Raw genomic sequence first — 230,686 nt, forward strand, 5'->3', positions numbered from 1 at the left:
CCTGCTGGCGCGGCGCATGGGTAAAAAACGCATCATCGCCGAGACCGGCGCCGGCATGCACGGCGTGGCCACTGCCACTGTTGCCGCGCGTTTCGGCCTCGATTGCGTGATCTACATGGGCACCACCGACATCGAGCGCCAGCAGGCGAACGTGTTCCGCATGAAATTGCTGGGCGCCGAAGTGATTCCGGTGGTTGCCGGTACCGGCACCCTGAAAGACGCGATGAACGAAGCCCTGCGTGACTGGGTGACCAATGTCGACAGCACCTTCTACCTGATCGGCACCGTGGCCGGCCCGCACCCTTATCCGGCGATGGTCCGTGATTTCCAGGCCGTTATCGGCAAGGAAACCCGCACCCAACTGCAAGCCCAGGAAGGTCGCCTGCCGGACAGTCTGGTGGCATGCATCGGCGGTGGTTCCAACGCCATGGGCCTGTTCCACCCGTTCCTCGATGACAAGAGCGTCGAGATCATCGGTGTTGAAGCGGCCGGTTACGGCATCGAAACCGGCAAACATGCCGCCAGCCTGAACGGCGGTGTGCCGGGTGTACTGCACGGCAACCGGACTTTCCTGTTGCAGGACGACGATGGCCAGATCATCGACGCGCACTCGATTTCCGCCGGCCTCGACTATCCGGGCATCGGCCCTGAACACGCCTGGTTGCATGACATCGGCCGCGTCCAGTACACCTCGGTGACCGACGACGAAGCCCTCGATGCGTTCCACAAATGCTGCCGCCTGGAGGGGATCATCCCTGCGCTGGAAAGCGCCCATGCCCTGGCCGAAGTATTCAAACGCGCACCGACCCTGCCCAAAGATCACCTGATGGTGGTCAATCTGTCCGGCCGTGGTGACAAAGACATGCAAACCGTGATGCACCACATGGAACACTCTCAACAAGAGCAATCCAAGCAGGAGAAACACTGATGAGCCGCCTGCAAACACGTTTTGCCGAACTCAAGGAACAGAATCGTGCTGCCCTGGTGACCTTCGTCACCGCTGGCGACCCGAGCTATGACACCTCGCTGGCGATCCTCAAGGGCTTGCCAGGTGCTGGCGCCGATGTGATCGAACTGGGCATGCCGTTCACCGACCCTATGGCTGACGGCCCGGCGATCCAGCTGGCCAACATCCGCGCACTGGGCGCCAAGCAGAACCTGACGAAAACCCTGCAAATGGTGCGTGAGTTCCGCGAAGGCAACACCGACACACCGTTGGTGTTGATGGGTTACTTCAATCCGATTCACATGTACGGCGTACCGCGTTTCATCAGGGATGCCAAAGAGGCGGGCGTTGACGGCCTGATCGTGGTCGACATGCCGCCAGAGCATAACGGCGAGCTGTGTGATCCGGCTCAGGCAGCGGGCCTGGACTTCATTCGCCTGACCACGCCAACCACTGACGACGTGCGTCTGCCAACCGTGCTTAACGGCAGTTCCGGTTTTGTGTATTACGTTTCGGTGGCCGGTGTGACCGGTGCCGGTGCCGCCACTTTGGAACATGTAGAAGAAGCGGTTACACGTTTGCGTCGTCATACCGACCTGCCGATCAGCATTGGTTTCGGTATTCGTACACCGGAGCAAGCGGCTTCTATCGCGCGCCTGGCAGATGGCGTGGTAGTGGGCTCGGCGCTGATTGACCACATCGCCAATGCGTCGACGCCGGACCAGGCCATCGATGGCGTATTGAGTCTGTGTGCTGCCTTGGCCGACGGCGTGCGCAACGCACGGGTCAGCTGAAGGTAAAGTTCCTGATACAGAGGAATTAACCGCCTCGGCGCCTAGACTAAGTAGCAAGACCGAGGGATTCAGAACCAGGTTCTGAATCCCTTTTTGCTGTTTGTGCCGTGAGGAACCCCCAATGAAAATGCCGAAACGTCTGATAGCCAGCCTGGGCGTGCTGATGCTCAGTGCGACCCCGTTGCTGCACGCCAGCGCCGATCAGCGCGACGATCACGACCACGGCGGCCCACAGGGCCAATACGATAACCACGGTGGTGATCATCGTGGCCCGCAGGACAACCATCGAGGTGGTCCTCCACAGGACTTCGGTCCAGTGCGTCAGAGCATTCGCGACAATCACAGCTATTTTGTACGCGGTGCGCCACCGCCTCCTGGCATTCATCTGGAACGTGGCCGGCCTTTGCCTCACGGCTATTACGGCGAACGCCTGGACAACCGCGCGCTCTCGCGTCTGCCACAGTACCCGGGCTACGAGTGGCGTCGTACCGGTGGTGACATTGTGCTGATTGCGGTGGGCACCGGGATCGTTTATGAGATTCTGGATAATGTGCTGAATTGATCAGTGTGTAGGCACAGCGGCTATGCGTTGTGCCTGAAAGCAAAGATCGCAGCCTTCAGCAGCTTCTACACGGGATTTTTATTCACCCTGTAGGCGTTGCCGAAGGCTGCGATTTTTTGTTTTATCAAGGTAGCTCCAGTCCACCTGCCGCCTTGTGCAGCGCCCGCAGATGCTCGCCTACTTGCCTCAGATTCGCTTCGTTGGCAGCAATCTCCGCCGCACGGGCCGGTTCGAGCAGTGTTCTCACTTCCTTGTCCAACTCGCCGGTCAGCGACTGCAATTGCTTCTGGCGCTGGCTGCTTTGCGATTCCAGGCGCTTCCATTCGTTGGGTTGCGGCAGGCCGTAGCCGTCGCTGCCGAGCAATTCTGCGGGGCGACTGAGGAAGCCGCTGTTGGCGAGAATCTGCTGCAAGGTCGCGTTGGCCTTGTCCATGCCGCCGTTCTTCAGCTCCCTGGCGCCCAGGTAACGTTGCTTCACTTCATCCTGGGCCAGCTGCAATTGTCGGCGAAAGCTCGCCTGCTCCAGTAACAGCATGGCAGCACTGGTGCGCAGGTCTGCCTTGTCGATCCACTGCCGGCGCTCTTCGGCTTTCAACGACAGCCATTCCTCGACAGTCTGTTGCTTGATCGGCAAGCGCTTTTTCAACACATCGAACATCGCTTGGTAGCGGTCGCGGAACGAGTCGAAGCGATAGCCCAGGCGCAGCGCCTCACGGGGATCATCGAGTACGCTGGTGTCCGCCAGCCCACGGGCCTTGAGCACTTCCAGCAAACCGTTGGGCATGATGCTGTCCAGGCCGGTCAGTTGCGGGTTGTTGCTACCGCTGCGCAGCAGCTTGAGGCTTTCCACCGCGCAGTTGTTGGACAGGAAGAAGTAGTTGCCGTCGTAGCTCCAGTGCATCTCCGCCGCGTGTTCCACCACTTCGTTGATTTCGGTGCGCGACAGGTTCAACGGCACCGAAGCGAGGCTGCGCAGTTCGGTCTTGGTGTATTCGTCGATCACTTGAGCCAACGGCAGCACAAACAGGCGTGACGGATATTTGCCCACCAGCCCGTCCCAGCTCGACAGTTGCACGTCACCGACGAAGGCGCGATAGGACAGCACCAGGTGTTGATCCAGATCCAGCCGGCAGTCCGGCCCGCGTGGTCGACCGGGTGCGCAGATGACCAGGCGCAGCATGCTGTGGCCCCAGCGGCTGACCCAATTCTGATTGGCCTCGGCCAGCAGATAATCCACCGCGTAAACCCGCTCCGGATCTACCTGGCCCAGAGGCGTCTTGGCGAAATCGTTGCCGGCATTGAGGAACGCGAAAGATTGGGCGCAAGTGTCTTTGGCGGCGGGCGCCCAGCCGAAGTGTTCCTTGTAGTAGCGATACAGCGCCGGGCGTCGGCACGCATAGGCCGGGTCGAGGAGGAAGTACTCCATGTTGACCGCGACAAACTCCTTGGGATTGGTCGTTTCATAGATATCCGGGCTACGGACGATCTGGCGGTTGTGCTGTTCGCGCTCGCCACGACGGCCGACGTATTGCTGCCAACCGGCAAGGTCGAGCAAGCGAGGATCGTCGCTCAGGGTAAAGCGCCGCTCGGTCTGGCCGCGGCATTGATCGGGAATGCCGACCAGCCCGGTGCTGCTGTTGCGTTGGCTGCAGCGCTGGATCAATCGGCGCTCGGCGGCTGGCCAGAGGCGCGCGCGGTCGTAAATATGGGTGATTTCATGCAGGACAGTGGCCAGCATTTCCTGGCGTACGGTGCCATGGGGTCGACCGGTTTGTTGTGTGGCGGCGCTGCCATCGGTAAGGCTGTCGAGCAGTTTGCGGTTCAGATCGAGTTCGGAAACCAGTGACGCTTCTCCATAGGCGTTACCGGGCATTTCTTCGGTCCAGCCGACGTCGATGGTCCGGTCAAGTTGCTGGATGAAACGTGGCGGCAATTTGCCCATGGCTTCATCCAGCAACGCCTGGCTGGCCTGCTGTTGTGCGGGGCTCAGACCGTCGGTCTTGAGTCGTAGTTGCAGGTCGGCCTGCGCGGTGTTGCCAAACAGCAACACCGCCCCGGTCAGTAGCCAGGCGCTGAGAGATTTCACAATGCGAGGATAGCTTCGGCGAGGACCTGGTCACTGGCGTCGCGAGCTTCCGGCACGCGAGTGCGCAAAGTATTCAAGGCGGCTTCCAGGTGGGCACCGCGAATATCGCCATCGCTGGCAACAAAACTGGCGGCGTCATCGTGGGCTTCACGGACAATTTTGGAGTCGCGGATGGAGGTGGTGGTATCGGACGTGAAATCGATGGTGCGCTGGGAGGCGCGAACGATGATGTTACTGGTGGCTACCAGGGTGTGCGCCTGGGCCACGTCGGCCAAAAATAACAGGCCAAGGGTGGCAGCGATCAGCGGGTTACGCATGGAACGACTCCGGAGGAACAAGGGATAACTATTGGACGAGGATTGCCTGTGCCAGTTCAAGGTCGCTGGCATGAAGTTTTGGCTGGGTCCGGCGCAGATAGTGCAGGGCCGATTCCAACTGGGCTCCTCGTAGTTGACCGTCACTGGCGATGAAAGCGGCAGCGTCATCGTGAGCTGCGAGCAGGAGTTTATGGTCGAAGGGCGCGGAGGTCACCTTGCTTGTGGCGTAACCACTGACAACGGTGCCTTGTGTCGACAGGTTGAAGGCGTCGAAGGCCTGGGCCGAACCGGTCCAGCAAGCCATCGCCAATAGAGGTGTAAACAGCAGTTTTGAAAGAAAACCCATGAGACTCGAATAGCCGAAAGCGAGGCTCAAGGCTAGCGCAATGCCCGGACCAGAGCCAGCGCCGAAACATCGGGACACGGTAAGCGTGTCCCGCATGGGGGCTGGCGTTTAGATAGCCAGGATGGCCTGAGCCAGTTGTGCGTCGGTCGCGTTGAGCTGTGGCGCCTGGCGGTGGATTTCGTCGAACGCGCTTTCCAGTTTCACACCACGGATGTCGCCGTTGGTTGCGACGAAGCTGGCGGCGTCATCACGGGCGGCCCGCACGATTTTGTTGTCGCGCAGCGAAGACGAGAGATTGGACGTTGCATCGGAGCTGGATTTGAGCGCACCGACAACGGCGTCGGTGGTGACAATGAAACTGCTCGCGTGGGCATTGGCAGCAACGGCGAGCAGGGCAGCGGCGCTGAGCAGGCGAAGACGGGACATGGTGGAGCTCCTGTGGATAAATCGAATTGAGAGGTGGTGCAGTGTCTGGTGAATCAGACGCTGAAGGTGTCGCGTGCGCCACGTTCTGGCTCGATATTAGGCCTGCTCAAATGGATTCGAACAGCCTCTCTAAATGAAACAATGTGTGTAGGAGCTATTGCAGGCTGCGATTTTTAGCGTCGTTGATCTCGGTGAAGATCAAAAGATCGCTGCCTTTGGCAGCGCTCACTGGACTGTACTTGCTATTATTTGTTTATCTAAAACTGTACTGGTTTGACTTTTTCAGCCCTGAAACGACAAAGCCCGTCGTGGTTTCCCACGACGGGCTTTGTGTTTTCAATTCGGGTTGCTGGCGGTGGACTACAAGTCAGAGCCAGCGACGCTGAGTTAGCGCCAGAACGGCTTGCTCAGCTCTTCGTAGCGTTGTGCTTCGCTAATCCCGGCATCAGCCAGCAGACGCGAATCCAGACGAGCCAGTTGATGGCGGCTGGAGATGCGGCGCTGCCACAACATCAGGTTGGCGATAACGCGAAGAGGCAGGGAAGCCTGGGTTTTTGCAGCATTTTCTTCGAAGAACAGTTCGGAACTGAGTGTACGTTCCATGGTTGACATCCTTCCGCTTGTGGCGGGATTAGGTAGTGGTTTAACTGGTACCCATGATCCTCTCGTTTGGCCAGTCTCTCTAGATACAGTTCATCTGTATTGTGAGGGACCAGTTAACTGTTTATAGGGGGTGTACGGGTCGAAAATGAGGCAACTGTACCTGTCGGCACCACAGTGGTGCATTTTCGCTTGTTTGACGGGAGAGAAGTGATATTTGCTGTAGGAAAAGACCCATACAGCAGTACAGTTTTTGCCGACTATTGGTTTTGAAATGGCGAGCTGACGAAACTGTGTTTGCGTCAGCTGCTATCTGTACCAATTACACCGCCAGCATCTTCCCGGTTTCTTCCAGGTTGATGTGCCAGCTCAGTGCTTCACGCAGGATATGCGGTGTGTGGCCACCGATGGCGCAGGCGGCGGTGAAGTAGTCATCCAACGCTTGGCGGTAGTCCGGGTGCACGCAGTTGTCGATGATCACCCGAGCCCGCTCACGCGGCGCAAGGCCACGCAAGTCGGCCAGGCCGATCTCGGTAACGAGGATGTCGACGTCGTGTTCGGTATGGTCGACGTGGCTGACCATCGGCACCACGCTGGAAATCGCGCCGCCCTTGGCGATCGACTTGGTGACGAAAATCGCCAGGTGCGCGTTGCGCGCGAAATCCCCCGAACCGCCAATGCCGTTCATCATCCGCGTGCCGCAGACGTGGGTGGAGTTGACGTTGCCGTACAGGTCGAACTCCAGCGCGGTGTTGATGCCGATGATGCCCAGGCGCCGCACGACTTCAGGGTGGTTGGAGATTTCCTGCGGGCGCAGTACCAGTTTGTCCTTGTAGCGCTCCAGATTGCCGAACACGTCTGCGCCGCGCCGCGCCGACAAAGTGATCGAGCTGCCGGAAGCAAAGCTCAGCTTGCCAGCGTCGATCAGGTCGAAGGTCGAGTCCTGCAGGACTTCGGAGTACATCGTCAGGTCTTCGAACGGCGAGTCGATCAGGCCGCACATCACCGAGTTGGCAATGGTGCCGATCCCGGCCTGCAACGGGCCGAGCTTGTTGGTCATGCGCCCGGCGGCCACTTCCTGCTTGAAGAAGTCGATCAGATGATCAGCGATGGCCTGAGTCTCGGCATCGGGTGGCAATACGGTGGACGGTGAATCCGGCTGATTGGTGATGACGATGGCGACGATTTTTTCCGGCGGAATCGGGATGGCAGTACTGCCAATGCGATCGTCGACCTTTACCAGCGGGATCGGTGTACGGGTCGGGCGGTACGTCGGGATATAGATGTCATGCAAACCTTCGAGGTTCGGGTTGTGCGCCAGGTTGATCTCGACGATGACGTGCTTGGCAAAAATCGCGAAGCTGGCCGAGTTGCCAACCGACGTCGTCGGCACAATGTGGCCCTGCTCGGTGATCGCCACGGCCTCGATGACCGCGATGTCCGGCAACTTGAGTTGCTGGTTGCGCAGTTGCTCGACGGTTTCCGACAAGTGCTGGTCGATGAACATCACTTCGCCGGCGTTGATTGCCTTGCGCAGGGTGCTGTCCACCTGGAACGGCATGCGGCGCGAGAGTACGCCGGCTTCGGTGAGCTGTTTGTCGAGGTCGTTGCCCAGGCTGGCGCCGGTCATCAGGGTAATTTTCAGCGGAGTGACTTTGGCGCGCTCGGCCAGCGCGTGGGGAACGGCCTTGGCTTCGCCGGCGCGGGTGAAACCGCTCATGCCGACGGTCATGCCGTCCTGAATCAGAGCGGCAGCGTCGGCTGCGCTCATCACCTTGTCCAACAACGAAGGCAAGCGAATACGGTCACGGTACATGGATTTTTATCTCGGGCAACGGAAGCAAGATGCGCAGTCTAGTGATTTCAAAAACATTCGTCCCGCTACCATGGTCGAATGCCAGCCGGCGATTTAGAGCCTTTGGTCGGGTTTCATGAAGAATAAAAAAACCCCAGCCTACTAAAGGCTGAGGTTTTCGGTATTGCGTTGGAGCAGGTTTTACTCGACGGCTTTGACCATGTCTTCAATGACTTTCTTGGCGTCGCCGAAAACCATCATGGTTTTGTCGAGATAGAACAGTTCGTTATCCAGGCCGGCATAGCCGCTGGCCATCGAACGCTTGTTGACGATGATGGTCTTGGCCTTGAACGCTTCGAGGATCGGCATGCCGGCAATCGGCGATTTTGGATCGTTCTTGGCAGCCGGGTTGACCACGTCGTTGGCACCCAGCACCAGCACCACGTCGGCCTGGCCGAACTCTGAGTTGATGTCTTCCATCTCGAACACCTGGTCGTAAGGCACTTCGGCCTCGGCCAGCAACACGTTCATGTGGCCAGGCATCCGGCCGGCCACCGGGTGGATCGCATACTTCACGGTCACGCCGCGATGGGTCAGCTTCTCGGTCAGCTCTTTGAGCGCGTGTTGCGCCCGTGCTACCGCCAGGCCGTAACCCGGAACGATGATCACGGTGTCGGCGTTGGTCAGCAGGAAGGTCGCGTCGTCAGCCGAACCGGATTTCACCGGGCGAGCCTCCTTGGCGCCAGCCGGGCCTGCATCGGGGGTATTGCCGAAACCACCAAGCAATACATTAAAGAAGGAGCGGTTCATCGCCTTGCACATGATGTACGAGAGGATCGCGCCGCTTGAACCCACCAGCGAGCCGGCAATGATCAGCATCGAGTTGTTCAGCGAGAAGCCGATCCCCGCTGCCGCCCAACCGGAGTAGCTGTTGAGCATCGACACCACCACCGGCATGTCTGCACCGCCAATCGGGATGATGATCAACACGCCAAGTACGAAGGCCAGGGCCAGCATCAAGGCAAAGGCGCTGAGGTTGCCGGTCATCATGAACGTGATGCCCAGTGCCAGTGTCGCCAGGCCCAGCAGCAGGTTCAGTTTATGTTGGCCGCCAAACTGTACCGGTGCGCCCTGGAACAGGCGGAATTTGTACTTGCCCGACAACTTGCCAAAGGCGATGACCGAACCGGAAAAGGTGATCGCACCAATGGCCGCGCCGAGAAACAGTTCCAGGCGGTTGCCCGCAGGAATCGAATCGCCCAGCTGTTTGACGATGCCCAGCGATTGCGGCTCGACCACTGCCGCAATGGCGATGAAGACAGCGGCGAGGCCGATCATGCTGTGCATGAAGGCGACCAGTTCCGGCATCTTGGTCATTTCAACGCGCTTGGCCATGATCGAACCGGCAGTGCCACCGATCAGCAGGCCGACGATGACGTAACCGATGCCCGCTGTTGCCAGTTCAGCGCCCAGCTTATAGATGAGGCCAATGGTCGTCAGGATCGCCAGCGCCATGCCGAGCATGCCGAACAGGTTGCCGCGACGGGACGTAGTTGGGTGTGACAGACCCTTGAGGGCCTGGATGAAGCAGATCGACGCGATCAGGTAGAGCGTCGTGACAAGATTCATGCTCATTACTTGGGCGCCTCTTCTTTTACTTTCGGGGCTTTTTTCTTGAACATCTCAAGCATCCGGCGCGTGACCAGGAAGCCGCCGAACACGTTCACCGCGGCCAGGGCCACCGCCAGGGTGCCCATGGTCTTGCCCAGTGGCGTTACAGTCAGCGCCGCCGCCAGCATGGCGCCGACGATCACGATCGCCGAGATGGCATTGGTCACCGCCATCAATGGCGTGTGCAGTGCAGGTGTGACGTTCCAGACCACGTGATAACCGACATAAATCGCCAGCACGAAGATGATCAGGTTGTAGATACCGGGGGAGATAAGCTCTTCCATCGTCTGAATCCCTGCTTAGGCGTTTTTACGGATGACTTGGCCGTCGCGGCACATAAGGCACGCGGCGACGATGTCGTCTTCGAGGTTGACGTCGAACTGGCCTTCTTTGGTGAACACCAGTTTCAGGAAGTCCAGCAGGTTGCGTGCGTACAGCGCCGAAGCGTCTGCGGCGACTTCACCGGCCAGGTTGGTCGGGCCGCAAATGGTCACGCCATTTTCGACGACAACCTGATCGGCTACGGTCAGCGGGCAGTTGCCGCCCTGAGCTGCGGCGAGGTCGATGACCACCGAGCCTGGCTTCATCTGCGCCACGGTTTCGGCGCTGAGCAAGGTCGGCGCCTTGCGACCCGGGATCAGTGCGGTGGTGATGACGATGTCGGCCTGTTTCGCGCGTTCGTGCACGGCCAGGGCCTGACGCTGCATCCAGCTGGCCGGCATTGGACGGGCATAACCGCCGACACCGACGGCACATTCACGCTCTTCATCGGTTTCGTACGGGACGTCGACGAATTTCGCACCCAGGGATTCGATTTGTTCCTTCACCGCCGGGCGTACGTCCGACGCTTCGATCACCGCCCCTAGACGCTTGGCCGTCGCAATCGCCTGCAAACCGGCGACGCCGGCACCGAGAATCAGCACCCGCGCGGCTTTCACAGTACCTGCGGCGGTCATCAGCATCGGCATGAAGCGCGGATAGTGATGAGCCGCCAGCAGCACCGCTTTATAACCGGCAATGTTCGCCTGGGAGGACAGTACATCCAGGCTCTGGGCGCGGGAGGTGCGTGGCGCGGCTTCCAGCGCGAACGCGGTAATACCGCACTCGGCCAGCTTGCCGATGGTTTCATTGCTGAACGGGTTGAGCATGCCCACGAGGACGGCGCCACGCTTGATCAGCGTCAGCTCGTTGTCGCTGGGGGCGACCACTTTGAGAATCAGCTCGGCACCGAACGCATCGCTGGCGCTGCCAATGGTCGCGCCTGCCGCTTCATAAGCACTGTCGACAACGCTGGCCTTGATGCCGGCGCCGCTTTGAACAGTGACCTTATGACCTTGGCCGATCAGCTTTTTGATGGTTTCCGGGGTTGCAGCAACCCGCGTTTCACCCGTCTGGGTCTCGAGAGGAACACCAATGTGCACGTCAAATCTCCTGCGTGATCTTATTGAGTAAACCCAGGCACTTCGGATGGTGCTTCTGGGGCGGCCGATCAGCACGATCCCGCCAAATCAGGGCGGGGCGCGGCATTTTGCAGGCGAACTTTGTGCCCTTCAAGGGATTATGACGGGTGACGGAAAATTAACTACAAGTCACCCCGTGACCGAATGTCGCAACCGGCCGGGTCAATCCCTTGCAGGCCGTACCTTGTAAGGATTCTGGACGAAATTCAAGAATTTACCCATCGCCGGGGTGAATGAGGTGACATTGCTCGGAAATAGAGGCTGAAGGCCACGTCCTCAGGCGCTTGTGGGACGTTTGTACAGGTTGCCAATACAGTCAACGATTATGCGACAAATACTTATATCTGTAGGGCTTTTATTTAATTGACTACAGGGTCAGTTAGGCGCTGAAAGCCTTTACTCTTCTAGGCTGTAGCTCTGTGCCTGGCTCACTAGCCAATCGCGGAAAGCCCTTAAAGAGGCGGATTCGACCTTTCGCTCGGGAATCATCAGGTAATACGCCTTGATGCTCGACAGTGCCTGAGGGTTGGCAATCACCAGGCGCTTCTCCGCCAGTTCACGCTGGATCAGGAAGGGCGGAATCAAGGCGATTCCCATGTCATGCATGGCGGCTTGCGCCAACATCGAGAATAGCTCGTAGCGCGGCCCTGTCATGTCGCGAGGGATGTTCAGGTTGTGGGCGTTGAACCATTGGCGCCAGGCATAGGGGCGGGTGGTTTGTTGCAGCAGCGACATGTCTGCGATCTCGCCGGGTGTCAGATGTGTCCGATTGCCCAGTAGCCCGGGGCTGCACACCGGCATCGGATTTTCGCCCATTAGTCTGTGGGATTGCGTCCCGGACCAATCGGCATCGCCAAAGTAGATCGCGGCATCGAACTCGGTATCGGCAAACAAGAAAGGGCGGGTGCGGTTGGTCAGGTTGACAGTGACTTCCGGGTGCTTGTGCTGAAAGTCCTTGAGTCGTGGCAGCAGCCATTGGGTACCAAAGGTGGGCACGACTGCCAGCTCAATCACGTTGGCGCCTTGCTGGCCCATGACCGATAAGGTGTCCCGTTCAACGGCATCCAGTTGCGCAGCCACACGACGGCTGTAGGAAAGCCCCGCTTCCGTCAGTTTCACTCCGCGCCGTGAACGTCGGAACAGTTCGACGCTGAGGAACTCCTCAAGGCTGGCGATCTGTCGGCAAATCGCACCTTGGGTCAGCGAAAGCTCCTGGGCGGCCTTGGTAAAACTCTCATGACGCGCCGCCGCCTCGAAGCTGATCAGGGCTGTGGTGCTGGGGATTTTCCTGCGCATGTACGTCAACCTCACTCATACATCGCATAAAGGCGGTTTTGCGACGTTTCGGAGTGAGAAATTAGCACAACAGTATGCGAAATCCTCGTTTGCTGTCGCGCCTGACCGGGCCTAGGATCAGTCCACGTTATTTGACCCGATTCGAGAGGACTCACTCATGGGTGGTAAAGCTAGCTTCAACTGGATCGATCCCCTGCTGCTGGATCAACAGCTCACCGAAGAAGAACGCATGGTCCGCGACACCGCCGAGCAGTTCGCTCAGCAGAAGCTCGCGCCGCGTGTTCTGGAAGCTTTCCGTCATGAAAAAACCGATCCGGCGATCTTTCGCGAGATGGGGGAAGTGGGTCTGCTGGGCGCAACCATTCCCGAGCAATACGGCGGCAGCGGCCTGAGCTACGTCAGCTACGGTTTGATAGCCCGTGAGGTCGAGCGCGTCGATTCGGGTTATCGCTCGATGATGAGCGTGCAGTCTTCACTGGTGATGGTGCCGATCAACGAATTCGGCACCGAGGCGCAGAAACAGAAATACCTGCCGAAACTGGCTTCGGGTGAATGGATCGGTTGCTTTGGTCTGACAGAGCCTGATCACGGTTCCGACCCAGGAGCGATGATTACTCGTGCACGCAAAGTGGAAGGCGGCTACAGCCTGACCGGCAGCAAGATGTGGATCACCAACAGTCCGATCGCCGATGTGTTCGTGGTCTGGGGCAAGGACGATGCGGGTGACATCCGTGGCTTCGTGCTGGAGAAGGGCTGGAAGGGCCTGAGCGCTCCGGCGATTCACGGCAAGGTCGGCTTGCGTGCATCCATCACCGGGGAGATCGTCATGGACAACGTGTTTGTCCCTGAAGAGAACATCTTCCCGGACGTCCGCGGTTTGAAAGGCCCTTTCACCTGTCTCAATTCCGCGCGCTATGGCATCTCGTGGGGCGCGCTGGGTGCCGCCGAATTCTGCTGGCACACCGCTCGCCAGTACACCCTGGACCGTCAGCAGTTCGGTCGCCCATTGGCGGCTACGCAGTTGATCCAGAAAAAGCTGGCCGACATGCAGACCGAAATTACTCTGGCGCTGCAAGGTTGCCTGCGTCTGGGCCGTATGAAGGATGAAGGCACGGCTGCCGTTGAAATCACCTCGATCATGAAGCGTAATTCCTGCGGCAAGTCCCTGGATATTGCGCGTATGGCGCGTGACATGCTGGGTGGCAATGGTATTTCCGATGAGTTCGGTATCGCTCGTCATCTGGTCAACCTGGAAGTTGTGAATACCTATGAAGGTACACACGACGTTCATGCGCTGATCCTCGGCCGTGCGCAGACAGGCATCCAGGCGTTCTATTAACAGGAGAACGGCCATGGGCGCGCTTTCGCATCTACGGGTACTGGATTTGTCGCGGGTACTGGCCGGGCCTTGGGCGGGTCAGATTCTCGCGGACCTTGGCGCCGAGGTGATCAAGGTCGAGCGCCCGGGCAATGGCGATGACACGCGTGCCTGGGGGCCGCCGTTCCTTAAAGACGCCTATGGTGAGAACACCAGTGAGGCGGCCTACTACTTGTCCGCCAATCGCAACAAGCAATCGGTGACTATCGACTTCACCCGGCCTGAAGGGCAGAAGCTGGTGCGTGAGCTGGCGGCGAAGTCGGACATTCTGATCGAGAACTTCAAGGTCGGGGGGCTGGCAGCTTACGGGCTGGACTACGCGTCGCTGAAGGCGATCAATCCCGATCTGATCTACTGCTCGATCACCGGGTTCGGCCAGACCGGGCCTTATGCCAAGCGGGCAGGTTACGACTTCATGATTCAAGGCCTTGGTGGCCTGATGAGCCTGACCGGGCAGCCGGAAGGCGAAGAGGGGGCGGGGCCGGTGAAAGTCGGCGTGGCTCTGACCGATATTCTGACCGGACTCTATTCAACGGTGGCGATTCTGGCGGCGCTGGCTCATCGCGACCATGATGGTGGCGGCCAGCACATCGATATGGCGTTGCTGGACGTGCAGGTGGCGTGCCTGGCCAACCAGGCGATGAACTACCTGACGACGGGCAATGCGCCGAAACGCTTGGGCAACGCTCATCCGAACATCGTGCCGTATCAGGACTTTCCTACGGCGGACGGCGATTTCATTCTCACCGTCGGCAATGACGGGCAGTTCCGCAAGTTTGCCGAGGTGGCAGGTCAGCCGCAGTGGGCGGATGACCCGCGCTTTGCGACCAACAAGCTGCGAGTCGCCAATAGGGCGGTGCTGATTCCGCTGATACGTCAGGCGACAGTATTCAAGACCACCGCGCAATGGGTTGTGCAGCTGGAGCAGGCGGGTGTCCCTTGTGGGCCGATCAATGATCTGGCGCAGGTGTTTGATGATCCGCAGGTTCGGGCGCGAGGGCTGGCCATCGAACTGCCCCATGCACTGGCCGGGATGGTGCCGCAGGTGGCGAGTCCGATTCGTCTGTCCGAGACGCCTGTGGAGTATCGCAGCGCGCCTCCTTTATTGGGGGAGCATACGCTGGAGGTTCTGCAGCGGGTGTTGGGATTGAGTGCGGGTGATGTGGCCGCTTTCAAGTCATCCGGGGTGCTCTGAGCGTTTCCTTCTATATAGAGGGTGCTTCTATATAGAAGCATCGGGCGATTTTTCGGTCTTTCGCAAGTTATTGATAGAAAAGCGTAATCAGTGCTTGACGGCAGATTCTGGAAGTCTATAATTCGCCCCACTTCCGGCGCAGTCGAAACGGAAAACTCCTTGGTAAACAAAGAGTTACGCAGTTTTCGACAGCGAGTTGCTTCAGATCATCGAAGCCCAGAAGGAGTTGAAAGAGTGGTGTTGTTTTGCTCTTTTAACGGTTCGATCTTCTCGGTCGAAAGCGGAGAAAAAGAGGTGTTGACAGCAGCGTGTAACGCTGTAGAATTCGCCTCCCGCTAACGAGAGATCGGAAGCGCAAGTGGTTGAAGTTGCAAAGGAAACTTTGAAAACTTCTGAAAATAACCGCTTGACAGCAACAGAGGCTGCTGTAGAATGCGCGCCTCGGTTGAGACGAAAGATCTTAACCAACCGCTCTTTAACAACTGAATCAAGCAATTCGTGTGGGTGCTTGTGGAGTCAGGCTGATAGTCAACAAGATTATCAGCATCACAAGTTACTCCGCGAGAAATCAAAGATGTAACCAACGATTGCTGAGCCAAGTTTAGGGTTTCTTAAAAACCCAAAGATGTTTGAACTGAAGAGTTTGATCATGGCTCAGATTGAACGCTGGCGGCAGGCCTAACACATGCAAGTCGAGCGGCAGCACGGGTACTTGTACCTGGTGGCGAGCGGCGGACGGGTGAGTAATGCCTAGGAATCTGCCTGGTAGTGGGGGATAACGCTCGGAAACGGACGCTAATACCGCATACGTCCTACGGGAGAAAGCAGGGGACCTTCGGGCCTTGCGCTATCAGATGAGCCTAGGTCGGATTAGCTAGTTGGTGAGGTAATGGCTCACCAAGGCGACGATCCGTAACTGGTCTGAGAGGATGATCAGTCACACTGGAACTGAGACACGGTCCAGACTCCTACGGGAGGCAGCAGTGGGGAATATTGGACAATGGGCGAAAGCCTGATCCAGCCATGCCGCGTGTGTGAAGAAGGTCTTCGGATTGTAAAGCACTTTAAGTTGGGAGGAAGGGCATTTACCTAATACGTAAGTGTTTTGACGTTACCGACAGAATAAGCACCGGCTAACTCTGTGCCAGCAGCCGCGGTAATACAGAGGGTGCAAGCGTTAATCGGAATTACTGGGCGTAAAGCGCGCGTAGGTGGTTCGTTAAGTTGGATGTGAAATCCCCGGGCTCAACCTGGGAACTGCATTCAAAACTGACGAGCTAGAGTATGGTAGAGGGTGGTGGAATTTCCTGTGTAGCGGTGAAATGCGTAGATATAGGAAGGAACACCAGTGGCGAAGGCGACCACCTGGACTGATACTGACACTGAGGTGCGAAAGCGTGGGGAGCAAACAGGATTAGATACCCTGGTAGTCCACGCCGTAAACGATGTCAACTAGCCGTTGGGAGCCTTGAGCTCTTAGTGGCGCAGCTAACGCATTAAGTTGACCGCCTGGGGAGTACGGCCGCAAGGTTAAAACTCAAATGAATTGACGGGGGCCCGCACAAGCGGTGGAGCATGTGGTTTAATTCGAAGCAACGCGAAGAACCTTACCAGGCCTTGACATCCAATGAACTTTCCAGAGATGGATTGGTGCCTTCGGGAACATTGAGACAGGTGCTGCATGGCTGTCGTCAGCTCGTGTCGTGAGATGTTGGGTTAAGTCCCGTAACGAGCGCAACCCTTGTCCTTAGTTACCAGCACGTTATGGTGGGCACTCTAAGGAGACTGCCGGTGACAAACCGGAGGAAGGTGGGGATGACGTCAAGTCATCATGGCCCTTACGGCCTGGGCTACACACGTGCTACAATGGTCGGTACAGAGGGTTGCCAAGCCGCGAGGTGGAGCTAATCCCAGAAAACCGATCGTAGTCCGGATCGCAGTCTGCAACTCGACTGCGTGAAGTCGGAATCGCTAGTAATCGCGAATCAGAATGTCGCGGTGAATACGTTCCCGGGCCTTGTACACACCGCCCGTCACACCATGGGAGTGGGTTGCACCAGAAGTAGCTAGTCTAACCTTCGGGAGGACGGTTACCACGGTGTGATTCATGACTGGGGTGAAGTCGTAACAAGGTAGCCGTAGGGGAACCTGCGGCTGGATCACCTCCTTAATCGACGACATCAGCTGCTCCATAAGTTCCCACACGAATTGCTTGATTCATTGAAGAAGACGATAAGAAGCAGCCCGAAATTGGGTCTGTAGCTCAGTTGGTTAGAGCGCACCCCTGATAAGGGTGAGGTCGGCAGTTCGAATCTGCCCAGACCCACCAATTTTGTGTGGGAAACGCCTGTAGAAATACGGGGCCATAGCTCAGCTGGGAGAGCGCCTGCCTTGCACGCAGGAGGTCAACGGTTCGATCCCGTTTGGCTCCACCACTAACTGCTTCTGCCGTTTAAAGCTTAGAAATGAGCATTCCATCATTGTGATGGTGAATGTTGATTTCTAGTCTTTGATTAGATCGTTCTTTAAAAATTTGGGTATGTGATAGAAAGATAGACTGAACGTTACTTTCACTGGTAACGGATCAGGCTAAGGTAAAATTTGTGAGTTTAATCGCGAATTTTCGGCGAATGTCGTCTTCACAGTATAACCAGATTGCTTGGGGTTATATGGTCAAGTGAAGAAGCGCATACGGTGGATGCCTTGGCAGTCAGAGGCGATGAAAGACGTGGTAGCCTGCGAAAAGCTTCGGGGAGTCGGCAAACAGACTTTGATCCGGAGATGTCTGAATGGGGGAACCCAGCCATCATAAGATGGTTATCTTAAGCTGAATACATAGGCTTAAGAGGCGAACCAGGGGAACTGAAACATCTAAGTACCCTGAGGAAAAGAAATCAACCGAGATTCCCTTAGTAGTGGCGAGCGAACGGGGACTAGCCCTTAAGTGGCTTTGAGATTAGCGGAACGCTCTGGAAAGTGCGGCCATAGTGGGTGATAGCCCTGTACGCGAAAATCTCTTAGTCATGAAATCGAGTAGGACGGAGCACGAGAAACTTTGTCTGAATATGGGGGGACCATCCTCCAAGGCTAAATACTACTGACTGACCGATAGTGAACTAGTACCGTGAGGGAAAGGCGAAAAGAACCCCGGAGAGGGGAGTGAAATAGATCCTGAAACCGTATGCGTACAAGCAGTGGGAGCCCACTTTGTTGGGTGACTGCGTACCTTTTGTATAATGGGTCAGCGACTTATTTTCAGTGGCGAGCTTAACCGAATAGGGGAGGCGTAGCGAAAGCGAGTCTTAATAGGGCGTCTAGTCGCTGGGAATAGACCCGAAACCGGGCGATCTATCCATGGGCAGGTTGAAGGTTGGGTAACACTAACTGGAGGACCGAACCGACTACCGTTGAAAAGTTAGCGGATGACCTGTGGATCGGAGTGAAAGGCTAATCAAGCTCGGAGATAGCTGGTTCTCCTCGAAAGCTATTTAGGTAGCGCCTCATGTATCACTGTAGGGGGTAGAGCACTGTTTCGGCTAGGGGGTCATCCCGACTTACCAAACCGATGCAAACTCCGAATACCTACAAGTGCCGAGCATGGGAGACACACGGCGGGTGCTAACGTCCGTCGTGAAAAGGGAAACAACCCAGACCGTCAGCTAAGGTCCCAAAGTTATGGTTAAGTGGGAAACGATGTGGGAAGGCTTAGACAGCTAGGAGGTTGGCTTAGAAGCAGCCACCCTTTAAAGAAAGCGTAATAGCTCACTAGTCGAGTCGGCCTGCGCGGAAGATGTAACGGGGCTCAAACCATACACCGAAGCTACGGGTATCACTTAGGTGATGCGGTAGAGGAGCGTTCTGTAAGCCTGTGAAGGTGAGTTGAGAAGCTTGCTGGAGGTATCAGAAGTGCGAATGCTGACATGAGTAACGACAATGGGTGTGAAAAACACCCACGCCGAAAGACCAAGGTTTCCTGCGCAACGTTAATCGACGCAGGGTTAGTCGGTCCCTAAGGCGAGGCTGAAAAGCGTAGTCGATGGAAAACAGGTTAATATTCCTGTACTTCTGGTTATTGCGATGGAGGGACGGAGAAGGCTAGGCCAGCTTGGCGTTGGTTGTCCAAGTTTAAGGTGGTAGGCTGGAATCTTAGGTAAATCCGGGATTCTAAGGCCGAGAGCTGATGACGAGTGTTCTTTTAGAACACGAAGTGGTTGATGCCATGCTTCCAAGAAAAGCTTCTAAGCTTCAGGTAACCAGGAACCGTACCCCAAACCGACACAGGTGGTTGGGTAGAGAATACCAAGGCGCTTGAGAGAACTCGGGTGAAGGAACTAGGCAAAATGGCACCGTAACTTCGGGAGAAGGTGCGCCGGTGAGGGTGAAGGACTTGCTCCGTAAGCTCATGCCGGTCGAAGATACCAGGCCGCTGCGACTGTTTATTAAAAACACAGCACTCTGCAAACACGAAAGTGGACGTATAGGGTGTGACGCCTGCCCGGTGCCGGAAGGTTAATTGATGGGGTTAGCTAACGCGAAGCTCTTGATCGAAGCCCCGGTAAACGGCGGCCGTAACTATAACGGTCCTAAGGTAGCGAAATTCCTTGTCGGGTAAGTTCCGACCTGCACGAATGGCGTAACGATGGCGGCGCTGTCTCCACCCGAGACTCAGTGAAATTGAAATCGCTGTGAAGATGCAGTGTATCCGCGGCTAGACGGAAAGACCCCGTGAACCTTTACTATAGCTTTGCACTGGACTTTGAATTTGCTTGTGTAGGATAGGTGGGAGGCTTTGAAGCGTGGACGCCAGTTCGCGTGGAGCCAACCTTGAAATACCACCCTGGCAACTTTGAGGTTCTAACTCAGGTCCGTTATCCGGATCGAGGACAGTGTATGGTGGGTAGTTTGACTGGGGCGGTCTCCTCCTAAAGAGTAACGGAGGAGTACGAAGGTGCGCTCAGACCGGTCGGAAATCGGTCGTAGAGTATAAAGGCAAAAGCGCGCTTGACTGCGAGACAGACACGTCGAGCAGGTACGAAAGTAGGTCTTAGTGATCCGGTGGTTCTGTATGGAAGGGCCATCGCTCAACGGATAAAAGGTACTCCGGGGATAACAGGCTGATACCGCCCAAGAGTTCATATCGACGGCGGTGTTTGGCACCTCGATGTCGGCTCATCACATCCTGGGGCTGAAGCCGGTCCCAAGGGTATGGCTGTTCGCCATTTAAAGTGGTACGCGAGCTGGGTTTAGAACGTCGTGAGACAGTTCGGTCCCTATCTGCCGTGGACGTTTGAGATTTGAGAGGGGCTGCTCCTAGTACGAGAGGACCGGAGTGGACGAACCTCTGGTGTTCCGGTTGTCACGCCAGTGGCATTGCCGGGTAGCTATGTTCGGAATAGATAACCGCTGAAAGCATCTAAGCGGGAAACTAGCCTCAAGATGAGATCTCACTGGGACCTTGAGTCCCCTGAAGGGCCGTCGAAGACTACGACGTTGATAGGTTGGGTGTGTAAGCGCTGTGAGGCGTTGAGCTAACCAATACTAATTGCCCGTGAGGCTTGACCATATAACACCCAAGCAATTTGCTGACTCGAAAGAGCACCAGATTGCGGTGTGTGAAGACGAAACGAACCGAAAGTTCGAGAAACAAACACACAAATCTATCGCATACCCATTCGCTGGAGCGTGATCCGTAAGGAACACGAGCTGGCTACCGAATTTCTTGACGACCATAGAGCATTGGAACCACCTGATCCCATCCCGAACTCAGCAGTGAAACGATGCATCGCCGATGGTAGTGTGGGGTTTCCCCATGTGAGAGTAGGTCATCGTCAAGATTAAATTCCGAAACCCCTATCTGCGTATGCAGGTAGGGGTTTTGTTTTAGTAGAAGTCACCGATTTTTGCTGGCACGTTACTGATGTAACGGACCGGTCACAGAATTTCTTGACGACCATAGAGCATTGGAACCACCTGATCCCATCCCGAACTCAGCAGTGAAACGATGCATCGCCGATGGTAGTGTGGGGTTTCCCCATGTGAGAGTAGGTCATCGTCAAGATTGAATTCCGAAACCCCTGTTTGCTAACGCAGACAGGGGTTTTGTCGTTTCAGGGCAGATAAATCTGTCTGCCTAGCTCAAGGGCTCACCCAGCTTGGTAATTTTTCACCACCCGAGTGTGTCGTGGAGGCTGAAAAATGCCGTCCAAAAAGCCAAAGCAAAGGCTCTGGGACGCCGTTCGGCGGGAATCAGAGCAGAATGTCAGGCATTTCGCACAAAAGCCTAAGATTTCTGCGCCTCGTGCCGACAGACTGGTGAGACATGCGTGCACCAAAGTAGAGCGACCTCAGAAAGTCGCCTGCGCTGTTACATGGAATGTTGCAACCCGGAACGCATCCCCACTTTCTGCATAAGAAGTCCCATGAAATGAATCTCAAGTTCAGCCATAAAATCCTTCTGGCCGCCTCTGGCGTCGTGGTCCTGGCTTTCGCGTTGTTCACTTTGTACAACGACTATCTGCAGCGAAACACCATCCGCCAGAACCTCGAATCATCCGTTCAGCAAGCCGGCGACCTGACCGCCAGCAGCGTGCAGAACTGGATGAGTGGCCGCGTGCTGGTGTTGGAAAGCCTCGCGCAGAACGTCGCCCATCAAGGTGCGAATGCCGACTTCCCGGGGCTGGTGGATCAACCCGCCTTCACCTCGAACTTCCAGTTCACCTATGTCGGTCAGGCTAACGGTGTATTCACCCAGCGGCCTGACGCGAAAATGCCAGACGGCTACGACCCTCGTCAGCGTCCCTGGTACAAACAGGCCGTGATGGCTGACAAGACCATGCTGACGCCGCCGTACATGGCCGCGGTCGGTGGTCTGGTGGTGACTATCGCCATGCCGGTGAAGAAGAACGGGGAACTGCTGGGCGTCGTCGGCGGTGACCTGAGCCTGGAAACTCTGGTGAAGATCATCAACTCGGTGGATTTCGGCGGCATCGGCCACGCTTTTCTGGTCAGCGCCGACGGCCAAGTGATCGTCAGCCCTGACAAAGACCAGGTGATGAAGAACCTCAAAGACATCTACCCGGGTTCCAATGTCCGCATCGAAAAGGGCAATCAGGACGTGGAGCTGAACAAGCAGGATCGCATCCTCTCGTTCACCCCGGTCACTGGCCTGCCGAATGCCGAGTGGTACATCGGTCTGTCGATCGACAAGGATAAGGCCTACGCCCCGCTGAGCCAATTCCGCACCTCGGCCCTGATCGCGATGTTTATCGCTGTGAGCGCCATTGCCGTACTGCTGAGCCTGTTGATCAACGTGCTGATGCGCCCGCTGACCACCATGGGCCGTGCGATGAAAGACATCGCCCAGGGCGAAGGTGACCTGACCCGTCGTCTGGTCGTGGAAAGTAAAGATGAATTCGGTGAGCTCGGCGGCGCATTCAACCAGTTCGTTGAGCGGATTCACGCGTCGATTTCCGAAGTGTCGTCGGCTACCCGCCAGGTGCACGATCTTTCGCAGCGCGTGATGGCTTCGTCCAACGCTTCGATCATCGGTTCAGACGAACAAAGCGCCCGCACCAACAGCGTGGCTGCGGCGATCAACGAACTGGGTGCCGCCACCCAGGAAATCGCCCGTAACGCCGCCGATGCCTCGCAGCATGCCAGTGGCGCCAGCGAGCAGGCCGATGACGGTCGTCAGGTGGTGGAAAAAACCATTCTGGCCATGACCGAGTTGTCGCAGAAGATCAGCCTGTCCTGCACCCAGATCGAAACCCTGAATGCCAGTACCGACAACATCGGTCACATTCTTGACGTGATCAAAGGCATCTCCCAGCAAACCAACCTGCTGGCGCTGAACGCGGCCATTGAAGCGGCTCGCGCCGGTGAAGCCGGTCGTGGGTTTGCAGTAGTAGCGGACGAAGTGCGCAACCTTGCTCACCGTACCCAGGAGTCGGCCGAGGAGATTCACAAGATGATCACCTCGCTGCAAATCGGTTCGCGTGAAGCAGTGACCACCATGAACGCCAGCCAGGCCTCCAGCGAAGAGAGTGTTGAAGTGGCGAATCAGGCGGGCTTGCGTCTGGTGAGCGTGACCCAGCGCATCGGCGAAATCGACGGGATGAACCAATCGGTGGCCGCCGCGACCGAAGAGCAGACGGCGGTGGTGGAAACCCTCAACGTCGACGTCAACCAGATCAACCTGCTGAACCAGCAGAGTGTGGCCAACCTCAATGAAACGTTGAAGGACTGTGATGCACTGTCGCTACAGGCCAACCGGCTGAAGCAGTTGGTAGACAGCTTCAAGATCTGATCAGTATCAGGCGAGAATTCGGAGCAATGGTTAGGCGAATTCTCGCCAGGTACGCTTGCCTGGCGCTTACGTCCCGGACGCTGGGCTGGCAAGGTAGCGAGTGATGGCATCCACACCACGGTTCAGATGCTGCTGGAGCAGCGTGACCGATCGCTCGACATCTCGACTCTCGACTGCTTGCAACAGCGCCCGGTGATCGTCCTGGGAGAGTTTGCCCAGGCCCATGGTTTCCAGGTTGAAGCGCAGGAACCGCTCCTCTTCGTGCAACCCCGCATCCACCAGGCGCAACAGCCGTCGGTTGGGTGCCTTGTTGTACAGGGTCATGTGGAACAGTCGATTGAGCCGACTGATTTCGGCGTAGTCATCGACGCTTTCCAGCTCATCGATACAGCAGGCCGCCAGCTCGAAATCTTCGTTATCGAGCAGCGGAATCGAACAACGCAAGGCCTCGGACTCCAGCAAAATTCGCAGCTCATAGGTTTCTGCTGCATCGCCCTGCACCAGCGGTGCAACCACGGCGCCTTTATGGGCAATCACGTTGAGCAGTGACTGTGCTTCGAGCTGACGCAAGGCTTCGCGCACCGGCATGCGGCTGACGCCGAACAAATCCGCCAGATCCTGCTGACGCAGGGCCGTACCACAAGGAATGCGGCCGGTGAGAATCGCCGTACGCAGGGTTTCTTCGATCACCGAGCGAGCCAGGTGAGCGGGAATCGGTCCGTTGACCTTGATGCTGCTCAACGGATTGGATTTCTGTGTCACGACTACGCACCGTAAATGGCTGAAATGGCGTTTGGATCCAAAGTGACACTAGTGACTGTTGTACAACTTGTCAAACCATGTAAAAGATCCCGGCAATTTTTATGCAAGCACTCCTGCTAAAAGTTTAGTCCGCCAGCAGTGATTGCATCGTGCCATTGTCTTTTCACGGGCTAACCTTCACCATCAACCGCTTTCCAATCTGCCTCTTCTGGATGCCTCGCCTTGGCGGTACGTTTCGCGATTCCTCGGGCTTTGCGCTGGCTAGGCTGCGCACTGCTGCTGACCGGCATCATGCTGGGCGGTCTGCACGCCGATTGGGATTTTTCCTTGATCAGCCGCCGCGCCGAGGCACTGTACGGGCCATTGGGTCCGGGGCAGCAACGCATCGACGCGTGGCAGCACTTGCTGGCCACCCAGAAGCAGGTCGGCGAGCTGGAACAGCTCAAAGTGGTCAATCAGTTCTTCAACAAGCAGATGCGTTATGAAGAAGACATTGACCTGTGGCACGTCGACGACTACTGGGAAACCCCCATCGAAGCCCTGTGGAAAGGCGCTGGCGACTGCGAAGACTACGCCATCGCCAAGTACTTCAGCCTGCGCCATCTCGGTGTTTCCAGTGACAAATTGCGTATCACCTACGTCAAGGCCCTGCGCTTGAACCGGGCGCACATGGTGCTGACGTACTACTCAAGCCCCGACGCCATGCCGCTGGTGCTGGACAGCCTGATCAACGAGATCCTGCCGGCCAGCCAACGAACCGACTTGTTGCCGGTCTACTCGTTCAACGCTGAAGGCCTGTACCTGCCCGGCGCCAAGGGCAACAAAAAAGTCGGTGATACCAAACGCCTGTCCCGCTGGCAGGATGTGTTGAAAAAAATGCAGGCCGAAGGTTTTCCGGTCGAGACGACTAACTAGGAGCACGCGCTCAGATGTCCTTGTTCAAACAGCTGTTGATCGCTATCTGTCTGTTCCTGGTGGTCGCCTTCACGGGCAGCTTCATGGTCAGCCTGGAGAGCTCGCGTACCCAGTACGTCAACCAGTTGCGCTCCCATGCCCAGGACGCCGCTACGGCACTGGCGTTGTCGCTGACACCGAATATCGATGACCCGGCAATGGTCGAGTTACTGGTCAGTTCGATTTTCGACAGCGGCTACTACGCGAGCATCCGCGTAGTCGACCTCAAGACCGACAAGACCATCGTTGAGCGCAGCGGTATTCCGGCGGTGAACAACGTGCCGGACTGGTTCGTCAAGCTCATCGGCCTGGAGCCGGCCGGCGGTGATGCGCTGGTCAGCCGTGGCTGGGAACAGGCGGCGCGGGTCGAGGTGGTCAGCCACCCGATGTTCGCCCTGGCCAAGCTCTGGCAGAGCGCGCTCGGCAGCCTTGGCTGGCTGCTGATCTGCGGCGCTGTGAGTGCGGTGTTGGGCGCGCTGTTGCTGCGTCGGCAATTGAAGCCACTGGACTACATGGTCCAGCAGTCCCACGCCATCGCCCGCCGTGAGTTCCTCAGCTTGCCGCAGCTGCCGCGTACTCCGGAACTGCGCCGGGTGGTGCAGGCCATGAACCAGATGGTCGAAAAGCTCAAGGCACTGTTCCAGGAGCAGGCCGAGCGCAGTGAAAAGCTGCGCATCGAGTCCTATCAGGACAATCTCACGGGCCTTGCCAACCGCCGCTATTTCGAAATGCAATTGAATGCCCGGGTGAGCAATCCGGAGCAGGCCAGCTCCGGTTACCTGCTGTTGTTGCGAGTCAAAGACCTGGCCGGTTTGAATCAGCGCCTCGGCGGTCAGCGCACCGATGAATTGCTGAAAGCGGTGGGTCAGCAGTTGTCCCGCGAGTGCGCCAAATACCCGGAAACCCAGAACCTCGTCACTCGTATTCGTGGCGGTGAATTCGCCGTACTGGCGCCGGGTCTGGTCCGCGAAGAAGCGCTGCAACTGGCGCAGAACCTCGACAGTGCATTGGCGAGTCTACACGCCACCGGAGCCACCGACGTGGCGTCGGTAGCGTCCATCGGGCTGGCGCCGTTTGCCCATGGCGACTCGCCGCAAGCGGTGATTGGACTGGCGGATCAGGCGCTGGCCCAAGCCGAAAGCCAAGGTGAACAGAGTTGGGCGTGCCTGGATCACAGTGCGTCGGCCAGTGTCGGCGACGACCACCATGCGTGGCACACACTGCTGGATCAGGCGTTGAATCAACAGCGGTTCGAGCTGTACTTCCAGCCGGTAGTGGCCGCTCAGGACACCACGCTGGTGCTGCATTACAAAGTGCTCTCACGGTTGCTCGACGAGCATGGCCAGACCATCCCCGCGGGTCGTTTCCTGCCGTGGCTGGAGCGCTTCGGCTGGACCGCGCGGCTCGATCGCCTGATGCTGGAGCGGGTGCTGGAACAGATGGCCGGGCATGAAGAATCGCTGGCGCTGAACCTGTCTTCAGCGACGCTGGCTGACCCGCAGGCGCTGAACAAAGTCTTCGAGATTCTGCGTTCGCATTCCAACCTCGGCTCGCGCCTGACCCTGGAGATCGGCGAAGAGCAACTGCCGGAACAGGCGATGCTGGAAGAGCTGACCCGACGCCTGCGCGAGCTTGGTTTCTCGCTGAGCCTGCAACGGTTTGGCGGGCGCTTCAGCATGATCGGCAACCTGGCGCGCCTGGGGTTGGCGTATCTGAAAATCGATGGCAGCTACATCCGGGCAATTGATCAGGAGAGTGACAAACGCCTGTTCATCGAAGCGATTCAACGGGCGGCGCACAGCATTGATCTGCCGCTGATTGCCGAGCGGGTCGAAACCGAAGGGGAATTGTCGGTGATTCGCGAGATGGGTTTGTATGGGGTTCAGGGGCAGCTGTTGGGTGAGCCCAAGCCCTGGAAGTAACGGTTTGAAATTTAGTTGTCTGGACTGACGCCTTCGCGAGCAAGCCCGCTCCCACAGTGGATCGTCAGTGAGCACAACCTATGTGAACGACACAGATCCACTGTGGGAGCGAGCCTGCTCGCGAAGGCAGGCACCACAGAAAGCGAGCCCTAGATCAACCCCGTCTCGTCATCATCAATCAAATGACTCAACCCACCCAATGCTTCCCGGGCCTGGGTCCGGTCCATCAGCTTGGCTTGCGCGGCGGCCGGCAGGTCGGTGACGCGGATCACACCTTTGCTGGTCAGCACCTGGATCAGGTCGTCGAGTACCCGGATCATTTCCAGGTCACTCTGCTTGAGTTGTTTGAGGCTCGATTCCACCACTTCGTTGGCGTACCAGGCCTGGATTTCATGGTGGTCGGCCGGCAGCGTTTCCGTGGCCTCGGCGTAGGCCGCGGCTTCTACGCGCACCAATTGGCCCTGCGCATCGCGTTGCACGTAAAACATTGAGCATCCCCCGGAAATAGACCCGCCTCATGCTGACAGCAGCATAGGCCAACTGCGCGTGAGTATGCGGTGCGACGACGAAATCGTCACCGTTTTGAAAGGCGCAAACGTGACGGCCGCCCCAGAAGGGCGGCCGTTTTAGTTTGGATCAGGTGTTGTTGTGGTCGACCTTGATGGTCGGATCGCTGCCGGCAATCAACGAGTGAATGTTGGCGGTGGACCAGTTGTTGCCTTCCAGTTTGATTGTCACATCTGGTGCGGCGGCTGTTGCGTCGGCGGAGTTGAACTTGCCGCCAGAGCTGACTTGCAACGACGACACGCCATCGACCGTCGTGATCTTCAGGAAGTTGTCGATGGTGCTGCCGGTTTCACCCTGTAGCAAATCGCGCAGGTCGATGCGGTCACCTTCGTTGGCGTTGAAGTCCTTGATCACATCGTTGCCGGTGTCGCCCGCTTTCCAGACGAAGGTGTCGGCACCCGCACCGCCGATCAGGATGTCATTGCCCGGCCCGCCAATCAGGGTGTCGTTGCCGGTGCCGCCCAGCAGGATGTCATTGCCCTTGCCGCCATCGAGCACGTCGTCGCCACCCTGGCCGAAGAGAATGTCATTGCCCGCACCGCCCAGCAGCGTGTCGTTGCCGTCATGGGCACCCGACACGTCGAACGCGGCGTAGTGCTCGGTGATGAACTGGTGCACGTTGCTGGTGGTGACTTTGCTGACATCCACACCGGTCTGCTGGGCGACGTAGGCCTGCATGGCCTGATAACCCTCGCCGGCGATGCCGTTGAAGCTCACCAGGTCGCCGAACAGGATGTCGTTGCCATTGCCGCCGCTGACCGTGTCGTTACCCGGCAGTGTCGCTTCGGTGTGACCGATGATCGAGTTGGCCAGGTCTTTCGGGTCGATGTTGGTTTGCGGGTTTTTGTCCGTGTCGTAAGGCTTCAGGTCGCTGAGGCCCACACCGCTGTTGATGCCGATGGCGTCGACGTGCGACAGACCGTTCAGTATCGCGAAACTGCTGTTGGCGTTGTCGACGGTGGTCTGGGTGGTGCTGTTGCCGCTGCCGGCCAGGTTCGACAACTCATAGGTGCCATCGCCCTGAGCGTGGACGGTGCCCAGGTTGGTGGCGCTCCAGCCGTATTTCGTAGTGTACGTCTGCAACTGCGCGGCGCCGTTGCTGGCGATGCTCAGGTAGTGCGTGCTGTCGATGTAGGTGCTGAAGGTGTCACCCGGCTTGTAGTTGCTGGTTTTCACCACGTCGTCGAGCTTCACGGTGCCGTACAGCGTCGGGTTGGTCTGCTCGCCGCTCTGGTAGTAGGTCGGCTGGCCGTCCGTGATGAAGTACGTGAGATTCTTCGCGCCGGTGTTGGACACCGCGTCAGTGCTCTGGAACCAGTTGGCCGTGGTCTTGAACACGTCCTCGTAGTTGGTGCCGCCGCCGGACGACATCGAGTCCAGAACCGTCTTGAGTGTCGCCAGCGCGTTCGGGTCGTTCAGGTTGACCGACACCGACTTGTTGACCTGGGTATCGAAGTCCACCAGGAAGATTTTCACGGTACCGGAGTTGCCGCCCATGCTCTGCATGAGGGTGCTGAACACTGAGGTCAACGAGGCCTTGGCCGCGGTGATCGACGAGGCGCTCATGCTGCCCGAACTGTCGACCATGAACGCGATGTTGTAGTTGGTGCCTGGCACCACGGTCAGGCCGCCGATGTCGGCGACCATGATGTCGTTGCCGTCAGTGCCGGTGACCGTGTCACTGCCGGACGTGCCGGTGATGGCGTTGTACACCGCCGGGTAAACAGTGACCGGAATCTGCGCCGTCGTCACCGCCGAACCGCCCAGGGCTTCGGTGGAAGTCGAGGTCACGGTCAGGTTGAACTGGCCGTTGTAATACGTCGGCGGAGTCACGGTCAGGGTGCCGAGGTTCCAGCCGGTGACGTTGGCTTCGCCGGACGTCGCAGTGGCGGTGAACGTGTGGCCAGCGCCATCGGTCAGCACAGCACCTGCCGGGATGCCGCTGATTTTCACGCTCAGGCTTTCGGAGCCGTCGGTGTCGGTCAGGGCGGTGTTGATTGCGGTCAGGTTGACGCTGGTGCCTTCGGCGCCTTCGTTGAGTTTGTAGCCGTCGTAGTAGCCTTCGCCGTTGGCGCCGTGCAGGTCGGAAACCGTCACGCCAGATGCGGCCAGATCCGCCACGCCGGTGTACAGCGGCACGCCAGCACTGCTCAGGTCGATGGCGGTGCCACCGTTGACCGACAGGTTGACGTCATAGCTGCCCGGACCACTCTGGTTGTGGTGGTAGATGTCCAGGGTGTAGTAGCCACTGGTGGTCGGCGTGAACGAACCGTTCAACTGACCGCCCGCGCCCCAGGTGGTGGCCGCGACCTGGTTGCCGCCGATGGTCACCAGCAAGCTGTCATCGCCAGTACCGGTGAAGGTGTAAGTCTTGCCGGCTTCCAGATAAATCAGGCCGAAGGTTTTCGACGCGGTGCCCGCCGTCACGCTGCCGTCGGACTGCACGTTGGTCACGGTGCCAATCGTATTCGGCGTACCCGCCGCGTCGATCACCGATTTCAACGTGGCAGTCGGTGCGCCGCTGCCGTCAGTGCCCAAGCCTGCCAGGCCGGTCCAGACTTCTTTGGTCAGCCCGGTGGACTTGACGCTGTTGTCCGCAATGCTCAAGGACGGCGCGTCAGCCACTGGCGTGATGTCGATGGTCACCGTGCCGGTGTTGCCCAGCGCCTGACCGTCGGTTGGCTGGAACTTGATCTGCGCGTAATCCGCCTGATTGTTGCCCAGGCCGGTGCCGCCGTAGCCATTGGTGCCGGACTCGTTGGCGTCCGGCAGGAAGCGCAGTTTGCCAGCGTCGATGTCGGCCTTGCTGACGGTCTGGTTGCTGGTCACGTCGGTCCAGGTCGAACCGTTCAGGTACTGCAACTTGCCTTCGCCCGGTAGGCCGGTGATTTTCACGCCCAGGCTGCTCGCCGGGCTGTCCACGTCGCTGACGCCGAAGGTCGACCAGCCGAGGATCAGCGGGGTGTCTTCGGTGCCGGTGACATTTACTGGCGCAGCGGTTGGCGCATCGTTCACGGCCACGACGTTCACGGTGGTGGTGGCGACGTTGGAGTAATTGCCACCGTCAGTCACGGTCACTGTGATGGTGCGCGGCACGGTGCTTGGGTCGTGGCTGTTGTTGGTGAAGCTGATGTTCTTGATCTGCTGCATGTAGTCGGCCAGCGTCGCGTTGCCCGACAGGGTCAGCGTGATCGAACCATCTTTGCTGTTGGCATTGATGGTGATGCCGTTGACGCTGTTGCCCAGGTTCAGCGAGTCGCCCGGCTGACGGTTGGTCAGCACGATGGTGGCGCCGGTCAGCATGGTGCTGTCCGGGTCGGTGATTTTCAGATCGGTGTCGGCAATCGACACGCCCTGGCCGGCAGTGCCTTCGGTGAAGGTCACTTTGTAATCGGCCCCGGTGGCGCCGCTGGAATCGTTGGCGTCGAGGTCGATGACCGGTGGCGCATCGTTGTCGATGATCGTGGTGCTGACGCTGCCGTTAGTGGTGCTGATCGCCAGGTTCTCGAAGTTGCCCCCGGTGGCCGAGTCGATCTTGACCACGAAGTTCTCGGTGTTCTCGGTGATCTTGTCGTCGATGGTCGCCACGTTGAAGGTGGCGGTGCTGGCGCCAGCCGGGATCTTCACGGTGTACACGCCGGTGAAGTCCGAACCGTCGGTGGCGGTGCCGCTGTAGACGATCTTCAACGTCACGTCGGTTTGCGCCGGGTGCGTCAGGCTGACCGTGTAGCTGGCGGTCTGGCCTTCAGTCACCGAGGTGCTGCCGGTGATGCTGACCTGGGTCGTGTCGATGGTGTCGGTCACGTTGGTCACGGCAGGCGTGCTGCTGGTGGCCAGGTTCTCGAAGTTACCGCCCGTGGCGTTGGTAATCGTCGCCTGAACGGTGCCGGCGTCTTTGTACACGTCATCCGCCGGGGCTGGGACAGTGACAGTGCCCGTAGTTTTTCCCGCGTCGATGGTGATTACCGAGCCGTTGCTCAGCGTCACGGTCACCGGTGTACCGGCGGCGTTGGTCAGGGTAGCGGTGTAGGTGATCTGGCCACCTTCGGCCACGGTGCCGGTCGCGGTCAGCGACAGGTTGGTGGTGTCGATGGTGTCGGTCACGGTGGTGCTGACCGGGGTTTTGTCGGCAACCAGATTCTCGTAGTTGCCGCCACTGATGTTGGTGATCGAGTTGGTCAGCGGCGCGTGGCCGTTCAGCACATCGTTTGGCGCGATGGTGGTGACGGTGCCAGTGGTCTTGCCGATGTCGATGGTGATGTTCTGGCCGTTGGCCAGGGTCACGGTGACCGGGCTGCCGGTGACTGGCTGACCGACAGTGGCGGTGTAAGTGACAGTGCCACCTTCAGCGGCGGTGCCGGTTGCGGTCAGTTTCACGGTCGAGGTATCGATGGTATCGGTGACGTTGGTCACGGCTGGTGTAGTGCTTGATACCAGGCTTTCGAAGTTGCCACCGGTAGCGGTTTTGATCGTGGCCTGGACGGTGCCGGCGTCTTTGTACACGTCATCAGCCGGGGCTGGGACAGTGACAGTGCCCGTAGTTTTACCGGCATCGATAGTGATCACGGCGCCATTGCTCAACGTCACGGTTACTGGGGTGCCGGCAGCGTTGGTCAAGGTCGCGGTGTAAACGATCTGCCCGCCTTCGGCCACGGTGCCGGTCGCGCTCAGCGACAGGTTGGTGGTGTCGATGGTGTCGGTGACGTTGGTCACTGCTGGCGTAGTGCTCGATACCAGGTTTTCGAAGTTACCGCCGGTTGCAGTGGTGATGGTTGCCTGGACAGTGCCGGCATCCTTGTAAACGTCGTCAGCCGGGGCTGGGACGCTCACGGTGCCGGTGGTTTTACCGGCGTCGATAGTGATGACAGCGCCATTGCTCAACGTCACGGTCACTGGTGTGCCGGCAGCGTTGGTCAGGGTCGCGGTGTAAACGATCTGCCCGCCTTCGGCCACGGTGCCGGTCGCGGTCAGCGACAGGTTGGTGGTGTCGATGGTGTCGGTCACGGTGGTGCTGACCGGGGTTTTGTCGGCAACCAGATTCTCGTAGTTGCCGCCACTGATGTTGGTGATCGAGTTGGTCAGCGGCGCGTGGCCGTTCAGCACATCGTTTGGCGCGATGGTGGTGACGGTGCCAGTGGTCTTGCCGATGTCGATGGTGATGTTCTGGCCGTTGGCCAGGGTCACGGTGACCGGGCTGCCGGTGACTGGCTGGCCGACAGTGGCGGTGTAAGTGACGGTGCCACCTTCTGCTGCCGTGTCGGTCGCGGTGAGTTTCACCGTCGAGGTATCGATGGTATCGGTGACGTTAGTGACCGCTGGCGTGGTGCTTGGCACCAGGCTTTCGAAGTTGCCACCGGTAGCGGTTTTGATCGTGGCCTGGACGGTGCCGGCGTCTTTGTACACGTCGTCGGCTGGAGCGGCGACGGTCACGGTACCGGTGGTTTTACCGGCATCGATAGTGATGACAGCGCCATTGCTCAACGTCACGGTCACTGGCGTGCCGGCAGCGTTGGTCAAGGTCGCGGTGTAAACGATCTGGCCACCTTCGGCCACGGTGCCGGTCGCGCTCAGCGACAGGTTGGTGGTGTCGATGGTGTCGGTGACGGTGGTGCTGACCGGGGTCTTGTCGGCAACCAGATTTTCGTAGTTGCCGCCGCTGACGTTGGTGATCGAGTTGGTCAGCGGCGCGTGGCCGTTCAGCACATCGTTTGGCGCGATGGTGGTGACAGTGCCGGTGGTCTTGCCGATGTCGATGGTGATGTTCTGGCCGTTGGCCAGGGTCACGACAACAGGCGAACCGGTGACGGGCTGGCCGACAGTGGCGGTGTAAGTGACAGTGCCACCTTCAGCGGCGGTGCCGGTTGCGGTCAGTTTCACGGTCGAGGTATCGATGGTATCGGTGACGTTGGTCACGGCTGGTGTAGTGCTTGATACCAGGCTTTCGAAGTTGCCACCGGTAGCGGTTTTGATCGTGGCCTGGACGGTGCCGGCGTCTTTGTACACGTCATCAGCCGGGGCTGGGACAGTGACAGTGCCCGTAGTTTTACCGGCATCGATAGTGATCACGGCGCCATTGCTCAACGTCACGGTTACTGGGGTGCCGGCAGCGTTGGTCAAGGTCGCGGTGTAAACGATCTGCCCGCCTTCGGCCACGGTGCCGGTCGCGGTCAGCGACAGGTTGGTGGTGTCGATGGTGTCGGTGACGTTGGTCACTGCTGGCGTAGTGCTCGGTACCAGGTTTTCGAAGTTACCGCCGGTTGCAGTGGTGATGGTTGCCTGGACAGTGCCGGCATCCTTGTAAACGTCGTCGGCTGGAGCGGCGACGCTCACGGTGCCGGTGGTTTTACCGGCGTCGATAGTGATGACAGCGCCATTGCTCAACGTCACGGTCACTGGCGTGCCGGCAGCGTTGGTCAAGGTCGCGGTGTAAACGATCTGGCCACCTTCGGCCACGGTGCCGGTCGCGCTCAGCGACAGGTTGGTGGTGTCGATGGTGTCGGTGATCGTGGTGCTGACAGGGGTTTTGTCGGCGACCAGATTTTCGTAGTTGCCGCCGCTGACGTTGGTGATCGAGTTGGTCAGAGGCGCGTGGCCGTTCAGCGCATCGTTTGGTGCGATGGCGTTGACGGTACCGGTGGTTTTGCCGATGTCGATGGTGATCGTTTGGCCGTTGGCCAGAGTTACTGTGACCGGGCTGCCGGTGACTGGCTGACCCACCGTGGCGGTGTAAGTGACGGTGCCACCTTCCGCTGCCGTGTCGGTCGCGGTGAGTTTCACCGTCGAGGTATCGATAGTGTCGGTGACGTTAGTGACCGCTGGCGTGGTGCTTGGCACCAGGCTTTCGAAGTTGCCACCGGTAGCGGTTTTGATCGTGGCCTGGACGGTGCCGGCGTCTTTGTACACGTCGTCGGCTGGAGCGGCGACGCTCACGGTGCCGGTGGTTTTACCGGCGTCGATTGTGATCACCGCGCCGTTGCTCAACGTCACGGTCACTGGTGTGCCGGCAGCGTTGGTCAAGGTCGCGGTGTAAACGATCTGGCCACCTTCGGCCACGGTGCCGGTCGCGGTCAGCGACAGGTTGGTGGTGTCGATGGTGTCGGTCACGGTGGTCGACACCGGCGTCTTGTCGGCAACCAGATTTTCGTAATTACCACCGCTGACGTCGGTGATCGAATTGGTCAGCGGCGCATGGCCGTTCAGTGCATCGTTTGGTGCGATGGCGGTCACGGTACCGGTGGTTTTACCGATGTCGATGGTGATGTTCTGGCCGTTGGCCAGAGTCACGGTGACCGGGCTGCCGGTGACTGGCTGACCCACCGTGGCGGTGTAAGTGACGGTGCCACCTTCCGCTGCCGTGTCGGTCGCGGTGAGTTTCACCGTCGAGGTATCGATAGTGTCGGTGACGTTAGTGACCGCTGGCGTGGTGCTTGGCACCAGGCTTTCGAAGTTGCCACCGGTAGCGGTTTTGATCGTGGCCTGGACGGTGCCGGCGTCTTTGTACACGTCGTCGGCTGGAGCGGCGACGCTCACGGTGCCGGTGGTTTTACCGGCGTCGATAGTGATGACAGCGCCATTGCTCAACGTCACGGTCACTGGTGTGCCGGCAGCGTTGGTCAAGGCCGCGGTGTAAACGATCTGCCCGCCTTCGGCCACGGTGCCGGTCGCGCTCAGCGACAGGTTGGTGGTGTCGATGGTGTCGGTGACGGTGGTGCTGACCGGGGTTTTGTCGGCAACCAGATTTTCGTAGTTGCCGCCGCTGACGTTGGTGATCGAGTTGGTCAGTGGGGCGTGACCGTTCAGTGCATCGTTTGGTGCGATGGCGGTCACGGTACCGGTGGTTTTGCCGATGTCGATGGTGATGTTCTGGCCGTTGGCCAGAGTCACGGTGACCGGGCTGCCGGTGACTGGCTGACCCACCGTGGCGGTGTAAGTGACGGTGCCACCTTCCGCTGCCGTGTCGGTCGCGGTGAGTTTCACCGTCGAGGTATCGATAGTGTCGGTGACGTTAGTGACCGCTGGCGTGGTGCTTGGCACCAGGCTTTCGAAGTTGCCACCGGTAGCGGTTTTGATCGTGGCCTGGACGGTGCCGGCGTCTTTGTACACGTCGTCGGCTGGAGCGGCGACGCTCACGGTGCCGGTGGTTTTACCGGCGTCGATTGTGATGACAGCGCCATTGCTCAACGTCACGGTCACTGGTGTGCCGGCAGCGTTGGTCAAGGCCGCGGTGTAAACGATCTGCCCGCCTTCGGCCACGGTGCCGGTCGCGCTCAGCGACAGGTTGGTGGTGTCGATGGTGTCGGTGACGGTGGTGCTGACCGGGGTTTTGTCGGCAACCAGATTTTCGTAGTTGCCGCCGCTGACGTTGGTGATCGAGTTGGTCAGTGGGGCGTGACCGTTCAGTGCATCGTTTGGTGCGATGGCGGTCACGGTACCGGTGGTTTTGCCGATGTCGATGGTGATGTTCTGGCCGTTGGCCAGAGTCACGGTGACCGGGCTGCCGGTGACTGGCTGACCCACCGTGGCGGTGTAAGTGACGGTGCCACCTTCCGCTGCCGTGTCGGTCGCGGTGAGTTTCACCGTCGAGGTATCGATAGTGTCGGTGACGTTAGTGACCGCTGGCGTGGTGCTTGGCACCAGGCTTTCGAAGTTGCCACCGGTAGCGGTTTTGATCGTGGCCTGGACGGTGCCGGCGTCTTTGTACACGTCGTCGGCTGGAGCGGCGACGCTCACGGTGCCGGTGGTTTTACCGGCGTCGATTGTGATGACAGCGCCATTGCTCAACGTCACGGTCACTGGTGTGCCGGCAGCGTTGGTCAAGGCCGCGGTGTAAACGATCTGCCCGCCTTCGGCCACGGTGCCGGTCGCGCTCAGCGACAGGTTGGTGGTGTCGATGGTGTCGGTGACGGTGGTGCTGACCGGGGTTTTGTCGGCAACCAGATTTTCGTAGTTGCCGCCGCTGACGTTGGTGATCGAGTTGGTCAGTGGGGCGTGACCGTTCAGTGCATCGTTTGGTGCGATGGCGGTCACGGTACCGGTGGTTTTGCCGATGTCGATGGTGATGTTCTGGCCGTTGGCCAGAGTCACGGTGACCGGGCTGCCGGTGACTGGCTGACCCACCGTGGCGGTGTAAGTGACGGTGCCACCTTCCGCTGCCGTGTCGGTCGCGGTGAGTTTCACCGTCGAGGTATCGATAGTGTCGGTGACGTTAGTGACCGCTGGCGTGGTGCTTGGCACCAGGCTTTCGAAGTTGCCACCGGTAGCGGTTTTGATCGTGGCCTGGACGGTGCCGGCGTCTTTGTACACGTCGTCGGCTGGAGCGGCGACGCTCACGGTGCCGGTGGTTTTACCGGCGTCGATTGTGATGACAGCGCCATTGCTCAGCGTCACGGTCACTGGTGTGCCGGCAGCGTTGGTCAAGGCCGCGGTGTAAACGATCTGCCCGCCTTCGGCCACGGTGCCGGTCGCGCTCAGCGACAGGTTGGTGGTGTCGATGGTGTCGGTGACGGTGGTGCTGACCGGGGTTTTGTCGGCAACCAGATTTTCGTAGTTGCCGCCGCTGACGTTGGTGATCGAGTTGGTCAGTGGGGCGTGACCGTTCAGCGCATCGTTTGGTGCGACGGCGGTGACAGAGCCGGTGGTCTTGCCGATGTCGATCGTGATCGTTTGGCCGTTGGCCAGAGTCACCAAAACAGGCGAGCCAGTCACTGGCTGGCCGACGGTGGCGGTGTAAGTGACAGTGCCACCTTCCGCCGCGGTTTCAGTCGCAGTCAGTTTCACCGTCGAAGTGTCGATAGTGTCGGTGACATTGGTTACGGCCGGCGCCGGATTCGTCGCCAGGTTCTCAAAGTTGCCGCCAGCGGCGTCTTTGACGGTAACTTCGACTTTCCCCGCATCTTTATAAACATCGTCAGCCGGGGCGGCGACGGTCACGGTGCCCGTGGTTTTGCCCGCATCAATGGTGATCACCGCGCCATTGCTCAGCGTCACGGTCACCGGAGTCCCGGCAGCGTTGGTCAAGGTCGCGGTGTAAACGATGGAACCGCCTTCAGCCACAGTATCCGTCGCGGTCAGCGACAGAGTTGTGGTGTCGACGGTATCAGTCACAGTGGTGGAAACCGGCGTCTTATCGGCAACCAGATTTTCGTAGTTGCCACCGCTGACGTCGGTAATCGAGGTGGTCAGCGGCGCATGGCCGTTCAGCGCATCGTTTGGCGCCACGGCGTTGACAGAGCCGGTGGTCTTGCCGATGTCGATCGTGATCGTTTGGCCGTTGGCCAGAGTCACCAAAACAGGCGAGCCAGTCACTGGCTGGCCGACAGTGGCGGTGTAAGTGACGGTTCCACCTTCCGCCGCAGTTTCAGTCGCGGTGAGCTTGACGGTCGAAGTGTCGATAGTGTCGGTGACGTTAGTGACCGCCGGAGCCGGGTTGGTCGCCAGGTTCTCAAAGTTGCCACCAGCGGCATCTTTGACGGTGACTTCAACTTTGCCGGCGTCTTTGTACACATCGTCAGCCGGGGCGGCGACGGTCACGGTACCGGTGGTTTTACCGGCATCGATGGTGATCACTGCACCGTTCGACAAAGTAACGGTCACTGGAGTACCGGCAGCGTTGGTCAAGGTCGCGGTGTAAACGATGGAACCGCCTTCGGCCACAGTGTCCGTCGCGGTCAGCGACAGCGTGGTGGTGTCGACGGTATCGGTGACCGTGGTCGAAACCGGCGTCTTATCGGCAACCAGATTTTCGTAGTTGCCGCCGCTGACGTTGGTGATCGAGTTGGTCAGCGGCGCATGGCCGTTCAGCGCGTCATTCGGTGCCACAGCGTCGACAGTGCCAGAGGTCTTGCCGATGTCGATGGTAATCGTCTGGCCGTTGGCCAAGGTCACAACCACAGGCGAGCCGGTGACGGGCTGACCGACGGTGGCGGTGTAAGTGACGGTGCCGCCTTCAGCCGCAGTCTCGGTAGCCGTCAGTTTGACGGTGGACGTATCGATGGTATCGGTGACATTGGTCACGGCTGGAGCCGGGTTGGTTGCCAGGTTCTCAAAGTTGCCGCCTGCGGCATCTTTGACCGTGACTTCAACTTTGCCGGCGTCTTTATAGACGTCATCGGCTGGAGCGGCGACGGTCACGGTGCCCGTGGTTTTGCCCGCATCAATGGTGATCACCGCGCCATTGCTCAGCGTCACGTTCACTGGTGTGCCGGCAGCGTTGGTCAGGGTAGCGGTGTAAACGATCTGACCGCCTTCGGCCACAGTATCCGTCGCGGTCAGCGACAGCGTGGTGGTGTCGACGGTATCGGTGACCGTGGTCGACACCGGCGTCTTGTCGGCAACCAGATTTTCGTAGTTGCCGCCGCTGACGTCGGTGATCGAGGTGGTCAGTGGCGCATGGCCGTTCAGTGCATCGTTTGGTGCGATGGTGGTGACAGAGCCGGTGGTCTTGCCGATGTCGATGGTAATCGTCTGGCCGTTGGCCAGAGTCACAGTGACAGGGCTGCCAGTCACTGGCTGTCCAACAGTCGCCGTGTAAGTGACAGTGCCACCTTCAGCCGCAGTTTCAGTCGCGGTGAGCTTGACGGTCGAAGTATCGATGGTGTCAGTGACGTTAGTGACCGCTGGAGCCGGGTTGGTCGCCAGGTTCTCAAAGTTGCCGCCTGCGGCATCTTTGACGGTGACTTCAACTTTGCCGGCGTCTTTGTACACATCGTCAGCCGGGGCGGCGACGGTGACGGTGCTGGTGGTTTTACCGGCGTCGATGGTGATCACGGCACCGTTCGACAGCGTCACGGTCACCGGAGTCCCGGCAGCGTTGGTCAAGGTCGCGGTGTAAACGATGGAACCGCCTTCGGCCACAGTATCCGTCGCGGTCAGCGACAGCGTGGTGGTGTCGACGGTATCAGTCACAGTGGTGGAAACCGGCGTCTTGTCGGCAACCAGATTTTCGTAATTACCACCGCTGACGTTGGTGATCGAGTTGGTCAGTGGTGCGTGGCCGTTCAGTGCATCGTTTGGTGCGATGGTGGTGACGGTCCCGGTGGTTTTACCGATGTCGATGGTGATCGTTTGGCCGTTGGCCAAGGTCACAACCACAGGCGAGCCGGTGACGGGCTGACCGACAGTGGCCGTGTAAGTAACGGTGCCACCTTCCGCTGCTGTTTCAGTCGCAGTCAGTTTCACCGTCGAAGTATCGATGGTATCGGTGACATTGGTCACGGCTGGCGCAGTGTTCGGCACCAGGTTTTCGAAATTACCGCCGGTGGCAGTAGAGATTGTCGCTTCGACTTTGCCCGCATCTTTATACACATCGTCAGCCGGGGCGGCGACGGTCACGGTACCGGTGGTTTTACCGGCGTCGATGGTAATCACTGCACCGTTCGACAAAGTAACGGTCACCGGAGTACCGGCAGCGTTGGTCAGGGTCGCGGTGTAAACGATCTGGCCACCTTCGGCCACGGTATCCGTCGCGGTCAGCGACAGTGTGGTGGTGTCGATGGTGTCGGTAACTGTGGTCGACACCGGCGTCTTGTCAGCAACCAGATTCTCGTAGTTGCCGCCGCTGACGTCGGTGATCGAGTTGGTCAGCGGCGCATGGCCGTTCAACGCGTCATTCGGTGCCACAGCGTCGACAGTGCCAGAGGTCTTGCCGATGTCGATGGTGATGTTCTGGCCGTTGGCCAGGGTCACTGTGACAGGGCTGCCAGTCACTGGCTGTCCAACAGTCGCCGTGTAGGTGACGGTGCCACCTTCTGCTGCAGTCTCGGTTGCGGTCAGTTTGACGGTCGAAGTATCGATGGTGTCGGTGACGTTGGTCACGGCGGGAGCCGGGTTGGTCGCCAGGTTCTCAAAGTTGCCGCCTGCGGCATCCTTGACGGTGACTTCAACCTTGCCGGCGTCTTTGTACACGTCATCGGCTGGGGCGGCGACGGTGACGGTGCCAGTCGTTTTACCGGCGTCGATGGTGATCACTGCACCGTTCGACAAGGTAACGGTCACCGGAGTACCGGCAGCGTTGGTCAAGGTCGCGGTGTAAACGATCTGGCCGCCTTCGGCTACAGTATCCGTCGCAGTCAGCGACAGTGTGGTGGTGTCGATAGTGTCGGTGACCGTGGTCGAAACCGGCGTCTTGTCAGCAACCAGATTCTCGTAGTTGCCGCCGCTGACGTCGGTGATCGAGTTGGTCAGCGGCGCATGGCCGTTCAGCGCATCGTTTGGCGCCACGGCGTTGACAGAGCCGGTGGTCTTGCCGATGTCGATCGTGATCGTTTGGCCGTTGGCCAGAGTCACAGTGACAGGGCTGCCAGTCACTGGCTGTCCAACAGTCGCCGTGTAAGTGACGGTGCCACCTTCCGCCGCAGTTTCAGTCGCGGTGAGCTTGACGGTCGAAGTATCGATGGTGTCAGTGACGTTAGTGACCGCCGGCGCCGGGTTGGTCGCCAGGTTCTCAAAGTTGCCGCCTGCGGCGTCCTTGACGGTGACTTCAACTTTGCCCGCATCTTTGTACACATCGTCAGCCGGGGCGGCGACGGTCACGGTACCGGTGGTTTTACCGGCGTCGATGGTGATCACTGCACCGTTCGACAAAGTAACGGTCACTGGCGTGCCAGCAGCGTTGGTCAAGGTCGCGGTGTAAACGATCTGGCCACCTTCGGCCACGGTGTCCGTCGCGGTCAGCGACAGAGTTGTGGTGTCGACGGTATCAGTCACAGTGGTGGAAACCGGCGTCTTATCGGCAACCAGATTTTCGTAGTTGCCGCCGCTGACGTTGGTGATCGAGTTGGTCAGCGGCGCATGGCCGTTCAACGCGTCATTCGGTGCCACAGCGTCGACAGTGCCAGAGGTCTTGCCGATGTCGATGGTAATCGTCTGGCCGTTGGCCAAGGTCACAACCACAGGCGAGCCGGTGACGGGCTGACCCACCGTGGCGGTGTAGGTGACGGTGCCACCTTCAGCCGCCGTCTCGGAAGCGGTCAGCTTCACGAACGAGGTATCGATGGTGTCAGTGACGTTGGTCACAGCCGGCGCGGTGTTCGGCACCAGATTTTCGAAATTACCGCCGGTCGCAGTGGAAATCGTGGCTTCAACTTTGCCCGCATCTTTGTAAACGTCATCAGCCGGCGCCGGGATGGTCACGGTGCCGGTGGTTTTGCCCGCATCGATAGTGATCACGGCGCCATTCGACAAGGTCACGGTAACCGGAGTACCCGCGGCGTTCGTCAGCGTGGCGGTGTAAACGATCTGGCCACCCTCAACGACCGTGTCCGTCGCAGTCAGCGACAGGCTGGTCGTGTCGATGGTATCGGTCACGGTGGTGCTGACCGGGGTTTTATCGGCGATCAGGTTCTCATAATTGCCGCCACTCACATCGGTAATCGAGTTGGTCAGCGGCGCATGGCCGTTCAACACGTCGTTTGGTGCGATGGTCGTTACGGTACCAGTGGTTTTGCCGATGTCGATGGTGATGCTCTGGCCGTTGGTCAGCGTCACGACCACAGGCGAACCGGTGACGGGCTGACCGACAGTCGCGGTGTAGGTGACGGTGCCGCCTTCCGCCGCCGTCTCGGAAGCGGTCAGCTTCACGATCGAGGTATCGATGGTGTCAGTGACGTTGGTCACTGCTGGAGCCGGATTCGTCGCCAGGTTCTCGAAGTTGCCACCAGTGGCGTCTTTGACGGTGACTTCAACTTTGCCGGCGTCTTTGTAAACGTCATCGGCGGGCGCTGCGACGGTGACGGTGCCCGTGGTTTTGCCCGCGTCGATGGTAATCACCGCGCCGTTGCTCAGCGTCACGGTCACTGGTGTCCCGGCAGCGTTGGTCAAGGTCGCGGTGTAAACGATCTGGCCACCTTCAGCCACGGTGTCCGTCGCGGTCAGCGACAGCGTTGTGGTGTCGACGGTATCAGTCACAGTGGTGGAAACCGGCGTCTTGTCGGCAACCAGGTTCTCGTAATTGCCGCCGCTCACGTCAGTAATCGAAGTGGTCAGCGGCGCATGGCCGTTCAATACATCGTTCGGCGCAACCGTGGTCACGGTGCCGGTGGTCTTGCCGATGTCGATGGTGATGTTCTGGCCGTTGGCCAGGGTCACGACCACAGGCGAGCCGGTGACTGGCTGGCCGACAGTGGCGGTGTAAGTGACGGTGCCGCCTTCCGCCGCAGTCTCGGTAGCCGTCAGTTTGACGGTGGACGTATCGATGGTATCGACAACGTTGGTCACTGCCGGAACGGTGCTTGGCACCAGGTTCTCGAAGTTGCCGCCAGTGGCGTCTTTAACGGTGACTTCAACCTTGCCGGCATCTTTGTAAACGTCATCGGCCGGAGCGGCGACGGTCACGGTGCCGGTGGTTTTACCCGCATCAATAGTGATCACGGCGCCATTGCTCAACGTCACGGTCACCGGAGTACCGGCAGCGTTAGTCAAGGTCGCGGTGTAAACAATCGAGCCGCCCTCGGCCACAGTACCTGTCGCGGTCAGCGACAGCGTGGTGGTATCGACGGTGTCAGTCACGGTGGTCGAAACCGGCGTCTTGTCGGCGACCAGGTTCTCGTAATTACCACCGCTCACGTCAGTAATCGAAGTGGTCAGCGGCGCATGGCCGTTCAATACATCGTTCGGCGCAACCGTGGTCACGGTGCCGGTGGTCTTGCCGATGTCGATGGTGATGGTCTGGCCGTTGGCCAGGGTCACGACCACAGGCGAGCCGGTGACTGGCTGGCCGACAGTGGCGGTGTAAGTGACGGTGCCGCCTTCCGCCGCAGTCTCGGTAGCCGTCAGTTTGACGGTGGACGTATCGATGGTATCGACAACGTTGGTCACTGCCGGAACGGTGCTTGGCACCAGGTTCTCGAAGTTGCCGCCAGTGGCGTCTTTAACGGTGACTTCAACCTTGCCGGCATCTTTATAAACGTCATCGGCCGGAGCGGCGACGGTCACGGTGCCGGTGGTTTTACCCGCATCAATAGTGATCACGGCGCCATTCGACAAGGTCACGGTCACCGGAGTACCGGCAGCGTTAGTCAAGGTCGCGGTGTAAACAATCGAGCCGCCCTCGGCAACCGTACCGGTGGCGCTCAACGACAGCGTGGTGGTGTCGATCGAGTCGGTAATAGTGGTTACAGCCGGGGCTGGATTCGGCGTCAACTGTTCGAAATTACCGCCAGTCGCCCCGGTAATCGTGGTCGTCACCGTGCTGCCGTTGTTATAGACGTCGTTGGCCGGCGTCGGCACGTTCACGGTGCCGGTGCTCTTGCCGGCGTCGATGGTGATGACCGAACCGTTGGACAGGGTGACGGTGACCGGCGTCTGCGCCGGGTTGGTCAGGGTCGCGGTGTAGGTGATCTGGCCGCCTTCGGTGACATTCGAACCCGCCGTCAGGGTGACGGTGGTGGTGTCGATGGTGTCGGTGACCTGGGTCACGGCCGGTGTAGTCGGGACCGTGACCGCGATGCCGCTGCCGCCCGTGGTGCCAGTGACGGTCACGCTGATCTGCGTCGCGTCGTTATAAACAGTGTCGTGCGGCGCCAGCGGCACGTTGACGGTGCCCGTGGTCTGGCCGGCCTGAATCACGATCACCGAGCCGTTGGACAGGGTGATGCTCAGGTCGGTCAGCGGTGCCTGGGTCAGGGTCGCGGTGTACGTCAGCACACCCCCGGCTTCGGTGATGGTCGGCGTGGCGCCGAGCGTCAGGGTCGAGGCGCGCACGGCATTGGTCGTGGTGTCAGTGTTCTGGCCGCCGACGAAATTCTGTGTGGTCAACGCGGAAGATCCGATGCCCGCCGTCGGGAAGCCGATGTTCGGGTCAACCCGGCCAGCGGTGGCATCGAGCACCACGAAGCTGTGCCCGCCACCCGCTGCGCCGCCAGTGCCTACGGCGGCCGGCCCGGCTGCTGCCGCTTCAAATGCGGTGGTCGGGTCGACGCCGGCGGCGATGGCTTGCTGCAGCTCTTCAACCGATGGCGCGGCTTGTGCAGTGGCTGCTGCCAGGTCGGTGCTGGAGTCCGGCGCGGTACCGCTCCACTGAGTGTCGCGCCCCAGGTCCAGAGTGCGGCCATCCGCCAGTTCCAGTGTGACGGCACCCGCAGTACCGGTGTCTACCTGATCGCCGACAAACAACCGGTCGCCTTCAACGAGTACACGGCGGATGCCCTCTGGGGACACCACGAAAACCTGACCGACAATGCTTTTGACGATGGCAACAACACTGCTCATTGAAGACTCTCCGGGTGTCACGTTCAGTTGACTTCCATGGACCTGATGGCGAACTCGCCAATCAGTCTGGACGACCTTTTAAAATGATTAACGTACAAGATTGACGCTATTTTTCGTCAATAAATTGGCAGTATTTTTTCGCTATTAACTTTATGCCAAACTATTGACCTTATGGGTGCCATCCTAAACAATCGCCCCTGTAATGTCACATTGATATTTTCGCGGCGACCTGTCCTACAACGTGTGATCCAGTTCCTGTTTTGAACTTTCCGACATACGGTCATTCCGGTTGCCATCATCCGACGCAGCACCCCTGTTTGCTGTGATTCAAGACAAGAAGTTCCGGGAAATTCATATCATGCGTTTGCACTTGTTCAAGGCTCTACCCTTCGCCCTTGCCGCCAGTTTCGCTCAGGCGCAATCCCTTCCGGAAGCGATGCAGCAAGCGCTGGATGTCCATCCGGAAATCCAGGCAGGGGTCAACAGCCGATTGGCCGCGGATTATCAATTAAAGGCCGCCAAAGGTGGATACCTGCCACGGGTCGATTTGCTGGGCGGGTACGGTCGCGAAAGCTCGGACAACGCCACCACTCGGGCCGACACTGGCAGTAATCACTGGGAAACCCTGAACCGTGGCGAGTCGAGCGTGCGCCTCACGCAAATGGTTTTTGACGGTTTTGCGACGTCCAGCGAAGTAGGGCGTCAACAAGCCACCGTCAATTCCCGCGCCTATGCCTTGCTGGGCACCTCGGAGCGCACCGGGCTGACCGTCGCCCAGGTCTATCTCGACGTGCTGACCCGCCGTGAATTCGTGCGTCTGGCCGAAGAAAACCTGAAAAGCCACGAGCGTATTTTCGACCAGATCAAACTGCGCACCTCGCGCGGTGTCGGCAGCGGTGCTGACCTGGACCAGGCCGAAGCGCGTATGGCTCAGGCCCGCAACAACCTGATTACCGAGCAGACCAACCTGGCCGACGCCGAGACCAACTTCCTCGCCGCCGTGGGCCAGATGCCCGATCAATTGGAGCGCCCGGCACCGTTCATGGCAATGTTGCCGGCCAACCTGAATGAAGCCCGCCAGCAAATGCTGGAAAACAGCCCGATCCTGCGCTCCGCCGAGTCCGATATTTCCGCCGCCGAGAAGCAGTACGAAGCTGCCAAGTCGACCTTCTACCCGCGCTTCGATGCCGAGCTGGGTCGCACCGCCGACAACAACCTCGATGGTCAGGTTGGCCACAATAATGAATGGCAAGCCATGCTGCGCATGCGCTTCAACGTGTTTGCCGGTGGCAGCAACAAGGCTGACCTGGAATCCAAGGCCTACCTGTCCACCCAGGCGCTGGATATCCGCAACAACGCCCTGCGCGAGCTGAACCAGGAGCTTGGCCTGGCCTGGAACGCCCAGAACAATGCCAACGCCCAGGTGCCGATCGCTCAGGAATATGTGGACCGCAGCACCGCCGTGCGCACCGCGTATCAGCAGCAGTTCAGCCTTGGCCAGCGTACTTTGCTCGACTTGCTCGACAGCGAAAACGAGCTGTTCACCGCTTCCCGCCGTCTGGCCGAGATCAGAAACATTCAGTTATTTACTCAGTACCGAATCAAGGCGACCATGGGCGAGTTGCTCAAGAGCCAGGGAGTGGTCGCACCGTTGGCATCCGTCGTGCAGAACGACGTGAAGCCAAAGGTCCAGCTGCCCGGTATGAACTGAGCAGGACCTTAATTGTTCAATTGTTAGCCAAGAGTGCCGAGCGTGGAATCAGAAGTCAGTCGAGTTCAACTCATTCATGATCCACGCGCGATGCATGACGATCCGTTACTGGACGGCCTGCTGGCCTTGTGCACCTTGCACCAGAAACCGGCCAGCGCCGCGATGCTGACCACCGGCTTGCCGTTGCCCAAACAGCGTTTGAGTGTCGAGTTGCTGCCCCGTGCGGCGGCTCGTGCCGGGCTGCAAGGGCGGGTGCTGGTGCGCAAGCTGGAAGACATTCCGGCCATCGCCATGCCGGCGCTGTTGCTGCTCAAGGACGGTCGCAGCGCAGTGCTGCTCGGCTGGCAGGGTGAAGACCAGGCTCGTGTGCTGCTCAGCGAAACCGACGGTGGCGAGAGCCTGGTCAGCCGCGAACTGCTGGCCGACGACTACATCGGCAAAGTCTTCTTCGCCCAACCGCAACACAAATTCGACGTCAACCACGGCACGCTGATCCCGCGTGCGCGCTCGTGGTTCCGCGACACCCTCAAGCGTTCGCGCTGGCTGTATGCCGACGCCATCGCCGCCAGCTTCCTGATCAACATCATCGCCATGGCCGCGCCGCTGTTCGTGATGAACGTCTACGACCGCGTGGTGCCGAACCAGGCCGAATCGACCCTGTGGGTATTGGCCATCGGCATCACCGGTGCCTATCTGTTCGACCTGATTCTCAAAAGCCTGCGCAGCCTGTGCCTGGACCTGGCCGGCAAGAAAACCGACCTGATCATCTCGGCGACGCTGTTCGAACGCATCGTCGGCATGGCCATGAAATGCCGCCCGGCCCGCGTCGGCAGCTTCGCCCAGAACATCCACGAGTTTCAGAGCCTGCGCGACTTTCTCGCCTCGCTGACCCTGACCAGCCTGATCGATCTGCCGTTCACCCTGCTGATCTTCATGGTCATCGCCATCCTTGGCGGGCATCTGGTGTGGATTCCGGTGCTGGCGTTCCCGATTGCCCTGCTGATCGGCTACGCCTTGCAGAAGCCGCTGGTAGCGACCATGGAACGGACCATGGCCCTGGCCGCCGAGCGTCAGTCGAGCCTGATCGAAACCCTGGCCGGCCTCGATGCGGTGAAGGTCAACAACGCCGAAAGCGAGCGTCAGTACCAGTGGGAGCAGACCATCGGCACCCTCAGCCGCCTCGAACTGCGGGTGAAAATGCTCTCCGGTCTGGCGATGAACATCACCCTGCTGATCCAGCAACTGGCCGGTGTGATCATGATCGTCTTCGGCGTGTACCAGATCATCGACGGCAAGCTGAGCATGGGCGGCCTGATTGCCTGCTACATGCTCAGCGGTCGCGCCCTCAGCCCGCTGGCGTCGCTGTCCGGCCTGCTGACCCGCTACCAGCAAGCCCGGGTCACCATGGTCTCGGTCGATCAGATGATGGAGCTGCCGCAAGAACGCAATTTCGAAGAGCGCCCGCTGAGCCGCAAGGTATTGCAGGGCGCCATCGAGTGCCGTCAGTTGAACTTCACCTACCCGAACCAGCAAAATCCGGCGCTGAAGAACATCAACCTGATCATCAAGCCCGGCGAGAAAATCGGCATCATCGGCCGCAGTGGCTCGGGCAAAAGCTCGCTGGCCAAACTGCTGGTGGGCCTGTATCAGCCGGATGACGGCGCGCTGTTGGTCGACGGCGTCGACATTCGCCAGATCGACGTCAGCGAACTTCGCCACAACATCGGCTACGTACCCCAGGACATCCAGCTACTCGCCGGCACGCTGCGCGACAACCTGGTCTCCGGCGCGCGTTACGTCGAAGACGAAATGGTGCTGCAAGCCGCCGAACTGGCGGGCGTGCATGAGTTCGCCCGTCTGCATCCGCAAGGCTATGAACTGCAAGTCGGCGAGCGCGGGCAGAACCTGTCCGGCGGTCAGCGGCAGAACGTCGCCCTGGCCCGTGCGCTGCTGCTCAACCCGCCGATCCTGCTGCTCGACGAACCGACCAGCGCGATGGACAACACCGGCGAAGAACGCCTCAAGCAACGGCTCGCCGCCGTGGTTGAAAACAAGACGGTGGTGCTGGTGACGCACCGGGCGTCACTGTTGTCGCTGGTGGATCGCCTGTTGGTGATCGACCGAGGACAGATTCTCGCCGATGGCCCGAAAGCCGTAGTGATGGAAGCGTTGAAAAAGGGGCAGATCAGTGTTGCTTAAGTCGGGATTCAAGGATTCGATCCGCCGTTATTTCAAGGGCACCGCCTCGCTGCAAGGCCAGCCATTACCGGAAGTGAACAAGGCACTCATTGAAGATGCGCCCCGCGTGGTGCGGCTGACGATCTGGGCGATCATCGGCTTCTTCGTGTTCCTGATGCTGTGGGCCCATTTCGCCGTGATCGACGAAGTGACCAAGGGCGACGGCAAGGCGATTCCGTCCTCCAAGATCCAGAAAATCCAGAACCTTGAGGGCGGTATCGTCTCCGAACTGTTCGTCAAGGAAGGGCAGATTGTCGAGGCCGGCGCACCGCTGATTCGTCTCGATGACACCCGCTTCGCTTCCAACGTCGGCGAAACCGAAGCCGATCGCCTGTCTATGCTGTTGCGCGTGGAACGTCTGAGCGCCGAGGTCGATGACCGTCCGCTGAATTTCCCGGCTGACGTGCTCAAGGCTGTGCCGAACCAGGCCCGCAGCGAAGAATCGCTGTACACCAGCCGTCGTCAGCAGTTGCACGACGAAATCGGCGGCTTGCAGGAACAACTGATCCAGCGCCAGCAAGAACTGCGCGAGTTCACCTCCAAGCAGGCGCAGTACCGCAGCGGTCTGGCGTTGCAGCGTCAGGAAATCAACATGTCCGAGCCGCTGGTGGCCCAGGGCGCGGTGTCGCCGGTGGAAGTGCTGCGACTCAAGCGCGCCGAAGTGGAAACCCGTGGGCAACTGGACGCCACGACGCTGGCCATTCCCCGCGCCGAATCGGCGATCAAGGAAGTGCAGCGCAAGATCGACGAGACGCGCGGCAAATTCCGCAGCGAAGCCCTGACCCAACTCAACGAAGCCCGCACCGACCTGAACAAGGCCCAGGCCACCGGCAAGGCGCTGGAAGACCGCGTCAGCCGTACGCTGGTGACATCGCCGGTGCGCGGGATCGTCAACAAACTGCTGGTGAACACCATCGGTGGCGTGATCCAGCCAGGCGTCGACCTGGTGGAAATCGTACCGCTGGACGACACCTTGCTGGTCGAAGCGAAAATCCGCCCGCAAGACATCGCCTTCCTGCATCCGGGCCAGGACGCGACAGTGAAATTCACCGCGTACGACTACACCATTTACGGTGGGTTGAAGGCCAAGCTTGAACAGATTGGTGCCGACACCATCACCGACGAAGACAAGAAGACCACCTACTACATCATCAAACTGCGCACCGAGCGCAGCCACCTGGGGACGGATGACAAGCCGCTGCTGATCATCCCGGGGATGGTGGCGTCGGTGGATATCATTACCGGCAAGAAGACCGTGCTGAGCTACCTGCTCAAGCCGATTATCCGGGCGCGGGCCGAAGCACTGCACGAGCGATAGTTTTGCGTTGTGGCTGATGGCCTCTTCGCTAGCAGGCTCGCTCCCACAGGGGTGTTGTGATCGACACAAAGCCAGTGTGGGGGCGAGGCTGCTCGCGAAAGCGGCCTCAAAAACACCACTGTCCCAAAAGCCATATCGTTATTCACTAACGGTATTTAAATTCTAATTCTTATACCTATAAAGTCATCCTCCTGCGTACCCGCTGACCAATCCGCGCGCCGCACGACACGAACCAACACGGGACATCCGTGAGTTTCTGATCGACGTGTGCGCTATTGAGCGTGCCGTGTGTGGGAGTGATTTTCATGTCAGCCGTCTCTGCGTCTCAAAGCATCGCGCCACAAACCTTCGACATCCGCCCGTTCAGCGGCGCCGTTGGTGCCGAAATCATCGGCCTCGATTTATCCCGGCCGATCAACGACCTGGATTTCGCCCGCATCCACCGCGCGCACCTGGATCACCACGTTGTCGTGTTCCGCGACCAGCGCATCACCCCCGAACAACAGATCGAATTCAGCCGCCGTTTCGGCGTGTTGCAGATTCACGTCCTCAAGCAATTCCTGCTGGCCGATCACCCGGAAATTCTCATCGTTTCCAACATCATCGAAAACGGCCAATCCATCGGCCTCGGTGACGCCGGCAAGTTCTGGCATTCCGATCTTTCCTATAAGGAACTGCCAAGCCTGGGCTCGATGCTGCATGCCCAGGAGCTGCCGTCGGAGGGCGGCGACACGCTGTTCGCCGACATGCACAAAGCCTGGGACAACCTGCCTGAAGCGCTGCGCAAAGCCGTCGAAGGCCGCTCGGCGGCGCACTCCTACACGGCGCGTTACAGCGAGAGCAAATTCGAAGGCAACTGGCGCCCGACCCTGACCCCGGAGCAGCTCGCCCAGGTTGCCGAAGTCGTGCACCCGATCGTGCGCACTCACCCGGAAAACGGCCGCAAGGCGTTGTTCGTCAGCGAAGGCTTTACCACGCGCATCGTCGGGTTGCCCGAAGATGAGAGCAAACAACTGCTGGCCGAGCTGTATGCCCACAGCGTGCTGGCGCAGAACATCTACCGCCATCAGTGGCAGGCCCACGACCTGGTGTTCTGGGACAACCGCTCGCTGATCCACCTTGCCGCCGGCTGCCCAAGCTACCTGCGCCGCAAGCTGTATCGCACCACCATCCAGGGCGACGCGCCTTTCTGATTTGCCGGAGAACCACCATGTCCAAACGTCTTTCACTGGCGCCGCTGGCGGCGGCCATCGGCTTGGGTTTCAGTTTGCTCGCCGGCAGCCTGGTGGCGCCGGCCGTGGCCCACGCTGAAGGTGAGATCCGCATCGCCGAGCAGTTCGGCATCGTGTACTTGCTGCTCAATGTGGTGCGCGACCAGAACCTGATCGAGAAATACGGCAAGCAGGAAGGCATCGACATCAAGGTCGACTGGACTCAGCTCTCGGGCGGCGCGGCGGTCAACGATGCCCTGCTGTCCGGCTCCATCGACATTGCCGGTGCCGGTGTCGGCCCGTTGCTGACCATCTGGGACCGCACCCACGGCAAACAGAATGTCAAAGCCGTGGCCTCGCTCGGCAACTTTCCGTACTACCTGCTGAGCAACAATCCGAAGGTAAAAACCATTGCCGACTTCACCGAAAAGGATCGCATCGCGGTGCCAGCAGTCGGGGTCTCGGTGCAGTCACGCTTCCTGCAATACGCGGCGGCCAAGCAGTGGGGCGACAAGGAATTCGATCGCCTCGACAAATACACCGTCGCCGTCCCGCACCCCGATGCCACGGCGGCGCTGATCGCCGGCGGCACCGAGCTGACCGGGCATTTCTCCAACCCGCCGTTCCAGGATCAGGCGCTGGAAAATCCCAACGTCCACGTCGTCCTCAACTCCTATGACGTGCTCGGTCCGAACTCGCCGACGGTGCTGTTCGCCACCGAGAAATTCCGCGACCAGAACCCGAAAACCTACAAGGCCTTCGTCGAGGCTCTGACCGAAGCGGCGCAGTTCGCGCAGAACGACAAAGGCGCCGCGGCTGACACGTACATCCGCGTCACCAAGGCCAAGATCGACCGCGCCACGTTGCTGAAAATCATCGACAACCCGCAGTTCGAATTCAGCGTCACGCCGAAAAACACCTACCCGCTCGCCGAATTCCTCTACCGCGTCGGCGCGATCAAGAACAAGCCTGAATCGTGGAAGGACTACTTCTTCCAGGACGCCAAACCGCTGCAAGGGAGCTGACCGCCATGAACGCCCCCTTGCAAGGCCACACGGCCAGCAACCCGATCACCACAGCCCAGGCGCTGCTGTCGGTCGATGGCGTCAGCCTCGAATACCGCACGCCGCAACGGGTGGTTCGTGCCACGCACCAGGTCAGTTTCGAAATCGATCCGGCGGACCGCTTTGTACTGCTCGGCCCCTCGGGCTGCGGTAAATCAACCTTGCTCAAAGCGGTGGCCGGGTTCATCCAGCCTTGCGAGGGCGAGATACGCCTTCAAGGGCAAACCGTCCATGCGCCGGGGCCGGACCGGATTGTGGTGTTCCAGGAATTCGATCAACTGCCGCCGTGGAAAACCGTCAAACAGAACGTGATGTTCCCGCTACTGGCGTCCAGGACGCTGAAGCGCAAGGAAGCTGAAGAACGGGCGCTGCACTATCTGGACAAGGTCGGGCTGGCGGCGTTTGCCGATGCCTATCCGCACACCTTGTCGGGTGGCATGAAAGCGCGGGTGGCGATTGCTCGCGCCTTGGCCATGCAGCCGAAAATCCTCTTGATGGACGAACCCTTCGCCGCCCTCGACGCCCTGACCCGACGCAAGATGCAAGAAGAATTGCTGCTGCTCTGGGAAGAGGTGCGCTTCACGCTGCTGTTCGTCACGCACTCCATCGAAGAGGCGCTGGTGGTCGGTAATCGCATCCTGCTGCTGTCACCGCATCCGGGGCGGGTGCGGGCGGAAGTTCACAGCCATCAATACGACTTGCAGAGCCTGGGCGGCGTGGCGTTTCAGGAGTCGGCGCGGCGCATTCACCGGTTGCTGTTCGACGAAGGCCAGTCGCCGGAAACCGAACGCGAGCTGGATTTCGCCGACATCCGTATCGCTTATTGAGCCATTGAGAGGATCGCCCGATGAGCCATTCATCATCTTCGCGACAAGCATTCGAAGTTGACCTGCAACCGCTGTTGAGTGTGCCGGTGGAGCGCGAACTGCCGCTGCGTCAGCGCCTCTGGCAGCAAGGCTGGCTGCGCAAAAGCCTGATCCTGATACTGCTAGCGGTGTTGTGGGAAGCGGCCTCGCGTTATACGAACAACGACCTGCTGCTGCCGAGTTTCCTGCAAACCAGCAGCGCTCTGTACGACGGTTTGCTCAGCGGCGAGTTGCTGGGCAAGGTGTGGATTTCCCTGGTCGTGCTGCTCAAGGGCTACCTGATCGGCATCGTCCTGGCGTTTGCCCTGACCACGCTGGCGGTTTCGACCCAGTTCGGCCGTGACCTGCTGAGCACCCTGACCTCAATGTTCAACCCGCTGCCGGCGATTGCCCTGCTGCCGCTGGCATTGCTGTGGTTCGGCCTGGGGCAGAACAGCCTGATTTTCGTGCTGGTGCACTCGGTACTCTGGGCGCTGGCGCTGAACACCTATGCCGGGTTTCTCGGCGTCTCGGAAACCCTGCGCATGGCCGGTCGCAACTACGGCCTCAAAGGCATGCGCTTTGTGTTGTTCATCCTGATCCCGGCAGCGCTGCCGTCGATTCTCGCCGGCCTGAAAATCGGCTGGGCCTTCGCCTGGCGCACGTTGATCGCCGCCGAACTGGTGTTCGGCGCCACCAGCGGCAAGGGCGGCTTGGGCTGGTACATCTTTCAGAATCGCAACGAGCTGTATACCGACAAGGTGTTTGCCGGGTTGGCGGTGGTGATTCTGATTGGATTGCTGGTGGAGAACCTGGTGTTCGATACGTTGGAGCGGGTGACGGTGAAGCGGTGGGGGATGCAGCGGTGAATCCCACCGCCGTGTTCCTCAAGTGCCAGGCCGCACCAACTTCATCAGCTACGTGTTGAAGAAACAGCGGAAAGAAATGAATCGCTGGAAGACTGACGACTTAATGCATTTAGTTTTTACACCCTATCCTCCACCTTCAGCATACCCGGTCATTCCTAAGAACTTCGTATGCTGGAGTTACTGGAGTTACTGGACCCAAATGAACTTCTGGAGGATCTGGATCGAAAAGAGTCATCAGAGGACCAACGGCTTGGACCCGCGGGGCTACCAGGAGGGCTAGGGTAATAGTTGCTATTGGCAGGGCTAGGGGGCTGGTGGAGGCTGGGGCTATTCCAGTGCACAGGGTCAGGAGTAAGCTGCGGCAGGTGAGTTGTGGTGAAGCTGGAATTTCCAGGGGCGCTGGTTAAAAGCGTAAGGGTTTCGATACGTGGGTGATACTCAGGGCCCTCCCATATCGTTATTAAACTTTGGGGTCTAGATGGGCCCCGGCCGCTACCGCGGGGGCGACCGCTGCCCACGGGAAAACGTCCTCCGACAAAGCGGGTTTTCCCACTCCCCATTGCAGTCAGTCCGTCCATCGCGGCACCTTGTGCAAATCCTGGGTGGTGCTTGAGCGTTGTCGGGGCATGGTCGCCAAGCCCGGGGCTGTTACCTATGGGCGTCGAACTGATTCCTCCCGGGTTAGGGGCTCTGCTTCCTATCGCTGCACCGATTTCCAGAAGCCCCCTTCCGCCGCCTGAGGCGTGATAGCCCGGGTCCCCGGAAAAGAATCTCATCGTGCCGAAAATGAAGTTGGTCAGTGAGAAATGCCCTGTCGGATCCGACCGATTCACCGGATCCCCCACGCAATACATATACGCATTCAACCTGCCGCCGTTAAACGGACTCCAACTGTCCGGGCTGTGAAAGCGCATCAATCGCGGGTTATAGGCGCGGTAGCCGTTACCCAGCAGATACCAGCTGGTTTGCATTTCGCGCAATTGGCCATTGAAGCCCAGTCGCGTCGTGACGTCCTGCTGCGCGGACTGATGGCCGTAGGCGGAGTAAGCGATGGCGTTGGCTTTGCCATCGACGATTTCGCCAATGATCGACTGACTGTGGTCGATGGCCAGCAGGACAGTACGTTGCGAAATCGAATCCTTTTGACCGTGAGTCATGTCGGGACCTTCGCGAAAGAGAGGCTATTGAATGCGTCTCTAGTATTGGTCGCGAGTACGGATTTTGTGAACTAGCAGAACTGCTAGTGTTTTGCGAGTCTGCGGCAGCTACGGGGTATTCGGCGGCCATTAATGATGTGCGGCCAGGGGTGGGTCTCTGAGATATTTGCTAGCATTGCGTCTGACTCAATCCTGGTCGGCCACGAGTGCTTAGCATGCAACTCCCGGACATGAATCTGTTGGTCGCCCTCGATGCCCTGCTCGACGAGGGCAGTGTGGTGGGCGCGGCGCGGCGGATGAACCTCAGCCCGGCGGCCATGAGCCGCACGCTCACGCGGGTGCGCGAAGCCATTGGCGATCCGATTCTGGTGCGGGCCGGTCGCGGCCTGGTGCCGACGCCCAAGGCGCTGGCCCTGCGCGATCAGGTGCGGGATGTAGTGGAGCAGGCCGCATTGCTGTTTCGTTCCGCCGACGAAGTGCAGTTGAGCACCTTGCAGCGCCGCTTCAGCATTCGCGCCAATGACTTTTTCGTCGGCGTTTACGGCGGCAAGCTGTTCGACACGCTGGAGCGTCAGGCCCCGCACTGCGAACTGCGCTTTGTGCCGGAAGGCGATGGAGACGACGAGGCGCTGCGCGAAGGACGGATCGATCTGAGCATCAGCAACAACCGCCCGTCGATGCCGGAAGTGAAGGTGCAGAACCTGTTTTCTACCCACTTCGTCGGGCTGGCCCGCAACGATCACCCACTGTTCGATGAAGAAATCACCGCCGAGCGCTACGCCGGGTTTTCCCACATCAGCGTTTCCCGCCGTGGCCTGGCCCGTGGCCCGATCGACACCGCGCTCGGTGCCTTGGGGCTGGAGCGGCGGGTGGCGGTGATCGCGCCGAGTTTTCATGCGGCGATGTTTGCCTTGCCCGATTCCGACCTGATTCTGCCAGTGCCCAAGGAAACGCTCCTGAGCGTGCGACGCCTGGGGCTCAATCTTCGTTCGTTCACACTGCCGATCCCGCTGCCGACCTTGATGCTGACCCAGGCGTGGCACCCGCGCTTCGACAAAGACCCGGCTCACAGATGGATGCGTGAAACGCTCAAGGCGTGTTGCGACGAGACGTGGCTGGCGGCACAGCCCACTTGAGGCAGGGCACGCTGCCACAGGGGTTCTTCATTGCTGCAGCAAACAGGGTTTTTTCATTGCTGCATGGAACGCACTTATAACCTGCCAACAAGTCAATTTTCGTCAGCTATCGCATTCCATAAAATGCCCCGGTATTCCCCTACCGGAGTGGCAGTCCATGACTTCCCTGACGGTCACGGCACCTCTCGCCGTGGCCAGCCCAACCGCCATCACGCCACCGGTCTTCGGCCTGCGGATCATCATTGGTCTGGTGGGCGTGTTGCTGGCGGTACTGGTGTCCGGCCTCAACGAGATGGTGACCAAAGTCGCGCTGGCCGACATTCGCGGCGCGCTGGCCATCGGTTACGACGAAGGCACCTGGCTGGTGGCCAGTTACGCCGCCACTTCGGTCGCCGCCATGGCCTTCGCGCCCTGGTGCTCGGTGACGTTTTCGTTGCGCCGTTTCACCCTCTACGCCATCGGCGTGTTCACCGTGTTGGGCGTGCTGTGCCCGTTCGCCCCGACCTACGAAAGCCTGCTGTTGCTGCGCACCTTGCAAGGCCTGGCCGGCGGTGCGCTGCCGCCGATGCTGATGACCGTCGCCCTGCGTTTTTTGCCGGCCAATGTGAAGCTCTACGGTCTGGCCGGTTATGCGCTGACGGCGACCTTCGGCCCTGGTCTCGGCACGCCGCTGGCCGGGCTATGGACCGAGTATGTCGGCTGGCGATGGACCTTCTGGCAAATCGTCGCGCCGTGCCTGATCGCCATGGCGGCGGTGGCCTACGGCTTGCCCCAGGACCCGCTGCGCCTGGAGCGCTTGAAGCCGTTCAACTGGCGCGGCCTGCTGCTGGGTTTCCCGGCGATCTGCATGGTGGTCATCGGCATCTTGCAGGGCAATCGCCTGGACTGGTTCGAATCCAGCCTTATCTGCGGCTTGCTCGGCGGTGGCTTGCTGTTGCTGGTGCTGTTCCTGATCAATGAATGGTCGCAGCCGGTTCCGTTCTTCAAGTTGCAGATGCTTGGCATCCGCAATTTGAGCTTCGCCCTGATGACGCTGGCCGGCGTGCTGGTGGTGCTGTCGGCGGTGGTGGTGATTCCGTCGGCGTATCTGGCGCAGGTGCAGGGTTATCGACCGGCCCAGACCGCGCCGCTGATGTTGGTGGCGGCATTACCGCAGTTGCTTGCGCTGCCGCTGGTGGCGGCGTTGTGCAACTTGCGGTGGGTGGATTGCCGCTGGGTGCTGGGCCTTGGCCTGAGCCTGTTGGCGCTGTCGTGCATTGGCGCCTCGCAGCTGACGTCGCAGTGGATTCGCGACGACTTCTATGGGCTGCAACTGCTGCAGATTTTCGGCCAGCCCATGGCGGTGTTGCCGCTGCTGATGCTCGCCACCGGCAGCATCAAGCCGATTGAAGGGCCGTTCGCGTCGGCCTGGTTCAACACGGTTCGCGGGCTGGCATCGGTGATCGCTGCCGGCGTGCTGGACGCGTTGACCCGCTCACGCCTGCATTTTCACTCGACCATATTGGTGGACAACCTCGGCAATTCGCCGCTGGCCGACAGCGATAGCCCGGGCCTCGCTCATCGGCTGCACGAGCAGGCGGTGGTGCTGACGTCTTCGGATCTTTATCTGTGCATGGCCGGTGTCGCTCTGGCGCTGATCCTGCTGATTTTCTGGCTGCCGACGCGGATCTTCCCGCCTCGCGCGCCGACCTGATTGCTTCACTGAAACTGAAGGTGTTTATGACGTATTCAAAGCAAAAACTGGCGATCGGTGTGGCCGCTGCGGTGGCCGTCGGCGTGCTGATCTGTCTGGTGCTGCCCGGCCTGTTCGGCAAGCGCACCCAGCAAAACACCAACGACGCCTTTGTCTCGGCGGACTTCACGCTGGTAGTGCCGCGTGTGGCCGGGTTTATCAAGGAAGTGCTGGTGGACGACAACCAGCAGGTCAAGGCCGGGCAACTGCTGGCGCTGATCGATGACCGCGACCTGCGCGCCGCCGCCCAGGCGGCCGACGCGCAAACCCTGGTGGCCAAGGCGCAGTTGCAAAATGCGCGGGCGACGCTGGAACGCCAGACCTCGGTCATCGCCCAGGCTCAGGCCACGGTGGTGTCGGCCAAGGCTGAAATGGCCTTTGCCGAGCATGAGTTGAATCGCTATGACCATTTGGCGGGCGTCGGTGCCGGTACGGTGCAGAGCGCGCAGCAAGCGCGAACCCGCATCGACCAGGCCACCGCAAAACTGGCCAATGCCACCGCCGTACTGGCGGCGGAGCGCAAGCAGGTGGACATTCTCACGGCCCAGCGCGATGCCGCTGAAGGGGAGTTGAAGCGGGCGCAAGCGGCGCTGGAGATGGCCAGCTATGAGCTGTCTTACACGCGCATTGTCGCGCCGCAGGACGGGATGGTCGGTGAGCGTGCGGTGCGGGTCGGCGCCTACGTGACGCCGGGCAGCAAGATGCTCGCCGTGGTGCCGTTGGCTCAGGCGTATGTGGTCGCCAACTTCCAGGAAACCCAACTGACCGACGTACAGCCGGGGCAAGACGTGCAGGTGCGTGTCGACAGCCTCGGCGGTGAAATGCTGACCGGGCGCGTGGAGAGCATCGCACCGGCGACCGGGGTGACGTTTGCGTCGGTGAAACCGGATAACGCCACCGGCAACTTCACCAAGGTGGTGCAGCGGATTGCGGTAAAGATCGTCCTCGAACCGGGGCAGCCATTGGCCGAACGGTTGCGGGTAGGGATGTCGGTGGAGGCGAGCATTGATACGGCCGGTGCTGGCAAGCGTGAGGTGGTGCAGCGATGAAGATCTCTATTGGCGGGTCTGGCCTCTTCGCGGGCAAGCCCGCTCCCACAGTGACTGGGTTCTTCCAGAATAAATGCGATCAAATGTGGGAGCGGGCTTGCCCGCGAAGAGGCCAGTGGCCGCCACTCACTCTGGGCGCTTTGCTCGTCATGAACCTAAGCGCCTGCACCGTCGGCCCGGACTTCATCAAACCCCAACCCCAACACATCAGCGAATGGTCAAAACCAACAAAACCCGCCCCCAGCCAAACCGTCGGCGACACCCTGGACGAACGCTGGTGGGAAGTGTTTCACGACGCAAAACTCTCAGCCCTGAGCCAGCGCGCCCTGACCGACAACCTTGATCTGAAACTCGCCAGCAGCCGCTTGCAACAAAGCCGCGCTGCCCGGCAGGTGGTCACTGCCGATCGCTATCCCCACACCGCCGCCAGCGGCAGTTACGGACGCGAACGCAACAGCAGCGAAGGCTTGCAAGATCCGTCCGGGAACAACGGCAAATCGGCGTTCAATCTCTGGGATGCCGGCTTCTCCGCCTCCTGGGAGCTGGACTTCTGGGGCCGCGTGCGCCGCGAAACCGAGGCCGCCGATGCGACCCTCGAAGTCGCGGAAAATGACCGGCGTGGCGTGCTGTTGTCAGTGCTCGCCGAAACCGCTCAGAATTACATTCAATTGCGCGGTGTGCAGAACACCAGGGCGGTCACCGAGCAGAACCTCGACGTCGCCCGGCACAGCCTGACACTCTCGCAATTGCGCCTGGCCGATGGCGTGGCCACGGATCTGGACGTCGCCGAAGCCGCCGCTCAAGTCGCCGCCATCGAGTCGCGCCTGCCGGCGCTGGAGCAGCGCCAGTCGCAACTGATCAACGCGCTGAGCCTGTTGATGGGCGAGCCACCGCAAGCGCTGAACGCCGAGTTATCCACAGACGCGCCGGTGCCGCAAACCCCGCCGCAGGTTGCCATCGGCCTGCCGTCGCAACTGGCCGAACGCCGCCCGGACATCCGTCAGGCCGAGGCCCGTCTGCACGCGGCGACGGCGAGCATCGGCGTGGCCAAGGGTGATTTTTATCCGCGCATCACCCTGTCCGGCACTATCGGTTCGCAGGCCATGCAACTGAGCGACTTCGGCTCTTGGGGCTCACGCTCGTTCGGCATCGGCCCGCAGTTCAGCCTGCCGCTGTTCGACGGCGGCCGCCTGCGCGGCATGCTCAACCTGCGCGAGGCCCAGCAACAGGAAGCGGCGCTGGCCTATCAGCAAACCGTGCTGCGTGCCTGGCATGAGATCGACGATCAACTGAGCGCCTACAACGCCAGCCAACGCCGCCGCGACAGCCTTGCCGAAGCCGTACGCCAGAACCAGATCGCGCTGCGTACCGCGCAACAGCAATACGTGGAAGGCGTGGTGGATTTTGTGAACGTGCTGACCGTGCAAGGCGAGTTGCTGGCGACCCAGCAGCAGTGGGTCGAGAGCTCGACCGGGGTATCGCTGGCGATGGTGGGTTTGTATAAAGCGTTGGGTGGGGGATGGGAGTCGGTGTATCCGGTGGCGGAGACGGCGCAGCGCTGATTTCTGTCTCTAAATGAAAAAACCGGCTGAAGCCTGATGCCGGTCAGTTAAGGATTTGAACACCGTAAACCTTGGGGGAGCGAGCCTGCTCGCGAAGGCGGTCTGATATTCAACATCAATGTTGAATGTGCTGGCCTCTTCGCGAGCGGGCTCGCTCCCACAGGTTTTGCGTCTTGACTGATCGGCGTTAGGCCGAAGCCGGTAGGAAATATCTTCAGTCTTTGTAGGTGCGTAAAACTCATCACGAGCGCACTCTTTTTCCCAATGGTGGCTATTCGCTTGACGCTACCCCCCGCTGTCGTAGACTCCGACCATCCGTCAGGGAGTTACGGTTATGCAGCGTTTGGGTAGTTTGGTTATCGGATTGACCTTTGTATCGTGTGTAGCTCAGGCGCAAAGCCCTGCGCCAGACGATCCGCTGCTGGAAACCAGCGCAACGGGGACCCGTGCTTCTTCGGCCAATGAGGCCCGTGGCGTGTTGCGTGCCCGGGATCAGGCGATGCTCGCCAGTGAGCTGGCGGGACGGATCGTCGAGTTGCCGTTCAGTGAGGGCGAGTCGTTCAAGAAGGGCGACACCCTGGCGCGTTTTGATTGCTCGGGGTATCAGGCCCAGCTCAATGCTGCGCAGGCCGCCAGCCGTGGCGCCGGTGAAGAGCTGGCGCATAACCGGCAACTGGCGGCGTTGAATTCGGTCGGGCGTTTTGAAGTGGCGCGGGCCGAGGCCAAGGTCAGCGAGACTCAGGCGCAATCGCAGGTCTATCAGGTGCAGGTCAAGCGTTGCAGCGTGCTTGCGCCCTTCGACGGCCAGGTGGTGGAACGCAAGGTGCAGCGCTTTGAGAGCGTCGCCGCCGGCGCACCGCTGCTGGACGTGGTGGACAACCGCACGCTGGAAATCCATCTGCTGATTCCGTCGCGCTGGATGGGCAAGCTCAAGCCGGGCCAGACGTTCAATTTTGTCCCCGATGAAACCGGTCAGCCGCTGGAGGCCACGGTCAAGCGCCTCGGCGCGCGTATTGATGAAGGCAGTCAGACGTTGTTGCTGGTGGCCACGTTGCCGAACGCCACCGGTCTGCTGGCCGGCATGAGTGGCACGGCGCGTTTCGCGGAGCTCAAGTGAACGCCCCGGTAACGGGCGGGGCCGAGCAGATCTTTGCCCGGTTCCTCGACCTCGAACGCCAGACCCGTGCCGCCCGTAACCCGGCGCAACTGGCCTACAGCCTGGTCAATGACGGCCAGGCATTGTTCGGCTTTCGTCACGCGGCGCTGTTGATTGCCGGCAAGGTTCAGGCGGTGACCGGCGTCAGTACGGTGGACCCGAACGCGCCGTTCGTGGCGTTCGTCGAACAGGCGGTGGCGCAGTTGTTCAAGCTTGACCTGCTGAAGCAGGCACGGGTGATTTCCCCCACGCTGCTCAGCGAACCGATTCAAGCCGACTGGCAAAGTCTGTCCAGCGCCCAGGTGTTCTGGTTGCCGCTGGTGGATCATCAGGGCGAAGTGTTCGGCGGTTTGTGGCTGGCCCGCGACGTCGCCTGGAACCCGCCCGAACAGATACTGCTGTCGCAACTGGGCGACACCTATAGCCACGCCTGGCTGGCGCTGCAACCGCGCAAACCCTGGCGTCTGCGCTGGACCCGCAAGCGCCAGGTGGCGTTGGTGGCGGTGTTATTGCTGGGTCTGCTGATCCCGGTGCGGCAATCGGTGCTGGCGCCGGCCGAAGTGGTGCCGCTGGGCGGTCGCGTGGTGGCGGCGCCGCTGGACGGGGTGATTGCCGAGTTTCTGGTCAAACCCAATCAGACGGTGAAAACCGGTGACCTGCTGTTGCGCTTCGAAAGCACCACCCTCAAGGCTCAGGCCGATGTGGCCGAGCGTGCCCTGGGTGTGGCTGAAGCCGAGCTCAAGGCCAACTCCCAGCGCTCGTTCGCAGACGCCGAATCGAGTTCGAAAATTGATTTGCTGGCAGCGCGGGTCGAGCAGAAACGCGCCGAACGCGATTACGCCCGCGAACTGCTTAAACGCAGCGAAGTGCGCGCCGAGCGTGACGGCATCGCGGTGTTTGCCGACGCCGACCGCTGGACCGGCAAACCGGTGCAGACCGGCGAGCGGCTGATGGAAATCGCCGACCCGAATCAGGCCGAGTTGCGCATCGAACTGGCGGTGGGCGACGCGATTGCCCTGGCGCCGGGGGCACAGGTCGCGCTGTTCCTCGACAGCGATCCGTTGCAGCGTCATCTGGCCAAACTTGAACGTTCGGCCTACGAGGCACAGCCCACAGCGGGCGGGCAGTTGGCCTATCGGCTGGACGCCAATTTCGAGAGCGCGCCGCCGCGCATCGGTTTGCGCGGCACAGCGAAAATCTTCGGCGACCGTGCACCGCTGGCGTTGTACCTGTTACGCCGGCCATTGGCCGGGTTGCGGCAAAGCGTGGGCCTGTAGATGGCCTTGCCGAGCTTGCGGGCCGACCTGCAATTGTCGGCTGCCGCCCCGGCCCTCGACGGCTCGCCGCGCTGGACGCTGGCCGACCCGGTGCGCGGGCGCTATTTCAAGCTAGGCGCGGCGGCGATGCGGCTGCTGCGGCATTGGTCTCTCGGCGATCCCGAGCAGGTGCTGCGCGCCGCCAATCGTGAGCCGGGTTTGCCGCTGGACGGGACTGAACTTGAGCAATTACTGGCCTTTCTGCGCAGTCACGACCTGATCACCGCGACCGATCCGCAGCAGCGCGCCAGCTACAGCCTGAAAGCCGCTGCTCAGCGGCGCAGCCTGTGGCAAATTCTGCTGCATCAATACCTGTTTTTCCGCATTCCGCTGTGGCGCCCCGACGCCTTTCTCAATCGCGCCTGGCCGTGGCTGGAGCGCTTCGGCCCGCGAGCGCTGCGCTACGGTTTGCCCGCCACCCTGGCGTTGGGGGTGTTTCTGGTGTCGCGGGACTGGCAGCGCTTTGTCGCGACGTTCCCGCATTTGTTCAGCCTGGGCGGTGCTTTGTCCTTCGGCGTGGCACTGTTCTTCGCCAAGCTGTGCCATGAGTTCGGCCATGCATTCATGGCCAAGCGCGCCGGGTGCCGGGTACAGAGCATGGGCGTGGCGTTCATGGTGATGCTGCCGATGTTCTACACCGACGTCAGCGACGCCTGGCGGGTCAATGATCGCCGCGCCCGGCTGCTGATCGGTGCCGGTGGCGTGTTGGCCGAACTGCTGCTGGCGTGCATTGCGCTGCTGGCCTGGTCACTGCTGCCGGACGGACCGGCGCGCACGGCGGCGTTTATGCTCGCCAGTGCGACGTGGATCACCACGCTGGTGATCAACCTCAATCCGTTCATGCGTTTTGACGGCTACTTTTTGCTCAGCGATTTTCTTGAAGTGGACAACCTTCAAGGCCGCGCCTTTGCCCTGTGTCGCTGGCGTCTGCGCGAGTTTTTGTTCGGTTACGGTGAACCTGCACCGGAGCCGTGGTCGCCGAAGATGCAGCGGCGTTTGTTGATGTGGGGGTATGGCTCATGGCTGTGGCGTGCGGTGTTGTTTTTCGGGATCGCGCTGGCGGTCTATCACCTGTTCTTCAAGGTATTGGGGATTTTCCTGATGCTGGTGGAGCTGGTGTGGTTCATTTTTCTGCCGATCATGAGTGAATGGCGCCAGTGGTGGACCCGCCGGGAACAGGCCCACGGGCCGCGAGTATTGCTCAGTGGCCTGGCGTTGCTTGGCGTGGTGCTGGTGCTGGTGTTGCCATGGCGCAGCGCGGTCGAGTTGCCGACGATGCTCGAGGCTGGCCGTGCCAGTGCCTTGCACGCCCCCGTGGCGTCGCGGGTCAAGAGCGTGAACGTGCATGACGGTCAGGTGGTCGCCGAGGGCGATGTGCTGATCGAGCTGGAATCGCCGGACCTGGACTCGCGTCAGGTCATCGTCCGTCAGGAAATCCAGATCCAGCAATTGCAGATGCGCCGTCAGGCCGGTCGCAGCGAAACGGCAGCGGACGCCAATATCGTTGAACAACGTCTGGCCGAAGCCGTGGCCGAGTACCGTGGCCTTGCCGCCCAGCGTGAACGCCTGCTGCTGCGTGCGCCCCACGCCGGCAAGGTGCGTGATTTGTTGCCGCAGCTGGTGCCTGGTCGCTGGCTGGCGACCAAAGATGCGTTGGCGCGGGTGGTCGAAGACGGGGCGCGGTTGCGCGGCTATCTGGCCGAGGCCGATCTGTGGCGTGTGGCACCTGGCGCCCACGGACGCTTTATTGCCGATGACCCGATGCACCCGGCGGTCGCCGTGCAGCTGACGGAGATCGACACCAATGGCGCCTCTTATGTCGATCAGGAGGCGCTGACGTCCGACCACCACGGGCCGATTGCCGTGCGCCGCGATCAGTCGCAACGGCCCGAGCCGGTGCAGGCGCAATACGGCGCCCGGCTGAGCCTGCTCGACAGCGCACCGACACCGATGCAGCCGCTGCGCGGCATTGTGGTGTTGCAGGGTCGCGGTGAATCGATACTGGGAACGGCCTGGCGGCGCATGGCAGCGCTGGGTGTGAGGGAGAGCGGTTTCTAAGGGAGAAAGACATGGCGAACAGTGGGACAGTGGCGGCGGACGGTTTGGTGGTGCGGCCTTCGCGGGTCAGCGACGGGCCTTTTCTGCAAAGCCTGTATCAGGCGGCGCGGCCAGACCTGCAATGGATCGACGGCGAGCCGGAGCGGGTTGAAGAACTGGTGGCCCAGCAGTTTCGGGTGCAGGAGCAAGGCATCGAAGATGAATATCCCAACGCCATGCATTACGTGGTGGAAAAACTCGACACCCCGATTGGTGCCCTGACTACGGATTTTGGCCCCAACGAAATTCGTGTGTTGTACCTCGCCTTCATTCCCCAGGCGCGTGGCCAGGGTTATGGCCGCACGGTGCTGCAAGGGGTGCAGAAAGCCGCGCAGCAAATCCGTTGCCCGGTGGCAACGGTGGTCTGGGCCAGCAACCCCCATGCACGGCGGCATTATCTGGCATTGGGGTTTGAGGTTGAGGAGCGTAATCCGGCGGCGGAGCGGTTGGTGTGGTATCCGAAGGGATAAACCAATACCACCACAAAACCTGTGGGAGCGAGCTTGCTCGCGATAGCGGAGTATCAGTCAACGAAAATATTGAATGGTGGATCGCTTTCGCGAGCAGGCTCGCTCCCACAATGGAGGGTGGTGATCGTTTCAGTTAAATGCGATGTAGAAATACCCCACCGCCGGATCCCGCCCCATCGCCGGCACCCGCGACACAAAAATATCCTGCACCGGCCCCAGTCCTGGCAATTCCAGTGCACATAAACCATCCACAAAGTCAGTGGGCTCCAGGCTGTTGAACCCGACCCCAAACGGCACACGCTCGCTGTTGGGCATCTGTGAGCGTGGTTTTTGCTCAAGGCTGTCGATATGAATCGGCAGTTCACTGCCGTCGGGCAAACGCAAGGTCGCGGTCTGGCCCAGCAGCGGTTGGAAATGTTGGTCTTGAACCTGTTCCAGCATGGTATCGCTCCAGCAAGGTGAGTGGCCGGGGGAGGTGAGGCCCCCGGCGGCGTTTCAGTTGCGCGAAGGAAACAGGCCTTGCAGCGCGATGCTGAAGTTCAGCACCAGGAACGGGTTCATGCTGGCCATCGGCAGGCCGGTGCCGGTGGGCGAAACGGTGCCCGAGACCGTGGTGGCCACGCCTTTGAGTGGCACCGCCGAAGCACCTTGCGCGTCGGAGTAGATGTTCGCCGCACCCGGCCCGCCACCCGAGGCGCCGATGTACGAATTGGTAGCGGTCGGCACGGTGGCCGGGTTGCTCGCCGGGCTGGCCAGTTGCACGGTGGTGTTCGCCGTGATTCCGGTCAGCGTATGGGTGTGGTTAGGCAGGTTGTTGAGGGTAGCGGTGATCGTCTCGGTCCCGGAGTTTTCACCCATGACGCGTGCCGTCAGACCTGGGCCGGTGCCCTGGCAGATCGGCAGGCGGCTTTGCAGGTTGGGCAGCCCGAATGTCTGGCTGCCGTTGCCGCCATAGACGGTCCCCAGTAGCGTAAACAAGGCTTGATACTGCTGGATATTCATTATTTGACCGTTACACAAGGCCCAGCCGTTGGGCGCAAAGTTAAAGCCAAACGTCATGACGGTGCCCATAAATACGTCCATAAGTCCTCTTCCTTCAGGTAAGTGATCTGGCGGGCCACGCGTCGCTGCGCGGCCTGGTCACGCCAAGCCAGAGCGTAGACCCGGATCGACAGCGCTGCCGGATGTCGTGTTGGGCAAAGCCAGCATCGACGGTTCTCCTTGGCTGGCCTAAAGTGACGGCATGTTTCAGGGGCCACACCGTCGTGGTTTTTCCGGCACCGCAAGAGGAAGCAATGGAGGCGCGTAGAGAAACGCCGGTTGGCGACACGCAAGACCCCCAAGCAGCGCCAGGCGCCTGGTTGGGCGTGCAACGCTTGGTTCGTTGGGCAAGAGAGCACTGGTTACTGCCGATCATGGTCTTGGCGGCGCTGGTGCGTTTCTACGATCTGACGGCTGCCGCCATCTGGGGCGACGAAGGCTCCAGCCTGTTGCTGAGCCAGCATTCGTTGGGTGAAATCTGGTCGCACGCGGCCCACGATGTCCATCCACCGCTGTACTTCATGCTGCTGCATGGCTGGATCGACTGGTTCGGTGACGGCATTCTTTCGATTCGCACCCTGAGTGCATTGCCGGGGATCATCACGGTCGGGCTCGGCGTGTGGCTGGTGGACCTGCTCGCCACCCGGCGCGCTGCATTGCTGGCAGGTATCCTGCTGGCGCTGCTGCCCACGGCGGTGCGCTACAGCCAGGAAGTGCGTATGTACTCCCTGCTCGGGCTGCTGCTGATCGGCGCCACGATTGCGCTGGTGTACTGGGTCCGGCAACCCCGGCGTAACGGCTATCTGGTGGTGTATGCACTGCTGATGGCGGCGGCGTTCTATACCCATTATTTCACCGCCCTGTGTGTGATCAGCCATTGGCTGTACCTGGCCGTGGTGCGGGTGCAGCCGGGCTATCGCCTGCGGCATATCCAGCGTCCGGCCTGGTGGCTGGCGAACCTGGCGATTGTGTTGCTGTACCTGCCATGGGTGCCCAACCTGGTCGATCTGGTGCAGCACATGGACGAGCTCAAGGCCAACGGCGATGTCGGCTGGGAAGACCCGGTCACCCTGAGTTCGCTGCCGTCGATGATCTGGGCGCTGCTGGTCCAGGACGATGGCGGCACGCTACCGCGCTGGCTGTTCATCACCTTGCCAGCGGCGTTGCTGGCGGTGATTGGTGTGGCGCTGGCGCGCGATCGCAGCGTTTTTCGTGGCAGCATTCTGCTGGTGCTCTTCAGCGTGCTGCCGATTGTGCTGGTGTTTGCGGTGTCATTCATCTCGCCGGTGTTCATCGAACGCTATGTAACGGCCTATGCACTGGGCTTGCCGATGCTGGTGGCGCTGGCGGTCGATCGTCTGTACGCCGGTTTTCGGGTGCTGGCCCTGGCCATTCTGGTGCTGTTTATCGGCGTGGAACTGGTGGGCGTGAAGAACAACGCCACGGTTGATCCCAATGATCAGGTCAGCGTCGTTGTCGACTACGTCAATCAGCACTTTGCCCCCGGTGATCAAATCGTGACCGGCGATATGCTCTGGTATCTCGTTTACGTCTACTACAACCGCACCGAGGCCAAAACGCTGCTGTACACCCCGCCCTTGGCCAATGGCGCATCGAGCCGGCCGAATGCCTATGGCTTCGGTACGTTGGTGACCAGCGATGCCTATGTGGACAGCCTGGGCGACCTGCTCAAAAGCGGCGGGCGTGTCTGGTTGATTGGCCTGGCAGACATGCCCGACGAGTTTGTGGCATTGCCGGCTGACTGGCACAGCATCAGCGAGAAGAAGGCGGGTGGGGTCCGGGCGCGGTTGTTTGTTCGGCCGTGAACAAGCGTCGCTATCAGTCTCGTTATTTGCGATGCACGGTCTCGGTGCGTGCTTGATCACATTCGCCACCCGTTCGACTCTATCGACGACATGCTAAGGGACACAGAGGGCGTAGCCGGAGAAGAAACAAAAGCGCGCTGACCTGCCAAGGCAGTGCGCACAAACGCCAAAGTTCAGTTGGGACGCGAAGCGGCCCAAAAACCGGCAATTGCGGTATTTCTGATGTACCGCGGTGAGGGATTTACGACTGCTTCGCAGCCGAACGGGGATAAATCCCCTCGCCACAGGTTCGACGGTCCTAACGCCACTGACCCACTGGTCGGCCTCTGACCTTGCCGCTTAAACGATTCACCCGAAACGCAGCTCCACCCACCACGATTTTTTATCGACTCAACCGCCATTTGATATCAAAAGCCCACTAGTCGAATCCCCATCCATGGACTACGCTCCGTCATATAAAGGGACTTTCGTCTAGGGTGAAGGGATTGCAGCAATTCCATTTTATTTCCGGCTTGCCGCGCTCAGGCTCCACCCTGCTTTCTGCGATTCTTTTGCAGAACCCGCGTTTTCACGCCGGCATGACCAGCCCGGTTGGTTCTCTGTTCAGTAGCGTCCTTGATCAATGCAGTGCCGGCAGCGAGTTCGGCGCGGTGATCGATACCCCTCTGCGCCGTCGCCTGCTTCGCGGGCTGTTCGATTCCTTCTACGCCGACAAGGCGGACAAGCCGGTGGTGTTCGACACCAATCGATTGTGGAGCTCGCGTCTGCCGGCCATCAACGATCTGTTCCCCAAGGCCAAGGTCATTGCCTGTGTGCGCAACGTTGCCTGGGTCATGGACAGCCTCGAACGCCTGTACCGCGCCAACCCCTATGAAAACACCAAGCTGTTTGTCGACGCGGGCGAGCGCAACACCGTTTACAGCCGTTGCGAAACCCTTGCCCAACGCAATCGCCTGGTGGGTTTTGCCTGGGCGGCGCTCAAGGAAGCGTATTACGGCGAACAGGCCGAGTCGTTGCTGATCGTCGATTACGACCTGCTGACTCAAGCGCCGGAGCGGGTGCTGCGGCTGGTTTACGACTTTATCGACGAGCCGTGGTTCGAACACGATTTCAACCATCTGGCGTATGACGCGCCGGAGTTCGATCAGGGCCTCGGGATCGCGGGCCTGCACAAGGTCAAGCCCAAGGTCGAGCTGCAATCACGGCGCACGATCCTGCCGCCGGACTTGTTCAAACAATACGCAGAGTTGTCTTTTTGGCTCGATGGCTCAGCCAGCGCCGCCAATGTCATTCGTATGAAAGCCGACGCCGCGATCAGTTGATCGCGGCGTTTTTTTTGGTGCCTCAAGTAAGTTCGAGTCCGGGTGAGCAGCATGTGGTGGAGCAAAGGCAAGTCGCGAGTTACCGAGGGCGCACGGGCACTGGCCGCGCCCATGATCATGTCCCTGGAACCGCGCATGCTGTTCGATGGCGCAGTGGCAGCCACGGTGGCCGAGGCCGCTCAGCCTGAGAGTCATCCGACTGCCGACGCCGCCAAGGCGCCGGCCGCCGATCATGCGGTGGCCAGCAAGGACACCCACGGTCAGGCTGATGCAACGCCGGCCGCCGCGACGCCGGTCGCCGTACCCGGCCAGAGCGTGGTGTTTGTCGACTCTCGGGTCAAAGACTCCGACAGTTTGCTCAAAGGCGTCGCGCCCGGCACCCAGGTGGTGCAACTCGATGGCAGCAAGGACGGATTGCAGCAGATCGCCGACTACCTGGGCAGCCACCAGGGCATCAGCACGGTGGAGATCATTGCCCACGGCAACGCCGGGGATCTGTGGCTGGGCAGCACATACCTGTCAGCCGATAACGTCGCTGCTCGCAGCGCCGTGTTGGGGCAAATCGGCAAGGACATGAACGTCGGCGGCGACATCCTGATCTACGCCTGCTACACCGCCGAGGGTGATCGCGGCGTCAGTTTTGTCGACTCGATTGCCAACATGACCGGCCGCGACGTCGCCGCCTCCAGCAACCGCACCGGCGTGGGCGGCGACTGGAACCTGGAAATCGCCACCGGCACCATCGAGAGCGTCAACGTGCTCTCGGCCCAGTCCATGAGTGCCTACCAATGGGGCCTGGCCACCTGGACGGCGACCAACAACCTGGACAGCGGCACCAACTCCCTGCGCGCCGAACTTGCGCTGGCGCAGAACGGCGACATTGTCACCTTCAGCGGCAGCATGACCGTTAACCTGAACACCGAATTGCTGATCAACAAGAACATCACCATCGATGGCGATCTGAACAACGACGGCGTGGCCGACGTGACGCTGAGCGGTCAATACAAGACCCGCGTCATTGAAGTCGCGTCCGGCAGCACCGTGCTGCTCGACGGCTTGACCATCACCAAAGGCCTGGCCGCCGGCAGTGGCGCCAACAGTGGTTTCACCGCCAGTGATGCCTTGGGCGGCGGGATCTTGAATGCCGGTAACCTGACCCTGAAAAACGTCACCGTGATCGCCAACGCAGCGTCCGGTGGTGGTGGCGGCGGTGGCGTGACGCCGATTTATGGCGGCGGTAGCGGTGGTGGCGGCGGCGGGGTGGGCGGCTCGGGCGGCGCTGCCGGCGGCAACACTACGGCACAGGGGCGGCCAACGTATTTCGGCACTGCGGGCGGTTCCGGCGCGGGCGGCATCGGCGGCAGTTATGACTCGGTCCATCTCGGCGGCCGTGGCGGCGCCGTCAACGGCGCGGGCGGCGCAGGCGGCACCTCCGGCACGTCGGGCTACAGCGTCGGCGGCAACGGCGGTTCGGCAACCAACGGCACGATCACCGTCGGTGGTGGCGGTGGCGGTTCCGGCTGGAACCGGGTCGGCGGCATCGGCGGTTCGGCAGCGGGCGGCGTTTATAACTCCGGCACCATGACCGTGATCGGCACTTCGCACATCAGCGGCAACATTGCGGCCGGTGGTGGCGGCGGTGGCGGCGGCGGCCTGGCAGGGGATGGCGGCAGCGCCGATCCCGGCGGTGCTGCAGGCCAGGGCATCGGCGGGATCTGGAACAAAGGCACGCTGATCATGACCGCAGCGAACTTCGCGGCCCTGAGTGGCAACGTCGGCGGCAGCGGCTCCGGCGGTGGTGCGTCGGGTGGCGGTGCTGCGGGCAGCACCCCGGCAAACGTGACCAACCTGCGCAACGACGGCACCCTCATCAACAATTACGTCGAGCCCCCCACCGCAACAATCGTGGTGGCCGACCCGACGCTGGGCATCGGCGAAACTTCGCTGGTGACCATCACCTTCAGCACCGCCGTGACCGGTTTCACCAATGCCGACCTGACGATCCCCAACGGCACCCTGAGTGCAGTCAGCAGCAGCGATGGCGGCGTGACCTGGACCGCGACGTTCACGCCGAACGCGTCGATCACCGACACCACCAACGTCATCACGCTGGATAACACCGGGGTGCAGAGCGTCACTGGCAGCGTGGCGGGCGTGGGCACCACCGATTCCAACAATTACGTGGTCGATACCGTGCGGCCCACCGCGACCATCGTGGTCGCCGACAACGCGCTGATCGCCGGCGAAACCTCGTTGGTGACCATCACCTTCAGTGAAGCCGTGACCGGTTTCACCAATGCCGACCTGACCATCGCCAATGGCACGTTGACCAACGTCAGCAGCAGCGACGGCGGCATCACCTGGACGGCCACGCTCACGCCAAGCGCCAGCACCCACGACACCACCAACGTCATTACCCTGGACAACACCGGGGTCAACGACACGGCAGGCAACGCCGGCGCCGGCAGCACCAACTCAAACAACTACACCATCGATACCGTGCGGCCAACGGCGACCATCGTGGTCGCCGACACCACGCTGGCCATCGGCGAAACCTCGCTGGTGACCATCACCTTCAACGAAGCGGTGACCGGTTTCACCACCGCTGACCTGACCGTGGCCAACGGCACCGTCACCGGACTGAGCAGCAGCGACGGCGGCATTACCTGGACCGGCACGCTGACGCCAACCAATGCGATCAGCGATACCACCAACGTCGTGACCCTGGATAACACAGGGGTCAGTGATACGGCGGGCAACGCCGGCACCGGCACCACCAATTCGAACAACTACGTGGTCGATACCCAGCGGCCGACCGCAACCATCGTGGTCGCCAACACCAGCCTGGCCATCGGCCAGAGTTCGCAGGTGACCATCACGTTCAGCGAGGCGGTGACCGGTTTCACCAACGCCGACCTGACCATCGCCAACGGCTCGTTGAGCGCCGTCAGCAGCAGCGATGGCGGTATCACCTGGACGGCGACCTTGACACCGAGTGCGACGGTCAGTGACAGCACCAACCTGATCACGCTGGACAATACCGGGGTCAGTGATACGGCGGGCAACGCCGGCACAGGGACGACAAACTCCAATAACTATGCGGTGGATACCGTTCGGCCAACAGCGACCGTGGTGGTGGCCAACACGGCCTTGGGTATCGGCCAGACTTCGTTGGTGACCATCACCTTCAGCGAAGCGGTGACCGGCTTCACCAACGCCGACCTGACCATCGCCAACGGCACATTGGGCGCGGTCAGCAGCAGTGACGGTGGCGTCACCTGGACGGCAACGTTCACCCCGAGCGCCAGCATCAACGACACCACCAACGTCATCACCCTGGGCAACACCGGGGTCAGCGATACGGCAGGCAATGCCGGCACTGGCGCCACGTCGTCGAACAACTACGTGGTCGATACTGTGCGCCCGACCGCCACCATTGTGCTCGCCGACAGCAGTCTGAAGGTCGGTGAAACCTCGCTGGTGACCATCACGTTCAGCGAAGCGGTGAGCGGTTTCACCAACGCCGACCTGACCGTCCCCAACGGCACCTTGAGCGCGGTCAGCAGCAGCGACGGCGGGATCACCTGGACCGCGACTTTCACGCCAACGGTGGGCGTCAATGATGCGACCAACGTCATCACCCTGGCCAACACCGGCGTGGCCGACCTGATCGGCAATACCGGCAGCGGCACCACCAACTCCGGCAATTTCGTGATCGACACCGTGGCGCCGACTGCCACTATCGTGGTCGCCGACAGTGCGTTGAACATCGGTGAAACGTCGTTGGTGACCATCACGTTCAGCGAAGCGGTGAGCGGGTTTACCAATGCCGACCTGACCATCGCCAACGGTACGCTCAGTGCGGTCAGCAGCAGTGACGGCGGCATCACCTGGACGGCGACCTTCACCCCGACCAACGCCATCACCGACAGCACCAACCTGATCACCCTGGACAACAGCGGCGTGCAGGGTGTCAGCAGCGGCAACATCGGTGTCGGCATCACCGACTCCAACAATTACGCCATCGATACCCAACGCCCGACCGCGACCATTGTCGTTGCCGACACGGCGTTGGCCATCGGCCAAACCTCGGTAGTGACCATCACCTTCAGTGAGGCTGTGACCGGTTTCACTCTCGCCGATCTGACGGCCAACAACGGTACGCTCACCGGCCTGAGTACCAGCGACAACATCACCTGGACGGCGACCTTCACGCCAACAGCCGGCGTCACCGATGCGACCAACCTCATCACCCTGGACAACACCGGGATCGCGGACGTGGCGGGCAACGCCGGCGCTGGCGCCACCAACTCCAACAACTACGCCATTGACAGCCAGCGTCCGACCGCCACCATCGTGGTCGCCGACGGCACCCTCAACGCGGGCGAAACTTCGCTGGTGACCATCACCTTCAGCGAGGCGGTGCAGGGCTTCGACAACACTGACCTGAGCATTCCCAACGGCACCTTGAGTACCGTGAGCAGCAGCGATGGCGGCATCACCTGGACGGCGACGTTCACCCCGACCGTCAACGTCAAAGACACCACCAATCTGATCACGCTTAACAATGCAGGCATCAGTGACCTGGCCGGCAACGCCGGCACCGGCGTGACCAACTCGGGCAATTTCACCATCGATACCGTGCTGCCGACGGCGACCATCGTGGTCGCCGACAACGCGCTGCATATTGGTGAAACGTCACTGGTGACCATCACCTTCAACGAGGCGGTGAGCGGTTTCACCAACGCCGACCTGACCATTGCCAACGGCACGCTCAGTGCGGTCAGCAGCAGTGATGGCGGGATCACCTGGACCGCGACCTTCACCCCGACCAGCGCCATCACCGACAGCAGCAACCTGATCACGCTGGACAACAGCGGCGTGCAGGGCGCCACCAGTGGCAACGTCGGCACCGGCACCACTGATTCCAACAACTACGCCATCGATACCCAGCGCCCGACCGCGACCATCGTGGTCGCTGACCCGGCGCTGGGTATCGGCCAGACGTCGCTGGTGACCATCACCTTCAGCGAAGCGGTCACCGGTTTCAGCAACGCTGACCTGACCATCGATAACGCCACCCTGAGCAACGTCAGCAGCAGCGACGGCGGCATCACCTGGACCGCCACCCTGACGCCGGCAGCGGGCATTACCGACACCAGCAATAGGGTGCACCTGGACAACTCCCTGGTGCAGGACCTGGCAGGCAATGCGGGCGCCGGCACTACCGACTCCAACAACTACGCCATTGACAGCCAGCGTCCGACCGCCACCATCGTGGTCGCCGACGGCACCCTCAACGCGGGCGAAACTTCGCTGGTGACCATCACCTTCAGCGAGGCGGTGCAGGGCTTCGACAACACTGACCTGAGCATTCCCAACGGCACCTTGAGTGCCGTGAGCAGCAGCGATGGCGGCATCACCTGGACGGCGACGTTCACCCCGACCGTCAACGTCAAAGACACCACCAATCTGATCACGCTTAACAATGCAGGCATCAGTGACCTGGCCGGCAACGCCGGCACCGGCGTGACCAACTCGGGCAATTTCACCATCGATACCGTGCTGCCGACGGCGACCATCGTGGTCGCCGACAACGCGCTGCATATTGGTGAAACGTCACTGGTGACCATCACCTTCAACGAGGCGGTGAGCGGTTTCACCAACGCCGACCTGACCATTGCCAATGGCACCTTGAGTGCGGTCAGCAGCAGTGATGGCGGGATCACCTGGACGGCGACCTTCACCCCGACCAGCGCCATCACCGACAGCAGCAACCTGATCACGCTGGACAACAGCGGCGTGCAGGGCGCCACCAGTGGCAATGCCGGCACCGGCACCACTGATTCCAACAACTACGCCATCGACACCGAGCGTCCGACCGCGACCATCGTGGTCGCTGACCCGGCGCTGGGCATCGGCCAGACGTCGCTGGTGACCATCACCTTCAGCGAAGCGGTCACCGGTTTCAGCAACGCTGACCTGACCATCGATAACGCCACCCTGAGCAACGTCAGCAGCAGCGACGGCGGCATCACCTGGACCGCCACCCTGACGCCGGCAGCGGGCATCACCGACACCAGCAATAGGGTGCATCTGGACAACTCCCTGGTGCAGGACCTTGCAGGCAATGCAGGCGCCGGCATCACCGACTCCAACAATTACGCCGTCGACAGCGTGCGTCCGACCGCCACCATCGTCATGGCTGACACCGACCTGCGGCCAGGCGAAACTTCGCTGGTGACCATCACCTTCAGCGAGGCGGTGCAAGGCTTCGACAACAGCGACTTGAGCGTCGCCAACGGCACCCTGAGCAACGTCAGCAGCAGCGACGGCGGCGTCACCTGGACCGCGACTTTCACCCCGACCACGGGCGTGACCGACGCCACCAACCTGATCACCCTGAACAATGCGGGCATCAGCGACCTGGCGGGCAATGCCGGTACGGGTGTAACCAACTCGGCCAACTATGCGGTGGACACCGAGGTGCCGACGGCAACCATTGTGGTCGCCGACAGCGCGCTCAAAGTTGGCGATACGTCGCTGGTGACCATTACATTCAGTGAAGCGGTCAACGGTTTCAGCAACGCCGACCTGAGCATTGCCAACGGCACCCTGAGCAACGTGTCGTCGAGTGACGGCGGTATCACCTGGACCGCGACGTTCACGCCGACAGCCAACGTCACCGATACCACCAACCTGATCACCCTCGATAATAGTGGCGTGACCAATGCCTCGGGCAACGCGGGCGTCGGCACCACCGATTCGAACAACTTCGCCATTGACACGACGCGGCCCACCGCGACCATCGTGGTGGCGGACAACCGTCTGGGCATCGGCGAGACGACCACGGTCACCATCACCTTCAGCGAGACGGTATCGGGTTTCGACCTGTCGGACCTCAGCGTCGCCAATGGCACGTTGTCCAACCTGCTCAGCAGTGACGGCGGCAAAACCTGGACCGCGACCCTGACGCCAACGGCCAATGTCGACGACACCACCAACCTGATCATCCTCGATACCAGTACGGTGACGGACACGGCGGGCAATGCCGGTGCTTCGATAGCCATCTCCAACAACTACATCCTCGATGCCACTCGGCCGACGGCGACCATCTCGGTTGCCAACCCGAACCTGGGCATTGGCCAGAGCACGTTGGTGACGTTCACCTTCAGCGAGGTGGTGAGCAATTTCGATCTGTCGGACCTCAGCGTGACCAATGGCGAGCTGAGCAATCTGGCCAGCGGCGACGGCGGCAAGACCTGGACGGCGACCTTCAAGCCGACTGCCGGCGTCACCGACCCGAGCAACTTCATTGCGCTCGATACCAGCAACGTCACCGACCTGGCCGGCAACACCGGCTCGGGCGTGGCGGTGTCCAACAACTATGTGATCGACAGCGAACGCCCAAGCGCAACCGTGGTCGTCGCCAACCCGAATCTGGGCGTCGGTCAGACCTCGCTGGTGACCATCACCTTCAACGAGGCGGTGAGCCATTTCGACCTGTCGGACATCAGCGCGGGCAACGGCACCTTGTCCAACCTGAGCAGCAACGACGGCGGCAAGACCTGGACCGCGACCCTGACGCCGAGCGCCAATGTCAGCAATGGCAACAACGCGATCACGCTGAACACGGCGGCTGTCAGCGACGCCGCTGGCAATACCGGCAGCGGTGTCATCCAGTCCAATGGCTATGCGATCAACACTGTGCCGGCGGGTGTTGTACCGACGTCGCCGGTCGTGGTGTTCCCGCCCGACCCGCAGGATCGGGAACCTGTGACGGTGACCGTGCCGGATCAACCGAACGTGCCACTGCAACCCTTTGTCTTCACCGCACCGACTGGCAATCTCGCCTCACCACTGACATTCCCGCCGCTGTTCGAACAGCGGGTGCTGGGTGACGGCATCCGGCCGCTGGGCGACATTTTCATTAACCGCGGCGCGCTCAGCCCGAGTTTCATCGCTCAGGTGTTCAGCAACGAAAGCGGCAGCGGCGACGGTTCCGGTCATGGCTTCCTCGGTTTTGGTGGGGGCGATGGCGGCGTGTTCAGCACCAGTACGCTGGCGAGCCTGTTCAATCAGGACACCGGCACGGACCGTGATTCGCTGGATGCCTTCGGCAGCCATTCGATCCAGACGGGCGACATTTCCCAGGGGCTGCGCGGGGTGTTTGGCGCGCCGTCGCTGGGTCAGCAGTTGCAGCAACTCAAAGACACCGAGCAACAGCAGGTCAACAACCTGGCTGCGGCTTTGCAACAGGTCGGCATCAGCGAAATGCAGGCTTGAAACCAATGCTATGCACAACCTTGTGTGGGAGCGGGCTTGCTCGCGAAGAGGACGGCATGTTCAACATTTCTGTTGACTGACACACCGCTTTCGCGAGCAAGCCCGCTCCCACAGGGGTTGTGAATACACTTAAATCTGTGCAGCACCCAGGGGCGGTCCAAGGATGAAAAGAAGTCATAAGTTGTTCGGTGCCAGCCTGCTTGCGCTGGCGATCGGCGGATGTGCAGTTACCAGTGATCCGATTGAACGCAGCGTCAGTGAGCAGCGTGCCAAGAGCGATCTGCAGAACATGTACAAGGACCAGGAGCCGCTCAGCGGCCCGCTGACTTTGCACCAGGCCATGGCCCGCGCGGTGAAATACAACCTCGAAGGCCGGCTCAAGATCATGGAGGAAGCGCTGGCCAAGCGTCAGCTCGACCTCGCCAGCTTCGACATGCTGCCGCGTATGGCGCTGGATGCCGGGTACGCCGGGCGTAACAACGTCAGCGCCTCCAGCAGCCAGAGCGTACGCACCGGCACCCAGTCCCTGGAACCGTCGACCTCCCAGGATCGCGACCGCAATGTCGCGGACCTGACCATGGTCTGGAACGTCCTCGACTTCGGCGTCAGCTACATCAACGCCAAGCAACAGGGCGATCAGCGCCTGATTGTTCAGGAACGTCGACGCAAGGTGATCAACACCATCGTTCAGGACGTACGCTCGGCGTACTGGCGAGCGGTGGCTGCCGAACGCCTGCTCTCGCAGATCGACAGCCTGATGGCGCGGGTCGACACCGCGCGCAACAACAGCCAGAGCATGAGCGACCAGCGCATTGGCGACCCGGTGCAGGCGTTGGGTTATCAGCGCTCGTTGATCGAGGCGACTCGTCAGTTGCAGGAACAGCGTCGGGCCTTGTCCCTGGCTAAAACAGAACTATCGACCCTGATCAACCTGCCCATGGGCACCGACCTGAAGCTGGCGACCCCGGACGACTACCAGATTCCGCAACTGAAAGTCGGCATGGCCAGCCTGGAGCACGAAGCGCTGGCCAGCCGCCCGGAACTGCGTGAGCAGGATTACCAGACCCGTATCAGCACCGCCGAAACCCGCAAAGCCATGCTGCGTCTGCTGCCGGGGCTTGAGTTCTCGGCGGGCGGGCATTACGACAGCAACTCGTTTCTGGTCAACAACCGCTGGGCCGATTACGGGGCGAAAGTCACCTGGAACCTGTTCAACGTGATCTCCGCACCAGCGGCCATCGACGTCGCCAAGGCAGGCGAAGAAGTGGCCAAGGCACGCCGTCAGGCCATGTCCATCGCAGTGCTGGCCCAGTTGTATGTGGCCAATGCCAACTATCAGGAAGCGCTGAACCAGTTCAAGACCAACCAGCAACTGTCGCAGATCGACGGGCAGATTCTGGAACAGCTGCGCAACCGTCATCAGGCAGCCGGCATTGGTGAGCTTGACCTGATCCAGGGCGAACTGATCACCTTGCAGGCCGATCTGCGCCGCGATCTGTCGTACGCCGATCTGCGTAACGCCTATGGCCAGATTTTCGCCAGCGCCGGGCTCGACCCGCTGCCGGATCAGGTGCAGTCCACGCAAGTGCAATCCATCGCCACCGCACTGGCCAACCGCGAAGCGGCCTGGGCCTCGGGCGATATCACGGTGCCGGTGGTCAATGCCCCGGCCAAGTGACCTGCTGGCGCCGACGGCAAGCGTTAATCGCGAGCAACGGGAGGCCCGCAATGGCCACCGGGGTGCGGCGATTCTGCTGACCGGGTTGCCGGCGGCAGGCAAGTCGACCCTGGCCCAGGCGCTGCACGCCGAGCTGTTCGAGCGCGGTGTGCAGAGTGTGGTGCTCGACGGGGATGGGCTGCGGGTCGGGCTTAATCGTGATCTGGGTTTCAGTGAGCGCGACCGTCAGGAAAATATCCGCCGCGCCAGCGAGCTGGCCGCATTGCTGGTGGAGAACGGCCAGATCGTGATTCTGGCGATGATTGCGCCGTTGGTGGAACTGCGAAGTCTGTTTGCCCAGCGACTCGGCGAGGACTATCGCGAAGTCTGGTGCAGCGCGTCGTTGGTGGTCTGCGAGCAGCGCGATCCCAAAGGGCATTACGCCCGCGCCCGCCGTGGCGATTTGCCCGGGTTCACCGGCGTGTCCGCGCCTTATGAACCGCCCGTTTCGGCGTCGTTGGTCCTCGATACCGGCGCACAGTCCGTCGATGCCTGTCTTGATCGTCTGCTGACCTGGCTCGGCGAATGCGCGGTGCTGTCCACGCCATGAGTCGCCCCGCGTTCTCGCGCTTGCCGGTAGCGGTGGATTTGCCGCTGCTGTTGCAGGCGCTGGCGGCGATTGATGAAGACCAATGGCACGGTCACTTCAACAGCGCCTATTACGCCGGCGACTGGAGCGGCGTGGCGCTGATTTCGGCGACGGATGCGCTGACCGAACTGTCGCCGGGTCGTGGTCAGCCGCAATTGCGCGCCCCCTGGCTAAGCGATGGTCGCTGGCAACAAGCCCTGCGCGATCTGCCTCTGGAAATCGTCAGCGCACGCCTGCTGCGCCTCGGGCCGGGCGGCCAGATTCATGAACATCGTGACTATGATCTGGGTTCGCCGAACGCCGATTTGCGTCTGCACATTCCCTTGCTCAGCCCGCCTCGCGTGGATTTCCTGCTGGGCGGCCAGCGCATGCCGATGCAGGCCGGCGAGTGCTGGTTCCTTGATTTGTCGCGGCCACATCGGGTGGACAATCACGATCATCTGCCGCGGGTTCATCTGGTGCTCGATTGTCGGCCTGGGGCTTGGCTTGAGCAGGCGATTGTCGACGGGGTAGCGACCACTCCGTCGCCTGGCGTCACCGTCGATGCATTGGAGGCGTTTCAGCGGCTGGTCGCGGCAGACCCTGTGTTAGCGATGACGTTGCAGGGTTTGCGAGATAACGAATCCTTTATCGTTCGGACCCTGGAATTGGCTGCTGAGCGCGGCCTGCCGTTTTCCAGGGAAGAACTGCAAGCAGCGATGCGTCAGGGACGGCGCCAGTGGAACGAACAATGGAGCGCCTGAACCTTGAAGGCTGGTTGCCGATTCGCGTCTGGCAGCCGACGGCTGAGTGGCAAGTGGACTGGTGCTGGTTCGGCGATGCGCCGCTGCATCAACCGTTCTTTCGTGAGGCCGTGGAAGAGCGGCTGCGGTTGCCGTTCAATCAGGCGTTTCGCCGACAAACACCCTTGAGTGCCCTCGTCGATTGGCAGGCAGGCCGCCCCGGTCTCGCGCCCAGTGCGTTCATCTTTCACGCCTCGCGCTGCGGCTCGACCCTGATCAGCCAGATGCTGGCCAGGCTCGATAACCACATCGTCGTCAGCGAACCGCCGCCGCTGGACGCCTTGCTGCGCAGCGATTTACCGGCGTCCGCACGACGCGCCGCCATTGCCGGTCTGCTGTCTGCGTATGGCCAGCAGCGACGCGGGGTGGAACAGCGGCTGGTGATCAAACTCGATGCGTGGAACATCGGTGAATTGGCGCTGTTGCGTGAGCTGTATCCCCAGACGCCGTGGCTGTTTGTGTATCGCGAGCCGCTGGAGATTGCCGTCTCGCATCTGCGCCGTCCGGGCATGCACATGGTGCCGGGGATGATCGGGGCGAGTGTGCTGGATGATGGTTTGCCATTTGAAGGGCAGGAGAACTACATCGCGCGGCGGTTGGGACGTTTGCTGGAGACAGGGTTGGCGCAGTGTCGGGAATGGGCCGGGTTAGCGGTCAACTACAGCGAATTGCCGGACGCGATGGCAGGGCATCTGGCGGATTTTTTTGCGCTGGAGGGTGGGCAGCGTCAGCAGGTCTTTGCAGCGGCCGGACAGCATGCCAAGCAGCCGTCGCAGGTGTTTGTCGGGGACGGCGCGGACAAGCAGCGCGAGGCGTCGGCACTGCTGCGCGAACAGGTCGAGCAATGGGCGCGAGAACCGTATGCGGCCCTCGAACGATTACGCCAGGCCTGATTTGAACACGGTATATCCCCTGTGGGAGCGGGATTGCGTCTGGATTGAAAGGTGTTGGCAAGCCGCTATTTCAAGGTTTTGACGACAAATCCGCCATCCCCTTGAGCAATTCAATCGGCAACGGAAAGACAATCGTCGAACTCTTGTCCCCGGCAATCGACGTCAGCGTCTGCATGTACCGCAGTTGCATTGCCCCCGGTTGCCGACCGAGCATTTCAGCCGCCTGCATCAGCTTTTCCGAGGCCTGCAATTCACCCTCGGCGTGGATCACCTTGGCCCGGCGTTCCCGTTCGGCCTCGGCCTGCTTGGCGATGGCGCGGACCATCGATTCATTGAGGTCCACATGCTTGATTTCGACATTGGCGACCTTGATGCCCCAGGTGTCGGTCTGGGCATCGAGGACTTGCTGGATGTCGATGTTCAGCCGCTCGCGCTCAGCCAGCAGTTCATCCAGCTCATGTTTGCCGAGCACCGCGCGCAATGTGGTTTGCGCCAGTTGACTGGTGGCCATCAGAAAGTCTTCGACCTGGATGATCGCCTTTTGCGGATCGAGGACGCGAAAGTACAACACGGCGTTGACCTTTACCGACACGTTGTCACGGGTGATGACGTCCTGCGGCGGTACGTCGAGGACGATGGTGCGCAGGTCGACCCGGACCATTTGCTGCACCACCGGAATCAGCAGGATCAGGCCGGGGCCCTTGACCTGCCAGAAGCGCCCGAGCTGGAACACCACGCCACGCTCGTATTCGCGCAGGATGCGAAAGGTCGACCCCGCCAGTGCGATCACCAACAGCAGCAGCGCGGCAAAACCCACTTGCAGACCCATGATTATTCTCCAACTGGCGCCGCATCAGCTGCGGCCACTTGCAGCAATAAACCTTTACGTCCCGTCACCCGAACAGTTTGCCCCGGTTGCAGTGGTGTGGCACTGGACACTTGCCAGTTTTCACCCTGCAAGTGCACCCAGCCGTTGCAGGCATTGTCGGCCTGTAGCCCGGTGATCGGGGTGATGCTGCCGAGCAGGCCGGCGTCGCCGCTGACAACCCGACGTGGTCGGGTTGTCAGGGCGCGTATCAGCAGAAAAATCAGTAACAGGGCGCTGATCAGTCCCAGGCCGATCATCAATGGCACCGGGACGTCGGCGTTGGTCATGATCACCGCGCCGATGACAAACATCACAATGCCGCCCAAACCGATCACCCCGTAATTGGGCACCGTGACTTCGACCACCAGAAACGAGATGCCGAACAGCACCAGCCAAAGGCCGATGGGGCTGGGCACCAGCAGGACAACGTTATCCGCGGCGAAAGCTGCTCCGCTCATGATCATCAACAGCGCTACCGCATACCAGCGAGTGTTCACTTGACCCTCCGGGAGAGTCGCTGGGGGCAACCCTCCCTATAGTCTAGTTGAGACCTCGGCTGTCTGAATTTTGATCAGTCCGGTGGGCAGATTCCCCGTCGGTTTCTGCCAGCGCACCTAGACTTTCAAGAGAGAGAACAGGCTTAACCATCGTCCGCCCGTCACGGCAGCGGACATCGAGGTGCATCATGCGTATGGCAAGAACTGTGCAGACCAGCCTGGACAAGGCCGGTTGCGAATATGACGTCGTCACCCACCCGCACTCGGCCAGCAGCCTCGAAACGGCGCGAGTTGCGGGCATTCCTGCCGAGCGGGTGGCCAAGTCGGTGATCCTCGACGATCATCACGGTCACTACCTGATGGCCGTGCTGCCTGCCAGCCGTCACCTGGACCTGAGCAAAGTGCGCGGCAGCAGCGAATGGCAAATCACCCGGGAAAGCACCCTGGCGCATCTGTTCAACGATTGCGAACGCGGAGCGGTTCCGGCCCTGGGTGAGTTTTACGGCCTGGACATGGTCATCGACCCACTGCTGACCCGCCAGAAAGACATCTACGTCGAAGCCGGCAACCACAATAACCTGGTGCACATGAGCATGCCGCAGTACCTGAAAATGGTGCCGCATGCGCAGGTGTGTGAGTTGAGTCATTAGGTTTTGCGGCGTCTGCACCGCCGCCATCGCGAGCAGGCTCGCTCCCACAGTGAAATGCGCTCAACCTGTGGGAGCGAGCCTGCTCGCGAATAATCTTTCAGCCACCCCGGAGCCCGACATGCAATCCCCCTCCCACAGCCTGCCATCGCTGTTCAAACAACTTGGCCTGCCCGACGACCCGGTCAGCATCGACCAATTCATCGCCACCCATTCCCCCCTAAAACCCGAACTGCACCTGGCTGATGCGTTCTTCTGGACCCAAAGCCAGGCGGATTTTTTACGCGACGAAATTCTGGATGATGCGGATTGGGCGGAGGTGGTGGATCAGCTGGATGTGTTGCTGAGGAAAGGGCGGGGAGTGTGAAAATCTTGCGTCCGCCAGCAGGAGATTTGTATCAAAACTTGACCGCCTTTCCCCCCGAATGCGATATTGATAGTTAGCAAACTAACTGTGTGTCACGCCGTGCCAAAGAACCTCGACGCTCTCCAGATGAACATCAGCAGTGCCATGGTGGTGGCCGCCAGGCATTGGCGCAAAATCTGCCAGACCACGCTGGTCAACTATGGAATCTCCGAAGCCTGTGCCGTCCCGTTGTTGATGATCGGGCGTCTGGGGGAGGGTGTGCGGCAGGTGACGGTGGCGCACGCCGCCGGGATGGAGAGTCCGTCGCTGGTGCGGCTGCTCGATCAGCTGTGTCACGCCGGCTACGTCTGCCGTACCGAAGACGCCCATGACCGGCGCGCCAAGTGCCTGAGCCTGACCGATACCGGTCGCGAGCTGGTGCAAGCGGTGGAGGTCGAGTTGGTGCGGCTGCGTCATGAGGTGCTCGAAGGCATCGACCAAAGCGATCTGGAAGCTACGCTGCGGGTATTGCGAGCCTTTGAAGCGGCCAATTCGCCGTCGGTGGTCAACCCTTGAACGGATTTTTTACCGGTATGCCCCCGGCGCGGGACTGGTTTTACGGCGTGCGCACCTTCGCGGCGTCGATGATCGCGCTGTACATCGCCATGCTCATGCAGATGCCACGTCCGTACTGGGCGATGGCCACGGTGTACATCGTTTCCAGCCCGTTTGTCGGCCCCACCAGTTCCAAGGCGCTGTACCGCGCAGTCGGCACGTTCATGGGCGCGGCAGCGGCGGTGTTTTTCGTGCCGATGTTTGTCCAGAGCCCTTACATCCTGGTGGTGGTGATCGCCTTGTGGACCGGAACCTTGCTGTTCCTGTCCCTGCACCTGCGCACCGCCAACAACTATGCCTTGATGCTTGCCGGTTACACCCTGCCGCTGATTGCCCTGCCGGTGCTGGATAACCCGCTGGCGGTGTGGGATATCGCCGAGGCGCGGACCGAAGAGATTTTCCTTGGCATCGCCGTTGCGGCGGTGGTCGGGGCGATGTTCTTCCCACGGCGGCTGGCGCCGGTGTTCAACGATTCGGTGAATAAATGGTTTACCGATGCTTCGACCTACAGCCAGCGGTTTATCAGCCGCAACGTGCAGCCCGATGAAGTCAGCGCCCTGCGCGCGGCCATGGTGACGACCTTCAACAGTCTGGAATTGATGATCGGTCAGTTGCCCCATGAGGGCGCCCGGCCGCAGACGGTGCGCAACACCAAGGAACTGCGCGGGCGGATGATTCATCTGCTGCCGGTGGTCGACGCCCTGAACGATGCGCTCTACGCCCTCGAACGCCGCACGCCGGAGCTGGTGGACAAGTTCGCGCCGTTGCTGGTCGCGACCACCGAGTGGCTGGAGCACAAAGACGCCGACCTTGACCGCTGGCAAGCGCTGAAAGATCAGCTCGAAGCCCTGCAACCGAGTGCCGAAGCGCTGGAGGATCGCAAGCAGTTGCTGTTTTCCAACGCCCTGTATCGCCTCGGCGAGTGGATCGATTTGTGGCAGGACTGCCGCAGCCTGCAATACGCCATCCAGTGCGAGAGCCAGGACAATTGGCGCGCGGTTTATCGGCATTGGCGCCTGGGTCGCCTGACACCATTTCTCGACCGTGGGCTGATGCTCTATTCGGCAGCGTCCACGGTCAGCGCGATCATCGTCGCCTCGGTGCTGTGGATTCTGCTCGGCTGGACCGACGGCGGCAGCGCGGTGATTCTGGCGGCAGTGGCGTGCAGTTTCTTCGCCTCGATGGACGACCCGGCGCCGCAGATCTACCGGTTCTTTTTCTGGACGGCGATGTCGGTGCTGTTTGCCAGCCTCTACCTGTTTCTGGTGCTGCCGAACCTGCATGACTTTCCGATGCTGGTGCTGGCGTTCGCCGTGCCGTTCATTTGCATCGGCACGCTGACGGTCAAGCCGCAGTTTTACCTCGGGATGCTGCTGACGCTGGTGAACACCTCGTCGTTCATCAGCATTCAGGGCGCCTACGACGCGGATTTCCTCAGCTTCGCCAACTCCAACCTGGCCGGCCCCATGGGTTTGCTGTTTGCCTTTATCTGGACCCTGATTGCCCGTCCGTTCGGCGCTGAACTGGCGGCCAAGCGTCTGACGCGTTTCAGCTGGCGCGACATCGTCAGCCTCACCGAGCCGGCTACGCTGTCGGAGCATCGGCAACTGGGCGTGCAAATGCTTGATCGGCTGATGCAGCATCTGCCACGCCTGATGATCACCAATCAGGACTCCGGCATTGCCCTGCGCGAAGTGCGGGTGGCGCTGAATCTGCTGGATCTGCTGGCCTACACGCCGCGCATCCTCGGGGTGCCACACGTGCTGCTGCGCCAGGTGGTGGCGGAGGTGGGCGACTACTTCAAGGCATGCCTGAAGGCCGGCGAGCGGTTGCAGGCGCCAAGCCCATTGTTGATGACCATGGACCGGACTCGCCGCGCCCTCAGTGGCGCCGGTGATGATGAAACCCGTCGGCACCTTCTGCACGCCTTGGCCGGTCTGCGCCTGGCACTGCTGCCGGGTGTTGAATTCGTCGGCGGTGGCGAGTTCGAAGAACCGCTGCCCCAAGGAGCGCCATTATGATCGGTGATCTGGATATCAGCGGGGTGTTCCTGCCCACGCTGCTGGTGCTGATGGGCATCACGTATGTGTTTTACCTGTTGGTGCACGGGGTGCTCACGCGCCTGCACTTTTACCGTCTGGTCTGGCACCGGGCATTGTTCAACGTGGCTCTCTACGCTTTGCTGCTCGGCGCCGTGGACTCACTCAGTCGATACCTGATGACATGAAAAAACCCTTTTTGACTATTGGTCGCGTGGTATTGACCCTGCTGATCGTGACTTTCGCCGTTGTCGTGGTCTGGCGCATGGTGATGTATTACATGTTCGCACCCTGGACCCGGGACGGGCACATTCGCGCCGACATCGTGCAGATCGCCCCGGACGTTTCCGGGCTGATCCAGCAAGTGCAAGTGCGTGACAACCAGCTGGTGACACGCGGTCAGGTGCTCTTCAGCATCGACCAGGACCGTTTCAATCTGGCACTGCGCCAGGCCAAGGCCGCCGTTGCTGACCGCGAAGAAACCCTGGCTCAGGCCCAGCGCGAAGCCAAGCGTAACCGTGGCCTGGGCAACCTGGTACCGGCCGAGCAACTGGAAGAAAGCCAGTCGAAAGTCGCCCGCGCACAATCTGCCCTGGCCGAAGCGCTGGTGACGGTGGACAGCGCCCAGCTCAACCTCGACCGCTCGGTGATCCGCAGCCCGGTGGACGGCTACATCAACGACCGGGCGCCGCGTGCGCAGGAATTCGTCACCGCCGGACGTCCGGTGCTGTCGGTGGTGGACAGCAATTCATTCCACATCGACGGTTATTTCGAAGAAACCAAGCTGGACGGCATTCATGTCGGCCAAGGCGTGGATATTCGGGTAATCGGCGACCGCGCCCGGCTGCACGGTCATGTCGAAAGCATTGTCGCCGGTATCGAAGACCGTGACCGCACCAGCGGCAGCAACTTGCTGCCCAACGTCAATCCGGCGTTCAGCTGGGTACGGCTGGCGCAGCGTATTCCGGTGCGCATCGCCTTTGACGACGTGCCTGAAGATTTCCGCATGATCGCCGGGCGTACGGCCACGGTGTCGATCATCGGTGACGAGCGTCATGACGACCAGCAGCAGGAGCCCGCTAAATGAGCAAGGCTTCGGGGTTGGCGGTCGCCGGATTGGGACTTTTGCTGTCGGCGTGTCAGGTGGTCGGGCCCGATTATCACCTGCCCAAAGAAGCAGCGGTCAACCGTGACGACTTGCAGGGCGAGCTGACGGTGAACGGCAAGAGTGTCGTTTCGGCGCCTGTGCCGAGCGACTGGTGGCGCCTGTACCAAGACCCGCGCCTGGACCTGCTGGTGCAGCAGGCCATGGCTTCCAACACCGATCTGCGCGTGGCGGCGGCGAATCTGTCTCGCGCCCGCACGCAGGTCGAGGAAGCCCAGGCGGCGGGCGGCTGGAGCGGCGGCGTGAAAATGGGCGCCCAGCGTTTGCAGGAATCCGGCGAAGCGTATTTGCTGACTGAAAAAGTGCCAGTGGCCAACGTCGGCGACATCGGCATCACCACCTCGTATCAGTTCGACCTGTTCGGTACTTTGCAGCGTGGCATCGAAGCGGCCAAGGCCAATGCCGATGCGACCCAGGCGGCGTCCGACACGGCGCGAATCACTCTGGTGGCCGACGTGGTGCGGTCTTACACGCAAATCTGTGCGGCCAATGAAGAGCGGGAAATCGCCCAGCACTCGCTCGATCTGCAATCGCAAAGCACCACCCTGACCCAGCGTCTGCGGGACGCCGGGCGTGGCGACGAAACCCAGGTCACTCGCTCGCAAACCCAATTCAAATCCTTGCGCGCCGACATGCCGCGTTATGAGGCTGCGCGTCAGGCCGGGTTGTTCCGGCTGTCGATGTTGCTGGCCAAACCGGTCGATCAATTGCCGGCGGGCACCCGTGATTGCGCCGAATTGCCGAAAATCGCTCAATTGTTGCCGGTGGGTGACGGCGCAACCTTGCTCAAGCGCCGGCCTGACGTGCGTCAGGCCGAACGTCGGCTGGCCGCCGCGACCGCTGGTATCGGCGTCGCTACCGGTGAGTTGTACCCGGACATCAGCATCGGCGCGACCGTCGGTACCGTCGGTATTCTGGAAGACCTCGGCAAGCCACAGACCAACCGCTGGGGCTTTGGTCCGTTGCTGAGCTGGACCGTGCCATCCAACGGCTCCAGGGCGCGTATCCGCGAAGCCGAAGCGACGACCCAGGGTGCGCTGGCGCATTTTGACGGCGTGGTGCTGAACGCCATCCGTGAAACCCAGACCGGCCTGGCGCAATACACCGCGCTGCTGCAACGTCGCGATGCCTTGGCCGATGCCGGCCAGTCGGCGCAACTGGCGGCCGAGCAGACGCACCGCTTCTATCAGGCCGGTCGCGCCTCGTTCCTGGCGGACCTGCAAGCGACCCGCACCTACACCGATGTGCTCGCGCAACTGGCCTCGGCCAATACCCAGGTCGCCATGAGCCAGATCGATTTGTTCCTGGCGCTGGGCGGCGGGTGGGAAAGCGGACGAACGCAAGCCTCGAACCCCGGCAAACCCTGAGCCCGTTGCTATGCTTTGAAAGGTTGGACTGACGCGCCACGAGCCACGCCAGTCCACTGATCAAGGCTCGCGATGGTCATGGGGATTCCAATAATGAAAAACCCTTATGCTCCCGGCTTCTGGTGCGCTATTGCGGCATTGGTTTTGCTGTCGGCCACCTACTTCTACGGCATCATGCTGGCCCACCAGATTGACAAGGCGCTGGTATTTCTCGACAGCGCATCGGCGCTGATTGCCGTGTTGTCCATCGTCGTGGTGGCCTGGGCTTCCTTTCAGGGGCAGCGCATCAAGAAAAGACATTCCGAACAAGGCAAGACCCTGGTGCTGATCTGGGACACCAAGGTTGCCCTGCGCCGGGTCGAAACCGTGTTCGACCGCTATTTCTGGGGCAGCTACTGGCAACCGGGGCGCACATTTCAGGAAGTCATGGGCGAACTCACCGGCACGCCGCTGGAAAAAAGCCTCGAAGCCTTGAAAACCCAGTGCCTGGCGCTGGACAAGCAAGTGACCGAAGAGGGCTGGCACTGGCTCAACAATGCCCGCGAATTGTCCGACGTGGCGGCCGCCATGGCCCGCGAGCGGTATCAGCTGGATTTTTGTGATCCGCGTTCCGAATCGCCGAGCGGGACGGCGGTGATCAATCGCGATTTCGAGGTGCTGGTGTATACGTGGACGGCGCGGCTGAAGAGTTTTGATCATCAGCTCGATGAGATTGAGCACGAATACTCCTGACTCTGTATTGGCCGGGCTGACGCCTTCGCGAGCAAGCTCGCTCCCACAGGGGATCTGTGATCGACGCAGAACCAATGTGGGAGCGAGCTTGCTCGCGATGGCGATTTAACGACCGCCGAAACTCTTCCCCCCTGCCTGTGGTCCACAAGCACACTCCCCAAAGACACTCTTTCACCTTTAATCATTGGGTCGTCTCGCCCGGCAAATGCTAATCTCCCCCGCACTTTCAGCGGAGTCGAGCCGTAACCCGTCATGGGTTCAGGGAAGACGACCACACTTTCAACAACGGACATTGATCGGGTACTTCATGAATAAATCAGCAGGCGTGCTTCTTGGAATCGTCGTCGCCATCGGTGCAATCAGCGCCGGCGGCGCCTGGTACACCGGCACCAAACTTGAAGGCGTGTTGAATACCGCCCTCGTCGATGCCAACAAGGAGCTCACCGCTGCGATGGTCGGTTCCAACGGCACGGCGTCTGTCGAATTGGTATCGCTGGAGCGCGGCGTGTTCAGCAGCACCGCGCATTACCGCCTCAAGGGTGATGGCGAGTTGTTCGGTGGCGAGCCGGTCGAGTTGCTGTTCGTCGACCACATCGAACACGGTCCGCTGCCGGCTTCGCGCCTGTTCTCGCTGAAATGGCTGCCGGTCATGGCCACCAGTCACTACGAACTGGAAAAGACCCCGCTGACCGAAAAATGGTTTGCCGCCACCAAGGATGCGTCGCCGCTTAAAGGCGCGGTCAACATCGGTTACGACCAGTCCACCAACGGCACCCTTGAATTGTTGCCACTGGAAATGGCGCTGGACGATAAATCCAGCGTGAAATTTTCTGGCCTGAACCTGGACGTCGCGGCCACTGCCCAGGCCCAGAAGCTCAAGGCTGACGGTTACATGGACAGCCTCAAGCTGACCACCGTGTCGCAAGATCAGGCACCGGTGCAGATCGAGCTGAACGGCCTGACCCTGGCCAGCAACCTGGCCAAAAGCACCTACGGCTACTACACCGGCGACAACACAGTGGAGCTGACCAGCAGCAAGACCACGTTCGGTCCCAAGCAACAAGTGCTGGGCCTGAACAAGCTGGAAATCAAGAACCAGACCGAAGAATCGGGCACCAGCGCTTCCGGGCGTGCCGATTACAAGGTCGGTGAAGTGACGTTCAACGGCAAGACGCTGGGTTCTGCACAGATGGCCATGAGCCTGAAGAACCTCGACATTCCGTCGACCATGTCGCTGATGCAGATCTACCAGACCAAGCTGCAGCCGTATGAGAAGGCGGCTGCCGAAGCGGCCGCTGCCGGTCAACCGGCGCCGGAGTTGAACCTGACGCCGCAAGAGAACGCACAGGTCAAGGCCGGTCTTGAGAAGCTGCTGGCTGGCGGCCCGCAATTTGCGCTGGAGAACTTGTCGTTCACCACCGCCAACGGTGAAAGCCGTGCCAACCTGGTGCTGGACCTGACCAAACCGTCCAACATGGACCTGCCGCCGGATCAGTTGGTGCGTCAGTTGATCGCGCTGCTGGACATCAACCTGCAAGTGTCCAAGCCGATGCTGATTGACCTGCTCAGTGTGCAGGCGCAAATGGACGGCCAGACTGACGCCAAGACCATCGTCGACCAGGCAACGGCCACCAGCGACATGTTCAGCACTATGGCAACGGGCACCCAATTGGCCACGCTGGACGGCACCAATGTCGTCAGCAAGCTGCATTACGCCAACAATCAGGTCGAGTTCAACGGCCAGAAAATGACCGTCGAACAATTTGTCGGTTTTGTGATGGGCAAACTGGGTGGGGCTGGCGTCGTTCAGTAACACACCCACTGTAAAAAGCTGTGGGAGCGAGCCTGCTCGCTCCCACATTGAAAGCTCGCGCAACGCCCGGGTTCTGCGCAATGCAGATGCCGGGCGTTTTGCTGTCCGGCATCCCTCGACATCGCGATTCTGAATAAATATTGCATTCCAGATATTGGTCTACGCTTGCATGCAAGACTGCCCTGATATAGCTCGGCCGGGTCTTTCGGCCCCGGCTTTGCATTACAAAATGGGCATGGAGGGCATACGGCCCGGCTGGCCATGTAAGGATGCTGACGAATGCCGTTTTTTGCAGTTCCCTTTATTCATCGTGGTTTGCGTCCTCTGTTTCGCGTTGCGCTGTGCAGCCAGCTGCTGTGGCCTGCGCTGGCGTTCGCTGATACCCCTTACGATCAAATGGTCCGTGATGCGCGGGCGGGCAACTACACGCCTGCGCTGACTGTGTTGCGGCAGGTGCCGGCCAACCAGGCCACCACCAGCCAGATCAGCGACCACCTGCAAATTGCCGGTTGGGCCGGCCTCGACGCCGAAGTGGTGCAAGTCTATGAAACCCAGGGCCGTAATCGGGTGCTACCGGTTCAGGCGCTGACCGCCACCGCCCGCGCCTACCGCAACCTCAAACGCTGGGATTCGGCCACAGAGCTCTATAACAAGGCCCTGGCACTGGAGCCACAGAACCCCGACCTGCAACTCGGTCTGGCCATGACTCAGGCCGACGCCGGCAAGCCAGAAGAAGCGGTGATCCGCACCAAAGCGCTGGTGGCCGCCAAGCCAGACGATCCGTCCCGCCGCCTGGCGCTGGCCTACGCCCTGACCCGTGCCGGCAAGAATTACGATGCCCTGTTCGAATACGACCAGGCGTTCATCCGCGCTGGCAGCAAGCCGGACGTTGCCCGTGAATACGTGTATGCCTTGCAACGCGTGCGTCTGCCCGAGCCGGCCCTGCGTCTGGCCCGGCAGCGGCCCGGCTTGATCGATCCGGTGCAACTGCGCCGTCTCGAAGGCGATGTGGCGGCCGAACAGGTACGCATGGCCGAATTTGCCACCCGCAGTGAAAAGGAACGCTTCGACATCGCCGACCGGGCCCTGAAAACCTATGACCAGCTGCTTGCCACCTGGACGCCGGACCCACAAGCCAAGGACGACGTCACTCGTTGGCGCATCGACCGTCTCGGCGCGCTGAAGGCTCGGGCGCGTACGGCGCAGGTCATCAGCGAGTACCAGAATCTGATCGGTGAAGGGGTGAACATCCCCACCTACGCCATGCGCTGGGTCGCGGCCGCCCACCTGGATCAGCGTCAGCCCGAAATCGCTGCCGATCAGTACCGCCAGGTGTTGGCAGCGCCAGACCGCGATCCTGCCGATTACGTCGAAGACACCACCGCGTTGTATTACGCCTTGCAGGAAAGCGGCCACGAGGACGAGGCGCGAACCGTGGCGGAGAATCTGGCGAAATCCCAGAACCCGCGGGTCGAGCTAAAGGGACTGCCCTTCGGCAACCCCAACGATTCCTGGATGGACGCGCAACAACTTGCCGCCCAGGCCGAGACAACCGGTTCGGACCTGAAATCCGGCGAACAGCGTTTGCAGACCTTGGTGGACCAGGCACCGGGCAACACGGGTTTGCGTGTAGCGCAGGCCGATCTGTACCGGGATCGTGCCTGGCCGCGGCGCTCCGAGAGCGAGCTCAAGGAAGTTGAAGCCTTGACCCCGCGCGACATCGGACTGGAAGTCGCCCAGGGTCACACTGCCATGGACCTGCAGGAATGGCGGCAGATGGACGAGTTGGCCGACGACGCCATGGCGCGTTTCCCGGACAACCGTCAGGTGCAGCGTCTGGACCGCCTGCGCGATGTGCATGACATGGCGGAGTTGCGCGTGCAGACCTATGGTGGCAAGGCTAACGGTGGCGGGGGCAATGCTGGCGCGGTGGCGGGCAGCCGGGATTTTGGTATTGAAACCCTGCTCTACAGTCCACCCATCGACGAAGACTGGCGCGTCTTCACCGGTGTCGGATATGCCATCGGCGACTTCCAGGAAGGCACCGGCACCGATCGCTGGGAGCGCCTGGGCGTTGATCGCCGCACCCGCGACATGACCCTTGAAGCGGAAGTGTCGAACCATGACTTCGGTTACGGCGCCAAGCAGGGCGCTCGCGTTGCCATTACCCGCGACATCAACGACAACTGGCAATACGGCGGCAGCTTCGCCTATCTGTCGGCCAACACGCCGTTGCGCGCCCTGAACAGCGATGTCACGTCCAATGGCGGCAGCGGTTTCATCCGCTGGCGCGCCAATGAAAGCCGTGAGTGGAAGCTGTCCGTCAGCCCGTCACATTTCAGCGACGGCAACAACCGCGTCGAAGCCTTGCTGACCGGTCGCGAGGGTGTTTACAGCACACCGAAAGTGCAGGTCGATCTGGGTCTGGAAGTGGGTGCCAGTCACAACTCCGAATCTGAAGACGTGCCGTACTTCAACCCCAAATCCGACTTCAGCGTGCTGCCGACGGTCAACGTCAATCACGTGCTCTACCACCGCTACGAAACCACCTGGAGCCAGCAGTTCCAGGCCGGTGCGGGCACCTATAGCCAGCGTGATTATTCCACTGGCGGCATCGGCTTGCTCGGCTACGGGCAGCGATACAGCTGGAACGATGTGTTCGAGGTAGGCGGTCTGTTCAGCGTGATAAATCGGCCCTATGACGGCAACCGCGAAACCGATCTGCGCCTGTTGGTCGACCTCACTTACCGCTTCTAGAAGAGTTTGACGATGCCTTTGATTTCGCGTTTCATCCTTCTGCTGGGAGTGCTGCTGATCAGCGCCTGCGCCCAGCAAGCTCCGACCTTCGCGCCGCCGTCCACGCGCCCGCTGTCGGACAATGAAAAGCCGTGGCCGAAGAACCATGTGCTGGGGATTGCCTACCATGACATCGAAGACCGTGACCCCGATCAGGCCGTGGTGGCGGTGCGCACCGAGCGCATGATCGAGCAGTTGGCCTGGCTGCGGGAGAACGGCTACAAACCGGTGACCATTGATCAGATCCTGGCGGCCCACAAGGGCGGTCCGGAGTTGCCAGCCAAGGCGATTCTGCTGAGTTTCGACGATGGTTATGCGAGCTTCTACACCCGCGTGCTGCCGGTGCTGCGCGCCTATGACTGGCACGCGTTGCTGGCGCCGGTCGGCGTGTGGATCGATACACCGGCGGACCAGCAGGTGGATTTTGCCGGCCAGATGCGCCCACGTTCGGACTTCCTGAACTGGGATCAGGTGCGGGAAATCTCCAGGTCCGGGCTGGTGGAAATCGCCGCCCACACTGATGCCAGCCACAAAGGCATCCTCGCCAATCCGCAGGGCAACTTGCAGCCAGCGGCGGCGACCCGTCGCTATGACCCGACTACCGGCCGCTACGAGACCGAAGAAGCGTTCCAGGCGCGCATGCGTACTGACGTGGTGACCATTACAGAGAAAATCCGCAAGGCCGTCGGCTATAAGCCGCGAGTCTGGGTCTGGCCGTACGGCACGGCAGACGGCACCTCGCTGGAAGTGATCAACGAGCAGGGCTATCAGATGGCCCTGACCCTGGACGACGGCCTCGATGCCCTCGACAACCTGATGAGCAGCCCACGCTTCCTGGTCGCCTCTGACCCGGACGGTGAACACTTCGCCAACAGCATCGTGGCAGTGCAGGCCGATGCGCCTATGCGCGTGGTGCATGTGGACCTGGACAACGTCTACGACCCAGATCTGGCCCAACAGGACATCAACCTCAGCAAACTGATCCAGCGCATGGCCGATATGGGCGCCAACACCGTGTTCCTGCAAGCTTTCGCCGACCCGAAAGGCGATGGCCTGGTGCACTCGCTGTACTTCCCCAACCGCCATCTGCCGGTGCGCGCCGACATCTTCGACCGCGTCGCCTGGCAGTTGCGCACCCGTGCCCACGTCAAGGTCTTTGCGTGGATGCCGGTGCTCAGTTTCGCCCTGGATTCGTCCTTGCCGCGCGTTACACGCTGGGACCCGAAAACCGGCACGACCTCGATTGACCCCGACCAGTACAAACGCCTGTCGCCGTTCGACCCGAACGTGCGCCGCCAGATCGGCGAGATCTATCAGGACCTGGCGCGCCTGACTTCGGTCGACGGCATTCTTTATCACGATGACGCCGTGCTGTCGGACTTCGAAGACGCCGGTCCCGAGGCGCTCAAGGTGTATGCCGCCAACGGTCTGCCGGGTTCCATGGCGGCGTTGCGCGACGACCCTGCGGTGATGCAGCGCTGGACGCGGTTCAAGAGCCGCTACCTGATCGACTTCACCCAGGAACTGACCGCCAAGGTCCGCGCCATTCGCGGCCCGCAAGTACTGACAGCGCGCAACATCTTTGCCGAGCCGATGCTCAACCCGCAAAGCGAAGCCTGGTTCGCGCAGAACCTCGATGACTTCCTGGCGACCTACGACTGGACGGCGCCGATGGCCATGCCGTTCATGGAAAAACAATCACAGCAACACTCCGCGGCCTGGCTCGAGGCGCTGGTGGCAACGGTCAAGACCCGGCCCGATGCGCTCAAGCGCACGGTGTTCGAGCTGCAAGCCCGGGACTGGACGAAAAAAGCCGATTCCGACATCGACGGCGAGCAGTTGGCCGACTGGATGGGCCGCCTCAAGCGCCAGGGCGCTACCAGCTTTGGCTACTACCCGGATAATTTCCTCGAGAACCTGCCGGACCTGAAAATCGTGCGGCCTGCGCTCTCCAACAAGTGGAATCCATAACATGCTGGATAGATTTCTGGCTCTGCTGGTTCTGGCGATCGTCCTCGGGATTCCCCTGGGGCTGATCTTCCTGGTCACCGGGCAATTTTTAATGGACTTCGTGTTCTTCTACCCGCTGTTCATGTCGGGGTTGTGGATCGCCGGCGGCTTCTATTTCTGGATGCACTGGGAGCGACACTGGCCGTGGAAGGACGACACGCTACCGCCTCCGCTGGCCGGTGAGCCGATGATTTCGATCCTCATCCCTTGCTACAACGAAGGCGATAATGCGGCGGAAACCATCCAGGCGGCACTGGCCCAGCACTATCCAAATATTGAGGTCATTGCCATCAACGACGGCTCCAGGGACAACACCGCCGCCGTACTCGACACGCTGGCGGCGCAGGATCCACGTTTACGCGTGCTGCATCTGGCAGAAAACCAGGGCAAGGCCGTCGCCCTGCGCATGGGCGCCATTGCGGCGCGCAGTGAGTATCTGGTGTGCATTGACGGCGATGCGCTGCTGGCACCGAACACGGCGGCCTATCTGGTGGCGCCGATGCTCGATAATGCGCGCCTCGGTGCCGTGACCGGCAACCCGCGTATTCGTACGCGCTCGACGCTGGTGGGCCGGGTTCAGGTGGGCGAGTTTTCCTCGATCATTGGGCTGATCAAGCGTACTCAGCGGGTGTTCGGGCGGATCTTCACCGTCTCCGGGGTCATCGTCGCGTTCCGCCGCACCGCCCTGAACCGGGTTGGCTACTGGAGCCCGGACATGATCACCGAAGACATCGACATCAGCTGGAAACTGCAACTGGACCATTGGAGCATCTTCTACGAGCCCCGGGCGTTGTGCTGGATCCTGATGCCGGAAACCCTCAACGGCCTTTGGAAACAACGTCTGCGCTGGGCCCAGGGTGGTGCCGAAGTCCTGTTCAAAAACATTCGTGGCATCTGGCAGTACCGTCACCGTTATCTCTGGCCGATTCTGTTCGATTACTGCCTGTCCACGGGGTGGGCCTTCACGTTCCTGCTGTCAGTGATCTTTTATGTCGTCGGAAAATTCGTCGAAATGCCCGAAGCCATTGCGGTGCATCACCTGTTGCCGCCTGCGTTTACCGGACTGGTGCTGGCGATGGTGTGCCTGATGCAATTTGCCGTCAGCATCCTGATCGACCGCCGTTATGAGAAGGATTTGTGGAAAACCATGTTCTGGGTGGTCTGGTATCCCCTGGTGTTCTGGTTCATCAGCTTGCTCACGACCCTGGTGAGCTTCCCCAAAGTGCTGCTCGGCCGACATCAGAAGCGTGCACGCTGGGTCAGTCCGGACCGGGGTATCAAGCCGCGAGACGACGATGAAGAGGAGGTCATCAAATGAAAATCATCAGAACCCGGCAGCGGCCTTTTCTGATTGTGGTCGATGTCTTCTTCACCGTGCTGGCCTGGGTCGGGCTCCTGTATCTGCTGGTGCGGGGACTTTGGCCGTTGCTCGATAGTCATGATGGTCCGCGTATCGACGGGACGTTTTTCGATGCCCTGGGTACGTTGCAGATCTACCTGTGGGTGGCATTGTTCAACGCAGTCGTCCTGATTTCGTGGGCGCGTTATCAGCAGCGCAAAAGCCGCAGCTTCGCCCAGCGGCGCCTGCCGGCCCCGGTGGCGGACGATGAAGGGCTGAGCAAGAGCTTCAAATTGACCGGGGATCGACTCGAAAGATTGCGTACACCCGGCTCGATGATCATCCATAACAATCAGGACGGTGACATCAGCCATGTCGTGCCGCATTTCGTTCCTGTTGATCCTGCGTTGCAACCACCCCCGCTGGCGCCACTGGAGCACCCGCTGGTTATCCGTTTGCCCTCCGAGGACGACGGTAAAGACACGGTGAATCATCTCTGAAGTGTGCAGTTGTCTGTGGCGAGGGAGCTTGCTCGCGCTGGAGGCCGCAGGACTCCGGGTATCGGCTACGGACTTCTACCGGATAAAACTCCGATACTGATATTGCGTCTGCTGCGCAGCCAAGCGGGGGGTAAGCTCCCTCGACACAGGGTCGGTTCAACCAAAGTCTCGAACCAGTCGCCAAGCCTCGTCCACCGGCAGCGGTTGTTTCATCCGCTCGGCCAACATTGCCATGGCCCGCTCCTCATCGCACGCTACTGCCGCGACCACCACACCGTCCTTGCCGAACAGGCCAATAAAGGGCGGGTGATAAGGATCGCCCTTGAACTCGACGTCATCCCATTGCTCGGCGTGCCCGAGGTAGTCGTAGTTTTTGCCGAAGTGCCAGGTCCAGAAAAATGGCACATCCAGATAGTGTTCATTGCCACCGAGCATGTTGGCCGCCGCGATCCGCGCCTGTTGCTGCGCCAGGCGCCAGTGTTCGATGCGCTGGGGCTGGCCGTTGAGCGGGAACGTGGCGATGTCGCCGACGGCCCACAGCCCGTCGCTGACGCGCATGCCGCCATCGACTTTCAGCGAGTTGTCTTTCTCTTTTGGCAGATCGGCAAACGGCTCGGTAGCCGGGTTGACACCGATGCCCACCAGCACCAGATCCGCCGGCAAGCGCTGGCCGTTATCCAGTTGTACGGCCTCAACCTTGTCGGTGCCGTCGATGCGCTGGGCCTCGCCCTGAGTATGAAACACCACGCCATTGGCCTCGTGCCGGGCGCGAATGGCCTTGCCGACGGTGGTGCCGAATTGCGCCGCGAACGGCACGGCATGACGAGCCAGTACCGTCACGTCCAGACCGTATTGGCGCAACGCTGAAGCGGACTCCAGGGCGATAAAACTGTCACCGATAATCATCACCCGCTGGCCGGGTTTTGCGGCTTCGATGATTCGTTTCGCCTGCTCTCTGGAGCGCAGCAGAAACACCTGCGGCAGATCGGCGCCGGGCAGCTTCAGCGGTTCGGGAATCCCGCCTGTAGCCAGCACGGCGGCGTCGTAGGTGAAGGATTGGCCATCGGTCAGGCGCAGGGTTTTGTTGGCGGCGTCCAGACTCGCTACTTCGCCCTGAATTCGCTCGATCCGCTGGGCTTTATAGAACTCTTCGTCGCGCAGGGGCGGGATTTCTTCGGGAGGCATTTCCCCCGCAATCACGAATTTGCTCAGCACGGTGCGGTCATAACCGGCACCGGGCTCCCGGTCGATCAACTGTATGCGGCCGCCAAAACCTTTTTCCCGCAACGCCGCCGCGCATGCCGTCCCTGCGGCGCCGGCGCCGACGATCACAAAAGTGCGAGGGTCATCCGCTGGTGGTGGGTGGCCGTCCAGCAAGGGTTGGTCGTCGACCCAAACCTCATCACCGCGCATTTCCACGCCATAGCGCCGCAAACTGTCCAGCGCCGGCGGTTCACACAGCGCGCCGTCCTCAATCCGAAACGCAGCCTTGTGCCACGGACAAATCAACCGTCCATGACACACCGCACCCTCGGCCAGCGGAGCCCCCGCGTGCGGGCATTCCCCCTGAAAGGCGCGCAGTTGCACACCGACCTTCAGCAGGACGATTTTCATCTCGTTGATGTGCACTTCAAGGCCCCGGTTTTCCGGGACATCGGTGAAACGGGCGGCGCGGTGCAGGGCCATGATCGCTCTCCAGACAGGCGTTTCACGTTGGAGCCCGATGCTTATCCCGAGGTTCAGCGCATTTGCCACTGCCACCGTACGAGCGGTCCGGCTATAGTTCGCAGGCCGACGATGGCCCAACCCGCACAAGGTTTTCCGCAATGTCTCGATTGACCTCTCTGACCCCTTGGCTGGCGGCTGTTGCAGTCGCCCTTTGCGTGCAAATGCCCGTGCAGGCCGTGGAGCGCTTCACCCTCAATATCCCGGGTGTTTCGGACGACCGCCTGTTCACCGCCGCCGCCGCCAGCGATGCCTCCGGTTGCGGCGGCCACAACGTGTCCCCGGCCCTGAACTGGAACGCCGGCCCCGCAGGCACCCTGAGCTATGCCATCGTCATGCACGACCCGGACGGCCAGAAAGGCCAGGGCGTCGATCACTGGGTGCACTACGGCATCAAGCCCACCACCCACCAGATCCCGGCCGGTGCCGGCACCAAAACCACCTTCGAAGGCGTGGGCGGCACCAACACCAAAGGCACCACCACCTACATCGGCCCATGCCCGCCATCCGGCGACAGCGCGCACCACTACGTCATCCAGATCTACGCCCTGGACCTGGCCCCCGACGCCTTGCCCGCCGGCCTGACCCGCGTGCAACTGCTGGAAAAAATCAAGGACCACGTCCTGAAAAACAGCAGCGTGGTACGCCGTTACCACCGTTGATGGTCTAACCGGCCAATTGGCATCGGCCCGCGAATGAGCGCACTATCGAGCCATAGCCGATGCGTTGGAGGAAGCCGTGGCGAAAAAAATCGACCGCATCGCCCAAATGCTCAACTGCCCGGAAAAAGGCGCGGAACTACGGCGGGCGATCACCGAAAGCCGTAAAGAGTTTCTGTTGAACCAGTCGCAGGAAGACGCTCTGGAGGAGGACACCGCTGATGAAGAGGTGTTTGACGAGGAAGAGGACGATGAATACGACGAGTTCGACTGGACGACTGAGGATTGAGTGACAAAAAAACCGCTTAGGCGGTTTTTTTGTGGGTGGGTGTTTTAGGGCGGCCGAACTCCGGATTGCGCAGCTTCAACGAACCAGTGCTCACCTGTTACGTGATCAATTGTTTTTTACGGAGGGCAGGACTTCGAGGTTGCCTTGCAATGTGAGTTGGACGATTAGCCTCCAGTAGGGAAGTGTTTGATCCACCTAATCGACAGCGAATCAAAAAAATCGCTGATCGCGCAACTGTCTTTGTTGCCCATTTGCGGCGGCCTTGGCTCCAAGTTGAAGTATCGTTTGGCCCGTACTTTTTTTGCAGATTTGGAGCCGTTATGGCGCTTTCCACCCGCCACGCGGTTATCAACCTCAGGGCCGTCCGTTGAACGAGCCCCATGAAAGACAGGACACCGTTTCCCCCTTACGATAAGGGATAGGCAAACGGTTATGTTTATGACTAACAGCAACGATAAGAATGGGGAGTTTTTGGGCCAGGAGCGGCGGCGCCGCTGGAGCCCAGAGCAAAAGCTGGCCATGGTTCGCGAGAGCCTTGAGCCAGGGCAAAGTGTGTCGGTCGTCGCTCGGCGCAACGGCATCAATGCCAACCAGTTATTCCTGTGGCGCAAGCTGTATCAGGACGGCAGCCTGTCGGCGGTCAGCGCGGGCGAAGCCGTGGTGCCGGCCTCCGAGCTGAGCGATGCGCTCAAGCAGATCCGTGAGCTGCAACGGATGCTGGGCAAAAAAACGATGGAAGCGGAAATCCTCAAAGAAGCCGTGGAGATCGCCCGGTCGCGAAAATGGATTGCGCACTCACCCTTGTTGCCGGGGGACGACCAGTGAAGCTGGTCAGCGAATGTCTCGGTGTGGCGCGCTCGCAATTAACGGTTCGAATCAAGCAATCGGTATCGCCCAAGACACGGCGAAGCAGGCCTGTGAACGACGCTGAGTTGGTGGCCGAAATCCAGCAACAGGTCAGCGAACTGCCCAGCTATGGCTACCGTCGAGTCTGGGGATTGCTGCGTCGCGTCCGTGAAACCCAGTTGCTACCCGCGATCAACGTGAAGCGGGTTTACCGGGTGATGCGTGATCACAACCTGCTGCTTGAACGCCGGATCAAACAACCCGGCGTGCCGCGTCGGCACGAAGGCCGTATTGCGGTGCAAACCAGCGATACGCGTTGGTGCTCGGACGGCTTTGAATTCCGTTGCGAGGACGGCGCTAAACTGAGCGTGACCTTCGCCCTGGACTGCTGTGATCGCGAAGCCATCGGCTGGGTCGCCAGCCCAACCGGGTACAGCGGCGATGACATCCGCGACTTGATGCTGGAAAGCGTGGAGAAGCGCTTCGGTGATCAGCTGCCTGCAACGCCGGTGCAGTGGCTCAGCGATAACGGTTCGGCCTACACCGCCGAACAGACGCGCCTGTTTGCTCGACAGATCGGCTTGCAGCCGGTGACCACACCGGTGCGTAGCCCACAGAGTAATGGCATGGCAGAGAGCTTCGTGAAGACGATCAAGCGTGATTACGTGGCGCACATGCCCAAGCCGGATCGAGAAACGGCGCTGCGTAACTTGGTAATTGCCTTCGAACATTACAACGAGCAGCATCCGCACAGCGCCTTGAACTACCGTTCACCGAGGGAGTTCAGGCGCTTGGCAGTGGCATCAATTTAACGGGGAGTTGGTGTCCGGTTTTGAAGGGGCAAGTCCATCCGTGAAGCCATTGCCGCCAGTCGCAATGACCCACGCCCAAGCGTTACGGCCCATACGCTGTTTGCCGAACTGGACGCGCTCATCGATGACGTCGCAGCAGAGAGAGGCGAAAAGCACCCACAAAAAAGCCCCAGACCCTAAGGCCTGAGGCTTTCTCGTTGCTGCAAATATGGTGCCCAGGCGTCGTTTGAACTGGAGGCTGTGATGCCCGGTTTATAAGGGTGCGGCTGGTAGTGTTTTGGTTAGGCATACACATAGGCATACACGGAGACGTTTACTAGCGAGTCCGACGCTGCCCCGCTGGAGCCTTTCTCAAAGGGTAGGTGAGGGTTCGCATCCGGATACGCAACGGTCGCGATGAATTGAGTCATTCCCTTCCTTCAGCCTTTAGGGATATCAGCGCTAGATTGATGAAGCCCGCATTCTGGTCCAGGGTTTCTAACGCTCCCCTAACGTTGTTGGCTATATCTGTTGAGCCTCTTTGTTCCACCCAGACGGCGAGCTCCTCCACCGCCGCGCCTAAGGCCAGCTGGTTTTCGTTGATTCGGGTGAGCAATGATACGAGTAGCGAAAGATCTTCCATGAGCGTTCTCCAAGGCCGGGGGAGGCAGGGGATACACGATGCCAAATGCACCACAACGGTTGTTAAGCCTAAATACTAAGTCCAATGCTGGAAAGAAACGGATTCCGGGTGAAAGAACTCAAACTGCTTCGTTTTTCCATCACCTTCATATTGGGATGTGAGTTGTCCGAACGCGGGTGTTGATGAGATGGACCAGCCGTGCCGGATAGAGCCGTATAGCGAAGAATCCAGCAGGTGCAAGGATGTTTCTGACGCTTTCAGTTCTATAGCGGCTTTCGAGAAAGGATGCGCTTCTCCAAAATCGTAAATTGGTAAACGAGCTGCGGCTACGATTGCTTTCGCGAATTGCTCAGAGGTGACTCTTACGGGACCTTCACGCTGCACGCCTACTGATCGCAAGAAAATCGCCAGATCCCGTGAGACAAGCAGAAGAAACAACACAATCTCCCAAGCCAGGCTCGTTAGGGAGAATAGTTTTTTTGATTTGTGAAAAGTCGAGCTGGGACCGATGACGCCGCTGGCGACACCTTCAATGAAATACCCATGCAATGCCCCTACATGCCCCTCGTCCTTAAATTCAATCGTGGCTAAACGAATCCGTGATTGCTGATGCTTGATAGCGTTAGCTGCTGAGGCCACGAAGTGTTTGTGTTGCTTCACTGCCTTCTCAAGTGCCCTATATGCCTGATCCTTGTCACGAACGCTGGTGTGCTTGAAAAATCCAGTGCAGATCGACTTCACATCATCAACATGCTCTGCCGCCGCATAAAGCGAAAGCTCGATGTAATCGATGATTTCTAGCAGCACTTCACGGGTATCGCCTTGAGGATCCACAGTGTCCGGTGCGTTGAAATACGTCTCGACCCTCCGGCACAGACGAATCAATTTGTCAGTTACTCGAGAAATCGAAACGTTGTAAATTCCCAGGGGGAGCCGTAACCCGAACTGCTCGTGAAAGCACCCTTCATCCGACATTGCGGTGAGGATTGGGTGAGCCTCAAGAGCTGAAATGCCACTGGTGATATCAACGGGAAATCGAGGCTTAGTCAAAATAAGTCATCCCTATGAAGCAACAAGGTGAGTGTGAGGAGACGCTATGTCACACACATCAATTCATGATGCATGGCCGTGCCGTCTAAAGCGGTGCGGGGACCCTGGAGACTTTCACCATGTACGGGGTCGGAAACCCGCGGGATCGCGGTAGCGGCAGCCGCACCAGCTTACTGAAATTTCAACGTTGAAATTGAAAGGATCTTGAAGAAAGAAGGGCATCCTTACCGGATCTGTAACGGTCATCGTTTCGTTCAGGAAAATGAACGATTGGCCTGGTCAACCAGTCAACTAACTTTGGAGCCCAGCCACTAATGAGATCCGGCGGGTTCTCTGCCCCGTGTCTTTCAGGAATGCCAAGGGTCCCCAGCGACATCCCAAGCCATAGTGCAAATGCACTGGTGAACAGCAGTTCACTCGGTTCACCTGTTCACTAAGCCGGGCATTTTTCCGCTAACAAGATCACGCGGGTTACTCGCCCCGTGTCGAAGGATATTCCTCAGGGGCCCCAGCGCCATCTGGGTGCCTGTTAGCCGATTCCCCCCCCCACCCAGACACCCAGGCTTCGACCTCTATAGGGCAGGCATCGTAGGGGGACTGTATCAGCATCGGACTTCCTCACTTATAATTTTCGCTGGAGGGACCGACGTTTGCGGGGAGTGGGGGAGGCATTCTCTCTCTAAATCCATGTTACGAGTGTTACTTCTGTTACAGCCATGATTATGTCACTGAATTTAATGGGTTTTTCCTCGTAACACGTTCTTTGAAAGCTCTAAATAAAGAGTGTTACAACGCGATAGGTGTTACACACGGATGGGTTGATAGAGTGTGAAGGGGGGGTACGACGTCTATACCAGGGTTGTATTTGGCCGGTGGCGGGCGCTTGTATCAGGCTCGCTCAAAGCCAAAAACGGTTCTGGTTAGACAGTTAGGGATAACTCCATGGGCGCATACGTCGAAAAGCTCATTAACGACACGCACACGCTAGACGGTGGTCATGCTTCTCCAGCAACGTGCTACTGTACATTGCAACACGCATTTTTTTGCTGTTGTCTCTCGTGGGGGTCAAATGACAACTTTAGTGACTCAGCCTCTTCCAAGCTTTAAAAAGCCGCCGATAAACGAGGTGGTTTTTGGGTGCCAGTTTGAGCAGCTGAGAGAGATTAAGGTGACCCATTTCGGTGAACTGTGGAGTCGCCTGAAAAATGACTTTCCTAAGGTTGAGCATGCTCTTCCAATTATTAATTTTGAGGGGGTTGTTCCAGAAGATCGGCAAACGGGATTGCCATTTATTAGGACTTGGTTCATCAATAATACTGACAGTCGATTGATTCAATTTCAACCTGATAGGTTTTATTATAATTGGCGTAAAAAAGAAGGGGAGCTAGCGTATCCACGCTATGCAGAGGTTTTTAGTTGCTTTGAACGACATTTCAAAACATTCGTTGGTTTTGTCTCAGAAAATAATCTGGGCCCTTTAAGTCCGACTTTTTGGGAGTTGACATATACTAACTATATACTGCTTGATGAAATTCAAATATCTTTATCGGAGCTGTTCAAAGATCTTCATTGGACGCGAGATCAAAATCGATTTTTACCTGATCCAATAAATCCCGTTTGGGCCGCTTCTTTTAACATGCCTGACGAGGCCGGGACTTTGGTGGTTAAATTCAGCAGCGGAAAAATTCAAGGTCATGAAACAAAGGTTCAGATTCTCGAACTTGCAGCTCGAGGGCCAGTAAGAGAACGTTCAGAAGCTGCCATGGAACAGTGGTTTGGTTTGGCTCGCGAGTGGATCGTTAGAGGGTTTACTGATCTTACGAGCAAGAAAGCACACGACTTTTGGGAGCGCGAAAAATGAAAGATGCTCTTACGGCGTTTGTGGTGACTGATTTCAATGATTTTCCTTCGTTGAATACGCGATCTGAAAAGGTGGGGGATAACCCTTTTAGCGATACTTTTCGTGGTAGTAAGGTCGCTCACAAACTGAATGCATCTACTTCCCCGGCATCGGACAGTTTCTCTTCCCAAGATCAATACGGCGATGCTCAGTCGGTTACTGCCTTTGACGAACTTGATCGTAGGAGGGCAGACACTACCGAAATTGATAATTATATATGCAAGCTGAGGGCGCTGCATGTCGTAAAAAATGCAGGAAGAATCGCCGATCGTATAGTAAATCTACTTGATCTTTATAAAGAGGATTATGACGGTAAGTCATTGTCTTCTCCTTCCCTTGCTACATTCACTGAATTCTTAATTCTTCATTCTGCGTCTAAGTTTCCTTCCATAACGGCCACGCCTGCTGGCGAGTTGTATGTCCAGTGGAAACATAGTGAAAGCCAAAGGTTGGGAATTCAGTTTTTGGCTGGAAGTGAAATTAAGTGGGTACTTTTTAAATCAAATTCAGTGTACGAAGGACGAATAGATCAGTTTTCTGGTAGAACGGTCGTTGACTCTTTTAAAGAAACTGCTACAGCTCTGGGGATTCATGAGTGGATTGTTGAATGAACGGAGATATTTTGCCTAATGTTGATAGTGTAGTGCGCCTATGCGGCGGGTCTCATCTAGATCCCGACACAGGCAGCCCAGGCCCTGGCGCTTTTATGCTCCGAGAGGGCGAGAACTATCTATCTGTAAACTGGCTGGAATACTTCCAACAATACAGTCATGAAGACCGACTATTGGAGGTTCGGCGAGTGTTAGCGAGCAAGAAAAAAATAGGTAGTGCAGCTCGTTTAGCTTTGCTTAATGTTGGTAATGCGATACAAGTTGTAGGGGATAATCCGCTCCTCATCTTTATACATGAGCCTATTAATTCTCCCGACGTAATTAATGACCCTTCCCACTCTGGTATCAATAACATCCAAAGCTTTGAGCAACTAGTCGCTGAAAGGCTGACTCAGGCAGTTTTTGAGCTAAGTGCGGCTAAGATTGACGAGTGAATATGTTATAGGGAATTTTAAATCGAAATCGTGCTGCCACATGTTAGTTTGGCACGACTAGTTAAAGAATTTTTCTTGAGAATATAGTTGAATCAGCGTCTTTGTGTTGAGGTGTAAAATCAGTGTAAGATGTGTCCCCAGCGGAGCGCTGATTAATAAAGTCGTATATGCTTATTGAAGAGATATTTATGTTAAAAGATCAGTTGGAAGCAATACAGCAAAAAGCTAAAGAGCGGACAGTGAAAACGCAGTCTGTAGAGTATGATTTAGAGACGTTAGTAAAAAAAATAAAAAGAGAGGTCATTAGGCTCAATCCTGATTATCAGCGGAATCATCGGTGGCCAGATTCTTTTTCATCAAAGCTGATAGAAAGTTTGATATTGAATATACCGATTCCAATAATATATATCTCAATGGATGTTGATGTTGATGATGAAGCTGAAGATGAGCTGGCAAGGTACTCGGTGATTGATGGGCAGCAGCGTTTGACTGCAATATATAATTTTTTTAGTGGTGCGTACGCTCTTCAGTCGTTGGAGGTTTTGTCCGAGCTAAATGGATCCTACTACAAAGATCTGCCACCGTTCTTGATAAGAAGATTGGAGGAGCGAACGATACGTTGTTTGCGGATTGACTCTACTGTAGATACTCAAGTCAAGTTTGATATTTTTGAACGGTTGAACAGTGGGTCGGTAAAGCTTGAGGCGCAAGAGCTAAGGAACGCGACATGTAGAGGCCCGTTTAAGGACCTTATAAAAGAATTGGCCAAGAATCCAGTATTCGCTGAGGTGGCAAATCTAGACCCTGAATCTACCCGCATCAAAAAAATGGAAGATGAAGAGCTTGTTCTGAGGTTTTTTGCAATAAGTCATAATGATGGCTATTTAGATTACAAGGGTCAGTTTAAGAAGTTTTTGACTCGTAAGATGGTAGAGTTTAATAAATTTGACGATGTTATATTGAAGGAGATGAGAGAAAGTTTTGTTAGGACGATGAGTCTGGTGAAAAAGCATTTTGGTAGCAAGCCATTTGCTAAATATAAAAAGCCGGATGGAGAAGATTTCACTCTAATGTCCTCATTCAATGCGGCAGTATTTGATGCGATAGCCTATGCGTTTTCTAGGCCTAACATCAAAAATATCCCAGATCATAAGAATTTTATTAAGCTGTTTGCAGATCCTGTCTTTTTTGAATCTGTGGAGGGCAGTGTTAATGACGTTTCGAAACTTAATAATAGAATAAATAAAGTTCAGGAAGTTATTAGATAATGTCCACTTTTTTACAGGAGTATATTTTTAGCTTGGAGGATCGTTGGAAAGAGGTTGATGTTATCATTGAGAGAGCAAAAACTATAAAGGATGATGATTTTGCGTTTTATAATGCAATCTGCCGCTCGGCAAGTATTCTTATAGTGGCGCATTTAGAAGGTTTTGTAAAAGATTTAACGAAGTGTGTGGTGAGTGATTTAAATAGAAGCGGGCTGTTTGTCGATTTTCCAGTTGCGATCAAAAGGACATATTGCAGCAAATATCTCGGGTCTGCTACAGATAAAGATCTTAAGGCGTATTATAAGAAGCTGGATGCGTTGATATTAAAGCTTGATGAGTTTGATTGTAAAATATCGCCTGAGCCTTTCTTGTTTTCTAAGAACAAAAATCCTTCGGCGAGTATGTTGAACACTGTGTTTGAGAATTTTGGTGTTCCAAATATTTTTGGTTATCTGCACGATTCTAAGATCGATGATGCTTTTGCAATGTCGATCTCAGAAATAAAAGAGAAAAATCTAGAGTTGAAAGCCGCCATTGTCCTAGCGGCTGAAAATTATCCTTACGTTGTTAGTCTTGAGGAGTTAGGTTTCAATAAGCGGAACCCCAAAGGTCGTACACTATGGGAAGAGTTTATAGAGCAGATAAATCAACGGCGCCATTCAGTCGCACATGGAGCTGATTTTGATAATGCAGATGACGTCTCAGATCTTGAGGAACGGAAAGCTAAGGTCGAACTTTTACAGTATGCACTTTCGATTTTGATGGCTGGTTCTATTTGTAAGTCTGGATCGCCGAATTTAGATGTAGCTCACGAGTAGCTATAGCTTGAATTATCCTAGTTGTTCGATTGGTCGCGTCAAAGGTGCTGGTGTTTGAGTTTAAGCTTCGAGGAGTAGGTGGTGAGTGACGAGTTTGATCCATTAGTGGATTTCTATGGCCGGCGTCGATTACTGCGACTGCGGGCACTCACTGCCAGGCTTCCTGCAGTACAGCTTGAAACGCTGTACACCAATCAAACCCACCGGGATTATCTGTACCCGAATCCAAAGTTTCTTGCAGCCGTCCAAACGGTGGACGGACAACAGATTGGCATCCTCAGCTACGGCATCAATCCGCTGAACGATCGATTGTACGTTTTTCAGATTGAGATTCAGAGAGAATACCGTAGGCAGGGCTACGGTCTTGCAGTGCTTTGGACGCTGTCTCAACAGCATGGGTTACTAATCATGCCCAATCATATTACCGGAACTGCCCTCGACTTTTGGCGACAGGCGCGAGAGATACTCCGGAGCGTCGGAGGGACGATAGGTGAAGATCTTCGCTTTAACCAAATGGAGGAGGAAAAAGCTCGTTGGGCTCACTTGGTGCCAGAACCTGAACACTTACGCTTGATTCGTGAGTACGAGGCATCACACTAATAGATGTTACATCTGGAAGTAGATCGTCAGCAGCCTGTGAGTTAACGGCGAAGTTTGATTTGCTTTTGAGTTTAGTTGTCACCACCAAAAAGGGCCCGTCGGGGCCCTTTTTCAGGTGCGGTTTGTTTTACTTGGTTAGCCAGCTTTCGACGACGGCGGCGCCATGTTCAGCTTTCCACTCTTTCAGCGTCTTGTGGTTGCCACCTTTGGTTTCGACGATCTCACCAGTGTGCGGATTTTTGTAGACCTTAAGCGCGCGAGGTTTGCGAGTGGCCGCTGTTTGGGCTGACGCGTGGCGACTGGCCTGCGGATCGAGCAGGTTTATGATGCTCTTCAAGCTGTAGCCGTACTCAGTAAGTAGTTCACGGAGCTTGGTTTCGAACTCAATTTCTTTCTTAAAACCGTTATCACCTTTCAGCGCCTCCAATGCTTGAAGTTGTTCGGCAAGGTGTTTTTCGAGCTGGCGATATTCTGCGAGTTTGGACATTGGTACTTCCGTATGTATAGGAGTTGAAAGGTTATCTGAATAATGTTGCAGGATACCGCTTGAGCGCTACTTCCTGCCTTTTAATTGGCTATCGATGTGATTAATTTCAGCTTTGATCGCGCTGATAGTTAGGGTTTGTATTGTTGTATTTTTCCCTGTCCGGACGTCAACAATTTTCAGCAGGGCGGTCAGATGGCCTTTCCGCGCTTTCAACGTGTCGGACAGGCTGGAGCTGTTCTGTATTAGAGCGTCCATGCTGTTCTTCCTTGCGGTGTTCTAAACAGCCCACGAGCGCAGGCTGTTTGAGGTGAGACGAGTCGTTACATTGCCAGCACGCCTTGCACGGTGTGTTGGCTTGCGCGATCCGACAGCTCACGCCAGTTCCAGCTGTAGAAGTTTTCCCCCTGCTCTGGAACAACTAGTTTCATGAGGCCGATTTGGTCATAGCCAAGCAGTCTGTAAGATGCCCAAAGCTTGCCCCCAACAGCAAACAACGCGTCAGCCGCTTCATTCCACTGCTCTTCCAGAACGATATGCGCTAGATGGATGGCGTCCCGTTCGATCTTTTGGTGTTCCTGTTGCGCTTCGATGATGTGTTTGTCCACGGTAACTATTTCCTGCTCAAGTGCCGTGATGATCAGTAGTTGTCGGCGGTGGTGCTCGGTGGCCGTTGCAAGGTTTTTCGCGGCCTTTTGCGCATCGGAATTGGCACTATTTTCGCCATCCACGTCGCCCCAGGCGACCGCCTGTGCGTAGGCCGTCGCCGCCTCTGTTTCGGCTTGGCGCGCCTTTGCCAAATCTTCTTGAGCCTGCTGACGGATATGATCCAGACGAGTACTGAGACTCAGTCGCTTTTCATTGAGCTCTTGTTCGTCAGCTTTCCAGTTCGCCATGGCCTCGGTGTAGTCCGCCATCAAGGTCGCTCGGTTGGCGAGGTTCTCTCGACGATGAATCTTCCGATTCAATGCGTGGATTTCCAAGTTCAGCGAGTCAAACTTACGCTTCCGCTCGTTGTACTGGTCCCGCACCTCGCGCTGCAGCCCCTGTTCAACGACTTCGGGGCTTTCCAGCGCTACCTCGAAAGGAAGCATTTCGGTTCTGACACTTTCCATCTCGATGGTCAGTCGTTCACGGCGTTCTGTCAGTTCTTGAATTTCGTTCATCCGGATAGTCTCTTTGCAATCCAATTGGTCGGTCGTTTCGCGGCTCTCCAGGTCCGCTGCATCGGGAAGCAATTCGGCTTGGATATTCTCCATCTCAATGGTCAGTGGTTCGCGGTGGTCTTTCAGTTCTTGAATATCAGTCATCAGTCTTGCCTCTGTGCATTCGATTGTGGGTAGGTTGAGTGGCTGGCGAGGCCGGGGGAGGAGCCGGCGTTATCTCGATCCTTAGGGATGCCGTCAGGCAGCCCTGGCCTCGCTCTCGTCCGTCCCGGGTATCGTCTTCACGATGTAACAGCGTTGTGGGCCGAGGCCTGGTAAGCGAACCAAGCTTGATGCTTTCCCATCTGTTCCCGGCTCCAGCACGCCACGACGGAGCAGCTCTTTGTTCACCGCGCTGATGTTCATCCCTTTGAACACCTCAGAACGCCACGCCTCGGGCAGCACGTAGTACGTGTTGGTGGTGTGCAACGCATCGCCTAAACCGTGCTCCAGCGTTTTGCGAAAGCCCAATCGGTCAATGGTGCGCGGACCGTGCTCATCGATCTTGGCGGCGGCCGACTCCCAGCGGGTGAAGCGGCTTTCGCCGAAGCGCTCGATCACCTGGCGCAACCGTGCCAAGATGGCGTCTCCTTCGAAGTTACCGGCGCCGCCGCGTTCATTCATCCAGGCGCTGAGGCATACGCGAGCGGCGGTGGTGGCGGTGCCGTCTGGCCAGCCGGTAATCCCCATCGCGGTGGCCAGTTCTCCAGCTGCGGCGGCCAGTCCAAAACGGGCAGCCGCACGATGCGCTTGGCCACTGGCCGAGGGTGGGAGGGCCTTGGCGATAAAACCTTCAAGCGTGCGGCGCAGAATCGCCGACCAGCCGTGCCGCTTGCCGGGCTCACAGAGGGCCGACAGGAAGGTGGTGAGTGGTGTGCCGTAGTACTTGGCCACCCGTGCCTTGAGTGCATCGGATAGGGCCGTCGCATCATCAAAGCCGTTCAATACATCGAACATGCCGAGACCTTTACTGGCGTCCGCCGGCACCGCGAGCATCCGCATTTCCATGCCGGCTTTCAGTTCCTTGTTGGCTTCGGCCATGTGCTGCGCCAAGGTCTTCTCGCCGGTCGAGAGAAACAGCAAGCGCCACTCCTGCACCTGGCGGCCGGCTTGTCCTCGATCATTGGCGCGAGCCTTGCCGGTGCCGTTGCCGAGCATGTACACCGTTTCGCCAATGATGCGCGGGTCGCACATGCCGATTTCATCTAGTACCAGGAGCCCGTCGGAGTGCGCGGCAGCGATGGATTCCAAAGCGTTATCCGTGGAACGCCAGGAGCGCACCAGACGCGGCCCGCCGTAGATCGAGGCGGCCACTTGCAGGTGGGTGGTCTTGCCGCCCGAGCTGTCACCGTAGAGGTGAAAGCCGCCCGACTCATGGCCGAGCAGGTGCAACAGTGGCCCGGCAAACGCCACGCTGGCCACAAACGCCAAGCGGTGATTACCGATGCACAAGGCGCCAATCTGTTCTTGCCACTGCTCCAGGGTGCCAGCTTCGCTGATCGGAGGCAGCTGCGCGCCGGCCTCATAAAAGTGGAGGTGTTCGGCGTGCGAGCCCATCTGTTGCTCAGGCAGCAGGAAGGCGCTGTCGTGCCAACCCAATCGGGTGACCAGTCGAGCACGCTGGGCGCTGTCGAAGCCGCCTAGATAACTCTGCAGATCGTTGCGGGCATTGCGACCGGAGCGACTGCCGGCGAGACGCAAACCCATGTCGACGAGCGGGCCGAGCACGTCCTTGCCAAAGTCACCGGTCATGGTTCGCGCCGGGATGTTCCAGCGCTTTTTCGCCCCGTCCGGGTCGTCGAACTCGACCAGCAGACCCCAGTTGTGACCCTGCGCATCTCGGGTACGAGCCAGGATCTCCAGCGGCGAACACACCGGGCGCGCTTCGCCATCGTCGCCGGAATAAAACACGCCTTCGGGTGTCAGGCGGAATCCGCCGGGCAGCAGATCGTTTTTGGGTTTCGCGGCGCGTTTGGTCACCGGCTTGGTCTTGGCTTCGGGTGGTTCGGCTGATGCTTTCTCCGACTCAACACCGAACAATTCGCCGCTGCGTTCCAACTCGGTGACGTGCGCCGCCGTCCAGCCTTTGTCTTGGGCATCGGCCGCGTCGTCGCCGTCTTCCCATTGACCACCCTTGGCGAACATTGGTTGATCATTCTTGAGCGTGGGCTTGCGTTTGAATACGTCGAGGGCGATCACGCGCACCGACGCGGCGCCGATCTGGTGCAGATGTTTGGCAACGGCGTCCATGCAGCTTTTGCCACTGACGTCGTTGTCGGGCCACAACACCACCGTCCGACCGTTGAGTGGTGTGAGGTCGGCTTTGTGCCAGGAGTTCGAGCCATTCGGCCAGCACGTGGCCACGTAGCTGGGCAGCAGCTTCGCTGCAGCGTCAGCGGCCTTTTCGCCTTCGCACAGAATGACCGGAGCCTCTGCGCGTTGTGTCAGTTCATCTAGGCGCAGCAGTGGACGCGGCTCAGGCAGACCTTGCCAACGCCATTGCTGCGTTTGACCGTCGGTACGCTGGCACCAGGTCAAGGGGGCAAACACCTTACGCGGTTTGCCGTCTTCGTCCGGGCCCAAATCGAAGCGATAAAGCACCATGACCGGCTGGCCCTGAGTGTTACGGTAAATCCAGACTTTGGACGGTGCGCCGTGTTGCCGGTGTTTGGCCGGGCATTTGTTCATGGCCTCGGCCGGGATCGGCCGAATGGCCAGCCATTCCGGTGTTTTGCTTTTGTTGGGGCTCGGTTTCGATTGAACCGCCCCAGCGGTAACGCGCAACAGTTCGGCCAACTTGTTGCAGGATTCGACGTCGGTACCGCCGTCGAGATAGCGCACCAGATCGATCAGGTCGCCGCCTTTGTCTCCGGTGGCAAAATCCGCCCAGGTGCCTTTGCTCAAGTTGACCTTGAGGGAGCCGGCGCGTTTGTCGGCGCGGGTTGGATTGGGGGCGGTGTATTCCTTGCCGCTGTCCACGCGTTTGCCGTTGGGCAGCCAGTGGGCAAGCACCCGGTCGATCTCTTTCAGAGAGGCCGCTTTCACGTCGGCAAAGCTGGGGCGTTTCGCGTTATTGGCCATGGCCAGCCTCCACTCGCAGGAGGGCGGTCGTTACATCATCAATCACTGCCTTGCCCATCTCACTGAGGTAGTGAGCGGCCATCGCGCACTGCTCGGTGTAGTCGCCGTGGGTGGCCAAGAGCGTCATGTGATTCGCGCAACTCAGCAGGTCGGAGGCGTATTCAAGCGCGTCGGATACTGGGACGCCGGCACTAAGCCGAAATAGCGTCTGATGGGGTTTCCCGCACTGCGCAAAAGTAGTCGCACCTTGGGTGGTAATGCCGGCTTGAACGCTCATTGCGCACCCCCGGTTTTAGCCCGGGGTGTCGACGTCGCATCGCCATGCAGAGTCAGGGTTTTGATCAGGCCCAGGGTGCCGCGCACGTCCCAAATGACGGCTGCCAGTACGTGATTGGCCAGACGAGGTCTGTCGCTTTCGCTTTCGAAGTGGTCCTCGAGCAGGGTCAGCACAGAGTCGGCGCGGTTAATGGCACAGGTGATGGCGTCAATCGGAATGCCAGCTTCGACATCGTCGCTGACGTCGAGCAGGTCTTCGGGCAGGGAGCAACTCAGGGCGTTGTTCATTGGGCACCGCCTGCGGCTTCGAGCGCGCGAGCTTTGGCCATATGGGCGTTGTATCGGGTGAGGCGTGTAGCGAGGCTGGAATTGGCGTGTAAAGCGGCGAGAGCCATTGCACGATGGGCAGCGGCGCGATTTTTGGACGGATTGAGTGCGTACATCTGGCGAAGCTCCTATTGTTGAGGAGCTGCCACGTTCGTTACCAAGCGAATGGGTGGCAGCTGTGCGCAGGTTGGTAAACCGGGACAATAGGAACCCGGCAGACCCGAAGGTCTCCCACGCACAGCCACCATAAAACGTAATTGCGGGCGTAAAAAAAGCGCCTGCAAAAGAGATATGGGCGCTGTTGCGCCTATTGTTGAACGGGTTACCAAGCCCGATCGCTGAATTTGCAGCGACGGCCAGAGAGTAACGTCCAGTTTTCAAAAGTGCAACTGTGCGGAGATCTTGCACATTTTTTTTATGCGGCATAAATTGTGCTGGCATGTAGATTTACCTCAACGCCTCCGGATCGCTCCCGGGGGCGTTTTCGTTAGTGCTGGGTAGTGACGGGGCGGGCGAGGGTGAGCCATTGCAAGTGGTGCCCTTGGCGAGCCCTTTGCTGCATCTGCTGTAGCGCTTCGGGATTGCGCAGCAGGTTTGGAATCAACTGGCGAGCGTCGTGAATCACCACGTCTGCTGGGGGCTGGATCGCTAGCAGCGTCCACTCCAGGTTCTGCCACAGCACGATCAGCACCTGAGCGCCGTCCGAGATCGCCTGATCGCGGAGGGCAAGTAAGCGCTGGCGACCTTTGATCTCTGCGGTAGAAGGCAGAGACGCCTCAAGTACACCGACGAGATCCAATGCTTGGTGGGGAAGAAAGGTCGGGGTCATGCCGCCTCCTGCACATTGGCAATCAGCGGTAGCGGCGTTTCGCCTTTGAGCCAAGCCAGGATTTTGCTGTCCTCGGCGCAACGTCGGCGGTGTTCTACCGCGAGCAGATCGCGCCGCTGTGCCAGGCATTCATCCACATAGCCGGTCAGCTCTGAGGTCATGCGCATTTCACGGTGCAGGCGTTCGCTAGCGGACTTTTCTTCCGCGAGATCCTGCTCAGTGAAGTGTCGCCACACTGCCAGATCGTTCGCGTAGCCAGTCGATTGATCGACCAACCAGTACGTGACCCAGTCGGTCATGCCCAGCGATTTTAGGGCGTTGCGGCGGCCCTCTTTCATTGCGAAATGGCCCGTACCGTGGATGCTGGAAAACTCCCTGCGTACCGCGTTTTTGCGGATCAGCTCAGGCAATTCCCACGGATTGGGTTTAAGCGGAAGGACCAGGCCATCAGGGTTGAAAAAGAAGGCTTCTTGTTCTTCCCCGTTCCAGCTCACACCCGCGATGGTGCGATGCCGCCAGTTAATAGCATCAGGTCGATAGAGTCGGAATCCGACGCTGTAGGAATCGAGAAAGGCCCCCTTGAAAGGGCAGTGGCTACGTCTCATGCGGCCACCTGATCACGGGCTTCAATGCGGCCCCGTGCCCAGGCTTGAACTTCGGCAAGCACCCACGCGACCGGCGCGCCGCGTGCGGTACTGGTGCTCAGTTTGACCGGCTGTGGGAAGCCGCACTCGGGGCGCTGCATGAGCTTGTAGATGGTGGAGCGTTTCATGCCGACGATACCCTCGACTTCGCGCATACGAATTAGGGTGGAGGCGGCATCAAACAGCGTAGTGGGATGCTTCGGGGCTTTGCTGGAAAGGGGGGTTACGTTTGGGCTCATAGGTATTGCTCTCGGCTAGTTTGGACTGACGAGAGCAATGATCTAGGCGTTGAAATGCGGTGAGCAGTTCACTTCCATTTGAAATTTCTGGTTTACACAACCCAGTAGCGTTTCAGTATGGAGCTCACCTGTTTGCGGGTTAGTGCTTTTTCCGCTTCGAGGGGAATCCATTCAGGGCGTTGTTTTATGGGCTTCGCTATTTCCCTTTCAAGCCAGCGATGCGTCGCCGTTGTGACATTCCGATGCGACATACCCTTCCTCAGCAGGCTCCGTGCATGGTTGACGATAGCGGCGTCACGATCGCTGATTTCCTCATTCCGATCCTTGCCACTGAGCACGCCACCTTTTCGCCTAACTGCGTTCTTGATCGTCTTTACCGCAAAGGGTAGCAACTCGTCATCCTGTAACGATGGAAGGGAGGCGATCGGCTCTAGGTACATCACGTACTGTTCAAGCGCCTCGATACGCTCATCCGATTTGACCTGCATTTCCACAAACTCGCAGTAAAGATCCCAAGGCCAATCCGGTATCTCTGTCGTGTGCGACCAAGCGTCTTGCTCCGCAACGCGCATCCAGTCGCTGAGAACCTCCAGTGCTTTCACCGCACAGGCCATGATGTAGGCCGCATGTGCCTGATCGACTGTAGCTGATGGGCAGGCACCGTATTGCCTAACCCAATCAGCCAAACGTGCAGAGGTATCGGTTGAGGCGTACTGGAAAATAGCTTCTTCGTGCCTGGTTGTTTGGATACACAGGGTATTTAGATCGCTATTGATATCATCCGTTTGAATGCGTAGGCAGCACTGATCAATCAGGTGGCACACGTCCATGACCTGCTCACGACAGAGCGCGTAGAGCGGTTGGGTCGCGAGGAATTCGATCAGGCCTGCTGAGGGCTTAGGGCGTTCGTAGGATTCTTGAATAGGGATCACTGTCACACGAACGATCTCTGTACAAATTCGTTCCGAGTCATCCCGCGCCCTGTGTTTCTGCGGCATAACCAGCGTACCGAGCGTGTTTGCAGACGGCGGAAATGGTTAGCCAGCAGAGGTAATGATGTGCTTTTGGCGTTACACGGATATGTAGCGTTACACGACGCGTATGCCACCACTCTCAAGCGTGTTACAGGCGTGAAGCTCAATATATTCAAGGGTTTGGTGTCGCCCGTTACACCCGTTACACCCGTAACACCATTTTTGGAGGGGGTATGGGTAAGGAGACTCATATCACCTTTCCAAATTGGCCTTGCACGACATTGCCATTGGCGAGCTCATCAAGATGATCTGCGTACCACTGCATCATCACTTTGCGCTGAGGCAGGTACACCGCCTTGTTGTACACGCCTGCAATTCCCTCTTTTACATGAGAAAGCTGGGCCTCAATGTGGTTCTCATCAAAACCTTGTTCATTAAGGACCGTGCTCGCGATATGGCGGAAGCCATGGCCAGTTTGCCGGCCCGCGTATCCCAGTCTGCGCAGCGCCATCAGAAAGACGGTATTGCTACGGGGGATGGTTCGATCTTTTCTCCCTGGAAAGAGAAGGGGGTATGCCCCCGTTAGCGTGCGCAGCTCCGTTATTGCTTCAATGGCCTGGCGAGAAAGAGGCACTACGTGCTCGCGACGACGCTTCATTCTCTCGGCTGGAATCGTCCATAGCTTTTTGTTGATGTCGATCTCTGACCAGCGTGCTTCTCGAATCTCACTCGGGCGTGCCGCTAATAAGGCCAGCAATCGGAGACCTAGACGGACGTCCTTCGCGTGAGGGTAAGAGTTGATGGCACGAAGTAATGCAGGCAACTCTTCTATTGATACGTGTGCATAATTTTCAGCACTGCGCGTCTGTAGAAATTTATTGAGGCCTTCAAGGGGGTTGTGGATCGCTCGACCTGTCACGCGTGCCAAGTCATAGATCTCTTTGCAGAAGGCCCGAACTCTGCCCATTTGCTCAATGATCCCTTTCTGCTCCATGCCGCGCAGAAACTCCATCCATTCAAGGGGCAGTATTTCTGTGTAGATGCGTTTGCCGAAAACGGGGAATACGTGAAGCTCCAGGGCTCCAAGGACTCGACGGGATGTACCGGCTTCCCAGCTTGAGCGCCTAGCCTCAAACCATTCGCGACCTAATGCTTCGAAAGTGTTGTTGGCGGCCACCCGGTCAGCAATCTTACGAGCCTGCTTACTGACTAAAGGATTTTTACCAGTCGATGCGTCATCCCGCAGTTGCGCCGCCTTCTGCCTGGCTAGCGAACCACTGATTTCAGGGTAACCGCCTAGGCCCAGCCAGGACCATTTCCCGTCTGGTTTTTTGTAGCGCAACTCCCACGACTTCTGCCCATTTGCCTTGACCCGAAAATACAAGCCGTTGCCGTCTTGCTCCCGGTACGTCGCATTCTCCGGCTCCAATCCTGCGAGAGTAGTGTCGGCCAGTGGGCGGCGTTTGATTTCAGTACGCTTCACTGCGTGTATGCCTCCAGTTCAATGAATCTCAAAGCATACACGTGGGCATACACGGCGTGAAGTTATAGGGGTAGACAGGGATGGATAGTCAGGTACAAGAAAGCCCGCACAGGGCGGGCTTCTTGGGGTGTTTCGTAGACTGTCTGAGACAGGTCTAGACTGCTATATGGTGCACCAGGCGGGATTCGAACCCACGACCCCTGCCTTCGGAGGGCAGTACTCTATCCAGCTGAGCTACTGGTGCTTATGCGGGCGACATCATACCTATGTAGGCTCGGGGCGTCCATGATGGTTTTCAGCGGGTAATTGTCAGCATTTGTGGCCGTCATTTCTACACGCTTCTCCCCCAGCGATACTGGGCTTTCAATGGTTCTCTGGCGCTTTGGCAGGGCTGATCTATCGTTCTCCTGCGGCAGGTCTGTCGTCGCCTTCCTTCAGGAGAGATGCATGTCAAACAGCGTCGTCAACCCTCAAATCACTGACTCCGTTACCCAGGCGAATGTCCAGGTCGTGGGCACTGCGCCCGCGACGGCGATTGCCGCTCTGTGTCAGGTCTCCAGTCATGCGATCAGTCTGGCCTTGCAGAACGCGGTCAGTCAGCAGCAGGCGATGAACATCATTGGCAACGCCACCGTGGCCAGCGCCGTGGCGCAGATCCTGGCGGTGGGAGGGCGCTCATGAAGGCGGACGATAACGCAAAAGCCGATGAGCAGCCGACGCCCGATCCTGCTGACACGGCGGCTTCGCTGCTGGAAGCGCTCAACGAGCATTTGCTCAAGCAGGCCGCCGAGGGGGCCGGTCCCGAGGCCTTGAATCAGCGGATCGTCGAGTCGGTCAATTTACTCAACACCCAGCTGGCGGCTCATGTGCCGGTGCTGTCGGCCCTTGGGCCGGAACTGTTGATTGCTCAGGCCCGCGGTTTGGTGGCGCAGTCTGCGGCCAGTTATTTCGATGGGGCGACCAAGCTGGCCCTGGCGTCTCAGGGTGTGTTGCTCCGGCAGATGACCGAGAGCATCGTCAACAACAACCTGGATGCCGCTACCGAAAGCGCCCTTGGGGCGCTTAACACTCATCTGCTGGTCGGTGGTGCCGCTGCCGTGGCCGCTGCGAGCGGGGTGCTGGACGCCGAAGGGGTGAGTCAGGCGCTCGAGCGGATCAACACCAGCATTGCCCAGTTCAGCGCCATTGCGTCCGAGCGAACGCCTTCTGCATGAACAGCATTTGCAACAGCCTGCCGTCTAACGAAAGGAGTCACAACATGCCAGTCGTGAATGAACAGATTACCGATGCGGTTACTCAAGCCAACGTCCATGTGCTGGGTGAAGCGCCCGCCATGGCCATGGGCACCATTTACCAATCCATGGCGCATGCCACCGGCATCCTGTTCGAGAATGCAGTGAGCGCCCAGCAACAGCAAAATACCCTGGCCCAGGCAGCAACGAATCAGGGGGTGATGCAGATCTACAGCGTCGACACGAGCGCCGATGCGGTCGCTACCAAGACGATCCTGCAGGACGCTAGCCCAGCGGCGCCCAAGGCCTGAACGAACCTCGGAATAATGAGTACCAACAGCGCCTCGCGGCCCTTCCGGGTCGCGGGGCGTTTTGCTCGTTGATCAGAAAATTCTCGCAAAAGCGGCGTTTTCGTTCTTTTTTTCGAACGCCCTATTGTCCTTTCCTAGCATTGATCCTACGATTCGTTCGAGATTTCAAACGCTCTTGCCTGGGTGCTGAACCGTACGAGTTTCGATCAGTGCGCTATTTATGTGCTTCAGCCCGGTGAATGATTTCCCTGACGGCAGCCTTTCAGGCGCCCCTTCAACAATCACAAATCGCTCCGCGCCCGCGCGGTGCTGTTAAGGAAAGCCGACATGCAGCTTAAAGACACCCAGTTGTTCCGCCAGCAAGCCTTCATTGATGGCGCTTGGGTCGATGCGGACAACGGTCAGACCATCAAGGTCAACAACCCGGCCACGGGCGAGATTCTGGGCACTGTGCCGAAAATGGGCGCTGCCGAAACCCGTCGTGCCATCGAAGCGGCCGACAAGGCGCTGCCGGCCTGGCGTGCACTGACCGCCAAGGACCGTGCGAACAAGCTGCGTCGCTGGTTCGAACTGATCATCGAAAACCAGGACGACCTGGCTCGCCTGATGACCCTCGAGCAAGGCAAGCCATTGGCCGAAGCCAAGGGCGAAATCGTTTACGCCGCTTCCTTTATCGAGTGGTTCGCCGAAGAAGCCAAGCGCATCTACGGTGATGTGATTCCGGGCCACCAGCCAGACAAGCGTCTGATTGTAATCAAACAGCCAATCGGCGTGACCGCGGCCATCACCCCGTGGAACTTCCCGGCGGCGATGATCACCCGTAAAGCCGGCCCGGCCCTGGCCGCCGGTTGCACCATGGTGCTCAAGCCTGCTTCGCAAACCCCGTTCTCTGCCTTCGCCCTGGCTGAACTGGCCCAGCGTGCCGGCATTCCGAATGGCGTGTTCAGCGTGGTGTCCGGCAGCGCCGGCGACATCGGCAGCGAGCTGACCAGCAACCCGATCGTGCGCAAACTGTCCTTCACTGGCTCGACTGAGATCGGTCGCCAACTGATGGCCGAATGCGCCAAGGACATCAAGAAAGTCTCGCTGGAACTGGGCGGCAACGCGCCGTTCATCGTGTTCGACGACGCGGACCTGGATAAGGCCGTCGAAGGCGCGATCATTTCCAAATACCGCAACAACGGCCAGACCTGCGTCTGCGCCAACCGTCTGTACATCCAGGATTCGGTCTACGACGCGTTCGCCGAGAAGCTGAAAGTGGCCGTGGCCAAACTCAAGATCGGCAACGGTCTGGAAGAAGGCACCACCACTGGCCCGCTGATCGACGAAAAAGCCGTGGCCAAGGTCAAGGAGCACATCGCTGACGCCGTCAGCAAAGGCGCCACCGTGCTGGCTGGCGGCAAATCGATGGAAGGCAACTTCTTCGAGCCGACCATCCTGACCAACGTGCCGAAAAACGCTGCCGTGGCCAAGGAAGAAACCTTCGGCCCACTGGCGCCGCTGTTCCGCTTCAAAGACGAAGCCGAAGTGATCGCGATGTCCAACGACACCGAGTTCGGTCTGGCCTCGTACTTCTATGCGCGTGACCTGGGCCGTGTGTTCCGTGTGGCTGAAGCCCTGGAATACGGCATGGTCGGCGTCAACACCGGGCTGATCTCCAACGAAGTCGCGCCGTTCGGCGGCATCAAGGCGTCGGGTCTGGGTCGCGAAGGCTCCAAGTACGGCATCGAAGATTACCTGGAAATCAAATACCTCTGCCTGGGCATCTAACAAGGCATTGCTTCAAGCACAAAGGGCACGAGAGCGCTGTCCCTTTATGCGCTTCAAACGGAATTTTCTCTGTGGCCGGGAAAGCTGTGGCAGTCGATCATCGCATGCTGCCGTAGTTGCCTCCTCGCTGCATTTTCCTTGAACGACACCGCCCGATGAGCGGTGAATGAGGACTGTATGAGCAAGACTAACGCTTCTTTGATGAAACGCCGCGAAGCCGCTGTACCGCGTGGTGTGGGCCAGATTCACCCGATCTTCGCCGACCACGCGAAGAACGCCACGGTGACCGACGTTGAAGGTCGCGAATTCATCGACTTCGCCGGCGGCATCGCCGTGCTGAACACCGGTCACCTGCACCCGAAAATCATCGCTGCCGTGACCGAGCAACTGAACAAGCTGACGCACACCTGCTTCCAGGTGCTGGCCTACGAGCCGTACGTTGAACTGTGCGAGAAAGTGAACGCCAAGGTGCCAGGCGATTTCGCCAAGAAAACCCTGCTGGTGACCACCGGTTCCGAAGCGGTAGAAAACGCCGTGAAAATCGCCCGTGCCGCCACTGGCCGTGCCGGCGTGATCGCCTTCACCGGCGCTTACCACGGTCGCACCATGATGACCCTGGGCCTGACCGGCAAAGTCGTGCCTTACTCGGCTGGCATGGGCCTGATGCCAGGCGGCATCTTCCGCGCGCTGTACCCGAACGAGTTGCACGGTGTGAGCGTCGATGACTCGATCGCCAGCATCGAACGCATCTTCAAGAACGACGCCGAGCCGCGTGACATCGCTGCCATCATCATCGAACCGGTTCAGGGCGAAGGCGGTTTCTACGTCGCGCCTAAAGCGTTCATGAAGCGCCTGCGCGAACTGTGCGACAAGCACGGCATCCTGCTGATCGCCGACGAAGTGCAAACCGGCGCTGGCCGTACCGGCACCTTCTTCGCCATGGAGCAGATGGGCGTTGCTGCCGACCTGACCACCTTCGCCAAATCCATCGCTGGCGGCTTCCCGCTGGCCGGTGTTTGCGGCAAGGCCGAATACATGGACGCCATTGCTCCAGGCGGCTTGGGCGGCACCTACGCCGGTAGCCCGATCGCTTGCGCCGCGGCCCTGGCCGTGATGGAAGTGTTTGAAGAAGAACACCTGCTGGACCGTTGCAAGGCTGTCGGTGAGCGTCTGGTGACGGGTCTGAAAGCCATCCAGGCCAAGTACCCGGTGATCGGCGAAGTCCGCGCCCTGGGCGCGATGATCGCCCTCGAGTTGTTCGAGGACGGCGACAGCCACAAGCCAAACGCTGCCGCCGTGGCGTCCGTTGTGGCCAAGGCCCGTGACAAGGGCCTGATCCTGCTGTCCTGCGGCACCTACGGCAACGTGCTACGCGTTCTGGTCCCGCTGACTTCGCCGGACGAGCAACTGGATAAAGGTCTGGCGATCATCGAAGAGTGTTTCTCCGAGCTCTGATCCCCCAGTGTGACCTGATCGACAAAAAACCCGCTTCGGCGGGTTTTTTTATGGTCTTGAAACACATCCGGCGGGTTTACGCTGTATCGAATGGCCATCATTGTCTAAGGTGCAAGCATCGCTGTTGGAGTGTCTAGATGACTGCTGTGGTTTTGCCTGCCGTACCGCGGGTGCTGATTGCCGAGGCCGACCCCTGGTCCCGGGACCTGCTCAAGCAAGTGTTGTTGAATGTGCGCTGCGACGCACGGCTGGATGTGTGCGCCGACGGCCAGCAAGCGCTGGAACTGTTGGCAAATGTTCCCTACGACCTGGTCATCGTCGACTGGGAGTTGCCGGGTATCGATGGCCTGAGCGTGCTTCGCAGTGTCCGACTGCGCAAACGCAATCCGCCGTTGCCGTTCATTCTGATGAGCAGCCGCAACGACAGTGCCAGCGTGCGCGAAGTCTTGCCTCTGGCGCCGACGGCGTACCTGACCAAGCCGCTGAACATGGAAAGCCTGACGCTGCGCTTGCAGGACCTGCTGCTGAACGCCGGGGAGGAAGTCTCTTGTGAGGTGCCGATGCTGGCGCCGGGCATGACGTTGTCGGTGTATCTGGAGCGCCGCCGTGAACTGGCCGACGGCGCACCGCTGATGACCGACGTGCAACTGGCGGTCAAACGCAGCCTTAATCCCAACGGCCTCGATCTGACGCTGCTGGAAGCCGAAGTTCGCACCGACCCGCAAATCACTGCGGTGTTGATCGCCGCTGCCAACAGCGCGGCGCAACACCATGGCACTGCGGTGCAAACCCTGGCTCAGGCGCTGCACCGGTTGGGCACCGGGCAAAGCATGAACCTGATTCTGGGCCTGGCGCTCAAGCGCAGCGCACGCCTAAGCGATCCATGCCTGGCGGACTACGCCGAGCGTTATTGGGGGTTGTCGCTGCACACTGCCGAATACGCCCGGACATTGGCGCGGTTGCTCGATCTGGATCAGGAGCGCTGCTATTGCGCCGGGATGCTGCATCGTCTCGGCGATCTGGCCTTGTTGCGCTGTTTGCAGGAGTGGAAACAGGCTGGCGGCGAGCTGGATGAATGGGAAGAGATCGGCGATGCGTTGGCGGAATTCGGCGCAGGCTATGGTTCGGCGCTGCGCACTCGCTGGCGTTTGCCGCTGGAGCTGCGCGAGCTGATTGCCGCGGTCTATCAGCTCGGTGGCGGGGTTTACTCCCGTGAAGCGCTGGTGATGAACATGGCGGGGCAGATGGCGCGTCTGACCGAGCATGAGGGCGTTGAGGCATTGGCCAAGAGCCGGACGGCGCGGTTGCTCAAGATCGGGTTGCCGGAGTTGATGCGGTTGCGCAAGAAGTAAAGTTGTCACGACCCCATGTGGGAGCGTGTTGGGTCTTCAGGCAGAAATAATCCGGTTCTTGCCCTGTCGTTTCGCCTCATACATCGCCGCATCGGCGCGTGCAAAGAGAGTGTCGAGGGATTCGTCTTCTGCGGTCTGGTTGCTCAGGCCCTGACTGACGGTGATACCAAAGCGCTCGCCATCATGGCTGAAACTCAACCGCTGAATCTCCCGCTGCAGGCGCTCAGCCACGAGCAGGGCCATATCCGGCGCACAGCCGGGGAACACTGCCGCAAATTCCTCCCCGCCAATCCGGCCAAACAGATCACCCCGGCGCAGCGCCGCACGCCCGCTTTCAGCGATCCGTTGCAGCACGGTGTCGCCTTCAGGATGGCCATAGGTGTCGTTGATCACCTTGAAATCATCGATGTCCAGCAGCAGGAACGCCAGCGACGCCCCTTGCAGCTTCGCCTGTTCAAACTCACGGTGGGCGCACTCGAAGAAGTGGCGACGGTTGCTGCTTTGGGTCAGGACATCGGTAGTCGCCAGTCGCTGCAACTCGTTTTCCATCTGCTTCTTTTCGGTGATGTCTTCGGCAATGCCGACGATGATCACCGGTTGGCCCGGTTCGGCCTGGCGATTGATGAAGCACTTGTCGCTGAGCCAGCGCACTTGGCCGTCGGCAGCGATGATGCGGTATTCGCGATCTTCGACCGCGCCCTTTTCCAGCACCTCGGCCAGGCTGCGTTCGGCGTAGTCCAGATCGTCGGGGTAGATGCTGTCGCGCCACTGGTTGTAGTCAGCCAGCAGCAGGCCGGCGGAACGGCCGAAAATCCGTTCATAGGCGGGGCTGACGTACAGCACCTGACGGGTTTCCCAATTGAAGGCCCAGAGTACGGCGTTGACACTCACCAGCAACGAGCTGAACAGTTGCTCACGCTCACTCAGACGCGCGACTTCGCCTTGGGCGTGCATCAATGCCATCAGGGTTTGCGCGGCCTCGGGCCACTGTGGGTGGGATGAGTCTTGTAGATTTTTATTGACCATCGGCACAGATCTCAAAGGGCGTGTGCCGTTCGAGGTTCGATAGCGGCCACTGCGAAGCCCGCCGTGATGGCGAAGTGTCTTTGAGATAGGGGATTTTTGGCTTAGTTCCCGCCGTTTGTGGCAAGGGGTGCTTGCGACCGCCGGGCGGTACGGATGACGTGTTTTTTTAGCCATACACAAAAAAATGTGGGAGCGAGCTTGCTCGCGAAAACGGTACACCAGTCAACATGTCTGCTGAAACTGATGACCATTTCGCGAGCAGGCTCGCTCCCACATGAGCTGCGCTGCAGTCAGACGGCAGCAGGTCGCAGCGAGTACGTTTTCAACTGATCAGCGAAGTCGCGCAGGGATTGAATCCCGCTGGCTTCGGCTTCGTGTACCCAATCCTTGATGGCGGCGAGCATGTCGTGGCCATTTGAGCTGGTCTTGACCCAGATCTGCTGCAAGGCCAGGCGTTTCTCGTAAATTACTTTCAGCGCCTGGCTGTGTTCGAGCATGTTCTGGATGCGCACGTGGTGCTTGTCATCCAGCAGGCTGGTTTCCCGGGACAGCAAACGCTTGGCGCGGTGGAACTGGTGACGGACCGAGTGATCGACCTTTTCCAGCTCTTGCTTGACCAGCGGCGCGATCACCAATTTGCGGTACTGGGCCATGATCTGGAAGCGGTTGTTGAGGATCGCCATGGCGGTATCCATGTCCAGGCTGCCCTTGCCTTCAACGCGGTGGGCAATCGGGGCAACCCGCTGGACCTTGGCCAGACGCAGGAAGCTGAAGACTTTTATCCATGCCCAGCCCAGGTCGAATTCCCACTTTTTCACCGACAGCTTGGCCGAGTTCGGATACGTGTGGTGGTTGTTATGCAGTTCTTCGCCGCCGATCAGGATGCCCCAAGGCACCAGATTGGTCGCCGCATCGCGGCATTCGAAGTTGCGGTAGCCGATGGCATGACCCAGGCCGTTGACCACGCCGGCAGCCCAGACCGGGATCCACATCATCTGGATGGCCCAGATGGTGATGCCGATGGTGCCGAACAGCATCAGGTCGATGATGCCCATGATTGCCACGCCCAGCAGCGGGAAACGGCTGTAGAGGTTGCGTTCGATCCAGTCTTCGGGGCAGTTCTTGCCGTAGATGCGCAGGGTTTCCGGGTTTTCCGCTTCGGCGCGATACAGCTCGGCACCTTTGCGCAGAACGGTGGAAAGACCCTTGATGACCGGGCTGTGCGGGTCGTCTTCGGTTTCGCACTTGGCGTGGTGCTTGCGGTGGATAGCGGTCCACTCGCGGGTGTTCTGTGCCGTGGTCAGCCACAGCCAGAAGCGGAAGAAATGTTTCAGGCCGGCATTGAGCTCAAGCGAGCGATGGGCTGAATAACGATGCAGATAGACCGTGACGCCGATAATCGTGACGTGGGTCATCAGCAGGGTGACTGCCACCAGTGACCAGGGCGACAAGCCGAGCAAACCTTCGTACCACATAGGCTATAGGGCCCTCGATAAAGAAATAAACAGCCGTTGCATTATCACCATGCACACAGATAAAACCAGTCGCGCTTTCAGATAAGAAGTGGCCGGATGTTTCTTTAATCTATAATTCCAACCTTTTTGTAGGGACATGGACGGCCGAATGTCAGCCACATATCGCGATGCCTTGCGTGCAGCGCTGCTCTACCTGGTGCTTTCTGTAGTCTGGCTCCAGTTCAGTGGTTATTTATTGAACAGTTTCTTCGATAGCTCCGATGAGTTGCTGCGATGGCAACTGATCAACGGTTATGCCTGGGTGGTGCTGAGTGCCGGCTTGATCTTCCTTGCCCGTGCACGACTGTTTCGTTGCCTGGGCATCGGGGCCCGATTACGCGAGCGCAATGAGGATCGCGAACGCCTGCGCCAGGCAGCGGCTGTGTTCGATTGCACCCGCGAAGGCGTGCTGGTCACCAATAGCAAAGGCCTGATCGTCCATGTGAACCGGGCGTTCATGGCGATTACTGGCTACCAGAGCGAGGAAGTGCTGGGTCAGCAGCCCAGCCTGTTCAAGTCCGGCCATCACCCGCCGGGTTTCTACCAGGCCATGTTCGCCACGCTCGACTCCACCGGGGAGTGGAGCGGCGAAATCTGGAATCGGCGCAAAAGCGGTGAAATCTATCCGCAATGGCAGACCATCCGCCTCATTCATGACGATCAGGGCCAGCTCAGCCATTACGTGGCGGTGTTTTCCGACATCAGCGCGATCAAGGATTCCGAGCACGAACTCACCCACCTGGCCCACCACGACCCCCTGACCGACCTGCCGAACCGCCTGCTGTTCACCGACCGTGTCGAGCAGGCGCTGGCGTCAGCGCAGATCCACAAGCGCGGCTGTGCGCTGCTGATGATCGATCTGGACCACTTCAAGATGATCAACGACAGCCTCGGGCACAATGTTGGTGATCAGATGCTCAAGGCGGTCGCCGAGCGCTTGCAGGGCATGTTCGGCCCCGGCATCACCCTGGCGCGTCTGGGTGGCGATGAGTTCGCGGTGCTGGCGGAAAGTTGTCCACAGCTGGTCCAGGCGGCAGCATTGGCGCAGCGGATCATCGACGGCCTCAAGGAGCCGTTCCTGATCAATGGGCATCAGCTGTTCATCAACGCCAGCATCGGTATCAGCCTGTTTCCCGGCGACGCCCTGAGCGCCGAGCAATTGCTGCGCAACGCCGACTCGGCGCTGTTCAAGGCCAAGAGCGCCGGGCGTGACGACTATGCCCTGTACACCGAAGAACTCACCGCCCACGCCCAGCAGCGGGTGGAGATTGCCTTTGAGCTGCGCCGCGCCCTGGAGCAGCACGAGCTGCGGGTTTACTACCAGCCGGTGCATGACATGAAAACCAGCCGTCTGATCGGCGTCGAGGCGCTGGTGCGCTGGGAACATCCGCAGCGCGGGCTGGTGTCACCCGCGGAGTTCATCCCCATCGCCGAGCGCACCGGGCTGATTTCCGACATCGACAACTGGGTCATGCAACAGGCCTGCGAGCAGATGTGCCGCTGGAAACGGGCCGGGGTGGAGTTGTCGTTTATCGCGGTGAATGTGTCGTCACGTCTGTTTGCTCGCCGCGAGCTGTATCAGCGGGTGGCCCAGGTGCTGCGCGAAACCGGACTGGACCCGGCGTATCTGGAGCTGGAAGTCACCGAGAGTGCGGTGATGGAGGACCCGGAAGTCGCCCTGGAACAGATGCACCGCCTGCGCGAACTGGGTGTGCGGCTGGCCATCGATGACTTTGGCACCGGTTATTCGTCGTTGCTGCGGCTCAAGCGTTTGCCGGTGCAGAAACTCAAGATCGATCAGGGTTTTGTCGCCGGGTTGCCGTGCGACGAAGACGACGGCGCGATTGTGCGAGTGATCATCGCCCTGGCGCAAAGCATGGGCATGCAGGTGCATGCCGAGGGGATCGAGCAGCGGGAGCAGGCGGCTTTTCTGCTTGAGCATGATTGCGATCTGGGGCAGGGGTACTGGTTTGGAAGGCCTGTGCCGGCGCAGGCGCTGGATTGGGCGCGGGCGCCTGCCATTGGCTGAGTGTTCGGCTTCAGCTCCCACAGGGGGTTTCGGTGGGGTCAAACGTGTTGGAATCCCCCGCAACCCCTTGTCCCGTCAAATAATGTCTTCTGGTTATATAAACATTCTTAAATAGTCTTTTTAAGAATATCCGCGCCTATCTACTATTGCCCTCACGCCGTAAGCAGTGTCGCCACTGCCAGGCAATCTCTCAGTCGAAGGAGCAGCACCATGAGCGCATCCCTACGTAGCGTTGACGGCCAGGACGAAGCCACCATTTTGCGTGAGATCCAGAGCGCCTTGCGCGATCTGCGTTTTGGCGCAGTGGAAATCACCGTGCACAACGCCCAAGTGGTTCAGATCGAACGCAAAGAAAAATTCCGTTTGCAGAACCCGGGTAACAAACCGAGCTGAACCGCTGATCAAAAGATCGCAGCCTGCGGCAGCTCCTGCAGGGGATGGGCGCAGGAGCTGCCGCAGGCGGCGATCTTTAAACAGGCAACCCGATTTCGAAATACATAAGAAAAAGCCAATACACCAGGAATTTCAGGAGCTTTCACCATGTCGTCGATTCGTCACTTCGCTTTGGCTGCTCTGGCCAGCGCCCTTTTTGCGGGCTCCGCGGTTGCCAAGGATTATGAGCTGCTCAACGTGTCGTACGACCCGACCCGCGAGCTGTATCAGGATTACAACGCCGAATTCATCAACTTCTGGAAGAAAGACCACGCTGGCGACAACGTGAAGATCCAGCAGTCCCACGGCGGTTCGGGCAAGCAGGGTCGTGCAGTGATCGACGGCCTGCGCGCCGACGTCGTGACCCTGGCCCTGGCCGGCGACATCGACGAAATCGCCAAACTGGGCAAAACCTTGCCGGCTGACTGGCAGAAACGCCTGCCGGACGCGAGCACGCCTTACACCTCCACCATCGTATTCCTGGTGCGCAAGGGCAACCCGAAAGGCATCAAGGATTGGGGCGATCTGGTCAAGAACGACGTTTCGGTGATCACGCCGAACCCGAAAACCTCGGGCGGCGCTCGCTGGAATTTCCTCGCAGCCTGGGCCTATGGCCTGAAAGCCAATGGCGGTGACGAAGCCAAGGCCAAGGAATACGTACAAACGCTGTTCAAGCACGTACCCGTGCTGGACACCGGCGCTCGCGGTTCGACCATCACCTTCGTCAACAACGGTCAGGGCGACGTGTTGCTGGCCTGGGAAAACGAAGCGTTTCTGGCGCTGAAAGAAGACGGCGGCGCCGACAAGTTCGACATCGTCGTGCCTTCGCTGTCGATCCTCGCCGAGCCGCCAGTGGCCCTGGTCGACAAGAACGCCGAGAAAAAGGGCAATACCGAAATCGCCGAAGCGTACCTCAAGCACCTGTACAGCCCAGCCGGTCAGGAAATTGCCGCAAAAAACTTCTATCGTCCGCGTGACAAGGATGTGGCTGCAAAGTACGCCAAGCAGTTCCCGACTCTTGAGCTGGTGACCATCGACAAGGACTTCGGCGGCTGGAAAACCGCGCAACCGAAATTCTTCAATGACGGTGGTGTGTTCGACCAGATCTACCAGGCGCAGTAATCCAAATCGCCTGAAAACGAGCCCCGGATCGCGATTCGGGGCTTTGTGCGTTCTCAACCAAGGACTTTTATGTCGCGTCGTATCTCCCCCGTCATACCCGGCTTCGGGCTGACGCTGGGCTACACCTTGGTGTACCTCAGCCTGATTGTGCTCATTCCACTGGCGGCGATGTTCGTGCATGCCGCCCAACTCACCTGGGACCAGTTCTGGGCAATCATCACCGCACCACGGGTGCTGGCGGCGCTGAAGCTGAGCTTTGGCACCGCGCTGGTTGCCGCGATCATCAACGGCGTCATTGGCACGCTGCTCGCCTGGGTGCTGGTGCGCTATACCTTCCCTGGACGCAAAGTCATCGACGCGATGATCGACCTGCCGTTCGCATTGCCGACGGCGGTGGCCGGTATTGCACTGACCGCGCTGTACACCCCCACCGGTCTGGTGGGTCAGTTTGCAGCGGATCTGGGTTTCAAGATCGCGTACACCCCGCTGGGCATCACCCTTGCGCTCACTTTTGTGACACTTCCATTCGTAGTACGTACCGTACAGCCAGTATTGGCCGATATTCCTCGTGAAGTGGAAGAAGCCGCGGCGTGCCTGGGGGCAAAACCATTGCAGGTTTTCCGCTATATCCTGGTGCCCGCGCTGTTGCCGGCATGGCTCACAGGATTCGCTTTGGCCTTTGCCCGCGGGGTCGGCGAGTACGGTTCGGTGATTTTCATCGCCGGTAACATGCCGATGAAAACCGAGATTCTGCCGCTGCTGATCATGGTCAAACTCGATCAGTACGATTACACCGGCGCTACGTCCATTGGTGTACTGATGCTGGTGGTTTCCTTTGTCCTGTTGCTGCTGATCAACTTGTTGCAGCGGCGCATCGAAACCCCATAAGGAGGCGCGAACATGTCCCAATCGTCTATTAGCGCCGCCAGTTCGGCCAACGCTGCCCGCCGTGGCAGTCCTGCATCGCGGCGCATCCTGATCAGCCTGTGCTGGCTGGTGTTTGCGCTGTTCTTGCTGTTGCCGCTGTTTATCGTGGTGTCCCAGGGTTTGAAGAACGGCCTCGGCGCGTTCTTCACTGCGATCTTCGAGCCCGACGCCTTGTCGGCGTTGAAACTCACGGTGATCGCCGTGCTGATTTCGGTGCCGCTGAACGTGGTGTTCGGCGTCAGCGCCGCATGGTGTGTCAGCAAATACTCGTTCCGTGGCAAGAGCATGCTCGTCACGCTGATCGACCTGCCGTTCTCGGTGTCGCCGGTCATCGCCGGTCTGGTCTACGTGCTGATGTTCGGCGCTCAGGGCTTCTTCGGACCGTGGTTGCAGGACCATGACATCCAGATTGTCTTCGCCTTGCCGGGCATCGTGCTGGCGACGATCTTCGTCACCGTGCCGTTCGTGGCCCGTGAGCTGATCCCGTTGATGCAGGAGCAGGGCACTCAGGAAGAAGAGGCCGCGCGCCTGCTCGGCGCCAACGGCTGGCAGATGTTCTGGCATGTCACCGTGCCGAACATCAAATGGGGCCTGATCTACGGCGTGGTGCTGTGTACCGCCCGGGCCATGGGTGAATTCGGTGCGGTGTCGGTGGTTTCCGGGCACATTCGCGGCGTGACCAACACCCTGCCGCTGCACGTCGAGATCCTCTACAACGAATACAACCACGTGGCCGCGTTCGCCGTGGCGAGCCTGTTGCTGATCATGGCGCTCTTCATCCTGCTGCTGAAGCAGTGGAGCGAATCCCGTATTAACCGCCTGCGCTCCAGCGCCGCGGAGGAATAAGACATGTCGATCGAAGTGCGTAACGTCAGCAAGAATTTCAATGCGTTCAAGGCGCTGGACAACATCAGCCTGGACATTCACAGCGGCGAACTCGTGGCGCTGTTGGGCCCGTCCGGCTGCGGCAAGACCACGCTGCTGCGGATCATCGCCGGCCTGGAAACCCCGGACCAGGGCAACATCGTGTTCCACGGTGAAGACGTGTCCGGCCACGATGTGCGTGATCGCAACGTCGGTTTCGTGTTCCAGCACTACGCCCTGTTCCGGCACATGACGGTGTTCGACAACGTCGCGTTCGGCCTGCGCATGAAACCGAAAAACCAGCGCCCGAGCGAAAGCCAGATCGCGGTCAAAGTCCACGAACTGCTGAACATGGTGCAACTGGACTGGCTCTCTGATCGCTACCCGGAGCAACTGTCCGGTGGTCAGCGTCAGCGTATCGCCCTGGCCCGCGCCTTGGCGGTAGAGCCGAAAGTGTTGCTGCTCGACGAGCCTTTCGGCGCCCTCGACGCCAAGGTCCGCAAGGAACTGCGCCGCTGGCTGGCGCGCTTGCACGAAGACATCAACCTGACCTCGGTATTCGTGACCCACGACCAGGAAGAAGCCATGGAAGTGGCGGACCGCATCGTGGTGATGAACAAGGGCGTGATCGAGCAGATTGGCTCGCCGGGCGAGGTCTATGAGAACCCGGCCAGCGATTTTGTTTATCACTTCCTCGGGGATTCGAACCGCCTGCACCTGGGCGACGACAATCACGTGCTGTTCCGCCCGCACGAAGTGTCGCTGTCACGCCATGAGCTGGAGGATCACCACGCGGCTGAAGTGCGCGATATCCGGCCACTGGGCGCGACCACGCGAGTGACGTTGAAGGTGGAAGGGCAGAGCGAATTGATCGAGGCCGAAGTGGTGAAAGACCACGACAGCCTGGTTGGATTGGCCAAGGGCGAGACCTTGTTCTTCAAGCCAAAAGTCTGGCAGAAAGTCGCCAACATCTAAGGTCAAAAGCATCGCGAGCAAGCTCGCTCCCACATTGGATCTGTGTCGTACACAAATCCCCTGTGGGAGCGAGCTTGCTCGCGATTACGTTCTACACAGCAGCACGCTTCGGATTGACCCGCACCCCACCCGCCCGCGCCTCGATCTGTTCTTTAAGGTCGCGCCGCAACCCCAACAAAAACGCCAGCTCCGCCACCACAAACAACGGCCCGACAATCAACCCCGTCACATCATCGACAAACGCCGGCTTGCGCCCTTCGTAATGATGGCCAACAAACTGAATCACCCAACCGACCACAAACATCGCCACGCCACTGCTCAACCAGAGCATGGTGCTCTGCTGCGCGAGTACATGTCCCAGCCACACCGACAAGCCCATCAACACCGTCATCAGTACCCCGAGGCGCAGCTCCAGGCGCAGGTAAAACCACGCCGACGCCAGCGCCAGCAGCAGCGTCGGTGACAGCCAGATCCCGGCCAGCGGCCACTGCGGGCGTGATAGCAATACCGCGACTGCGACCACGATCAGCGGAATACCGATGAAGTGGCTGGCGATGTTGCGCGGGTCACGGTGGTAGGCGGCGTATTGACTGAGATGGTCAACGAGGCTTTTCATTGTTATTCCTCCTGTAGGGTGATTGATCATGCCCCGGGTATCCGGTTCGTTCTGTCAGCCAGGCGACAATTTCCAGGAGTTTGCATGGACATGCAGGTGTGGCGTTCGCGCTTGATGACAGGGCAGTGGTTCAGCCATTTACCGGCTTCCTTTCAGCATAGTTTGCTGGCGGCGGCCAAAGTGCGGCGCCTGGCGGCCGGCCAGCGCTTGTTCCAGCGCGGCGATCCACCGTGCGGACTGTACGCCGTACTCGAAGGCGCGGTGCGCGTTGGCGCCGTCAGCGAGCAGGGCAAGGAGGCGCTGTTGAGCCTGGTGGAGCCGTCGCACTGGTTCGGCGAAATCTGCCTGTTCGATGGCCAGCCTCGTACTCACGATGCCTATGGCATGGGCGATTGCCTGCTGCTGCACGTTCCACAAACGGCGCTGCTGAAATTGCTCGACGAGCAACCGCTGTACTGGCGGCAGCTGGCGCTGCTGATGAGCCATAAACTGCGCCTGACCTTCATCAACCTCGAACAGCTGAGCCTGATGCCGGCCCCGGCAAGGCTGGCCCATCGCTTGCTGATGATTGCCGATGGCTATGGCGAAACCAATCCCCCGCGTCGCGTGCTGCAACTGCCCCAGGAGCAGCTGGCATCGATGCTGTCGCTGTCGCGCCAGACCACCAACCAGATTCTCAAGGACTTGCAGGGGCAGGGGATTCTCGGTCTGGGCTATGGCGAGATTGAAATCCTGGATGCGCAGCGGCTGAGAGCACTGGCCACAATCCAGCTTTAACCACAAAACCCACAGGGGATTTGTGTGGATTGCAGAAGCTGCAGCAAATTGTCATGGGCAATCACCCCAAACGCGCCTAGCCTGTATCCCTGACCAATCGAGGTGTGCCATGCGTGTGCTGTTAGTGGAAGACGAACCGGAGGTCGCCAAAAGCCTGGCCCAGGGACTGAGCGAGGCGAGCTACTCGGTGGACGTGGCGGTCAACGGAATGGATGGCCGGCGCTTTATCGAGTCAGGCGAATACGAACTGATCATCCTCGACGTGATGCTGCCGGGCCTCAACGGCTGGCAGTTGCTGCAACAGATCCGCAAACTCGGCGAAACCCCCGTGCTGTTCCTCACCACCACGGACGGCATCGAAGACCGGCTGCGCGGGCTGGAGCTGCACGAAGATGACTACCTGCTCAAACCGTTCGCCATGAGCGAACTGGTGGCGCGGGTGCGCAAGTTGTTGCGGCGGGATCGGGGGCGGTAACCGGTTTTTGCGCTGCCTGCGCCGGCCTCTTCGCGCGCAGGCTCGCTCCCACAGGGGCTTCGGTTGTTCACAAATTTTGTTTCCACTGAAGATCAAATGTGGGAGCGAGCCTGCTCGCGAAAAGGCCGGTGCAGCCAATTGATATCCCGGATCTTCAGCGCAACCCATCCCGAAACTGCCCCGGTGTCATGCCCGTCCAGCGCTTGAACGCGCGACTGAAGCTGCTGGTGTCGGCGAACCCCAGCAAATAGCTGATTTCGCTCAGTGAACACTGCGGATCACGCAGGTGCAGCAGCGCCAGATTTTCGCGGCTTTCGTTGAGCAGCGTATCGAATCGATAGCCCTCGTCCGCCAGGTGCCGTTGCAGGCTGCGCAAGCTCAGGTGCAGGTTTTGCGCGATGCGTTCGGCGCTCGGCTCACCTTCGGGCAGTTGCTCCTCGATGGCGTCGCGGACCTTGCGCTCCCAGGTCAGTGGCTTGAGTTGCGCGAGCGTGCGTTTGAGCACGGTTTCGTTGTGTTCGGCCAGTTCCGGGTTGGCGTCGTCCAGGTGGCTGTCGAAGTCCACCAGGGCGAACTCCAGACGATCTTCGTCGGCAGAAAAGTGCACCGGCGAGCGAAACACCTTGTGCCATTGATGCGGGTCCGCAGGCTCGGGCCGGCGCAGGTACACCGCCAGCGGTGCGTAATCGCGGCCCAGGCGGTTGCGGCAGGTGCGCACGTAGATCGCTGTAAAGGCATCGATGGCCTCAAAAGCCGGGGCCGGGTTGCCGATGGGGATTTTCAGGTGAAAGCGGTAGCGATCGGCGGCCCGGTCCAGTTGCAGGTCCAGGGCATCGCTGACCACGTGGTGATAACGCACGATGCGTTCAAACACTTCCCGCAGGCTGCCGCTGGCCACCAAGGCGTAGCCGAGCGCATGAAAAGTCGTCGGGCTGACGAAGCGCGACACCCGCAGGCCCAGCGCCGGGTCGCCGCTGGCCTGCACGGCCAGTTCCCACAGGCGCGTGGTGCCGGACAACGGGTAACGGGCGTTCGGGTCGTCCATCAGGCTTGGGTCGAGCCCCGCCTGTTGGCACAGGGCGGTGCTGTCCAGGTCCAGCGCATCGAGTTGCTTGCGCAGGGCGCGGGTCCAGCTGGCGAGGGAGGTCGGTTCAGTCATGCTGATTGGCGCGTCCGGTCAACAGGTTGGCGTTCACGGCTACCACGTTGTCATATGTCACACGGCAGGATGCAAACATCAATAACCAGAGGATGGAAGCATGGACCGTACTTGCGCAAGTCCCCAGCGACTGAATGCAGCACAGCGATCAGCGCATATTCGCGAAGTGGTGCTGGCCAAAGGCGTGGAACTGCGTCAGCGCTACCCGATTCTCAACCACCAGGACGCCCTTGGCGCGGGCATTCTGGCCTTCGCCCTGGCCGGGATGATCGGTTCGGCGGCGCTCTACATCACCGGGCACATGGCTTGGTGGGCGTGCCTGCTGTTGAACGCTTTTTTTGCGTCGCTGACCCACGAGCTGGAGCACGACCTGATCCACAGCATGTATTTCCGCAAACAACGGCTGCCCCATAACCTGATGATGGGCCTGGTCTGGCTGGCGCGGCCCAGCACCATCAATCCGTGGATCCGTCGTCACCTGCACCTCAACCACCATAAAGTCTCCGGCACCGAAGCCGACATGGAAGAGCGCGCCATCACCAACGGCGAGCCCTGGGGCATGGCGCGGTTACTGATGGTCGGCGACAACGTGATGTCGGCGTTCATCCGCATGCTGCGGGCCAAGACCTGGGCGCACAAATTCAGCATCATCAAACGCTCATTGAAGGTCTATGCGCCGCTGGCGCTGGTGCATTGGGGGGCGTGGTACGTGTTTCTCGGCTTCCACGCGGCCAATGGCATCGCGTATCTGCTGGGCACGCCAATTGAATGGTCGGCGACCACGCTGTCGGTGATGCAGGTGATCGACATTGCTGCCGTTGTGATCATCGGCCCGAACGTGCTGCGCACCTTTTGCCTGCACTTTGTCAGCTCGAACATGCATTACTACGGCGATGTGGAGCCGGGCAATGTGATCCAGCAGTGTCAGGTGTTGAACCCGTGGTGGATGTGGCCGTTGCAGGCGTTCTGCTTCAACTTCGGCAGCAGCCACGGCATCCATCATTTTGTGGTGAAGGAACCGTTCTACATCCGTCAGTTGACCGTGCCGGTGGCGCACAAGGTGATGCGCGAGATGGGGGTTCGGTTCAATGATTTCGGGACGTTTGGGCGGGCGAACCGGTTTGTGCGTGAGGATGAGGTGGTGGGGGAAGAGGGACGTCCAGTCCGGGCATGATGTGCTGTGGTTGATGGCCCCTTCGCAAGCAGGCTCGCTCCCACATTAGATCTCCAGTGGTCACACATTTTGTGTACGACGGAAGTCCAGTGTGGGAGCGAGCCTGCTCGCGAAAGCGTATTCCAGACAACATCAATCCGGCTGAAACGGCGACTCGCTCAAGATCACCCCGGTCTCCTCCACATAAGCCTGCCAATGCTCAATCAGCAAATCGAGCTTGTCCGGCCGGCTCAACGCCAAATCATGAATCTCCCCCGGATCAGCCGATAAGTCATAAAGCTGCCACGCCGCCGGCCCCACCGGCCCGGGAATGTAAACCGCCTTCCACTGCCCCTGCCGAATCGCTCGCCGCCCGAACAATTCCCAGCCCGTCACTGTGTGCTCGTCATGCACCTGCGCCGTTTCGCCGGACAGAAATCCCAGCCACGATTTACCGCGCAACTCGGCCACTTGTTTGTCGCGCCACTGTTTACCAGGATGCCGCACACCCGCCAGATCGAGAATCGTCGGCGTGATGTCCATCACGGTGCCAAAGCCATGACTGATCTGCCCCTTGAGCGACAGCTGCGGGTAATGCACCAATGCCGGTACGCGAATCCCGCCTTCAGTGGTAAATGCCTTGAACAGCCGCGACGGCGCGGTCGCGGTCTGCGCCCAGTTCGGCCCGTACCACACGTAGGAGTTGGCACGGCCGATGTTGTCCAGGCTGTTGTCGTAATGCTGGTTCAGGTAGGTGAGCAACTCCGGGCCAAACTTGGGAAACGCCTCCAGCAGCGCGCCTTCGGCACCGTTATCCGACATGAACAGGATGAACGTGTTGTCCAGTTGCCCCTGTTGGCGCAGGTACTCCACGACGCGACCGATGTTCCAGTCCATGCGCTCGACCATCGCCGCATACACCTCCATCGCCCGCGCGGAAATCTGCCGTTGTTCGTCACTCAACGCATCCCACTGCGCGCTGAGCTGGATCAGCGGATGCGGCTCGACATCGGCATCGATCAGCCCCAGCGACTTGAGTTTTTCCAGCCGTTCCAGGCGCAGCACTTCGGGGCCGGCGTCATAACGGCCGCGGTATTTTTCGACCACATCCGCCGGCGCCTGCAACGGCCAGTGCGGTGCGGAAAAGGGCAGGTAAGCGAAGAATGGCCGGCTCTGGTCGCGCTCCTTGAGGTACTGCAGCAGCTTGTCGCCGAAGGCGTCGGAGGAATAAAAATCCTTGGGCAATTGATCAACGAAGGTGTTGTCTTCGATGTACAGCGCCGGGGTGGATTTCAGCAGGCCAGGCGTCTGTTCGTCATACGTCGGCTCGAAGCCATAGTGGTTGGCGGCGCCGGGCAGCAACGAGAACGAACGCTCGAAGCCCCGGGCATGAGGCGCCAGTTCGGCGGTCAGGCCCAGGTGCCATTTGCCGCTCATCAAGGTCTGGTAACCGGCTTCGCGCAGCAGCTCGGGCAGGGCGACGACGCGGTCGTTCAGATAGCCCTCGTAACCCGGTTTTCCGATCAGATCGGGCGTCAGCGCCTCGGCCATGGTGCCGATGCCGGCGATGTGGTGATCGGTGCCGGTGAGCAGCATCGACCGAGTCGGCGAGCAGGTCGGCGCGGTGTGGAAGTCGGTCAGGCGCAGGCCATTGTTGGCCAGGGCGTCGAGGTTGGGCGTGGCGATCTCGCCGCCGAATGCGCCGATATCGGAAAAGCCCAGGTCATCGGCCAGAATCACCAGAAAGTTGGGACGTTGCGGCATCAAGAAACTCCTGTTCAGCAGGCAATGAACGACAGCGGCAGATCGCGGACCTGCACCTGTACGGGCGGTTGGTAATGGCCGTCAGCAGTGAGCTCGTGCAGCAGCTCTTCGCGCAATTGATGGAAGTCGAAACTGCTGCGCTGACGCGGATGGGGCAAGGCGATATCGACCACTTGCTTGATCCGGCCCGGGCGCGGCTCCATGACCACCACGCGGTCGGCGAGGAAGATCGCTTCCTCGACATCGTGGGTGACCAGGATCGTGGTGATTTTGGCGCGGCTGCGGATCGCCAACAGCTCGTCCTGCATCTGCTGGCGGGTCAGCGCGTCGAGGGCGCCGAAGGGCTCGTCCAGCAGCAAAATCCGTGGGCTGGCCACCAGGCCACGCGCAATCGCCACCCGTTGCGCCATGCCGCCAGAGAGCTGATGCGGGTAGGCGCGGGTGAAGTCCTTGAGGCCCACCAGGTCGATGAAATCGTCCACGCGCTTGTGCTTTTGCTCGGCACTCAGCGGTTCGTTGACCAGGCCCAGGCCGATGTTGTCGGCCACCGTCAGCCACGGGAATAACCGGTGTTCCTGAAACACGATGCCGCGCTCGCCGCCGATGCCGGTGACCGCTTTACCGTCGACGGTGATGTGCCCGCGATACTGCGTGTCGAGGCCCACCAGCAGCCGCAGCAACGTGGATTTTCCGCAGCCGCTGGAGCCGACGATGGCGACAAATTCGCCCTCGGCGATGTCCAGGTTGAATTCGCGAATCGCTTCCAGCTCAAAGCCGTCGACGTCGAAGGATTTGCCCACGTGATTGAAGCTGACAATCGGTGCGTTCATGCGTGTCTCCAGCGAGTAGCAAGGTGTTCCAGGCGTTGGCCAATGAGGTTGAGCAGGGCGCCGGTCAGGCCTACCAGCAACATGCCGGCCATGATCAGGTCCATGCGCAGCAGTTGTTGGGCGCTGATCATCTGGCTGCCGATGCCGCCGTTGGACGGCATGAAATATTCGGCGCCGATGGTGCCGAGCCAGGCATAGATCAGGCTCAGCCGCAGGCCGGCAAAAATCCCCGGCGCGGCGCCCGGCAAGACCAGTCGGCGCAGACGTTGGCCGAGGCTCAAACGCAGCACATGCGCGGCTTCGTTGAGCTGCGGCGAGAGGTTGGCGACGCTGCGTTGGGTGGCAATGAACAGCGGAAAAAAAGCGGCGAGCGCGACGAACACCCACTTGGCCAATTCCCCCAGGCCGAACCACGCCGTGAGCAACGGCACCCAGGCGAAAATCGCGATCTGGCGGATGGCGGCGAGGGTCGGGCCGAGCACCCGTTCGCTGGTGCGCGACAAGCCCAACAGCAGGCCCACTGCAAAACCGATCCCGCCACCCAGCAGCAGCCCCCCCAGCGTGCGCCCCAGACTCAGGGCCAGGCCACCGAGCAAGGTGCCGTCGAGCAAGCCGTGCCAGGTGGTTTGCAGTACGGCCAATGGGCTCACCAGAATGTTTGCGTCGACCCAGTGCTGATCCGTCGTGAGTTGCCACAGCGCCAGCAACGCGATTGGCAGCAACCACGGCTGCAAACGCTGCCAGCCTTCATAGCGCGGGCCGCGACGGATTTCGGCGGTGGCCGGGTGCGGCCAGTGCACCAGTTTCTTGTCGAGCCAGCCGACGCTGCGATCCATGGTCACGCCGATCAGGCCGACGACGACAATGCAGACAAAGACGATGTCGAGCATGAACAACTGCCGCGCCCAGACCATCAGATAGCCGATGCCTTCACTGGAAGCCAGCAGCTCCACGGCTAGCAGCGACGTCCAGCCAGCGGCCAGCGCCAGCCGCACACCGGCCATGAACGCCGGCAGCGCGGCGGGCAGCACCAGACGGCGGATCAACAGGTGCGTCGGCAAGCGCAGCACGGCGGCGGCTTCTCGCAATTTGGGCTGTGCATCCCGCACGCCGACCAGCGTGTGCAGGGTCACGGGCACTACGATGGCCTTGACCAGCACCACCAGTTTCAACGTTTCGCCGATGCCGAAAAACACCATGAACAGCGGTATCCAGGCCAGGGTCGGGACCTGCGCCAACCCGGCGAAGGTCGGGAACACCAGGCGTTCCAGACGCCGACTGAACCCCAGTGCGGCGCCCAGTACCGCGCCAATGCCAATCCCGGCGAGCAGGCCCCAGAACAGCCGTTGCAGACTTATCCACAGGTGACTCCAAAGTTCGCCTTGAGACAGTTCGACGGCGCTGCTCCAGACCAGCGACGGCGCTGGCAGGATTTGCTCGCTCATCCAGTGATTGCGGCTGGCCAGCCACCAAAGGGCAAACAGGCTGATGGGCAGCAACCAGGGCAATAACCGGTGGCTCAGCGTCGGCCATTGCCGCCGACGTTTGAGTGGCGGGGCCGCCAGCGGCAGGCTGAGAAGGGAAACACGGGCCATGGGTGACCTCCGTTGTTTTCCCTGCGGGAGTCGGGGGTTGCCCCGATGTCAGTCAATCAAATCCAATCCATGTGGGAGCGAGCCTGCTCGCGAAGAGGTCATCACATTCAATATCAATGTCGACTGATTCGCCGCCTTCGCGAGCAGGCTCGCTCCCACAGGTGTTGTGCCTCAACTGACAGACCTTGGTGCAGCCCGACTTCCACAGGCTTTTTGTGTATGCAAAATCGATCTATAAAATTTCAAATCAATACTATTGAGAGATAAGCGAGACCATTTAAGGCCTCTAGCCCACACGCAGCCAATGCATTCGGAGAATATTTTCCATGCTGTTTATGCATACGCGGCCAAGAGGCCCGTGCTGACTGATATAGATCCGAATGATCTAAAAATGTGAATTTATAGTATTTAAGCGTTGTTCAAGATTCAGCCTACTTTCGGCTCCTTAACGCCCGTTGCTACCAGGAGCCGTACCCATGAATCTGCCTTTCAAACGCGTCATCAGCCTGTTCGCCATTCCGGCTCTGGCGGGGTTGCTCGCGTTCACCGCCCATGCCGATGAACTCAAGGAAATCCGCATTGCCGTCCCCGACTTAAGCGCCGGTACCCAGCACAGCGGCGGTGGGGTGGTGGACGTGCTGCGTGAGCAGCAGATCTTCGAAAAGGCCTTCGCCGATCAGAGCATCAAGATTCAGTGGACCTTCTTCAAGGGCGCCGGTCCCGTGATCAACGAGGCATTTGCCAACGGTCAGTTGGACCTGGCTTATCTGGGGGATCTGGCGGCAATCATCGGCAAGTCGAACGGTCTGGATACGCGGCTGCTGAGCGCTTCGGCCCGTGGCGTCAAACACTACCTGGGCGTCGTGCCGGGTTCGGGCATCAAGACCCTGCAAGACCTCAAGGGCAAGCGCGTTGCGATCTTCCGTGGCACCGCCAGCCAGTTGTCATTCGACGCGGCGCTGGCCAGTCAGGGCCTGAGCGAGAAGGACATGAAAGTCATCAACCTCGACTTCAACGGCGCCGTCGCAGCGCTGGCAGCCAAACAGATCGACGCGTCCTGGGGCAGTTCCGGGTTGACCGCCTTGCAAGCCAAGGGCTTGGCCGAGTTGCCGCTGAGCACCAAGGACCTGGGGGGCGCGGGCAGTATTCAGAGCGTGCTGGTGGGCACCGGCAAGTTTGTCGACGAACATCCCGAGGCTGTTGCGAAATTGCTGAAAGCGCAGCAGCAGGCGGTGGAGTGGTTGACTCAGGACAGCAACAAAGACGCGTACATCCAGCTGGTGTCGGGGCTGGCGAGTTATCCACCGGTGATCTTGCAGCAGGATTTGAAGGATCAGAAATTGAGCGAGGTTTTCCCGTCGACGCTGGACCCGGTGTTCCTGGGGAAACTGCAGGATTCGGTGGACCTGGCTTCGCAGCAGCGGCTGATCCGCAAGCCGTTCAAGGTGACGGATTGGGTGGCGCCTGAGTTGGCGGCGGCAAAACTCTAAAACAAACACCTGTGGCGAGGGAGCTTGCTCCCGCTCGGCTGCGTAGCAGTCGCAATCCGGTCACCGCATTTGTTTGCCGAAAAAAACGTGTGGGCTGGTTCGGGACCGCTTCGCGGTCCAGCGGGAGCAAGCTCCCTCGCCACAAAAGCCATCAAACCGCGACAGCAATCTCCTGATTGTCCACCGCCACCAACGTCTCGATCATCGCCCTTGCCGCCGGCGACAACCGAAACCCCGTACGACTGACAATCCCGCACCGCGCATTCATGCTTTCAACGTTCTGCGGCAAATTGCGCCAGTGCAGCAGCACCAGCGAGCCCTGGGCAATGTCCTCTATGAACGCCTCTTGCGTGCCGATGCCGGATTGGGTGGCGCCTGAGTTGGCTGCGGCAAAACTCTAAAACAAACACCTGTGGCGAGGGAGCTTGCTCCCGCTCGGCTGCGTAGCAGTCGCCATCCGGTCACCGCATTTGTTTGCCGAAAAAAACGTGTGGGCTGGTTCGGGACCGCTTCGCGGTCCAGCGGGAGCAAGCTCCCTCGCCACAAAAGCCATCAAACCGCGACAGCAATCTCCTGATTGTCCACCGCCACCAACGTCTCGATCATCGCCCTTGCCGCCGGCGACAACCGAAACCCCGTACGACTGACAATCCCGCACCGCGCATTCATGCTTTCAACGTTCTGCGGCAAATTGCGCCAGTGCAGCAGCACCAGCGAACCCTGGGCAATGTCCTCTATGAACGCCTCTTGCGTGCCGATGCCGGATTGGGTGGCGCCTGAGTTGGCGGCGGCAAAACTCTAAAGCAAACACCTGTGGCGAGGGAGCTTGCTCCCGCTCGGCTGCGTAGCAGTCGCCATCCGGTCACCGCATTTGTTTGCCGAAAAAAACGTGTGGGCTGGTTCGGGACCGCTTCGCGGTCCAGCGGGAGCAAGCTCCCTCGCCACAAAAGCCATCAAACCGCGACAGCAATCTCCTGATTGTCCACCGCCACCAACGTCTCGATCATCGCCCTTGCCGCCGGCGACAACCGAAACCCCGTACGACTGACAATCCCGCACCGCGCATTCATGCTTTCAACGTTCTGCGGCAGATTGCGCCAGTGCAGCAGCACCAGCGAACCCTGGGCAATGTCCTCTATGAACGCCTCTTGCGTGCCGATGCCGATGGCATTGGATTGCAGCACGATCTTCACCAGCGCCGGGAAATGCTCGGTCTCGATGGTCGGTGAAAAATCGATCCGCCCGCTGAGGTTCGCCAACAGTTTGCGAATGCCCGGCGGGATCAAAGTGGTCGCCAGCGGGTAGTCGAACATGTCGTTGGTCGACAGGCTCTCCTTGGCCAGCAACGGATGCCCCGGGCGGCAGAAAAACACTCCGCGTCTGGGCGTGAGCGCCTGGGTCTGGAAGTTGGGGTCGGCCTCGAAATGGCGGATGTCGGCAATGAAGAATTCGATCTCTTCGCGGGTCAACGCGCGGCTGAGTTTTTCCCAGTTATCGACCTGAAAACAGGTGCGCACTTTCGGGTGTGCGTTGATGAATTGCGCCACGGCATTGGGCACCAGTTTGACCGCCGGCGCCGGGCCGCAACCGAAGCGCAGTTCACCGGCGTCGAGCTTGGTCATCTGCGTGACTTCGGCGCTGAGCATTGCCGCGCCCTGCACCAGGCTCAAGGCGTGCTGCAGCACCACCTGGCCCTCGGGCGTGGGGCGCAGATCCTTGTTGCCACGGTCCACCAGCACGCAGCCGAACTCCTGCTCAAGCCCCTGAATACTGCGGCTGAACGCCGGTTGGGTGATGCCCATGGCATCCGCCGCACGGACGAAACTGCGGTGTTCGTTGAGGGCGATGAAGTAGCGTAACTGGCGAAGATCCATATGCTTTCCCGGCATCCTAAAAATAGCTCGAAGGCATTTGCGACGAGGGCTGGTTGAGGTTTTAAATGCAAGCTCTTATTCCGTCAACGAAGCATGTGAATATCTATTAGATCTAAAGTGAATATAGATAGAGCGTTGTTTCGCTGCCGCTCAACCGTAAGCAGTCCGATGAGGGTCTACCCATGAGCAATGCCGCTTTAGCTGTAAAACCCGTTGTCCACGCGCTTGAAATTCATCCGGTGGCCGGTCGCATCGGCGCCGAGATCCGTGGCGTGCAACTGTCCGGTGAGCTGGACGCAAGCACCGTTGAAGCCATCCAGCAGGCACTGGTGCAGTACAAGGTAGTGTTCTTCCGCGAGCAGACCCACCTCGACGACCAGCGCCAGGAGGCCTTTGCCCACTTGCTCGGCGAACCGGTGGCGCACCCGACGGTGCCGGTACGTGACGGCACCCGATACCTGCTGGAACTGGACGGCGCTGAAGGCCAGCGCGCCAACTCGTGGCACACCGACGTGACCTTCGTCGACGCCTACCCGAAAGCCTCGATCCTGCGCTCGGTGGTGGCTCCGGCCCATGGTGGCGATACCGTCTGGGCCAACACCGCGACGGCCTACAACGAACTGGCCCCGGAACTGCGAGAGCTGGCCGACAAGCTGGTGGCGGTGCACAGCAACGAATACGACTACGCCGGCGCCAAGCCTGACGTGTCGGCGGAGAAGCTGGAGCGCTACCGCAAGGTCTTCACTTCCACTGTTTACGAAACCGAACACCCGGTGGTTCGCGTGCACCCGATCAGCGGCGAGAAGAGCCTGCTGCTGGGGCACTTCGTCAAACGCATCAAGGGCTATTCCCAGGCGGATTCGGCGCACTTGTTCGGCCTGCTGCAAAGCCATGTCACCCGCCTGGAAAACACCGTGCGCTGGCGCTGGAAAGCCGGCGATGTGGCGATCTGGGATAACCGTTCGACCCAGCATTATGCGGTGGATGACTACGGGACCCAGGACCGCATCGTGCGCCGCGTGACGCTCAAGGGCGAAGTGCCGGTCGGGGTAGCGGGGCAGCGCAGCCAGACCATCAAGGGCGCCGAGATCGTTGGCGTCTGATCCACCGCCATCGCGAGCAAGCCCGCTCCCACAGGGGGTTCGATGCCGTACACAAAACTTGTGTTCACAACTGATCAAATGTGGGAGCGGGCTTGCCCGCGATGCTTCTCACCACACGCCGATCTGCACCACTTTCTCGGTTTGCGGCTCGCCATAACGAAAGCGCTGCCCTCGCAGATCAATCTCCTGATGGCTGATGGTCGTCCGGCGCTTCAACCCGCGCACCCACTCGAACAGATAGTCGGCGTGCTCTTCACGAACCGAGGCGAACTCAGGATTGGCGCCTAAATCCTTGAGTTCCTGCGGATCATTCAACAGATCAAACAACTGGGGCCTGAACCCGTCATACGCCAGGTACTTCCAGCGTTCGCTGCGCACCATCGTCATGCGGCAGCGGTCGATGGGTTGCGCAAGCCGTTCCCGCGCCGGGGCCTGGAACGCGTAGTCGTATTCGCTGATCGCATAACGGCGCCAGTCGGTCTTGGTGCCGTGCAGCAAAGGGATCAAGGACCGCCCTTCCAGTCGATGATCGGCATTCGGCAGCCCCAGCGCATCGAGGAATGTCGGCAATGCATCAATGGTTTCCACCAATCGCTCATCCACGGTGCCACGGCTGATATCCGCAGCCGCACGCGGGTCGCGCACGATCAGTGGCACGCCCACGGCCGGCTCCAGCAGAAACTCTTTTTCGCCCAGGTAGTGATCGCCCAGAAAGTCGCCGTGGTCGCTGGTGAACACAATCAGCGTGTCGTCCCAGCGGCCACTGCTTTGAAGAAAATCGAAAAGCCGGCCGAGCTGGTCATCGACCTGTTTGATCAGGCCCATGTACGTCGGAATCACGTTCAAGCGCACTTCATCCCTGGAGAAATTCAGGCTCTCTTCATGCTGGCAGAATGCGTTGTACACCGGGTGATCGCTGGCCTCGCCGACCGCTGCACGCACCGGTTCAAGCACATGCTCGGCGCCATACAGCGCGTGGTAAGGCGCCGGGGCGATGTAGGGCCAGTGTGGCTTGATGTACGACAGGTGCAGGCACCACGGCTGCTCGCCCTGTTCGCTGATGAAGTCGATGGCGCGGTCGGTGGTGCAGGCGGTTTCCGAATGCCGTTCGGGCACACGCGCGGGTAAATGAGCGTTGCGCATTTTCCAGCCGCTGAGGATTTCCCCCTGTTCGCCTTCGGCGGCGTTGGCCCAGTCGTGCCACGGGTTGCGGCCCGCGAAACCCTGTTCGCGCAGGTAATGGGTGTAGGGCGCGGACTCGCGCTTGTCGTCGAACAGCGGGCTGTCGGGGAAGATCCCGTCGTGGCGAAAGAACGCTTCGAAGCCGACTTCGTTCAACTGTTCAGCCTGATCGCTGGCAGGGTCGATGGCCAGCCGTTGCAAGGCATCGACATTGGGCGTGGCGTGGGTCTTGCCCACCAGTGCGGTGCGGATGCCATGCGGGCGCAGGTAGTCACCGATGGTCAGCTCTTCCAGCGGCAAGGGCACCGCATTCCACGCCACCTGGTGGCTACTGACATAACGCCCGGTGTACGCCGACATCCGCGACGGCCCGCAGATCGTGCCCTGGGTGTAGGCGCGGCTGAAACGCACGCCAGCGGCAGCCAGGCGGTCGATGTTCGGGGTGTGCAGATGCGGGTGGCCGTAGCACGACAGGTAATCGCGGCGCAGTTGATCGCACATGATGTACAGCACGTTGCGCACGGGGTTCGGGGTGTTGGGCATGGGGGTTCACCGATCGGAAGACAGGCGAGGGTTTTCGCTGGTTGGGCGGGTATGAGGCAAGTGCATTTGGGGAATGGGGTTTATGCAGTGGGTGCATCGGTGCATGGGCCGGCCTCTTCGCGAGCAGGCTCGCTCCCACAATAGACCCTGCTATGGCGACTTTCTCTGGCAACCACAAATCCCCTGTGGGAGCGAGCCTGCTCGCGAAGGCGGTGGTTCAGACCGCCAGATTCTCCAGCGAACAAACCTCCTCATCCAGCTCATCAACCGCCTTGATCTGCGCAATCATCGCTTCGGCCAGCGGCGATAATCGATACCCCGTCCGACTGACAATTCCATAGCGCGTATACAGCTCCTCCCGATCATCCGCCAACCCGTCGATCTTCAAGATCACCAGCTCACCTCTGGCGTTATGCAGCGCATCCGAGTACGCGCCAACAATGCCAATCGCCTGCGAACGCACCACCACGCTCAGCAGGCTGGCGCTGTTTTCGCACTCCACATTCGGCGTGAAATCCGGGCGGCCACTGAGGTCGACGATGACTTTGCGCAGATTTGGCGGCCGGATGCTCACCGCCAGCGGGTAACTCATCAACTCCGCTGCGCTGACGCTGTCCCGGTCTGCCAACGGATGCCCTTTGCGGCAGCAGAAGTGCCATTTGCGTGGACGCAGGCGTTGGGTCAGGTAGTCCGGGTCGGCTTCGAACTGGCGCGTGTCAGCGACGAAGAACTCGAACTCTTCACTCAGCAGCCGTTTGCTCAAGCTCTGCCAGTCGTCCACCTGAAACTGCACCCGCGCTTTCGGATAGCGCCCGATAAAACTGCCGATGGCACGCGGAATCAACCCTGCCGCTGGCGCCGGCCCGCAACCGAAGCGCAACTCACCGGCTTCCAGCCCGTTGAACTGGCTGATCTCGTTGGCCATCTGCTGCGCGCCGCTGACCAGCCGCCGCGCATGTTCGAGCAGCACCAGGCCCTGTTTGGTCGGCGCCAGGTCCTTGCGCCCGCGATCCACCAGTTGACACCCGACGCTGTGTTCCAGCGCCTGGATGCTGCGGCTGAAGGCCGATTGCGACAGGTTCACCGCCAGCGCGCCCGCGACGAAGCTGCGCTGGTCGGCGAGGGCAATGAAGTGGCGAAGCTGACGCAAATCGATATGCATTTTTCACATAAAAAATATCGGGGAAATGCATTGGATATGCATTAGGTCGACTCCTTATAAAGGCAATCTCTTATGCAGTAAATCTTTGTAAAAACATAAATAAATAACTTAAAAGAATATGCACTGCTGTCAGTCACTGCGTGTTTTTTGACCAGGAGCGTCCCATGAGTCCGTTGAACCTTGCGTCACCCCTCACACCTCGACGGCTCAAGCGCCTGCCCCTGGCTCTGCTGCTGGCAGGAAGCGCCCAGGCCTGGGCGGCGGATCCTGCTACCCCTGGCTCTGCTGCTGGCAGGAAGCGCCCAGGCCTGGGCGGCGGATCCTGCTACCCCTGAAACGCCACCCGCCGGCAAAACCACTGCCGACAGCTCGCAGCTGGAAACCGTGACCGTGACCACTCGCCGTCGTGAAGAAAGTTCGCAGGACGTGCCCACGCCCATGAGCGTGATTGGCGGTCAGGCGCTGGAAACCCAGCGGGTTTATCGCATTCAGGATTTGCAGCAACTGGTGCCCAGCGTCAACGTCGCCTACATGCATGCGCGCCAGTCCAGCGTGTCGATTCGCGGCCTGGGCAACAACCCGGCCAGCGACGGCCTGGAAGGCAGTGTCGGGCTCTATATCGACAACGTTTATCTGGGCCGCCCCGGCATGGCAGTGTTCGACCTGATGGACATCGAACAGCTCGAAGTGCTGCGCGGTCCCCAGGGCACCTTGTTCGGCAAGAACACCACCGCCGGCGTGATCAACATCAGCACCCGTGCGCCGACATTCACACCCGAACGCAGCATCGAAACCTCGGTGGGCCAGGACGGCTACCTGCAGACCAAGGGCACTATTTCCGGGCCGTTGAACGATGAACTGGCGGGACGTTTTTCCGCTTACAGCAGCCACAGCGACGGCGACATCAAGAACGAATACAACGGCCATGAATTGAATGGCGGCACCCGCGACGGCTTTCGTGGCCAGTTGCTGTTCAAGCCCAACGAATCGTTCAACGTGCGCTGGATCGGCGATTACAACGAAGAGGATTCGAGCGCCGGCACCCGCGTGCTGTACAGCACCGGGCCGACCATCAATGGCGTGAACCTGTACGAGCAGCGTGCTGCGGCAGCCGGTGCGACGCTGGCCAACGGGCCTCACAGGGAGGTCAATCTGGACAGCGATCAGCACGTCACCGTGCATCAGGGCGGCACCTCGCTGGAAGCCAACTGGACCTTGCCCAGCGACTTCACCCTGACGTCGATCAGCTCTTATCGCTTCTGGAATTTCACCCCGCGCAACGACGACGGACTGAACGTGCCGGTGGCCTACAACGCCGGAGTCTCGGTGGAAGATAAGCAGTACTCGCAGGAATTGCGCCTCGCCTCACCCAAGGGCGAATTCTTCGATTACGTGCTTGGCGCCTATTACTTCGGTTCCAATCTGGATAACAAATCCTTCTCCTATTACGGCCCCAAAGCCGACATCTGGAACGGCACGCCAGCCGGTGCGCTGGCCAACGTCAACAGCGTCGGCAATGGCCACATCGAAACCAACAGCTTTGCGCTGTTTGCCCAAGGCACCTGGCACCTCACAGAGCGCCTGGATTTCACCGCCGGGGTGCGCGGCACTTATGAAGAGAAAAACGCCTGGGTGACCCGTGATGCACCAGTCGGCGGCGCAGCAGTGACCGGCGCGGCGGCCGCGGCACGCAGCGGACGGGCCGGTGTTTACGATTCCGGCGACTTGAATCAGTACAGCTCCAGCCCTTCGGGCCTGCTCAACCTGAGCTATCGCCTCACCGACAATGTGCTCGGCTACGCGACCTTGTCTCATGGCGAGAAATCCGGGGGCGTGAACCTCGCGGTCGGCTCGGCACCTACGGCGGGCGCCGACTCGTTGCTGATCGGCACCGAGCGCGCCAACAACGCCGAACTCGGTTTCAAAAGCACCCTGTGGGACAAGCGCCTGCAACTCAACGCCAACCTGTTCTGGACCCAGGTCAACGCCTACCAGACCAACGCCTATGACGACGTCAACCGCGTGCAATACCTGACCAACGCCGGCTCGGTGCGCTCACGCGGCGTGGAAGTCGAAAGCACCATAATCCCGTTGCGCGGCCTGACGCTGAACCTCAACGGCTCGTTCAACGACGTGCGCTATCTGTCCTACAAAGATGCACCGTGCCCGCCGGAAGTCAGCCAGGCACCGGGCGCTCCGGCCTCATGCGATCTCAGTGGCCACCAAGTGGTCGGCGCCTCGAAATGGATCGGCAACGCCAACGGCGAGTACAAATGGAACCTGAGCAACGGCCTCGAGGAATATGTGACCGGCAGCTACGCGTTCCGCTCCAAAGCCGTGGGCACGGTTGAGGACTCCGACTACGGACAGATCCCGAGTTACGCTGTAGTCAACCTGTCCACAGGCTTTCGCGGTGATTTCCATCAGGGCCAGTGGGACGTCTCGCTATGGCTGAAAAACGCCTTCGACAAGACCTACTACACCACCCTCTGGACCGGCGGCAATGGCGGTTATGAAGGCTTGCTCGGCACACCGCGGACCCTGGGCCTGACCGGGCGCTATGACTTCTGAGCCTTGATGTGAGTTATGACTGGGTGCCGAAGGGCATGCCGCGTTCCGGGGCGGCGGTGCTTGCGCCGCAAGTGGACGGCCAGAAGACAAGTGTCAGCCGATAAAGGCGCGCTTATTGCCATTGGAAGTAGTGTGATGTTGCTTTGGAATAACTTATTAGAACTTCGCATAGTCGCTATCGCCTTTTCATCAGTCAATAAGCCGGTTTTGGCGTGGACAATTAACGATTGTCGAACCATGCTCAGTTTCGTGAGTTTCCAGGAGGAAACTTGCTCTCACCGGAAGACACTTAATTTTAAACGATAAAGGAAGTCGAACCATGTCGAGCATCAATGGTACTTACGTGAACGCCAACTCCGGCGCCAAACTGACCATTACCGACGGTAATGATTCGAATGGCACATTCAGCGGCAAACTGAGCCAGGGCGGTGTGAACTACGATGTCAGCTACGGCCACTATCACTTCCAGAACAGCACCGGACAACCGACCATCATCACCCTCACCGGGCTGAATGACGGTACAGGCTATCAAGCCTGGACACTGTTCTCGCCGGACCACAACTATTCCCGACTTCGGGCAGCGGGTTCGCGCAATAATTTCGATGGTGATGTAGTCACGTTGGGTGGCGAGTTCATCAAACAATAATCATCGCTGTAGTAAACAACAGGCTGGTGCACGTGTGTGCATCAGCCTGTTTTCGTTTATGGGCGTTATTTTTGTTTGATTAATACTTTCCTGTTAGTTGGATTTGTCTGTAGTTGGTCACACTGTCTTCATAAACCGATGCCTTGCGCGAATATTTTCAATGCCCGTAAAGCATCGACTTTTTTAGACCGGGCTGCACGCCTTGAACGGCGTGGCTTTGGCGGAACTGATCGATTTTAATATTCCATCCAGATCTATTCATAACTTCAAAGATTACTTTAAGAGATAAGCGTCTGGGCCAATGATTGGCCCGTCGATGCGCTCGCGGGGGATTCAATGCGGGCGAATCGAATTGTTCGTAAAGAGACCGCAGGGAGTTAATCAATGGGCAATGTCCAGACCGCCGCCGGCGCACATGAGGTGCTATGGCGCCAGGCGCCGAGTGGCGAGTTGGTCGACCTCGGCCGCCCGCATCGCGTGCCCCTGGGCCAGCTGCGTTTGCAGCGTACGCCCAAGGGCATCCTGAGCCGGCGCGAGGCGATTCTGCTCGGCGTGCTGGCGTTGCTGGTGCATGGCGCGGTGATCTATTGGGTCAATCAGCAGCCGACCAAGGCACTGCCGGTCGTGCCGCCGGAAATTCCGCCAATGACCATCGAGTTTTCGCGTCCGGCGCCGCCCGTGGTCGAGCCGCCACCACCGCAGCCGGTTCAACCCGTGGTCGAGCCACCGCCGCCGGTGGAAGACGAACTGGCCGCGAAACCGCCGCCCCCCAAACCGATTCCAAAACCCAAGCCTGTCGTCAAGCCAGTGCCCAAACCGGCCCCCAAAGCCGTGGAGCAACCACCGGCGCCGCCACAACCGGCCGCCCCTGTCGCAGCGCCGGCACCACCTGCACCACCTGCACCACCTGCACCACCGGCGCCCGCGCCAGTGACGCCGGCTTCGGCCAATGCCGCGTACCTGAAGAACCCGGCGCCGGAATACCCGTCGCTGGCTCAGCGTCGCGGTTGGGAAGGCACGGTGTTGTTGCGGGTGCATGTACTGGCCAGCGGCAAACCGGGTGAGATCCAGATTCAGAAAAGCAGCGGCCGCGAGCAACTCGACGACGCGGCGTTAAGCGCCGTGAAGCGTTGGAGTTTCGTGCCGGCCAAGCAGGGCGATGTCGCCCAGGACGGCTGGGTCAGCGTGCCCATCGATTTCAAGATTCATTAATTTTCAATCAGTGAGATGTCGGCGTTTCTGGTGCCGCCATCGCGAGCAAGCTCGGCTCCCACATTCAGAGGATGAACATCATGACGTTACTGGCATCTCCACTTGAATCCATCGAAGGCGCGGTGATCTGGCTGCTGGTGGTCTTTTCCGTTGCCACCTGGGGTTTGGCATTGCTCAAGGGCGTGCAGTTTGGTCGCCTGAAAGCCCAGGATAAAAAATTTCATAAGCAGTTTTGGGCTGCTTCAAGTCTCGACTCAGCGGCGGAGTTAAGCGAAACCCAGCCCGGCGCGGCAGCCCGTGTGGCCCAGGCCGGTTATGCGGCGATTCAGGTCGGTGAGGCGCCACAGACCAATGATTTGAGCCAGGCGATCAATCATCAGGACCGACTGGAACGTGCCTTGCGCCAGCAGATCGTCCGTGAACGACGCTCGCTGGAAACCGGTCTGGCAGTGGTCGCCAGTATTGGCAGCACCTCGCCGTTCATTGGTCTGTTCGGCACCGTGTGGGGAATCATGGAGGCGTTGAAAGGCATCAGCGCTGCGGGCTCGGCAAGCCTTGAAACGGTGGCCGGTCCGATTGGTGCGGCGCTGGTCGCCACCGGCGTGGGGATCGCGGTCGCGGTGCCGGCGGTGCTGGTTTACAACTACTTTTTGCGCCGTCTGAAACTGACGGCAGCAGACCTGGATGACTTCGCCCATGACTTCTACAGCCTGGCGCAGAAGAGCTCGTTCCGCCTGCTGATTCACCCGACCTCGCACAAAGTCGTGGCCCAGGGCGGCGCGCAGAAAGTGAAGGAGGCGTCCTGATATGGCCTTCTCCACGCAAGACAGCGATGAGGTGCTGAGCGAGATCAACGTGACGCCGTTGGTGGACGTGATGCTGGTGCTGCTGGTGGTGTTTATCGTCACCGCGCCGCTGCTGACCAACGCGATCCCGATCAACCTGCCCAAGACCGAGGCCGTGGCCCCGGTGGAGCAGAAAGACCCGCTGGTGGTGAGCATCGACGGTGCCGGCAAGCTGTTTATCAACAAGGATGAAATTCAGCCGGACGTGCTGGAGTTCAAGCTGCAGGCGGCCAAGGCCAAGGACCCGGAGGTGCGCGTGCAATTGCAGGCCGATGACGGCGTGAACTATGGCGAAGTGGCGCGGGCGATGGCGTCGATCGAACGGGCAGGGATTACCAAGTTGTCGGTGATTACCGCGCGATAAACATTTCTACAGTTTTGTGGGGCCGTCTCCTTGGCAGGGTGCGGCCCTTTTTTTATTCCCTCAATCGAGTGAACACCCCCGATCCCCTGTGGGAGATCAGAGTGTTATTCGATATAGGTCTTAATAAATAGCTTCTTATTCCTTAGCGAATATAAAACTCCTCCCTATACTCGATCAGGAACAGACACGCAGCAGGAGAGCTCCCCCATGCGCAACGAATCAATTCGCTACCTGATTGTGCCGGGCTGGCAAGGATCGCCAGAAGATCATTGGCAAAGCCACTGGCAGAACAGTCTGCCGAACAGCGCACGGGTGGAGCAGGCCGACTGGCTGACGCCCCGTCGTGAAGACTGGGTCGCGGCGCTGGCCGAGGCGGTTGCCGCCGACAGCACGCCGGTCATCCTGATTGCCCACAGCCTGGGCTGCATCACCGTCGCCCATTGGGCGGCCACCGCGCCTGTGCAGTTTTTGCGTCAGGTGCGCGGCGCCTTGCTGGTCGCGCCCGCGGATGTCGAGCGTCCTGCGTGCGCGCCGGCACTGCGCAATTTCGCCCCGATTCCAGACGACTTGTTGCCGTTCCCAAGCCAGGTGGTCAGTTCCGACAACGACGCCGCCGTCAGCGCATCGCGTGCGCTGGAGCTGGCTCGTCAGTGGGGCGCCGAGGCGGGGATTCTGGCGGGTGCCGGGCACATCAATGTGAAGTCCGGTCACCAGCGCTGGGAGCAGGGGTTCGCTTATCTGTACCGCCTGCAAAATCGAATGGAACACCACGCATTGCGCCGCGCTTGAATTTTTTTCTTTAGTTAAACGCCCCCGTCTCCCGGCGGTTTTGGGCGGGAGTCTGCCATGAGTTTTGAAGCTTTCGGTCAGCCGCTGCTGACCTTCCCCGATGCAGATAAAAGCCCGCTGAGCATCCGCGCCAAGGCGTTGGTGTTTGTCGATCCACGCTCGCGCCAGTTGCGTCAGGAGCTGGAGCAACTGGCCCCACGTTCGATCTCGGTACTGATTCGCGGTGAAACCGGCAGCGGCAAGGAATTGCTCGCCCGGCACATTCACCGTGCCAGTGATCGCGGCGGCTTGTTCGTCTCGGTCAATTGCGGCGCGATCAGCCCGACCTACGCCGACGCTGAATTGTTCGGTTATGCCGCTGGCAGTTTCAGCGGCTCGGCCAGCAGTCGCGCCGGCTGGTTCGGTTCTGCCAATGGCGGCACCTTGTACCTGGACGAGATTGGCGACCTGCCGTTGCCGATCCAGACCAAACTGCTTGCCGCCCTGGAAAACCACGAAGTCACCCGCGTCGGCGCGCATCAACCGAGCCCGGTGGATGTACGTCTGGTTGCGGCCACCAGCATCGACCTGGCGCAAGCAGTGGCGGCGGGGAAATTCCACGAGCGGCTGTATCACTACCTCAGCGAAGGCCAGCTGGAACTGCCGGCACTGCGTGAACGGGTCGGCGACATCCTGTCCCTGGCCGAATATTTTCTCGGCATCTACAGCCAACGCCTGGACCTGCCGGTGCCGCTGATCAGTGAAGCGGCGCAACATCTGCTGGAGGCCCACAGCTGGCCGGGCAACACCCGAGAGCTGGAGAACGTCATCCACTTTGCGCTGCTGGTGAGTACGGGGGATGAGATCTTGCCGGAGCATTTGAATTTGCCGGAGGTGCCGGCGTCGTTGGTGCAGATCGAGCGGCAAGCGGCTCAGCTCGTGAAAAACGGCACGGCCGCCGAGCTCTCGGCCCTCAAGTCTTTGCTCGAAAGCCTGAGCCAAACGCTGTAACCCCTGTGGGAGCGGCGGGGCGACGATTCGACTTGCTCGCTCCCAGATTGGGTAACCCGCGGCCCAGAGCTGTATGAACAAAATGGAATATCAAAGTGAATAAAAGATATTGTTCGGGAATAAAAAATCCCGGTATTGTCCGCATCACGCCAGCGATAGCACTTCGCTGGCACTTCCATTTTTAGCCGTCGTCGATGACGACCGTGATTTTCGATAAGGACACTGCATGAAAAAGGTTCTGTTGTTCACCGCATTGGCGGCTGCCCTGACTGCTGGCCTGGCCCAGGCCAACGAGAAACTGGTAGTGGCAGCGACGCCAATCCCCCACGCCGAGATTCTTGAGCTGATCAAGCCGACCCTCGCCAAAGAAGGCGTGGACCTGGAAATCAAGGTCTTCACCGATTACGTTCAGCCGAACGTGCAGGTCGATCAGAAGCGTCTGGACGCCAACTACTTCCAGACCCTGCCCTACCTGCAAAGCTTCAACGAAGGCAAAGGCACCCATCTGGTGACCGTGATCGGCGTTCACGTCGAACCGTTTGGCGGCTACTCGAAGAAAGTCAAAACCCTGGCTGAGCTCAAAGATGGCGCAACCATCGCCATCCCGAACGAAGGCAGCAACAGCGGCCGTGCGCTGATCCTGTTGCAGAAGGCTGGCCTGATCGAGTTGAAAGACCCGAAAAACGCCTTGGCCACCCCAAAAGACATCGCCAAGAACCCGCACAACTTCAAGTTCAAGGAACTGGAGTCGGCCATGCTGCCGCGTGTGCTGGATCAGGTTGACCTGGACATGATCAACACCAACTACGCACTGGAAGCGGGCCTGAACCCGGCTAAAGATGCGCTGGTAATCGAAGGTGCAGATTCGCCTTACGTGAACTTCCTGGTTGCCCGTCCGGACAACAAGGACAGCGACGCGATCCAGAAACTGGCCAAGGCGTTGACCAGCCCGGAAGTGAAAGCCTTCATCGAGCAGAAATACAAAGGTGCGGTACTGCCGGCGTTCTGATTCGAGGCTGCAACAAACCCCTTCAAGGTTTTTGAACGCCGATGGCTAGTGATAGCTGTCGGCGTTTTTGTGTGCACGTTGTTTTCCGGAAAATGAGGTTTTTGTGGCGAGCGAGCTTGCTCGCGTCGGGTTGCGAAGCGACCCCACAATCTGCACCTGCGTTTTTCCAGGTACACCACGCTGGCCGATATTGCGTCTGCTGCGCCGCCGATCGGGAGCAAGCTCCCTCGCCACACAGTAAAACGCCGTTAGGTCGCCCTGGCCTTCAACGCCCGGCGCAATGCCACCAGCAATTTCACGATGTCTTGGGGGTCCAGCCGCTGCGGCGCTTTCACGTCAGCCATTTTTCTCTTCCTTGTGATGGTTCGGCCGGGGAGTCTGGCCAAAAGCTGCCTGTCCTTGGAGGGGTGTTTTGAAAAATAGATCCCTCCTACAGCGCAGGGGAAAATAGCTGTCTTCTGTTGCCACGGCAAATATGGGAGATAGTTTTTTGGGTGATATCAATATGCTTTAACGGTATTTAAATTCTTCTTTTTATACCTTTAAAGTTGCTTCCTGCCGGGCGGTTATCCATCGCCCTGGGATTGCACCATCGTCGCTTACCGAGCGGCGTCCAGGATCCACAATGACCTTCGACTACGCATTTATCCTCAGCACCCTGCCGGCGTTTCTCAACGCCGTGGGCGTGACGCTGCAGGTGGGTTTTATCGCTATCGGCACGTCGCTGCTGGTGGCGCTGATCAACGCGACGATCCTGGTGTTTCGCACGCCGTACCTGCAACGCCTGGTCGGCTTGTATGTGGAGCTGGCGCGGAACACGCCGCTGTTGATTCAGCTGTTCTTTATCTACTTCGCCTTGCCGGCGCTGGGCATCAAGATCTCGGGTTTCGCGGCGGCGATTATCACCATGACATTCCTTGGCGGCGCCTACCTCACGGAAGTGCTGCGTGCCGGTGTGGATGCCGTGCCCCAGGCGCAACTCGAATCCGGGCGCTCCATCGGCCTGTCCAACGGTCAATTGCTGCGCTACGTGATTCTGCCGCAAGCCGGGATTCTCAGCCTGCCGTCGCTGTTCGCCAACTTCATTTTCCTGCTCAAGGAAACCACCGTGGTCTCGGCGGTGGCGGTGCCGGAAATTCTCTACACCACCAAGAGCTACATCGCGCTCTATTACAAAACCTACGAAATGCTTGCCGTGCTGACGCTGATCTGCGTGCTGCTGTTCTTGCCACTGTCGCTGCTGCTCAGCCGTCTGGAAAGGAGGCTCCAGCATGGCCAGTTCGGGTCTTGAGTTGCTGTGGGTGTCGTTGCCGCAACTGGGCAAGGGCGCGGCGCAGACCTTGTCGATTTCCTTTTTGAGCATCGCCATCAGCACGGTCGGTGGAGTGATCTACGGCGTGCTGCGCACACTCAACGTCAAATGGCTGGACGTGATTCTGCGGATTTATCTGGAGCTGTTCCGGGCGATCCCGGTGCTGGTCTGGCTGTATTTGCTGTTCTTCGGTCTGCCGATCTTTTTCGGCCTGAGCATCCCGAGCTTCTGGTGCGCGGTGCTGGTGTTGTCGTTGTGGGGCGCCAGTGAAGTGGGCGAGGTGGTGCGCGGCGCGTTGTTGTCGCTACCGCGCGGCCAGCGTGAGGCCGGGCTGTCGATTGGCCTGAGCAGCCCGCAGCTGTTCGGTTACGTGCTGTTGCCCCAGGCGCTGAAACGCATGACGCCGCCGACCATCAACGTCTACACGCGCATCATCAAGACCAGCTCGCTGGCGGTGCTGATCGGTGTGGTGGACGTGATCAAGGTCGGCCAGCAGATCATCGAACGCACCTACGAATCGGTGCTGATCTACGGCGCCCTGTTCCTGTTTTTCTTTTTCATCTGCTACCCGCTGTCAGCCGCCTCGCGCGTGCTGGAGCGGCGCTGGACGCAAGCATGAGCGCATTGATCGAGTTCAAGGGTTTCAACAAGTTTTTCGGCGAGCAGCAGGTGCTCAAAGAGATCGACCTGAGTGTGAAGCCGGGCGAGGTGATCGTCATTCTCGGCCCCAGCGGTTGTGGCAAAAGCACCTTGCTGCGCTGCCTGAACGGCCTGGAAGTGGCCCACAGCGGCAGCTTGATTTTCAGCGGTCGCGAACTGCTGAACAAAGACACCGACTGGCGCGACGTGCGTCAGCAGATCGGCATGGTGTTCCAGAGTTATCACCTGTTCCCGCACATGAGCGTCCTGGACAACTTGCTGCTCGGCCCGCTCAAGGTGCAAAAGCGCGAGCGCCGTGAGGCGCGTGCCCAGGCCGAAGCGTTGCTCGAACGCGTGGGCCTGCTGGACAAGCGCGACGCCTTCGCGCGTCAGCTCTCTGGTGGCCAGCAGCAACGCATCGCCATTGTCCGGTCGCTGTGCATGAACCCCAAGGTCATGCTGTTCGATGAAGTCACCGCCGCCCTTGACCCGGAAATGGTCAAGGAAGTGCTGGAAGTGATTCAGGGCCTGACCCGCGAAGGCATGACCCTGTTGATCGTCACCCACGAAATGGCCTTCGCCCGTGCCGTGGCTGACCGCATTGTGTTCATGGACGCCGGGCGCATCCTTGAACAAAACCCGCCCGAGACTTTCTTTACGAACCCGCAAACCGCACGAGCGCAGCAGTTCCTGGAGAAGTTCTCCTACGTCGAAGCCCTTCCCAGAAAGACTCAAACAAAGGAACTGGAACTGCTATGAAAACTGCCAAGTCTTCGCTCTTGCTACTCCCTCTGCTCGGCCTCGCGCTGTTGGCCGGCTGCAATAAATCCGATGAAACCCCGAAGCCGAAAGTCGCCAGCGAAAGCGCCGCGCCCGCCAGCTATCTGGAGAAAATCAAGGCGCGGGACAAGCTGATCGTCGGCGTGTTTACCGACAAGCCACCGTTCGGTTTCGTTGACGAAGCCGGGCGCTACGTCGGTTTTGATACCGACATTGGCCGTCAATTCGCCAAGGATCTGCTGGGCGACGAAAACAAGGTCGAGTTCGTTGCCGTGGAGCCGGCCAGCCGGATTCCATTCCTGCAAAGCGACAAGGTCGACCTGATCCTGGCCAACATGACCGTGACGCCTGAGCGCAAGGAAGCGGTGGAATTCACCAACCCGAACCTCAAGGTCGCGGTGCAGGCCATCGTGCCGCAGGGCAGCTCGGTGAATAGCCTGGATGACCTGGCCAGCCGCACCACCATCGTCACCACCGGCACCACGGCCGATATCTGGCTGACCAAGAACCACCCGGACTGGAAACTGCTCAAGTTCGAGAAAAACACGGAGTCCCTGCAAGCCCTGGCCAGTGGTCGCGGTGACGCTTATGCACAGGACAATCTGGTGTTGTTCAGCTGGGCCAAACAGAACCCCGGCTACCGCGTACTGGCCCAGACCCTGGGCGCCGAGGCACCGATTGCCCCAGCGGTGAAGAAGGGCAATATCGAGCTTCGTGACTGGGTGAATACCGAGTTGGCGAAACTGGGTGAAGAGAAGTTCTTGCTCAAGCTCTATGACCAGTATGTGCGTAAAGAACTGAGCGATGACACCAAGCCTGAGAGCGTGATTGTCGAGGGTGGGAAGTGGCAGGGCTGAAAGCCTGAATGCACATTGGGACTCATCAGGCACCTAGCAGTTCTGATAGGTGCCTGTGACCCTGGTATCGGTGCAAGCTCGGCACTCGACCAGGAGGTTTTCTTATGACTACTTTACCCACTGATGTTTGCCGGTATCGCTATGATGCACTGGATCTGCTGACTGGACTTGATCGTCCTGGCCAAACCGGATTGCAGCGGTTTTACCGTCACCAGTATCTGGTGACCGAGCTGCAAGGACAGGCCAGCCAGTCTGTATTCCAGCAAGGCGAGCAACTGCTGGCGCTGCACTCTCGTGAGGGCGGCAGCCTCAAGAGCCGGTTGCTGGTCACCGATCAGCAACGTTCGGTGTTGCAGGTGATTGATCAGACAGGGCTGTTGCCGCAGGCCTATACGCCCTATGGCCATCGCGGGGGCGAAAGCGGCCTGAGCAGCCTGCTGGGTTTCAACGGTGAACGTCGCGACCCGGTGACCGGGCATTATTTGCTGGGTAACGGGCATCGGGCGTTCAACCCGGTGCTGATGCGCTTCAACAGTCCTGACCGGTTGAGTCCGTTTGGTCGGGGTGGGTTGAATCCGTATGCGTATTGTCTGGGTGATCCGGTGAATTTCAGTGATCCGACGGGGCGATTTGCGGCTATTGCCAGAATTCTCAGCAGCATCGGAACGCTGTTCAACTCAGTCATCACGTTGAGGCCCGGTATTCCCTTTCAGGTCGGACTGGATGCGCTCGCTAATGGAGCCGTATTCCGATCGCCCATTAGACATACGGTGGGTGCCGTTTCTGCCGTCGCTGCGGGAATAATGGGCGTTGCGGGAGCCACGGTCGGTGTGGCGAGCACCGTTCTTGCTGCCGTTAATCCCGCGTCTACCCTGCTTCCGACGCTGGCCAATACTTCATTGGGGCTCGTAGGCAGTTCAGCAGCGGGGCGATTAGGGTCCTGGTGGGCTGCGCGTGATGTGAACGTATTTCCAGCCTTGAAAAAACTGGCTAGCGGGCCGCTTCCTGCAGGCAATCCAGGGGTATTAGCGACATCAGGATCAACACGAGACACGGTGATCAACATGACATCTTTCGGCCCGTCAGCGCCTGTTCCAACAGGGACACCTACAGCTGCGGCGCCACCAGCGCCGATTGGCTTTGAACACTTCGACTTCGATATCCCCAACACGCCGTCGGACCCTCGGCAAATGGCCACGAACATTCGACGTCGTTTTAGCAGATAGTGTTGTACCTGCCATCAACTACTCAATCCGGCCAATACCAGGCCGGTTCATCCAGCACCCGCTGCCCGACAATCCCGGTCTGGCCCAAGGTCTTCTCCAGCACAATGCAATTGCACTCCGGGTCTTGCTGCAACGCCGAGATCAGCCGCCGGGCGTGGGATACCACCCACACCTGGCACTGTTCCGAGGCGCGGATGATCAGCCGCGCCAGGGCCGGCAACAGGTCCGGGTGCAGGCTGGTTTCCGGCTCGTTCAGCACCATCAGTGACGGTGGTCGCGGGGTCAGCAGGGCGGCGATCAGCAGCAGATAACGCAATGTGCCGTCCGACAATTCCGCGGCCGACAACGGTCGCAACAATCCTTCCTGATAAAACTCGATGGCAAACCGTCCGCCCTGCAACGGCGCGATGTTCAGTCGCGCGCCGGGGAAGGCATCAGTGATGGCGGCCTGCAAGGCCTCTGGATCGCCGATTTCGCGGATGGTCTGCAGGGCTGCCGCCAGGTCGCGCCCATCGTGGTGCAGCACTGGCGTGCGGGTGCCCAGTTGCGGCTGGCGTACCGGGGCGTCGGCGTCGCTGCGAAAGTGGTCGTAGAAGCGCCAGCGACGAATGAATTCGCGCAGGTGCATGACTTCCGGCGAAGTACGAAAACTGCCGACCTGATCGAACAGGCTGTCGAAATTCGGCGTGTGCTGAGCCAGCACTTCCCAGCTGCGACCTTCGCGGGCACGGATCATCGGGCCTTCGCGATCCACCAGCAGGCTGGCCGGGCGATAGAACGGTCCGGACCAGATGCATTCCTTTTTGATTTCCGGGTCGAGGGAGAAACAGGACTGTGTCGGCTCCGGCAGACCCAAGGCAATCGAATAGCTGAAGTCATCGCCGGCAAACCCCAGGCGCAGCCGTTTGACCCCGTGACGCACGGTGGCTTCGATTGGCACTTCGCCGTTGCGCATGCGCCGGGTGATGGTTTGCGGCCCGGCCCAAAACGTCGAGTCCAGCCCGCCCTCGCGAGCCAGCGCATTGACTACGCCACCCTGAGCGGTTTCCGCCAGCAGGCGCAACGCACGATAGAGATTGGATTTGCCGCTGCCGTTGGGGCCGGTGATCAGGTTTAATCGGCCCAGCGGAATGACCAATTTGTTGATCGAGCGGTAATTGGCCACCGCGAGGGTTTTGAGCATGAGGTGCTTCCTGCTGCGAATGGGGCCAGTTTGCCTTATTGTCGGGAATACCGTGACCTCCCACAGGGTACGCAGCAAACCCATGCGTGTGTGGAACCCTGTTCTAAGCTCACAGTCGTATCGTCACGTGCACGTTTGTATAACGCAAAGGAGTCTGCATGGCGGGTACTGGATTGAAAATAATGCTCGGTCTGAGCCTCTTCGTGATGCTGACCGCCTGCGGCGAAAAAAAACCGGTCGAAAAAGACCTGCCGCGTGTCTTCGTGCAAATCGTCAAGCCTGCGGATTACGCCGCTTCGGTGACCCTGACCGGTGACGTTCAGGCCCGCGTGCAGACCGAACTGTCGTTCCGCGTCGGTGGCAAGATCATCCAGCGTATGGTCGATGTCGGTGACCGGGTTTCGGCCAGGCAAGTCCTCGCCAGACTCGATCCAAAAGACCTGCAAACCAATGTCGACTCGGCTCAGGCCCAGGTCGTCGCCGAACAGGCACGGGTCAAGCAGACTGCTGCCGCCTTTGTCCGCCAGCAAAAACTTTTGCCCAAGGGCTACACCAGCCAAAGCGAATACGACGCTGCCCAGGCCGCATTGCGCAGCAGCCAAAGCGCGCTGACCGCCGCCCAGGCGCAACTGGCCAATGCCAGGGAACAACTGAGCTACACCGCGCTGGTGGCCGATGCACCGGGCATCATCACCGCCCGCCAGGCCGAAGTCGGGCAAGTAGTGCAAGCCACGGTGCCGATTTTCGGCCTGGCTCGCGACGGCGAGCGTGACGCGGTATTCAACGTCTACGAATCGCTGCTGAGCGAACATCCTGCGGACAAATCCGTGGTGGTCAGCATGCTGGACAACCCTGCGATAAAAACCACCGGCACCGTGCGCGAAATCACCCCGGCGGTGTCGGCGCAGACCGGCACTGTGCAGGTCAAAGTCAGCCTCAATGGCTTGCCGGACGGTATGCAACTCGGTTCGGTGGTCAGCGCCACCGCCAAGACGCCGGGCAAGTCGGCGGTGGAGTTGCCCTGGTCGGCCCTGACCAAAAACCTCAGTGATCCGGCCGTGTGGCTGGTAGATGCCGATGGCAGGGCGCAACTGCACACCGTCACCGTGGGTCGTTACCTGACTGGCCACGTCATCATCAGCGGCGGGCTGAACGGCGGAGAAAAAGTCATTATCGCCGGCGGACAATTGCTGCACCCCGGCATGAAGGTCGAGATCGCCGAAAACACCTATAAGGATCTAGCGGCGGGAGCCCAGCCATGAAGCGCCTGTTGCTGTTGTCTGCCGGGCTGCTGCTGGTCGCCTGTTCAAAAAAAGAGCCGCCACCCGAACCGGTACGCCCGGTGTTGTCGGTCGAAGTGAAGGCCCTCGACCAGCAAAGTCTCGGCCGTTTCGCCGGCAGCATCCAGGCTCGCTACGAAAGCAACGTCGGCTTCCGGGTGCCGGGTCGCATTGCCAGTCGCAATGTCGATGTGGGCACTGAGGTGGAAAAGGGTGCCTTGCTCGCCACCCTCGATCCCACCGATCAACAGAACCAGTTGCGCTCCGCCGAGGGCGATCTGGCGCGCATTCAGGCGCAATTCATCAACACCCAGGCCAGCGCCCGGCGTCAGCAGCAATTGTTTGATCGCGGAGTCGGTGCCCAGGCACAACTGGACATTGCCCAGACCGATCTGAAAACCACCCAGGCCTCACTCGATCAGGCCAAGGCCGCAGTCAGCCAGGCTCGCGACCAGCTCAATTACGTCGAACTGCGCACCGATCACAAAGCCATTGTCACCGCGTGGAACGCCGAAGCCGGGCAAGTGGTTACCGCGGGTCAACAAGTGGTGACGCTGGCGCAGCCGGACATCAAGGAAGCGGTGATTGATCTGCCCGATACACTGGTCGATCAGTTGCCGCCGGATGTGGTGTTTCAGGTCGCCGCACAACTGGACCCGAGCATCACCAGCACCGCGACCCTGCGTGAAATCGAACCCCAGGCGCAAAGCGCCACCCGCACCCGCCGCGCTCGTCTCACCCTGACACAAACGCCTCCGGGATTTCGCCTCGGCACGGCGATCAGCGTAACGCTCAGTTCCGCGATCAAACCGCGTATCGAGTTGCCCCTGAGCGCACTGCAAGAGGTCGACGGCAAGCCGCGTATCTGGGTCATCGATCCGCAGAGCCAGACCGTTATGCCGCGAGACATCAGCGTGGTCAGTCGCACCGATTCCACGGTGATTCTGGCCAGTGGCGTGCAATCCGGTGAGCGGGTAGTCAGCGCCGGTGTGAACAGCCTGAAACCCGGGCAGAAAGTGAAAATCGACGAGGACAGCCCACAATGAAAGGGAGTTTCAACTTATCCGAATGGGCCCTCAAGCATCAGTCATTTGTCTGGTATCTGATGTTCGTCGCGCTGCTGATGGGCGTGTTCTCGTACATGAATCTTGGTCGCGAGGAAGACCCCTCGTTCACCATCAAGACCATGGTCATCCAGACCCGCTGGCCCGGCGCGACCCAGGAAGACACCCTCAAGCAGGTCACGGACCGTATCGAGAAAAAACTCGAAGAACTCGACTCCCTCGACTACGTGAAAAGCTACACCCGGCCCGGTGAATCGACCGTGTTCGTCTATTTGCGCGACACCACCAGCGCCAAGGACATCCCGCAAATCTGGTATCAGGTACGCAAGAAGATCAATGACATTCGCGGCGACTTCCCTCAGGGCCTGCAAGGACCGGGGTTCAACGATGAATTCGGCGATGTGTTCGGCTCGGTGTACGCCTATACCGCCGACGGTTTGTCGATGCGTCAGTTGCGCGATTACGTCGAGCAGGTGCGCGCCGCGATTCGCGATGTGCCGGGGCTGGGCAAGGTCGAGATGGTCGGCGAGCAGGATGAAGTGCTGTACCTGAACTTCTCCACGCGCAAACTGGCGGCGCTGGGCATTGATCAGCGGCAAGTTGTGCAGAGCCTGCAATCGCAGAACGCCGTGACCCCGGCGGGAGTGATCGAGGCCGGTCCCGAGCGGATTTCCGTGCGTACTTCTGGACGGTTCGCGTCCGAAAAAGACCTGGCCAACGTCAACCTTCGCCTCAACGACCGCTTCTATCGTCTGGCCGATGTGGCTGAGATCAGCCGTGGCTACGTCGATCCGGCGAGCCCGCAATTCCGCTTCAACGGTCAGCCAGCCATCGGCTTGGCGATTGCGATGAAGAAGGGCGGCAACATCCAGGAGTTCGGCAAGGCGCTGCACCAACGCATGACCGACCTGACCGCCGACCTGCCCGTGGGCGTGGGCGTGCACAACGTCTCGGATCAGGCCGACGTGGTCGAAAAGGCCGTCGGCGGCTTCACCAGCGCGCTGTTCGAAGCGGTGGTGATCGTGCTGATCGTCAGCTTCATCAGCCTCGGCGTGCGCGCCGGTCTGGTGGTGGCATGTTCGATTCCGCTGGTGTTGGCGATGGTCTTCATCTTCATGGAATACAGCGGCATCACCATGCAGCGGATTTCTCTCGGTGCATTGATCATCGCCCTTGGCCTGCTGGTGGATGACGCGATGATCACGGTGGAGATGATGGTCACGCGCCTGGAAATGGGCGAGACCAAGGAGCAGGCGGCGACCTTCGCCTACACCTCGACTGCGTTCCCGATGCTCACCGGCACGCTGGTCACGGTCGCCGGTTTTGTGCCGATTGGCCTGAACGCCAGCTCGGCGGGTGAGTACACCTTTACCCTGTTTGCGGTGATTGCGGTGGCGATGCTGGTGTCATGGGTGGTCGCGGTGCTGTTCGCCCCGGTGATCGGCGTGCACATCCTCAGCGCCAACGTGAAACCCCACAGCGCAGAACCTGGCCGCATCGGCCGCGTCTTCAACTACGGCATGCTCTGGGCCATGCGCAATCGCTGGTGGGCCATCGGCATCACCATCGCCTTGTTCGTGGCGTCGGTATTTTCCATGCAGTTCGTGCAGAACCAGTTCTTCCCTTCCTCGGACCGGCCGGAACTGCTCGTCGACCTCAACCTGCCGCAAAATGCCTCGATGGACGAGACGCGCAAGGCTGTGGATAAACTTGAGGCGACCCTCAAGGACGATCCGGACATCGTGCGCTGGAGCACTTACATCGGCGAAGGTGCGATCCGTTTCTACCTGCCCCTCGACCAGCAATTGCAGAACCCGTACTACGCGCAACTGGTGATCGTCAGCAAAGGCCTGGAATCACGCACGGCCTTGACCCAGCGATTGCGCGAGCGGCTGCGCAAGGATTTTGTCGGCATCGGCAGCTACGTCCAGGCGCTGGAAATGGGCCCGCCGGTGGGACGGCCGATTCAATACCGAGTCAGTGGCAAGGACATCGATCAGGTGCGCAAGCACGCTATTGCCCTGGCCACCGAGCTGGACAAGAACTCGCACATCGGCGAAATAATTTATGACTGGAACGAGCCGGGCAAAGTGCTGCGCATCGACATCGCCCAGGACAAGGCACGGCAATTGGGGCTGTCTTCGGAAGACGTGGCCAACCTGATGAACAGCATCGTGGTCGGTTCACCGGTCACTCAAGTGGACGACGATATCTATCTGATCAACGTTGTCGGCCGTGCCGAAGATGCCGAACGCGGCACGCCGGAAACCCTGCAAAACCTGCAGATCGTCACGCCGGGCGGTACGTCGATTCCGCTGCTGGCGTTCGCCACCGTGCGCTACGAGCTGGAGCAGCCATTGGTATGGCGTCGTGACCGCAAACCGACCATCACCATCAAGGCTGCGGTGCGGGACGAGATTCAGCCGACCGACCTGGTGAAACAGCTGAAGCCGACCATCGACAAATTCGCCGCCGCGCTGCCGGTGGGGTACAAGGTCGCCACTGGCGGCACCGTCGAGGAAAGCGGCAAGGCCCAGGGGCCGATTGCCAAGGTCGTGCCGCTGATGCTGTTCTTGATGGCGACCTTCCTGATGATCCAGCTGCACAGCGTGCAGAAGATGTTCCTGGTGGCCAGCGTGGCGCCGCTCGGGCTGATCGGCGTGGTGCTGGCGCTGATCCCCACGGGCACGCCGATGGGCTTCGTGGCGATCCTGGGGATTCTGGCGCTGATCGGCATCATCATCCGCAACTCGGTGATCCTGGTGACGCAGATCGATGCCTTCGAGAAGGACGGCTATGAGCCGTGGGACGCGGTGCTGCAAGCCACCGAGCATCGACGCCGGCCGATCTTGCTGACCGCTGCGGCGGCGAGCCTGGGGATGATCCCGATTGCGCGAGAAGTGTTTTGGGGGCCGATGGCCTACGCAATGATCGGCGGCATTATCATCGCCACCTTGCTGACCCTGCTGTTTTTGCCGGCACTGTACGTGGCCTGGTACAAGATTCGCGAGCCGAAAAAAGACACGCAGTAAGACACACAACCTGTGGGAGCGAGCCTGCTCCCACATTGGCTTTGAAGTGGACATAAAACCTGTGGTCCACCCAACACCCCGTGGGAGCGAGCCTGCTCGCGAAGGCGATCTACAATTTCCCAACATTTTACTGCCCGACACACCCAAGCCAGTGCATTACCCTCGCTGCTCTCAACGCAGAAGGGACAACCCATGCCGCCCCTCCATCACTGCCTGCGCCTTGCGCTGCTGATCGGCGCTGTATTGCTATCACCTTGGGCCACCGCCAACCCGGTGCTGGAAAACCCGCTGTGGCGCATTGAGCTCGACCCTGCGACTTTGGCGATCCAGGTAACCCCGGCACAGAACCCGGGGGTGCAAGCCTCTGCCGGCGTCGCCGCGCATGCAGTCAGTCATCTCACCCAGACCGCCAACCGCATCGACTGGCAATGGGATAACGGCGCCTGGACCCTCAGCGCCAGTCTTGATCAGCGCGATTTGTCCCTCTCCATCACCGCCCGCGACCCCGGTGAACTGCGCTTCCTCAAGCAACCCGGCAGCGCCATGGGCAAAGGCCTGATCTGGCCGCTGGCCGAAGGGCATTACGTGCCGGCGGGCGATGCGGTGTGGCAAGGCTTTCTGCTCGATCAGGGCGAGTTCAATACCACCCAGGACCTGAGCCTGCCGCTGTGGGGCGTGGACCACGGCCGCTTTACCCTGAACTGGCTGCTGACCAACCCGTACAACAATCACCTGACCTTCAGCGCCGAAGGCCAGACCCTGGCACTCGCCGCCCGGCATCAATTCACTTCCCTTGAACCCGGCACACCACTGACCTTCAAACTGACGCTGGGCGACGCCGATCCGCTGGCCGGTGCCAAGCGCTATCGGCAATGGCTGATCGACAACGGGCAATACCAGTCCCTGAGCGACAAACTACTGAAAACCCCGGAAGCGAAAAAACTGCTGGGTGCCAGTCACGTTTATCTGTGGGGCAACGACTTGCTCGGGCCGAATGATGTGCGCAGTTGGCCGGCACTGTTGAAACTCTTGCGGGGCAATAACGCGCTGGCCAGCGAGTTGCGCGGCAGTTTTGATGCTGAAACCCGCAAGATCCTCACCGATGCGCAACCACCGCTGGACCGTTATCAAAAAACCACGTTGCTGCGCAGCCTCAATGGCGCGCTCAACACCAAGGCGCGCAGCGGTTGGCAAGCGGTCGCCGAGCCGGACATGCAAAGACTCGTCGAGGGCTATGGCCAACTGCGCACGGAACTGGCCAGCGCGTTCGCCGAGGCCCTGACCGGCAATCCGCAACGCTGGGGCAGCACCTTGTCGTCCAGCACTTTCGAGCAGATGAAAGCAGCCGGACTGTCGCGTTTATGGCTAGGTCTGGGCGAGGGCTGGGAGGGCGGTCTCTGGCATCCCGAAGCGGTGCGCGAAGGTGTGGCGGACGGGTATCTGCTGGCGCCTTACGATTCTTATGAAACTGCGCTTACCAGCAGTGAAAACCCGGACTGGACCACCGCGCACCTGGGTTTTCGAGCCAACCGTGAATGCGCAATTGTCCTGAACGGTGGCGCGTTCAAAAGCGGCTTCCAGAAGTCAGGGCACTACACCGACCCACGCTGCGTGCGGCCGTTGCTTGAGGCGCGGATCAAAGCGGTGCAGGCCAAGGCCGGGTTCAACAGCTGGTTTCTCGACGCCTATGCGACCGGCATGCTGTTCGACAGCTATCGACCGAATGCCACCATGACCCAGGCACAAAACGCCGAAGGTAATATCGACGCTTCGCGCTGGCTGAACGAGACCCTGAAACTGCCCACCGGTTCTGAAGACGGCAATGCCACAACGTCTCTGGGCGTGCTGTTTGCCCACGGCATGCAGACACCGGTGATCGGCTGGGGCGATCCGGACATGAGCAAGAACCCCAAGTCACCCTATTACCTGGGTCGCTGGTTTCCCAATGATCAGCCTCAGGTGTTCTTCAAGAGCGTGCCGCTCAAGGAGCCGTATCGCACGGTGCACTTTGCCCCGCAGACGCGCCTGCCGCTGTATCAGGCCGTGTTCCACGGCTCGGTCATCACCACGCACCACTGGCTGTTCGACAGCCTGAAACTGAGCAATGTACGCGCCGAGAACGAGCTGGCGCAGTTGCTCTACAACGTGCCGCCGCTGTACCACCTGAGCGCCGATACAGTGAAGCAGCGGTTGCCGGTGATGGTGCGACAGGATGCGTTTTTCAGGCCACTGCATGAGCGTCTGGCGACTGAGGCGATGACGGATTTTCGCTGGTTGAGCGAGGATCGGTTGCTGCAGCAGACCACGTTTGCCGATGGCACGCGGTTGGTGGTGAATTTTGATTCGGGTGTGCGCGAGGTTGAAGGCAAACGGCTGGCCGGGCAGAGCATCATGGCGCTGGATGTGAAGGGGGGCGTGGTGACTTATCAGGTTTCTTTGTCGCCCTGAAGACCATCGCGGGCAAGCCCGCTCCCACATTTGACCGAGGCGTTCAGGCGAACGCGGTCCACTGTGGGAGCGGGCTTGCCCGCGATGGCGTCTGAACTGACTAAGCAGATCTACGCCAGACACTCGCCAACCAGGGCTGCTGCTCCCACATTTGACCGAGGCGTTCAGGCGAACGCGGTCCACTGTGGGAGCGGGCTTGCCCGCGATGGCGTCTGAACTGACTAAGCAGATCTACGCCAGACACTCGCCAACCAGGGCTGCTGCTCCCACATTTGACCGAGGCGTTCGGGCGAACGCGGTCTACTGTGGGAGCGAGCTTGCTCGCGATGGCGTCTGAACTGACCAAACAGATCTAGCCAGACACTCGCCAACCAAGGCTGCTGCTCCCACATTTGGCCGAGGCGTTCAGGCGAACGTGGTCCACTGTGGGAGCGGGCTTGCCCGCGATGGCGTCTGAACTGACTAAGCAGATCTACGCCAGACACTCGCCAACCAAGGCTGCTGCTCCCACATTTGACCGAGGCGTTCAGGCGAACGCGGTCTACTGTGGGAGCGAGCTTGCTCGCGATGGCGTCTGAACTGACTAAGCAGATCTGCGCCAGACACTCGCCAACCAGGGCTGCTGCTCCCACATTTGACCGAGGCGTTCAGGCGAACGCGGTCTACTGTGGGAGCGAGCTTGCTCGCGAAAGCGTCTGAACTGACTAAGCAGATCTACGCCAGACACTCGCCAACCAGGGCTGCTGCTCCCACATTTGACCGAGGCGTTCAGGCGAACGCGGTCCACTGTGGGAGCGGGCTTGCCCGCGATGACGTCTGAACTGACTAAACAGATCTACGCCAGACACTCGCCAACCAGTGCTGCTGCTCCCACATTTGACCGAGGCGTTCAGGCGCACGCGGTCCACTGTGGGAGCGAGCTTGCTCGCGAAGGCGTCTGAACTGACTAAGCAGATCTACGCCAGACACTCGCCAACCAGTGCTGCTGCTCCCACATTTGACCGAGGCGTTCAGGCGAACGCGGTCCACTGTGGGAGCGGGCTTGCCCGCGATGGCGTCTGAACTGACTAAGCAGATCTACGCCAACCAAGGCTGCTGCTCCCACATTTGACCGAGGCGTTCAGGCGAACGCGGTCTACTGTGGGAGCGAGCTTGCTCGCGATGGCGTCTGAACTGACCAAACAGATCTAGCCAGACACTCGCCAACCAAGGCTGCTGCTCCCACATTTGACCGAGGCGTTCAGGCGAACGCGGTCTACTGTGGGAGCGGGCTTGCTCGCGATGGCGTCTGAACTGACTAAGCAGATCTACGCCAGACACTCGCCAACCAGGGCTGCTGCTCCCACATTTGACCGAGGCGTTCAGGCGAACGCGGTCTACTGTGGGAGCGGGCTTGCTCGCGATGGCGTCTGAACTGACTAAACAGATCTACGCCAGACACTCGCCAACCAAGGCTGCTGCTCCCACATTTGACCGAGGCGTTCAGGCGAACGCGGTCTACTGTGGGAGCGGGCTTGCCCGCGATGGCGTCTGAACTGACTAAACAGATCTACGCCAGACACTCGCCAACCAGGGCTGCTGCTCCCGAGGCAATCCTGCCGGCCGGTAATAATGCTCCAGCTCCACAAACCCGGCTTCGGTCAGCAGACCCTGCCAGGCCTGCAAATCGTGATACGCGCCGAACCGATGCCCATTCCAGCCCTCGCGGTTATCGCCTCGGGGATTGGAACTGAACAACACCCCGCCCGGTTTCAACGCCCCGTGCAGTTGCTTCAACACCCGCGGCAATTCCTGCAACGGAATATGAAACAGCACCGCATTGGCAAAAATCCCGTCGAAGCGCTCGGCCGGCAAATCCAGTTGCAGAAAGTCCTGCTGCCAGACCTCACAGCCACTGTCTTCACGCGCCATCAGCGCAAACTTTTCCGAACCATCAAGGCCGACGGCGACATGGCCCATGCGTGTGAACGTCTGCAAATCGCGCCCCGGTCCGCAGCCGAAGTCGAGAATGTCGAATGGCGCCTCACCCCGAATATGTCGCAGCAGCGCGTCGATGTTCTGGCTGACATCATGATCGCGAGTGCCTTCGCGAAAACTCTCGGCCACCTGGTTGTAGTTGCCCAGGGTGGTGGCGGTGATCTGGTGGAGGTCGTCGGGGGTGTGTTTCATGGTGGGCTGCGCAGGCGATTGGGGTTTGCCGAATATACGCCATGAGGCGGGTAGCCGCTTCGCAGCCATTCGCGAGCAGGCTCGCCCCACAGTTGAGCGCATTTCAATGTGGGAGCGAGCCTGCTGGCGAAGGCGGTATCACTGGCAGCCGATGACTCAGCGCGGTCCGGGAACAGACAAGCGCCCGCTCAACGCTTGTTCAACCCCCGAGCCAGCCGATCCCCACCCAACTGGATAATCGCCACCAACACCACCAGCAACACAATCACCGTCAACATGATCTGGCTGTCAAAGCGCTGATATCCATACCGATAAGCAATGTCCCCCAGCCCGCCAGCACCAATCGCCCCGGCCATGGCCGACGAGTTGATCATCGTCACCAGCGTTATGGTGAACCCGCCGACGATCCCCGGCAGCGCCTCGGGCAACAGCACGTGCCAGACGATGTGCCAGCGTCGGCAACCCATCGCCTGCGCCGCTTCGATCAGTCCGTGATCGACCTCGCGCAAACTGACTTCGGCGATGCGCGCAAAGAACGGTGTGGCAGCGATGGTCAGCGGTACTACCGCCGCCCAAACGCCATACGTGGTACCGACGATCAACCGGGTAAACGGAATCAGCGCCACCATCAGAATCAGAAACGGAATCGAGCGAAACAGGTTCACGAACGCGCCCAGTGCGCGGTTCAGCGCCGGTGCTTCATAGATCCCGCCTTTGGAGCTGGTGACCAGAATCACTGCCAGCGGAATCCCCGCCAGCAGCGCGATCAGCGATGACACGCCGACCATCAGGAAGGTGTCGATAAAACCCTGCCACAAGCGATCAAGCCACATAGCCCAGCACCTCCGTCTGTTGTGCCCATTGAGCCGCTTGTTGGCGCAGTTTTTCGGCGTCGAGGTGCGAGCCGGTCACCGCCAATAACAGTTGCCCGAGCGCATGCCCCTGGATCCGTTCCACACCACCTTGCAACAGACGCACACGGCCACCGAGGGCGGCGAACAGTGCGGCCAGATCCGGCTCATCCGTGGCGCTACCGGTGAATTGCAAACGCAGTACCACGGCGGCGTCCGAAGACTCCGGCTGCGCGCGCAGACGGCTTTGCAGTTCTTGCGGCAAGGCGTGTTGCAGCGGCGCGAGCAGGGTCTTGCTGACCTCGTGCTGCGGGTTGCCGAACACTTCCCACACCGGTCCCTGCTCGACAACGGCGCCATGTTCCAGCACCACCACGCGGTCGCAGATATCGCGGATCACCGCCATCTCATGGGTGATCAGCACGATGGTCAGGCCCAGGCGCCGGTTGATTTCGCGTAACAGGCCGAGAATCGATTGCGTGGTTTCTGGATCGAGCGCGGAGGTGGCCTCGTCGCACAGCAGAATCTCGGGGTCATGCACCAGCGCCCGGGCGATGCCAACGCGTTGTTTCTGACCACCGGACAGCTGCGCCGGATACGCCTTGTGCTTGCCTTCCAGGCCCACCAGCTCCAGCAGTTCACGGACTTTGCGCTCGCGCTGTTCCTTGGGCACGCCGGCCACTTTCAGCGGTAGCTCGACGTTCTGCCACACGGTCTTGGCCGACATCAGGTTGAAGTGCTGGAAAATCATGCCGATGCGCCGACGCAGGGCCACCAGGCGGTCTTCATCGAACTCGCCGATGTCGACCTGATCGATCAGCACCCGGCCTGTACTTGGTTGCTCCAGGCGGTTGATGGTGCGGATCAGCGACGACTTGCCGGCACCGCTGCGGCCGATGATGCCAAACACTTCACCACGCTGGATCGCCAGGTCGATACCGTGCAGTGCCGCCACTGGACCTTGCTGACCGTTGTAGGTTTTACCCAGGCCGATGAAGCGCACGTGGGCACGATTGAGCTCTGGATGCAGTTCAGTCTGTCGAGCATTTTGTGGCTCTGGAATCTCCAGTCGCCGTTGGATCGCGGCAGTCATTTTCAGCTTTCCCAACCAGCTTGATAGAGCTTGCCGTGGGCTTTATCCAGCGCGGCGCGAACCACCGGTGAATGCTGGTAGATATCGACGAATTTGATCAGGCGCGGGTCGGTTTTGCTCTTGGGCTGGATCACGAACTGAATCACGTATTCCTTGTGATCAAGGCCGTCGAACAGCAGGGCCGAGCCGGCATCGAAGGTCTTCGACAGGCGGATGTAGGCCGGGTAGCCCTGGACCAGATCGGCGTCGTCGTAGGCGCGAACCAATTGCACCGCTTCGACCTGAAGTATCTTGATTTTTTTCGGGTTGGCGACGATGTCGTCTTCGGTGGCTTTGTAGCCGACGCCGGGTTTAAGCGTGATCAGCCCGGCCTTGGCCAGCAGTTGCAGACCACGCCCGCTGTTGATCGGGTCGTTGGCGATGGCGACGGTGGCGCCTTGTGGCAGCGCGTCGAAGCTTTTGTATTTTTTCGAGTAGAGACCGACATTGTTGATGATCCCCGGTGCGAACGGCACCAGGTTGAAACCGGCGGCGGCATTGGCGTTTTCCAGGAATGGGATGTGCTGGAAATAGTTCACGTCGATGTCGCCGGCGGCGAGGCTGACGTTGGGCGCGATCCAGTCGCTGAACTCCACCAACTCGACGCTCAGGCCTTGTTTCTTGGCTTCTTCGACGGCGGCCTCCAGCGGGATGGCGAAGGCGGCGGTGGTGCCGACTTTCAGCGGCGCGTCGGCGGCGAAGGTCATGGAACTGAAGAGGCCGAGGGCCAGGGCCAGTGCTTTGACTGGGAGAGAAAGGCAGTGCTTGGTCATGATGGTTTTCCAGTCAATAGAGGGGTTGTGGCGAGGGAGCTTGCTCCCGCTGGGCTGCGCGGCAGCCCCAAAGCCATTCAATGAGGTGTGTCAGTTGCAACCGTATTGCCGGTGTTGCGACTGCTGCGCAGTCGAGCGCGAGCAAACTCCCTCGCCACAGGGGTTAGCGTCTGAAAGTGGAACCAGTATGTTGCTCAGGCAAATGCGCCTCGCCCTGAAACAGCTTCTCGCGCAGGCTGCCGGTGTCGTAAGCGGTCTTGTACGACCCGCGACGCTGCAGCTCAGGAATCACCCATTCAATAAAATCCACATAGCTTTCCGGGGTGACGATCCGGGTCAGGTTGAAGCCATCAAGGCCCGTCTCGTTGATCCACGACTCCAGTTCATCCGCCACCTGTTCGGGTGAGCCGACCACCGTGATGTAGCGGCCACCAAGGGCGTGCTGTTCCAGCAATTTGCGTCGGGTCCAGTCGTTGTTTTGCAAGTTTTTGGTGGCCGACTGAATCGCGTTGTTCTTCACGTACTGGATCGGTTCGTCGAGTTCGTATTCGGAAAAATCGATTCCGGTGGACGCCGAGAAATGCGCCACGCCGGCTTCGGCGCTGGCATAGCTCAGGTACTCGGCATGCTTGGCCCAGGCCGCTTCTTCGGTGGCGCCGACGATCACGTTCAAGCCCATGAACACCTTGATGTCCTCGGGGTTGCGTCCCGCTTGCACGGCGCTGGCGCGGACCTTGTCCACTTGCACCCTGGTCGCCGGTTTGTTCTGGCCGCTGATGAACACGCACTCGGCGTGGCGCCCGGCGAACAGCAAACCGCGATCTGAACTGCCGGCCTGGAACAGCACCGGCGTGCGCTGTGGTGACGGCTCGCAGAGGTGATAACCCTCGACCTGATAGAACTCGCCCTTGTGCTCGACCTTGTGTACTTTTTCCGGCTGCGCGTAGATCCGTTTTTTCGGGTCGTTGAGGACCGCGCCGTTTTCCCAGCTGCCTTCCCAGAGTTTGTAGAGCACTTCCAGATACTCGTCGGCCTGATCGTAGCGGCGGTCGTGTTCGACCTGTTCGCTCAGGCCCATGGCCTTGGCGGCGCTGTCGAGGTAGCCGGTGACGATGTTCCAGCCGACCCGGCCACGGCTCAGGTGATCGAGCGTGGACAGGCGCCGGGCGAACAGATAGGGCGGCTCGTAGGTGAGGTTGGCGGTGAGGCCGAAGCCCAGGTTTTTCGTCACCGCCGCCATGGCTGACACCAGCAGCAGCGGGTCGTTGACCGGTAGCTGTATCGACTCTTTCAGCGGTACATCCACCGAGTTCTGATAGACGTCGTACACGCCGACGATGTCGGCGATGAACAGCCCGTCGAACAACCCGCGCTCCAGCAACTGTGCCAGTTCGGTCCAGTATTCGATGGTTTTGTATTGGGTGGAATTGTCCCGTGGGTGTGTCCACAGGCCATGGTTGATGTGCCCGATGCAGTTCATGTTGAACGCGTTGAGCAGAATTTTCTTTTTCGGTTTTACGGGCGTCGCCATCAGATGGTCCCCCGCAGTGGCGGGTGTTCGTCGTTGAGGTAGTAATTGCCCACGGCGTGGTACTTCCAGCGCACCGGGTCGTGCAGGGTGTGCACCCGGGCGTTGCGCCAGTGGCGGTCCAGGCCGTGTTCGGCCAGGGTCGCCTGGCTGCCGGCCAGTTCGAACAGCGTGCTGCCGGCGGCCAGGGAAATCTCGGTGCTGATGGCGCGGGCTTCGGCGACGGCAATCGAGGCGGCAGCGACGGTCTCGGCGTTCATGTCGGCCTGGGCCCGGTCGACGAATTCGCCGGAGCGCTCCAACAGTGCTTCGGTGGCGTGCAGCCGGATAGCCAGGTGGCCGAAGCTCTTGATGGTCAGCGGGTCTTCGGTGGCCTTGTCGTTGCCAGAGTCGATCCACGGCCGGGTTTTGGTGCGCACGAAATGCAGGGCATCTTCATAGGCTGCGCGGGCGATTCCAGTGTCGATGGCGGCGTGGAGAATCTGCGCCAGCGGGCCGACAGTGGTCGGGCGCTCGAACGCACTTTGGAACGGGAGCACATCTTCGGCGGCGACGTAGACGTCTTCAAACACCACCGAGCCGCTGCCGGTGGTGCGCTGGCCGAAGCCGCTCCAGTCGTCGATGACGGTCAGGCCTTTTGTATTACGTGGTACGAAGGCGAGTTGTTGAACGCCGTTTTCATCGACCACCGTGGTCGGAATGCGTTGTGCGTAAATCGCGCCGGTGGCGTAGAACTTGCGACCATTGATGCGATAACCGTCACCGTCGCGGGTCAGGCTGGTGACGCGGTCGTGGGCGGTTTTGGTGCCCAGTTCCGCCAGCGCGTTGCCGAAGCGTTCACCGGCCAGCACTTCGGCGTAGAGGCGTTTTTTCTGTGCTTCAGTGCCATTCACGCGCAGCACTTCGAGGGCGTAGAAATGGTTCTGTGGAATCTGCCCGAGAGAACCATCGGCCTGGGCGATCAGGGCGATGACTTTGGCCAGGGTGACGTTGGAAACACCGGCGCCGCCGTATTCTTTCGGCACGCTGATGCCCCAGAGGCCCGAGCGGGAAAACACTTCCAGTTCCGGCAGTGGCAAACGGCGTTCGCGGTCACGCAGGGCGCTGTCGCGTTTGAAGTCGTCGGCCAGGTCACTGGCGACGATCAGGGCTTGCTCATCGCTGGTTATGACCGCGACGTGGTGAGAAATTGTCATGTGTTTCTCCAGTGGTCTGGTCGGTCAGATCCAGGAATGCCGGGCCGGCAAAGTGCCGTTGAGGTGATAGGTGCCTACCGCGTGATATTTCCAGCGAACGGGGTCGTGCAGGGTGTGCACGCGGGCGTTGCGCCAGTGGCGGTCGAGGTTGAATTCGGCGAGGGTGGCGCGGCTGCCGGCCAGTTCGAAAAGCTTTTCGCTGGCCAGCAGTGAGATCTCGGTGGTGAGCACTTTGGCTTCGGCCACGGCGATGGAGGCGCGGGCAGCGGAGTCGACGGTGATCGGCACGGCGCTGACCTGATCCAGCACTTGCCCGGCTTTGCGCAACAGGGCTTCGGCGGCGTGCAGTTCGATTTTCAGTTTGCCGATGTCGGCGATCACATACAGGTCGTCGCTGGCCCGTTCGACCTTGGCGTCGATCCATGGCCGGGCGCGGGTTTTGACGAACTCGATGGCGTCGTCGATGGCGCCCCGGGCGATGCCGGCGTCGATGGCGGCTTGAATCAGTTGCGAGGCGGCACCTTGAATGTTCGGGCTGTCGTTGATCTTCCAGTTTTCGACCACCAGTTCGGCGTCGACCCGCACGTTGTTGAGCAAAATGGTGCCACTGGCGGTGGTGCGCTGGCCGAAACCCGACCAGTCGTCAACGATGCGCAAGCCTGGCGTGCCGCGACGAACGAAGGCCAGCACTTGCTTGCCGTCGTCGTTCAGTGCCTTGACCGCGACCCAGTGCGCGAACAGTGCGCCGGTGGAATAAAACTTCTGGCCGTTGATGACATAGCCGTCGCCGTCGGCGGTAATCCGAGCCTTGAGTTCCAGGGTGTTTTTGGTGCCGCGCTCCGGCCCCGCGTTACCGATGCGCCAGCCTTCGAGCACGCTTTTGAACAGCTGCTTTTTCTGCGCTTCGGTGGCGCTGCCGAGGATCAGTTGGAGAATGCCGAACTGGTTCTGCGGGATCTGTCCGAGTGCCGGGTCGGCTGCGGAAATGATCGCGAACACATCGGCGACGGTGACGAACGAAACCTGCGGGCCACCGTACTCGCGAGGGATGGCAATGCTGCCCAGGCCGCTGCGGGTGAACTGTTCGATTTCCGACCACGGCAGCTTGCGCTGCTGGTCACGTTTGGCGGCTTGCAGGCGGGCGGTTTGCGCCAGCTCGTGGGCGGCCTTGATGGCTTGCGCGTCGTTGCGCAATACCTGTGCGGGCAACAATAACGGGGCGATATCCAGATCACTCTGGATGGTTGCTTCTGCCAGACTGGACATCAGTGCCGCTCCTTGGCTGCACGCAATGCCCTGGCGATTTGCACTGGGGTGATTGTGTTCCGGACCATACCTACCTCACATCTCATGAAAACGCCGCGATGATGGCGGCGAACGAAAAACAAGAATGTCCGGTGGTCCGGTGCATATACCCTAAACGCGTGGAAATATTTAATAAACTAACTTCTAGGAATATGCATAGAAGGCATTGGGCTGGATGCAATCGCTGTGGGAGCGAGCTTGCTCCCACAGGTTTTGGGCCGCCCTGAAGAACCTCAATTTCTGCGAGATTCAGCTGCCTTCAGCTCCTCCCTCAACGGCAGCTTCAGATAAGGATTGGCGCAGCCGATCTTCAGCATCCTCGGCGGCGCCCAGCGTGAGTTGTTGCCCACTCGATCAAGGATGCAATACGTCACTTCCAGTCGCAGGTCTTCGCCGGCTTCGAGGATGATCGCCGGGGGCACCCACACGTGGATCGGCTGCCCGATGTCCTCGGCCTTGAGCAACGGCAGGTCCATGCGCACATCACCCCAGCGCAGGGTGATTTCGTCGTCGACGGCCATGTTCAGGTACGGCTCGATGGTCAGTGGTACGCCGCGTTTGATCTGATTCGGATTGACCCCTTGGCGCGCAATGGTTTCGGGAATATTGACCGGTGCAAGGCCCTGGTTTTCATCGCCGGACAGGGCCGATGGCTGGCCGCCGGGGCAGTCGAGTTTGATCTGCACGCGTGCGGTGGCCGACAGCGCTGGCCCTTGCCCGACCTGCATGACCCGGTAATGCACCCGTGAGGTGCCGTTGGCCACAAAGCTTTCCGGCACGCGCAACTGCACGGAGCTGCCGATATCCACCGGGGTCAGGGTTCGGGACGCGACGTAGCAGCTGTCCCAATACAGCTCGATCAGGTCGCCTTCATCCATGCCGGGGTAGGGCGCGACCTCGATCAGCAGGTGGGCAGCCGAGGTGATGTTGACGCCGCTCTTGTGAGATTGCGCCAGGAACGGCGCTACCAGTTCGGGTTTGTTCGAGGTACTTTTCATGGAGTCTCCTTGAAGTCTTGCAACGAAGTCCGTTTCTGGAAAATCAAAAAACGTGAATTCCGAACAGCAAAACTGTTCATTACTTTGAATTGAAATAATGAGTGAGCGTGTTGAATAGGGCTTGGCAGTGACTAGATAAGAGTGCGCGCGAATAAGTGTCAATAGAGCGAGTTAGTTAAACGCAGGAATAAGTGTTATTCAGAAAGTTCCTACGCGCTGAAGTTAATAAACCCCGTGGCTCTGGCGAATATGCCCGCAGAAATACCGGTTTTGTGCGCGGCGTGGCCGATAACATTGCTCCGGAGACGATCGAGAGGCCGGTGGGCTTCATGGCAGCTAACGTGTTGCAGGACATATATATGTACCGCCAGCGCTCACAAAAAGTTGTATAGGCTGTGTGTACATTTAAATAGTTGTGGTGAGGTTTTATACAAGGAGGGTGGCACTTCCATCCGTGGAAGTTAACCGGTGTTGCACGGGTATTTTAGTTGTGCGTGTTATTCAGGAACTTGCTCAGAAATTGTCGTGTCCGTTCTTCTTTCGGGTTGGCAAACAGTGCCTTGGATTCGCCTTGCTCGACGATCACGCCCTTGTCGAAAAACACCACGCGGTTGGCCACGTCCCGGGCAAAGCCCATTTCGTGAGTGACAATGACCATGGTGCGTTTCTCCTCGGCCAGGCTGCGAATGGTCGCCAGCACTTCACCCACCAGCTCCGGGTCGAGAGCCGATGTCGGTTCGTCGAACAGGATCACTTCCGGTTCCATCGCCAGCGCCCGGGCAATCGCCACGCGCTGTTGCTGACCGCCCGAGAGGCGCCGTGGGTAGGCGTCTTCCTTGCCTGCCAGGCCAACCCTGGCCAGCAGTTTCTTGCCCAGGGCAACGGCGTCGGCGTGCGGGATTTTCTTCACGACGATCGGGCCTTCGATGACGTTTTCCAGGGCCGTGCGATGGGGGAACAGATTGAAGTTCTGGAACACGAAACCCACGTGCTGGCGCAAACGACGCACCAGGCTCTGCTGCTGGTTCAGCGGGCGGCTGGTATCGATCTCGATGTCGCCGACCTTGATCCGGCCGCTGGTGGGGGCTTCAAGGAAGTTCAGGCAGCGCAGGAAGGTGGTCTTGCCCGAGCCACTGGGGCCGATGATTGCAACCACCTCGCCTTCCTTGACCTCCAGATCGATGCCGTTGAGCACCACTTGACCCTTGAACTGCTTTGTCAGTTTTTCCACGACAATCATGGGGTCAGGACTCCTGGTCATGCCGATTGACCCGCTCTTCCAACTTGTTCTGCAGGTGCGAAAGCACCGTGGCCAGAATCCAGTAGATCAGCGCGGCGGCGAGATACATGGTGAAGACTTCGAAAGTCCGGGCGGTGATCAATTGCGCCTGGCGGAACAGTTCCGGCACCTGGATGGTGGCGGCCAGCGCGGTGTCCTTGACCAGCGAAATGAAGCTGTTGCCCAGCGGCGGCAGGGCTGTGCGCATCGCTTGCGGCAGGATGGCCCGGCGCAGGGTCTGCGCGCGGGTCATGCCGATACTGGCGGCAGCTTCCCATTGACCGCGCTCGATGGAGCTGATGGCGGCGCGCAGGATTTCGCAGGCGTAGGCGGCCATGTTCAGCGAGAAGCCGATCAGGGCCGCTGGCAGCGGGTCAAGTTCGATGCCCAATTGCGGCAAGCCGTAATAGATCACGAACAGTTGCACCAGCAACGGCGTGCCACGAAAGAACGACACGTAGATGCGGGCCAGCCAGCTGACCGATTTGAACCGCGACAGGCGCATCAACGCCAGACCGAAGCCCATCACCAGGCCGAAGAACATCCCGCCCAGGCTCAAGATGACCGTGTAGTACGCGCCCTTCAGCAGGAAGGGCGCGGAGTCCAGTGCGAGTTGGAAAGCTTCTTCCATTATTGGGTGACGTCAGCTTGGAAGTATTTTTCCGAGATCTTGGCCAGTGTGCCGTCGGCACGCAGCTCGTCGAGGGCCTTGTTCAGCGCAGCCAGCAGTTCTGGCTCACCTTTACGCAGGGCAATGCCGGACTCCTGGCGGGAGAATGCCTGGCCGGCAGCTGTGGTTTTTGGTGCTTTCTTGGCGTATTCAAGCGCCGCCAGACGGTCGATCAGGATGGCATCGGTACGGCCATTGTTCAGATCGGCGAACTTGGTCGGATCATCGTCGTAGGTGCGCACATCGGCACCCGGCACATTGGCTCTGACCCACTGTTCGTAGTTGGTGCCAAGGCCTACACCGACTTTCTTGCCGGACAGGTCTGCGGCTGTCTTGATGTTCAGCGCGGCTTCCTTGCTCTTGAGCACCAGCGCCTGAATCCCGGAGATGGTGTACGGCTCGGAGAAGTCATACTTCTTCTTGCGTTCGTCGGAGATGGTCACCTGGTTGATCACTACGTCCAGGCGCTTTGATTCCAGAGCCGCGAGGATGCCGTCCCACTTGGTTGGCTGAATCTTGGCCTTGACGCCCAACTTTTGGGCCAGGGCTTCGGAGAGCTCGACTTCGAAGCCGGACAGTTTACCGTCGGCATCGACGAAGCTGAACGGCGGATAAGTGCCTTCCAGGCCGACGTTGATCACGCCTGCGTCCTTGATTTTTTGCAGCTGCTCACCGGCAACCGCATGCCCCATCAGACCGGCGCTCAGCGCCAGGCCCAGCGAACCGACCAGCAGGTTGCGACGTAGTGCGGAAAAATTCATGACAAGCCCCTGTGTTTTCTTATGGAAGACGCTTTAGGAATGTTGGCAAATTCGGGATTTGAACGACTGCAATATCCTGCCTCAAAGCAGCTTATGCGTCTCGCAGCAAATTCGCCTGCGGCGCGACTATATGATGGTGTTGTTAGATAGGAAAATACTTAATAATCTTTTTGTTATTCTTTTGTGGAATATGCGTGCAGCGCAGCCCCTGTGGTGAGGGGCTAAATCCCCTCACCACAAAGATCGACGCCTCCAGCTCAGAACGCCGTGTTATACGCAAACAACGCCGGCGCCCCACCGGTGTGCAGGAAGATGATCGGCCCATCCTCGAAACGCCCGCGGCCAATCCCGTCGAGCAACCCGGCCATGGCCTTGCCAGTGTAGACCGGGTCCAGCAGCAGGCCTTCCTGACTCGCCAGCAGCTTCACCGCGGCCAGCGTTCCGGCATTCGGTTCGCCATAGCGCGGGGCGAAATACTCGTCCCACAGTTCAATCTTGAAACTCGTCGGCAGGCTGACGCCCAACAACTCGGCAGTGCGCTGCGCCAAACCCTCAACCTTCGGCCGCTGATCTTCGTCACTGCGCGACACCGTCACACCGATCACCGGTAATTGCGGCAGCGCTTCGCTCAAGGCCAGCGCCAGGCCGCTGTGAGTGCCAGCGCTGCCTGATGCCAGCACCACAGCGGCAAATTGCAGGCCGGTGTCCTTGATCTGCTCGGCCAGTTCCAGACCCGCTCGTACATAACCCAAAGCGCCCAAGGCGTTGGAACCACCGATCGGCACCAGGTACGGCTTCTTGCCGTTGCTGCGCAGACGTGCGGCCAGGGCTTGCAGTTGTTCGTCGGCGTTGTCCAGATTCTCGACCAGTTCGACCTTGGCATCGAACAGGTCCAGTAACAGGCGGTTGCCGTTGCCGATGTAGTTGGCATCGTCGGTGCCAATCGGATTCTCCAGCAGCGCCACGCAGCCCAGCCCCAGCTTCGCGGCCAGCGCAGCGGTCTGGCGGACGTGGTTGGATTGCAGAGCGCCCGCCGTGATCAACGTGTCGGCGCCTTGGGACAACGCATCTGCCGCCAGGTACTCAAGTTTGCGCAGCTTGTTGCCGCCCATGGCCAGTGGGGTCAGGTCATCGCGTTTGACGTACACGTCGCGGCCCAGCCAGTTCGACAGGCGCTCGAGCTTTTCCAGGGCGGTCGGGTGGCTGAGCAGGTCGAGACGATTAAAGCGGGCAAGCTGTTGTTTGATCATGGGTCCGTACTGGCGGGGAAAGATGTCAGGACTATAGGCACGGCTATATGCGCGGGCAACCGCCAATTGCTTATAGCCAAATGTTCTTTGAACAGCACTATTGGTTCTTAATTTTGCCTCGCTGGCATGCCGTAAAGTGATCGCCATAAAAGCGGCCAGACAGTCCGGTCGCCTGTGAGGAGTTTTTACCGTGAGTGAGCGTTCCAGCCATTGGCAATTGCAGACCATCGTCAGCCAGTTGCGCACCGCGCGTGATCAGTGGCGTACCCAGAATGGCCGGGCCAGCGGTGAGCAGGGCGGTCGCGAGTTGCCGTCCCGCGCGGCCATGGCGGACATCCTGGAAGCGTTGTGTGGCGCGTTGTTTCCGATGCGACTGGGGCCGGTGGATCTGCGCGAGGAGAGTGAAGACTTCTACGTCGGCCACACCCTCGACGTGGCGTTGAACGCCTTGCTGGCTCAGGCGCGCCTGGAATTGCGCTACGTCGCCCGCCACAGCGCCCAGGCCGACAACGAGGTCGAGGCTCGTGCGATCCAGATCATCCAGGACTTTGCCCTGGCCTTGCCGGGGCTGCGCAGCCTGCTGGACACCGACGTGCTGGCCGCTTATCACGGCGACCCGGCGGCGCGCAGCGTTGATGAAGTGCTGCTGTGCTATCCGGGGATTCTGGCGGTGATTCACCATCGTCTGGCGCACCATTTGTACCGCGCAGGTTTGCCATTGCTGGCGCGGATCAGCGCAGAAATCGCGCACTCGGCCACCGGTATCGACATTCACCCCGGCGCGCAGATCGGCCGCAGCTTTTTTATCGATCACGGGACGGGCGTGGTGATAGGCGAAACCGCGATCATCGGCGAGCGAGTGCGGATCTACCAGGCAGTGACACTCGGCGCCAAGCGTTTCCCGGCGGACGAAGACGGCCAGTTGCAGAAGGGCCATCCGCGGCATCCGATTGTCGAGGACGATGTGGTGATTTATGCCGGGGCGACGATTCTGGGGCGGATCACCATTGGCCAGGGCTCGACCATTGGTGGCAACGTCTGGTTGACCCGCAGCGTGCCGGCGGGGTGCAACCTGACACAGGCGAACTTGCAGCATGATGACGGGACGCAGAAATGAATTCCCGGATCTCGGCTGACTGAGCCGGCCTCTTCGCGAGCAGGCTCGCTCCCACAGGGGATTTGTGAGCGCCACTGATCCAATGTGGCAGCGAGCCTGCTCGCGAACGATTTCAAGCCAAACCGCAATAATGGCATTTAGCTAATTCTTCACTGAACGAATGCGCCAAACCCCGCGTCATACCCTTCCTTGAGCTAGCGTAGGAAAACTACCGCCGAGCCATGCGATTAGTCCTCAGAGCCCATCCATGTTTAACTTGAACGTTCATTCAAGTTAAACCGCCGGTTTGCTGCCCGCTCACAACAGGAGGCTTGCCTTTGCCGAGTCCGTTACTGAAAGCCATGTTCCACCCCCTCGAGGTGCGCGTTTCATGAGTGCATCGTCCACCCCCGCAAGCGGCCAGGTCCGCATGAACCCGCCGGTGTTCTACTTCGCCGCGACCTTCATCCTGCTGTTCGGCATCGTTGTCATTGCCATGCCGAAACAGGCCGGCGCCTGGCTACTGGAAGCGCAAAACTGGGCGGCCAACACGGTCGGCTGGTACTACATGCTCGCGATGACCCTGTATCTGGTCTTCGTGGTGGTCACCGCCTTGTCCGGCTACGGCAAGATCAAGCTCGGTGCCGACCACGACGAGCCCGAATTCAGTTACCTGTCATGGGCCGGCATGCTGTTCGCCGCCGGGATCAGCATCACGCTGTTTTTCTTTTGCGTGTCCGAACCGCTGACCCACATGCTGCAACCGCCGCAAGGCACGGCCGGCACGCCCGAAGCGGCGCGCCAGGCGATGCAGATTCTGTTTCTGCATTGGGGCCTGCACGGCTGGGGCGTGTTCGCCTTCGTCGGCATGGCGCTGGCTTACTTCGCCTACCGGCATAACCTGCCGCTGGCCTTGCGTTCGGCGCTGTACCCGCTGATCGGCAAACGGATCAACGGTCCCATCGGTTACGCGGTGGATGGCTTCGGCATCATCGCCACGGTGTTCGGTCTGGGTGCCGACATGGGTTTCGGTGTGTTGCACCTTAATTCGGGCCTGGATTACCTGCTCGGCATCCCCCACACCCAGTGGATTCAGGTCGGCCTGATCACATTGATGATGGGCGCGGCGATTCTTGTGGCGGTATCGGGCGTCGATAAAGGCGTGCGGGTGATGTCCGACATCAACATGCTGCTGGCCTGTGCGCTGCTGCTGTTCGTGTTGTTCGCCGGCCCCACGCAGCACCTGCTCAACACCCTGATCCAGAACATCGGTGACTACCTCGGCGCCTTGCCGATGAAGAGTTTCGATCTGTACGCCTATGACAAACCCAGCGACTGGCTGGGCGGCTGGACGGTGTTCTATTGGGCCTGGTGGATTGCATGGTCGCCGTTCGTGGGCCTGTTCATCGCACGGATTTCCCGTGGCCGGACCATCCGCGAATTCGTTTTCGGCGTGCTGTTGATTCCGTTGGGTTTCACCCTGGCGTGGATGTCGATCTTCGGCAACAGCGCCATCGATCAGGTGCTCAACCACGGCATGAGCGCGCTGGGCATGTCGGCCATCGACAACCCGTCGATGACCCTCTATTTGCTGCTGGAAACGTATCCGTGGAGCAAAACCGTCATCGCCGTGACGGTGTTCATCAGCTTCGTGTTCTTCGTCACCTCCGCCGACTCCGGCACCGTGGTGCTTTCGACGCTGTCGGCCAAGGGTGGCAACCCAGACGAAGACGGGCCGAAATGGCTGCGGGTGTTCTGGGGCGCAATGACTGCACTGGTGACCAGTGCGCTGCTGTTCTCCGGCAGCATCGATGCGCTGAAGTCGGCGGTGGTGCTGACGTCGTTGCCGTTCTCGATGATTTTGCTGTTGATGATGTGGGGACTGCACAAGGCGTTCTATCTGGAGTCGCAGAAGCAGATTGCGCAGTTGCACTCCCTGGCGCCGGTGTCCGGGTCGCGACGTGGCAAGGGCGGCTGGCGTCAGCGCTTGAGTCAGGCGGTGCATTTCCCGTCACGCGATGAGGTGTATCGCTTCCTCGATACGACGGTACGCCCGGCGATTGAGGAAGTGACGGCGGTGTTCGTCGAGAAGGGCCTGAATGTCGTCACGCAACCGGACCCGGTCAATGACAGCGTCAGCCTGGAAATCGGCCATGGCGAGGAGCATCCGTTCATCTATCAGGTGCAGATGCGCGGCTATTTCACGCCGTCGTTCGCCCGTGGCGGCATGGGTTCCAAGCAGCTCAACAACCGCCGCTACTACCGGGCCGAGGTGCTTCTGGCCGAGGGCAGTCAGGACTATGATCTGGTGGGCTACACCAAGGAACAGATCATCAACGACATCCTCGATCAGTACGAACGGCACATGCAGTTCTTGCACTTGGTGCGTTGATCGAAGAGCGGCGTTCAGGTGTTGCTCAGCGTCATGAACAACACCAGCGCCGCCACCGGCACGCCGAACACGACACTGCCGACCACCAGTTCCGAACTCACGGGCTGGCCGGCAGTGACCACGCCGATAGCGCCATTGATCACCGTCAGTGCCAGCCACAGGACCACGAAGCTGTAGGTCAGGGTCTGGCGGCTGAAGCCGATTCGTTCGCCGATGTACAGCATCAGCGCGAGCAGGACCAGGCCGAAGAAGATGATGATTGTTGTGTGCATGGTGTGGTCCGCCCCTTTTGATTTGTGTTGCCTGTCAGGCCGCTTTCGCGAGCAGGCTCGCTCCCACATGGATCAGTGGCATTCAAGAATTCCCCGTGGGAGCGAGCCTGCTCGCGAAGGCGTCACTGCAGTCTCTGCTCAAGCAAATCATCAATACCAATGCGCACGCTCCGAAACATCCCGCATCTGCGCCGCACCATAGCCGACGTTATCCCTCACCCTTTCCTATCGAGCATAGGCGTCGCTGCGCGCCATGTCCGCTGATTTGCCGGCACAGTCGACACCTGTCGTCACGGCTCCGGTGTTTGTAGATTGGTTGGAGGAGGTGGCTGCGGGAGCCCAGTAGCCGCTGGTCAGGGAGGATGAATAGGTGCAGCGCCTATCGGCTAATATTTATCTGAGTGTGTATGGTGTGTATTAAGGTCGTGCCATTGAGCCTAGAGTAATTCGCTCTTGCTGTTGAAAGGGCGACGGAAATGCGAAGTCGGGAAATGATCAGGATGATCGAGCACGATGGTTGGTATCTGGTGGCAGTGAAAGGCAGCCACCATCAATATAAGCATTCGTTCAAATCAGGCAGGGTGACGATCAAGCACCCTGACTCGGATCTTCCCAAAGGGACGATCAACGGCATATTGAAACAGGCGGGCCTGAAATGAACCCCGTCATTGGATTGCAAAGTCCCGATAAGGACACATCACTGGAAGGATTCAATCAAATGAAATTCCCGGTCGTTCTGCACAAGGATGCCGACTCAGAGTACGGAGTGATTATCCCGGATGTGCCGGGTTGCTTCTCTGCGGGCGCTACTGTGTCCCAGGCATTTGAAAGCGTGAAAGAAGCATTGGCGCTGCATTACGAAGGTCTGGTAGCCGACGGCGACCCTCTGCCTCAGGTTCAAGAGATTGACGCCCACCTCGATAATCCTGATTACGCGGGCGGTGTGTGGGGAGTGGTTGAGTTCGATATCACGCCTTACTTCGGCAAATCGGTTCGGTTCAACGCCACGTTGCCTGAGCAACTGCTTGAGCGAATAGATCAGACCGTGAGGCGGGATCAGCGTTACAGCTCAAGATCCGGCTTTCTGGCGGCCGCAGCGCTGCGTGAATTATCTGCCTGACTCAATCCCCCTGTGGGAGCGACGGTGCGACGATTCGACCTGCTCGCCAAGGCGGTGTGTCAGTAAACAGAGATGTTGGATGTTAAGGCTTCTTCGCGAGCAGGTCGCACCGCTGCTCCCACAGTTTTTTGTGCAATACCGTCAGGTGCTTTCCCGCTCAATCACCCGGCATTCCAGCAGATTCAAGCGCTGCACCTCATTCTCCACCGCCAGCACGCCGAGGCTTTCCAGCACCCGCTTCGCCGCCAGCACGCCGATCTCCAGCGCCGGTGGCTTGATGGTGCTCAAGCTCGGCAGCAACATCTCGGCGAACGGGTAATCGCCAAACCCCAGCACGGCGCAGTCCTCCGGTATTTTGATCCCGGCGCGTTGCCCGGCCAATAACCCGCCCGCCGCGAGGTTGTCGTTGGCGAAGATAATTGCGTCGGGGCGGGGCGAAGCGTTCATCAGCGCTTCCATTGCCTGCTTGCCGGCCTCGAACGGTGGGCGATCCGCATCCGGTGCGAACACCCTGGGTTTCAGACCCAGCTCCCGCAGCGTCGCCAGATAGCCGTCGCGACGCTCCAGCGCACTGAAATCCCCCGGCGCGCTGTTCTGCACAAAGGCAATGCGCCGATAGCCTTTGCCATGCAGATACCGTGCAGCCGCTACACCCACTTCAATGTGCGAAAAGCCGATCTGCAGCGGCTCGCGCTCGGGTTGGTAATCCCAGGTTTCAATCACCGGAATATCTGCTTCGGCGATCATCTTTTCCGTCGCCGCGCTATGGAAGTGACTGGTCAGCACCAACGCTGCCGGTGACCAGCCGAGGAATGCGCGCACCGCACTTTCTTCCTGTTCGGCGCTGAAGTAACTCGACGCCAGCAACAGCTGATAACCATGGCGACTGAGGGTGTCGCTGAAGCCCTGAATGGTATTGGCGAAGATCGGCCCGGAGATGTTCGGAATCACCATGCCGACGATCTTCCCGCGTGCCGACGCCAACCCACCGGCCACCAGGTTCGGCACGTAGCCCAGTTCGGCAACCACCGCCGCAATGCGTTCGCGGCGCTCAGGAGAAACCTGCTCCGGCTGATTGAAATAACGCGACACGGTAATCGCCGAAACCTCGGCCTGCCGGGCCACGGTATTCAATGTTACGCGCCCGGCGCCACGGCGTTTTCGGGGTTTTTCTTCGCTCAAGGTCAGGTCCTTCTTAAAAACCAAAACGCATATAAAAGTAATTTTTCAGTATTGGACGGTCTATGTCGCGCTTGCCGATACTGTCGATGTTAGCGCTAACAAAGCGTTCTGTCTGCTACTCGCTCGAGCGAATGCCCCAGACACATTCACAGGCGTTGTCGACGTAGAACGGCAGCGGTTCAGGGCAATTTTCGAGCGGGCAGAGCATGCACAAGATTTCCGGGGATTCACAAACACTGGCGCAATCGATTCGCGCTGCGAGCTGGCTGATCGCCGGGCTGGCGGCGCTGCCGTTGTCGAACGCGACGGCGGCCGACAGCAGTGATCAGGAGCCGACCCTCAAACCCGTCACAGTGACCGCCACTCGCCGCGAAGAGTCGCTGCAGAAAGTCCCGGTGGCCGTGTCGGTGATTGATGGCGAGCAGCTTGAACGCGATAACCGCAACGGCGTGGCGAGCATTGTCCAGCAAGTGCCGTCGCTGAACTTCCGTACCGGTGCCTCGAACAAGGACACGTCGTTGTTCGTCCGTGGCGTCGGCACCATTTCCACCTCGCCGGGCGTCGAGCCGACCGTGGCCACGGTGATCGACGGCGTGGTCTATGCCCGTCCGGGGCAGGCGACCCTCGACCTGCTGGACCTGGAGCGCGTCGAGGTCTTGCGCGGCCCGCAAGGCACACTGTTCGGCAAGAACGCGTCGGCGGGCGTGCTGAACATCACCAGCAAGGAACCGACCAACGAGACCCACGGCTACATCGATCAGTCCTACTACAGCGGCAACGAAAGCCGCACCCAATTCGGCCTCGGTGGCAGCCTGATTCCGGGCACGCTCAAGGGCTCGATCACCACGCTGTTCGGCAGCTACGACGGTAATGTCGACAACAAATACAACGGTCAGGAAGTGAATGGCTATAACCACAAAGGCGTGCGCGGCAAACTGGAATTCACGCCCAATGACGATATCAAACTCACGCTGATCGCCGACTACATGCAGTCCCACGACGACGCCCCCAACGGCGTGGTCAGCCAGTCCCTGACGCCGGCCTTCGCCAATGCGCTGAACCCGGTGCGCGGCGCCAGCGACAACCGAGACATCAACACCGAGACCCGTACCCACGTCGACGACATCAACAAAGGCTTGTCCGCCCAGCTCGACTGGAACCTCGGCGATTACACCCTGACCTCGATCACTGCGTGGCGCGGTTGGGACAACACCCAATATCAGGACGGCGACCGCCTCTCTACCGTGACCGCCGCATTCCCCGGCACTGCCGACAAGGGCGATCTGACGTTCGATCAGTACTCGCAAGAGCTGCGGCTGGCCTCGCCCAAAGGCGAATTCCTCGAATACGTCGGCGGCCTGTTCTACATGCACGGCAAGGACCAGGAAACCTATCAACGCACCCTGACCGCCCCCACCAGCGTCAACCGTGGCGTCGCCGATTACGGCACCACCAGCGACAGCTATGCGGTGTTCGGTGAAAACACGCTGAACTTCACGTCGAACTTTCGCGGCATCGCCGGTCTGCGCTGGACCCATGACGAGCTGGAGTACGATCACCAACGTGTTTCCACGTCAGCCATCACCGTCAGCGGCATCCAGCCGGGCACCGGCAGTTCCGGCTCGGTGGATGAGGATGGCTGGTCTGGGCGGCTCGGCGTGCAGTACGACCTGAGCGATACGATCACCACTTACCTGACCTACTCGCGCGGTTACAAAGGGCCGGCCTACAACGTGTTCTTCAACATGCAGCCGCGAGACACCGAGGCGCTGAAACCGGAGACGTCCAACACCTGGGAAGCCGGCATCAAGGCCACGAGCTGGAACAATCGTCTGACCACCAACCTGGCGGTTTTCCACAGCGATTACGACAACTACCAGGCGAACTTCTTCGACACTGTCGCCGGGCAAGTCGTGACCCGCTTGATCAACGCTGGCAGTGTCAGCACCGAAGGCGTCGAACTCGATTACGCGCTGCAAGCCACCCAACAACTGAAGTTCTCCGGCGCCCTGGCCTATACCCGCGCGCGGATCGACGAATTCGCCTGCCCGGTGGGCGCGGCGGCGTCGTGCAACGTCGATGGCAAGCCACTGCCGTTCAGCCCGGACTGGAAAAGCTACATGCGTGCCGACTACACCATCGCGCTGGACAACGGCCTGGATATCGAACTGGGCACCGACTACAGCTGGCAGAGCGAAGTGCAGTACGACATCAGCCAGAACGCCGACACCAAACAAGGCGCCTACGGCATCTGGAATGCCAGCGTGGCATTGGCCGATTACAGCAACGGCTGGCGCGTGGCATTGCTGGGCAAGAACCTCGCCGACAAGTCCTATTCACCGCTGTTGGCCAGCGGCGGCAACTATATCTACCGCGCCGTGCCACGGGACGACGAGCGCTACTTCGGTGTGCAACTGCGCAAGGACTTCTGACCATGGCTCGTCAACTCAAACTCGGCGCTTTTCTGATGGCCACCGGGCACCACATCGCGGCCTGGCGTCACCCCGACGTACCGGCCAATGCCGGGCTGGATTTCGCCTACTACAAACACCTGGCGCAGATCGCCGAGGCGGCCCGGTTTGACGCGGTGTTTTTCGCCGACAGCGTGGCGGCGCCCAGCGGTGACATCGCCAGCCGCATGGCGCGTTCGGACCACTTCGAGCCGTTGACCCTGCTGTCGGCGCTGAGTGTGGTGACCGAACATATCGGCCTGATCGCCACGGCCACCACCAGCTACAACGAGCCGTATCACGTCGCGCGCAAATTCGCCTCGCTGGATCACCTGTCCGGCGGGCGAGCGGGGTGGAACCTGGTGACGTCCGACAACGCCGCCGAAGCGCTGAATTTCGGTCGCGAGCAACATTTCGCTCACGCGGAGCGCTACAGCCGGGCGCGGGAATTTCATCAGGTGGTGACCGGGCTTTGGGACAGTTGGGAGGACGATGCCTTTGTTCGCGACAAGGCCAGTGGCGCCTATTACGACCCGGCCAAAGTGCATGTGCTGGATCATGTCGGCGAGCACTTCCAGGTCAAGGGTCCACTGAACGTAGCGCGCTCGCCGCAAGGGCAGCCGGTGATCGTGCAGGCCGGTTCTTCCGAAGCCGGTCGGCAACTGGCGGCGCAGACAGCCGAAGTGGTGTTCACTGCGCAGACATCACTGGCCCATGCGCAGGCGTTTTACGCCGATCTCAAGGGACGTTTGAATCAATACGGGCGCAGCGCTGATTCGTTGAAAATCATGCCCGGTGTTTTTGTCGTGGTCGGCGACACGCAAAGCCAGGCGCGAGAGAAATATGAAACGTTTCAGCAATTAGTCGAACCCGAGGTTGGCGTCGCGTTGCTTGGGCGTATGCTGGGCAACTTCGACTTGTCGAAGTACCCGCTGGATGGACCGTTGCCGCCGTTGCCGCTGACGGACAGTGGTCAGCAAAGTCGGCAGAAACTGCTGACGGAACTGGCTGGCCGGGAGGCCCTGAGCCTCGCCGAACTGGGCCGCAGGATTGCCGGTGGTCGTGGGCATTTCAGCCTGATCGGCACGCCGGTGCAGATTGCCGACCAGTTGCAGGAGTGGTTTGAACACGGCGCGGCAGATGGCTTCAACGTGCTGGTGCCACACCTGCCGGGCGGGCTCGAAGACTTCGCTAAAGGCGTGGTCCCGGAACTGCAACGGCGTGGGTTGTTCAGAACAGAGTACGAAGGCCGGACCTTGCGCCAGAACCTTGGGCTGGCGAGGCCAGGCAACAGATTTGTGTAAATGCAAAGACGGGCTTTTGTGGCGAGGGAGCTTGCTCCCGCTTGGCTGCGCAGCAGTCGCAGGTTTTGGGGCCGCTTCGCGACCCAGCGGGAGCAAGCGCCCTCACCACAGAGTTGATGTCCGACCTTAGTGAGCTGTATCCAGACAAGAGAGGATTCGATGACTTACACCGCTGCCGAAAACCGCTATGACTCTATCCCTTACCGCCGCGTGGGCCGCAGCGGCCTGGTACTGCCGGCGCTGTCTCTGGGCCTGTGGCACAACTTCGGCGACAGCACGCCGATCGACACCCAGCGTTCGCTGCTGCGCACCGCATTCGACCTGGGCATCAACCACTTCGACCTGGCCAACAACTACGGCCCGCCGTACGGCAGCGCCGAGATCAACTTCGGTCGTTTGCTGCGCGAAGACTTCAAGCAATACCGCGATGAGCTGATCATCTCCAGCAAGGCCGGTTGGGACATGTGGCCCGGCCCGTACGGCCAGGGCGGTGGTTCGCGCAAATACGTGCTGGCCAGCCTCGACCAGAGCCTGCAACGCCTGGGCCTGGATTACGTGGACATTTTCTATTCGCACCGCTTCGACCCGGACACCCCGCTGGAAGAAACCGCCAGCGCCCTGGCCACTGCCGTGCAGCAGGGCAAGGCGCTGTACATCGGCATCTCGTCCTATTCCGGGGTGAAAACCCGCGAAATCGCCGCGTTGCTGCAAGAGTGGAAAGTGCCGTTGCTGATCCACCAGCCGGCCTACAACCTGCTCAATCGCTGGGTGGAAAAAGACCTGCTGGACGTCACCGATGAGCTCGGTGCCGGGGTGATTGCCTTCACGCCGCTGGCGCAGGGGTTGCTCACCGACAAATACCTCAACGGCATTCCGAAGGATGCGCGGGTCAATCGTCCGGGCGGTGGTTCGTTGCAGTCTTCGCACTTGTCAGAGGCCAACATCGCCCACGTGCGCGGGCTCAATGAAATCGCCAAGCGTCGCGGCCAGAGCCTGGCTCAACTGGCATTGGCCTGGACCCTGCGCGACCCGCGCGTGACTTCAGCCCTGATCGGTGCGAGCCGGCCGGAGCAGATCATCGAGAACGTCGGGGCGTTGAAAAATCTGAGCTTCAGTGCTGAAGAACTGGCGGAGATTGACCGGTTTGCCCAGGAAGGCGGGATCAATCTTTGGGAGAAGCCTTCGACGGCTGAGTGAGTGTTCGGCGCCGGATATTCTGGCGCCTGTTGGATCGCCTTCGCGAGCAGGCTCGCTCCCACAGGGTTATCGGTTGGCCGCAGAACCTCGGTCAACACATACCCAATGTGGGAGCGAGCCTGCTCGCGAAGGGGCCAGAACAATCAATACAAAACTCAGGGCTCACCGAAAAAACGGCACATCCCCCAACACCGTAGCCCGCTGCATCACGCGCCGCGCCGGGCGATAGTCATCCACCGCATAATGCTGCGTCACGCGGTTATCCCAGAACGCCACATCGTCTTTCTGCCAGCGCCAGCGAATGGTGAATTCCGGCCGTGTCGCGTGGGCAAACAACAACTTCAGAATCGCCTCGCTTTCGGTTTCCGACAGCTCGTTGATCTTCGACGTAAACCCCTCGTTGACGAACAACGAGCGGCGCCCGCTCACTGGGTGTGTGCGAATCACCGGGTGCGACAGCGGCGGATTCTTGCGCCGTGCCTCCTCCCACTGCGCCAACGCTTCAGGGGTATTGCCGTAGCGCTCCAGCGGGAACGAACGAGTGAAATCATGCGTCGCGGTCAGCCCTTCAAGCAGGTTTTTCATCGGCGCCGACAGCGCTTCATACGCTGCAATACCGCTGGCCCACAACGTGTCGCCGCCGAACTCTGGCAGTAACTTGGCACTGAGTACGGCGCCCATGGCCGGGGTCGGCAGGAACGTCACGTCGGTGTGCCAGATCGCGTTGTCACGCACGTCGGTGACGGCGGTGTCGAGGATCAGTACTTGCGGTTGTTCCGGCACGTTCGGGTAGATCGGGTGAATGTGCAGGTCGCCAAAGTTGGCGGCGAATCGCGCCTGTTGCTGTGGCGTGATCGGCTGGTCGCGGAAGAACAGCACCTGGTGCTTGAGCAACGCCTGCTCGATGGCGTCGCGCTGTTCCAGATTCAGAGGCTGGCTGATGTCGATGCCACTGATCTGTGCGCCGAGGGCTGAACTTAAAGGAGTGATGGACAGGTGGCTCATGGTGGTTCTCTTCAATTCGGTACGCCAAATCCTGTGGGAGCGGCTTTCAAATAAATTTTCAGTGCGCCTGGCCGTGCCACGGCACGAGTTTGCGTTGCAGGGCGCGCAGGCCCATTTCCATGGCGAAGGCGATCAGCGCGATCACCAGAATCCCCAGCACCACCACATCGGTGACCAGGAACTGCGCCGCTGACTGCACCATGAAGCCCAGCCCGCTGGTGGCGGCGATCAGTTCGGCGGCGACCAGCGTCGACCAGCCCACACCCAGGCCAATGCGTACGCCAGTCAGAATGTCCGGCAGCGCGCTCGGCAAAATCACATGGCGAATCAACTGCGCCCGCGTCGCACCCAGAGACTGCGCGGCACGCAATTTGGCCGGGTCAACGTTACGCACACCAGTCGCGGTAGCGATGGCAATCGGGGCGAAGATCGCCAGGTAGATCAACAGGACTTTCGACAGCTCGCCGATGCCGCACCAGATCACGATCAGAGGCAGATAAGCCAGCGGCGGGATCGGGCGGTAGAACTCGATCAGCGGATCGAGAATGCCGCGAGCGACGCGGTTGTGGCCGATGGCGATGCCGACCGGTACGGCGGTCAGCACCGCAAAGCCGAGGCCCAGACCGATGCGGCTCAAACTGGCGCCAAGGTGCTGCCACAAGGTCGAATCCATGTAGCCGGTGGTCGCCAGCAGCCAGCCTTTTTGCAACACGGCGGACGGCGGCGGCAAGAACAGTGGCTCGATCAAGCCGCTGCTGGTGACGGCCCACCAGATCGCCAGTAACGCGATCAGGGTCAACACACTGATGCTGCGCGTGCTGAGGCTGCGGCGAGGTGTAATCACGGGCGAGTTCGGTTTGACCGTCGCGGCGGGGATTTCATAACTGCTCATGCGCGCTCCTGCCGCTGGGCGGCGCTGCGTTGGGAGAACACTTTGGCGAGCACGTGTTCGCGGGTTTCGATAAAACGCGGATCGGACTTGATCGCCCGTGCCGACTCGCCAGCGGCGTAACGTTGACCGAAATCCAGGCTCAGGCGCTCGACGATTTGCCCGGGGTTCGGCGCCAGCAGAATCAGGTCAGTGGCGAGGAACACCGCTTCTTCAATGTCGTGGGTAATCAGGAATACCGGTTTGGCGGTGCGGCGCCAGATTTGCAGCAACAGCTCTTGCATCTGTTCGCGGGTGAAGGCATCGAGGGCGCCAAACGGCTCGTCCATCAGCAGTACGCGCGGCTCGGCGGCGAGGGCGCGGGCGAGGCCGACGCGTTGCTTCTGGCCACCGGAGAGCTGCCAGATACGACGCTGATCAAAGCCGGCGAGGTCCACCAGTACGAGCATTTCCCTGGCGCGAACTTCCCGTTTTTCACGGGAAACGCCTGCCAGTTCCAGACCGAAACCGACGTTGGCCAGCACGTCTTGCCAGGGCAGCAAGGCGTCGTCCTGAAACACCACGCCGCGCTCGGCGCTCGGGCCTTTGACCGGCACGCCGTCGAGGGTGATGCGCCCGGCGCTCGGTTCGACGAATCCGGCAATCAGGTTCAACAGCGAAGTCTTGCCACTGCCGGACGGGCCGAGGGCCACCAGCAATTGCTGGGGCCCCAGGGTCAGGGAAATGTCCGACAGCACCGGTTCCGGGCTGCCGGGGTACTGTGCGCTGATACGCTCCAGCTGTAGCAAAGCCATCGCAGTTAACTCCCGATCAGTTGGTGATGAACTTGGCGCTGACGTACGGGGCGTAGTCCGGCAGCACAGCCTCGACTTTGCCTTGTTCCTTGAGGAACGCGGCGGTATCGGTGATGGCTTTGGTGGTCGCTGCGCCGAGGGTGATCACCTGATCAGCCGCCAGTGGGTAGACGTTGCCTTGCAGCAGCAATGGAATATCAGCGGCCTTGGCGCCGGACAGTTTCACCAGCTTGTCGATGTTGCTTTGATTGGCGAGCCAGGCTTTCGGGTCTTTGCGGTAATCGGCGTAGGCGTCGAGGGTGACCTTGGCGAATGCGGTGACGATTTCCGGGTGTTTCTCGGCAAAGTCTTTACGCACGATCCAGGCATCGAAGGTCGGCGCCCCGAACTTGGCCAGTTCGCCGGAGGTGATCAGCACCTTGCCGTTTTCCTTGGCCACGCCCAAAGCTGGATCCCAGACATAAGTGGCGTCGATGTCACCGCGTTTCCACGCCGCGATGATCGCCGGCGGAGCAAGGTTGAGGACGGTGACTTTCGAGGGGTCGATGTTCCAGTGCTTGAGCGCGGCCAGCAGGCTGTAATGCCCGGTGGACACGAACGGCACGGCGATTTTCTTGCCGATCAGGTCTTGCGGGGTCTTGATCCCGGAGCCATCGCGAGCGACCAGCGCTTCGGCGGCGCCGATCTGGGTCGCGATGAGGAACGTTTCGACCGGGACCTTGCGGGTGATGGCGGCGGTCAGGGGGCTGGAACCGAGGTAGCCGATCTGCACGTCACCGGAGGCGATGGCGGCAATGATGTCAGCACCGTTGTCGAACTTGCGCCAGTCGATCTTGGCGTTGGTGGCTTTTTCGTAAGCGCCGTCGGCCTGGGCGACTTTGGCCGGGTCTACGGTGGTCTGGTAGGCGACGGTGAAGTCGGCGGCCTGTGCAAAGAAACTCGCCGCAGCCAATGATGCGGCCGCCAGGAGGCGAAGGGGGAAGTGCAGTTTCATCGGGGAAGCTCCTCATAGGCGGCCGAGGGTCGGCTTGTGAGGAGACTAAATGATCTAAGAATCCGAAAATAAATAACTTTTTCGAATGAGCTTATGAGCGGAAAATTCTAAAGCAGACCGCCGTGCGGCATTCGCGAGCAGGCTCGCTCCCACAGGGTTCAGCAGTGCTTACACAATCGTGGTCACACTGAATATCCACTGTGGGAGCGAGCCTGCTCGCGAATAGGTCCGAAGGACCTTCGCAGGTCAGTTACTGATCGCCAGAATACTCGCCTGATACGACCCGACAAACACGTCGAAATCGCCAACCTCGTTCTGCTCCAGCTCAGCCTGCTGAGCCAGCGACGAACGCGCCAGCTCTTCAAACTTTGCCTGTTGCTCGCTTGAAAGCGGCTCGCTGCGGAAGAATTCGGCATGGGCACGGCTCTGACGCAGGGAAAACTGGGCAAAGCTTTCCTTGTGTTCGGCCATCGCCGCCAACACCTGGGCCGACGGTGTGCGAGACGAATCCTTGACCTTCTCCAATTGCACGTCCAGCGCCTTGCTGTGGGCATCGCTGCCCTGGCTCTGGTCCAGTAACGCCGCCAGCGGGGCAATCTTCTCCAGCAGTTCGCTGGCCCATTCCTTCAGGTCGACCGGTTGCCCGTCGCGCTGCAATTGCAGGCCCGGACGGCGACCTTCCTTGACCACACTGAGGAAGTTCGAGGTGGCGTTGCCGCACGATCCGTTGGTCAACAGCGGGCTGTCGTTGAGCGCGCAGTACAGCAGGAAGGCGTCAAGGAAGCGCGACTCGGTGAGGTCGATGCCCATCGGCAGGAACGGATTGATGTCCAGGCAGCGTACTTCCACGTATTGAATGCCACGGGCGACCAGCGCCTGGATCGGCCGTTCACCGGTGTAGGTCACACGTTTTGGACGGATATTGGAGTAGTACTCGTTTTCGATCTGCAGGATGTTGGTGTTGAGCTGAACCCACTCACCGTCCTTGTGCGTGCCGACTTCAACGTACGGCGCGTAGGGCGTGGCCACGGCTTTGCGCAGGCTGTCGGTGTAGCTCGCCAGATCGTTGTAGCACGGCGTCAGGCCGGCCTGGGCGTTGCTCTGGTAACCCAGATCGCTCATGCGCAGGCTGGTGGCATAAGGCAGGTAAAGGGTGTCCGGGTCCAGCTGTTCCAGCTGGTGTGAACGACCGCGCAGGAAGCCGGCGTCCAGGGCCGGCGAGGCACCGAACAGGTACATCAACAGCCAGCTGTAGCGACGGAAATTACGGATCAGCGCGATATAGGCCGACGACTGATAGTCGCGGTCGGTGCCGACAAAACCTTCAGCCTCCTTGAGCAGCGGCCAGAGCTTTTCCGGCAGGGAAAAGTTGTAGTGAATCCCGGCAATGCACTGCATGGTCTTGCCATAACGCAGGGCCAGGCCCTTGCGATAGACATACTTGAGCTGACCGATGTTGGAGGTGCCGTAGTAGGCGATCGGGATATCTTCCTCGGCCGGCAACGGGCACGGCATCGACGGACTCCACAGGAACTCGTTGCCGAGCTTGCTGTAGGCGAAGCGGTGAATGCTGTCCAGGCTCGCCAGGGTGTCTGCCGGGTCGGGCAGGGCGGGCGTGATGAACTCCAGCAGCGACTCGGAGTAGTCGGTGGTGATTTGTTCGTTGGTCAGCGCGGAACCCAATTCTTCCGGGTGCGGCGTTTGCGCCAGGCGACCTTCGCCGGTCACGCGCAGGCATTCACGTTCGATGCCGTGAAGGCACTGTTCGAGCAGAGAGAGGTTAGCGCGCTCGCCGAGCAGAGCCAGGCGGCGGTTGAGAAGTTCGCTCAAGTTGGATTCCTTCACGCGTCAGTCGCCCCAATATGGGGGTGGGCAGGACGGTCTACAAGGGTGAAGTTGAAACTGGCGTTGTCGCCTGGTTCTGGACCTGTACAGCCCGGCTGGCAATCGGCAGGGGATGAGCGGCGCAACCTCTGTGGGAGCGAGCCTGCTCGCGAAGAGGGAGTGTCAGCAAACATTGAAGTCGCCTGACACACTGCCTTCGCGAGCAGGTTCGCTCCCACAGGGATTGTGTTGCTCAGCCTCTAAACCACATGGCATCAGCCGCACAGACTCATATCTAAATGCCAACTTCACTCCCTGAATCTGGCAATCGCGGACGCGAGAAAGTTCGACGCCGCAGACGCAGCGCCGAAATTAACTCAAATTGATGACCGGTAGCTACAGGACAGCGAACGTGCCTTGTGCTTTTGCGACCAGTTTGTCGCCCTGCATCACATCCGCTTCGACCACCAAGGTGCGGCGGCCCGGGTGGATTACCCGCGCCGTGCACATCACTTCACCGTCTGCAACAGCCCGGATGTAGTTGATCTTGCATTCGATGGTCGCGCTCTGCTGGTCGAAGCCATGGGTGCTGGAACAGGCCAGCCCCATGGCAATGTCCACCAGACTGAACAACGCCCCGCCGTGCAGCTTGCCGCCGCGATTGCGCAGTTCTGGCTCAAGCGCCAGGGCGACTTGCGCCACCCCGGTTTCCAGGCTGTGCAAGCGACACCCCAGCAGCTTGAAAAAAGCGCTTTCGATCAGCCCGGCAGGGACGTTCATCAGCGTTTCTTCAACTGCTTGGCGTTGGCGAACAGCGAAGCCATGGCGTTGTTGGCCGGAGCCGCCGCCGTGGTTTCCTTGCGCGGTGCGCTGTTCTGCGACTGGCGCGGCGCCGAACCCGGACGTGCACCACGGGCACCGTCGATTTTCTCGCCCGGTGTATCACTCATGCGCATCGACAGACCCACGCGTTTACGCGGGATATCGACTTCCATGACCTTCACTTTCACCACGTCACCGGCCTTCACCGCTTCACGCGGGTCCTTGATGAACTTCTCCGAAAGTGCGGAGATGTGCACCAAACCGTCCTGATGTACGCCGATATCAACAAACGCGCCAAAGTTGGTCACGTTGGTCACCACGCCTTCGAGGATCATGCCCAGTTGCAGGTCCTTGAGGTCTTCGACGCCTTCCTGGAACTCGGCGGTCTTGAACTCCGGACGTGGGTCGCGGCCCGGTTTTTCCAGCTCTTGCAGGATGTCGGTGACCGTTGGCAGGCCGAATGTTTCGTCGGTGTACTTCTTCGGGTCCAGACGCTTGAGGAAGCTCGCGTCGCCGATCAACGAACGGATATCGCGGTCGGTTTCAGCGGCGATGCGCTGCACCAGCGGATAGGCTTCGGGGTGAACGGCGGACGAATCCAGTGGATTGTCACCATTCATGACACGCAGGAAACCGGCGGCCTGTTCGAAGGTTTTTTCGCCCAGACGTGCGACTTTCTTCAGCGCGGCGCGGGTCTTGAACGCGCCGTGTTCGTCGCGGTGGCTGACGATGTTCTGTGCCAGGGTCGCGTTGAGGCCGGAAATACGTGCCAGCAACGCCACGGAAGCGGTGTTCACGTCCACGCCCACGGCGTTCACACAGTCCTCGACCACCGCATCCAGGCCACGCGCCAGTTTCAGCTGCGACACGTCGTGCTGGTACTGGCCGACACCGATGGATTTCGGATCGATCTTCACCAGTTCTGCCAGCGGGTCTTGCAGACGGCGAGCGATGGACACGGCACCACGGATCGACACGTCCAGGTCCGGGAATTCCTTGGAAGCCAGTTCGGATGCCGAGTAAACCGATGCACCGGCTTCGGAGACCATGACTTTGGTCATCTTCATCGCCGGGTATTTTTTGATCAGCTCGGCGGCCAGTTTGTCGGTCTCACGGCTGGCGGTGCCGTTGCCGATGGCGATCAGGTCCACCGCATGCTTGGCGCACAGGGCGGCGAGCACGGCGAGGGTCTGGTCCCACTTGTTGTGCGGCACGTGCGGGTAAACCGTGGCGTGATCCAGCAGCTTGCCGGTGGAGTCGACCACGGCGACCTTGCAGCCGGTGCGCAGGCCCGGGTCGAGGCCCAGGGTGGCACGCGGGCCGGCCGGGGCCGACAGCAGCAAATCGTGCAGGTTGTGAGCGAACACGTTGATCGCCTCGGTCTCGGCGCCGTCGCGCAACTCGCCCAGCAGGTCGGTTTCCAGGTGGGTGTAGAGCTTGACCTTCCAGGTCCAGCGCACCACTTCGCCCAGCCATTTGTCGGCGGCGCGGTTCTGGTTCTGGATGCCGAACTGCTGGCCGATCATGCCTTCGCACGGGTGCATGGTGCCCGGCAGCTCGTCGCCGACTTTCAGCGCTGAGCTGAGAATGCCTTCGTTGCGGCCACGGAAAATCGCCAGCGCACGGTGCGACGGCATGCTTTTCAGCGGTTCATCGTGTTCGAAATAGTCGCGGAACTTGGCGCCTTCCTCTTCCTTGCCGGCGATCACGCGGGCACTGAGAGTGGCTTCCTGCTTGAGGTAGCTGCGCAGTTTGTCCAGCAGGCCGGCGTCTTCGGCGAAGCGCTCCATGAGGATGTATTTGGCGCCTTCGAGGGCGGCTTTCACATCGGCCACGCCTTTTTCGGCGTCGATGAAGCGTGCGGCTTCAGCATCCGGCGACAGCGTCGGGTCGTTGAACAGGCCATCGGCCAGGTCGCCGAGGCCGGCTTCGAGGGCGATCTGGCCCTTGGTGCGGCGCTTCTGCTTGTACGGCAGGTACAAGTCTTCGAGGCGGGTCTTGGTGTCGGCGAGCTTGATGTCGCGCTCCAGTTGAGGGGTCAATTTGCCCTGTTCCTGGATGCTGGCGAGGATGCTGATGCGCCGTTCGTCGAGTTCTCGCAGGTAGCGCAGACGTTCTTCCAGATGACGCAACTGGATGTCATCGAGGCTGCCGGTCACTTCTTTCCGGTAGCGGGCGATGAAGGGAACGGTAGAGCCCTCATCGAGTAGCGCGACGGCCGCTTCGACCTGTTCCGGGCGGACGCCGAGTTCTGCGGCGATGCGGCTGTTGATGCTGTCCATAAAACCACCTGACAAATTGTGAAAGCAGGCCCGCGGGCGCAGGGATAAAGGCCCGGCGAGTCTGGTTGAGCGGCCTGGCGTGCGCCGCTGCCTGGGTCGACAGGCACCCCGTTGACCCTTGAAATCGAACAATTACTGCGCAGGCCATGAAAATAAAAAGCGGCCAGCTGCAGTAACGATCAGACGTTGCCTGACACAAAACGCCGCGCATTATAACCAGCGTTCTGTCATTCGGGGGCATCGTGGCTTGTAGGCAGAAAGAGCAGTTTTCTGGTACTGAAGGAAAAATCTGCTAACAATGCACACGGTGCGTATAACGGCAGCTACGCCATAATGCGCGCCGAGCTAAAAGGAGCATCCAATGAGCAGCACTGCAAACAATGCTGAAGGCGAAAAAATTCTTATTGTTGACGACGATCCCGGGCTGAGCAGCCTGCTGGAACGCTTTTTCGTCAGCAAGGGCTACCGTGCCCGCGCCGTACCGAACACAGAACAGATGGACCGCTTGCTGGCCCGCGAAGTGTTCAACCTGGTCGTCCTCGACCTGATGCTGCCCGGCGAAGACGGCCTGACCGCCTGCCGCCGCCTGCGTGGCGCGAACAATCAGATCCCGATCATCATGCTGACCGCCAAGGGCGACGAGCTGAGCCGCATCAAGGGCCTGGAGCTGGGCGCCGACGATTACCTGGCCAAGCCGTTCAACCCGGACGAGCTGATGGCCCGCGTCAAGGCTGTCCTGCGTCGTCAAGCCGCCCCTGTGCCTGGCGCACCGGGCAGCGAAGACGAAAGCGTGACCTTCGGTGACTACGAGCTGTCCCTGGCCACCCGCGAGCTCAAGCGCGGCGACGAAGTGCACATGCTCACCACTGGTGAGTTTGCGGTACTCAAGGCTCTGGTCATGAACGCCCGTCAGCCACTGACTCGCGACAAGCTGATGAACCTGGCCCGTGGCCGGGAGTGGGATGCGCTGGAGCGTTCCATCGACGTGCAGATCTCCCGTCTGCGCCGGATGATCGAGCCCGATCCATCCAAACCACGCTACATCCAGACCGTCTGGGGCGTGGGTTACGTGTTCGTTCCGGATGGCGCCGCCACCAAGTGATCGGTGATTTGTAGGAGCGGGTCCAGCGGGTAACGGTCAAATGGCCTTGCCCGCAGACTCGCGATCCGCAATGTGCGAGCATCCCTCGCTCCTGCAAGTGTGTAGCGGTTATCCATGAAAACCCCCGTTTGGTTCCCCCAGAGTTTCTTCTCCCGCACCCTTTGGCTGGTGCTGATCGTCGTCCTGTTCTCCAAAGCACTGACCCTGGTTTATCTGCTGATGAACGAAGACGTGCTGGTGGATCGCCAATACAGCCACGGTGTCGCCCTGACACTGCGCGCCTATTGGGCCGCCGACGAAGAAAACCGAGCAAAAATCGCTGATGCCGCGACCCTGATCCGGGTGGTGGGCGCTGGTGTGCCGGAAGGCGAACAGCACTGGCCGTACAGCGAGATCTATCAGCGGCAGATGCAGGCAGAGCTGGGTGCCGATACCGAGGTCAGGTTACGCATGCACTCGCCGCCGGCGCTGTGGGTCCGTGCGCCCAGCCTGGGCGATGGCTGGCTGAAAGTGCCGCTGTACCCGCATCCGTTGCGTGGCCAGAAAATCTGGAACGTACTTGGCTGGTTCCTCGCCATCGGCTTGCTGTCCACTGCCTCGGCGTGGATTTTTGTCAGCCAGCTCAATCAGCCGCTGAAACGCCTGGTGTACGCCGCAAGGCAACTGGGTCAGGGCCGCAGCGTACGCCTGCCGATCAGCGATACGCCCAGCGAGATGGCCGAGGTTTATCGCGCCTTCAACCAGATGGCTGAAGACGTCGAACAGGCCGGTCGTGAGCGCGAGCTGATGCTGGCCGGGGTGTCCCATGATCTGCGTACGCCGCTGACCCGCTTGCGACTGTCGCTGGAGCTGATGGGCGATCACAGCGACCTGAGCGATGACATGGTGCGCGACATCGAAGACATGGACGCGATTCTCGACCAGTTCCTGGCGTTCATTCGCGATGGTCGTGACGAGTCGGTGGAAGAGGTAGACCTGACCGATCTGGTGCGAGAGGTCGCTGCGCCCTACAACCAGAACGAAGAGAAAGTGCGCCTGCGTCTGGAACCGATCCAGCCGTTCCCGTTGCGTCGGGTGTCGATGAAACGCCTGCTGAACAACCTGATTGGCAACGCCCTGCATCACGCCGGCAGCGGCGTTGAGGTGGCGGCTTATGTGTCCGGCGATACCAGTGCGCCGTATGTGGTGCTGAGTGTGATGGACCGTGGGGCGGGGATTGATCCGTCGGAGCTTGAAGCGATCTTCAACCCGTTTACCCGTGGCGATCGGGCTCGGGGCGGGAAGGGGACCGGGTTGGGTCTGGCGATTGTGAAGCGGATCGCTTCGATGCACGGCGGCAATGTCGAGTTGCGTAACCGCTCCGGTGGTGGACTGGAGGCGCGGGTGCGGTTGCCGTTGGGGCTAATGCTGCCGCGGGATGCGGTTTAAGCGCCGCAGACAACCCTTGTGGCGAGGGAACTTGCTCCCGCTGGAGGCCACAGGACTCCCGATTTCGGCAACCGCGTTCTTTCAGCTAGAGCACGGTTGCCCGGTTTTACGACTGCTGCGCAGCCGAGCGGGAGCAAGCTCCCTCGCCACAGGGGACCGAGTCGGTTTTAGCCTTTGCCTTTGGTCCGGGTCATGTTCGGCCCACCATTCTTCTCAAGATGCTCGATGATGATCCCCGCCACGTTCTTCCCGGTGGTGGTTTCGATCCCTTCCAGACCCGGCGACGAGTTCACTTCCATCACCAGCGGCCCATGATTGGAGCGCAGGATATCCACACCTGCCACCGCCAACCCCATCACCTTCGCCGCACGCAGTGCAGTCATGCGCTCTTCCGGGGTGATCTTGATCAGGCTCGCACTGCCACCGCGATGCAGGTTGGAGCGAAATTCCCCAGGCTTGGCCTGGCGCTTCATCGCCGCGATCACCTTGTCACCCACCACGAAGCAACGAATGTCGGCACCGCCGGCCTCCTTGATGTACTCCTGAACCATGATGTTCTGCTTCAGGCCCATGAAGGCCTCGATCACCGATTCAGCCGCTGTCGCCGTCTCACACAGCACCACGCCGATACCCTGAGTGCCTTCCAGCACCTTGATCACCAGCGGTGCGCCGTTGACCATGTCGATCAGGTCGGGAATGTCGTCCGGGGAGTGGGCAAATCCGGTGACTGGCAAACCAATTCCCCGGCGCGACAGCAGTTGCAGTGAACGCAGCTTGTCCCGCGAACGGGCAATGGCCACCGATTCGTTGAGCGGGAACACCCCCATCATTTCGAATTGACGCAGCACCGCGCAGCCATAAAACGTTACCGAAGCGCCGATCCGCGGGATCACCGCATCAAACCCCTCCAGCGGTTTGCCGCGGTAGTGGATCTGCGGCTTGTGGCTGGCAATGTTCATGTAGGCGCGCAACGTGTCGATCACCACCATTTCATGGCCGCGCTCGGTCCCGGCTTCAACCAGGCGGCGGGTGGAATACAGACGCGGGTTCCGCGACAGCACAGCGATCTTCATGCAACACCTGTGGAGGAGGTAGATACCGGGAACACCGGCTTGTCTTGAACGTATTTAATGCCCGGATTGACCACCAGTTGGCCGTCGATCAGGGCTTTGGAACCAAGCAACAGGCGATAACGCATGGACTTGCGACAGGCCAGGGTGAACTCGACCCGCCAGACCCGGTCACCCAGGGCCAATGTCGTGCTGATCACGTAGCGCACCTGCGCGTGACCGTTGGAACTCTTGATGGTTTTCATCGTCACGAGCGGCGCTTCGCAGCGCCGGTGACGCAGTTGCACCACCGTGCCCAGATGCGCGGTAAAGCGCACCCACTGCTTGCCATCACGTTCGAACGGTTCGATGTCGGTGGCATGCAGGCTGGAGGTGCTGGCACCGGTGTCGATCTTTGCTCGCAGGCCCGCCACTCCCAGTTCAGGGAGCGCCACCCACTCGCGCAGACCGACAACGGTCAAATGGTCAAATGTCTTCAATAGGTAAAAACCGGCGATTAACGCGTCCAGGCCTCAGGTGGCACCTGGGCCAGCGCTTTGAATGCAGGCTTGGCGAACCAGAAGCCCTGCATCAGAAAAATTCCACAGTCCGCCAGGAAATCCCGTTCCCCGGCACTTTCGATGCCTTCGGCGATGACTGTAACGTTCAGATCCGCACAGATTGTGACAATCCCCCGGACGATAGCCTGACGAACACGATCGCGGTCGACATCGCGGATCAGCGCCATGTCGAGTTTGATCAGGTCCGGTTGGAAATCAGCCAGCAGATTGAGCCCCGAATAACCGGCACCGAAATCGTCGATGGCGGTCATGAAGCCGAATTCGCGGTATTCACGCAGAATATTGGTCAAATGGCGATAGTTATCTACGTGCTCGCTTTCAAGTGTTTCGAAAATCAGCTGGTTGATCGGGAAATTGTATTTTTTCGCCGCCTCCAGCGTGCTGCGAATGCACAACTCGGGCCGGTACACGGCGTTGGGCATGAAGTTGATCGACAGGTGGGTCTGCATGCCCAGATTGGCCGCGCCTTCTATGGCGCGGGTTCGGCATAGCTGGTCGAAGCGGTAGCGGTTTTCTTCGGTTATCTGGTCGAGCACCGACGCCGCTCCTTCGCCGGCCAGGCCGCGCACCAGCGCTTCGTGGGCGAAAATCGACTGGTCACGCAGATCGACAATCGGCTGGTAGGCAAAGGAAAAATCGAAGCCCAGCGGCTCGCTTTGTGTGCACCCTTTGCAACCGCCCTTGGGCGAGGTCAATGAAGCTGGAAACTTGGTCACTCGAACACTCCATGCCGATGCGCCCGGCGAAGATGACATTCTATCTGGAGGGCCGAGTTCTTGCGCCCGACAGAAACGGTAGTACAGTTCCGACTATTGGCAGAAAGAGGAATTCCGGTGGCACAAAAACAGGAAGAGGACGACAAGGTCCGTCTCGATAAATGGTTGTGGGCCGCGCGTTTTTACAAAACACGTGCTTTAGCCAAGGCAGCCATCGAGAGCGGCAAGGTGCATTGCCGGGGTGAACGCTGCAAACCAGGCAAGGAACCGAGGATAGGCGACGAGTTTCAGATTCGTGCAGGGTTCGACGAACGGACGGTGGTGGTTCAGGCGCTGTCGATCGTGCGCCGTGGCGCGCCTGAAGCTCAGACACTGTATGCCGAAACCGAAGCCAGCATCGCTAAACGCGAAGCCGCCGCAGCCATGCGCAAGGCCGGCTCGCTGGGCGTGAGCACCGATGGCAAGCCGAGCAAGAAACAGCGACGGGATCTGTTCAAGTTTCGCGGTAGCAGCAACGACGAGTGAGCCAGTGCTCTTGTGTGGCGAGGGAGCTTGCTCCCGCTGGAGGCCGAAGGACTCCCTGTTCCACGACCGAGTTCTTGCAGATAAAACACGGTTGCCTGGTTTTGCGGCTGCTGCGCAGCCGAGCGCGAGCAAGCTCCCTCGCCACAGGGAAGGCATCAAGGTATCAACGTGCAGCCTTAGCCACACTCATTCGCGAAGCCACCGGCCATTTCTCCAGCAGGCCGTCACTTTCAGGAAAAACGCCGAAGCGTGATACGCAAACAGCGTGTCACCCTTGATCAGCAGCGTCAGCAGGACCACCCCGACCACGGCGTCAAACGGACGCAGACTTGCAATTGCCCAGATGCGTAGCCATATCGGGTGACTTGCCAGCGGTGCATCAAGCCGGTGAAACGAGCCACTCGTCGAAAAGCACACACGACATCTGACCCGTAGGCCATAACCAGAATGCCAACAGTGCCAAAGGCACCACATTGCACAGAACCAGCCGACCGAGGTTCCACCTTGCTTGGAACACACCCGGATTGTTCATAAAATGCCTCCAACGGCTGAACAGTACGCAGCAAAGGCGTATTTTTACGTTCTGTAACCTTTTTTGTCACCCCATTCAGATACCTAGACCTATGAGCGATCTACCGGATACCGACTACACCCAACGCTTCATTTTTGATGACAGCGACACCCGTGGCGAACTGGTTGCGTTGGAACGTAGCTATGCCGAAGTACTGGCCAAACACCCCTACCCGGAGCCGGTGGCGCAGTTGCTTGGTGAGCTGATGGCCGCCGCGTCGCTGCTGGTTGGCACCCTGAAGTTCGACGGCTTGCTGATCCTGCAGGCCCGGTCCGATGGCCCCATTCCGCTGCTGATGATCGAATGCTCCAGCGAGCGCGAAATCCGTGGCCTGGCCCGTTATGAAGCGGACCAGATTGCCCCCGACGCGACCCTCGCCGACCTCATGCCCAACGGCGTGCTGGCACTGACCATCGACCCGACTCAAGGCCAGCGCTACCAGGGCATTGTCGATCTCGACGGCGAAACCCTGTCCGATTGCTTCACCAACTATTTCGTCATGTCACAGCAGGTCGGCACGCGTTTCTGGCTGTACGCCGATGGCCGTCGCGCCCGTGGCCTGCTGCTGCAGCAACTGCCGGCCGACCGCCTGCGAGACGAAGAAGAACGCGCCGCCAGCTGGCAGCACGTCACCGCGCTCGCCAGCACCCTGACGGCTGATGAATTACTGAGCCTGGACAACGAAACCGTACTCCATCGCCTCTATCATGAAGAGCAGGTGCGTCTGTTCGACGCGCAGAAACTGCGCTTCCGTTGCAGCTGCTCCCGCGAGCGTTCGGCCAATGCGCTGGTCAGCCTCGGTCTGGAAGATGCGCAAGCATTGGTGGTCGAACACGGTGGCAACATCGAGATCGATTGCCAGTTTTGCAACCATCGCTACCTGTTCGATGCGGCGGATATCACTCAATTGTTCGCTGGCGCGGGTGTAGATACGCCGTCAGATACCCGTCACTAAAACGGTTCAGCGCAGGTAAATTCACTGCTCAACGCCGGAATAACGCCGTTACGACGGGAGGGCCCTACTCTTTTTGGGCTTTTCTGGCATAATCCGGCCCACTTTTTTCGCGGTAGTAGTGCACGACTTTCTACTACAAAACGTTTGGAGCACTCGGCCACTGGCCGACGGGGAACCTCATGACGCAAGCAAATAATGCCGTGTACACCGATCTGAGTGTTGATGATCTGGTTAAAGAAGCCCTGAGTCGCGGTGAAGGCGAGCTTGCCGATACCGGCGCGCTGGTTGTTCGCACCGGTCACCGTACCGGCCGCTCGCCAGTTGATCGCTTCATCGTTGAAGAACCGTCCACGTCGGCCGCCATCGCCTGGGGCCCGATCAACCGCAAGTTCCCGGCCGACAAGTTCGACGCCCTGTGGAACCGCGTTGAAGCCTTCATCGGCGAGCGCGAGCGTTTTGTTTCTCACGTGCATGTAGGCTCCGATCCTGCGCACTACCTGCCGGTCAAAATGACCACCGGTACTGCCTGGCACAACCTGTTTGGCCGTTGCCTGTTCATCAACCCTGAAGCTGGCCAGTACAACGCCGGCGGCAAGGACGAGTGGCAGATCCTCAACGTCCCAGAGTTCGAATGCGTACCTGAGCGTGACGGCACCAACTCCGACGGCACCGTGATCATCAATTTCGCGGCCAAAAAAGTGCTGATCGCAGGCATGCGTTACGCCGGCGAAATGAAAAAAGCCCTGTTCTCCGTGCAGAACTTCCTGTTGCCAGCCGCTGATGTGCTGCCAATGCACTGCGCTGCCAACATGGGCGAAGAGGGCGACGTGACCCTGTTCTTCGGCCTGTCGGGCACTGGTAAAACCACCCTGTCCGCCGACGAAAGCCGCTACCTGATCGGCGACGACGAACACGGCTGGGGCGTGGGCGTGGTGTTCAACATCGAAGGTGGTTGCTATGCCAAGTGCATCGACCTCTCCGAGAAGAACGAGCCAGTCATCTGGAAAGCCATTCAACACGGCGCCGTGCTGGAAAACGTTGTACTCGATGCCGCCAAAAAGGCCGACTACGCCGACGACAGCCTGACCCAGAACAGCCGCGCCGCTTACCCGCGTGAACTGATCGAAAAACGCGCCCCGAAAAACCTCGGCGGCGAGCCAAACGCCGTGATCTTCCTGACCTGCGACCTGACCGGCGTCCTGCCACCCGTGTCCATCCTCAGCGAAGAACAAGCGGCCTACCACTTCCTGTCCGGCTACACCGCACTGGTGGGCTCGACCGAAATGGGTTCCGGCAGCGGCATCAAGTCGACCTTCTCCACCTGCTTTGGCGCCCCGTTCTTCCCGCGCCCGGCCGGTGAATACGCAGAGCTGCTGATCAAGCGCATCCGCGGCTTCGGCTCCAAGGTCTACCTGGTCAACACCGGCTGGACCGGCGGCGGCTACGGTGTCGGCAAACGCTTCAACATCCCGACCACCCGTGGCGTGATTGCAGCGATCCAGAGCGGCGCGTTGATCGGTGCTGAAACCGAGCACCTGGACACCGTTAACCTGGACGTGCCATTGGCAGTACCGGGCGTTGAGACCGGCCTGTTGAACCCACGCAATACCTGGGCTGACAAAGCTGCTTACGATGAAGCGGCTAAAGCATTGGCCGGGTTGTTTGTTGAGAACTTCAAGAAGTTTGATGTGAGCGACGCGATCAAGGCTGCCGGGCCTAAGTTGTAAGGTTTGATGGAATGAGAAAGCCGCCTTCAGGGGCGGCTTTTTTTTGTGTGCAATTCAGGCTAACGGATTCACAACTGCCAATATTCCAACCGAAAAGGCTTTAAGCAGCCAGAATATTGCCACTTATGCGCTCGGCGGAATGCCTTCCAATTCAAGCGTATCCCACCGCTGCACCTTGACCGCTTGGTAAAGCATGCCAATCGTCAACGCCACCTTGTCCCCGCGCCCCTTCGCTCTGCGCTTCAGATGCGCATCAAACCCTTCCGGCTGAAAGTAGCGATAGGCGTCGTAGTCCACGAAATCTATCCCGAACTGCTCCTCCAGCGATTCCATCAAATGCCGCGCATCGGCGCCATCGCAGTTCAGGTCGAAGTTGATCGAGGTGGTCAGGCTGATGGTTTTGCGTTCGGGCAGCCCGAGCTCTTCGTGCAACAGCTGCATGAGCAGGTGCATGGCGTGGTCGTCGGGGAAGTTGGGGGCGAGGTTCATGGGGCGTTGTCCGTTGGGGGCATGGCGATCAGGTGGCGCTGGTCGGATCTTGCGACAAATTTTACGGCGTAATCACCCATAAAAGGCGATGGAGAAGGATCGCACAACAGGTTCAGATTAGACCTACACCCCTGTTTTTGAACCCTCGGTAACTTCACCGGCGCCGACTTTGAGCCGTGCTTGAGTGGTTACCGAAGGGAATACGAATGGGCAAGGAAACACCACAAGTGTGGCACCACTACGACACTGATGGTGGGGGATACCGTCGGCTACGGGACATGACCGCTAGTGAGTTGGCGGCGAGGGATGCCAGGCAAAAAGCCTATGAAACCATGCTGTGCAGGCAAAACTCCTTCGAAAAAAGTCGGGAGGTGGCGTTTCAGGAAAAGAGTCAGACGCTCGGGGGTTGTGTGTTTGCCAAATCCTGCAAGTTGCCGGACTCCATCATTGACTACAGCAGTCCATCTGGCTTCGTGCCGACGGAAATCGTCGGTGAGTATGGCGAGTTGAGCTTGCTGGGAGGGCGTCGGGTTGATGCGGGTGATCGTTTGCCGCTCCAGAAGATCAGTGGTGTTTTGCCGGTGGGTATCGGCTCCTTGGCATTGGGTGGTGCGGCGATTGCGTCGGCCCCGGTCTCGGGCGCAACTACTGTCGCCGGATTGGCTACGGCCGGTGTTGCTGGCGGTGCGTTGGTGGGTCTGGTTGCTCTGCTTGCGCCTTCAAGCTTGGGCGATGGCGCGCTTTATACCGATGAACAGCTAAGGTCGCTCAAGCAGGCCCGAACACGAGTTCGTCTGCGAGTAGAAGCGCAGGCTGACGGGACACTCAAAGGCTATGGGTACAACACGCAGAGCCGGCGCGATTGGGAGATGATTCCCGTCGTGACATTTGAGGCGCGCGGTTCGCAGCAAGTGGCAGACTTTGGCGATGGGGTCGAGTTGATCTGGACGCCCGCAGAGAACCCGGCGGAGACGTTGGGAATCCCGGCGCTGGAAGCGGCACCGCAAGCGCCTCAGGTATGGATTTTTCCGCCAACGGAGCAGGCGGACAAGATTATCGTTAGTCCGGCTTATCCGCCGGAGTATCAGGATTTCATTCTGGTGTTTCCGGCGGATTCGGGGGTTAGGCCGCTTTATGTTGTGTTGGGGGTACCAAGGGATTTTGGCTATCGTCTAGCTCCAGAAAAGCTGCTCGCGTTTCCAGATACCTATCCGGTGCCATCGAAAACCTCGGTGAAAGGTGGCGGGAAAAGAAGGGCGCGTTGGTTGGATTCGAAAGGTCGAATTTATGAGTGGGACTACATGCACGGAACGGTTGAGCAATACACCAGGCAAGGTAAACATCTTGGCGAGTTCAACGCGGAAACCGGAAAAAGACTATCGGATGCAGACCCGGAAAGGAGTACTCAGAAATGAAGCATTCTGTCAGAGCGTTTTATAAAACATCGGAGCGTCTGGCGTTTCGTGTTGATATTCCCGCCGAGGACTTCGAGCAGCTCAAGGCGCTGATGGCATGGACGGAGCCAGACGATCCGGTCTATGAATATGAATTATCGAACGAGCAAATAGGCAGCCTGGAAGCGCTCACCGGGAAGAAATTCGGCAGCCCGGATTACCTGTTTTTTTTGTCTTGTACGCGTGAACGTTGAAATGAGCTGTTGGGTCGGGTGACCAGTCTCATCTTTTTAAGCTTTGTTCCGGCATCAAATTGCTGTTGTTTTCGGCATTTTTTGCCGGGCAATACTCAGCAGTTGGTTGCCGTCCTGGGTCAGCAGGTACAGGGCGTTGATCAGGTTGGGGATGTCGCTGACGTCGGCTTGTCTGAAGTTTAGGCAGTAGAGGGTTTCGAGCAGGCCGCTGGCAGCGTGGATGCGTTGGTGGGCGGCGTCGAGAATTTCGTGTGCGTCGGCCATGGTATCGATGACCAGCACCGGCTTTTCGCTGTAGCGGCTGTTGAGTGGGCGGTAGCGGTCTGTCGGCAAATGGGCGGCGGTCATCGAGATTTGTCCTGTACGAAATGGGGAGATGGCTCCCCGCAGGCCGAGACACTTTCAGCCGCGCCGCAAACTATAGAAGTGTGCAGCGTGGCGCTGCAATATGGCTTCGATGGACAGGTTTTGTAGGGGAATTACCTGCCTTATCGGACCGGGCCTACGCGTATCCGAGGTTTTTCATGACAAATCCTTATTGGGGAAATTTCCTACAGCCTTGTCAGGCGTAGCGCAGCGATTCTCGGAATGGCGTGTGCCAGAATCTGTAGGGCATGTCGAGGCCTTGCCCCGCGCCCGCCTCGCCACCGGGTACGGCGATCCAGCCCTTCTCCAGCTCCGGCAATGCCAAGGGTAAACCGGGTTCGGCCGACGGTTCTCGTTTCAGTTCATTTGCGGAACGATAGGCCCGGCCCGTGCTGCATGGGCAAGTACGAGCCGGGTGTCTCAGGAGCAACTGTTGAGCGAGTAACGTCGGATGCCTGTTTTAGCCCGGCAATCACTCGCGTCCTGAGTGGTCAGGAAATGCGCCAGCTCTCTTGAGCTGAGCAGTCCAGGGTGTCGCAAGTGGCGAAAATGGGTGGATCCATATAAGGCAGGGCACAGCCGCCCAGCATCAAGGTTGCCAGGATCAACACGATTGAAAATGTCGGTATTCGGGGCATGTTCGTTCCTTGTTCAAATGCCGCACCATCAGGCGTCCTGCCATGATGTGAAATGCGCGCAAGCAAAACCTTACCGCCTGGAAGCGGATGACGTCAGAGGGCGAAGTGCTTCGTTTGTTTCAATCTGTGGCGAAGGCTCGGCGAGTTGTCGCGGTATCATCCCGTATCGTTTTTACCCCCGACCTTTTCTCGACTCGCTGCGATCGCCGGCTAGGCTTTGGGCATCGCAGCGGTCAACGGAGTGACAGCTTATGCACAACACCCTGGAACAGGTTTTCGGTTATCCACAGTTTCGACCTGGCCAGGAGGCGGCAGTCAGTGCCGTGCTGGCCGGGCGCTCGGCGGCGGCGATTTTCCCCACCGGTTCAGGCAAGTCCCTCTGTTATCAATTGCCGGCCTTGTTGCTGCCGCACCTGACGTTGGTGGTCTCGCCGCTGTTGGCGTTGATGCAGGACCAGCTGGCGTTTCTGCAACGCCATGGCATCTCGGCGGGCAGTATCGATTCGGCGCAAAGTCGTGATGACGCCAGTGATGTAATGGCCCGGGCCAGGTCCGGCGAGTTGAAGATTCTGATGATCTCTGTAGAGCGTCTGAAGAACGAGCGCTTCCGTAATTTCCTGCAGCAAGTGCCGATCTCGCTGCTGGTGGTGGACGAGGCGCACTGCATCTCGGAGTGGGGCCACAACTTTCGCCCTGATTACCTCAAGCTGCCGGACTACCAGCGTCAGTTCAACATTCCCCAGGCCTTGCTGTTGACCGCCACCGCGACGCCCAAAGTGATCGCGGACATGGAAGCGAAATTCGCCATCGCTCCCGAGGATGTGGTCACCACGGGCTTCTATAGGGCCAACCTCAATCTGCTCGTGGAGCCGGTCCGCGGTCAGGATAAACGCCGCCGTCTGGTGGAATGGATGAAGCAGCGCCCCGATCAGCCGAGCATCGTCTACGTCACTTTGCAGAAAACCGCCGAACACATCGCTGAACATCTGGGCCGCAACGGTATTCAGGCCGAGGCGTACCACGCCGGTTTGCCTCATGATCAACGAGAGGGCATCCAGAAACGCTTCATGGCGGGCCAGTCCAATTGCATCGTCGCCACGATTGCCTTCGGCATGGGCATCGACAAAAGCGATATCCGCAATGTCGTGCATTTCGACCTGCCAAAATCCATCGAAAATTACAGCCAGGAAATCGGTCGCGCCGGACGTGACGGGCAGCCGTCCGATTGCCTGGTGCTGGCCAACCGCGACAGCCTCAACGTGCTGGAAAATTTTGTCTACGGCGACACGCCGGAACTGGACGGCATCCGCTGCGTACTCGATGAATTGCAGGCCGCCGCGCCTGAAGGTCAGTGGGAGTTCCTGCTGGGGCCGTTGGCGGACCAGAGCAACATTCGCCAGTTGCCGCTCAAGACCTTGCTGGTGCAGCTGGAGTTGCGCGGCATCATCGCCCCGCGCTATGCCTATTACGCCGAGTATCGCTTCAAGTATTTGCACGAGCCTGACGCGCTGTTGGCGCGCTTTGAGGGTGAACGCAAAGACTTCGTCGCGGCAATCATCCAGACTTCCAGCCGTGCGCGGACCTGGGCCACAGTGAATTTCGATGCGATGTATGAGCAGTATTCAGCCGAACGCAATCGTGTGGTCAAGGCGCTGGATTATTTTCAGGAAAAGGGCTGGGTCGAACTCGAAAGCAAGCAGATGACCGAGGTCTACAGCCTGCTGCAAACCGGCTTCGACAGTGCGGCGCTGAGTGCGGAACTGCACGCCTATTTCACCCGGCATGAACAAACCGAGATTGCGCGGATACACGCCATGCTCGATCTGTTTGCGACCGATCATTGCCTGGGCTATCGCCTGGCCGAGTACTTTGGCGACGAAAACGCACCCCGGCAGTGCGGGCATTGTTCGGTGTGTCATGGCGACGTAGCGCGGCTGCCTGCACCGCCGGAATTACCGGCGCTTGTGGATAAAAGTTTCGAAACGTTGTGCGGCGATTTTATCCACAGGCACGAACAACACACTGGCAACCTGCCGTCGGCGGAGCGAGTGACCCGATTTCTGTGTGGGATCAGCGTGCCGTTGTTCACCAAGCTCAAGGCGCGCTCGATTTCGGGGTTTGCGGCGTTGGAGGAATATCCGTATGCCGAGGTGCGGGAGTGGGCGCAAGCGCATCTCGCAGGCTGAATGATGACCCCTGTGGGAGCGAGCCTGCTCGCGAAGGCGCAGGCTGGTTCAACAGGTAAATCGACTGATCGACCGCTTTCGCGAGCAGGCCCGCACAGGGATTTGCTGTGCTCTTGCGGCTGGCATCCATCCCCTGAATGTCGCCCATCACGGTAATAAATTTCAAAAAAAACCACAGGCTGTCTATGGTGAACCTTGTCTTTGGATCGCCAACAAGAGAACAACCATGAGCCAGAAACCGTTCGATATTCAGCGCGCCGCCGTGATTGGTGCGGGCACGATGGGCCGGGGCATTGTCATGTGCCTGGCTAACGCCGGGGTGCCGGTGCAGTGGGTCGATAACAACCCGCAGATGCTCGAACAGGCGCTGGCCGCCGTGGCTGACACCTATGCGCACAATGTAAAGCAGGGCCGTATCGATCAGGCTGAGGCTGACACTCGCCTTGCCCGAGTGACAGCCGCGGCGGATTATGCGGCGATCCGCGAGGTGGACCTGGTGATCGAAGCGGTCTACGAGAACCTCGAACTCAAGCAGCAGATCTTCCGCGACCTGGACGCTCAGCTCAAACCCGGCGCGATTCTGGCCAGTAATACCTCGGCGCTGGATATCGACGCGATCGCCGCCGTCACTCGCCGCCCGCAACAAGTGCTGGGCCTGCACTTCTTCAGCCCGGCTCACATCATGAAATTGCTGGAAATCGTCCGTGGCGCGCAGACCGCCCCGGCGGTACTTGATACCGCGCTGGTGCTGGGCAAACGCATGGGCAAGGTCAGTGTAGTGTCCGGCAATTGCCATGGATTTATCGGTAATCGCATGTTGCACCCGTACGTGCTGGAGGCGCGCAAGATGCTGCTCGAAGGCACGTATCCGTATCAGGTGGATGCGGCGCTGCAGGGTTTTGGCTTCGCCATGGGGCCGTTTCGCATGTATGACGTGGTCGGTATTGACTTGGAGTGGCGCGCTCGCGAGTTGGCCGGCACAGGCCAGGATGCGCCTGAAGTCCAGGTGGATAACCGTCTGTGTGAGCTTGGTCGCTTTGGCCAGAAGAGTGGCAACGGCTATTACCACTACGAGCCGGGCAGTCGTCAGGCTGAGCACGACCCGGTCGTCGATGCGCTGGTGCTGGAGGTCAGCGAAAAACTGGGCTTCCAGCGCCGCGAGATCGGGCCTGAGGAGATTCTGGAGCGCTGCTTGCTGGCGCTGGTCAACGAAGGGGCGAAAATTTTGCAGGAGGGCATTGCCGGCTCGGCTCACGATATCGATCTGGTGTATCTCAATGGCTACGGTTTTCCGGCGGAAAAAGGCGGGCCAATGGCCTGGGCGGATCAGCAGGGGTTGGCGGACATTCATCAGCGGTTGTTGGCGCTGGAGACGAGGCAGGGAGATCAGTGGACGCCTGCAAGGCTGATTGGTGAGTTGGCGGTGGCGGGGAAGGGGTTTGCTGATAGCTAGTTGATGTGGCGTGCTTCAGGGCGCCTTCGCGAGCAGGGGATTTATGTTCAATGCAGGTCAATGGTGGGAGCGGGATTGCTCGCGAAGAACGATGACGCGATTTCGCCTTAGACTACCCACCCACCCCAGGAGCCGACACCGATGCACCAGCGCACCGACTACCCCCACTTCCAGCCCATCACGACTCGCTGGCACGACAACGATGCCTACGGCCACATCAATAACGTTACCTACTACAGCTTCTTCGACACGGCCGTTAACACCTACCTGATCGAAGTCGGCGGGCTGGATATCCATGACGGCGAGGTCGTGGGTTTCGTGGTGAGTTCGGCCTGCGATTACTTCGCTTCAATCGCTTTCCCGGACCGGATTGAGATCGGCCTGCGGGTGGGCAAATTGGGCAACAGCTCGGTGCAATATGAACTGGCCGTGTTCAAGCAAGGTGAAGACGAGGCCTGTGCGGCGGGGCGGTTTGTGCATGTATTTGTGGACCGGCTGTCGAATCAGCCCGTGGCGATTCCAGTCGGTTTACGCGAGGCATTGGAGCAGTTGACGATTTGACGGACAAAAAAAATCGCAACCTGTGACAGCTCAATCCCTGTAGGAGCTGGCGCAGGCTGCGATCTTTTGATCTTCGCGGCGATCAATGATGCCGGCTATACCGATGATGCTTGCGATGCCCGTAAGCATGGCCACGACCACGATGGTCATCTCGGTAGTAACGGCGATCATCCCGGCCCCGATAGGAGCGGCGATCATTGTCGTTACTGGCGTTGCCCATGTAGTTACCCAACGCACCACCCGCACCACCGCCGGCAGCGGAGCCGATCAGGCTGCCGGTAGTACCGCCCATGCTGCGCCCGACTACGTTGCCGCCCGCTGCGCCCAACGCACCGCCGATGGCCGCTTCACCACGGCTGCGGCGGTCTGCGCCGACCGCGCTACCACCCGCGCCACCCAGGGCCGCGCCAATGGTTGAACCTGTGTTGCCGCCTAACGATTGACCGACGACCGAGCCCAGAACCCCGCCCAATGCGCCGCCCACACCTGCTTCAGCAGTGCCGCCGGCAGAAGCGATGCCACTGACCAGGCCAAGGGACAGCAAGAGAATCGAGGAGAACTTCATAGAGGAACCTCAAGGGGATGACGGCGCGATCCTGAGGCTGTGTCGAACTGGTTACAATCGAAATCCGACGAGTAACACGACTTGTACACAATTGCGTAAGTTACTGTTTTAACGGCGGAACTTAAGCGACTTTCGTCGGTCTTTAGCTACTTCGGATAGGCCGTTTTTAGGGAAAAGCGGCCTTTTTTGTGGGCGATTGGAAAGTGGTTGGTTGAAGTGATTGATGTATTGCGTCGTCCGACGTCATCGCGAGCAAGCCCGCTCCCACAGTGTTTATCGGTGAACACATAGCCTGTGTCCCCTGACGATCCAATGTGGGAGCGAGCTTGCTCGCGATGAGGCCAGAACAGGCGACTGATTACGCCGACTTCGCCAAAATCAACCGGCTCTCACTCGCCGCTTCCAGTCGGATCGCCACAAACTTCGACGTCGGCGTATGGCTGCCGTCCCCGGTGCTTTCCAGCGGCACCAGCGGATTCACTTCCGGATAGTAGGCCGCCGCCTGCCCCGCCGGAATATCAAACGCCAGCAGCGTGAAGCCCTTGACCCGACGCTCGCGGCCATCGTCCCAGATCGACACGATGTCGGCTTTCTGCCCCGGTTTGAAACCCAGGCGAATGATGTCGGCCTCGTTCACGAACAACACGTCCCGTTGGCCCTTCACGCCGCGATAACGGTCGTCGAGGCCATAAATGGTGGTGTTGTACTGATCGTGGGAACGCATTGATTGCATGATCAGGTCCGGCAGCACACCGGTAGCACGGGTGCGCTCGTGCACCAGGTCTTTGGGCAGGATGTTTGCGCGGAAATTGGCGCGGCCCGACGGGGTGTTCCACTTGCGTGCGCCGGCGCTGTTGCCGAGGTAGAAACCGCCCGGATTCTTGACCTTCTCGTTGAAATCGCGAAAGCCCGGGATGGTGTCGGCGATCAGGTCGCGGATGCGCCCGTAATCGGCTACCAGCCAGTTCCAGTCCACCGGCTTGCTGCCCAGCGTCGCAGCGGCGATGCCGGCAATGATTGCAGGCTCCGAGCGCATCTGGTTCGACAGCGGCTGCAACTGGCCATTGGAGGCGTGGACCATGCTGAACGAGTCTTCGACAGTCACCGCTTGCGGGCCTTCGGTCTGGATGTCGATGTCGGTCCGGCCCAGGCACGGCAGGATCAGCGCGTCTTTACCGTGGGCCAGATGGCTGCGGTTGAGCTTGGTGCTGATCTGCACGGTCAGGTCGCAATTGCTCAGGGCCTGAAAGGTGCGCGGGCTGTCGGGCGTGGCTTGAGCGAAGTTGCCACCCAGGCCAATGAAAACCTTGGCGCGACCATCGGCCATGGCATGAATGGCTTCGACCACGTTGTGGCCGTTGTCACGGGGCACCTTGAACTGGAAGCGACGCTCCAGGGAATCGAGGAACGCCACTGGCGGGCGCTCGTTGATGCCCATGGTCCGGTCGCCTTGCACGTTACTGTGGCCGCGCACCGGGCACAGGCCGGCACCTGGCCGGCCGATGTTGCCGCGCAGCAGCATCAGGTTGGCAATTTCCTGGATGGTTGGCACCGAATGGCGATGCTGGGTGATGCCCATCGCCCAGCACATGATCACGTTCTTGCCCTTGGCGTACATGCGCGCCGCTTGCTCGATTTCCACCAGCGTCAGGCCGGACTGCTCGACGATCTGTTCCCACGGCGTGTCGTCGATGGTGCCCAGGTATTCCAGTACGTTGGCGCTGTGTTCATTGAGGAAGTCGTGGTCGAACACCGCTGGCGCGCCGGTTTTCTGTGCATCGCGCTCCCATTGCAGCAGGAATTTCGCCATGCCGCGCAGCAGCGCCATGTCGCCGCCCAAGGCTGGGCGGAAGTACGCAGTGTTGGTCGGTTTATCGCCGTTGGTGAGCATTTCCAGCGGATGTTGCGGGTGCTGGAAGCGTTCCAGGCCACGCTCTTTCAACGGGTTGACGCACACCACTTGCGCGCCGCGTTTCACCGCTTCGCGCAGCGGTTCAAGCATCCGTGGGTGGTTGGTGCCGGGGTTCTGGCCCCAGACGAAAATCGCATCGGCGTGTTCGAAGTCGTCGAAGGTCACGGTGCCTTTGCCAACGCCAACACTTTGCGCCAACGCCACACCGCTGGCCTCGTGGCACATGTTCGAACAGTCGGGGAAGTTGTTGGTGCCGTAGGCACGCACGAACAATTGATACAGGTACGCCGCTTCGTTGCTGGCGCGGCCCGAGGTATAGAACTCGGCCTGATCCGGGCTCGACAGCCCTTGCAGGTGCTTGCCGATCAGGGCGAATGCCGCCTCCCAACTGATCGGCTTGTAGCGATCGGTTTCGGCGTCATAGCTCATTGGCTCGGTCAGACGGCCTTGATACTCCAGCCAGTAATCGCTCTGTTCCAGCAAGGAGGTGACGCTGTGTTTGGCGAAGAAAGCGCCATCGACACGGCGTTTGGTCGCTTCCCAGTTCACCGCCTTGGCGCCATTCTCGCAGAACTTCACGATGCCGCTTTCCGGCGAATCACCCCAGGCGCAACCCGGGCAGTCGAAGCCGCCGTTCTGGTTGGTCTTGAGCATCATGCGCAAGTTTTTCAGCGCGTTGTCGCTGGTCAACCAGGCCTGGGCAACGCTGATCAGCGCGCCCCAGCCACCGGCAGCACCCTTGTAGGGCTTGTAACGCGGGGTTGGTTTCTGGTCGGCTTGATGATGTTGGCTCACGCTTGGTTCTCCATCGCAGGGCTGTAGACCCGCGGCGCATTCTTCTGCGGCAGGTGGATGAGATTGAGGTTGTGGCGGCGGGCCCATTGCACGGCAAGACCGGTGGGCGACGACAGGCTGACGAGGGTTTGAATCCCGGCGCGCAGCACTTTCTGGATCAGTTCGAGGCTGCAACGGCTGGTGACAATTGCCAGGCCGCCGGCAGTCGAGATGTTCTGGCGGATCAGGCCGCCGATCAGTTTGTCGAGGGCGTTATGCCGGCCAATGTCTTCGCGGCCCAGCAGCAGTTCGCCCTGGCCGTTCATGAACACCGCCGCGTGCACGGCGCCGCAATGCTGGCCCAGCGGCTGAAACGCGCCGATACGCTGGCGCAGGCCGTCGAGCCATTCGGCAGGCGGCAAAGGCGCGCCAGGGAGCACCTTGAGGTCGGGCAGCGCCTGTTCGACCGCTTCCACGCCGCACAGCCCGCAACCGCTGGTGCCGGCCAGTTGCCGACGTTGCTGCTTGAGGTTCCAGAAGGCGCGGTTGGCGATGGTCACTTGCGCGTATTGCGCCGAACCCGAGCCGCTGAGTTGCAGGTCATAGATGTCAGCAGCGTCTTCGATGATGCCGCTGCCCAGGCTGAAGCCGACGATAAAGTCTTCCAGATCCGTCGGCGTCACCAGCATCACGGCTTGGCTGATGCCGTTATAGGCAATCGCCAATGCCACTTCTTCAGCCAGCGCGGTGCTGTCCGTTTCGGTGTATTGCAGATTGCTGAAACTGTAGGTCTGGCTGGCGGCGGGCGCGGGCGTTTCGAGGGCGGGCGCCGCGCAGGCTGGGCGCTTGGCGTTCATGGGGGCATCACCGACGGTTTGGTCAGTTCTAAGCCTAGGCGCGGCAGGTTGTCTCGTCTAATCGCTAATACTGATCTACCGATAGATGCCGTCGATCAAGGTCCTGTCAGCGATTTCTGATAAATCGCGAAGCAGGCTTCCGCCAAGGCCGAACGCGGGGCGCTGCGGCGCATGATCAGTCCCAGCCGGCCAAGGGTCTGGGCATTTTCGATGGGTTGCAGGCGCAGGTGGTCGGTGAGATTTTCCAGGCCTCCGTCCAGCGGCATCACCGCGCAGCAGAAGCCGCCGTGCACGGCTTGTAACAATTGATGGACAGCATCGGTTTGCAGCAGCGGCTGCGGGATCAGGCCTCGGCTGTGGAAGTTATGATCGATGGATTGGCGAAAATGCATGCCGCTGGTGAGCATGCCCAACGGCAGTTCGATCAATGACTCCCAGCTCAGCGGCGCCTCGCCGAAACTGAAAAAACGCTGATCGTAGAGCAGGCCCATGCGGGTTTCGCTGAAGGCCAGCGAGTCGAAACGTTCGCCGTCGAGGCGCTCCAGGTAAGACACGCCAAGGTCGAGTCGATTGTTCGCCAGCTGTTCGAGGATCTGCTCGGAGCTCAGCGCCGAGAGTTCGAAGCGCAGATTCGGGTGTTCGACGTGCAGGCGTTGCATCAGCGGCAGCGGATCGAAGCTCGACAGCGGCACCACGCCCAGGCGCAACGTACCCACCAGATTGCCGCGACAGGCAGCGGCCTCGGCCTGCAAGCCGTCGTAAGCGGCCAATACCGTGCGAGCCCAGGCCAGCACCCGTTCGCCGGGCGCGGTAAAGCCTTCAAAACGCTGGCCACGATTGACCAGCGGCAACTCCAGCTCTTCTTCCAGGCTGCGCAAACGCATCGACAGGGTCGGCTGGGTGATGTGGCAGCGGGCAGCGGCCTGGCCGAAGTGCCGGGTTTCGTCGAGGGCGATGAGGAATTTGAGCTGCTTGATGTCCATCTTCGCTCCAGGGCGCGGGCAGGGTTTGCGATTCTAGCGCTTGCGAGGGGGCGGGGTCATTGGTCGGCTGGGAACCGCAGTGGGAGAGGCTGGTCTAGTCTTTTGCGTCTGGACCCTTATCCCATGGAGAGAAAACGATGAGCCTTTTCAGCTTTTTGAAAGATGCCGGTGAAAAAATTCTTGGTGCGCTGACGCCGGACAAGGCCCAAGCCAACAGTGAGGCGTTGACCAGGCATGTGAAGGATGCACTGACGGGAATCGACACGTCGAAAATCCAGGTGAAAGTCGAAGGCGATAAAGTGATCGCCAGCGGCGAAGCCAAATCCCAGGAAGAGAAAGAAAAAATTCTCCTGTCGCTGGGCAACGTGGCCGGTGTCAGTGGTGTTGAAGACCAGATTACCGTGACCGGGCCGGTCGTCGTGGCGGCGAAGTTCGTGGTGGTGGAGAAGGGCGACACGCTTAGCGCGATTTCCCTGCGCGTGTATGGCGATGCCAACAAGTATCAAAAAATCTTCGAGGCCAACAAGCCGATGCTCAAGGATGTGAACAAGATCTATCCGGGGCAGTCGTTGCGCATTCCTGAGTAATCCTCAAGATCGCTTTCGCGAGCAGGCTCGCTCCCACATTGGATCTTGGGTGAACATGTCATTTGTGTACAACCTGATCTGTGTGGGAGCGAGCCTGCTCGCGAAGCAGGCGACCCGGTCTCAAAGCCCTGCAACAAGCTCGCGGTAATCCCCCACCGCCGCAAATTCAGCCGTGTCTTTCGGCCCTTTGCGGCTGTCCGGCTCACTCACTGCCAGCAGATGCGCCACCCCAAAGTCCCGAGCGCTGCGCAAAATCGGCAGCGTATCGTCGATAAACAGGCTACGTGCCGGGTCGAAACCGATGTCTGCCTGCAAGGCGTCCCAGAACTGCGGGTTTTCCTTGGCGAAACCGTAATCGTGGGAGCTGATCAAACGCTCGAAGTACGGCGCCAGTTCAATCCGCTCCAGTTTCAATGACAGTGAATCGCGGTGCGCATTGGTGATCATGATCACCCGTTTTCCGGCCTGTTTGATCGCTGCCAGAAAGGTGTCCGCATCCGGGCGCAGGGCGATCAGATGGGCGGTTTCCAGTTTCAGCTCGCGCACCGGCAATTTCAGCTCGGCGCTCCAGAAGTCCAGGCAATACCACTGCAACTGACCGGCGTTGCGTTCGAACAGCGGCTGCAACTCCAGCTCGGCCATGGCCCGGCTCACGCCGTGCAGTTCGGCATAGCGCTGGGGCAGGTGCTCCATCCAGAAATGGTTGTCGTAGTGCAGGTCCAGCAGGGTGCCGTCCATGTCCAGCAGTACGGTGTCGATGTCGGACCAGGGTAATGAGGGCATGGCAAACGTCTCGAACGGTAGAAAGATATCCGACATAAACAATCGGGAAAGCCGCGTTATAGTAGCGCGTTCACGCCAAGGAGCTTTGCATGCGCCAGAAACCCACCGTACTTGCCCGCGAGATTGTCGCCACCAGCCGCCTGTTCTGCGTCGAAGAGCTGAAATTGCGCTTTTCCAATGGCGTGGAGCGTACCTACGAGCGCCTGGTCGGCAAGGGCGCCGGGTATGGCGCGGTGATGATCGTGGCGATGCTCGATGCCGAGCATGCGGTGCTGGTGGAAGAATATTGCGGCGGCACCGATGAATACGAATTGTCCCTGCCCAAAGGCTTGATCGAGCCGGGCGAGGATGTGCTGGCGGCCGCCGAACGCGAACTCAAGGAAGAGGCTGGCTATGGCGCGCGGCAGTTGGAGCATCTGACCGAACTGTCGTTGTCCCCCGGCTACATGAGCCAGAAGATCCAGGTGGTATTGGCCACTGATCTTTACGAAGAAAGCCTGGAGGGCGACGAGCCGGAGCCGATGGGCGTGGACAAGGTCAACCTGCACGAATTGTCAGGCCTTGCGCAAAACCCGCAATTCACCGAGGGCCGTGCCTTGGCGGCGCTGTACCTGGCCCGTGACTTGTTGACCCAGCGCGGGGTGTTCCTGCCATGACTTTTTCTCATCCGTTGATGGCGCCCGTGGTTGAGCTGGCATTGAAGGCCGGCGAAGCGATCCTGCCGTTCTGGCGTGCCGATGTGGCGGTGACGGCCAAATCCGATGATTCGCCGGTCACAGCCGCCGATATCGCCGCGCACCATGTCATCGTCGACGGGCTCAAGGCGCTGGACCCGAGCATTGCGGTGCTGTCCGAAGAGGACGCCGATATCCCCCAGAGCGTACGCGCCGGGTGGCAGCGCTGGTGGCTGGTGGACCCGCTGGACGGGACCAAGGAATTCATTTGCGGCAGTGAAGAATTTACCGTCAACATCGCGTTGATCGAGCAGGGCCGTGTGGTGTTTGGCGTGGTGTCGATGCCGACCAGCGGGCGTTTTTATGTCGGTGGCGCCGGGTTGGGTGCATGGCGCGGCGACACAGGTGCCGAGCCGTTGCCGATCCAGGTTCGTGACGTGGTGCCCGCTGGTGAGGCGTTCACCGTGGTTGCCAGTCGTCGGCATTCGAGCCCGGAGCAGGAGCGATTGCTGGCGGGGTTGAGTGAACGACTGGGTGAGCTGCAGTTGGCCAATGTCGGCAGTTCGTTGAAATTCTGTTTACTGGCCGAAGGGGTGGCGGATTGTTATCCGCGTCTGGCGCCGACTTCGCAGTGGGACACGGCGGCGGCGCAAGGGGTGCTGGAAGGGGCGGGCGGTGAGGTGCTGGATTTGAGCGGTGCGCCGTTCTGTTATCCGGCGCGGGAATCGCTGTTGAACGAGTTCTTCCTGGCGCTGCCGGCGAAGGCGGCGTGGCGGCAGAGGCTGCTGGAACTCGCCCGTTCCTGAGTAGGCGAGCTGGCTTGCCCCAATGTCAGTCAGTTAAGCGAATCCTTGTGGGAGAGAGCCTGCTCGCGAAGGCGGTTTATCAGCCAATATTGATTCGACGGACACTGCCTCTTCGCGAGCAGGCTCGCTCCCACAGGTTTCGCATTTGCCTGATATTTTATCGGTGCAACACATACTGCCCGGTAAACGTCACCGCATCGTCCTCACTCCCCACATTCACAATCCGTGAATGCAGCGTCAGCCGCGCCCGGCCATAGCGCTCGTACATCGCCAGAAACTTCTTCCACACCGCCCCGCTCGGCGCCTGCAAATTGCCGTGGCGTCGGTGGTGACTGGCAGCGGGTAGCTGATC

At 59.8% G+C, this 230,686-nt stretch carries 181 protein-coding genes, 3 tRNA genes, 4 rRNA genes and 5 pseudogenes (2 of these 193 only partly in view); 113 read left to right on the forward strand and 80 right to left on the reverse strand.

The annotated features are described in order from the left end of the window. The 3 genes from trpB to POF45_RS16595 form a co-directional block, all read left to right on the forward strand. Nucleotides 1–928 carry the 3' portion of a tryptophan synthase subunit beta gene (gene trpB / locus POF45_RS16585; protein WP_259497997.1) on the forward strand. 308 nt of this gene lie to the left of the window's left edge, so 928 of the gene's 1,236 nt are visible here — the last part of the coding sequence; the start codon falls outside the window, past its left edge; the stop codon is at nucleotides 926–928. Next, nucleotides 928–1,740 carry a tryptophan synthase subunit alpha gene (trpA, locus tag POF45_RS16590; protein ID WP_259497999.1) on the forward strand — a complete coding sequence of 271 codons (813 nt, stop codon included), beginning with the start codon at nucleotides 928–930 and terminating at the stop codon, nucleotides 1,738–1,740. Before trpB ends, trpA begins: the two co-directional genes overlap by 1 nt. A gap of 121 nt (nucleotides 1,741–1,861) precedes the next feature. Then, the gene (locus POF45_RS16595; protein WP_259498000.1) at nucleotides 1,862–2,302 is read left to right on the forward strand and encodes an RcnB family protein; all 441 of its coding nucleotides are present in this window, start codon (nucleotides 1,862–1,864) and stop codon (nucleotides 2,300–2,302) included. 124 nt (nucleotides 2,303–2,426) lie between these two features. Here the strand turns inward: POF45_RS16595 and POF45_RS16600 are convergent, their stop codons facing one another. From POF45_RS16600 to POF45_RS16645, 10 genes are all read right to left on the reverse strand, one after another. Continuing rightward, nucleotides 2,427–4,388 (reverse strand): DUF7844 domain-containing protein, encoded by a 1,962-nt coding sequence (locus POF45_RS16600; protein ID WP_259498002.1) that lies wholly within the window; start codon nucleotides 4,386–4,388, stop codon nucleotides 2,427–2,429. Beyond that, nucleotides 4,385–4,705, reverse strand: a complete 321-nt coding sequence (locus tag POF45_RS16605) for a DUF2388 domain-containing protein (RefSeq protein ID WP_259498004.1) — start codon at nucleotides 4,703–4,705, stop codon at nucleotides 4,385–4,387. The genes POF45_RS16600 and POF45_RS16605 overlap by 4 nt, the downstream gene beginning before the upstream one ends. A 28-nt stretch (nucleotides 4,706–4,733) precedes the next feature. Then, a complete protein-coding gene (locus POF45_RS16610) occupies nucleotides 4,734–5,051 on the reverse strand; it encodes a DUF2388 domain-containing protein (RefSeq protein ID WP_259503309.1) in 318 nt (105 codons plus the stop codon). A gap of 108 nt (nucleotides 5,052–5,159) precedes the next feature. Continuing rightward, entirely contained in the window at nucleotides 5,160–5,477 is a 318-nt protein-coding gene (locus POF45_RS16615) for a DUF2388 domain-containing protein (RefSeq protein ID WP_259498006.1), read from the reverse strand. Nucleotides 5,478–5,864: 387 nt separating this feature from the next. Further along, nucleotides 5,865–6,080 carry a DUF1127 domain-containing protein gene (locus POF45_RS16620; protein WP_259498008.1) on the reverse strand — a complete coding sequence of 72 codons (216 nt, stop codon included), beginning with the start codon at nucleotides 6,078–6,080 and terminating at the stop codon, nucleotides 5,865–5,867. 319 nt (nucleotides 6,081–6,399) lie between these two features. Continuing rightward, nucleotides 6,400–7,893 carry a succinyl-CoA:acetate CoA-transferase ScpC gene (scpC, locus tag POF45_RS16625; RefSeq protein ID WP_259498010.1) on the reverse strand — a complete coding sequence of 498 codons (1,494 nt, stop codon included), beginning with the start codon at nucleotides 7,891–7,893 and terminating at the stop codon, nucleotides 6,400–6,402. A 180-nt stretch (nucleotides 7,894–8,073) separates the two neighbouring features. Further along, on the reverse strand, nucleotides 8,074–9,507 hold the full coding sequence (locus tag POF45_RS16630) for an NAD(P)(+) transhydrogenase (Re/Si-specific) subunit beta (RefSeq protein WP_282316159.1): 1,434 nt from the start codon (nucleotides 9,505–9,507) through the stop codon (nucleotides 8,074–8,076). Then, nucleotides 9,507–9,827 (reverse strand): NAD(P) transhydrogenase subunit alpha part 2, encoded by a 321-nt coding sequence (locus tag POF45_RS16635; protein ID WP_003187417.1) that lies wholly within the window; start codon nucleotides 9,825–9,827, stop codon nucleotides 9,507–9,509. The genes POF45_RS16630 and POF45_RS16635 overlap by 1 nt, the downstream gene beginning before the upstream one ends. A 15-nt stretch (nucleotides 9,828–9,842) precedes the next feature. Beyond that, entirely contained in the window at nucleotides 9,843–10,964 is a 1,122-nt protein-coding gene (locus POF45_RS16640) for a Re/Si-specific NAD(P)(+) transhydrogenase subunit alpha (RefSeq protein ID WP_259498024.1), read from the reverse strand. Nucleotides 10,965–11,399: 435 nt separating this feature from the next. Continuing rightward, nucleotides 11,400–12,299: a LysR family transcriptional regulator gene (locus tag POF45_RS16645; protein WP_259498026.1), complete on the reverse strand. Its 900-nt coding sequence runs from the start codon at nucleotides 12,297–12,299 to the stop codon at nucleotides 11,400–11,402. 157 nt (nucleotides 12,300–12,456) lie between these two features. On the opposite strand from POF45_RS16645, the gene POF45_RS16650 reads away from it, so the two are divergent. The 9 genes from POF45_RS16650 to POF45_RS16690 all read left to right on the forward strand — a co-directional run bounded on the left by POF45_RS16650 (nucleotide 12,457) and on the right by POF45_RS16690 (nucleotide 23,177). Next, nucleotides 12,457–13,638 (forward strand): acyl-CoA dehydrogenase, encoded by a 1,182-nt coding sequence (locus tag POF45_RS16650; protein ID WP_259498028.1) that lies wholly within the window; start codon nucleotides 12,457–12,459, stop codon nucleotides 13,636–13,638. Between the two features lie 13 nt (nucleotides 13,639–13,651). Beyond that, nucleotides 13,652–14,872, forward strand: coding sequence for a CaiB/BaiF CoA transferase family protein (locus tag POF45_RS16655; protein WP_259498030.1), 1,221 nt, complete (start codon nucleotides 13,652–13,654; stop codon nucleotides 14,870–14,872). A gap of 631 nt (nucleotides 14,873–15,503) precedes the next feature. Beyond that, a 16S ribosomal RNA gene (locus tag POF45_RS16660) occupies nucleotides 15,504–17,042 on the forward strand. Nucleotides 17,043–17,124: 82 nt separating this feature from the next. Further along, nucleotides 17,125–17,201: transfer RNA gene (locus POF45_RS16665), tRNA-Ile, on the forward strand. A gap of 30 nt (nucleotides 17,202–17,231) precedes the next feature. After that, nucleotides 17,232–17,307: transfer RNA gene (locus POF45_RS16670), tRNA-Ala, on the forward strand. 236 nt (nucleotides 17,308–17,543) lie between these two features. Beyond that, a 23S ribosomal RNA gene (locus POF45_RS16675) occupies nucleotides 17,544–20,435 on the forward strand. A gap of 155 nt (nucleotides 20,436–20,590) precedes the next feature. Further along, nucleotides 20,591–20,706, forward strand: a 5S ribosomal RNA gene (gene rrf / locus POF45_RS16680). A gap of 108 nt (nucleotides 20,707–20,814) precedes the next feature. Then, a 5S ribosomal RNA gene (gene rrf / locus POF45_RS16685) occupies nucleotides 20,815–20,930 on the forward strand. Together the 16S, 23S and 5S rRNA genes with 2 tRNA genes alongside form the textbook arrangement of a ribosomal RNA operon. Nucleotides 20,931–21,296: 366 nt before the next feature. Next, nucleotides 21,297–23,177, forward strand: coding sequence for a methyl-accepting chemotaxis protein (locus POF45_RS16690; RefSeq protein ID WP_282316160.1), 1,881 nt, complete (start codon nucleotides 21,297–21,299; stop codon nucleotides 23,175–23,177). A gap of 66 nt (nucleotides 23,178–23,243) precedes the next feature. Here POF45_RS16690 and POF45_RS16695 read toward each other — a convergent pair whose 3' ends face one another. Continuing rightward, the gene (locus POF45_RS16695; RefSeq protein ID WP_259498035.1) at nucleotides 23,244–23,939 is read right to left on the reverse strand and encodes a GntR family transcriptional regulator; all 696 of its coding nucleotides are present in this window, start codon (nucleotides 23,937–23,939) and stop codon (nucleotides 23,244–23,246) included. A 222-nt stretch (nucleotides 23,940–24,161) separates the two neighbouring features. On the opposite strand from POF45_RS16695, the gene lapG reads away from it, so the two are divergent. Further along, nucleotides 24,162–24,854 carry a cysteine protease LapG gene (gene lapG, locus POF45_RS16700; protein WP_259498037.1) on the forward strand — a complete coding sequence of 231 codons (693 nt, stop codon included), beginning with the start codon at nucleotides 24,162–24,164 and terminating at the stop codon, nucleotides 24,852–24,854. 14 nt (nucleotides 24,855–24,868) lie between these two features. Next, entirely contained in the window at nucleotides 24,869–26,815 is a 1,947-nt protein-coding gene (gene lapD, locus POF45_RS16705) for a cyclic di-GMP receptor LapD (RefSeq protein ID WP_282316161.1), read from the forward strand. A gap of 149 nt (nucleotides 26,816–26,964) precedes the next feature. On the opposite strand, the gene POF45_RS16710 is transcribed toward lapD, so the two are convergent. Then, the gene (locus tag POF45_RS16710; RefSeq protein ID WP_259498041.1) at nucleotides 26,965–27,303 is read right to left on the reverse strand and encodes a tryptophan synthase subunit beta; all 339 of its coding nucleotides are present in this window, start codon (nucleotides 27,301–27,303) and stop codon (nucleotides 26,965–26,967) included. A 148-nt stretch (nucleotides 27,304–27,451) separates the two neighbouring features. Next, nucleotides 27,452–44,587, reverse strand: coding sequence for a LapA family giant adhesin (locus POF45_RS16715; protein ID WP_282316162.1), 17,136 nt, complete (start codon nucleotides 44,585–44,587; stop codon nucleotides 27,452–27,454). A 358-nt stretch (nucleotides 44,588–44,945) separates the two neighbouring features. Here POF45_RS16715 and POF45_RS16720 point away from each other — a divergent pair, with 358 nt between their 5' ends. From POF45_RS16720 to POF45_RS16750, 7 genes are all read left to right on the forward strand, one after another. Next, nucleotides 44,946–46,298: a TolC family outer membrane protein gene (locus POF45_RS16720; protein ID WP_282316163.1), complete on the forward strand. Its 1,353-nt coding sequence runs from the start codon at nucleotides 44,946–44,948 to the stop codon at nucleotides 46,296–46,298. 42 nt (nucleotides 46,299–46,340) lie between these two features. Next, nucleotides 46,341–48,497 (forward strand): type I secretion system permease/ATPase, encoded by a 2,157-nt coding sequence (locus POF45_RS16725; RefSeq protein WP_259498044.1) that lies wholly within the window; start codon nucleotides 46,341–46,343, stop codon nucleotides 48,495–48,497. Then, complete coding sequence (locus POF45_RS16730) at nucleotides 48,487–49,854, forward strand: HlyD family type I secretion periplasmic adaptor subunit (protein ID WP_259498045.1); 1,368 nt, start codon at nucleotides 48,487–48,489, stop codon at nucleotides 49,852–49,854. Before POF45_RS16725 ends, POF45_RS16730 begins: the two co-directional genes overlap by 11 nt. 305 nt (nucleotides 49,855–50,159) lie before the next feature. Next, nucleotides 50,160–51,047 carry a TauD/TfdA dioxygenase family protein gene (locus POF45_RS16735; protein ID WP_282316165.1) on the forward strand — a complete coding sequence of 296 codons (888 nt, stop codon included), beginning with the start codon at nucleotides 50,160–50,162 and terminating at the stop codon, nucleotides 51,045–51,047. A 17-nt stretch (nucleotides 51,048–51,064) separates the two neighbouring features. After that, on the forward strand, nucleotides 51,065–52,090 hold the full coding sequence (locus POF45_RS16740) for an ABC transporter substrate-binding protein (protein ID WP_259498049.1): 1,026 nt from the start codon (nucleotides 51,065–51,067) through the stop codon (nucleotides 52,088–52,090). A gap of 5 nt (nucleotides 52,091–52,095) precedes the next feature. Further along, nucleotides 52,096–52,956, forward strand: coding sequence for an ABC transporter ATP-binding protein (locus POF45_RS16745; RefSeq protein WP_259498051.1), 861 nt, complete (start codon nucleotides 52,096–52,098; stop codon nucleotides 52,954–52,956). Nucleotides 52,957–52,976: 20 nt separating this feature from the next. Next, entirely contained in the window at nucleotides 52,977–53,843 is an 867-nt protein-coding gene (locus POF45_RS16750) for an ABC transporter permease (RefSeq protein WP_259498053.1), read from the forward strand. 155 nt (nucleotides 53,844–53,998) lie between these two features. Here the strand turns inward: POF45_RS16750 and POF45_RS16755 are convergent, their stop codons facing one another. After that, entirely contained in the window at nucleotides 53,999–54,841 is an 843-nt protein-coding gene (locus POF45_RS16755; protein WP_259503067.1) for an RHS repeat-associated core domain-containing protein, read from the reverse strand. On the opposite strand from POF45_RS16755, the gene POF45_RS16760 reads away from it, so the two are divergent. From POF45_RS16760 to POF45_RS16800, 9 genes are all read left to right on the forward strand, one after another. Next, nucleotides 54,746–55,075 (forward strand): hypothetical protein, encoded by a 330-nt coding sequence (locus tag POF45_RS16760; protein WP_259503311.1) that lies wholly within the window; start codon nucleotides 54,746–54,748, stop codon nucleotides 55,073–55,075. The genes POF45_RS16755 and POF45_RS16760 overlap by 96 nt on opposite strands. A gap of 140 nt (nucleotides 55,076–55,215) precedes the next feature. After that, complete coding sequence (locus POF45_RS16765) at nucleotides 55,216–56,136, forward strand: LysR family transcriptional regulator (protein ID WP_259498055.1); 921 nt, start codon at nucleotides 55,216–55,218, stop codon at nucleotides 56,134–56,136. A 157-nt stretch (nucleotides 56,137–56,293) separates the two neighbouring features. Next, nucleotides 56,294–57,829, forward strand: coding sequence for an MFS transporter (locus POF45_RS16770; protein ID WP_282316166.1), 1,536 nt, complete (start codon nucleotides 56,294–56,296; stop codon nucleotides 57,827–57,829). Between the two features lie 26 nt (nucleotides 57,830–57,855). Beyond that, nucleotides 57,856–58,917, forward strand: a complete 1,062-nt coding sequence (locus tag POF45_RS16775) for an HlyD family secretion protein (RefSeq protein WP_259498059.1) — start codon at nucleotides 57,856–57,858, stop codon at nucleotides 58,915–58,917. Further along, complete coding sequence (locus POF45_RS16780; protein WP_282316167.1) at nucleotides 58,914–60,479, forward strand: efflux transporter outer membrane subunit; 1,566 nt, start codon at nucleotides 58,914–58,916, stop codon at nucleotides 60,477–60,479. The genes POF45_RS16775 and POF45_RS16780 overlap by 4 nt, the downstream gene beginning before the upstream one ends. A 334-nt stretch (nucleotides 60,480–60,813) precedes the next feature. Continuing rightward, nucleotides 60,814–61,596, forward strand: a complete 783-nt coding sequence (locus tag POF45_RS16785) for an efflux RND transporter periplasmic adaptor subunit (RefSeq protein ID WP_282316168.1) — start codon at nucleotides 60,814–60,816, stop codon at nucleotides 61,594–61,596. Next, nucleotides 61,593–62,912, forward strand: coding sequence for an efflux RND transporter periplasmic adaptor subunit (locus POF45_RS16790; protein ID WP_282316169.1), 1,320 nt, complete (start codon nucleotides 61,593–61,595; stop codon nucleotides 62,910–62,912). Before POF45_RS16785 ends, POF45_RS16790 begins: the two co-directional genes overlap by 4 nt. Next, on the forward strand, nucleotides 62,913–65,009 hold the full coding sequence (locus tag POF45_RS16795) for a site-2 protease family protein (RefSeq protein WP_259498065.1): 2,097 nt from the start codon (nucleotides 62,913–62,915) through the stop codon (nucleotides 65,007–65,009). Between the two features lie 11 nt (nucleotides 65,010–65,020). After that, entirely contained in the window at nucleotides 65,021–65,518 is a 498-nt protein-coding gene (locus POF45_RS16800; protein ID WP_259498066.1) for a GNAT family N-acetyltransferase, read from the forward strand. A gap of 129 nt (nucleotides 65,519–65,647) precedes the next feature. Here the strand turns inward: POF45_RS16800 and POF45_RS16805 are convergent, their stop codons facing one another. Further along, nucleotides 65,648–65,959, reverse strand: a complete 312-nt coding sequence (locus POF45_RS16805) for a DUF6916 family protein (protein ID WP_259498067.1) — start codon at nucleotides 65,957–65,959, stop codon at nucleotides 65,648–65,650. 54 nt (nucleotides 65,960–66,013) lie between these two features. Next, nucleotides 66,014–66,601, reverse strand: coding sequence for a phage tail protein (locus POF45_RS16810; protein WP_259498068.1), 588 nt, complete (start codon nucleotides 66,599–66,601; stop codon nucleotides 66,014–66,016). Between the two features lie 212 nt (nucleotides 66,602–66,813). Here POF45_RS16810 and POF45_RS16815 point away from each other — a divergent pair, with 212 nt between their 5' ends. The 7 genes from POF45_RS16815 to POF45_RS16845 all read left to right on the forward strand — a co-directional run bounded on the left by POF45_RS16815 (nucleotide 66,814) and on the right by POF45_RS16845 (nucleotide 81,974). After that, nucleotides 66,814–68,385 carry a glycosyltransferase family 39 protein gene (locus POF45_RS16815; protein WP_282316171.1) on the forward strand — a complete coding sequence of 524 codons (1,572 nt, stop codon included), beginning with the start codon at nucleotides 66,814–66,816 and terminating at the stop codon, nucleotides 68,383–68,385. 476 nt (nucleotides 68,386–68,861) lie between these two features. Next, nucleotides 68,862–69,707: a sulfotransferase family protein gene (locus POF45_RS16820; RefSeq protein WP_259498071.1), complete on the forward strand. Its 846-nt coding sequence runs from the start codon at nucleotides 68,862–68,864 to the stop codon at nucleotides 69,705–69,707. A gap of 51 nt (nucleotides 69,708–69,758) precedes the next feature. Beyond that, nucleotides 69,759–77,993, forward strand: a complete 8,235-nt coding sequence (locus POF45_RS16825; protein ID WP_349016867.1) for an Ig-like domain-containing protein — start codon at nucleotides 69,759–69,761, stop codon at nucleotides 77,991–77,993. Between the two features lie 163 nt (nucleotides 77,994–78,156). Continuing rightward, nucleotides 78,157–79,671, forward strand: coding sequence for a TolC family protein (locus POF45_RS16830; RefSeq protein WP_259498073.1), 1,515 nt, complete (start codon nucleotides 78,157–78,159; stop codon nucleotides 79,669–79,671). Continuing rightward, nucleotides 79,655–80,260, forward strand: coding sequence for an adenylyl-sulfate kinase (gene cysC, locus POF45_RS16835; RefSeq protein ID WP_282316173.1), 606 nt, complete (start codon nucleotides 79,655–79,657; stop codon nucleotides 80,258–80,260). The genes POF45_RS16830 and cysC overlap by 17 nt, the downstream gene beginning before the upstream one ends. Beyond that, nucleotides 80,257–81,042, forward strand: a complete 786-nt coding sequence (locus tag POF45_RS16840) for an aspartyl/asparaginyl beta-hydroxylase domain-containing protein (protein ID WP_282316174.1) — start codon at nucleotides 80,257–80,259, stop codon at nucleotides 81,040–81,042. The genes cysC and POF45_RS16840 overlap by 4 nt, the downstream gene beginning before the upstream one ends. Further along, nucleotides 81,030–81,974, forward strand: coding sequence for a sulfotransferase family protein (locus POF45_RS16845; RefSeq protein ID WP_282316175.1), 945 nt, complete (start codon nucleotides 81,030–81,032; stop codon nucleotides 81,972–81,974). The genes POF45_RS16840 and POF45_RS16845 overlap by 13 nt, the downstream gene beginning before the upstream one ends. Before the next feature lie 70 nt (nucleotides 81,975–82,044). On the opposite strand, the gene POF45_RS16850 is transcribed toward POF45_RS16845, so the two are convergent. Together POF45_RS16850 and POF45_RS16855 are read right to left on the reverse strand one after the other, a co-directional pair. Then, nucleotides 82,045–82,803, reverse strand: coding sequence for a slipin family protein (locus POF45_RS16850; protein WP_409077910.1), 759 nt, complete (start codon nucleotides 82,801–82,803; stop codon nucleotides 82,045–82,047). Nucleotides 82,804–82,805: 2 nt separating this feature from the next. Continuing rightward, entirely contained in the window at nucleotides 82,806–83,339 is a 534-nt protein-coding gene (locus POF45_RS16855; protein ID WP_282316176.1) for an NfeD family protein, read from the reverse strand. Between the two features lie 188 nt (nucleotides 83,340–83,527). Between POF45_RS16855 and POF45_RS16860 the strand changes: the two genes are divergently transcribed. From POF45_RS16860 to pgaD, 13 genes are all read left to right on the forward strand, one after another. After that, entirely contained in the window at nucleotides 83,528–83,989 is a 462-nt protein-coding gene (locus POF45_RS16860) for an aminoacyl-tRNA deacylase (RefSeq protein ID WP_259498081.1), read from the forward strand. Between the two features lie 118 nt (nucleotides 83,990–84,107). Continuing rightward, nucleotides 84,108–84,353, forward strand: coding sequence for a DUF2789 domain-containing protein (locus POF45_RS16865; protein ID WP_259498083.1), 246 nt, complete (start codon nucleotides 84,108–84,110; stop codon nucleotides 84,351–84,353). 126 nt (nucleotides 84,354–84,479) lie between these two features. Beyond that, entirely contained in the window at nucleotides 84,480–84,908 is a 429-nt protein-coding gene (locus POF45_RS16870; protein ID WP_259498085.1) for a MarR family winged helix-turn-helix transcriptional regulator, read from the forward strand. Beyond that, nucleotides 84,905–86,968, forward strand: a complete 2,064-nt coding sequence (locus POF45_RS16875; protein WP_282316179.1) for an FUSC family protein — start codon at nucleotides 84,905–84,907, stop codon at nucleotides 86,966–86,968. The genes POF45_RS16870 and POF45_RS16875 overlap by 4 nt, the downstream gene beginning before the upstream one ends. Beyond that, nucleotides 86,965–87,174, forward strand: a complete 210-nt coding sequence (locus POF45_RS16880; RefSeq protein WP_259498089.1) for a DUF1656 domain-containing protein — start codon at nucleotides 86,965–86,967, stop codon at nucleotides 87,172–87,174. The genes POF45_RS16875 and POF45_RS16880 overlap by 4 nt, the downstream gene beginning before the upstream one ends. Continuing rightward, nucleotides 87,171–88,073: an efflux RND transporter periplasmic adaptor subunit gene (locus POF45_RS16885; protein WP_259498091.1), complete on the forward strand. Its 903-nt coding sequence runs from the start codon at nucleotides 87,171–87,173 to the stop codon at nucleotides 88,071–88,073. Before POF45_RS16880 ends, POF45_RS16885 begins: the two co-directional genes overlap by 4 nt. After that, nucleotides 88,070–89,518 carry an efflux transporter outer membrane subunit gene (locus tag POF45_RS16890; protein WP_259498093.1) on the forward strand — a complete coding sequence of 483 codons (1,449 nt, stop codon included), beginning with the start codon at nucleotides 88,070–88,072 and terminating at the stop codon, nucleotides 89,516–89,518. The genes POF45_RS16885 and POF45_RS16890 overlap by 4 nt, the downstream gene beginning before the upstream one ends. A 93-nt stretch (nucleotides 89,519–89,611) precedes the next feature. Then, nucleotides 89,612–90,250 (forward strand): NADH:ubiquinone oxidoreductase subunit N, encoded by a 639-nt coding sequence (locus POF45_RS16895; protein ID WP_259498095.1) that lies wholly within the window; start codon nucleotides 89,612–89,614, stop codon nucleotides 90,248–90,250. 307 nt (nucleotides 90,251–90,557) lie between these two features. Further along, a complete protein-coding gene (locus POF45_RS16900; RefSeq protein ID WP_282316181.1) occupies nucleotides 90,558–92,063 on the forward strand; it encodes a YdgA family protein in 1,506 nt (501 codons plus the stop codon). 279 nt (nucleotides 92,064–92,342) lie between these two features. After that, nucleotides 92,343–94,820: a poly-beta-1,6 N-acetyl-D-glucosamine export porin PgaA gene (pgaA, locus tag POF45_RS16905; RefSeq protein WP_259498099.1), complete on the forward strand. Its 2,478-nt coding sequence runs from the start codon at nucleotides 92,343–92,345 to the stop codon at nucleotides 94,818–94,820. 12 nt (nucleotides 94,821–94,832) lie between these two features. Continuing rightward, on the forward strand, nucleotides 94,833–96,830 hold the full coding sequence (gene pgaB, locus POF45_RS16910) for a poly-beta-1,6-N-acetyl-D-glucosamine N-deacetylase PgaB (RefSeq protein ID WP_259498101.1): 1,998 nt from the start codon (nucleotides 94,833–94,835) through the stop codon (nucleotides 96,828–96,830). Nucleotide 96,831: 1 nt separating this feature from the next. Continuing rightward, nucleotides 96,832–98,187: a poly-beta-1,6-N-acetyl-D-glucosamine synthase gene (pgaC, locus tag POF45_RS16915; protein ID WP_259498103.1), complete on the forward strand. Its 1,356-nt coding sequence runs from the start codon at nucleotides 96,832–96,834 to the stop codon at nucleotides 98,185–98,187. Continuing rightward, a complete protein-coding gene (gene pgaD, locus POF45_RS16920) occupies nucleotides 98,184–98,708 on the forward strand; it encodes a poly-beta-1,6-N-acetyl-D-glucosamine biosynthesis protein PgaD (protein ID WP_282316182.1) in 525 nt (174 codons plus the stop codon). Before pgaC ends, pgaD begins: the two co-directional genes overlap by 4 nt. Nucleotides 98,709–98,864: 156 nt before the next feature. On the opposite strand, the gene POF45_RS16925 is transcribed toward pgaD, so the two are convergent. Next, on the reverse strand, nucleotides 98,865–100,394 hold the full coding sequence (locus tag POF45_RS16925; RefSeq protein WP_282316183.1) for an FAD-dependent oxidoreductase: 1,530 nt from the start codon (nucleotides 100,392–100,394) through the stop codon (nucleotides 98,865–98,867). 140 nt (nucleotides 100,395–100,534) lie between these two features. Here POF45_RS16925 and POF45_RS16930 point away from each other — a divergent pair, with 140 nt between their 5' ends. The 3 genes from POF45_RS16930 to POF45_RS16940 all read left to right on the forward strand — a co-directional run bounded on the left by POF45_RS16930 (nucleotide 100,535) and on the right by POF45_RS16940 (nucleotide 103,039). Beyond that, nucleotides 100,535–101,095, forward strand: a complete 561-nt coding sequence (locus POF45_RS16930) for a YbhB/YbcL family Raf kinase inhibitor-like protein (RefSeq protein WP_259498110.1) — start codon at nucleotides 100,535–100,537, stop codon at nucleotides 101,093–101,095. Nucleotides 101,096–101,147: 52 nt separating this feature from the next. Beyond that, on the forward strand, nucleotides 101,148–101,381 hold the full coding sequence (locus POF45_RS16935; RefSeq protein WP_259503071.1) for a hypothetical protein: 234 nt from the start codon (nucleotides 101,148–101,150) through the stop codon (nucleotides 101,379–101,381). Nucleotides 101,382–101,819: 438 nt separating this feature from the next. Then, a protein-coding gene (locus POF45_RS16940) for an IS3 family transposase (RefSeq protein WP_431978581.1) occupies nucleotides 101,820–103,039 on the forward strand; the annotation gives its coding sequence in 2 pieces (ribosomal slippage) (nucleotides 101,820–102,165 and nucleotides 102,165–103,039; 1,221 coding nt in all). A gap of 406 nt (nucleotides 103,040–103,445) precedes the next feature. Here the strand turns inward: POF45_RS16940 and POF45_RS16945 are convergent. Together POF45_RS16945 and POF45_RS16950 are read right to left on the reverse strand one after the other, a co-directional pair. Next, nucleotides 103,446–103,661 (reverse strand): hypothetical protein, encoded by a 216-nt coding sequence (locus POF45_RS16945; RefSeq protein ID WP_282316184.1) that lies wholly within the window; start codon nucleotides 103,659–103,661, stop codon nucleotides 103,446–103,448. 75 nt (nucleotides 103,662–103,736) lie between these two features. Next, nucleotides 103,737–104,711: a hypothetical protein gene (locus POF45_RS16950; RefSeq protein ID WP_282316185.1), complete on the reverse strand. Its 975-nt coding sequence runs from the start codon at nucleotides 104,709–104,711 to the stop codon at nucleotides 103,737–103,739. 1,069 nt (nucleotides 104,712–105,780) lie between these two features. Between POF45_RS16950 and POF45_RS16955 the strand changes: the two genes are divergently transcribed. The 6 genes from POF45_RS16955 (at nucleotide 105,781) to POF45_RS16980 (ending at nucleotide 110,342) form a co-directional block, all read left to right on the forward strand. After that, on the forward strand, nucleotides 105,781–106,572 hold the full coding sequence (locus POF45_RS16955; RefSeq protein ID WP_282316186.1) for a TIGR04255 family protein: 792 nt from the start codon (nucleotides 105,781–105,783) through the stop codon (nucleotides 106,570–106,572). Continuing rightward, the gene (locus POF45_RS16960) at nucleotides 106,569–107,222 is read left to right on the forward strand and encodes a hypothetical protein (RefSeq protein WP_282316187.1); all 654 of its coding nucleotides are present in this window, start codon (nucleotides 106,569–106,571) and stop codon (nucleotides 107,220–107,222) included. The genes POF45_RS16955 and POF45_RS16960 overlap by 4 nt, the downstream gene beginning before the upstream one ends. Then, complete coding sequence (locus POF45_RS16965) at nucleotides 107,219–107,656, forward strand: hypothetical protein (protein WP_282316188.1); 438 nt, start codon at nucleotides 107,219–107,221, stop codon at nucleotides 107,654–107,656. Before POF45_RS16960 ends, POF45_RS16965 begins: the two co-directional genes overlap by 4 nt. 188 nt (nucleotides 107,657–107,844) lie before the next feature. Further along, nucleotides 107,845–108,924, forward strand: coding sequence for a DUF262 domain-containing protein (locus POF45_RS16970; RefSeq protein WP_282316189.1), 1,080 nt, complete (start codon nucleotides 107,845–107,847; stop codon nucleotides 108,922–108,924). Beyond that, nucleotides 108,924–109,742, forward strand: coding sequence for an MAE_28990/MAE_18760 family HEPN-like nuclease (locus POF45_RS16975; protein WP_282316190.1), 819 nt, complete (start codon nucleotides 108,924–108,926; stop codon nucleotides 109,740–109,742). Before POF45_RS16970 ends, POF45_RS16975 begins: the two co-directional genes overlap by 1 nt. Before the next feature lie 81 nt (nucleotides 109,743–109,823). Beyond that, nucleotides 109,824–110,342: a GNAT family N-acetyltransferase gene (locus tag POF45_RS16980; protein ID WP_282316191.1), complete on the forward strand. Its 519-nt coding sequence runs from the start codon at nucleotides 109,824–109,826 to the stop codon at nucleotides 110,340–110,342. A gap of 127 nt (nucleotides 110,343–110,469) precedes the next feature. Here the strand turns inward: POF45_RS16980 and POF45_RS16985 are convergent, their stop codons facing one another. The 12 genes from POF45_RS16985 to POF45_RS17040 form a co-directional block, all read right to left on the reverse strand. Then, a complete protein-coding gene (locus POF45_RS16985) occupies nucleotides 110,470–110,829 on the reverse strand; it encodes a histone-like nucleoid-structuring protein, MvaT/MvaU family (RefSeq protein WP_282316192.1) in 360 nt (119 codons plus the stop codon). A 66-nt stretch (nucleotides 110,830–110,895) separates the two neighbouring features. Next, on the reverse strand, nucleotides 110,896–111,084 hold the full coding sequence (locus POF45_RS16990) for a hypothetical protein (RefSeq protein WP_282316193.1): 189 nt from the start codon (nucleotides 111,082–111,084) through the stop codon (nucleotides 110,896–110,898). 65 nt (nucleotides 111,085–111,149) lie between these two features. Beyond that, nucleotides 111,150–111,992 carry a coiled-coil domain-containing protein gene (locus tag POF45_RS16995; protein ID WP_282317437.1) on the reverse strand — a complete coding sequence of 281 codons (843 nt, stop codon included), beginning with the start codon at nucleotides 111,990–111,992 and terminating at the stop codon, nucleotides 111,150–111,152. Between the two features lie 237 nt (nucleotides 111,993–112,229). Beyond that, the gene (locus POF45_RS17000) at nucleotides 112,230–115,112 is read right to left on the reverse strand and encodes a DUF927 domain-containing protein (RefSeq protein ID WP_282316194.1); all 2,883 of its coding nucleotides are present in this window, start codon (nucleotides 115,110–115,112) and stop codon (nucleotides 112,230–112,232) included. After that, nucleotides 115,102–115,389, reverse strand: coding sequence for a DUF3077 domain-containing protein (locus POF45_RS17005; RefSeq protein ID WP_282316195.1), 288 nt, complete (start codon nucleotides 115,387–115,389; stop codon nucleotides 115,102–115,104). The genes POF45_RS17000 and POF45_RS17005 overlap by 11 nt, the downstream gene beginning before the upstream one ends. Next, nucleotides 115,386–115,676, reverse strand: coding sequence for a hypothetical protein (locus tag POF45_RS17010; protein WP_282316196.1), 291 nt, complete (start codon nucleotides 115,674–115,676; stop codon nucleotides 115,386–115,388). The genes POF45_RS17005 and POF45_RS17010 overlap by 4 nt, the downstream gene beginning before the upstream one ends. Nucleotides 115,677–116,202: 526 nt before the next feature. Further along, a complete protein-coding gene (locus tag POF45_RS17015) occupies nucleotides 116,203–116,544 on the reverse strand; it encodes a hypothetical protein (RefSeq protein WP_282316197.1) in 342 nt (113 codons plus the stop codon). Further along, entirely contained in the window at nucleotides 116,541–117,149 is a 609-nt protein-coding gene (locus POF45_RS17020) for a hypothetical protein (RefSeq protein ID WP_282316198.1), read from the reverse strand. Before POF45_RS17020 ends, POF45_RS17015 begins: the two co-directional genes overlap by 4 nt. Beyond that, nucleotides 117,146–117,427, reverse strand: a complete 282-nt coding sequence (locus tag POF45_RS17025; protein ID WP_282316199.1) for a helix-turn-helix transcriptional regulator — start codon at nucleotides 117,425–117,427, stop codon at nucleotides 117,146–117,148. Before POF45_RS17025 ends, POF45_RS17020 begins: the two co-directional genes overlap by 4 nt. Before the next feature lie 92 nt (nucleotides 117,428–117,519). Next, a complete protein-coding gene (locus POF45_RS17030; RefSeq protein WP_282316200.1) occupies nucleotides 117,520–118,425 on the reverse strand; it encodes a hypothetical protein in 906 nt (301 codons plus the stop codon). Between the two features lie 223 nt (nucleotides 118,426–118,648). Beyond that, entirely contained in the window at nucleotides 118,649–119,884 is a 1,236-nt protein-coding gene (locus tag POF45_RS17035; protein ID WP_282316201.1) for a tyrosine-type recombinase/integrase, read from the reverse strand. A gap of 167 nt (nucleotides 119,885–120,051) precedes the next feature. Then, a tRNA-Arg gene (locus tag POF45_RS17040) sits at nucleotides 120,052–120,128 on the reverse strand. A gap of 203 nt (nucleotides 120,129–120,331) precedes the next feature. On the opposite strand from POF45_RS17040, the gene POF45_RS17045 reads away from it, so the two are divergent. From POF45_RS17045 to POF45_RS17070, 6 genes are all read left to right on the forward strand, one after another. Next, nucleotides 120,332–120,565, forward strand: coding sequence for a RebB family R body protein (locus tag POF45_RS17045; RefSeq protein ID WP_282316202.1), 234 nt, complete (start codon nucleotides 120,332–120,334; stop codon nucleotides 120,563–120,565). Next, the gene (locus POF45_RS17050; protein ID WP_282316203.1) at nucleotides 120,562–121,098 is read left to right on the forward strand and encodes a hypothetical protein; all 537 of its coding nucleotides are present in this window, start codon (nucleotides 120,562–120,564) and stop codon (nucleotides 121,096–121,098) included. Before POF45_RS17045 ends, POF45_RS17050 begins: the two co-directional genes overlap by 4 nt. Nucleotides 121,099–121,142: 44 nt before the next feature. Continuing rightward, nucleotides 121,143–121,427, forward strand: coding sequence for a RebB family R body protein (locus tag POF45_RS17055; RefSeq protein ID WP_259498117.1), 285 nt, complete (start codon nucleotides 121,143–121,145; stop codon nucleotides 121,425–121,427). A 327-nt stretch (nucleotides 121,428–121,754) separates the two neighbouring features. Next, nucleotides 121,755–123,197 (forward strand): NADP-dependent succinate-semialdehyde dehydrogenase, encoded by a 1,443-nt coding sequence (gene gabD, locus POF45_RS17060; protein ID WP_259498119.1) that lies wholly within the window; start codon nucleotides 121,755–121,757, stop codon nucleotides 123,195–123,197. 177 nt (nucleotides 123,198–123,374) lie between these two features. Next, on the forward strand, nucleotides 123,375–124,652 hold the full coding sequence (gene gabT, locus POF45_RS17065; protein ID WP_259498121.1) for a 4-aminobutyrate--2-oxoglutarate transaminase: 1,278 nt from the start codon (nucleotides 123,375–123,377) through the stop codon (nucleotides 124,650–124,652). A 137-nt stretch (nucleotides 124,653–124,789) separates the two neighbouring features. Then, nucleotides 124,790–126,004, forward strand: coding sequence for a response regulator (locus tag POF45_RS17070; protein ID WP_259498123.1), 1,215 nt, complete (start codon nucleotides 124,790–124,792; stop codon nucleotides 126,002–126,004). Nucleotides 126,005–126,040: 36 nt separating this feature from the next. On the opposite strand, the gene POF45_RS17075 is transcribed toward POF45_RS17070, so the two are convergent. Both POF45_RS17075 and desA read right to left on the reverse strand, forming a co-directional pair. Beyond that, a complete protein-coding gene (locus POF45_RS17075) occupies nucleotides 126,041–127,030 on the reverse strand; it encodes a GGDEF domain-containing protein (RefSeq protein WP_282316204.1) in 990 nt (329 codons plus the stop codon). A 290-nt stretch (nucleotides 127,031–127,320) separates the two neighbouring features. Continuing rightward, on the reverse strand, nucleotides 127,321–128,505 hold the full coding sequence (desA, locus tag POF45_RS17080; protein WP_259498127.1) for a delta-9 fatty acid desaturase DesA: 1,185 nt from the start codon (nucleotides 128,503–128,505) through the stop codon (nucleotides 127,321–127,323). 148 nt (nucleotides 128,506–128,653) lie between these two features. Between desA and dibA the strand changes: the two genes are divergently transcribed. From dibA to POF45_RS17110, 6 genes are all read left to right on the forward strand, one after another. Beyond that, a complete protein-coding gene (dibA, locus tag POF45_RS17085; RefSeq protein ID WP_282316205.1) occupies nucleotides 128,654–130,573 on the forward strand; it encodes a phosphodiesterase DibA in 1,920 nt (639 codons plus the stop codon). Between the two features lie 210 nt (nucleotides 130,574–130,783). Next, entirely contained in the window at nucleotides 130,784–130,966 is a 183-nt protein-coding gene (gene oscA / locus POF45_RS17090) for a sulfur starvation response protein OscA (RefSeq protein ID WP_007941032.1), read from the forward strand. Between the two features lie 147 nt (nucleotides 130,967–131,113). Then, nucleotides 131,114–132,127, forward strand: a complete 1,014-nt coding sequence (locus POF45_RS17095; protein WP_259498139.1) for a sulfate ABC transporter substrate-binding protein — start codon at nucleotides 131,114–131,116, stop codon at nucleotides 132,125–132,127. A gap of 69 nt (nucleotides 132,128–132,196) precedes the next feature. After that, on the forward strand, nucleotides 132,197–133,015 hold the full coding sequence (gene cysT / locus POF45_RS17100) for a sulfate ABC transporter permease subunit CysT (protein WP_282316210.1): 819 nt from the start codon (nucleotides 132,197–132,199) through the stop codon (nucleotides 133,013–133,015). A 12-nt stretch (nucleotides 133,016–133,027) separates the two neighbouring features. Continuing rightward, nucleotides 133,028–133,900: a sulfate ABC transporter permease subunit CysW gene (cysW, locus tag POF45_RS17105; RefSeq protein WP_282316211.1), complete on the forward strand. Its 873-nt coding sequence runs from the start codon at nucleotides 133,028–133,030 to the stop codon at nucleotides 133,898–133,900. Between the two features lie 3 nt (nucleotides 133,901–133,903). After that, nucleotides 133,904–134,893 carry a sulfate/molybdate ABC transporter ATP-binding protein gene (locus tag POF45_RS17110; RefSeq protein WP_259498145.1) on the forward strand — a complete coding sequence of 330 codons (990 nt, stop codon included), beginning with the start codon at nucleotides 133,904–133,906 and terminating at the stop codon, nucleotides 134,891–134,893. A 91-nt stretch (nucleotides 134,894–134,984) separates the two neighbouring features. On the opposite strand, the gene POF45_RS17115 is transcribed toward POF45_RS17110, so the two are convergent. Next, entirely contained in the window at nucleotides 134,985–135,509 is a 525-nt protein-coding gene (locus tag POF45_RS17115; RefSeq protein ID WP_282316212.1) for an Mpo1 family 2-hydroxy fatty acid dioxygenase, read from the reverse strand. 84 nt (nucleotides 135,510–135,593) lie between these two features. Between POF45_RS17115 and POF45_RS17120 the strand changes: the two genes are divergently transcribed. Further along, a complete protein-coding gene (locus POF45_RS17120; RefSeq protein WP_282316213.1) occupies nucleotides 135,594–136,286 on the forward strand; it encodes a Crp/Fnr family transcriptional regulator in 693 nt (230 codons plus the stop codon). Between the two features lie 109 nt (nucleotides 136,287–136,395). Continuing rightward, nucleotides 136,396–136,761, forward strand: coding sequence for a response regulator (locus tag POF45_RS17125; RefSeq protein WP_259498151.1), 366 nt, complete (start codon nucleotides 136,396–136,398; stop codon nucleotides 136,759–136,761). A 154-nt stretch (nucleotides 136,762–136,915) separates the two neighbouring features. On the opposite strand, the gene POF45_RS17130 is transcribed toward POF45_RS17125, so the two are convergent. Next, a complete protein-coding gene (locus POF45_RS17130) occupies nucleotides 136,916–137,920 on the reverse strand; it encodes an AraC family transcriptional regulator (RefSeq protein WP_259498153.1) in 1,005 nt (334 codons plus the stop codon). A gap of 100 nt (nucleotides 137,921–138,020) precedes the next feature. Here POF45_RS17130 and POF45_RS17135 point away from each other — a divergent pair, with 100 nt between their 5' ends. Beyond that, on the forward strand, nucleotides 138,021–139,094 hold the full coding sequence (locus POF45_RS17135; RefSeq protein WP_282316214.1) for a fatty acid desaturase: 1,074 nt from the start codon (nucleotides 138,021–138,023) through the stop codon (nucleotides 139,092–139,094). A gap of 132 nt (nucleotides 139,095–139,226) precedes the next feature. On the opposite strand, the gene POF45_RS17140 is transcribed toward POF45_RS17135, so the two are convergent. Genes POF45_RS17140 through POF45_RS17150 form a run of 3 tightly spaced genes read right to left on the reverse strand, consistent with a single transcriptional unit; the run spans nucleotide 139,227 to nucleotide 143,262 of the window. Then, complete coding sequence (locus POF45_RS17140; protein ID WP_282316215.1) at nucleotides 139,227–140,837, reverse strand: arylsulfatase; 1,611 nt, start codon at nucleotides 140,835–140,837, stop codon at nucleotides 139,227–139,229. 14 nt (nucleotides 140,838–140,851) lie between these two features. Beyond that, the gene (locus POF45_RS17145) at nucleotides 140,852–141,667 is read right to left on the reverse strand and encodes an ABC transporter ATP-binding protein (RefSeq protein ID WP_259498159.1); all 816 of its coding nucleotides are present in this window, start codon (nucleotides 141,665–141,667) and stop codon (nucleotides 140,852–140,854) included. Then, a complete protein-coding gene (locus tag POF45_RS17150; protein ID WP_282316216.1) occupies nucleotides 141,664–143,262 on the reverse strand; it encodes an ABC transporter permease in 1,599 nt (532 codons plus the stop codon). The genes POF45_RS17145 and POF45_RS17150 overlap by 4 nt, the downstream gene beginning before the upstream one ends. Before the next feature lie 476 nt (nucleotides 143,263–143,738). Here POF45_RS17150 and POF45_RS17155 point away from each other — a divergent pair, with 476 nt between their 5' ends. Then, nucleotides 143,739–144,752 (forward strand): ABC transporter substrate-binding protein, encoded by a 1,014-nt coding sequence (locus POF45_RS17155; protein WP_282316217.1) that lies wholly within the window; start codon nucleotides 143,739–143,741, stop codon nucleotides 144,750–144,752. A 151-nt stretch (nucleotides 144,753–144,903) separates the two neighbouring features. Here POF45_RS17155 and POF45_RS17160 read toward each other — a convergent pair. The 3 genes and pseudogenes from POF45_RS17160 to POF45_RS17170 all read right to left on the reverse strand — a co-directional run. Continuing rightward, nucleotides 144,904–145,113, reverse strand: a pseudogene (locus POF45_RS17160) (LysR family transcriptional regulator); the annotation flags it as partial. A gap of 191 nt (nucleotides 145,114–145,304) precedes the next feature. Continuing rightward, nucleotides 145,305–145,514 (reverse strand): annotated as a pseudogene (locus tag POF45_RS17165) (LysR family transcriptional regulator); the annotation flags it as partial. 191 nt (nucleotides 145,515–145,705) lie between these two features. Then, on the reverse strand, nucleotides 145,706–146,626 hold the full coding sequence (locus POF45_RS17170) for a LysR family transcriptional regulator (protein WP_259498165.1): 921 nt from the start codon (nucleotides 146,624–146,626) through the stop codon (nucleotides 145,706–145,708). A 182-nt stretch (nucleotides 146,627–146,808) separates the two neighbouring features. Here POF45_RS17170 and POF45_RS17175 point away from each other — a divergent pair, with 182 nt between their 5' ends. Continuing rightward, a complete protein-coding gene (locus POF45_RS17175) occupies nucleotides 146,809–147,729 on the forward strand; it encodes a TauD/TfdA dioxygenase family protein (RefSeq protein WP_282316218.1) in 921 nt (306 codons plus the stop codon). A gap of 108 nt (nucleotides 147,730–147,837) precedes the next feature. Here the strand turns inward: POF45_RS17175 and POF45_RS17180 are convergent, their stop codons facing one another. Both POF45_RS17180 and POF45_RS17185 read right to left on the reverse strand, forming a co-directional pair. Beyond that, on the reverse strand, nucleotides 147,838–149,454 hold the full coding sequence (locus POF45_RS17180; protein ID WP_282316219.1) for an alkaline phosphatase family protein: 1,617 nt from the start codon (nucleotides 149,452–149,454) through the stop codon (nucleotides 147,838–147,840). Nucleotides 149,455–149,671: 217 nt separating this feature from the next. Next, the gene (locus tag POF45_RS17185; RefSeq protein WP_282316220.1) at nucleotides 149,672–150,616 is read right to left on the reverse strand and encodes a LysR family transcriptional regulator; all 945 of its coding nucleotides are present in this window, start codon (nucleotides 150,614–150,616) and stop codon (nucleotides 149,672–149,674) included. A gap of 264 nt (nucleotides 150,617–150,880) precedes the next feature. On the opposite strand from POF45_RS17185, the gene POF45_RS17190 reads away from it, so the two are divergent. The 13 genes from POF45_RS17190 to POF45_RS17250 all read left to right on the forward strand — a co-directional run bounded on the left by POF45_RS17190 (nucleotide 150,881) and on the right by POF45_RS17250 (nucleotide 163,856). Beyond that, complete coding sequence (locus tag POF45_RS17190) at nucleotides 150,881–153,187, forward strand: TonB-dependent receptor (RefSeq protein ID WP_431978628.1); 2,307 nt, start codon at nucleotides 150,881–150,883, stop codon at nucleotides 153,185–153,187. 319 nt (nucleotides 153,188–153,506) lie between these two features. Beyond that, complete coding sequence (locus tag POF45_RS17195) at nucleotides 153,507–153,833, forward strand: hypothetical protein (RefSeq protein WP_259498172.1); 327 nt, start codon at nucleotides 153,507–153,509, stop codon at nucleotides 153,831–153,833. 384 nt (nucleotides 153,834–154,217) lie between these two features. Next, nucleotides 154,218–155,045, forward strand: a complete 828-nt coding sequence (locus POF45_RS17200; RefSeq protein ID WP_282316222.1) for an energy transducer TonB — start codon at nucleotides 154,218–154,220, stop codon at nucleotides 155,043–155,045. Between the two features lie 80 nt (nucleotides 155,046–155,125). Further along, nucleotides 155,126–155,851, forward strand: coding sequence for a MotA/TolQ/ExbB proton channel family protein (locus POF45_RS17205; RefSeq protein WP_259498174.1), 726 nt, complete (start codon nucleotides 155,126–155,128; stop codon nucleotides 155,849–155,851). Nucleotide 155,852: 1 nt separating this feature from the next. Beyond that, nucleotides 155,853–156,254 carry an ExbD/TolR family protein gene (locus tag POF45_RS17210; protein WP_259498175.1) on the forward strand — a complete coding sequence of 134 codons (402 nt, stop codon included), beginning with the start codon at nucleotides 155,853–155,855 and terminating at the stop codon, nucleotides 156,252–156,254. A gap of 207 nt (nucleotides 156,255–156,461) precedes the next feature. Next, nucleotides 156,462–157,043 (forward strand): alpha/beta hydrolase, encoded by a 582-nt coding sequence (locus tag POF45_RS17215; RefSeq protein ID WP_259498176.1) that lies wholly within the window; start codon nucleotides 156,462–156,464, stop codon nucleotides 157,041–157,043. A gap of 57 nt (nucleotides 157,044–157,100) precedes the next feature. After that, on the forward strand, nucleotides 157,101–158,033 hold the full coding sequence (locus tag POF45_RS17220) for a sigma 54-interacting transcriptional regulator (protein WP_259498177.1): 933 nt from the start codon (nucleotides 157,101–157,103) through the stop codon (nucleotides 158,031–158,033). A gap of 226 nt (nucleotides 158,034–158,259) precedes the next feature. Further along, nucleotides 158,260–159,042, forward strand: a complete 783-nt coding sequence (locus POF45_RS17225; RefSeq protein WP_282316223.1) for a MetQ/NlpA family ABC transporter substrate-binding protein — start codon at nucleotides 158,260–158,262, stop codon at nucleotides 159,040–159,042. 625 nt (nucleotides 159,043–159,667) lie between these two features. Further along, complete coding sequence (locus POF45_RS17230; RefSeq protein WP_259498179.1) at nucleotides 159,668–160,333, forward strand: amino acid ABC transporter permease; 666 nt, start codon at nucleotides 159,668–159,670, stop codon at nucleotides 160,331–160,333. Further along, entirely contained in the window at nucleotides 160,314–160,973 is a 660-nt protein-coding gene (locus tag POF45_RS17235; RefSeq protein ID WP_259498181.1) for an amino acid ABC transporter permease, read from the forward strand. Before POF45_RS17230 ends, POF45_RS17235 begins: the two co-directional genes overlap by 20 nt. Next, entirely contained in the window at nucleotides 160,970–161,752 is a 783-nt protein-coding gene (locus POF45_RS17240; protein WP_282316224.1) for an amino acid ABC transporter ATP-binding protein, read from the forward strand. Before POF45_RS17235 ends, POF45_RS17240 begins: the two co-directional genes overlap by 4 nt. Beyond that, on the forward strand, nucleotides 161,749–162,630 hold the full coding sequence (locus POF45_RS17245) for a transporter substrate-binding domain-containing protein (protein WP_259498184.1): 882 nt from the start codon (nucleotides 161,749–161,751) through the stop codon (nucleotides 162,628–162,630). The genes POF45_RS17240 and POF45_RS17245 overlap by 4 nt, the downstream gene beginning before the upstream one ends. A gap of 104 nt (nucleotides 162,631–162,734) precedes the next feature. Next, nucleotides 162,735–163,856 (forward strand): RHS repeat-associated core domain-containing protein, encoded by a 1,122-nt coding sequence (locus POF45_RS17250; RefSeq protein ID WP_282316225.1) that lies wholly within the window; start codon nucleotides 162,735–162,737, stop codon nucleotides 163,854–163,856. A 22-nt stretch (nucleotides 163,857–163,878) separates the two neighbouring features. Here the strand turns inward: POF45_RS17250 and POF45_RS17255 are convergent, their stop codons facing one another. Continuing rightward, nucleotides 163,879–165,039: an AAA family ATPase gene (locus POF45_RS17255; RefSeq protein ID WP_282316226.1), complete on the reverse strand. Its 1,161-nt coding sequence runs from the start codon at nucleotides 165,037–165,039 to the stop codon at nucleotides 163,879–163,881. Nucleotides 165,040–165,197: 158 nt separating this feature from the next. Here POF45_RS17255 and POF45_RS17260 point away from each other — a divergent pair, with 158 nt between their 5' ends. From POF45_RS17260 to POF45_RS17275, 4 genes are all read left to right on the forward strand, one after another. Next, complete coding sequence (locus POF45_RS17260; RefSeq protein WP_282316227.1) at nucleotides 165,198–166,301, forward strand: efflux RND transporter periplasmic adaptor subunit; 1,104 nt, start codon at nucleotides 165,198–165,200, stop codon at nucleotides 166,299–166,301. After that, a complete protein-coding gene (locus tag POF45_RS17265) occupies nucleotides 166,298–167,365 on the forward strand; it encodes an efflux RND transporter periplasmic adaptor subunit (protein WP_259498190.1) in 1,068 nt (355 codons plus the stop codon). The genes POF45_RS17260 and POF45_RS17265 overlap by 4 nt, the downstream gene beginning before the upstream one ends. Then, nucleotides 167,362–170,415, forward strand: coding sequence for an efflux RND transporter permease subunit (locus POF45_RS17270; RefSeq protein WP_282316228.1), 3,054 nt, complete (start codon nucleotides 167,362–167,364; stop codon nucleotides 170,413–170,415). The genes POF45_RS17265 and POF45_RS17270 overlap by 4 nt, the downstream gene beginning before the upstream one ends. 192 nt (nucleotides 170,416–170,607) lie before the next feature. After that, nucleotides 170,608–172,863 carry a glycoside hydrolase gene (locus POF45_RS17275; RefSeq protein ID WP_282316229.1) on the forward strand — a complete coding sequence of 752 codons (2,256 nt, stop codon included), beginning with the start codon at nucleotides 170,608–170,610 and terminating at the stop codon, nucleotides 172,861–172,863. A 1,539-nt stretch (nucleotides 172,864–174,402) separates the two neighbouring features. On the opposite strand, the gene POF45_RS17280 is transcribed toward POF45_RS17275, so the two are convergent. The 12 genes from POF45_RS17280 to POF45_RS17335 form a co-directional block, all read right to left on the reverse strand. Continuing rightward, nucleotides 174,403–175,032 (reverse strand): class I SAM-dependent methyltransferase, encoded by a 630-nt coding sequence (locus tag POF45_RS17280; protein WP_282316231.1) that lies wholly within the window; start codon nucleotides 175,030–175,032, stop codon nucleotides 174,403–174,405. A gap of 188 nt (nucleotides 175,033–175,220) precedes the next feature. Next, nucleotides 175,221–175,865, reverse strand: coding sequence for a methionine ABC transporter permease (locus POF45_RS17285; protein WP_259498200.1), 645 nt, complete (start codon nucleotides 175,863–175,865; stop codon nucleotides 175,221–175,223). Further along, on the reverse strand, nucleotides 175,855–176,976 hold the full coding sequence (locus tag POF45_RS17290; RefSeq protein ID WP_259498202.1) for a methionine ABC transporter ATP-binding protein: 1,122 nt from the start codon (nucleotides 176,974–176,976) through the stop codon (nucleotides 175,855–175,857). Before POF45_RS17290 ends, POF45_RS17285 begins: the two co-directional genes overlap by 11 nt. Nucleotides 176,977–176,978: 2 nt before the next feature. Beyond that, entirely contained in the window at nucleotides 176,979–177,788 is an 810-nt protein-coding gene (locus tag POF45_RS17295) for a MetQ/NlpA family ABC transporter substrate-binding protein (protein WP_282316232.1), read from the reverse strand. Nucleotides 177,789–177,951: 163 nt separating this feature from the next. After that, nucleotides 177,952–179,319, reverse strand: a complete 1,368-nt coding sequence (locus tag POF45_RS17300) for an LLM class flavin-dependent oxidoreductase (RefSeq protein WP_282316233.1) — start codon at nucleotides 179,317–179,319, stop codon at nucleotides 177,952–177,954. Next, complete coding sequence (locus POF45_RS17305; RefSeq protein WP_259498207.1) at nucleotides 179,319–180,512, reverse strand: SfnB family sulfur acquisition oxidoreductase; 1,194 nt, start codon at nucleotides 180,510–180,512, stop codon at nucleotides 179,319–179,321. The genes POF45_RS17300 and POF45_RS17305 overlap by 1 nt, the downstream gene beginning before the upstream one ends. A 24-nt stretch (nucleotides 180,513–180,536) precedes the next feature. Next, complete coding sequence (locus POF45_RS17310; protein WP_282316234.1) at nucleotides 180,537–181,778, reverse strand: SfnB family sulfur acquisition oxidoreductase; 1,242 nt, start codon at nucleotides 181,776–181,778, stop codon at nucleotides 180,537–180,539. Nucleotides 181,779–182,050: 272 nt separating this feature from the next. Continuing rightward, nucleotides 182,051–182,815, reverse strand: coding sequence for a hypothetical protein (locus POF45_RS17315; RefSeq protein ID WP_282316235.1), 765 nt, complete (start codon nucleotides 182,813–182,815; stop codon nucleotides 182,051–182,053). Nucleotides 182,816–183,299: 484 nt separating this feature from the next. Continuing rightward, nucleotides 183,300–184,055: an L-cystine ABC transporter ATP-binding protein TcyN gene (gene tcyN, locus POF45_RS17320; protein ID WP_259498211.1), complete on the reverse strand. Its 756-nt coding sequence runs from the start codon at nucleotides 184,053–184,055 to the stop codon at nucleotides 183,300–183,302. A gap of 4 nt (nucleotides 184,056–184,059) precedes the next feature. Continuing rightward, nucleotides 184,060–184,725: a cystine ABC transporter permease gene (tcyL, locus tag POF45_RS17325; RefSeq protein ID WP_282316236.1), complete on the reverse strand. Its 666-nt coding sequence runs from the start codon at nucleotides 184,723–184,725 to the stop codon at nucleotides 184,060–184,062. After that, on the reverse strand, nucleotides 184,725–185,525 hold the full coding sequence (gene tcyJ, locus POF45_RS17330) for a cystine ABC transporter substrate-binding protein (RefSeq protein WP_259498214.1): 801 nt from the start codon (nucleotides 185,523–185,525) through the stop codon (nucleotides 184,725–184,727). Before tcyJ ends, tcyL begins: the two co-directional genes overlap by 1 nt. Nucleotides 185,526–185,782: 257 nt before the next feature. Next, entirely contained in the window at nucleotides 185,783–186,775 is a 993-nt protein-coding gene (locus tag POF45_RS17335) for a D-cysteine desulfhydrase (RefSeq protein ID WP_282316237.1), read from the reverse strand. Nucleotides 186,776–186,965: 190 nt separating this feature from the next. Here POF45_RS17335 and epsC point away from each other — a divergent pair, with 190 nt between their 5' ends. Beyond that, a complete protein-coding gene (gene epsC, locus POF45_RS17340; protein ID WP_259498217.1) occupies nucleotides 186,966–187,892 on the forward strand; it encodes a serine O-acetyltransferase EpsC in 927 nt (308 codons plus the stop codon). Between the two features lie 409 nt (nucleotides 187,893–188,301). Continuing rightward, nucleotides 188,302–190,263 carry a choline transporter BetT gene (betT, locus tag POF45_RS17345; RefSeq protein ID WP_259503072.1) on the forward strand — a complete coding sequence of 654 codons (1,962 nt, stop codon included), beginning with the start codon at nucleotides 188,302–188,304 and terminating at the stop codon, nucleotides 190,261–190,263. A 14-nt stretch (nucleotides 190,264–190,277) separates the two neighbouring features. Here betT and POF45_RS17350 read toward each other — a convergent pair whose 3' ends face one another. Then, a complete protein-coding gene (locus POF45_RS17350) occupies nucleotides 190,278–190,535 on the reverse strand; it encodes a hypothetical protein (protein ID WP_259498219.1) in 258 nt (85 codons plus the stop codon). A 476-nt stretch (nucleotides 190,536–191,011) separates the two neighbouring features. Here POF45_RS17350 and POF45_RS17355 point away from each other — a divergent pair, with 476 nt between their 5' ends. Continuing rightward, on the forward strand, nucleotides 191,012–191,194 hold the full coding sequence (locus POF45_RS17355) for a type II toxin-antitoxin system HicA family toxin (protein WP_282316238.1): 183 nt from the start codon (nucleotides 191,012–191,014) through the stop codon (nucleotides 191,192–191,194). After that, on the forward strand, nucleotides 191,191–191,655 hold the full coding sequence (locus POF45_RS17360) for a type II toxin-antitoxin system HicB family antitoxin (protein ID WP_409077911.1): 465 nt from the start codon (nucleotides 191,191–191,193) through the stop codon (nucleotides 191,653–191,655). Before POF45_RS17355 ends, POF45_RS17360 begins: the two co-directional genes overlap by 4 nt. A gap of 141 nt (nucleotides 191,656–191,796) precedes the next feature. On the opposite strand, the gene POF45_RS17365 is transcribed toward POF45_RS17360, so the two are convergent. Next, nucleotides 191,797–192,837, reverse strand: coding sequence for a LacI family DNA-binding transcriptional regulator (locus POF45_RS17365; protein ID WP_282316239.1), 1,041 nt, complete (start codon nucleotides 192,835–192,837; stop codon nucleotides 191,797–191,799). Between the two features lie 206 nt (nucleotides 192,838–193,043). Between POF45_RS17365 and POF45_RS17370 the strand changes: the two genes are divergently transcribed. From POF45_RS17370 to mgrA, 3 genes are all read left to right on the forward strand, one after another. Further along, nucleotides 193,044–195,269 (forward strand): TonB-dependent receptor, encoded by a 2,226-nt coding sequence (locus tag POF45_RS17370; RefSeq protein ID WP_282316240.1) that lies wholly within the window; start codon nucleotides 193,044–193,046, stop codon nucleotides 195,267–195,269. Nucleotides 195,270–195,271: 2 nt separating this feature from the next. Continuing rightward, nucleotides 195,272–196,591 carry an LLM class flavin-dependent oxidoreductase gene (locus tag POF45_RS17375; protein ID WP_282316241.1) on the forward strand — a complete coding sequence of 440 codons (1,320 nt, stop codon included), beginning with the start codon at nucleotides 195,272–195,274 and terminating at the stop codon, nucleotides 196,589–196,591. A gap of 159 nt (nucleotides 196,592–196,750) precedes the next feature. After that, nucleotides 196,751–197,788: an L-glyceraldehyde 3-phosphate reductase gene (mgrA, locus tag POF45_RS17380; RefSeq protein ID WP_259498229.1), complete on the forward strand. Its 1,038-nt coding sequence runs from the start codon at nucleotides 196,751–196,753 to the stop codon at nucleotides 197,786–197,788. 162 nt (nucleotides 197,789–197,950) lie between these two features. On the opposite strand, the gene tauD is transcribed toward mgrA, so the two are convergent. From tauD to POF45_RS17415, 7 genes are all read right to left on the reverse strand, one after another. Beyond that, nucleotides 197,951–198,793: a taurine dioxygenase gene (gene tauD / locus POF45_RS17385; RefSeq protein WP_259498231.1), complete on the reverse strand. Its 843-nt coding sequence runs from the start codon at nucleotides 198,791–198,793 to the stop codon at nucleotides 197,951–197,953. A 58-nt stretch (nucleotides 198,794–198,851) separates the two neighbouring features. Beyond that, on the reverse strand, nucleotides 198,852–199,685 hold the full coding sequence (tauC, locus tag POF45_RS17390; RefSeq protein ID WP_259498233.1) for a taurine ABC transporter permease TauC: 834 nt from the start codon (nucleotides 199,683–199,685) through the stop codon (nucleotides 198,852–198,854). Beyond that, on the reverse strand, nucleotides 199,682–200,476 hold the full coding sequence (tauB, locus tag POF45_RS17395; RefSeq protein ID WP_282316242.1) for a taurine ABC transporter ATP-binding subunit: 795 nt from the start codon (nucleotides 200,474–200,476) through the stop codon (nucleotides 199,682–199,684). The genes tauC and tauB overlap by 4 nt, the downstream gene beginning before the upstream one ends. A gap of 16 nt (nucleotides 200,477–200,492) precedes the next feature. Further along, nucleotides 200,493–201,470 carry a taurine ABC transporter substrate-binding protein gene (gene tauA, locus POF45_RS17400; RefSeq protein ID WP_282316243.1) on the reverse strand — a complete coding sequence of 326 codons (978 nt, stop codon included), beginning with the start codon at nucleotides 201,468–201,470 and terminating at the stop codon, nucleotides 200,493–200,495. A 246-nt stretch (nucleotides 201,471–201,716) separates the two neighbouring features. Continuing rightward, entirely contained in the window at nucleotides 201,717–203,300 is a 1,584-nt protein-coding gene (gshA, locus tag POF45_RS17405) for a glutamate--cysteine ligase (protein WP_282316244.1), read from the reverse strand. A gap of 390 nt (nucleotides 203,301–203,690) precedes the next feature. Continuing rightward, nucleotides 203,691–204,074 (reverse strand): PaaI family thioesterase, encoded by a 384-nt coding sequence (locus POF45_RS17410; RefSeq protein ID WP_259498242.1) that lies wholly within the window; start codon nucleotides 204,072–204,074, stop codon nucleotides 203,691–203,693. Continuing rightward, nucleotides 204,074–206,398: a Tex family protein gene (locus tag POF45_RS17415; RefSeq protein WP_259498244.1), complete on the reverse strand. Its 2,325-nt coding sequence runs from the start codon at nucleotides 206,396–206,398 to the stop codon at nucleotides 204,074–204,076. The genes POF45_RS17410 and POF45_RS17415 overlap by 1 nt, the downstream gene beginning before the upstream one ends. A gap of 361 nt (nucleotides 206,399–206,759) precedes the next feature. Between POF45_RS17415 and ompR the strand changes: the two genes are divergently transcribed. After that, nucleotides 206,760–207,500, forward strand: coding sequence for an osmolarity response regulator transcription factor OmpR (gene ompR / locus POF45_RS17420; RefSeq protein WP_054047784.1), 741 nt, complete (start codon nucleotides 206,760–206,762; stop codon nucleotides 207,498–207,500). A gap of 114 nt (nucleotides 207,501–207,614) precedes the next feature. Then, a complete protein-coding gene (locus tag POF45_RS17425; RefSeq protein ID WP_259498249.1) occupies nucleotides 207,615–208,928 on the forward strand; it encodes an ATP-binding protein in 1,314 nt (437 codons plus the stop codon). A 167-nt stretch (nucleotides 208,929–209,095) separates the two neighbouring features. On the opposite strand, the gene rimK is transcribed toward POF45_RS17425, so the two are convergent. From rimK to rimA, 3 genes are read right to left on the reverse strand one after another with little or no spacing between them, the layout of a single operon-like run. Then, entirely contained in the window at nucleotides 209,096–210,001 is a 906-nt protein-coding gene (gene rimK / locus POF45_RS17430; protein WP_007949201.1) for a 30S ribosomal protein S6--L-glutamate ligase, read from the reverse strand. Beyond that, on the reverse strand, nucleotides 209,998–210,477 hold the full coding sequence (gene rimB, locus POF45_RS17435; protein ID WP_489739883.1) for a retropepsin-like aspartic endopeptidase RimB: 480 nt from the start codon (nucleotides 210,475–210,477) through the stop codon (nucleotides 209,998–210,000). The genes rimK and rimB overlap by 4 nt, the downstream gene beginning before the upstream one ends. 17 nt (nucleotides 210,478–210,494) lie before the next feature. Continuing rightward, nucleotides 210,495–211,274, reverse strand: coding sequence for a S6 modification regulatory phosphodiesterase RimA (gene rimA, locus POF45_RS17440; RefSeq protein WP_259498260.1), 780 nt, complete (start codon nucleotides 211,272–211,274; stop codon nucleotides 210,495–210,497). Nucleotides 211,275–211,391: 117 nt separating this feature from the next. On the opposite strand from rimA, the gene POF45_RS17445 reads away from it, so the two are divergent. Continuing rightward, the gene (locus POF45_RS17445) at nucleotides 211,392–211,799 is read left to right on the forward strand and encodes an RNA-binding S4 domain-containing protein (RefSeq protein ID WP_259503076.1); all 408 of its coding nucleotides are present in this window, start codon (nucleotides 211,392–211,394) and stop codon (nucleotides 211,797–211,799) included. Nucleotides 211,800–212,057: 258 nt separating this feature from the next. Here POF45_RS17445 and POF45_RS17450 read toward each other — a convergent pair. Then, nucleotides 212,058–212,331, reverse strand: a pseudogene (locus tag POF45_RS17450) (phosphatase PAP2 family protein); the annotation flags it as partial. A gap of 91 nt (nucleotides 212,332–212,422) precedes the next feature. On the opposite strand from POF45_RS17450, the gene hslO reads away from it, so the two are divergent. After that, nucleotides 212,423–213,325 carry an Hsp33 family molecular chaperone HslO gene (hslO, locus tag POF45_RS17455; protein ID WP_259498262.1) on the forward strand — a complete coding sequence of 301 codons (903 nt, stop codon included), beginning with the start codon at nucleotides 212,423–212,425 and terminating at the stop codon, nucleotides 213,323–213,325. Between the two features lie 179 nt (nucleotides 213,326–213,504). Next, nucleotides 213,505–215,052, forward strand: a complete 1,548-nt coding sequence (locus POF45_RS17460; protein WP_259498264.1) for a phosphoenolpyruvate carboxykinase — start codon at nucleotides 213,505–213,507, stop codon at nucleotides 215,050–215,052. A gap of 123 nt (nucleotides 215,053–215,175) precedes the next feature. Here POF45_RS17460 and POF45_RS17465 read toward each other — a convergent pair whose 3' ends face one another. After that, a complete protein-coding gene (locus tag POF45_RS17465) occupies nucleotides 215,176–215,541 on the reverse strand; it encodes a DUF1493 family protein (protein ID WP_282316245.1) in 366 nt (121 codons plus the stop codon). A 206-nt stretch (nucleotides 215,542–215,747) separates the two neighbouring features. Between POF45_RS17465 and POF45_RS17470 the strand changes: the two genes are divergently transcribed. Further along, nucleotides 215,748–216,956 (forward strand): S-type pyocin domain-containing protein, encoded by a 1,209-nt coding sequence (locus POF45_RS17470; RefSeq protein ID WP_282316246.1) that lies wholly within the window; start codon nucleotides 215,748–215,750, stop codon nucleotides 216,954–216,956. Next, a complete protein-coding gene (locus POF45_RS17475; RefSeq protein ID WP_259498270.1) occupies nucleotides 216,953–217,189 on the forward strand; it encodes a DUF7683 domain-containing protein in 237 nt (78 codons plus the stop codon). The genes POF45_RS17470 and POF45_RS17475 overlap by 4 nt, the downstream gene beginning before the upstream one ends. 54 nt (nucleotides 217,190–217,243) lie before the next feature. On the opposite strand, the gene POF45_RS17480 is transcribed toward POF45_RS17475, so the two are convergent. After that, nucleotides 217,244–217,537, reverse strand: a complete 294-nt coding sequence (locus tag POF45_RS17480) for a hypothetical protein (RefSeq protein ID WP_259498272.1) — start codon at nucleotides 217,535–217,537, stop codon at nucleotides 217,244–217,246. A 271-nt stretch (nucleotides 217,538–217,808) separates the two neighbouring features. Then, nucleotides 217,809–217,934 (reverse strand): annotated as a pseudogene (locus POF45_RS17485) (serine protease); the annotation flags it as partial. 510 nt (nucleotides 217,935–218,444) lie between these two features. Here POF45_RS17485 and POF45_RS17490 point away from each other — a divergent pair. The 3 genes from POF45_RS17490 to POF45_RS17500 all read left to right on the forward strand — a co-directional run bounded on the left by POF45_RS17490 (nucleotide 218,445) and on the right by POF45_RS17500 (nucleotide 222,393). After that, nucleotides 218,445–220,379, forward strand: coding sequence for a RecQ family ATP-dependent DNA helicase (locus POF45_RS17490; protein WP_282316247.1), 1,935 nt, complete (start codon nucleotides 218,445–218,447; stop codon nucleotides 220,377–220,379). A gap of 226 nt (nucleotides 220,380–220,605) precedes the next feature. Then, entirely contained in the window at nucleotides 220,606–221,832 is a 1,227-nt protein-coding gene (locus POF45_RS17495; protein WP_282316248.1) for a 3-hydroxyacyl-CoA dehydrogenase, read from the forward strand. A 141-nt stretch (nucleotides 221,833–221,973) separates the two neighbouring features. After that, nucleotides 221,974–222,393 (forward strand): acyl-CoA thioesterase, encoded by a 420-nt coding sequence (locus tag POF45_RS17500; RefSeq protein WP_259498278.1) that lies wholly within the window; start codon nucleotides 221,974–221,976, stop codon nucleotides 222,391–222,393. 82 nt (nucleotides 222,394–222,475) lie between these two features. Here the strand turns inward: POF45_RS17500 and POF45_RS17505 are convergent, their stop codons facing one another. The 4 genes from POF45_RS17505 to POF45_RS17520 form a co-directional block, all read right to left on the reverse strand. Further along, nucleotides 222,476–222,958: a glycine zipper domain-containing protein gene (locus POF45_RS17505; RefSeq protein ID WP_259498280.1), complete on the reverse strand. Its 483-nt coding sequence runs from the start codon at nucleotides 222,956–222,958 to the stop codon at nucleotides 222,476–222,478. A 358-nt stretch (nucleotides 222,959–223,316) separates the two neighbouring features. Continuing rightward, nucleotides 223,317–225,665, reverse strand: a complete 2,349-nt coding sequence (locus tag POF45_RS17510; protein ID WP_282316249.1) for an FdhF/YdeP family oxidoreductase — start codon at nucleotides 225,663–225,665, stop codon at nucleotides 223,317–223,319. After that, nucleotides 225,662–226,501: a formate dehydrogenase accessory sulfurtransferase FdhD gene (gene fdhD / locus POF45_RS17515; protein WP_259498284.1), complete on the reverse strand. Its 840-nt coding sequence runs from the start codon at nucleotides 226,499–226,501 to the stop codon at nucleotides 225,662–225,664. Before fdhD ends, POF45_RS17510 begins: the two co-directional genes overlap by 4 nt. A 95-nt stretch (nucleotides 226,502–226,596) precedes the next feature. After that, nucleotides 226,597–227,484, reverse strand: a complete 888-nt coding sequence (locus tag POF45_RS17520) for a LysR family transcriptional regulator (protein ID WP_282316251.1) — start codon at nucleotides 227,482–227,484, stop codon at nucleotides 226,597–226,599. Between the two features lie 137 nt (nucleotides 227,485–227,621). Here POF45_RS17520 and lysM point away from each other — a divergent pair, with 137 nt between their 5' ends. Next, a complete protein-coding gene (lysM, locus tag POF45_RS17525; protein WP_259498288.1) occupies nucleotides 227,622–228,071 on the forward strand; it encodes a peptidoglycan-binding protein LysM in 450 nt (149 codons plus the stop codon). A 120-nt stretch (nucleotides 228,072–228,191) separates the two neighbouring features. Here the strand turns inward: lysM and yrfG are convergent, their stop codons facing one another. After that, nucleotides 228,192–228,854 (reverse strand): GMP/IMP nucleotidase, encoded by a 663-nt coding sequence (yrfG, locus tag POF45_RS17530; RefSeq protein ID WP_259498290.1) that lies wholly within the window; start codon nucleotides 228,852–228,854, stop codon nucleotides 228,192–228,194. A gap of 89 nt (nucleotides 228,855–228,943) precedes the next feature. On the opposite strand from yrfG, the gene nudE reads away from it, so the two are divergent. Then, on the forward strand, nucleotides 228,944–229,510 hold the full coding sequence (nudE, locus tag POF45_RS17535; RefSeq protein ID WP_259498292.1) for an ADP compounds hydrolase NudE: 567 nt from the start codon (nucleotides 228,944–228,946) through the stop codon (nucleotides 229,508–229,510). After that, nucleotides 229,507–230,334 carry a 3'(2'),5'-bisphosphate nucleotidase CysQ gene (gene cysQ / locus POF45_RS17540; protein WP_282316253.1) on the forward strand — a complete coding sequence of 276 codons (828 nt, stop codon included), beginning with the start codon at nucleotides 229,507–229,509 and terminating at the stop codon, nucleotides 230,332–230,334. Before nudE ends, cysQ begins: the two co-directional genes overlap by 4 nt. A gap of 157 nt (nucleotides 230,335–230,491) precedes the next feature. On the opposite strand, the pseudogene POF45_RS17545 reads toward cysQ, so the two are convergent. Next, nucleotides 230,492–230,686: pseudogene (locus POF45_RS17545) on the reverse strand (thioesterase domain-containing protein) (it continues 260 nt past the right edge of the window).

Source organism: Pseudomonas fungipugnans (genome assembly GCF_029955235.1).
GTDB classification, from domain to species: Bacteria; Pseudomonadota; Gammaproteobacteria; order Pseudomonadales; family Pseudomonadaceae; genus Aquipseudomonas; species Aquipseudomonas fungipugnans.

Excerpts from the sequence above, each read along its gene's own strand:
- trpA (WP_259497999.1), top strand. The coding sequence starts at position 928 with ATGAGCCGCCTGCAAACACGTTTTGCCGAACTCAAGGAACAGAATCGT.
- POF45_RS16595 (WP_259498000.1), top strand. The coding sequence starts at position 1,862 with ATGAAAATGCCGAAACGTCTGATAGCCAGCCTGGGCGTGCTGATGCTC.
- POF45_RS16605 (WP_259498004.1), bottom strand. The coding sequence starts at position 4,705 with ATGCGTAACCCGCTGATCGCTGCCACCCTTGGCCTGTTATTTTTGGCC.
- POF45_RS16610 (WP_259503309.1), bottom strand. The coding sequence starts at position 5,051 with ATGGGTTTTCTTTCAAAACTGCTGTTTACACCTCTATTGGCGATGGCT.
- POF45_RS16615 (WP_259498006.1), bottom strand. The coding sequence starts at position 5,477 with ATGTCCCGTCTTCGCCTGCTCAGCGCCGCTGCCCTGCTCGCCGTTGCT.
- POF45_RS16620 (WP_259498008.1), bottom strand. The coding sequence starts at position 6,080 with ATGGAACGTACACTCAGTTCCGAACTGTTCTTCGAAGAAAATGCTGCA.
- scpC (WP_259498010.1), bottom strand. The coding sequence starts at position 7,893 with ATGTACCGTGACCGTATTCGCTTGCCTTCGTTGTTGGACAAGGTGATG.
- POF45_RS16630 (WP_282316159.1), bottom strand. The coding sequence starts at position 9,507 with ATGAGCATGAATCTTGTCACGACGCTCTACCTGATCGCGTCGATCTGC.
- POF45_RS16635 (WP_003187417.1), bottom strand. The coding sequence starts at position 9,827 with ATGGAAGAGCTTATCTCCCCCGGTATCTACAACCTGATCATCTTCGTG.
- POF45_RS16645 (WP_259498026.1), bottom strand. The coding sequence starts at position 12,299 with ATGCGCAGGAAAATCCCCAGCACCACAGCCCTGATCAGCTTCGAGGCG.
- POF45_RS16650 (WP_259498028.1), top strand. The coding sequence starts at position 12,457 with ATGGGTGGTAAAGCTAGCTTCAACTGGATCGATCCCCTGCTGCTGGAT.
- POF45_RS16655 (WP_259498030.1), top strand. The coding sequence starts at position 13,652 with ATGGGCGCGCTTTCGCATCTACGGGTACTGGATTTGTCGCGGGTACTG.
- POF45_RS16690 (WP_282316160.1), top strand. The coding sequence starts at position 21,297 with ATGAATCTCAAGTTCAGCCATAAAATCCTTCTGGCCGCCTCTGGCGTC.
- lapD (WP_282316161.1), top strand. The coding sequence starts at position 24,869 with ATGTCCTTGTTCAAACAGCTGTTGATCGCTATCTGTCTGTTCCTGGTG.
- POF45_RS16710 (WP_259498041.1), bottom strand. The coding sequence starts at position 27,303 with ATGTTTTACGTGCAACGCGATGCGCAGGGCCAATTGGTGCGCGTAGAA.
- POF45_RS16715 (WP_282316162.1), bottom strand. The coding sequence starts at position 44,587 with ATGAGCAGTGTTGTTGCCATCGTCAAAAGCATTGTCGGTCAGGTTTTC.
- POF45_RS16720 (WP_282316163.1), top strand. The coding sequence starts at position 44,946 with ATGCGTTTGCACTTGTTCAAGGCTCTACCCTTCGCCCTTGCCGCCAGT.
- POF45_RS16735 (WP_282316165.1), top strand. The coding sequence starts at position 50,160 with ATGTCAGCCGTCTCTGCGTCTCAAAGCATCGCGCCACAAACCTTCGAC.
- POF45_RS16740 (WP_259498049.1), top strand. The coding sequence starts at position 51,065 with ATGTCCAAACGTCTTTCACTGGCGCCGCTGGCGGCGGCCATCGGCTTG.
- POF45_RS16745 (WP_259498051.1), top strand. The coding sequence starts at position 52,096 with ATGAACGCCCCCTTGCAAGGCCACACGGCCAGCAACCCGATCACCACA.
- POF45_RS16750 (WP_259498053.1), top strand. The coding sequence starts at position 52,977 with ATGAGCCATTCATCATCTTCGCGACAAGCATTCGAAGTTGACCTGCAA.
- POF45_RS16765 (WP_259498055.1), top strand. The coding sequence starts at position 55,216 with ATGCAACTCCCGGACATGAATCTGTTGGTCGCCCTCGATGCCCTGCTC.
- POF45_RS16770 (WP_282316166.1), top strand. The coding sequence starts at position 56,294 with ATGACTTCCCTGACGGTCACGGCACCTCTCGCCGTGGCCAGCCCAACC.
- POF45_RS16775 (WP_259498059.1), top strand. The coding sequence starts at position 57,856 with ATGACGTATTCAAAGCAAAAACTGGCGATCGGTGTGGCCGCTGCGGTG.
- POF45_RS16780 (WP_282316167.1), top strand. The coding sequence starts at position 58,914 with ATGAAGATCTCTATTGGCGGGTCTGGCCTCTTCGCGGGCAAGCCCGCT.
- POF45_RS16785 (WP_282316168.1), top strand. The coding sequence starts at position 60,814 with ATGCAGCGTTTGGGTAGTTTGGTTATCGGATTGACCTTTGTATCGTGT.
- POF45_RS16795 (WP_259498065.1), top strand. The coding sequence starts at position 62,913 with ATGGCCTTGCCGAGCTTGCGGGCCGACCTGCAATTGTCGGCTGCCGCC.
- POF45_RS16800 (WP_259498066.1), top strand. The coding sequence starts at position 65,021 with ATGGCGAACAGTGGGACAGTGGCGGCGGACGGTTTGGTGGTGCGGCCT.
- POF45_RS16805 (WP_259498067.1), bottom strand. The coding sequence starts at position 65,959 with ATGCTGGAACAGGTTCAAGACCAACATTTCCAACCGCTGCTGGGCCAG.
- POF45_RS16810 (WP_259498068.1), bottom strand. The coding sequence starts at position 66,601 with ATGGACGTATTTATGGGCACCGTCATGACGTTTGGCTTTAACTTTGCG.
- POF45_RS16815 (WP_282316171.1), top strand. The coding sequence starts at position 66,814 with ATGGAGGCGCGTAGAGAAACGCCGGTTGGCGACACGCAAGACCCCCAA.
- POF45_RS16825 (WP_349016867.1), top strand. The coding sequence starts at position 69,759 with ATGTGGTGGAGCAAAGGCAAGTCGCGAGTTACCGAGGGCGCACGGGCA.
- POF45_RS16830 (WP_259498073.1), top strand. The coding sequence starts at position 78,157 with ATGAAAAGAAGTCATAAGTTGTTCGGTGCCAGCCTGCTTGCGCTGGCG.
- cysC (WP_282316173.1), top strand. The coding sequence starts at position 79,655 with ATGCCCCGGCCAAGTGACCTGCTGGCGCCGACGGCAAGCGTTAATCGC.
- POF45_RS16840 (WP_282316174.1), top strand. The coding sequence starts at position 80,257 with ATGAGTCGCCCCGCGTTCTCGCGCTTGCCGGTAGCGGTGGATTTGCCG.
- POF45_RS16845 (WP_282316175.1), top strand. The coding sequence starts at position 81,030 with ATGGAGCGCCTGAACCTTGAAGGCTGGTTGCCGATTCGCGTCTGGCAG.
- POF45_RS16850 (WP_409077910.1), bottom strand. The coding sequence starts at position 82,803 with ATGGGTCTGCAAGTGGGTTTTGCCGCGCTGCTGCTGTTGGTGATCGCA.
- POF45_RS16860 (WP_259498081.1), top strand. The coding sequence starts at position 83,528 with ATGCGTATGGCAAGAACTGTGCAGACCAGCCTGGACAAGGCCGGTTGC.
- POF45_RS16865 (WP_259498083.1), top strand. The coding sequence starts at position 84,108 with ATGCAATCCCCCTCCCACAGCCTGCCATCGCTGTTCAAACAACTTGGC.
- POF45_RS16870 (WP_259498085.1), top strand. The coding sequence starts at position 84,480 with ATGAACATCAGCAGTGCCATGGTGGTGGCCGCCAGGCATTGGCGCAAA.
- POF45_RS16880 (WP_259498089.1), top strand. The coding sequence starts at position 86,965 with ATGATCGGTGATCTGGATATCAGCGGGGTGTTCCTGCCCACGCTGCTG.
- POF45_RS16885 (WP_259498091.1), top strand. The coding sequence starts at position 87,171 with ATGAAAAAACCCTTTTTGACTATTGGTCGCGTGGTATTGACCCTGCTG.
- POF45_RS16890 (WP_259498093.1), top strand. The coding sequence starts at position 88,070 with ATGAGCAAGGCTTCGGGGTTGGCGGTCGCCGGATTGGGACTTTTGCTG.
- POF45_RS16895 (WP_259498095.1), top strand. The coding sequence starts at position 89,612 with ATGAAAAACCCTTATGCTCCCGGCTTCTGGTGCGCTATTGCGGCATTG.
- POF45_RS16900 (WP_282316181.1), top strand. The coding sequence starts at position 90,558 with ATGAATAAATCAGCAGGCGTGCTTCTTGGAATCGTCGTCGCCATCGGT.
- pgaA (WP_259498099.1), top strand. The coding sequence starts at position 92,343 with ATGCCGTTTTTTGCAGTTCCCTTTATTCATCGTGGTTTGCGTCCTCTG.
- pgaB (WP_259498101.1), top strand. The coding sequence starts at position 94,833 with ATGCCTTTGATTTCGCGTTTCATCCTTCTGCTGGGAGTGCTGCTGATC.
- pgaC (WP_259498103.1), top strand. The coding sequence starts at position 96,832 with ATGCTGGATAGATTTCTGGCTCTGCTGGTTCTGGCGATCGTCCTCGGG.
- pgaD (WP_282316182.1), top strand. The coding sequence starts at position 98,184 with ATGAAAATCATCAGAACCCGGCAGCGGCCTTTTCTGATTGTGGTCGAT.
- POF45_RS16925 (WP_282316183.1), bottom strand. The coding sequence starts at position 100,394 with ATGGCCCTGCACCGCGCCGCCCGTTTCACCGATGTCCCGGAAAACCGG.
- POF45_RS16930 (WP_259498110.1), top strand. The coding sequence starts at position 100,535 with ATGTCTCGATTGACCTCTCTGACCCCTTGGCTGGCGGCTGTTGCAGTC.
- POF45_RS16945 (WP_282316184.1), bottom strand. The coding sequence starts at position 103,661 with ATGGAAGATCTTTCGCTACTCGTATCATTGCTCACCCGAATCAACGAA.
- POF45_RS16955 (WP_282316186.1), top strand. The coding sequence starts at position 105,781 with ATGACAACTTTAGTGACTCAGCCTCTTCCAAGCTTTAAAAAGCCGCCG.
- POF45_RS16960 (WP_282316187.1), top strand. The coding sequence starts at position 106,569 with ATGAAAGATGCTCTTACGGCGTTTGTGGTGACTGATTTCAATGATTTT.
- POF45_RS16965 (WP_282316188.1), top strand. The coding sequence starts at position 107,219 with ATGAACGGAGATATTTTGCCTAATGTTGATAGTGTAGTGCGCCTATGC.
- POF45_RS16970 (WP_282316189.1), top strand. The coding sequence starts at position 107,845 with ATGTTAAAAGATCAGTTGGAAGCAATACAGCAAAAAGCTAAAGAGCGG.
- POF45_RS16975 (WP_282316190.1), top strand. The coding sequence starts at position 108,924 with ATGTCCACTTTTTTACAGGAGTATATTTTTAGCTTGGAGGATCGTTGG.
- POF45_RS16985 (WP_282316192.1), bottom strand. The coding sequence starts at position 110,829 with ATGTCCAAACTCGCAGAATATCGCCAGCTCGAAAAACACCTTGCCGAA.
- POF45_RS16990 (WP_282316193.1), bottom strand. The coding sequence starts at position 111,084 with ATGGACGCTCTAATACAGAACAGCTCCAGCCTGTCCGACACGTTGAAA.
- POF45_RS16995 (WP_282317437.1), bottom strand. The coding sequence starts at position 111,992 with ATGAACGAAATTCAAGAACTGACAGAACGCCGTGAACGACTGACCATC.
- POF45_RS17000 (WP_282316194.1), bottom strand. The coding sequence starts at position 115,112 with ATGGCCAATAACGCGAAACGCCCCAGCTTTGCCGACGTGAAAGCGGCC.
- POF45_RS17005 (WP_282316195.1), bottom strand. The coding sequence starts at position 115,389 with ATGAGCGTTCAAGCCGGCATTACCACCCAAGGTGCGACTACTTTTGCG.
- POF45_RS17010 (WP_282316196.1), bottom strand. The coding sequence starts at position 115,676 with ATGAACAACGCCCTGAGTTGCTCCCTGCCCGAAGACCTGCTCGACGTC.
- POF45_RS17015 (WP_282316197.1), bottom strand. The coding sequence starts at position 116,544 with ATGACCCCGACCTTTCTTCCCCACCAAGCATTGGATCTCGTCGGTGTA.
- POF45_RS17020 (WP_282316198.1), bottom strand. The coding sequence starts at position 117,149 with ATGAGACGTAGCCACTGCCCTTTCAAGGGGGCCTTTCTCGATTCCTAC.
- POF45_RS17025 (WP_282316199.1), bottom strand. The coding sequence starts at position 117,427 with ATGAGCCCAAACGTAACCCCCCTTTCCAGCAAAGCCCCGAAGCATCCC.
- POF45_RS17030 (WP_282316200.1), bottom strand. The coding sequence starts at position 118,425 with ATGCCGCAGAAACACAGGGCGCGGGATGACTCGGAACGAATTTGTACA.
- POF45_RS17045 (WP_282316202.1), top strand. The coding sequence starts at position 120,332 with ATGTCAAACAGCGTCGTCAACCCTCAAATCACTGACTCCGTTACCCAG.
- POF45_RS17050 (WP_282316203.1), top strand. The coding sequence starts at position 120,562 with ATGAAGGCGGACGATAACGCAAAAGCCGATGAGCAGCCGACGCCCGAT.
- POF45_RS17055 (WP_259498117.1), top strand. The coding sequence starts at position 121,143 with ATGCCAGTCGTGAATGAACAGATTACCGATGCGGTTACTCAAGCCAAC.
- gabD (WP_259498119.1), top strand. The coding sequence starts at position 121,755 with ATGCAGCTTAAAGACACCCAGTTGTTCCGCCAGCAAGCCTTCATTGAT.
- gabT (WP_259498121.1), top strand. The coding sequence starts at position 123,375 with ATGAGCAAGACTAACGCTTCTTTGATGAAACGCCGCGAAGCCGCTGTA.
- POF45_RS17070 (WP_259498123.1), top strand. The coding sequence starts at position 124,790 with ATGACTGCTGTGGTTTTGCCTGCCGTACCGCGGGTGCTGATTGCCGAG.
- POF45_RS17075 (WP_282316204.1), bottom strand. The coding sequence starts at position 127,030 with ATGGTCAATAAAAATCTACAAGACTCATCCCACCCACAGTGGCCCGAG.
- desA (WP_259498127.1), bottom strand. The coding sequence starts at position 128,505 with ATGTGGTACGAAGGTTTGCTCGGCTTGTCGCCCTGGTCACTGGTGGCA.
- dibA (WP_282316205.1), top strand. The coding sequence starts at position 128,654 with ATGTCAGCCACATATCGCGATGCCTTGCGTGCAGCGCTGCTCTACCTG.
- oscA (WP_007941032.1), top strand. The coding sequence starts at position 130,784 with ATGAGCGCATCCCTACGTAGCGTTGACGGCCAGGACGAAGCCACCATT.
- POF45_RS17095 (WP_259498139.1), top strand. The coding sequence starts at position 131,114 with ATGTCGTCGATTCGTCACTTCGCTTTGGCTGCTCTGGCCAGCGCCCTT.
- cysT (WP_282316210.1), top strand. The coding sequence starts at position 132,197 with ATGTCGCGTCGTATCTCCCCCGTCATACCCGGCTTCGGGCTGACGCTG.
- cysW (WP_282316211.1), top strand. The coding sequence starts at position 133,028 with ATGTCCCAATCGTCTATTAGCGCCGCCAGTTCGGCCAACGCTGCCCGC.
- POF45_RS17110 (WP_259498145.1), top strand. The coding sequence starts at position 133,904 with ATGTCGATCGAAGTGCGTAACGTCAGCAAGAATTTCAATGCGTTCAAG.
- POF45_RS17115 (WP_282316212.1), bottom strand. The coding sequence starts at position 135,509 with ATGAAAAGCCTCGTTGACCATCTCAGTCAATACGCCGCCTACCACCGT.
- POF45_RS17120 (WP_282316213.1), top strand. The coding sequence starts at position 135,594 with ATGGACATGCAGGTGTGGCGTTCGCGCTTGATGACAGGGCAGTGGTTC.
- POF45_RS17125 (WP_259498151.1), top strand. The coding sequence starts at position 136,396 with ATGCGTGTGCTGTTAGTGGAAGACGAACCGGAGGTCGCCAAAAGCCTG.
- POF45_RS17130 (WP_259498153.1), bottom strand. The coding sequence starts at position 137,920 with ATGACTGAACCGACCTCCCTCGCCAGCTGGACCCGCGCCCTGCGCAAG.
- POF45_RS17135 (WP_282316214.1), top strand. The coding sequence starts at position 138,021 with ATGGACCGTACTTGCGCAAGTCCCCAGCGACTGAATGCAGCACAGCGA.
- POF45_RS17140 (WP_282316215.1), bottom strand. The coding sequence starts at position 140,837 with ATGCCGCAACGTCCCAACTTTCTGGTGATTCTGGCCGATGACCTGGGC.
- POF45_RS17145 (WP_259498159.1), bottom strand. The coding sequence starts at position 141,667 with ATGAACGCACCGATTGTCAGCTTCAATCACGTGGGCAAATCCTTCGAC.
- POF45_RS17150 (WP_282316216.1), bottom strand. The coding sequence starts at position 143,262 with ATGGCCCGTGTTTCCCTTCTCAGCCTGCCGCTGGCGGCCCCGCCACTC.
- POF45_RS17155 (WP_282316217.1), top strand. The coding sequence starts at position 143,739 with ATGAATCTGCCTTTCAAACGCGTCATCAGCCTGTTCGCCATTCCGGCT.
- POF45_RS17170 (WP_259498165.1), bottom strand. The coding sequence starts at position 146,626 with ATGGATCTTCGCCAGTTACGCTACTTCATCGCCCTCAACGAACACCGC.
- POF45_RS17175 (WP_282316218.1), top strand. The coding sequence starts at position 146,809 with ATGAGCAATGCCGCTTTAGCTGTAAAACCCGTTGTCCACGCGCTTGAA.
- POF45_RS17180 (WP_282316219.1), bottom strand. The coding sequence starts at position 149,454 with ATGCCCAACACCCCGAACCCCGTGCGCAACGTGCTGTACATCATGTGC.
- POF45_RS17185 (WP_282316220.1), bottom strand. The coding sequence starts at position 150,616 with ATGCATATCGATTTGCGTCAGCTTCGCCACTTCATTGCCCTCGCCGAC.
- POF45_RS17195 (WP_259498172.1), top strand. The coding sequence starts at position 153,507 with ATGTCGAGCATCAATGGTACTTACGTGAACGCCAACTCCGGCGCCAAA.
- POF45_RS17200 (WP_282316222.1), top strand. The coding sequence starts at position 154,218 with ATGGGCAATGTCCAGACCGCCGCCGGCGCACATGAGGTGCTATGGCGC.
- POF45_RS17205 (WP_259498174.1), top strand. The coding sequence starts at position 155,126 with ATGACGTTACTGGCATCTCCACTTGAATCCATCGAAGGCGCGGTGATC.
- POF45_RS17210 (WP_259498175.1), top strand. The coding sequence starts at position 155,853 with ATGGCCTTCTCCACGCAAGACAGCGATGAGGTGCTGAGCGAGATCAAC.
- POF45_RS17215 (WP_259498176.1), top strand. The coding sequence starts at position 156,462 with ATGCGCAACGAATCAATTCGCTACCTGATTGTGCCGGGCTGGCAAGGA.
- POF45_RS17220 (WP_259498177.1), top strand. The coding sequence starts at position 157,101 with ATGAGTTTTGAAGCTTTCGGTCAGCCGCTGCTGACCTTCCCCGATGCA.
- POF45_RS17225 (WP_282316223.1), top strand. The coding sequence starts at position 158,260 with ATGAAAAAGGTTCTGTTGTTCACCGCATTGGCGGCTGCCCTGACTGCT.
- POF45_RS17230 (WP_259498179.1), top strand. The coding sequence starts at position 159,668 with ATGACCTTCGACTACGCATTTATCCTCAGCACCCTGCCGGCGTTTCTC.
- POF45_RS17235 (WP_259498181.1), top strand. The coding sequence starts at position 160,314 with ATGGCCAGTTCGGGTCTTGAGTTGCTGTGGGTGTCGTTGCCGCAACTG.
- POF45_RS17240 (WP_282316224.1), top strand. The coding sequence starts at position 160,970 with ATGAGCGCATTGATCGAGTTCAAGGGTTTCAACAAGTTTTTCGGCGAG.
- POF45_RS17245 (WP_259498184.1), top strand. The coding sequence starts at position 161,749 with ATGAAAACTGCCAAGTCTTCGCTCTTGCTACTCCCTCTGCTCGGCCTC.
- POF45_RS17250 (WP_282316225.1), top strand. The coding sequence starts at position 162,735 with ATGACTACTTTACCCACTGATGTTTGCCGGTATCGCTATGATGCACTG.
- POF45_RS17255 (WP_282316226.1), bottom strand. The coding sequence starts at position 165,039 with ATGCTCAAAACCCTCGCGGTGGCCAATTACCGCTCGATCAACAAATTG.
- POF45_RS17260 (WP_282316227.1), top strand. The coding sequence starts at position 165,198 with ATGGCGGGTACTGGATTGAAAATAATGCTCGGTCTGAGCCTCTTCGTG.
- POF45_RS17265 (WP_259498190.1), top strand. The coding sequence starts at position 166,298 with ATGAAGCGCCTGTTGCTGTTGTCTGCCGGGCTGCTGCTGGTCGCCTGT.
- POF45_RS17270 (WP_282316228.1), top strand. The coding sequence starts at position 167,362 with ATGAAAGGGAGTTTCAACTTATCCGAATGGGCCCTCAAGCATCAGTCA.
- POF45_RS17275 (WP_282316229.1), top strand. The coding sequence starts at position 170,608 with ATGCCGCCCCTCCATCACTGCCTGCGCCTTGCGCTGCTGATCGGCGCT.
- POF45_RS17280 (WP_282316231.1), bottom strand. The coding sequence starts at position 175,032 with ATGAAACACACCCCCGACGACCTCCACCAGATCACCGCCACCACCCTG.
- POF45_RS17285 (WP_259498200.1), bottom strand. The coding sequence starts at position 175,865 with ATGTGGCTTGATCGCTTGTGGCAGGGTTTTATCGACACCTTCCTGATG.
- POF45_RS17290 (WP_259498202.1), bottom strand. The coding sequence starts at position 176,976 with ATGACTGCCGCGATCCAACGGCGACTGGAGATTCCAGAGCCACAAAAT.
- POF45_RS17295 (WP_282316232.1), bottom strand. The coding sequence starts at position 177,788 with ATGACCAAGCACTGCCTTTCTCTCCCAGTCAAAGCACTGGCCCTGGCC.
- POF45_RS17300 (WP_282316233.1), bottom strand. The coding sequence starts at position 179,319 with ATGGCGACGCCCGTAAAACCGAAAAAGAAAATTCTGCTCAACGCGTTC.
- POF45_RS17305 (WP_259498207.1), bottom strand. The coding sequence starts at position 180,512 with ATGACAATTTCTCACCACGTCGCGGTCATAACCAGCGATGAGCAAGCC.
- POF45_RS17310 (WP_282316234.1), bottom strand. The coding sequence starts at position 181,778 with ATGTCCAGTCTGGCAGAAGCAACCATCCAGAGTGATCTGGATATCGCC.
- POF45_RS17315 (WP_282316235.1), bottom strand. The coding sequence starts at position 182,815 with ATGAAAAGTACCTCGAACAAACCCGAACTGGTAGCGCCGTTCCTGGCG.
- tcyN (WP_259498211.1), bottom strand. The coding sequence starts at position 184,055 with ATGATTGTCGTGGAAAAACTGACAAAGCAGTTCAAGGGTCAAGTGGTG.
- tcyL (WP_282316236.1), bottom strand. The coding sequence starts at position 184,725 with ATGGAAGAAGCTTTCCAACTCGCACTGGACTCCGCGCCCTTCCTGCTG.
- tcyJ (WP_259498214.1), bottom strand. The coding sequence starts at position 185,525 with ATGAATTTTTCCGCACTACGTCGCAACCTGCTGGTCGGTTCGCTGGGC.
- POF45_RS17335 (WP_282316237.1), bottom strand. The coding sequence starts at position 186,775 with ATGATCAAACAACAGCTTGCCCGCTTTAATCGTCTCGACCTGCTCAGC.
- betT (WP_259503072.1), top strand. The coding sequence starts at position 188,302 with ATGAACCCGCCGGTGTTCTACTTCGCCGCGACCTTCATCCTGCTGTTC.
- POF45_RS17350 (WP_259498219.1), bottom strand. The coding sequence starts at position 190,535 with ATGCACACAACAATCATCATCTTCTTCGGCCTGGTCCTGCTCGCGCTG.
- POF45_RS17355 (WP_282316238.1), top strand. The coding sequence starts at position 191,012 with ATGCGAAGTCGGGAAATGATCAGGATGATCGAGCACGATGGTTGGTAT.
- POF45_RS17360 (WP_409077911.1), top strand. The coding sequence starts at position 191,191 with ATGAACCCCGTCATTGGATTGCAAAGTCCCGATAAGGACACATCACTG.
- POF45_RS17370 (WP_282316240.1), top strand. The coding sequence starts at position 193,044 with ATGCACAAGATTTCCGGGGATTCACAAACACTGGCGCAATCGATTCGC.
- POF45_RS17375 (WP_282316241.1), top strand. The coding sequence starts at position 195,272 with ATGGCTCGTCAACTCAAACTCGGCGCTTTTCTGATGGCCACCGGGCAC.
- mgrA (WP_259498229.1), top strand. The coding sequence starts at position 196,751 with ATGACTTACACCGCTGCCGAAAACCGCTATGACTCTATCCCTTACCGC.
- tauD (WP_259498231.1), bottom strand. The coding sequence starts at position 198,793 with ATGAGCCACCTGTCCATCACTCCTTTAAGTTCAGCCCTCGGCGCACAG.
- tauC (WP_259498233.1), bottom strand. The coding sequence starts at position 199,685 with ATGAGCAGTTATGAAATCCCCGCCGCGACGGTCAAACCGAACTCGCCC.
- tauB (WP_282316242.1), bottom strand. The coding sequence starts at position 200,476 with ATGGCTTTGCTACAGCTGGAGCGTATCAGCGCACAGTACCCCGGCAGC.
- tauA (WP_282316243.1), bottom strand. The coding sequence starts at position 201,470 with ATGAAACTGCACTTCCCCCTTCGCCTCCTGGCGGCCGCATCATTGGCT.
- POF45_RS17410 (WP_259498242.1), bottom strand. The coding sequence starts at position 204,074 with ATGAACGTCCCTGCCGGGCTGATCGAAAGCGCTTTTTTCAAGCTGCTG.
- POF45_RS17415 (WP_259498244.1), bottom strand. The coding sequence starts at position 206,398 with ATGGACAGCATCAACAGCCGCATCGCCGCAGAACTCGGCGTCCGCCCG.
- ompR (WP_054047784.1), top strand. The coding sequence starts at position 206,760 with ATGAGCAGCACTGCAAACAATGCTGAAGGCGAAAAAATTCTTATTGTT.
- POF45_RS17425 (WP_259498249.1), top strand. The coding sequence starts at position 207,615 with ATGAAAACCCCCGTTTGGTTCCCCCAGAGTTTCTTCTCCCGCACCCTT.
- rimK (WP_007949201.1), bottom strand. The coding sequence starts at position 210,001 with ATGAAGATCGCTGTGCTGTCGCGGAACCCGCGTCTGTATTCCACCCGC.
- hslO (WP_259498262.1), top strand. The coding sequence starts at position 212,423 with ATGAGCGATCTACCGGATACCGACTACACCCAACGCTTCATTTTTGAT.
- POF45_RS17460 (WP_259498264.1), top strand. The coding sequence starts at position 213,505 with ATGACGCAAGCAAATAATGCCGTGTACACCGATCTGAGTGTTGATGAT.
- POF45_RS17465 (WP_282316245.1), bottom strand. The coding sequence starts at position 215,541 with ATGAACCTCGCCCCCAACTTCCCCGACGACCACGCCATGCACCTGCTC.
- POF45_RS17470 (WP_282316246.1), top strand. The coding sequence starts at position 215,748 with ATGGGCAAGGAAACACCACAAGTGTGGCACCACTACGACACTGATGGT.
- POF45_RS17475 (WP_259498270.1), top strand. The coding sequence starts at position 216,953 with ATGAAGCATTCTGTCAGAGCGTTTTATAAAACATCGGAGCGTCTGGCG.
- POF45_RS17480 (WP_259498272.1), bottom strand. The coding sequence starts at position 217,537 with ATGACCGCCGCCCATTTGCCGACAGACCGCTACCGCCCACTCAACAGC.
- POF45_RS17490 (WP_282316247.1), top strand. The coding sequence starts at position 218,445 with ATGCACAACACCCTGGAACAGGTTTTCGGTTATCCACAGTTTCGACCT.
- POF45_RS17495 (WP_282316248.1), top strand. The coding sequence starts at position 220,606 with ATGAGCCAGAAACCGTTCGATATTCAGCGCGCCGCCGTGATTGGTGCG.
- POF45_RS17500 (WP_259498278.1), top strand. The coding sequence starts at position 221,974 with ATGCACCAGCGCACCGACTACCCCCACTTCCAGCCCATCACGACTCGC.
- POF45_RS17505 (WP_259498280.1), bottom strand. The coding sequence starts at position 222,958 with ATGAAGTTCTCCTCGATTCTCTTGCTGTCCCTTGGCCTGGTCAGTGGC.
- fdhD (WP_259498284.1), bottom strand. The coding sequence starts at position 226,501 with ATGAACGCCAAGCGCCCAGCCTGCGCGGCGCCCGCCCTCGAAACGCCC.
- POF45_RS17520 (WP_282316251.1), bottom strand. The coding sequence starts at position 227,484 with ATGGACATCAAGCAGCTCAAATTCCTCATCGCCCTCGACGAAACCCGG.
- lysM (WP_259498288.1), top strand. The coding sequence starts at position 227,622 with ATGAGCCTTTTCAGCTTTTTGAAAGATGCCGGTGAAAAAATTCTTGGT.
- yrfG (WP_259498290.1), bottom strand. The coding sequence starts at position 228,854 with ATGCCCTCATTACCCTGGTCCGACATCGACACCGTACTGCTGGACATG.
- nudE (WP_259498292.1), top strand. The coding sequence starts at position 228,944 with ATGCGCCAGAAACCCACCGTACTTGCCCGCGAGATTGTCGCCACCAGC.
- cysQ (WP_282316253.1), top strand. The coding sequence starts at position 229,507 with ATGACTTTTTCTCATCCGTTGATGGCGCCCGTGGTTGAGCTGGCATTG.